Annotated in this window: 174 protein-coding genes, 11 tRNA genes and 1 riboswitch (1 of these 186 cut by a window edge); of the genes, 125 read left to right on the plus strand and 60 right to left on the minus strand. The window is 47.8% G+C overall.

Annotated elements, in window-relative coordinates:
* Positions 1-383: 383 nt before the first annotated feature.
* From T495_RS0101025 to T495_RS0101100, 16 genes are all read left to right on the plus strand, one after another.
* Entirely contained in the window at positions 384-986 is a 603-nt protein-coding gene (locus T495_RS0101025; protein WP_028904039.1) for a DUF4923 family protein, read from the plus strand.
* 83 nt (positions 987-1069) lie between these two features.
* Positions 1070-1546: an arginine repressor gene (gene argR / locus T495_RS0101030; RefSeq protein ID WP_028904040.1), complete on the plus strand. Its 477-nt coding sequence runs from the start codon at positions 1070-1072 to the stop codon at positions 1544-1546.
* Positions 1547-1560: 14 nt separating this feature from the next.
* On the plus strand, positions 1561-2166 hold the full coding sequence (locus tag T495_RS0101035; protein ID WP_033147308.1) for a GNAT family N-acetyltransferase: 606 nt from the start codon (positions 1561-1563) through the stop codon (positions 2164-2166).
* Positions 2167-2251: 85 nt separating this feature from the next.
* Entirely contained in the window at positions 2252-3454 is a 1203-nt protein-coding gene (locus T495_RS0101040; protein ID WP_033147309.1) for an argininosuccinate synthase, read from the plus strand.
* Between the two features lie 35 nt (positions 3455-3489).
* Positions 3490-4455 (plus strand): N-acetyl-gamma-glutamyl-phosphate reductase, encoded by a 966-nt coding sequence (gene argC / locus T495_RS0101045; RefSeq protein ID WP_028904043.1) that lies wholly within the window; start codon positions 3490-3492, stop codon positions 4453-4455.
* 20 nt (positions 4456-4475) lie between these two features.
* Entirely contained in the window at positions 4476-5615 is a 1140-nt protein-coding gene (locus T495_RS0101050; RefSeq protein WP_028904044.1) for an aspartate aminotransferase family protein, read from the plus strand.
* On the plus strand, positions 5612-6391 hold the full coding sequence (locus tag T495_RS0101055) for a pyrroline-5-carboxylate reductase (RefSeq protein ID WP_033147310.1): 780 nt from the start codon (positions 5612-5614) through the stop codon (positions 6389-6391). The genes T495_RS0101050 and T495_RS0101055 overlap by 4 nt, the downstream gene beginning before the upstream one ends.
* Before the next feature lie 15 nt (positions 6392-6406).
* Complete coding sequence (locus T495_RS0101060; protein WP_155950122.1) at positions 6407-7051, plus strand: hypothetical protein; 645 nt, start codon at positions 6407-6409, stop codon at positions 7049-7051.
* Between the two features lie 16 nt (positions 7052-7067).
* A complete protein-coding gene (locus T495_RS0101065) occupies positions 7068-7625 on the plus strand; it encodes a helix-turn-helix domain-containing protein (RefSeq protein WP_033147311.1) in 558 nt (185 codons plus the stop codon).
* An 87-nt stretch (positions 7626-7712) separates the two neighbouring features.
* Positions 7713-9380 (plus strand): AMP-binding protein, encoded by a 1668-nt coding sequence (locus tag T495_RS0101070; RefSeq protein ID WP_033147312.1) that lies wholly within the window; start codon positions 7713-7715, stop codon positions 9378-9380.
* Between the two features lie 23 nt (positions 9381-9403).
* Positions 9404-9763 (plus strand): YraN family protein, encoded by a 360-nt coding sequence (locus T495_RS0101075; protein WP_028904049.1) that lies wholly within the window; start codon positions 9404-9406, stop codon positions 9761-9763.
* Positions 9764-9781: 18 nt separating this feature from the next.
* Complete coding sequence (gene proB / locus T495_RS0101080; RefSeq protein WP_028904050.1) at positions 9782-10549, plus strand: glutamate 5-kinase; 768 nt, start codon at positions 9782-9784, stop codon at positions 10547-10549.
* A gap of 7 nt (positions 10550-10556) precedes the next feature.
* Positions 10557-11798, plus strand: coding sequence for a glutamate-5-semialdehyde dehydrogenase (locus tag T495_RS0101085; protein ID WP_033147313.1), 1242 nt, complete (start codon positions 10557-10559; stop codon positions 11796-11798).
* 23 nt (positions 11799-11821) lie between these two features.
* Positions 11822-13897, plus strand: coding sequence for a PP2C family protein-serine/threonine phosphatase (locus tag T495_RS15440; RefSeq protein WP_231495029.1), 2076 nt, complete (start codon positions 11822-11824; stop codon positions 13895-13897).
* Between the two features lie 11 nt (positions 13898-13908).
* A complete protein-coding gene (locus tag T495_RS0101095) occupies positions 13909-14874 on the plus strand; it encodes an acetylornithine carbamoyltransferase (RefSeq protein WP_028904052.1) in 966 nt (321 codons plus the stop codon).
* Positions 14875-15040: 166 nt separating this feature from the next.
* Positions 15041-17017, plus strand: coding sequence for a sensor histidine kinase KdpD (locus T495_RS0101100; protein ID WP_033147314.1), 1977 nt, complete (start codon positions 15041-15043; stop codon positions 17015-17017).
* Between the two features lie 83 nt (positions 17018-17100).
* Here the strand turns inward: T495_RS0101100 and T495_RS0101105 are convergent, their stop codons facing one another.
* The 3 genes from T495_RS0101105 to axeA1 form a co-directional block, all read right to left on the minus strand.
* Entirely contained in the window at positions 17101-19188 is a 2088-nt protein-coding gene (locus T495_RS0101105) for a hypothetical protein (RefSeq protein ID WP_033147315.1), read from the minus strand.
* A gap of 126 nt (positions 19189-19314) precedes the next feature.
* A complete protein-coding gene (locus T495_RS0101110) occupies positions 19315-19530 on the minus strand; it encodes a helix-turn-helix domain-containing protein (protein WP_033147316.1) in 216 nt (71 codons plus the stop codon).
* 224 nt (positions 19531-19754) lie between these two features.
* Entirely contained in the window at positions 19755-21197 is a 1443-nt protein-coding gene (axeA1, locus tag T495_RS0101115; RefSeq protein ID WP_033147317.1) for an acetylxylan esterase AxeA1, read from the minus strand.
* Between the two features lie 147 nt (positions 21198-21344).
* Between axeA1 and T495_RS0101120 the strand changes: the two genes are divergently transcribed.
* Both T495_RS0101120 and T495_RS0101125 read left to right on the plus strand, forming a co-directional pair.
* Positions 21345-22373: a low specificity L-threonine aldolase gene (locus tag T495_RS0101120; RefSeq protein WP_028904056.1), complete on the plus strand. Its 1029-nt coding sequence runs from the start codon at positions 21345-21347 to the stop codon at positions 22371-22373.
* A 27-nt stretch (positions 22374-22400) separates the two neighbouring features.
* Entirely contained in the window at positions 22401-24758 is a 2358-nt protein-coding gene (locus T495_RS0101125) for a glycoside hydrolase family 9 protein (protein WP_028904057.1), read from the plus strand.
* 45 nt (positions 24759-24803) lie between these two features.
* Here T495_RS0101125 and galA read toward each other — a convergent pair whose 3' ends face one another.
* Positions 24804-27242, minus strand: coding sequence for a beta-galactosidase GalA (gene galA / locus T495_RS0101130; protein ID WP_051651793.1), 2439 nt, complete (start codon positions 27240-27242; stop codon positions 24804-24806).
* Positions 27243-27425: 183 nt separating this feature from the next.
* Between galA and T495_RS14885 the strand changes: the two genes are divergently transcribed.
* Entirely contained in the window at positions 27426-29687 is a 2262-nt protein-coding gene (locus T495_RS14885) for a TIM-barrel domain-containing protein (RefSeq protein ID WP_155993378.1), read from the plus strand.
* A 4-nt stretch (positions 29688-29691) separates the two neighbouring features.
* Here the strand turns inward: T495_RS14885 and T495_RS15445 are convergent, their stop codons facing one another.
* The 6 genes from T495_RS15445 to rpmH all read right to left on the minus strand — a co-directional run bounded on the left by T495_RS15445 (position 29692) and on the right by rpmH (position 34532).
* On the minus strand, positions 29692-30327 hold the full coding sequence (locus tag T495_RS15445; RefSeq protein ID WP_197020317.1) for a NigD-like C-terminal domain-containing protein: 636 nt from the start codon (positions 30325-30327) through the stop codon (positions 29692-29694).
* A gap of 92 nt (positions 30328-30419) precedes the next feature.
* Entirely contained in the window at positions 30420-31565 is a 1146-nt protein-coding gene (locus tag T495_RS0101145; protein WP_033147318.1) for an acyltransferase, read from the minus strand.
* Between the two features lie 3 nt (positions 31566-31568).
* Positions 31569-32561: a D-alanine--D-alanine ligase gene (locus tag T495_RS0101150; protein ID WP_028904060.1), complete on the minus strand. Its 993-nt coding sequence runs from the start codon at positions 32559-32561 to the stop codon at positions 31569-31571.
* A 6-nt stretch (positions 32562-32567) separates the two neighbouring features.
* On the minus strand, positions 32568-33623 hold the full coding sequence (locus tag T495_RS0101155; RefSeq protein WP_028904061.1) for an RluA family pseudouridine synthase: 1056 nt from the start codon (positions 33621-33623) through the stop codon (positions 32568-32570).
* On the minus strand, positions 33620-34270 hold the full coding sequence (locus tag T495_RS0101160; RefSeq protein ID WP_033147319.1) for a PASTA domain-containing protein: 651 nt from the start codon (positions 34268-34270) through the stop codon (positions 33620-33622). The genes T495_RS0101155 and T495_RS0101160 overlap by 4 nt, the downstream gene beginning before the upstream one ends.
* A 106-nt stretch (positions 34271-34376) precedes the next feature.
* Positions 34377-34532, minus strand: coding sequence for a 50S ribosomal protein L34 (rpmH, locus tag T495_RS0101165; RefSeq protein WP_013063965.1), 156 nt, complete (start codon positions 34530-34532; stop codon positions 34377-34379).
* 175 nt (positions 34533-34707) lie between these two features.
* On the opposite strand from rpmH, the gene efp reads away from it, so the two are divergent.
* From efp to T495_RS0101190, 5 genes are all read left to right on the plus strand, one after another.
* Entirely contained in the window at positions 34708-35274 is a 567-nt protein-coding gene (efp, locus tag T495_RS0101170) for an elongation factor P (RefSeq protein WP_028904062.1), read from the plus strand.
* Positions 35274-36263 carry a glycosyltransferase family 2 protein gene (locus tag T495_RS0101175; protein WP_033147320.1) on the plus strand — a complete coding sequence of 330 codons (990 nt, stop codon included), beginning with the start codon at positions 35274-35276 and terminating at the stop codon, positions 36261-36263. Before efp ends, T495_RS0101175 begins: the two co-directional genes overlap by 1 nt.
* Complete coding sequence (radC, locus tag T495_RS0101180) at positions 36260-36949, plus strand: DNA repair protein RadC (protein WP_028904064.1); 690 nt, start codon at positions 36260-36262, stop codon at positions 36947-36949. The genes T495_RS0101175 and radC overlap by 4 nt, the downstream gene beginning before the upstream one ends.
* An 18-nt stretch (positions 36950-36967) precedes the next feature.
* Positions 36968-37288: a metal-sulfur cluster assembly factor gene (locus T495_RS0101185; RefSeq protein ID WP_028904065.1), complete on the plus strand. Its 321-nt coding sequence runs from the start codon at positions 36968-36970 to the stop codon at positions 37286-37288.
* A 63-nt stretch (positions 37289-37351) separates the two neighbouring features.
* On the plus strand, positions 37352-38116 hold the full coding sequence (locus tag T495_RS0101190; protein ID WP_028904066.1) for a UDP-2,3-diacylglucosamine diphosphatase: 765 nt from the start codon (positions 37352-37354) through the stop codon (positions 38114-38116).
* Positions 38117-38126: 10 nt separating this feature from the next.
* On the opposite strand, the gene T495_RS0101195 is transcribed toward T495_RS0101190, so the two are convergent.
* The gene (locus tag T495_RS0101195; protein WP_033147321.1) at positions 38127-38675 is read right to left on the minus strand and encodes a hypothetical protein; all 549 of its coding nucleotides are present in this window, start codon (positions 38673-38675) and stop codon (positions 38127-38129) included.
* Positions 38676-38854: 179 nt separating this feature from the next.
* On the opposite strand from T495_RS0101195, the gene T495_RS0101200 reads away from it, so the two are divergent.
* The 9 genes from T495_RS0101200 to T495_RS0101240 all read left to right on the plus strand — a co-directional run bounded on the left by T495_RS0101200 (position 38855) and on the right by T495_RS0101240 (position 52450).
* Positions 38855-39442 carry an RNA polymerase sigma-70 factor gene (locus tag T495_RS0101200; RefSeq protein ID WP_033147322.1) on the plus strand — a complete coding sequence of 196 codons (588 nt, stop codon included), beginning with the start codon at positions 38855-38857 and terminating at the stop codon, positions 39440-39442.
* Between the two features lie 72 nt (positions 39443-39514).
* Positions 39515-40411, plus strand: a complete 897-nt coding sequence (locus T495_RS0101205; RefSeq protein ID WP_033147323.1) for a FecR family protein — start codon at positions 39515-39517, stop codon at positions 40409-40411.
* Between the two features lie 242 nt (positions 40412-40653).
* Complete coding sequence (locus T495_RS0101210) at positions 40654-43884, plus strand: TonB-dependent receptor (RefSeq protein ID WP_231495030.1); 3231 nt, start codon at positions 40654-40656, stop codon at positions 43882-43884.
* 12 nt (positions 43885-43896) lie between these two features.
* Positions 43897-45699, plus strand: a complete 1803-nt coding sequence (locus T495_RS0101215) for a RagB/SusD family nutrient uptake outer membrane protein (RefSeq protein WP_033147324.1) — start codon at positions 43897-43899, stop codon at positions 45697-45699.
* Positions 45700-45710: 11 nt separating this feature from the next.
* A complete protein-coding gene (dcuC, locus tag T495_RS0101220; protein ID WP_028904071.1) occupies positions 45711-47081 on the plus strand; it encodes a C4-dicarboxylate transporter DcuC in 1371 nt (456 codons plus the stop codon).
* 4 nt (positions 47082-47085) lie between these two features.
* Positions 47086-48231 (plus strand): beta-aspartyl-peptidase, encoded by a 1146-nt coding sequence (iadA, locus tag T495_RS0101225; protein WP_028904072.1) that lies wholly within the window; start codon positions 47086-47088, stop codon positions 48229-48231.
* Positions 48228-50552 carry a M14 family zinc carboxypeptidase gene (locus tag T495_RS0101230; RefSeq protein ID WP_033147325.1) on the plus strand — a complete coding sequence of 775 codons (2325 nt, stop codon included), beginning with the start codon at positions 48228-48230 and terminating at the stop codon, positions 50550-50552. The genes iadA and T495_RS0101230 overlap by 4 nt, the downstream gene beginning before the upstream one ends.
* 70 nt (positions 50553-50622) lie before the next feature.
* Entirely contained in the window at positions 50623-51645 is a 1023-nt protein-coding gene (locus T495_RS0101235; protein ID WP_033147326.1) for a sugar kinase, read from the plus strand.
* Positions 51646-51715: 70 nt separating this feature from the next.
* Positions 51716-52450, plus strand: a complete 735-nt coding sequence (locus T495_RS0101240; protein ID WP_033147327.1) for a porin family protein — start codon at positions 51716-51718, stop codon at positions 52448-52450.
* A gap of 74 nt (positions 52451-52524) precedes the next feature.
* Here T495_RS0101240 and T495_RS0101245 read toward each other — a convergent pair whose 3' ends face one another.
* Genes T495_RS0101245 through folP form a run of 4 tightly spaced genes read right to left on the minus strand, consistent with a single transcriptional unit; the run spans position 52525 to position 56401 of the window.
* A complete protein-coding gene (locus T495_RS0101245; RefSeq protein ID WP_033147328.1) occupies positions 52525-53718 on the minus strand; it encodes an acetate kinase in 1194 nt (397 codons plus the stop codon).
* Between the two features lie 32 nt (positions 53719-53750).
* Entirely contained in the window at positions 53751-54761 is a 1011-nt protein-coding gene (pta, locus tag T495_RS0101250) for a phosphate acetyltransferase (RefSeq protein ID WP_033147329.1), read from the minus strand.
* Between the two features lie 41 nt (positions 54762-54802).
* A complete protein-coding gene (gene cdaA / locus T495_RS0101255) occupies positions 54803-55582 on the minus strand; it encodes a diadenylate cyclase CdaA (protein WP_033147330.1) in 780 nt (259 codons plus the stop codon).
* A gap of 18 nt (positions 55583-55600) precedes the next feature.
* Positions 55601-56401 carry a dihydropteroate synthase gene (gene folP / locus T495_RS0101260; RefSeq protein ID WP_028904079.1) on the minus strand — a complete coding sequence of 267 codons (801 nt, stop codon included), beginning with the start codon at positions 56399-56401 and terminating at the stop codon, positions 55601-55603.
* Positions 56402-56492: 91 nt separating this feature from the next.
* Here folP and T495_RS0101265 point away from each other — a divergent pair, with 91 nt between their 5' ends.
* From T495_RS0101265 to T495_RS0101320, 12 genes are all read left to right on the plus strand, one after another.
* Entirely contained in the window at positions 56493-57002 is a 510-nt protein-coding gene (locus T495_RS0101265; protein ID WP_033147331.1) for a hypothetical protein, read from the plus strand.
* Positions 56999-59173, plus strand: coding sequence for a WG repeat-containing protein (locus T495_RS0101270; protein WP_081831957.1), 2175 nt, complete (start codon positions 56999-57001; stop codon positions 59171-59173). The genes T495_RS0101265 and T495_RS0101270 overlap by 4 nt, the downstream gene beginning before the upstream one ends.
* Positions 59174-59184: 11 nt before the next feature.
* On the plus strand, positions 59185-60981 hold the full coding sequence (locus T495_RS14990) for a caspase family protein (RefSeq protein ID WP_081831958.1): 1797 nt from the start codon (positions 59185-59187) through the stop codon (positions 60979-60981).
* 7 nt (positions 60982-60988) lie between these two features.
* The gene (locus tag T495_RS14995) at positions 60989-62611 is read left to right on the plus strand and encodes a caspase family protein (protein ID WP_081831959.1); all 1623 of its coding nucleotides are present in this window, start codon (positions 60989-60991) and stop codon (positions 62609-62611) included.
* 9 nt (positions 62612-62620) lie between these two features.
* Entirely contained in the window at positions 62621-63979 is a 1359-nt protein-coding gene (locus tag T495_RS15000) for a caspase family protein (protein ID WP_028904084.1), read from the plus strand.
* 11 nt (positions 63980-63990) lie between these two features.
* Positions 63991-65322: a UDP-N-acetylmuramoyl-tripeptide--D-alanyl-D-alanine ligase gene (gene murF, locus T495_RS0101290; RefSeq protein WP_033147333.1), complete on the plus strand. Its 1332-nt coding sequence runs from the start codon at positions 63991-63993 to the stop codon at positions 65320-65322.
* On the plus strand, positions 65319-66200 hold the full coding sequence (locus T495_RS0101295) for a hypothetical protein (protein WP_033147334.1): 882 nt from the start codon (positions 65319-65321) through the stop codon (positions 66198-66200). Before murF ends, T495_RS0101295 begins: the two co-directional genes overlap by 4 nt.
* Positions 66178-68232, plus strand: a complete 2055-nt coding sequence (locus tag T495_RS0101300; RefSeq protein WP_155993380.1) for a hypothetical protein — start codon at positions 66178-66180, stop codon at positions 68230-68232. The genes T495_RS0101295 and T495_RS0101300 overlap by 23 nt, the downstream gene beginning before the upstream one ends.
* Before the next feature lie 79 nt (positions 68233-68311).
* Positions 68312-68384, plus strand: a tRNA-Pro gene (locus T495_RS0101305).
* A gap of 211 nt (positions 68385-68595) precedes the next feature.
* The gene (locus tag T495_RS0101310; protein ID WP_028904088.1) at positions 68596-70440 is read left to right on the plus strand and encodes a 2-oxoacid:acceptor oxidoreductase subunit alpha; all 1845 of its coding nucleotides are present in this window, start codon (positions 68596-68598) and stop codon (positions 70438-70440) included.
* A gap of 3 nt (positions 70441-70443) precedes the next feature.
* Positions 70444-71451, plus strand: a complete 1008-nt coding sequence (locus T495_RS0101315) for a 2-oxoacid:ferredoxin oxidoreductase subunit beta (protein ID WP_028904089.1) — start codon at positions 70444-70446, stop codon at positions 71449-71451.
* Positions 71452-71643: 192 nt separating this feature from the next.
* Positions 71644-73149: a DASS family sodium-coupled anion symporter gene (locus T495_RS0101320; protein WP_081831960.1), complete on the plus strand. Its 1506-nt coding sequence runs from the start codon at positions 71644-71646 to the stop codon at positions 73147-73149.
* A 48-nt stretch (positions 73150-73197) separates the two neighbouring features.
* On the opposite strand, the gene upp is transcribed toward T495_RS0101320, so the two are convergent.
* Both upp and T495_RS0101330 read right to left on the minus strand, forming a co-directional pair.
* The gene (upp, locus tag T495_RS0101325; RefSeq protein WP_028903080.1) at positions 73198-73854 is read right to left on the minus strand and encodes a uracil phosphoribosyltransferase; all 657 of its coding nucleotides are present in this window, start codon (positions 73852-73854) and stop codon (positions 73198-73200) included.
* A 109-nt stretch (positions 73855-73963) separates the two neighbouring features.
* Positions 73964-75466: a substrate-binding domain-containing protein gene (locus tag T495_RS0101330; protein ID WP_197018805.1), complete on the minus strand. Its 1503-nt coding sequence runs from the start codon at positions 75464-75466 to the stop codon at positions 73964-73966.
* Positions 75467-75711: 245 nt separating this feature from the next.
* Here T495_RS0101330 and T495_RS0101335 point away from each other — a divergent pair, with 245 nt between their 5' ends.
* The 21 genes from T495_RS0101335 (at position 75712) to T495_RS0101435 (ending at position 108616) form a co-directional block, all read left to right on the plus strand.
* On the plus strand, positions 75712-78822 hold the full coding sequence (locus tag T495_RS0101335) for a TonB-dependent receptor (RefSeq protein WP_028903078.1): 3111 nt from the start codon (positions 75712-75714) through the stop codon (positions 78820-78822).
* A 15-nt stretch (positions 78823-78837) separates the two neighbouring features.
* Positions 78838-80583 carry a RagB/SusD family nutrient uptake outer membrane protein gene (locus T495_RS0101340; RefSeq protein ID WP_033147337.1) on the plus strand — a complete coding sequence of 582 codons (1746 nt, stop codon included), beginning with the start codon at positions 78838-78840 and terminating at the stop codon, positions 80581-80583.
* 45 nt (positions 80584-80628) lie between these two features.
* Entirely contained in the window at positions 80629-82017 is a 1389-nt protein-coding gene (locus T495_RS0101345) for a DUF4960 domain-containing protein (RefSeq protein WP_033147338.1), read from the plus strand.
* Positions 82018-82032: 15 nt separating this feature from the next.
* Positions 82033-83631: a glycoside hydrolase family 32 protein gene (locus T495_RS0101350; RefSeq protein ID WP_033147339.1), complete on the plus strand. Its 1599-nt coding sequence runs from the start codon at positions 82033-82035 to the stop codon at positions 83629-83631.
* A 472-nt stretch (positions 83632-84103) separates the two neighbouring features.
* The gene (locus tag T495_RS0101355; RefSeq protein WP_033147654.1) at positions 84104-85762 is read left to right on the plus strand and encodes a DUF4980 domain-containing protein; all 1659 of its coding nucleotides are present in this window, start codon (positions 84104-84106) and stop codon (positions 85760-85762) included.
* 30 nt (positions 85763-85792) lie between these two features.
* Positions 85793-86944 (plus strand): MFS transporter, encoded by a 1152-nt coding sequence (locus T495_RS0101360; protein ID WP_033147340.1) that lies wholly within the window; start codon positions 85793-85795, stop codon positions 86942-86944.
* Positions 86945-86949: 5 nt separating this feature from the next.
* Complete coding sequence (locus T495_RS0101365) at positions 86950-87831, plus strand: carbohydrate kinase (RefSeq protein ID WP_081831961.1); 882 nt, start codon at positions 86950-86952, stop codon at positions 87829-87831.
* A 123-nt stretch (positions 87832-87954) separates the two neighbouring features.
* A complete protein-coding gene (locus T495_RS0101370) occupies positions 87955-90447 on the plus strand; it encodes a helix-turn-helix domain-containing protein (RefSeq protein ID WP_033147342.1) in 2493 nt (830 codons plus the stop codon).
* Between the two features lie 194 nt (positions 90448-90641).
* Positions 90642-93890, plus strand: a complete 3249-nt coding sequence (locus T495_RS0101375) for a TonB-dependent receptor (protein ID WP_081831962.1) — start codon at positions 90642-90644, stop codon at positions 93888-93890.
* A gap of 23 nt (positions 93891-93913) precedes the next feature.
* Positions 93914-95959 (plus strand): RagB/SusD family nutrient uptake outer membrane protein, encoded by a 2046-nt coding sequence (locus T495_RS0101380; protein ID WP_033147655.1) that lies wholly within the window; start codon positions 93914-93916, stop codon positions 95957-95959.
* 177 nt (positions 95960-96136) lie between these two features.
* Positions 96137-97435 carry an acetyl esterase Axe7A gene (gene axe7A, locus T495_RS0101385; protein ID WP_033147344.1) on the plus strand — a complete coding sequence of 433 codons (1299 nt, stop codon included), beginning with the start codon at positions 96137-96139 and terminating at the stop codon, positions 97433-97435.
* Between the two features lie 320 nt (positions 97436-97755).
* On the plus strand, positions 97756-99369 hold the full coding sequence (pckA, locus tag T495_RS0101390) for a phosphoenolpyruvate carboxykinase (ATP) (RefSeq protein ID WP_028903067.1): 1614 nt from the start codon (positions 97756-97758) through the stop codon (positions 99367-99369).
* 271 nt (positions 99370-99640) lie between these two features.
* Positions 99641-100777 (plus strand): DUF6242 domain-containing protein, encoded by a 1137-nt coding sequence (locus T495_RS0101395; RefSeq protein WP_033147345.1) that lies wholly within the window; start codon positions 99641-99643, stop codon positions 100775-100777.
* Positions 100777-101445 (plus strand): DUF6089 family protein, encoded by a 669-nt coding sequence (locus T495_RS0101400; RefSeq protein WP_028903065.1) that lies wholly within the window; start codon positions 100777-100779, stop codon positions 101443-101445. Before T495_RS0101395 ends, T495_RS0101400 begins: the two co-directional genes overlap by 1 nt.
* Positions 101446-101472: 27 nt before the next feature.
* Positions 101473-102231, plus strand: coding sequence for an isoprenyl transferase (locus T495_RS0101405; protein WP_033147346.1), 759 nt, complete (start codon positions 101473-101475; stop codon positions 102229-102231).
* A gap of 68 nt (positions 102232-102299) precedes the next feature.
* The gene (locus T495_RS0101410; protein WP_033147656.1) at positions 102300-104966 is read left to right on the plus strand and encodes an outer membrane protein assembly factor; all 2667 of its coding nucleotides are present in this window, start codon (positions 102300-102302) and stop codon (positions 104964-104966) included.
* Positions 104967-105037: 71 nt separating this feature from the next.
* Complete coding sequence (locus T495_RS0101415; RefSeq protein WP_028903062.1) at positions 105038-105553, plus strand: OmpH family outer membrane protein; 516 nt, start codon at positions 105038-105040, stop codon at positions 105551-105553.
* A gap of 39 nt (positions 105554-105592) precedes the next feature.
* Positions 105593-106096 carry an OmpH family outer membrane protein gene (locus T495_RS0101420; protein ID WP_028903061.1) on the plus strand — a complete coding sequence of 168 codons (504 nt, stop codon included), beginning with the start codon at positions 105593-105595 and terminating at the stop codon, positions 106094-106096.
* Between the two features lie 31 nt (positions 106097-106127).
* Positions 106128-106655, plus strand: coding sequence for an OmpH family outer membrane protein (locus T495_RS0101425; protein WP_028903060.1), 528 nt, complete (start codon positions 106128-106130; stop codon positions 106653-106655).
* A complete protein-coding gene (gene murI, locus T495_RS0101430) occupies positions 106636-107475 on the plus strand; it encodes a glutamate racemase (protein WP_028903059.1) in 840 nt (279 codons plus the stop codon). Before T495_RS0101425 ends, murI begins: the two co-directional genes overlap by 20 nt.
* Before the next feature lie 160 nt (positions 107476-107635).
* The gene (locus T495_RS0101435; protein WP_028903058.1) at positions 107636-108616 is read left to right on the plus strand and encodes a PD40 domain-containing protein; all 981 of its coding nucleotides are present in this window, start codon (positions 107636-107638) and stop codon (positions 108614-108616) included.
* A gap of 59 nt (positions 108617-108675) precedes the next feature.
* Here the strand turns inward: T495_RS0101435 and T495_RS0101440 are convergent, their stop codons facing one another.
* Both T495_RS0101440 and xerA read right to left on the minus strand, forming a co-directional pair.
* Complete coding sequence (locus T495_RS0101440; protein WP_081831963.1) at positions 108676-110601, minus strand: leucine-rich repeat protein; 1926 nt, start codon at positions 110599-110601, stop codon at positions 108676-108678.
* A 76-nt stretch (positions 110602-110677) separates the two neighbouring features.
* A complete protein-coding gene (gene xerA, locus T495_RS0101445; RefSeq protein ID WP_028903056.1) occupies positions 110678-111586 on the minus strand; it encodes a site-specific tyrosine recombinase/integron integrase in 909 nt (302 codons plus the stop codon).
* 101 nt (positions 111587-111687) lie between these two features.
* On the opposite strand from xerA, the gene aroQ reads away from it, so the two are divergent.
* The 13 genes from aroQ (at position 111688) to T495_RS0101505 (ending at position 123226) form a co-directional block, all read left to right on the plus strand.
* Positions 111688-112104 (plus strand): type II 3-dehydroquinate dehydratase, encoded by a 417-nt coding sequence (aroQ, locus tag T495_RS0101450; RefSeq protein ID WP_033147347.1) that lies wholly within the window; start codon positions 111688-111690, stop codon positions 112102-112104.
* Entirely contained in the window at positions 112101-112727 is a 627-nt protein-coding gene (locus T495_RS0101455) for an O-methyltransferase (RefSeq protein WP_028903054.1), read from the plus strand. The genes aroQ and T495_RS0101455 overlap by 4 nt, the downstream gene beginning before the upstream one ends.
* Positions 112728-112753: 26 nt before the next feature.
* On the plus strand, positions 112754-113089 hold the full coding sequence (gene rbfA, locus T495_RS0101460; protein ID WP_028903053.1) for a 30S ribosome-binding factor RbfA: 336 nt from the start codon (positions 112754-112756) through the stop codon (positions 113087-113089).
* A complete protein-coding gene (locus tag T495_RS0101465; protein WP_231495031.1) occupies positions 113089-114339 on the plus strand; it encodes an FtsX-like permease family protein in 1251 nt (416 codons plus the stop codon). Before rbfA ends, T495_RS0101465 begins: the two co-directional genes overlap by 1 nt.
* 108 nt (positions 114340-114447) lie before the next feature.
* The gene (locus T495_RS0101470) at positions 114448-117261 is read left to right on the plus strand and encodes a pitrilysin family protein (RefSeq protein WP_081832005.1); all 2814 of its coding nucleotides are present in this window, start codon (positions 114448-114450) and stop codon (positions 117259-117261) included.
* A gap of 21 nt (positions 117262-117282) precedes the next feature.
* On the plus strand, positions 117283-118539 hold the full coding sequence (gene metK / locus T495_RS0101475; protein WP_028903050.1) for a methionine adenosyltransferase: 1257 nt from the start codon (positions 117283-117285) through the stop codon (positions 118537-118539).
* A gap of 6 nt (positions 118540-118545) precedes the next feature.
* Positions 118546-119562 (plus strand): DUF4271 domain-containing protein, encoded by a 1017-nt coding sequence (locus tag T495_RS0101480; RefSeq protein ID WP_028903049.1) that lies wholly within the window; start codon positions 118546-118548, stop codon positions 119560-119562.
* A 7-nt stretch (positions 119563-119569) separates the two neighbouring features.
* Positions 119570-120319, plus strand: coding sequence for a uroporphyrinogen-III synthase (locus T495_RS0101485; protein WP_028903048.1), 750 nt, complete (start codon positions 119570-119572; stop codon positions 120317-120319).
* A 6-nt stretch (positions 120320-120325) separates the two neighbouring features.
* Entirely contained in the window at positions 120326-120709 is a 384-nt protein-coding gene (gene rnpA, locus T495_RS0101490) for a ribonuclease P protein component (RefSeq protein ID WP_033147349.1), read from the plus strand.
* A 4-nt stretch (positions 120710-120713) separates the two neighbouring features.
* Entirely contained in the window at positions 120714-120944 is a 231-nt protein-coding gene (yidD, locus tag T495_RS15450; protein ID WP_081773257.1) for a membrane protein insertion efficiency factor YidD, read from the plus strand.
* Positions 120945-120962: 18 nt separating this feature from the next.
* Positions 120963-122258 carry a tyrosine--tRNA ligase gene (tyrS, locus tag T495_RS0101495; RefSeq protein ID WP_028903046.1) on the plus strand — a complete coding sequence of 432 codons (1296 nt, stop codon included), beginning with the start codon at positions 120963-120965 and terminating at the stop codon, positions 122256-122258.
* 61 nt (positions 122259-122319) lie between these two features.
* Positions 122320-122390: transfer RNA gene (locus T495_RS0101500), tRNA-Gln, on the plus strand.
* A gap of 32 nt (positions 122391-122422) precedes the next feature.
* Complete coding sequence (locus tag T495_RS0101505; RefSeq protein ID WP_028903045.1) at positions 122423-123226, plus strand: gluconate 5-dehydrogenase; 804 nt, start codon at positions 122423-122425, stop codon at positions 123224-123226.
* A gap of 71 nt (positions 123227-123297) precedes the next feature.
* Here the strand turns inward: T495_RS0101505 and T495_RS0101510 are convergent, their stop codons facing one another.
* Positions 123298-123570: an HU family DNA-binding protein gene (locus T495_RS0101510; RefSeq protein ID WP_028903044.1), complete on the minus strand. Its 273-nt coding sequence runs from the start codon at positions 123568-123570 to the stop codon at positions 123298-123300.
* A gap of 246 nt (positions 123571-123816) precedes the next feature.
* Between T495_RS0101510 and T495_RS0101515 the strand changes: the two genes are divergently transcribed.
* From T495_RS0101515 to secDF, 3 genes are all read left to right on the plus strand, one after another.
* Entirely contained in the window at positions 123817-124755 is a 939-nt protein-coding gene (locus T495_RS0101515; RefSeq protein ID WP_028903043.1) for a rhomboid family intramembrane serine protease, read from the plus strand.
* Positions 124752-125846: an endonuclease/exonuclease/phosphatase family protein gene (locus T495_RS0101520; protein WP_033147350.1), complete on the plus strand. Its 1095-nt coding sequence runs from the start codon at positions 124752-124754 to the stop codon at positions 125844-125846. Before T495_RS0101515 ends, T495_RS0101520 begins: the two co-directional genes overlap by 4 nt.
* 114 nt (positions 125847-125960) lie before the next feature.
* A complete protein-coding gene (gene secDF, locus T495_RS0101525; RefSeq protein ID WP_028903041.1) occupies positions 125961-128990 on the plus strand; it encodes a protein translocase subunit SecDF in 3030 nt (1009 codons plus the stop codon).
* 180 nt (positions 128991-129170) lie between these two features.
* On the opposite strand, the gene T495_RS15455 is transcribed toward secDF, so the two are convergent.
* Entirely contained in the window at positions 129171-131981 is a 2811-nt protein-coding gene (locus tag T495_RS15455) for a family 43 glycosylhydrolase (protein WP_197020318.1), read from the minus strand.
* A 99-nt stretch (positions 131982-132080) separates the two neighbouring features.
* On the opposite strand from T495_RS15455, the gene T495_RS0101535 reads away from it, so the two are divergent.
* Positions 132081-134105, plus strand: coding sequence for a hypothetical protein (locus T495_RS0101535; protein WP_033147351.1), 2025 nt, complete (start codon positions 132081-132083; stop codon positions 134103-134105).
* A gap of 84 nt (positions 134106-134189) precedes the next feature.
* On the opposite strand, the gene T495_RS0101540 is transcribed toward T495_RS0101535, so the two are convergent.
* The 6 genes from T495_RS0101540 to T495_RS0101565 all read right to left on the minus strand — a co-directional run bounded on the left by T495_RS0101540 (position 134190) and on the right by T495_RS0101565 (position 143072).
* Positions 134190-135401: a MalY/PatB family protein gene (locus T495_RS0101540; RefSeq protein WP_033147352.1), complete on the minus strand. Its 1212-nt coding sequence runs from the start codon at positions 135399-135401 to the stop codon at positions 134190-134192.
* A complete protein-coding gene (locus tag T495_RS0101545; RefSeq protein ID WP_033147353.1) occupies positions 135398-136243 on the minus strand; it encodes a DUF3737 family protein in 846 nt (281 codons plus the stop codon). Before T495_RS0101545 ends, T495_RS0101540 begins: the two co-directional genes overlap by 4 nt.
* A gap of 119 nt (positions 136244-136362) precedes the next feature.
* Positions 136363-136848, minus strand: a complete 486-nt coding sequence (locus T495_RS0101550) for a DUF3836 domain-containing protein (protein ID WP_028903037.1) — start codon at positions 136846-136848, stop codon at positions 136363-136365.
* Positions 136849-136943: 95 nt separating this feature from the next.
* Positions 136944-139292 carry a glycoside hydrolase family 3 N-terminal domain-containing protein gene (locus tag T495_RS0101555; RefSeq protein WP_033147354.1) on the minus strand — a complete coding sequence of 783 codons (2349 nt, stop codon included), beginning with the start codon at positions 139290-139292 and terminating at the stop codon, positions 136944-136946.
* A gap of 18 nt (positions 139293-139310) precedes the next feature.
* Positions 139311-141125 carry a glycoside hydrolase family 2 protein gene (locus T495_RS0101560; RefSeq protein WP_033147355.1) on the minus strand — a complete coding sequence of 605 codons (1815 nt, stop codon included), beginning with the start codon at positions 141123-141125 and terminating at the stop codon, positions 139311-139313.
* Between the two features lie 9 nt (positions 141126-141134).
* Positions 141135-143072, minus strand: a complete 1938-nt coding sequence (locus T495_RS0101565) for a glycoside hydrolase family 97 protein (RefSeq protein WP_033147356.1) — start codon at positions 143070-143072, stop codon at positions 141135-141137.
* 342 nt (positions 143073-143414) lie between these two features.
* Between T495_RS0101565 and T495_RS0101570 the strand changes: the two genes are divergently transcribed.
* The 5 genes from T495_RS0101570 (at position 143415) to T495_RS0101590 (ending at position 150843) form a co-directional block, all read left to right on the plus strand.
* Positions 143415-146321 carry a TonB-dependent siderophore receptor gene (locus T495_RS0101570; RefSeq protein ID WP_051651798.1) on the plus strand — a complete coding sequence of 969 codons (2907 nt, stop codon included), beginning with the start codon at positions 143415-143417 and terminating at the stop codon, positions 146319-146321.
* Positions 146322-146332: 11 nt separating this feature from the next.
* Positions 146333-147526, plus strand: a complete 1194-nt coding sequence (locus T495_RS0101575) for a DUF4249 domain-containing protein (RefSeq protein WP_033147357.1) — start codon at positions 146333-146335, stop codon at positions 147524-147526.
* Positions 147527-147533: 7 nt separating this feature from the next.
* Positions 147534-148787 carry a hypothetical protein gene (locus tag T495_RS0101580; RefSeq protein WP_155993382.1) on the plus strand — a complete coding sequence of 418 codons (1254 nt, stop codon included), beginning with the start codon at positions 147534-147536 and terminating at the stop codon, positions 148785-148787.
* A gap of 62 nt (positions 148788-148849) precedes the next feature.
* Positions 148850-150145: a sensor histidine kinase KdpD gene (locus T495_RS0101585; protein WP_028903031.1), complete on the plus strand. Its 1296-nt coding sequence runs from the start codon at positions 148850-148852 to the stop codon at positions 150143-150145.
* Positions 150142-150843 carry a response regulator transcription factor gene (locus T495_RS0101590; protein ID WP_033147359.1) on the plus strand — a complete coding sequence of 234 codons (702 nt, stop codon included), beginning with the start codon at positions 150142-150144 and terminating at the stop codon, positions 150841-150843. Before T495_RS0101585 ends, T495_RS0101590 begins: the two co-directional genes overlap by 4 nt.
* 101 nt (positions 150844-150944) lie before the next feature.
* Here the strand turns inward: T495_RS0101590 and T495_RS0101595 are convergent, their stop codons facing one another.
* The 3 genes from T495_RS0101595 to T495_RS0101605 all read right to left on the minus strand — a co-directional run bounded on the left by T495_RS0101595 (position 150945) and on the right by T495_RS0101605 (position 153663).
* Positions 150945-151736, minus strand: coding sequence for a hypothetical protein (locus tag T495_RS0101595; protein ID WP_028903029.1), 792 nt, complete (start codon positions 151734-151736; stop codon positions 150945-150947).
* Positions 151737-151829: 93 nt separating this feature from the next.
* Positions 151830-152819, minus strand: a complete 990-nt coding sequence (locus tag T495_RS0101600) for a GNAT family N-acetyltransferase (RefSeq protein WP_028903028.1) — start codon at positions 152817-152819, stop codon at positions 151830-151832.
* Between the two features lie 19 nt (positions 152820-152838).
* Complete coding sequence (locus T495_RS0101605) at positions 152839-153663, minus strand: glycerol acyltransferase (protein WP_033147360.1); 825 nt, start codon at positions 153661-153663, stop codon at positions 152839-152841.
* A 213-nt stretch (positions 153664-153876) separates the two neighbouring features.
* Between T495_RS0101605 and mraZ the strand changes: the two genes are divergently transcribed.
* The 13 genes from mraZ to ftsZ are packed head-to-tail and all read left to right on the plus strand — an operon-like array spanning position 153877 to position 169295.
* Complete coding sequence (mraZ, locus tag T495_RS0101610) at positions 153877-154332, plus strand: division/cell wall cluster transcriptional repressor MraZ (protein WP_028903026.1); 456 nt, start codon at positions 153877-153879, stop codon at positions 154330-154332.
* On the plus strand, positions 154329-155243 hold the full coding sequence (rsmH, locus tag T495_RS0101615) for a 16S rRNA (cytosine(1402)-N(4))-methyltransferase RsmH (RefSeq protein WP_028903025.1): 915 nt from the start codon (positions 154329-154331) through the stop codon (positions 155241-155243). Before mraZ ends, rsmH begins: the two co-directional genes overlap by 4 nt.
* A gap of 14 nt (positions 155244-155257) precedes the next feature.
* Complete coding sequence (locus T495_RS0101620) at positions 155258-155695, plus strand: FtsL-like putative cell division protein (RefSeq protein ID WP_051522992.1); 438 nt, start codon at positions 155258-155260, stop codon at positions 155693-155695.
* A gap of 9 nt (positions 155696-155704) precedes the next feature.
* On the plus strand, positions 155705-157825 hold the full coding sequence (locus tag T495_RS0101625; protein ID WP_033147361.1) for a penicillin-binding protein: 2121 nt from the start codon (positions 155705-155707) through the stop codon (positions 157823-157825).
* A 23-nt stretch (positions 157826-157848) separates the two neighbouring features.
* The gene (locus T495_RS0101630; protein ID WP_033147362.1) at positions 157849-159300 is read left to right on the plus strand and encodes a UDP-N-acetylmuramoyl-L-alanyl-D-glutamate--2,6-diaminopimelate ligase; all 1452 of its coding nucleotides are present in this window, start codon (positions 157849-157851) and stop codon (positions 159298-159300) included.
* Positions 159301-159311: 11 nt separating this feature from the next.
* Entirely contained in the window at positions 159312-160583 is a 1272-nt protein-coding gene (locus tag T495_RS0101635) for a phospho-N-acetylmuramoyl-pentapeptide-transferase (RefSeq protein ID WP_028903021.1), read from the plus strand.
* An 8-nt stretch (positions 160584-160591) separates the two neighbouring features.
* Positions 160592-161923: a UDP-N-acetylmuramoyl-L-alanine--D-glutamate ligase gene (gene murD, locus T495_RS0101640; protein WP_028903020.1), complete on the plus strand. Its 1332-nt coding sequence runs from the start codon at positions 160592-160594 to the stop codon at positions 161921-161923.
* A 3-nt stretch (positions 161924-161926) separates the two neighbouring features.
* A complete protein-coding gene (locus T495_RS0101645) occupies positions 161927-163174 on the plus strand; it encodes an FtsW/RodA/SpoVE family cell cycle protein (RefSeq protein ID WP_028903019.1) in 1248 nt (415 codons plus the stop codon).
* A 33-nt stretch (positions 163175-163207) separates the two neighbouring features.
* Complete coding sequence (gene murG, locus T495_RS0101650; protein ID WP_197018803.1) at positions 163208-164314, plus strand: undecaprenyldiphospho-muramoylpentapeptide beta-N-acetylglucosaminyltransferase; 1107 nt, start codon at positions 163208-163210, stop codon at positions 164312-164314.
* A gap of 6 nt (positions 164315-164320) precedes the next feature.
* Positions 164321-165697, plus strand: coding sequence for a UDP-N-acetylmuramate--L-alanine ligase (murC, locus tag T495_RS0101655; protein WP_028903017.1), 1377 nt, complete (start codon positions 164321-164323; stop codon positions 165695-165697).
* 21 nt (positions 165698-165718) lie between these two features.
* Positions 165719-166471: a cell division protein FtsQ/DivIB gene (locus T495_RS0101660; protein WP_028903016.1), complete on the plus strand. Its 753-nt coding sequence runs from the start codon at positions 165719-165721 to the stop codon at positions 166469-166471.
* 14 nt (positions 166472-166485) lie between these two features.
* Positions 166486-167940 (plus strand): cell division protein FtsA, encoded by a 1455-nt coding sequence (ftsA, locus tag T495_RS0101665; RefSeq protein WP_028903015.1) that lies wholly within the window; start codon positions 166486-166488, stop codon positions 167938-167940.
* 14 nt (positions 167941-167954) lie between these two features.
* Complete coding sequence (gene ftsZ, locus T495_RS0101670; protein ID WP_033147363.1) at positions 167955-169295, plus strand: cell division protein FtsZ; 1341 nt, start codon at positions 167955-167957, stop codon at positions 169293-169295.
* Between the two features lie 9 nt (positions 169296-169304).
* Here the strand turns inward: ftsZ and recO are convergent, their stop codons facing one another.
* Complete coding sequence (recO, locus tag T495_RS0101675; RefSeq protein ID WP_033147364.1) at positions 169305-170030, minus strand: DNA repair protein RecO; 726 nt, start codon at positions 170028-170030, stop codon at positions 169305-169307.
* A 158-nt stretch (positions 170031-170188) separates the two neighbouring features.
* On the opposite strand from recO, the gene T495_RS15725 reads away from it, so the two are divergent.
* The 4 genes from T495_RS15725 to T495_RS16005 all read left to right on the plus strand — a co-directional run bounded on the left by T495_RS15725 (position 170189) and on the right by T495_RS16005 (position 173035).
* Positions 170189-170260, plus strand: a tRNA-Glu gene (locus T495_RS15725).
* A gap of 152 nt (positions 170261-170412) precedes the next feature.
* The gene (rpsT, locus tag T495_RS0101680) at positions 170413-170667 is read left to right on the plus strand and encodes a 30S ribosomal protein S20 (protein ID WP_013065333.1); all 255 of its coding nucleotides are present in this window, start codon (positions 170413-170415) and stop codon (positions 170665-170667) included.
* A gap of 159 nt (positions 170668-170826) precedes the next feature.
* Complete coding sequence (gyrB, locus tag T495_RS0101685) at positions 170827-172803, plus strand: DNA topoisomerase (ATP-hydrolyzing) subunit B (RefSeq protein WP_013063082.1); 1977 nt, start codon at positions 170827-170829, stop codon at positions 172801-172803.
* Positions 172804-172858: 55 nt separating this feature from the next.
* Positions 172859-173035 (plus strand): hypothetical protein, encoded by a 177-nt coding sequence (locus T495_RS16005; protein WP_197020319.1) that lies wholly within the window; start codon positions 172859-172861, stop codon positions 173033-173035.
* On the opposite strand, the gene T495_RS0101690 is transcribed toward T495_RS16005, so the two are convergent.
* The 5 genes from T495_RS0101690 to T495_RS0101710 are packed head-to-tail and all read right to left on the minus strand — an operon-like array spanning position 172992 to position 178469.
* Positions 172992-173285: a hypothetical protein gene (locus T495_RS0101690; protein WP_155993384.1), complete on the minus strand. Its 294-nt coding sequence runs from the start codon at positions 173283-173285 to the stop codon at positions 172992-172994. The genes T495_RS16005 and T495_RS0101690 overlap by 44 nt on opposite strands.
* Before the next feature lie 6 nt (positions 173286-173291).
* Positions 173292-175196 (minus strand): ATP-binding protein, encoded by a 1905-nt coding sequence (locus T495_RS0101695; RefSeq protein WP_033147366.1) that lies wholly within the window; start codon positions 175194-175196, stop codon positions 173292-173294.
* Positions 175193-176542: a HAMP domain-containing protein gene (locus tag T495_RS0101700; protein ID WP_033147367.1), complete on the minus strand. Its 1350-nt coding sequence runs from the start codon at positions 176540-176542 to the stop codon at positions 175193-175195. The genes T495_RS0101695 and T495_RS0101700 overlap by 4 nt, the downstream gene beginning before the upstream one ends.
* 20 nt (positions 176543-176562) lie before the next feature.
* Positions 176563-177633 carry a butyrate kinase gene (buk, locus tag T495_RS0101705; RefSeq protein WP_033147368.1) on the minus strand — a complete coding sequence of 357 codons (1071 nt, stop codon included), beginning with the start codon at positions 177631-177633 and terminating at the stop codon, positions 176563-176565.
* On the minus strand, positions 177633-178469 hold the full coding sequence (locus T495_RS0101710) for a phosphate acyltransferase (RefSeq protein WP_028903008.1): 837 nt from the start codon (positions 178467-178469) through the stop codon (positions 177633-177635). Before T495_RS0101710 ends, buk begins: the two co-directional genes overlap by 1 nt.
* An 88-nt stretch (positions 178470-178557) precedes the next feature.
* On the opposite strand from T495_RS0101710, the gene T495_RS0101715 reads away from it, so the two are divergent.
* Together T495_RS0101715 and T495_RS0101720 are read left to right on the plus strand one after the other, a co-directional pair.
* Positions 178558-180978, plus strand: a complete 2421-nt coding sequence (locus T495_RS0101715) for a glycoside hydrolase N-terminal domain-containing protein (protein WP_051651840.1) — start codon at positions 178558-178560, stop codon at positions 180976-180978.
* Complete coding sequence (locus T495_RS0101720; protein WP_028903006.1) at positions 180972-181859, plus strand: AraC family transcriptional regulator; 888 nt, start codon at positions 180972-180974, stop codon at positions 181857-181859. Before T495_RS0101715 ends, T495_RS0101720 begins: the two co-directional genes overlap by 7 nt.
* Here T495_RS0101720 and T495_RS0101725 read toward each other — a convergent pair.
* From T495_RS0101725 to gpmI, 3 genes are read right to left on the minus strand one after another with little or no spacing between them, the layout of a single operon-like run.
* Complete coding sequence (locus T495_RS0101725; RefSeq protein ID WP_033147662.1) at positions 181854-182486, minus strand: DUF3109 family protein; 633 nt, start codon at positions 182484-182486, stop codon at positions 181854-181856. The two genes, T495_RS0101720 and T495_RS0101725, sit on opposite strands and share 6 nt — an antisense overlap.
* 20 nt (positions 182487-182506) lie before the next feature.
* Positions 182507-183172 (minus strand): uracil-DNA glycosylase, encoded by a 666-nt coding sequence (locus T495_RS0101730; RefSeq protein WP_033147370.1) that lies wholly within the window; start codon positions 183170-183172, stop codon positions 182507-182509.
* 6 nt (positions 183173-183178) lie between these two features.
* Positions 183179-184699 (minus strand): 2,3-bisphosphoglycerate-independent phosphoglycerate mutase, encoded by a 1521-nt coding sequence (gene gpmI, locus T495_RS0101735; protein ID WP_028903003.1) that lies wholly within the window; start codon positions 184697-184699, stop codon positions 183179-183181.
* A gap of 129 nt (positions 184700-184828) precedes the next feature.
* On the opposite strand from gpmI, the gene T495_RS0101740 reads away from it, so the two are divergent.
* Positions 184829-187696 carry a pitrilysin family protein gene (locus T495_RS0101740; protein ID WP_051651799.1) on the plus strand — a complete coding sequence of 956 codons (2868 nt, stop codon included), beginning with the start codon at positions 184829-184831 and terminating at the stop codon, positions 187694-187696.
* Between the two features lie 101 nt (positions 187697-187797).
* On the opposite strand, the gene T495_RS0101745 is transcribed toward T495_RS0101740, so the two are convergent.
* Positions 187798-188667 (minus strand): DMT family transporter, encoded by an 870-nt coding sequence (locus T495_RS0101745; RefSeq protein ID WP_028903001.1) that lies wholly within the window; start codon positions 188665-188667, stop codon positions 187798-187800.
* 15 nt (positions 188668-188682) lie between these two features.
* On the minus strand, positions 188683-189312 hold the full coding sequence (locus T495_RS0101750; RefSeq protein WP_028903000.1) for a ribonuclease HII: 630 nt from the start codon (positions 189310-189312) through the stop codon (positions 188683-188685).
* 245 nt (positions 189313-189557) lie between these two features.
* On the opposite strand from T495_RS0101750, the gene T495_RS15460 reads away from it, so the two are divergent.
* Positions 189558-192209, plus strand: coding sequence for a carbohydrate-binding protein (locus T495_RS15460; RefSeq protein ID WP_081831965.1), 2652 nt, complete (start codon positions 189558-189560; stop codon positions 192207-192209).
* Between the two features lie 32 nt (positions 192210-192241).
* Here T495_RS15460 and T495_RS0101760 read toward each other — a convergent pair whose 3' ends face one another.
* The 8 genes from T495_RS0101760 to T495_RS0101795 all read right to left on the minus strand — a co-directional run bounded on the left by T495_RS0101760 (position 192242) and on the right by T495_RS0101795 (position 203549).
* A complete protein-coding gene (locus tag T495_RS0101760; RefSeq protein ID WP_033147371.1) occupies positions 192242-193462 on the minus strand; it encodes an aminotransferase class V-fold PLP-dependent enzyme in 1221 nt (406 codons plus the stop codon).
* 24 nt (positions 193463-193486) lie between these two features.
* A complete protein-coding gene (sufD, locus tag T495_RS0101765; protein WP_033147372.1) occupies positions 193487-194842 on the minus strand; it encodes a Fe-S cluster assembly protein SufD in 1356 nt (451 codons plus the stop codon).
* The gene (sufC, locus tag T495_RS0101770; RefSeq protein WP_033147373.1) at positions 194842-195597 is read right to left on the minus strand and encodes a Fe-S cluster assembly ATPase SufC; all 756 of its coding nucleotides are present in this window, start codon (positions 195595-195597) and stop codon (positions 194842-194844) included. The genes sufD and sufC overlap by 1 nt, the downstream gene beginning before the upstream one ends.
* Positions 195598-195601: 4 nt before the next feature.
* A complete protein-coding gene (gene sufB / locus T495_RS0101775; protein ID WP_033147374.1) occupies positions 195602-197050 on the minus strand; it encodes a Fe-S cluster assembly protein SufB in 1449 nt (482 codons plus the stop codon).
* Between the two features lie 2 nt (positions 197051-197052).
* Positions 197053-199875 carry a translation initiation factor IF-2 gene (gene infB / locus T495_RS0101780; protein ID WP_033147375.1) on the minus strand — a complete coding sequence of 941 codons (2823 nt, stop codon included), beginning with the start codon at positions 199873-199875 and terminating at the stop codon, positions 197053-197055.
* A gap of 35 nt (positions 199876-199910) precedes the next feature.
* Positions 199911-201170 carry a transcription termination factor NusA gene (gene nusA, locus T495_RS0101785; RefSeq protein WP_028902994.1) on the minus strand — a complete coding sequence of 420 codons (1260 nt, stop codon included), beginning with the start codon at positions 201168-201170 and terminating at the stop codon, positions 199911-199913.
* Between the two features lie 40 nt (positions 201171-201210).
* Positions 201211-201678 (minus strand): ribosome assembly cofactor RimP, encoded by a 468-nt coding sequence (gene rimP / locus T495_RS0101790; RefSeq protein WP_028902993.1) that lies wholly within the window; start codon positions 201676-201678, stop codon positions 201211-201213.
* A gap of 110 nt (positions 201679-201788) precedes the next feature.
* Positions 201789-203549 (minus strand): S41 family peptidase, encoded by a 1761-nt coding sequence (locus T495_RS0101795; RefSeq protein WP_081773259.1) that lies wholly within the window; start codon positions 203547-203549, stop codon positions 201789-201791.
* Positions 203550-203722: 173 nt separating this feature from the next.
* On the opposite strand from T495_RS0101795, the gene T495_RS0101800 reads away from it, so the two are divergent.
* From T495_RS0101800 to T495_RS0101835, 8 genes are all read left to right on the plus strand, one after another.
* Positions 203723-203796: transfer RNA gene (locus tag T495_RS0101800), tRNA-Asn, on the plus strand.
* Positions 203797-204107: 311 nt separating this feature from the next.
* Positions 204108-204192: transfer RNA gene (locus T495_RS0101805), tRNA-Ser, on the plus strand.
* Positions 204193-204200: 8 nt separating this feature from the next.
* Positions 204201-204288: transfer RNA gene (locus T495_RS0101810), tRNA-Ser, on the plus strand.
* 5 nt (positions 204289-204293) lie between these two features.
* Positions 204294-204366: transfer RNA gene (locus T495_RS0101815), tRNA-Phe, on the plus strand.
* 11 nt (positions 204367-204377) lie between these two features.
* Positions 204378-204459, plus strand: a tRNA-Tyr gene (locus T495_RS0101820).
* A 4-nt stretch (positions 204460-204463) separates the two neighbouring features.
* Positions 204464-204536: transfer RNA gene (locus T495_RS0101825), tRNA-Trp, on the plus strand.
* A gap of 6 nt (positions 204537-204542) precedes the next feature.
* A tRNA-Met gene (locus tag T495_RS0101830) sits at positions 204543-204629 on the plus strand.
* A gap of 6 nt (positions 204630-204635) precedes the next feature.
* Positions 204636-204709 (plus strand) — tRNA-Cys (locus T495_RS0101835).
* A 50-nt stretch (positions 204710-204759) separates the two neighbouring features.
* Here T495_RS0101835 and T495_RS0101840 read toward each other — a convergent pair.
* From T495_RS0101840 to T495_RS0101860, 5 genes are all read right to left on the minus strand, one after another.
* Entirely contained in the window at positions 204760-205176 is a 417-nt protein-coding gene (locus T495_RS0101840) for a hypothetical protein (RefSeq protein ID WP_028902991.1), read from the minus strand.
* Positions 205177-205216: 40 nt separating this feature from the next.
* The gene (locus tag T495_RS0101845; protein WP_033147376.1) at positions 205217-205984 is read right to left on the minus strand and encodes a metallophosphoesterase; all 768 of its coding nucleotides are present in this window, start codon (positions 205982-205984) and stop codon (positions 205217-205219) included.
* Between the two features lie 50 nt (positions 205985-206034).
* Positions 206035-206736 (minus strand): hypothetical protein, encoded by a 702-nt coding sequence (locus T495_RS0101850; RefSeq protein WP_033147377.1) that lies wholly within the window; start codon positions 206734-206736, stop codon positions 206035-206037.
* 34 nt (positions 206737-206770) lie between these two features.
* Positions 206771-207400 (minus strand): metallophosphoesterase, encoded by a 630-nt coding sequence (locus T495_RS15005; protein ID WP_051651800.1) that lies wholly within the window; start codon positions 207398-207400, stop codon positions 206771-206773.
* A gap of 120 nt (positions 207401-207520) precedes the next feature.
* Positions 207521-208558 carry an RNA ligase, Rnl2 family gene (locus T495_RS0101860; protein WP_033147378.1) on the minus strand — a complete coding sequence of 346 codons (1038 nt, stop codon included), beginning with the start codon at positions 208556-208558 and terminating at the stop codon, positions 207521-207523.
* 506 nt (positions 208559-209064) lie between these two features.
* A riboswitch (SAM-I-IV-variant riboswitch) is annotated at positions 209065-209180 on the plus strand.
* A 108-nt stretch (positions 209181-209288) separates the two neighbouring features.
* Between T495_RS0101860 and T495_RS15730 the strand changes: the two genes are divergently transcribed.
* Complete coding sequence (locus T495_RS15730) at positions 209289-209435, plus strand: hypothetical protein (RefSeq protein WP_155993386.1); 147 nt, start codon at positions 209289-209291, stop codon at positions 209433-209435.
* A gap of 60 nt (positions 209436-209495) precedes the next feature.
* Here the strand turns inward: T495_RS15730 and T495_RS0101870 are convergent, their stop codons facing one another.
* Together T495_RS0101870 and T495_RS0101875 are read right to left on the minus strand one after the other, a co-directional pair.
* Complete coding sequence (locus T495_RS0101870; protein ID WP_033147380.1) at positions 209496-212336, minus strand: N-6 DNA methylase; 2841 nt, start codon at positions 212334-212336, stop codon at positions 209496-209498.
* A gap of 12 nt (positions 212337-212348) precedes the next feature.
* Entirely contained in the window at positions 212349-213197 is an 849-nt protein-coding gene (locus T495_RS0101875) for a site-specific DNA-methyltransferase (protein ID WP_033147381.1), read from the minus strand.
* 648 nt (positions 213198-213845) lie between these two features.
* Between T495_RS0101875 and T495_RS0101885 the strand changes: the two genes are divergently transcribed.
* On the plus strand, positions 213846-215063 hold the full coding sequence (locus T495_RS0101885; RefSeq protein ID WP_033147383.1) for an ATP/GTP-binding protein: 1218 nt from the start codon (positions 213846-213848) through the stop codon (positions 215061-215063).
* On the plus strand, positions 215063-215692 hold the full coding sequence (locus T495_RS0101890) for an RloB family protein (protein ID WP_033147384.1): 630 nt from the start codon (positions 215063-215065) through the stop codon (positions 215690-215692). Before T495_RS0101885 ends, T495_RS0101890 begins: the two co-directional genes overlap by 1 nt.
* A gap of 30 nt (positions 215693-215722) precedes the next feature.
* On the opposite strand, the gene T495_RS0101895 is transcribed toward T495_RS0101890, so the two are convergent.
* A complete protein-coding gene (locus tag T495_RS0101895; protein WP_033147385.1) occupies positions 215723-216601 on the minus strand; it encodes a hypothetical protein in 879 nt (292 codons plus the stop codon).
* Positions 216544-217233, minus strand: coding sequence for a phage integrase SAM-like domain-containing protein (locus T495_RS0101900; protein ID WP_033147386.1), 690 nt, complete (start codon positions 217231-217233; stop codon positions 216544-216546). The genes T495_RS0101895 and T495_RS0101900 overlap by 58 nt, the downstream gene beginning before the upstream one ends.
* Positions 217234-217540: 307 nt before the next feature.
* Between T495_RS0101900 and T495_RS0101905 the strand changes: the two genes are divergently transcribed.
* A complete protein-coding gene (locus T495_RS0101905) occupies positions 217541-218161 on the plus strand; it encodes a hypothetical protein (RefSeq protein ID WP_033147387.1) in 621 nt (206 codons plus the stop codon).
* A 187-nt stretch (positions 218162-218348) separates the two neighbouring features.
* On the opposite strand, the gene T495_RS0101910 is transcribed toward T495_RS0101905, so the two are convergent.
* Positions 218349-218672, minus strand: a complete 324-nt coding sequence (locus T495_RS0101910; RefSeq protein ID WP_033147388.1) for a TfoX/Sxy family protein — start codon at positions 218670-218672, stop codon at positions 218349-218351.
* Between the two features lie 124 nt (positions 218673-218796).
* Here T495_RS0101910 and T495_RS0101915 point away from each other — a divergent pair, with 124 nt between their 5' ends.
* On the plus strand, positions 218797-219747 hold the full coding sequence (locus T495_RS0101915) for an ABC transporter substrate-binding protein (protein WP_033147389.1): 951 nt from the start codon (positions 218797-218799) through the stop codon (positions 219745-219747).
* Complete coding sequence (locus tag T495_RS0101920; RefSeq protein ID WP_081831966.1) at positions 219744-222701, plus strand: ATP-binding protein; 2958 nt, start codon at positions 219744-219746, stop codon at positions 222699-222701. Before T495_RS0101915 ends, T495_RS0101920 begins: the two co-directional genes overlap by 4 nt.
* Here T495_RS0101920 and T495_RS0101925 read toward each other — a convergent pair.
* Positions 222690-225569, minus strand: coding sequence for a two-component regulator propeller domain-containing protein (locus T495_RS0101925; RefSeq protein WP_081831967.1), 2880 nt, complete (start codon positions 225567-225569; stop codon positions 222690-222692). The genes T495_RS0101920 and T495_RS0101925 overlap by 12 nt on opposite strands.
* Positions 225570-226684: 1115 nt before the next feature.
* On the opposite strand from T495_RS0101925, the gene T495_RS16090 reads away from it, so the two are divergent.
* On the plus strand, positions 226685-227851 hold the full coding sequence (locus tag T495_RS16090) for a glycoside hydrolase family 43 protein (RefSeq protein ID WP_369793222.1): 1167 nt from the start codon (positions 226685-226687) through the stop codon (positions 227849-227851).
* A 192-nt stretch (positions 227852-228043) separates the two neighbouring features.
* On the plus strand, positions 228044-230686 hold the 5' portion of the coding sequence (locus tag T495_RS0101935; protein WP_231495045.1) for a TonB-dependent receptor. 573 nt of this gene lie beyond the right edge of the window; only the first 2643 of its 3216 coding nucleotides appear in the window; its start codon is at positions 228044-228046; its stop codon lies beyond the right edge, outside the window.

Genomic DNA, 230686 nt, shown 5'->3' on the forward strand with positions numbered 1-230686 from the left:
TCAGGTGGTGTTCCTGATTTGCGGGTGCAAAGGTACGGCTTTTTTTGAAACTACCAAAACTTTTCGAGAGAAATTTTCATTTTTCATGCATTTTTTTGGTCGCTCTTGACAAATATCAATCTGAAAAATATTGTCACATTATTATATATTATATAGAGAGAATCAGCATCACGTAAAAACCGTGAGTTAACTCAAATCATCAATCGAGCCGGCTCAAATCATCAATCGAGTTAACTCACGTGATTTTCGCACCCGATTCCACAAGAACTGAAACACAGGCTACGTACTACGTTAATTTCTGATAAATGCTTTGCTGTTTAAGGTATTTATTATAATTTTGCAACGTAAATAAATACAATAACCATCAATAAACAACAAGCAAGATGAAAAAAGTAATGGTTAGCATAGCCGCTTTGGCATGCATCGCAATGACAAGTTGCGGTAATATGGGGCAGGTTCTTGGTGCCATGACCAATGGTACAGGCGTAGTAAATGCCATCACGAGTGTTATCGGTCTGGATAAGATTAAAGCTCAGAACCTGATTGCCACCTGGAAATACAACGGTCCAGGCTGTGCCTTCACCAGCGAGAACCTGCTGGCAAAAGCAGGTGGTGAGGTAGCAGCCGTACAGATTGAGCAGAAACTTCAGCCCTATTACCAGCAAGTAGGTTTGTCAGCCGCCAACACTTACATCACCTTTAACGAGGACGGCACATTCACTTCTAAAATAGCAGGTACACCATTCAGCGGCAACTACACTTTCGACGAAGCCAGTCAGAAAATCACATTAAAAGGTCTGTTACTCTCAATAAACTGCTATGCCAAAAAGGAATCTGGTGGCATATCGATTCTGTTCGAAGCCAAGAAACTGCTGACAGTTCTTCAAACCATGTCGGCCATGAGTGGCAATAAAGATTTGCAAACCATAGGCGATTTGAGTAAAAATTACGATGGCGTACGCGTTGGATTCGATATGAAACGGTAAAATTTGCAAATATATGCAGAAATATTTGGTCGGTTGCGAAATTTTGTATAATTTTGCAACCGATTTCGAATAAATATACTGAGATGAAAGTAAAGACCAACAGATTAGAAGCCCTGAGACTGATCATATCAAGTCAGCAGTTAGGGAGCCAGGACGAATTGTTGAACGCCCTCCAGAAAGAAGGCTTCAAACTAACGCAAGCCACTCTGAGTCGTGATCTGAAACAGCTGAAAGTAGCAAAGGCAGCCTCGATGAGCGGCAACTACGTTTACGTACTGCCCAACGAAACCATGTACAAACGTGTCAGCACTCCTAACAGCATCCGTGAGATGATGCGAGTACCCGGTTTTATCAGCATTAACTTCTCAGGCAACATGGGCATCATCAAAACCCGTCCAGGCTATGCCAGTTCGATAGCCTGGAATATCGACAATAGTGACATTCCAGAGATATTGGGCACCATCGCCGGCGATGATACCATATTCATTGTAATCAAAGAAGGCATCAAGCATCAGGAAGTAGTAGAAGCCCTGAGCGATGTGGTACCAAACATGAAATAAAGTAATAAGAAGAAATGGAAGAAGAAATTGAAGTCTTAGTAGCAGGACCTGAGCACGAGAAATACGTGGATACGATTCTCGACACCATCGCCGAAGCAGCGAAGGTGCGCGGTACTGGTATTGCCAAGCGTACCCACGAGTACCTGGCCAAGAAGATGATGGAAGCAAAAGCGGTAATAGCGCTTACCAAGGATGGACGATTTGCAGGATTCAGTTATATCGAGACCTGGGAAAACCAGCAATATGTCACGACCTCAGGCCTTATTGTGCATCCCGACTTCAGAGGCAAACACATTGCCAAGCGCATCAAGGATATGACCTTCACCCTGGCCAGAACCCGTTGGCCTCACGCCAAGATATTCTCGCTGACAAGTGGCGCCGCCGTTATGGCTATGAACACCGCACTGGGCTACCAGCCCGTGACCTTTGCAGACCTGACCGACGACGAAGCCTTCTGGAAGGGTTGCGAGGGCTGCTGCAACGTGGATGTGCTGCATCGCACAGGTCGTAAGTACTGCATCTGCACAGCCATGCTCTACGACCCTACCGAGCACCTGCCCGCCAAGATTGCCGACGATGTGTTAGCACGCATCCGTAAGATTGACGGCAAAGAAGAGTAATATATCCGGCAAAGATAAGTAATATATCCGGCAAAAAAAAGTAATATTGACAGAACAAAGGTATCAATTAATAATCAACAAAGATATGGCAAACAAGAAAGTAGTAGTCGCATTCTCAGGAGGTCTGGACACCTCCTACACAGTTATGAAACTCACCCAGGACGGCTGGGATGTCTATGCAGCCTGCGCCAACACAGGCGGTTTCAGCGACGAGCAGTTGAAGAAAAACGAGGAGAACGCCTTTAAGCTGGGTGCGAAGGCCTATGTAACCCTCGATGTCACCCACGAGTATTACGAGAAATCGCTGAAGTATATGATCTTCGGTAATGTGCTGCGTAACAACTGCTACCCCATTTCTGTATCCAGCGAGCGTATCTTCCAGGCTATCGCCATCGCCCGCTATGCCAAGGAGATTGGTGCCGATGCCATCGCCCACGGTTCAACAGGCGCTGGTAACGACCAGATCCGTTTCGACATGACTTTCCTCGTAATGGCTCCTGGTGTAGAGATCATCACGCTCACCCGCGATAAGAAGCTCACCCGTAAGGAAGAGGTTGACTATCTGAACGAGCACGGATTCTTTGCCGATTTCACCAAGCTGAAGTACTCATACAACGTAGGTATCTGGGGCACCAGTATCTGTGGCGGTGAGCTGCTCGACCCCACCCAGGGTCTGCCTGAAGAGGCATATCTGAAGCATGTCACTGCCAAGGAGCAGGAGTCGCTGCTGAAGATTCAGTTCGACAAGGGTGAGATTGTAGCCGTTAATGGCGAGGCATTCGACGATAAGGTGAAGGCCATCCAGAAGATTGAGGAGATTGGTGCCAGCTATGCCATTGGCCGTGATGCCAATGTGGGTGATACCATCATCGGTATCAAGGGCCGTGTAGGTTTCGAGGCCGCAGCCCCCAAGCTCATCATCGAGGCTCACCGCCTGCTGGAGAAGTCAACCCTCTCTAAGTGGCAGCAGTACTGGAAGGATCAGGTAGCCAACTGGTATGGCATGTTCCTGCACGAGAGTCAGTACCTGGAGCCCGTGATGCCCGATATCGAGGCCATGCTCACCAGCAGCCAGCGCAACGTCACCGGTACAGCCATCCTGAAGCTCCGTCCTTACGGATTCGAGACGGTTGGTATCGACAGCGCTAACGACCTGACCAAGAGCAAACTGGGTGAATACGGCGAGACTCAGACCGGTTGGACTGCCGACGAGGCCAAGGGCTTCATCAAGGTTAGCTCTACCCCACTGCGTGTTTACTACGGTATCCACAAGGACGAGAAAAGATAATTTTTAGCAATAGACTACAGGACTTTAGGACTTATATGATTAGAATTGGAATATTAGGTGCGGCTGGTTATACAGGCGGCGAACTGATCCGCTTGTTGCTCAACCATCCCGAAGCCAAGATTGTGTTTGCCAACTCCGAGAGCAATGCCGGCAATCTGGTATCGGATGTGCATGAAGGTCTGATTGGCGATACCGATCTGAAGTTCACCGACGAGATGCCCTTCGATCAGGTAGATGTAGTATTCTTCTGCTTTGGCCACGGCAAGAGCGAGGCGTTCCTGAAGGAACACACCATCCCCGAGCATGTCAAGATCATCGATCTGGCGCAGGACTTCCGCATCAAGGGTGCTCACGACTATGTATATGGTCTGCCCGAGATCAACAAGGAAGATATCATGAAGGCTCAGCACCTGGCCAACCCTGGTTGCTTTGCCACCTGTATCCAGGTAGCACTCCTGCCCGCCGCCTACCTCAATCTGCTGAAGGACGACGTAGCCGTGAATGCCATCACCGGTTCTACAGGTGCTGGTCAGAAACCGGGTGCCACCACCCATTTCTCGTGGCGCAACAACAACCTGAGCATCTACAAGCCCTTCCAGCACCAGCACATCGCTGAGATCCGTCAGTCGTTGAAGCAGGTTCAGGGCTATCTCGATGCTGATATCGACTTCATCCCCTACCGTGGCGACTTTGCCCGCGGCATCTTCTGCACCGCCGTCATCAAGACGCCCGCTCCCGTAGAGGATGTGATCGAAGCCTACAAGGACTTCTATAAGGATGCAGCCTTCACCCACTATAGCGACAAGGCCATCGACCTGAAGCAGGTGGTAAACACCAACAAGGCCCTGGTACATGTAGAGAAATACGGCAACAAGCTGCTCGTCACCTCTGCCATCGACAATCTGTTGAAGGGTGCTGTTGGTCAGGCTGTACAGAATATGAACATCATGTTCGGCATCGACGAGACTGCCGGACTCAAACTGAAAGCATCAGCTTTCTAAATCATTAAGGAGGATACGATATGAAGCTATTCGACGTTTATCCACTCTTCGATGTCAACATCGTCAAGGGAAAGGGTTGTAAAGTATGGGACGACAAAGGTCAGGAGTACCTCGATCTTTACGGTGGACATGCTGTTATCAGCATCGGCCACTCGCATCCCCATTATATTAGTAAGGTAACAGAGCAGCTGCAGAACATCGGTTTCTACTCTAATTCTGTTATCAACAAGTTGCAGGTTCAGTTAGCTGAGCGTCTCGGCAAGATTTCCGGCTACGACGACTACCAGCTGTTCCTGATCAACTCTGGAGCCGAAGCTAACGAGAATGCACTGAAGCTGGCTTCGTTTAAGACGGGTAACACCCGCGTGCTCTCTTGCGAGAAGGCTTTCCACGGACGTACATCGCTGGCTGTCGAGGTGACCAATAACCCGAAGATTATTGCCCCCATCAACGACAATCACCATGTGCGCTATCTGCCCCTCAACGACCTTGAGCCCTGGGTTCGTGAGTTGTCAAAGGGTGGTGTAGCAGCTGTCATCCTGGAGTGCATCCAGGGTGTTGGTGGTATCCAGATGGCCACACCTGAGTTTGCACAGGGTCTGGCTTACGCTTGTAAGCGCTATGGCGCCGTGCTCATCTGCGACGAGATTCAGTGTGGATACGGTCGAAGCGGTAAGTTCTTTGCCCACCAGTGGCTGGGCATCAAGCCCGATATCATCACCGTTGCCAAGGGTATCGCCAACGGATTCCCCATGGGCGGTGTACTCATCAGTCCCGAGTTCGAACCAGTTTACGGACAGTTAGGCACCACCTTCGGTGGCAACCACCTGGCTTGTGCCGCAGCCCTTGCCACCCTCGATGTCTTCGAGGACGAAGGTCTGGTTGAGAACGCCCGTGTCATCGGCGACTATCTGATGGAGGGCATCCGCAATATCGGCAGCTCACACATCAAGGAGGTTCGCGGTCGCGGACTCATGATTGGTATCGAGCTCGACATGCCACACGCCATGGTTCGTAAGCCACTCATCAAGCATGAGCATTGCTTCACCGGCTGTGCCGGCCAGAACATTCTGCGCTTGCTGCCACCACTCTGTCTCACCAAGGCAGAAGCCGACGACTTTATCGAAAGACTGATAAGAGTAAAACCCGAAGAATTATGAAGATTTCAGTAATAGGCGCTGGCGCCATGGGTGGCGCCACCGTCGAGGGTCTGATCAAAGGCCAACAGTTCAAAAACGAAGATATCACCGTAAGCGATCCCTCGCAGGCGGTTGTAGAAAAGTTTGCTAAGTTAGGCGTTAACGTCACCATCGACAACCAGCAGGCTGCCAGCACAGCCGATATTGTCTGTGTAGTAGTAAAGCCCTGGCTGGTAGAGCGTGTGCTCACCGGCATCAAGGCAGCACTCAATCCCCAGAAGCAGTTGCTTATTGTGATTGCCGCAGGCGTTCCATCAGCCAGTATCAAGGAGTGGCTGGGTGCCAATTGTCCCCCACTCTTCCTGGTCATCCCCAACATCGCCATTGCCCAGTTGGCATCGATGACTTTCATCGTGCCTTGCGACACCACCAACGAGCAGACCAAACTAGTACAGGGCATCTTCGATGAGATGGGCACCTCGCTCCTCACCGACGAGCAGCACTTGGCATCGGGCACCACCCTGGCCAGCTGCGGCATCGCTTATGCCATGCGCTATATCCGCGCTGCCGCCGAAGGTGGCGTAGAGTTAGGCTTCAAGGCCGACGATGCCAAGAAAATTGTGATGCAGACCATGAAGGGCGCCGTTGAGCTGCTCGAAGCCAGCGGCCTGCACCCCGAGGCAGCCATCGACCTGGTAACCACTCCCGGTGGACTCACTATCAAGGGTCTCAACGAGATGGAGCATGCCGGTTTCACCTCGGCTGTGATCCGTGGTCTGAAAGCAGGACTGAAGTGATTAGTGGGGGGGGGTATGACAAGGATACTTAAATGGCGATATGTGATGAGAGTGGTAGTGCTACTATTCTCTCTTCACTGTCCACACTTCACTGCTACAGCACAGGATAATGCCAATGCCCGCCAGGCCAAGCGTGTTTTCAACACCGCCTGGAACCATATCTATGGTCAGGAGGGCGTCAAGTTCAACTATAAGATCAACATTCTTGGACTGTATAAGGAAGAAGGCTACTCGTGCAACAAGGGCAAGAAGAGCGTATCAGAACATAAGAACACCATCATCTACGACAACGGCGAGCTGAAGCATATCGTACGCACCAACAAGCATCTTGTAGAGTTGCATGACCCCAAGGTGAACAAGAGCGACGACAAACTGCAGATGTTCAAGTTCGAACCCGACAGTTACAACTATTCCATCGCCAAGGATCCCGAAGGACTGTTGGTAACTCTCGATGCCAAGCCTGGTACCAAAGTGAAGATGAAAAAGATCATCGCACTGCTGTCCGAAGGCAAGTATTACCCCAAGAAGCTACGCATCAAAGTCAGCATCTTCTGGTGTACCATCACCTTCTCCGACTTCCAGGCAGGCAATATCGACGATAAGCTCTTTGTCTATCCCAAAGAGAAATATGCTGATTATAAAATCATAGATAAACGATAAAAACAACAAATATAACATGGACGAGCAATTAAAGCAAATAGGCGAACGCCTTCGCGGACTGCGCGACGTTCTCGACATTCCAGTAAGTGAGATGGCTGAGACCATCGGTATCGACTCAGAGAAATATGAGAAGATTGAGAAGGGTGAGCTCGACATCACCATCTCAAACCTGATGAAGATAGCCCATAAGTATGGTGTATCAGCCGAGGAGCTGATGTTTGCCGAGGCACCCCACATGAAGTCGTACTTCGTAGTACGCAAGGGCCAGGGCATGAGCGTTGAGCGCACCAAGGCCTACAAGTACCAGAGTCTGGTCAGCGGTTTCGTGAATCATCAGGCCGATGTGTTCATCGTTACCGTTGAGCCTAAGCCAGGCGCACGCACCATCTACAAGAACACCCACCCCGGACAGGAGTTCAACATGGTGCTCGAAGGTAAGATGGAACTTTTCATCGGTGGCAAGACCATCATTCTCGAAGAGGGCGACAGCATCTACTTCGATTCATCGAAGCCCCACGGCATGCTGGCCGTAGGCGACAAACCCGTGAAATTCCTCGCCTTTACAGTTGAATAGTTAATTAGCAACGGACTACAGGACTTAAGGACTTTAAGCACATAAGTCGTTTCAGTCCTGTTGTCCGTTGCAAAAAAGAAAAGATATATGGTAGAAAGATTTTTAAAGCAGACACATTTCGAGTCTGTAGAGGATTACAATAAGCATCTGGAGTTCATTGTTCCAGAGCACTTCAACTTTGCCTACGATGTGATGGACGCGTGGGCAGAAGAGGCACCTGAGAAGTTAGCATTGCTCTGGACCAACGACCAGGGTGAGGAGATACGTGCCACCTACAAGCAGCTGAAAGAGCAGAGCGATCAGGCCGCCAGTTACCTGCAGTCGCTGGGCATAGGCAAGGGCGACCCTGTGATGCTGATTCTGAAGCGCCGTTATGAGTGGTGGATCGTGATGCTGGCACTGTGTAAGATTGGTGCCATCGTCATCCCTGCCACCCACATGCTCACCAAGCACGACATTGTTTATCGTAACACCCGCGCCTCGATCAAGTCGATCATCTGCGTGGACGATGCTTACGTGTGCGAGCAAATCCGACTGGCCATGCCCGAGAGTCCTACGGTCAAGCAGTATATCACCATCACCGATCACGGCAAACCCATCCCCGAGGGTTTCCGCGACTATCAGTCGGAGGTGGTCAAAGCGCCTCAGTTCCAGCGTCCTGCCTTCGTTAACAACAACGAGGACACGATGATCATGTACTTCACCTCGGGTACCAGCGGCGAGCCGAAGATGGTGGCTCACGACTACCTGTATGCCATGGGTCACCTCACCACAGGTGTGTTCTGGCACAACCTGCATGAAGGTTCACTCCACCTCACCGTGGCCGATACCGGTTGGGGTAAGGCCGTATGGGGTAAGTTCTACGGTCAGTGGTTTGCCGGTGCTACCGTGTTCGTGTTCGACCACGAGAAGTTCAACGCCGACACCCTGCTGCGCCAGATGGAGAAATACAAGGTTACCAGCTTCTGTGCACCTCCCACCATCTACCGCTTCATGATTCGCGAGGACCTGAGCAAGTACGACCTCAGCAACCTGCAGTACTGCTGCACCGCTGGCGAGGCGCTCAACCCCGCCGTCTATGATAAGTTCTACGAGAAGACCGGCATCCGCATGATGGAGGGCTTCGGTCAGACCGAGACCACCATGACCCTCGGCACCTTCCCCTGGATGACACCGAAACCAGGCAGTATGGGTATCCCCAACGCCCAGTACGATATCGACCTGCTGCGTGCCGACGGCACCAGCTGCGAGGATGGTGAGAAGGGCGAGATTGTGGTACGTGTAGGCGACAAGAAGCCTATAGGTCTGTTCAAAGGCTACTACCGCGATGAGGAGAAGACCCGCGAGGCGTGGCACGATGGCATCTATCACACCGGCGATATGGCCTGGCGCGATGAGGATGGCTACTACTGGTTCGAGGGTCGTATCGACGATGTGATCAAGAGCTCAGGCTACCGCATCGGTCCGTTCGAGGTTGAGAGCGCCCTGATGACCCACCCTGCCGTGGTTGAGTGCGCCATCACCGGTGTACCCGACGATATCCGCGGTATGGTGGTCAAGGCTACCGTTGTACTCGGCAAGGAGTGGAAGGACAAGGCTGGCGACGACCTCGTGAAGGAACTGCAGCAGCACGTCAAGAAGGAGACAGCTCCTTACAAGTATCCCCGTATCGTGGAGTTTGTCGACGAACTGCCTAAGACCATCAGCGGAAAGATCCGTCGCGTAGAGATCCGCCAGAAGGACGCGGAGAAATAGTGAATAGTGAATAGTGATTAGTGATGGCGGCACATAATGAGTTAGGATCGTGGGGCGAGGACCAGGCCACAGCCTACCTGCAGCAGCATGGCTATCGCATCATAGAGCGCGACTGGAAATCGGGGCGCCGCGATATCGACATCATTGCCACCAACGGTCAGGAGGTGGTCTTCGTCGAGGTCAAGACCCGTCGCAACCGCCTGTATGGTGAGCCCGAAGAGGCAGTCGACTACCGCAAGCTGCAGAGCCTCCGCCAGGCCATCAACCACTATATCAAGTATCGCTGCATCAACAGTCCCGTCAGGTTCGACATCATTTCCGTAGTAGGCATGATAGGCGGGCAACCAGAAATAGATCACATCGAAGATGTACCACTATATTAGTGAAGAGTGAATAGTGAAATGAAGAAAAGAATAGTTATCAAAGTAGGTTCTAACGTGCTCACACGAGCCGATGGAAAGCTCGATGTCACCCGCATGTCGGCCCTGGTCGACCAGATAGCGTGGCTGCGCAAGCAGGACATCGAGGTCATCCTCGTCACCTCGGGTGCCGTAGCCTGTGGCCGCCGCGAACTCACGGTCGACCACTCACTCGACTCGGTCGAGCAGCGTCAGTTGTTCTCTGCCGTAGGTCAGGTCAAGTTGGTAGGTCTGTATTACGATCTGTTCCGCGAGTTTGGTATTCATGTGGGCCAGGTGCTCACCATGAAGGAGAACTTCCAGCCCGGCGAGCAGTACCGCAACCAGCAGGCTTGTATGAGAGTGATGCTCGAAAACGACGTGCTGCCTATCGTCAACGAGAACGACACCGTATCCGTTACCGAGCTGATGTTTACGGATAACGACGAGCTGTCGGGGCTCATCGCTCAGATGATGCGTGCCGACTCACTCATCCTTCTCTCTAACATCGATGGTATCTATACCGGTCATCCTGACGATCCTTCGTCGGAGCTGATACAGACCGTGGCGCCCTGCACCGACCTCTCCAAGTATATCAAGGAAGAGAAGAGTGCCTTCGGTCGTGGCGGCATGCACTCCAAGTACCACACCGCCAGTAATGTGCAGTGCGCTGGCATCCATGTCATCATTGCCAATGGTACCCGCGACGACATCCTGATCGACCTGATGGAGCACCCCGAATCAACACCGCATACCGAATTCCTAACATAGTAGAGCCATGCAACTCAAAGAAACATTCGAACGTGTGAAGCGCGCCAGCAAGAGTCTGGCCCTGCTCACCGATACACAGCGCAACGAGATACTCCATGCCGTTGCCGATGCCATCATGCAGCAACAGGCCAGGATCCTCGAGGCCAACGCCCTGGATCTCGCCAGAATGTCGAAGGATAACCCCCTCTACGACCGTCTGCAGCTCACCGGGAGCCGACTGGAAGGCATCGCTTCCGACATGCGCAACGTGGCTACCCTGCCCTCACCCTTAGGACACATCACCAAGCAGAAGACGCTGGCCAACGGTCTCCGTCTGTGCCGTGTCAGCGTGCCCTTCGGTGTCATCGGCATGATCTACGAGGCGCGTCCTAACGTCACGTTCGACGTTTTCTCACTCTGCTTTAAGAGCGGCAACGCCTGTGTGCTCAAGGGCGGTAAGGATGCCGACAGCAGCAACCGCGAGGAGGTGGCTCTCATCCACGAGATACTGGAGCAGTATGGCGTATCGAAGGATGTGGTAGCCCTGCTGCCCGCCACCCACGAGGCTACCGGTGAGATGCTGAATGCCGTGGGCTATGTGGATCTCTGTATTCCCCGTGGCGGCCGCAAGCTCATCGACTTTGTACGCGACACAGCCCGCATCCCCGTCATCGAGACCGGTGCAGGTGTGGTCAACACCTATTTCGACGTGGATGGCGACCTGGAGATGGGACGAGCCATCATACAGAATGCCAAGACCCGACGCGTGTCGGTTTGTAACGCCCTGGATTGTTTGCTCATACATCAAAACCGGCTGTCGGACCTGGGTATGCTGGTGCAGCCCATGGCAGAGAAAAAGGTCATCATCTATGCCGACAAGCAGGCCTATGCCGCCATCGAAGGCCAGTATCCCTATCTGGAGCCTGCCACAGCAGAGAGTTTTGGTACAGAGTTCATGGACTATAAGCTCGCCATCAAGACGGTTGCCAGTCTCGAAGAGGCCTTGGCCCATATCGACCAGAACGGCAGTGGTCACAGCGAGGCCATCATCACCAGGAACGAGCAGACAGCCCGTCGGTTCCAGGCGCATGTCGATGCGGCTTGTGTCTATTGGAATGCCCCCACCTCGTTTACCGATGGTGCTCAGTTCGGCCTTGGTGCCGAGATAGGCATCTCTACCCAGAAGTTAGGTCCACGCGGTCCGATGGCCCTCGAAGAGATAACCACCTACAAATGGCTCATCGAGGGCGAAGGGCAGATACGACCGTAGTCAACAGATAAGGAGGGAACGCTATGAAAAGAAACATTACTACACACCTGATATGCCTATTGCTACTGCCACTGACAGTGGCAGCTCAAGGTTTTCAAGCCGACGTTGACCGGCTGACGAAAGAGATGTACCGTTTGTACTCCACGCACGAGATTGAACCGTTCATGACCGTCACCGACCAATTGAAAGAGGCTTGTCTGAAAACGAAAGATGAAGGTCTGTTCTACCGAACCTGGGCCAACCAGGCCTCCTTTGCTTTTACAAAAGTGAGCAGAGAGAAAGGTATGGAGATAGCCAAGGCCATGAACGACTATAGTCAGCAGCATGACAGCAAGCTGGGGTTCTACTATTCATCATTAGCCAATGCCAATCAGGCCAGTGCACTGAGAATGGAGATCAAAGCAGAGGAGTATTATCTGAAAGCCTGTAAATACAAGCAAGCCTATCTGCCTCAAATCAATGCCGCACCAGCTTATTTAGGTCTGGCTAAGATTTACCACAACCGCAGAAACCAGAAGAAGATACTCGAGATGACCGACAAGACCCTGAAAGAGCCCAATCTGACGGGGCCTTCGATTGTGGATGCATGGAGCTATCGATGCATCGCTGCGATGTATTATGAGGGTAACGTTCAAAAGACGGAGTTGAACAAAGCCTATACGGAATGGAAACGGCTGTCGGAGAAATACAATTATCGCTCCACCTTTACCAACGATATAGAAATATATCATGCACGTGTCAATGGCGACTACGAGACTATGCTCGAACTGGCCAAGAAGGTCAAACATCCCTTAGAGAGAGCCCAGCTCATCTCTTATGCATATGAGTGGCAGGGCAAATGGGAAGATGCCCTAAAATACTACAAGGAGTATAAAAAGATCAGCGACTCTATCAACACGTCCGACATACGCAAACAGGCGGCAGAGCATGCCCTGCAGATGGACATTATCCGGACAGAGAACGAAGCCAATGCACTGAAGTTGCACAATCAGGCCCTACGTCTGGAACATCAGGCCAGCGAACTGGAGCAAGAGCGTCTGGAGAAAGAAGCATTAGACCTGACATTGAAGAATCGTAACATAGAACTGCAACATGCAGCTGTGTTGTTGAAAAACGACAGTCTGGACCGTCATGCACAGCAACTGAGACTGAGTGAATACCAGTCGAAGTTAGAGGCGCAACAGAGCAAGGAGCACGCCCGTCAACTCAGGATCTATACGGGAGCAGTACTGGCCACATTGATCATGGGTTTTATGACCTTCTATGCGTACTACCGTCAGCGACAACTGAAAAAACTGCGAGCCGTCAACAATGAGTTGCAAACAGCCTATAACCAATTGGAGGAGACGACCACCGCCAAGGAGCGCATCGAGAGCGAGCTACGTATCGCCCGTGACATCCAGATGTCGATGGTGCCCCATGAGTTTCCGGAATACGAAGGATTGGACCTCTATGCCTCTATGATTCCTGCCCGTGCAGTAGGTGGCGACCTCTACGACTTCCTGATTGAAGACGACAACCTGTATTTCTGTGTGGGCGATGTCTCGGGTAAGGGCGTGCCCGCCTCGCTGTTCATGGCGAAGGCTTCACACTTGTTCCATACGCTGGCCAAGCAACACCAGAAACCAGCCGCCATTGCCACCCGCATGAATGACGAGCTGACAGAGAAGAACGACAACAGCATGTTTGTTACCATGTTCATTGGTGAGATGAACCTCTCAACCGGTCATCTCTACTTCTGCAATGCGGGCCATAACCCACCAGTGATTGGTGGTGACGAACAGAAAGGCTCCTTCCTCGAGATGGAGGCCAACGCCCCCATCGGTCTCTGGCCCGGACTGGACTATGTTGGCGAAGAGATTGCATCCATCAAGGGGCGTCCGCTCCTCATCTATACCGATGGTCTGAACGAGGCTGAGAACGACCATCAGGAGCAGTTGGGCGATGACCGCATGCTCGACATCCTGCGGCATACCGATTTCGAGAATGCCCGTCAGGTGGTGGAAGTGCTGGAAGCAGAGGTAGAACATCACCGTCATGGTGCTGAGGCCAGCGATGACCTCACCATTATGTGCATCAGAACAAAAGTTAATACATAAAATATAAGCATATGAAAAGTTTTATCAACGTTGAAGACCTCGGTCCATTGGATAAGGCGATGGCCGAAGCATTTGAGATTAAGAACGACCGTTACAAGTATCAGCATCTGGGTAAGAACAAGACCCTCATGATGATCTTCTTCAATAACTCGCTCCGCACGCGCCTCAGCACCCAGAAGGCCGCCATGAACCTGGGCATGAATGTCATCGTGCTCGATGTGAATGCCGGTGCCTGGAAGCTGGAAACCGAGCGTGGCGTGATTATGGATGGCGACAAGAGCGAGCACCTGCTCGAGGCTATCCCCGTGATGGGTTGCTACTGCGACCTGATCGGCGTGCGCTCGTTTGCCGGACTCTCCGACCGTGAGTACGACTATGCCGAGACCGTGCTGCAGCAGTTCATCAAGTACTCTGGCCGCCCCGTCTTCGCCATGGAGACAGCCACCGTTCACCCCCTGCAAGCCTTTGCCGACCTCATCACCATCGAGGAGCACAAGGTGGTTGAGCGCCCCAAGGTAGTGCTCACCTGGGCCCCTCACTGCCGCGCATTGCCTCAGGCTGTGCCCAACTCGTTTGCCCAGTGGATGGACGCCGCGCCCGATGTCGATTTGGTCATCACCCACCCCGAGGGCTACGAACTCGATCCAAAGTTCGTAGGTAACGCCCGTGTGGAGTACGACCAGAAGAAAGCCTTCGAGGGTGCCGACTTCATCTACGCCAAGAACTGGAGTAACCCCGGTGTCACCAATCCTGCCGACTACGGTAAGATTACCTGCACCGACCGCTCGTGGACTGTCGATACCGAGCACATGTCATGGACCAACAACGGTAAGTTCATGCACTGTCTGCCCGTTCGCCGCAACCTGATTGTGACCGACGACGTCATCGAGAGCCCCAACAGTCTGGTCATCCCCGAGGCTGCCAACCGCGAGATCTCGTGCTCGGTAGTCATCAAACGTATGCTCGAAGCCCTGTAAGCAACAAAGCAAACAACCAAAGAATTTCAGCAGTGCCTCCCGTTGTGACGACGGGAGGCATTGACTTTTAATAACATCTTAGAATTGATTGTAAAAAAAAGGAGCAATCCGTACGGCATCTCCGATTTTTTTCGTATCTTTGCGCCATCAATTACCTAATCACAACATGAAACAGTATCTATACCTATTACTTTTAATCATTACCCTAACCATCACAGGCAAGGGAAGTATTTACGCAAACGAGATAGAACAGGAGTTGGCGCAGCGCCTACAGGCGGCACAAGTCAGCGGTGACGACTCTGCTTTCTACGATGCCCACCAGACCATGCTCGACTACCAGATGCGCCACCAGGCGTGGGATAAGTACTACCGTGTATGGATGACCCGTGTGATCTACGATGTGAACAACAAGCACTTCCACCGCGCCTTCACCCAGATTCACCGTCTCACCGACGATGTGCGCCAACGCCATCAGGAAAAATACCTCTACATATCCAACATGTGCCTGGGGTTCTTCTTCAGCGGCCGGAACCAGCCAGAGATGGGCGAGACCTACTTCCGTCGTGCCCTGAAAGGTGTTGATGCCGAAAAGGAGCCCGTATCCGTATTCAACTGCTACCTGTCACTGTCGCAGGTGCTCAGCTTCAAGCGCCCCGTCGAGGCGATGGCCTGTCTCGACAGTCTGCCGAAACAGATGCTTGAAAACCCCATCTACGACAGTGGTGTACTGGGCTACCGGTGTATCATTGCCAGCCGACTGGGCGACCGTCCGGCGTTCAACCGCTATTTTGCACGCTACGACAGCATCCGTCATAATAACCCTGCTGGCTTTAACGCCGCCAACCTGCAGCAGGTAATGGTATGCCACTACCTGATGCTCAACGACTACAAGCAGGCACTGGCATGGTGCGACTCTGTCAGTGTGCCACAGATGGCCAACGAGCTGCGACTCGACATCTATGAGAAGATGGGCGACTGGCAACGGGCCTTCCGTGCAGCCGAACTGAAAGACAGTCTGGAACAGAACGACAACCGTGAGGTGCTGGAAGAATACCTGATGGAAGTGACCCACGACATCGACCTGCTGACGGCCGAACAGGAGAAGGCCGAACTGCGCCGCAAACAGCTGATGAGCCTGGGATTGATGGCAGCCGTCATCATCGCCCTGCTGATAGCAGTACTGATATACCGCTACTTCAAGAACCTGAAACTGAAGGAGCAGTTCCTGCAGCTGCAGGAGGCACGCCGTAGCACCGAGGCCGGTCAGGCCATCCGCCGCGCCTTCGTCACCGCCATCCAGAACAAGCTCCAGTCGCCTATCAACGTGCTGCTGAACTACGCCCGTATCTTCAACGATCCTGAGTTCAGGCTGAAGCCCGAGGAGCGTAGCAAGCGCTACAGCGACATTGTAGCCGCAGCCCACAGCATCGAATCGCTGATGGATCCCGTGCTCGACTCGTTTGCCTTGGGCGACTCCGGCATTACCGAAGAAGAGAAACGCATCTGCCAGGATGCCCTCCGCTCACCATTGGTAACACTGATCGGTTCGGCCGAGGTCATCATCGACGCTGATGGGCAGATACCACACGACGAGTATATGAAAATGCGCGAGGAAGTGGGCCGCAATGCCTATCTGGTGGCCACCTCTACCCGCAAGCTGCTGCTGTTCAGCCTCTATGGCGATAACATGCCCGTTGCCAAGAACTATGAGATTGGGCTGAACGAGATGGTACGCACCATCCTGAACAGCTACGACCTGCACTTCCGCACCAAGCCGAAGGCCATCGAGTTCATGACGGATGTAGCCGACGAGGTGACCATCCGCACCAACACCCTCCTGCAGGAGCTGATGAACTGCCTGCTCGACAATGTGGTGAAGTATGCCGTTGGCAATTCGCTGATCCTGAGTTGCCACGCCGAGGCCAATGGCACCTATTCGATAGCTGTAAGCAACGAGGGCATGCCTATCTCTGTCGAGGATGTAGAGCGTATCTTCGTACCTTTCGTACGCCTGTCACCCGATGAGCACAGCTTAGGTATTGGATTGCCACTGGCACGCAGTCTGGCCGTCTCTATGGGCTACACCCTGACCATCGACACCACCTACAGCCAGGGCGCCCGTTTCGTGGTGAGCGGATTGTAGATAGATGCCTCGGCGGGTTTGTTCAGATTCCTCCTTTCTTTACTCGGGATTCAAATCCGCCACTTGTAGTTAGCCAAAATGAATCAGTCGGCTATCACGGTGAATCCCTCGCGGGTTGTCACGTTGCGGTCGTCGCAGCGCCAGTGGATAGTGAACTTCCTGATGCCCCACGACCTGGCGTAGCTCTGCAGGATGTCCACGTTATTATCCATGATATCCTTCGATGCCTTGACGATATAGCCGATGGTATTCAGACTGGTAGCCGTCTTGTCGGCTATCTTGAAGTTGCTGGCATAGAGGTCGGGGAAGGCGTTGCGGATGTTCGACTCCAACTCGCCCTGTGCCCCCACAACAGGCGAAGCCACCCATTCATCGATGGTGACATACATGCGCCACGACTGCATGGCGCGGTTAGGCTCCAGCAGCTCATGGGTGTAGGTGGCACCGCCATCATTGTCGTAAACATATTTGTGTGGGGCATTCTTATAGCCGTTTTGTTTCTTATATACATACAGCAACGAAGCTGTTTGAGGCGCTGAGGTGATGTTGACGGTGTACTGTCCTGATGGATTATCCACCGACCAGCATATCTCCTGACTCACATCGGCATCGTTCACCAGAATGGCAGCAGGCGAGCGGTGACAGTAGTAAATGGTGCTGCCAACATTCTCGTAATACTGCGGCAGTGCGCCCGTATAGGTCCACGATACCTTTGTACCTGCCGTGTTCTTCTTTACGCCCAACTCCTTGTTGGTTTGCGCCATGCCCACCGAGAACGATGAGCCAGTGGTGGTACCCACCGAGTAGCTGCCGCCAACGCTGAAGCTGCCCATAGGTCCCGAAGCATTGGCTCCGCCACTGAACCCCCATGTGATGCCTACAGTCTCCGTCTGAGCGTACGACGAGCCTGTGGTGACGGTGGTGGTCGACGAGTTATTGTCGGTGTTGGGTGCTGCTGCCTCCAGGTGTATGCTGCCGCTACCAGTGAGATCCATCGAGGTGTCGTACTTCGAGAGGAAGGCGCCATACCAGCGGTTATATTCGCCGAAGTTGGTAGCTGAGTACCAATAGTTATCTCCTTGTGTGGGGTAGAATATCTTTGATCCATAGCGATCGCCCATGCTGAGGGTGACGTTCTGTTTCAGGTAGTAGTAGTCCTTGTTGGTATCCATATTGTGCACGCCCCACGAACTGATTTTCATATTGATACGGTTGTAGCGCCTATACGAGTAGTTGTCCGAATCCAGGAAAAAGATATCGCCGTTGTAGGTGAATGTCTCGCTGGCATCCATCAGCTCGTTGATGTTCACACTGCCGCCGGCGCGGGTGATGGGGCGGCGGGCAGCAGCCTCTTGCTCCTGTTCTGTGTCGTTCAGCCACTGTGCAGCTGCGTCGGCCAGCGTGCCGCTGATGGCGGCTGTGCGCTCAACATGACTCGTCACGGCCTGGGGCTGAGTGGTGTTACCATCGCCATCGCTCTCACTGACGTACGAGGTAAACTCCTCCTCAAACGGTTCCTGCATGAAGTAATCGTTGGGGCCCATGATAATCAGCTCGGCAAAGGCATCGCTCAGCTCGCTGGCAGCTCTGGTTCTGGCCACATGCTGCATGGTGGCCATACGTGCCTTCGCACGCTCCACGCGTAGCGAAGTGCGTGCGGCATCACCTGCCTGTTCGTTAGTCAGGTCAAACAGTTGTTGCATGAATTCCTCTTCCTGTGTGGCCAGTGCTAACAAATAGGTCAGCGCAAACATGCCGGCCTGCTCGGTAGTGGGATTGGCAATGCAGATGTAGCCACCGTTCATGGTGAGGCGGACCGCAGCCTTCATCACCTCGGGGTCTAACGCTTGTCCAAGGTTGTCGAACATAGAGCCTGCCAATATCACCATGCGGGTGTCGGCATCAATGCTGGCAGTGGTCTTGGGCAGGCGCTTTACGAGTGCAGCCCCTGTCGTTCCCTCCTCGAATGTGCCAATCACAGCTGTGGGCACATCGGCAGTCACGTACACGCTCATCTGGTCGGTAGTAGGCTCTGCATCCTTGCTGGTTTGTACAAAGTTCGCCATGTCGGGCGTCACCGGATTGTCGTCCTCAAAACATGATGTAAGACTGATCCCCGCAGTCATCATCAGGGCGAGTGTCAGATAATAAGGTCGCATTGTTTTCATCATCAAAATTGTTTTAGGTTTTAATTCTTGCTGCAAATATACGCACTTTTTTCCAATCTTCCAAACAACTATACAAGTTTTTTACGTTTGATAATGCCTCGCATGGTGGTGATGCGAGGCATTTGCTTGCTAAACTTTCAGCTTGTCTAACGGATAACCATCAAATAGCGCACTCAATGGCACATCGAGCGCCGCAGCAAAGCGTTCCATCACATTCACGCTCGGATTGCCGCGTCCGCAACTGATGGCGTTAACATACTGTCGAGTTACATTTAACTGCCTTGCTAAATCACTGTCGGTCATATTCTTCTTTTGAAGAATGGCCTTGATATTAGTAGCTTTCATGTTGAAAACATTTTCTACTTTCAGACACCATTGTCTGCAAATGGTTGGCAAAGTTACAATTAAAAGATCAATTATTGACGATTATTCGAGATTCTGCCAGAATCAAGAAACCTCAGAGGTTTCTTTCTTGTAATTCTGCGCAAAATACCGGCTAAAAAAAATGTTTTCGCTTGTTTCATATAGTATCTTTGCAGTGTGTTTCAACACCCCGCAACCAGGTTTTATTACTTGATGGCCTTGGAAATAATCTCGGCCATTTTCTTGGCGCCCTCCTGGTTGGGGTGGATACCGTCAGCAACCATCTTATCGCCATCGTTGAGCATCAGCGTGTGGAGGTCGATGACCTGTAGTCCGTACTGGCGTGCCACCTCCTGCAGGATGGGGATGATCTCGTTGGTAATCACCTGATCGTTGATCTTCCATGTAGGCTTGAAGGCTGGGATGGGTGTGCAGAGCAGAATCTTAGGACCGGCAGGCTGGGCAGCGACCTTGGCCTTCTTGCCCTTCTTCTTGGCGGGCTGAGCCAGATCGGGGCGCAGGGTGAGAATCATCTGCTGCAGATCGGCCTTGAACCCGGCACCATACTGCCAGTTCTCGGGCTTCGAATCGTTGGTGCCTAACTTGATGACCACTACATCGGGCTTGAAAGCCAGAGCATCGCGCCACGCCAGCTCGTTCATATAAGGGAAGTCGCCCTTGTTGAGCATGGTGCGCGAGCTGACGCCGAAGTTCTTCACCCAGTAGCCATCGCCCAGCATGCCCTGCAGCTGTGCGGGATAGCCGTACTTGGTGCGCATATCGATGCCGAAGCCATCGGTGATGCTGTTGCCGATACAAGCCACGCGCACGGCATCCTGCTTGGGCGCGGGGATTGACTTGAGCCAGTTGCCTAAGTCCTGCAGCAGCTGGTCGTGGTATTTGAACCAAGGGCCGAAGCCGAAGCCATGATCGCCCGAGGGGTAGATGAACAAGGAGCACTCGTTGCCGGCACGACGCATGGCCGAATAGTACTGCACGCCGTTGGTGACAACAGGCACCAGGCGGTCGTCGTTAGCACTGATGATGCAGGCTGGCGGTGTGAGGTGGCTGCGCACGGCATTCTGGGTGGAGTACTGACCTACCAGTTTGGGGTCCTTATGTCCCTCCTCGCCCAGGAAGTTGATGCACGACCACTTGTGGGAGATGCGCTCATCCATCGAGATGACGGGGTAGAAAAGAATCGAGAAGTTAGGACGCACCTCGAAAGGCGACATGGTAGAGATGACCGACGAGAGATGGCCGCCTGCCGAGAAGCCCATGATACCCACATCGTTAGGATTGACGCCCCACACCCGGGCCGAATCGCGCACGGTGCGGAAGCCCTGCTCTACATCGCTGATGGGGATAGAGCGGTCGCCATTGGGCAGGCGGTAGTTCACCACGAAATAGGCAATGCCCTGGCGGTTCATCCAGTCGGCAGCTAATGTACCCTCGTGGGTATTCGACAGCATGGAGTAGCCACCACCGGGCACACCCACGATAGCACGGCCCGAAGGTGCCTCGGGCAGGAAACACACCATCTGCGCCTTACCGTCGGCAGTCAGGTTCAACGTAAACTTCTTAGCGGTCTGTGCCTGCATGGTCATCGCAAAGGCCAGCAGACCAAAGAGGAATAGTTTTCTGTTCATAGTTCAATTTGTTATTGTTAGAAGGATCATATTTATACAATATTGATTAATTTGCGTGCAAATATACACATTTCGTGTGAAGTTTGCAAATAAATCGCAAAACTTTATGTAAATTTGCATCCAAAATGACAAATAACTAATAAGCATATGATTTCATTCGAATGTGATTATAACAACGGGGCACATCCAAAAGTGCTGGAGAACCTCATCAGATACAACGACGCCAAACCCACACCCTACGGTTTCGACGAGTTCAGCGAGCGCGCCAAGGAGCGTATCCGCGTGGCTTGCGGACTGCCCGACGCCCAGATATTCTTCCTGACAGGCGGCACCCAGACCAACGCCACCACCATCGACTCAATGCTGTATCAGTACGAGGGCGTGATCTGTGTGGGCAGCGGACATATCAACGTGCACGAGGCGGGCGCCGTGGAGTTTACAGAGCATAAGATCATCACCATTGCCGATAACAACGGTAAGATGGAGGCCAAGACACTCGACAAGTATCTCGACGACTATATGCACGACGGCAACAAGGACCACGCCGTACACCCTGGACTGGTGTATATCACCTTCCCCACGGAGTTAGGCACGCTCTACACCGCCAGAGAGCTCGACGACATCTATCAGGTGTGCCAGCACTACGAGATACCACTGTATATCGACGGTGCCCGTCTGGGCTACGGACTAATGGCCGAGGGCAACGATATCAGTCTGCCCTACCTGGCACGCCACTGCGATGTATTCTATATCGGCGGCACAAAGATAGGCGCCCTGTGCGGCGAGGCGGTGGTGTTCACCCATCAGAACGCCCACAAGCACTTCTTCTCTATCCAAAAGCAGCACGGCGCCGTGATTGCCAAGGGGGCGCTCAACGGTCTGCAGTTCGATGCGCTGTTTACCGACGACCTGTACTTCAAGCTCTCGGAGCACGCCATCAAGATGGCCATGCGCATGAAGCAGATATTCATCCGCAAGGGCTTCGAGTTCTATGTCGACTCGCCCACCAACCAGCAGTTTGTGATCATCGACAACGAGCAGGTAGAGAAGCTCGGCCAGAAGATGCGCTTCACCCACTTCGGGCAGGCCGACAAGCACCACACCATCTGCCGCTTCGTGACCAGCTGGGCCACTACCGAAGCTGAACTGGACGAACTGGAACGAATATTAGACTGAACTCCAATAAATATCAAACTAAAAACGATGAAAAAACTATTTTCAACCCTGCTCACAGGCATGTTGCTGATGACAGCAACCCCAATGAATGCCACCAAGTTCATGGGCATCAAAGTGATTGACAAGGACTATCTGATGCTGCACTTCCGCGACGGCGAGGTGCACTACCGCGACAGCGGGACAGGTCAGAGCGCCTACTTAGGCCACTCGTTTGCCGAGGGTGACGACACACTGCTCGTGTTCGGCGAGAAACTGAAGGCTGCCGAAGCGCAGAAAGCGGGACTATGGCTGATCAGTTCGACCGACGACAAGACCTTCGGCAAGGCACAGCCGCTGGCCGTATGGCGCAAGTCGAAACCCATGAACTTCGACAACACCCTGAAAGCCGAGCTCGACCACTGGCTGTTTATCCAGCTGCCCAAGTCGATGAAGCAGGGCTGCACCTACAAGGTGGCCATCCCTACCGGTATCGGCACCGAGACCCACGAGGCCACCATCCGTTTCGACATCTGGAACAGCATGTCGGAAGCGGTCCATGTGAACATCATCGGCTACTCGCCATCAGAGAGCAAGCACGCCGCCGACCTGTATCAGTGGTTAGGCGATGGCGGACAGCGCGACTACAAGGCACTTGAGGGCAAGGGCGTATGGCTGTACAACGTAAGCACCAAGAAGAAACAGAAGGTGGGCACCGTGAAGTTCTGGCAGCCAGCCTCGGCATCGGCCAACGAAGCCGGCGGCAAGAGCCTCATCGGCACCGACGTGTGGAACATCGACTTCAGCGCCAGCAAGCCCGGCTGCTACCGTCTGGTAGTTGAGGATGTGGGCTGCAGCATGGACTTCGAGGTAAAGAACGACATCTACTACGAGCCCTACCGCTACTCGGTTCGCGGCTATTACTACATGCGCTTGGGCGAGCCTATCGACACCAAGAAGGTGTTCCCCGCTCCCCGTCAGCCACAGTTCATCCCCGAGACCGACCCGAAGGGCTTCACCGTATATAAGACCGACTTCCACCCCTGGAGCAAAGGCTGGCGCGAGCTGCACACCGACGTGTGGGACGAGCCGCACTTCAAGCAGCTGAAGGAGTCGATATTCTGGCAGCACCGTCTGCCGGGCAACCCCGTGAATATCGACGTGAAGGGCGGACACTCTGATGCCTTCGACTGGGACCGCCATCTGGCACACGTCAGCAACATCTACGACATGCTGCTGCCCTATATCCTCTCGGGCGGTAAGCTGAACGACGACCAGTTAGGCATCCGCGAGAGCGGCAACGGCATACCCGACCTGATAGACGAGGCCCGCAACGAGGTGGACTTCTTCCTCTCAATCCGCGACGGCGAGGCTTACTCGCAGGGCGTGACCAACCCTTGTGCCGACTGGAGCGTGATGTTCCAGGCCGGCTGTACCACGATGGCTGCCTGGGCCAATGCCGCCAACTGCGCCATCCTGGCCGAGGCGTTCCGCCTGAACCGCAACGACAGTCTGCGCCAGTACTATACCGACGAGGCCATCAAGGCCTTCCGCTTTGCTTCGCGACAGGAGGACCAGCAACTGGACGAGCTGCAGGATGTAGGCTCGATGCAGATGCGCGGTCGCGACTTCCGTCAGATGGCAGCCGCCTTCCTCTACAATGTGACCGGCGATGAGCAGTGGGAGAAGATATTTGCCGAGGAGAGCATGATCAAGGACAGTCAATCGCAGCTGTTCAGCAAGGGCCGCCACGGGTTCTTCGGCGTAGGCGTGATGCACGAGGAGAGCAAAAAGCAGGTGCCCTTCTGTCAGTACTGGGCAGCAGCCGCCTATCTCACCTGTCCACAGCCCCGTCATTATGGTGAGCTCTACCAGAATCTGAAGATCTGTACTATGGCGCAGGCCGAGGCTTACAACTACGGTCATGTGGCCAACCGCCCCAGCCGCCGCGCTGCCAACGACAGTCGCTGGCAGACCTCGCAGAACGTGCAGTTAGTGATGCTGGCACACTACATAGCCGATAAGGCCAAGCGCAAGCAGCTGGAGCACATCCTGTTTACCGAAGCCGGCTGGGCATTAGGTCGTAACCCAGGCAACATCGTAGAGATGACCGGACTGGGCGAGCGCCATCTCACTGATATCTATTCGACCGGACGTAACGACGGCGATCCTGGCACACATCCCGGTCAGACCCCGTTCAACGGCACCGAGACATGGTCGCCAGGCTTTAACGGCGGCGATGCCCGTGTGATCCTGAAGTACTGCTATCCCGACTGGAATGAGGGCGGATGGCCCCGACAGGAGTCGTACTTCAACCAGCGTTACTTCTGGGTGAACGGCGAGTTCACACCCCGTGAGACCATGCGTGGCAAGATGGCACTGTTAGCCTATCTATACAACATCAAATAAACGGAAAAGAAAAGTGGCAAGCCCAGTGACTTGCCACTTTTTCTTTTATTTCGTTGTGATTATCAACGGTTTGTTCGTCAGCCCTTCAGCCTCACATGTCAACTGGATGGTGCCCGCCACATGAGTGGTCTGTATGAGCACCTGCGCCAGACCATTGAAAGCCGGTATCTGGAAGGTGCGGCAGTCGCGCTCCTTGGGGTGGTCGGCACCCAGATAAGCAGGATCGCCATTGCCTACGCCTATGATGCGGCCCTCGCCCTGCAAGGTAAGCGTGAGCATGGGACAGGCATCGGGCACCAAGCGGTTCTTGGCATCGCGCACCTCGATGGTGACAACAGCCACATCGCGGTTGTCGGCAGCCAGATTCACACGGTCGGCAGTTGCTACCAGTCGGGCTGCGGGCTTGGTGGTAGCGAGGGTCTGCGTGAGGATGCGCTTGCCGTTCTTGTAGCCGACGGCCACCACCTTGCCTGGCTGATAGACAGCCTTCCACTTCAGATGACCGTTCTCAGGCATGGTCTGTCGGCCCAGTTTACGGCCATTGACCACGAGCTCCACCTCGTCGCAGTTGCTATAGGCCCATAGCTCAATCTCCTCGCCCTCATGGCCCTGCAGGTTCCAGTGGGGGAAGACGTGGAGCACAGGCTGATCGGTCCACCATGCCTGCAGGTAGTAAGCCTCGTCCTTAGGGAAGCCGCAGTAGTCGAGGATGCCGAACTCGGAATCGTGGGCAGGATAGCTGAGCGGATTAGGCTCGCCACGATAGTCGAAGCCCGTCCAGTAAAACAGGCCTGCCGCCCACGGGCGCTCGGCATAGAACTTCCAGCCGCGCTCAATGATATTCTCGTAGTTCTGTTCCATGGTGCGGTTCAGGCTCACCATGTGTCCCTTCTGCTCTTTCGCCTCGGTATCGAAATACCAGCCGCGCGTGCCGCAGCCACTGGTCTCCTCAGTACCCACAATCTTCCAGTCGGGGTTGGCCTGCTTACGGTTATCCACATCGTTCTGCACGATATAGTTGAAGCCTACCACGTCGAGCCCTTTGATCAGCTCTACGCCACCGGCATTAGCCACCGTGCTGGGGCGTGTAGGGTCGTAGAGACGGGTGTACTCACGCATGGCCTCGGCCACAAGGGTGCCCTGGACGGTATTCTCAAGTCCCCACTCCTCGTTGCCATCGCTCCAGAGGATGATGCTGGGGTGGTTACGGTCGCGGCGTATCATACGCTCCAACAGGCGCAGATGCTCCTCGTTGATACCCATCAGGCGGTTCTCATCGATCACGAGGATACCCTCGCGGTCGCAGATGTCGAGCACAGCGGGCGTCATGGGGTTATGCGAGGCACGGTAGGCATTGCAGCCGAAGGCTTTCAGCTGCTTGATGCGCCATGCCTGCAGGGCATCGGGGATGGCAGATCCCACACCCGCATGGTCCTGATGCATGTTGACACCCTTCAGCTTCAGCGGCTCACCGTTGAGCAGGAAGCCACGCTGCGCATCAAACCGGATATCGCGAAAACCTGTTGTAGTCTCATATACGTCGGTTACCTTGTCGTCCACCTTCACCGTTGTCTGCACCTTATACAGATAGGGGTCGGTAGTACTCCAGAGATGCGGATTGGATAGCTTTATCCGATGGTCGCATGTCCGTGTCTCTTTAGCGAGTAAAGGATACGTGAATCCGCTGACGTGTGCCACCTCTCTGCCCTCGGCATCCAATATCCGCTGCTCAACCTCATATAGCTGGGTTTTCAGGCTGCTGTTGGTCACCTCAGTCTTTACATGTACAACAGCCTCGCTGTAGGGTTGCTGCAGTTCGGCATAGACAAACGTGCCGAAGGGAGCCACGCTGACCTGGGCCGACTTATCCAGCCACACGTCGCGATAGATGCCGGCACCCTCGTAGAACCAACCCTCTTCGAGCGAGGCGTCGGCACGCACACAGATCAGATTATCCTCACCGTATTTGATATAAGGTGTGATGTCGTACACCTGCGTGGCATAACCGCTGGGCTCGGTGCCCATATAGAAGCCATTGAACCACACACGTGCGTTGCGGAAGATGCCATCGAAACGCAGCATCAGGCGCTTGCCCTCATCGGTCTTAGGGATGCTGATGGTCTTGCGGTACCAACCCACACTGGTTTCCGGATACTGATGACCTACGGTCTTATAGCCATGCGAGTGGCTGGCCTTGGGCGCATAGGGCAGCGTGGCGACCCAGTCGTGGGGGATGTTGACCTCCTGCCACTCAGCATCGTTGAACTTCGTGCTATACGGGCCCTCGTTATGGAGGGAGTTGGCTTTCGTCAGATAGTTGAAATACTCGGTACCACAGCCGAAATCCTTAGCAGGATCGGCGGCATGACCAAATGCAAACTTCCAACCATCGGCAAGAAGGACCGACTCTCTGACACTCTGGGCATTCAAAACAGACACAGCCATGAGGCATGCCATCACACAGATTGTTCTCAACTTATTCATATACTTTGGACTTGATGTTAGGTTTTCGGCGACAAAGTTACGAAAAAAGCACGAAACCCTATTTGCATTTTTTGTCGGAGTTGAACACTAAATTGCTATTAATCAGATATTTTTGCAAGAATTAGAACACTAATTCGGATTTTATGTTTAACTTTGCAACAAGACTATCCATAAATATTACGCATGAAACGATTACTATTCCTGGTGTGTGCCGTCTGCGGGATAGACCACGCCACAGCACAGATTCAAACAAATGCAGGTGTACAGTACCTGCAATGTATGCAAAAAGACATGTCGACAGACTTCTACGATCTGTCGAACACTTACTTCTTTGCCGACTCGCTGGTCAGTTTTGATGCTACCAAGGGTGAAGGTCAGGTGCAATGGAAGCGCTACCGGATGTCGCCCCGACAGGCATTCAACCTGAACGGCTACTGGCCGGTACGTATGCAGCAGTTGGATTTCCCCGATGCAGCATACGACAATGATCCTAACCTGAAACTCAAGATTGAGTTCATCAGCCCAAGAACAGCGCGCATTCGCATGTTGACCACGCCCGTAGAACCCAAGGACGCCGACCAGAGCGACGTGATGTTCTGCGACGGATTCAAGAGCAAGGCCAAGGGAGCCATGTGGAAGACCACCACATCGGCCGATGCCATCACCTACCGCTCCGACTATGGCAGCATAGAGATCAGGAAGTATCCCTGGCGACTGGTGATCAAAGATGCCAACGGCAAGGTGCTGACACAGACACGACACATTATCGACAACGACTCCTCGCAGGTAAAGCTGCAGCCTTTCTCATTTATCAAGCGCGGCAGTGACAACAGCCGCAGCATCAACCCCGTGCTGACACTGGCACCAGGCGAGCGTATCTATGGTTGCGGCGAGTCGTTTACCTCGCTGAACAAGGTGGGACAGAAGGTGCATCTGAGTGTGACCGATCCACAGGGACCTGAGACCGACGGCCAATACAAGCCCGTGCCGTTCTTCTTCTCGAATCGTGGCTACGGTATCTTCATGCATACCTCGGCCCCGGTGACCTGCGACTTCGGCGCCTCGTATATCGGAGCCGACCGTCTGTTCATGGCCGACGAGCAGATGGACTTCTTCGTATTCTTCGGCGAGCCCAAGGATATCCTGTATGAATATACCGAAATTACCGGCAAGTCGCCGCTGCCACCGCTGTGGAGCTTCGGCACCTGGATGAGCCGCATCACCTACTTCTCGCAGAAGGAGGGACTGGAGATAGCCCGACAGCTGAGAGCCCATCGGATTCCTGCCGATGTGATCCACTTTGATACCGGCTGGTTCGGTGTTGACTGGCAGTGCGACTACCAGTTTGCCAAGGACCGCTTTGAGAACCCTGTAAAGATGCTGAAGCAATTGGCTAAGGACGGTTTCCACACCTGCCTATGGCAACTCCCCTACTTCACCCCGAAGAACCGGTTCTTCAACGAGATCATTGACAAGGGGATGCACGTGAGGAACGCTACCGGCGGCATGCCTGTTGAGGATGCCATCCTCGACTTCTCGAATCCTGAGACCGTAGGCTGGTATCAGCAGAAGATAGAAGGACTGCTGAAACAAGGCGTATCGACCATCAAATGCGATTTCGGTGAGGCTGCGCCCTACAACGGATTCTACCATAGCGGCAAGGGCGGACTGTACGAGCACAACCTGTATCCACTGCGCTATAACAAGGCTCTGTGGGAGGTTGTGGAGCGCAATCATCCGGGCGAAGGCATCATCTGGGCACGCTCGGCATGGGCAGGCAGTCAGCGTTATGCCCTGCACTGGGGCGGCGATGCCGCTACCACCAACACCGGCATGCTGGGCGATCTGAGAGGCGGTCTGAGCTTTGGTTTGAGCGGGTTCTCCTTCTGGAGTCATGACATGGGTGGTTTCGTCACCGCCTCGCCCGAGGATATCTATCGCCGTTGGCTGCCATTCGGTTTTCTGAGCAGCCATACCCGTGCCCACGGTGCTCCTCCCACAGAGCCATGGCTCATCTCAGAGTCGTTTACCGATGCCTTCCGCGAGTGTGCTGAGATGAAATACAAGCTGATGCCATACGTATGGGAACAGGCCAAGGAGTGTTCGAAATTAGGATTGCCGATGGTACGTGCGCTGCTGGTAGAGTTCCCCAACGATCCAGGCGCCTGGTATGTAGAGGATGAATACATGTTCGGCTCGAAGATGCTGGTTGCCCCACTGTTGGAAAGCGGTAACAGCCGTAGCGTTTATCTGCCCAAAGGCAAATGGATAGACTACCAGACAGGCAAGGTATACGAGGGTGGCTACCAGACCATAGAAGCCGGTAAGATACCCTGTATCATACTGGTGAAGGATGGTAGCGTGATACCACACGCCCCACTGGCCCAGCGTACAGACCAGATAGACTGGAATGCCGTAGAGCAACGCGAATATAAAGCCAAATAAGGGATTACTTACAACGGTGCTTGATAATCCTCTCACCGTCGTACGTGTTGATGCTGATTCTAACGGAGTCAGCATCAATTTTTTCTACAGGAATACTCAGATACACCTGCGTAGAGTAATACTGAGGCACATCACTCTGGTCATGATACAAAATCAAGTGGCGTATCTGCTGATGATCGGGATGGATGATCAGCGTATCGCTGACAATAGCCAGATTCTGAACAGCCGACGTATCATCGGTAGTACCTGTCATCAGCAGAATACTGAGATTAAGATATTTGCCGGTCTTGCTCATCCACGAACTCACGAACTTCACCGGATCAGTGACCAGGGGTTTCTTGAGCTTTTCCAAAGGCAGCACAGCGGGGCATGGCACCTGTCCCATGGAGAGCACCTCAGCCGTGTTGTCCACCTTATTATAATAAAGCATACAGCGATAGATGGTATCAGCCTTAGTGATCCACTTGCCGGTATAGGGCGTAGTCAATGGCAGTTCATCGCCATCGTCGGTCACTATCGTCGTCACCTGTTTGCTACTGTTAACGGTAGCCTCAGCAAAATCGCCACGCATCAGGGAATACTTTCCCTCACCTTTCTCGTAGGCATCCTGCGTACACGAGGTGAGCAAGTAAAAAAGCAATAAGGTAAAAAGGCAAGACGTCATTTTACCCAGGCAAGCATGCGACTTTACATATTGACCATTCACGCTCATCATTCTACCTCTTTACTTTTTTACCCTTCTACCTTTAATTTGTTTCGTACCGGGTTGGCATACATTGTCAACATGCGCTCACGCAGGAACGCCTCGTCCTTGTTGGGCAGCTGGATCTTCGCCATCTGACCAGCCAGATAGTGCTCGAACCGCTGTTTGTCGGCCTCGGTGTAATGGGCAGCATAAGCATGGTCGCCATTCAGTTCATCGAGGGCAATATAATTGCAAGGATAGAGCTCGTAGCCACGATGTATCTCGCGGTCCATGCGTTCAGCCAGCGCCTTGAACCACTCTGTCTTGGGCAACTCCGAGAGTTGGTCGATCCAGGTGTTGATAGGAGCGGCAGGGCGATAAGTCACGCGCCCTTTATAGCCAAAGATGCCTGTTTTCATATTGTCGAGATCATCCTGACGACTCTTCTTGAAGGCAGGGTTATCACGTTTCTGCTGGAACTCCTGCGCCTTCAGATAGTCGCACGGATCGAACTCATAGCTGATGGTGAGTGGCACGATATTCAGCTCCTTCAAGTCGCCGCCCATCGCCAGCATCTTCAGTACGGCATCCTGCGTATGATCGCTCGAGTCCTTAGCACGTCCCTCACGCTGCGCAATCCAGATATTCTCCCTCTTTCCGGTCACAGCATAATGGATATAGCGGCTCATCAGCTGCGAGGCAGCCAACGTTTCACGGAGCGACAACCCACGACGCACGGTAAAGGCCTTGTTCATGCGCACCAGGCGCTTGATCCAAGGATAGATAAGCAGATTATCGCCAATACCAATCTCGACGGTAGTGGGATAACCTGCCTCAACCAGCAACACATCGAGGAACGCCGAATCGAGCACAATATCACGGTGATTCGACACGAATGTGTAACGCTGACTCTTATCATAAGAAGCTATCGAGGAATCCAAGAACGAGCAACCGTCGGTATGTCTGCGCATGATGTACTGAACCACCGGCTTCATGAAACGCTTCTGGAAATCGAGCGGGGTCTTGATACCCATGAAAGCCAGGCGCAACAAGCCATTACGCAACGATTTAGGCAACCAAGGGGCAAAGCCCTTCATCACGATATTAAACTGCCTGTCGTTGAGCAAGTCGTCGAAGGCCTGTTTCATCTCTTCCGCCTCGTACGGTCGGATTTCATCGAACTCTTCTCTCATATGTTATGCAAACTGATTCTCTACAATCTCTGTCAACACATCAGTCATCGACAGACCAGCTGCACGCACCTGCTGAGGGATGAAGCTGGTAGCTGTCATACCTGGTGTGGTATTCACCTCAAGCATAGAGATATTACCATCCTTAGAGATGATATAGTCGATACGGATGATACCATTGCAGTGCAGGATATCATAGATATGCGAGGTGATCTGACGAACACGCTCTGTGACATCCTCGGGCAGACGAGCAGGTGTAATCTCCTGTACCTGTCCGTTGTACTTGGCATCATAGTCAAAGAACTCGTTGGTAGTCACCACCTCGGTAGCTGGCAGCACGACCGACTTCTCCTTAGTCTTGTAAACACCGATAGAGATCTCGGTTCCCTCCAGGAAACTCTCAACCATAATCTCAGGGCTCTCGAGCATAGCCTTACGGATGGCAGGAGCCAGCATATCCTTGTTCTTGACCTTCGACACACCGAACGACGAACCGTCGGCAGCAGGCTTCACGAAGCAAGGCATACCGATGCGCTCCTCAATCTCATCGTCGTTCACCAGCTCCTCGTAGCCCTTACGGATGAGCAGCGAGTCGGCCACCTTTACACCGTAGCCACGCAGATACTGGTTCAGTATGAACTTATCAAACGTCATGGCCTCGACCAACACGCCGCTGGTGCTATAAGGCAGACCGATCAGATCGAAGTAACCCTGCAGCAGACCGTTCTCGCCTGGGGTACCATGAATGGTGATATAAGCATAGTCGAAGACCTTGGCTTCGCCGTTTTCCATGAACGAAAAATCGTTGCGGTCAATCTTAGCTGTTGTTCCGTCTGGCAGTTCTACATGCCAGTCCTGCCCCTTGATGTCTACAATATAGACATCGTAGCGCTCCTTGTCAAAGAAGGAGTAAAGTCCCTGTGCCGAGCGCAGAGAAACGTCATGTTCTGATGAATCGCCACCACAAACGATAGCAATCGTTCTCTTTAAATTCTCCATTGTGTATTATTCTGTATCTTTAAACTTTATATAATTTCGCCATTTATCAATCAGAGCCGCCATATCAGCCGGCCATTCTGACGTAAAGTCCATCTGCTTACCGGTTGTAGGATGCACAAAACCAAGGGTCTTGGCATGCAACACCTGACGCGGACAGAGTTTGAAGCAATTCTGGATGTAAGCCTTATAGCTGGCTGTACGCTCGCCTCGCAACAGTTCGGTACCACCATAACGCTCGTCGGCAAACAGCGGATGACCGATATGCTTCATATGTGCACGGATCTGATGGGTACGCCCTGTTTCAAGGATACACTCCACTAAGGTGACATAGCCATAGCGTTCCATCACACGATAGTGAGTAACCGCCGACTTGCCAATCTCGGAATCAGGCGGAAACACCTCCATGCGCAACCGGTCCTTGGGATCGCGACCAATATTGCCCTCAATCCTGCCCTCATCCTCAACGAAGTTTCCCCACACCAAAGCGTTATAACTGCGATGAGTGGTCTTGTTAAAGAACTGCTTGCCAAGCGAGGTCTTGGCATCGGGGGTCTTGGCTACTACCAGCAAGCCACTGGTATCCTTATCGATACGATGCACCAGTCCCACTTCAGGATCATTGGGATCATAGCTGGCCAGATCCTTCAAATGCCAGGCGATAGCATTGACCAAGGTACCATTGAAGTTGCCGCATCCCGGATGAACCACCATGCCTGCCGGTTTGTTGATGACCATCAGGTCGGCGTCTTCATAGACCACCTCCAAGGGGATATCCTCGGGTTCGATGGTGGTATCATAATGCGGGCGATCGAGCATCAGGGTAACGATATCACCCGGACGAACCTTATAATTACTCTTGACCGGTTTATCATTCACATGGATAAACCCAGCATCGGCAGCCTTCTGGATACGATTACGACTGGAATGTGGCTGGTGCTCAGCCAGATACTTATCGATACGTATAGGTACCTGTCCCTTATCCACTTCCATGCGGAAATGCTCGTAAAGCAGATCTTCCTGCTCTTGCTCCTGGTCTTCGAAATCGGTTAGCTCGTTTGTCATTCCTTTACCTCTACAAATTCATCCACATCGTCACCACCGCTCTGAGGCATCTGCTCCTCAGAACCGATAACATTCAGTTCCTCATCGGCACCATACTGTCCACTGCCTATCTGCAGTATCAAAGGCTGCTCAATAGAGACGCGCTCACCTGCCGACACTCTGCGGCCATTGCACAGCACGCCATATACCCAATCCTTCTCACCACTTACATACTGTGGCGACTGCACCTTGAATCCCAACGATATCAGTTTTGCCTCTGCCTCGCGATAGCTACAGTTATCAACCACATCAGGGATAGCCACAGATGGTGAGTTAGAAGAATTGATGGTAACATATATCGTATGCCCACCCTTGACCGTCAGTCCTGCTCCCGGACTCTGCGTCAACACGCAATCGGCTGGCAGACGCTTGTTATAACCCGAGTCGGTTACAACAACAATAAGCCCGTTCTCCTCTAAAAGCTCACGTGCCTTGGTGATACGCATGCCTTCAACATTCGGCACCCGGATAACCTCTCCATGATGGGTATACCAATCGAGCCCGTAGTTCACGCCAACCAGCAGAGCGAAGACAACCAGTATCATCGCCATCAAGTTCCAAATCAAGAACTTGCTACAGAATTTGCCAAAGAATTCCTTTGCTTTCATTTTAACTTTACTAATTAGGTTGCAAAGTTATATAAAAAAACAGAAAGAAGCAAAGATTTTACTCTACTTCTTTCTATTTTAACTCATTTCTTAAGTTCCCTACGGATTACTTTCCGTGATTCTCGTCAGAAACTGTCAACTTCTTGCGGCCCTTAGCACGACGAGCAGCCAGTACTCGACGACCGTTCTTGGTGGCCATTCTCTCACGGAAGCCGTGCTTGTTTACGCGACGGCGATTGTGTGGCTGAAATGTTCTCTTCATTGTGATATACTTATTTAATTTTGTTATTTATTTACCGATTTGGGGTGCAAAAGTACTCATTTCTTTTGAATTACGCAAATTTTATACGATTTTTAGCTAAACTTTTTATGTTTTTTTCCAAAAAAGCAGTACCTTTGCACCCGAAAACGATATAAAAGTAACATTTATAAGGTTTATGATTAATTCACAAGACATTAAAAAAGGCACCGCCATTCGCATGGACGGTGGCATCTGGGTGTGTATCGATTTCCAGCACCGCAAGCCAGGTAAGGGTAACACCATCATGATTATCAAGGTGAAGAATGTTTCAGACGGTCGCGTTCTGGAGCGTCGCTTCAACATCGGTGAGAAGCTCGAGGATGTTATCATCGAGCGTCGTCCTTACCAGTATCTCTATGAGGACCAGTCTGGTCGTATCTTCATGAATCAGGAGACTTTCGAGCAGATCCCCATCGACAACGAGCTCGTAATCGGTCATGAGTACATGAAGGAGAGCGATATCGTGGAGGTTGTTTCTGATACTACCGACGGTACTATCCTGTACGCTGAGATGCCTGTTAAGACCGTTCTCCGCGTAACTCACTCAGAGCCTGGTGTAAAGGGCGACACAGCTACCAACACCCTGAAGCCTGCTACTTTGGAGACTGGTGTTGAGGTTCGCGTTCCTCTGTTCATCAACGAGGGCGACCTGATTCAGGTTGACACCCGCGACGGTTCTTACCTGCAGAGAGTAAAGGAATAATGAGATACTCGATCATCGTTCCCGTCTACAATCGTCCAGACGAGGTAGACGAACTGTTACAGAGCCTCAGCAAGCAAACCATCAAGGACTTCGAGGTTCTGATAGTAGAGGACGGATCGGTAAAACCATGCAAGGATGTTTGCGACAAATACGCAAACATCCTTGATTTGCATTATTACACCAAGGAAAACAGCGGTCCCGGTCAGAGCCGCAACTATGGTGCCGAACGTGCTAAAGGTGAGTATGTCATCATTTTAGACAGCGATGTGGTGCTGCCCACAGGTTATCTACAGGCAGTAGAAGACGAACTCAAGCAGAACCCATGCAAGGCTTTCGGCGGTCCTGATGCTGCACACCCCTCGTTCACACCAGTGCAGAAAGCCATCAGCTATTCGATGACATCTTTTTTCACCACAGGCGGTATCCGCGGTGGAAAAGCTAAGCTCGACAAATTCTATCCCCGTTCGTTCAACATGGGCATCCGTCGCGATGTGTACCTCCAGTTAGGAGGTTTTTCGAAGATGCGCTTTGGAGAGGATATCGACTTCTCGTATCGCATCGTAGAAGCAGGCTATATGCCACGACTTTTCCCTGAGGCGTGGGTTTGGCACAAACGCCGTACCGACTTCCGCAAGTTCTTCCGTCAGGTGTATAACAGCGGTATTGCCCGTATCAACCTTGAAAAGCGCCATCCAGGCACCATGAAGCTGGTTCACCTCTTACCCGCCGTATTTACTCTGGGCGTGATAGGGCTACTGCTTATATCGCTTTTCTGGGCATTCGCGTGCGTACCTATTATATTTTATTGTCTGATAATCTGTATCGACTCCAGTATCAAGAACGGAAGCCTCTGGGTTGGACTGCTTAGTGTCCCCGCGGCATTCGTACAACTGATGGGGTATGGTTTCGGTTTTATCGAGTCGTGGTGGAAACGCTGCGTATTGAAGCAAAACGAATTTACTGCCTTCGAGAAAAATTTCTACAAATGAACGAGAAACTGAACATTAATCAGTGGGCAGAAGAGGATCGTCCTCGTGAAAAGATGGCTACGCTTGGTGCCGGGGCACTGAGCAATGCAGAGCTATTGGCCATACTGATTGGTTCGGGTTCAACCAAGGAGAGTGCCGTCGATTTGATGAAACGACTGCTCAACGACTGCAACAACAACCTCAACACATTAGGAAAAATGTCGATACACGACCTATGCCAATATAACGGCATAGGCGAGGCCAAGGCCATCACCATCCTGGCAGCCTGCGAACTGGGCAAGCGCCGACAGATGGAAACACCCGAAGAACGCCCCGACTTAGGCACCGCCACCCGCATCTACAACCACATGCGCCCTGTGATGCAGGATCTGGATGTAGAGGAGTTCTGGGTACTATTGATGAATCAGAGCTATCGACTAATCAAGAAGCTGTGTATTGCCCGTGGCGGCATCACCGCTACCATAGTAGACATCCGCCTCATCATCCGCGAGGCTGTACTCTGCAACGCCACACAGCTGGTAGTATGCCACAATCACCCATCAGGCAGGATTGTACCCAGCAAAGAGGACAACGAGCTCACCCAAAGCATCATGAATGCCTGCAAACTGATGAACATCCATTTTCTGGACCACGTCATCGTTACCGACGGCAACTACTACAGCTATCACGAAGAAGGGAAATGCTAACAAAATAGATATACAACTATGACACAAGAAGAAAGAACACAGATAGAAGAACGGATTGTGGATGTACTGAAGACCGTCTATGACCCTGAGATTCCCGTCAACATCTACGACCTGGGAATGATCTACAAGATTGATGTACAGGACGATTCTACAGTAGAATTGGACATGACCTTTACAGCCCCCAACTGCCCTGCAGCCGACTTCATCCTTGAGGATGTACGTACCAAGGTAGAGAGTGTAGAAGGTGTAAAAGGCAGCACTGTCAACCTCGTGTTCGAGCCCGCTTGGGATCAATCGATGATGAGCGAAGAAGCGAGAGTCGAACTTGGTTTCGACTAATTACTGTCCGCTCGGCTTTGCCGCTTTTGCAAAGGCGTCAGCCGGCTAAAAGAATTATCAATTATGAAGAATATCTATTTTCTTTCCGATGCCCATCTGGGATCGCTGGCCATCCCTCATGGCAGAATGCAGGAGCGTCGCCTGGTACGTTTCCTCGACTCTATCAAGGATAAGGCTGCAGCCATCTATCTATTGGGCGACATGTTCGACTTCTGGTACGAATATAAATACGTTGTTCCCAAGGGCTACACCCGCTTTTTAGGCAAGCTATCAGAACTCACCGACATGGGCGTCGAGGTGCATTTCTTTACCGGCAACCACGACATCTGGGCCTATGAGTATCTGGAAAAGGAGTGCGGCGTCATCCTCCACAAGAAGCCCGAGACCACCGAGATCTACGGAAAGATGTTCTTCCTGGCCCATGGCGACGGACTGGGCGATCCTGATAAGAAGTTCAAGTTCATCAAGAGTGTATTCCATAACAAGGTTTGTCAGTGGGCCTTCTCGGCACTACATCCCCGTTGGGGCATGTGGTTCGGTTTGAACTGGGCCAAGCACAGTCGTATGAAGCGTCCTAATGGCGAAGAGCCGGCCTATATGGGTGAGAACCGCGAGCATTTGGTACTGTTTACAAAAAAGTACATCCAGTACCACTCTAACGTAGATTATTTCATCTACGGTCATCGCCACATCGAGGTAGACCTACAGCTCACCAAGAAAGCCCGCATGATTATCTTAGGCGACTGGATTAGTCAGTTCTCCTATGTGATGTTCGATGGCGAGCACCTGTTGCTCTCGCAATACATCGAAGGCGAGAGCCGACCATAAAATAACTTTATCACTTCTGGGGTGCCTTCAGGGCATCCCATTTTCGTTCGTATTCCTGCTCTTTCTGGCGCACTACCTTCAAGGCTTGTTTACGGCGATGTCGCGCCTCTACTTTGGGACCGAATGTATGCTCCCACGTCCACATCAAAAGGGCAATGACATCGGGGCCTGGTGGCACGAACTGTGGCAGCTCCGGTTCCTTAGGTGTGGCAGGTCGCATGATGTTAGCCATCATCTGTTTGCTGCGGTCTGTTCCATACACAACTACTTCATCGACAGCATGAAAGGTTGGAATCAAGAAAATAGTATCACTCTTCACCTCATCATGCAGCACATAGCGGTGCTGGAACTTAGGATGACTGAAGGCGATACGCCTGAAGGTGTCGGGCACCTCGAATTCGCCGTTCCACGGAGTCACAATCTCATCGCCATTGTCAATACGCACCTTGATATCACGTTGCGGCACCTTCGACTCCAGACTGGCAACTACCAGTCTACGCTGAGCGAACACTTCAGAGCACCACAGCATGAGCCATACAACCAGATACAGTTTCATCATTTAGTCTTTTCAATACGGGTACAAAATTAGCACTTTCCTGTAAATCTTTCCAAAATAAAATCTTATATTATCTTACAGATATAAAAAATAATGTAACATTAAGTCTTTTTGAATTAAAATATGTATCTTTGCAGCGGCATAAAGGATAGACTAACATGATTAAAACCAAATAACTACCGATGGAACAGACAGAGGCGCTGATTGTAGAACAATTGAAGGCTGGTAACGAAAGGGCATACAAATTTCTGTATGACCAGCACTATCAGATTCTGTGTCATGCAGCCGCTCAATATGTAAAAGATGATTTCCTGGCAGAAACCATTGTGGGGGATGTGATATTTCATCTGTGGGAAGTCAGAGAGACATTGGAAATTAACACCAGTCTGCGTCAATATCTGATGCAAAGTGTAAAGAACCGTTGTACGGATTATCTGAAATCGCAGTATCATCAGAAAGAGTTGGCAGAATTACAGGATTTCCCAGTACTCCTCTATATAAAAGATGATGACTACCCGTTAGGCCGCTTATTGGAACAGGAGCTGGAAGATGAAATCATGAAGGCGATTGACAACCTGCCAGAAGAATGTCAGCATGTATTCCGCATGAGCCGCTTTGAGGAAAAGAAATACGAGGAGATTGCACATGAACTGAAGATTTCCGTGAATACCGTGAAGTATCATATCAAGCATGCCTTAGCTCTACTTCACGCCGAATTAGGCAAATATCTGGCGGGAGCAATTCTGCTACTGTTGGAACAAATGAAATAATTTTTTTAAAAAATCAAGTTCTGACTACCCTCAGAACTTTTTTTTTCGTCAAATATATAACAAGCAGACAAAATGATAGACAAGAAGAAACATATCGAAGAGGAACTTTGGTTCTCGTCAGTTAGTAAGGAAGCACTGGCTAAGTACGACAAAGATGCAGCTTTTGCCGCTTTCAGACAGCGCATTGTCAGCAGTCAACCGCAGCCAGAGACTTCTGTTCGCCATCTGAGCTGGCTGAAATATGCTGCCGCAATAGTGGCTGTGATAATCGTAGGTTTCTTCTCATACAAAGGTGGACAGAGCCAGTTAGAGGCAGCTCTCGGCGATATCGTTGTTGAAGCCCCTCAGGGCTCCCGCTCCGAGATGACGCTGCCCGATGGCACAAAGGTTTGGCTCAACGCCGGTTCAAGGATTTCATACTCCCAGGCTTTTGGGTATTCTATTAGGTTAATTAAGTTAGAAGGTGAGGGCTACTTCGAAGTAGCCCACAATGAACGGTTGCCTTTCAGTGTCGAGTCGGAGAATGTGCGGGTAAAAGTACTTGGTACCAAGTTCAATTTCCGCGATTATCCGACCGATGCTGAGGCGACCATTTCATTGGCCGAAGGAAGCGTAGCCATGAATAGTATGAAGCATACCTCGCCAGACGAGCTACTGAAACCAGGTCAGCGTGCCGTCGTTAACAAACAGACGGGAAAAATCAAAATTGGCACCTATGAAGTGGCCAATGCTATCCAGTGGACTAATGGCCAACTGATCTTTGATGGCGAACCTTTACGTGATATCATCAAAGATCTGGAGCGCTGTTACAACGTACAGATCATAGTCAAGAATACAGCCTTGTACAACCTGCATTTCTATGGTACGTTCGTACGTCAGGAACAGAGTCTGCGCGAAGTGCTTGATGCTCTGGCTGCCACAGGTAAAATCAGATATGAACTAAAAAACAAAAAAATAACATTATATTAACTCACATTATTAACCCCCAAAAAAGAATTGCCAATGATCAGAATCAGAACAGTTAAAACAAATGGTGAGGTATAAAAAAGCAGAAAGACGTGCGAGGTCTCTCTGCCTGAAAACCTCCCTAAACCCCGTAGAGAGTCTGAAGGAGATTGCAAAGATAAGCGTTTTTCTTCAGATATGCAACTAAAAACAATTTTAAATCATTAAATTAACAATTAGTAATGAACAACAAAAAACTATTGTCAATGGCATTCCTATTGTCAGTTACTCTTAGTAGCATGGCACAGGCATTGCAATTGAAGTTGAACAACGTCACGGTGAAAAAAGCCATGACAGAACTGAAACAGAAGAGTGATTATTCTTTTGTATACGAGAAAAACGATATTGATACAGAAAAGAGAGTCAATGTAGATGCCAAGGATCTGAAACAGGCAGTTGGTCAGATCTTGAACGGTCAGTCGGTCACTTACGAAATTCAAGGTAAGAATATTATTATTAAGAAAAAGGCCAAGTCAAACAACCAACAAAAAGTCCCAGGAAACTATCAGGTTTCTGGTCTCATTAAAGATGCATTGGGCGAACCCATTATTGGTGCTACCATCATGGAGTTAGGAACCAACAATGGTACACTGAGTGATATGGATGGTGCGTTTAACATGAAGGTTACCGAAGGCGCAATGTTGCGTATCACGTACATCGGCTACAAGACACAAGAACTGAAAGCCAACTCCGACTTAAAGATAACACTTCAGGAAGATTCTAAACTGATGGATGAAGTTGTGGTTGTAGGATACGGTGTTCAGAAGAAGTCGGACCTGACAGGTTCTGTTGCTTCCATCAATGCCAAGAGTCTGGAGGGGCGTCCACAACCCAATATCATCCAGTCATTACAAGGCATGGTGCCTGGATTGAATATCACGTTGACAGGAAATAACGCTGAGGGCTCTTCGACTACCACCCGTATCCGTGGAACCAAATCCATATCGGCTGACAGTAAACCACTGATTATTCTCGATGGTGTGCCTTTTGATGGTCCGTGGTCGGAAATCAACCCCAATGACATCGAGTCGATAGAAGTTCTTAAGGACGCATCTTCCGCTGCCATCTATGGTGCCCGTGGTGCTAATGGTGTGATTCTGGTTACATCAAAACGTGGTGATGCAAGTCGATTGGTTGTCTCATATAATACTTATCTGGTATTAGACAAGCCCATCAATCTGCCCAACCTGATGGATGGCAACGAGTTCTGGAAATATAAGGAAGAGGCACTGCGACTGGCAAACACCACAACTCCTACAGCCGATAATCCTACACCTTGGATGGGTGCTTTCACTGCTACTGAGTTAGCAATGCACGAGGCTGGTGAGTCAACCGATTGGCTCGACCTCGTAACCCGCACAGGTGTCAAGCAACAACACAACCTGTCGCTTCGCGGTGGTGCTGCCAAGACCAGCTATTTCATCTCACTGAACTATGTAAACAACAAAGGTACAGGTGTTGGAAATGAGTTCCAGCGATATAATATCCGTTTCAATCTTGACCAACAGTTCACATCTTGGTTGGAGTTTTCAACCTCCACCCAATTAGGCCGTTATGATCGTAGTGGTAGTAGCGCCTCTTTCTGGCGCGCTTTCAGAATGCCACCAATCACCAAGGCATACAATGAGGATGGCACTATCCCTAATGCATCATGGGAAGACTCGAGCGAGGCATTTGCCGTTAACCCACTAAGCAGTCTGAATAACAAAACCAAAGACGTCAGAGTAAAAGTGATTACAAACAACGCCATTGATATCAGTATTCCATTTATCAAGGGACTGAGCTATAAATTGAACACTGGCTTCACTTATGCTAATAGCTCGTGGAAGCAGTATCAAGGCTTAGACACCTATTATGGAGCCCGTACTAACGGAACGCTTAATACCGACGACTGGCACACCGAAGATTGGCTCATAGAGAACATTATTACCTATAACCGCGAGTTTGGCAAACATCGTCTGTTTGTGACAGGTCTCTACTCTGCACAGAGCCATGAGTACGAACAGAATACAATGGAAGGAAAAGGATTCCCTAATGACGTGATGTATTACTATCAGATGAGTAAGGCAGCAACGGCATCGGGCGCCTCGAGCTACTCCAAAGAGAACCATATCTCACAAATGGGACGTATCAACTATTCATACGATGAACGTTACCTGCTGACCCTCACTGCCCGTCGTGATGGCTATTCTGCATTCGGTTCAGAAACGAAATTCGGTATTTTCCCATCTTTGGCTATCGGCTGGAACATCTCTAACGAGAAGTTTATCAAAGACAAGCCCATTGGTCAAATCATCAGCAACTTGAAATACAGACTGTCGTGGGGTAAGAATGGTAATGAGGCTATTGGCGCCTATGCGACTCTGCCCAACCTGTCCACCTTCAACTATCTGAACGATGACCACTCTGCCGCCTATGGCTTCTACCCTTCAAAACTGGCCTCGCCCAACCTTGGCTGGGAGACAACGACCTCAATTAACACTGGTATTGATTTAGCACTGTGGAATGGAAGAATCCGCACAACCTTCGACATGTATTGGTCAAAGACCAATGATCTGCTCTTAGATCGTTCTATTCCAACGATTAATGGTACAGGCTCTATTACCGAAAACCGCGGTAAGACCAAAGGTAATGGATGGGAGTGGCAGATTACATCGAATAATATCACCACCAAGGATTTCTCATGGTCGACAACCCTGAACCTGTCGCACTATCATAATGAAATTGTAAATGTTGGTCTGTTCGACGAGAATGGAAATGCCATTGACGATGTGGCTTCACGTAAGTTCATCGGACAGCCTATCAACGTGAACTATGACTATAATTTTATCGGTGTATGGCAGATTGAGGACCCCAACAACCCCGAAGGTGCACAGGATAGTCGTAATCCGTTCTCTATCCCTGGCTACATGAAATACGAAGACCTGAATGGTGATGGAGTTATCAATACTGAGGATCGTAAGATCATTGGCAGCACAGAGCCTACAATCAATATGGGCCTGATGAATAATCTGTCATATAAGGACTTCTATCTGAGTTTCTTCCTGACAGCCCAGGTTGGACAGACCGCTAACAATGAACTATACGATTGTTCAACGATGTCATACCGACAGAACCGATTGATGGTAAACTTTTGGACGCCGGACAATCCTACAAACGACTATCCAAAGAACTCTCTTGACACATCGGTGAACCCTATGAATTCATTATTCTATGAGAAGACGGACTATCTGAGACTTGCTGATCTGACCTTTGGCTACCGTCTGCCACAGAGTTTGCTGAAGAATATCTTTATCAGCAGAGTTGAGGCATATGTAAACATCAAGAATCTCTTCACATGGACAACCTGGACGGGTATGGATCCTGAGTTTATCAGCGACCAATTGGCAAATCCTCCTGTTCGTTCGTTTACATTTGGTTTAAAGTTGGACATTTAATGCATTTTAATTATGAACAAGTATAGATTTTATATTGTTATCCTCGTTTTTCTGGGCGTTTTATGTGGTTGTAACGAGGATGAATTCTTAAAAGAAGAGCCCAGAGCATCATTATATCCAGAGAATCTGTTGGTAGATTATGATGGCTTCAAATCTATGAACATCTCACTCTACGGTATTGCAAGAGCAGAGTATCGTCGAGCAGACGCCTTGGGAGGCAGTATCCCCTTGGTTCTTCACTCTGTATGGGATGGCGGTACTGACGTAGCCTGGGGTAACAACTCGCATTCGGAAGTGCAGTATATGTATAACCCCAAGTTAATTGACCAGACCGATAAGCAGGTTTTCAGAAATGTATTCCAATGGTGTTATCGTATCATCAATACTGCCAATATGGTTATTACTCGTTCTGAGAACGAAGGTGTGAATTGGAAAGGGTCATCAGAAGCCGAGAATCTGCGAAAGAAAAATGAGGTAATAGCTGAAGCAAAGCTATTCAGAGCCTGGGCGTATAGGCATCTGACCCTGACCTATGGCGGTGTACCATTGTCGACTGAAGAGATTACCGGTCTGAACTACCGAACGGATTGGGAGCGCAATTCTGTCAGTGAAATCCGTCAAGTGATGGAAGAAGATCTGAAGTTTGCCATAGAGCATTTGCCATTACGCACCGCCAATAACAGTACCGTTTCGGGAGCCATGGCACGTCATTACCTCGGCGAGTTATATCTGGCAGAAGGAAAATATGCCGATGCAGAGTCTGTAATGAAACCCTTGGTTGAAGGCACAGAGTATTCGCTCATCACAACACGATTCGGCAACAATGCCAAGAACGAGGGATGCCCCTTCATTGATGTGTTCAGAACGCCAATGTACAGCGATGGTAACACAGAGGTGATTCTCGCCTTTGTAAATACCGAACCCGAGAACAGTGCATCGGGGACTGCCGAGGTCTATATGAAGAGTACGTATAAAGGCTATTATGCCAACGATGGCACCATTAAGAAGAGTAATCTGAAGAATCCAGACTACACTAGTGGCCAGTGCACTTGGCCTCAGGCATTCTGGTTGGCAAATGGTGGAAAAGGTGCTAGCAGACTGGCCATTTCAAGAGGTCTGCTCCGACTTTACAATTACAAGGAACAAGGAGATAAGGACGATAGAATTTCTGACCATGCCATGGTATGGCGAATTTATGAGATCAACGAGAGTGGCAACACCGTAGAGTTCCTGAATAACGGCAAGGCGGTTATCGACACAACTGTTACTGCAGCCATGCTTGATGACACGAAGACCACCATTAAGAAGTGGAACTGGCCTTCTATTAAGAAGTGGGATTACATTCCACCAGTAAAAGCCAATGGCGACAAGGACGGCTGTTATCAGGACATTTCTTATCTGCGTGTTGCCGATACCTATCTGCTTTATGCAGAGGCTCTTTACAAACAAGGCAAGAATAGCGATGCTGTAAAATGGATCAATAAAGTACGCAATCGTTCCAATGCTGTCAGCATTACTGAGAATGATCTTGTAGCAGATGGCATGGATCTGATTCTTGACGAACGTGCGCGCGAGTTATTCTCAGAAGAAGAGCGACGTGAGACACTGATCCGTGTCAGTCAGGAAGATGGCAAGGATGAACGAGACGTTAATAACTATTTCAAACGTCGCACACGATTGCTGAACGAGATTGCCGGTCGTGACGCCCGAGGCATGAACGACTATGAGACACCTGTTCTCTTCCCCATACCACACGAATTCATCGAGTCGAATACAGGAAGAGTATTGGAGAATAATCCGGGATATAAGAATTAAGTGTTTCCGTTATGTTATTGTTCCTTATTTCCCTTCTTTTTGTTTGCTTGACAGCAGTAGCCCTGATTCGGAAAATCAATCCGCAGGGCATACTGCTGGCAGCAGGCATTGGCATGTGTATCATAGCACTGGCATTTGGAGGTCACGAACTCGAGCTCAAGACCTCAACAGGTAGCGCAATCTTCAATTTCATTAAATTGATAGAAGAAACCTTCTTATCAAACATCAGCCGTGCAGGACTCATGATTATGACGATAGGTGGCTATGTGGCTTTTATGAACCATATCAACGCTACACATACCCTTGTCAGGATATCCATGAAACCTTTGGCTTTCTTCCGCAAGTGTCCGATGCTGGCTGCCGTGCTGACAATCCCTATTGGACAGCTATTGTTTATCACTACACCCTCGGCTACAGGTCTGGGGTTATTGTTGGTTGCATCTGTCTATCCTATTCTGAACAGTCTGGGTGTAAGCAGACTGACGGCGCTATCCATGATTGCAGCCACAACGATTTTCGATCAAGGCCCTGGTTCAGCAAACACTGCTTTAGCTTCTGAACTGGTAAGTGAGAACAATGTAGAGTATTTCATCACCCATCAACTGCCATTGGTATTACCAACCAGCTGTATCGTCATGATCACATTCTACTTCTTCAATCGTTATTTTGATAAGAAAGACCAACAAGCTCATACATCAGAGACATACTCAACAGCTGTGCCGGAAATACAAGAACAGGTGCCTGCTTATTTCGCCCTATTCCCTGTCATGCCATTGGTATTACTGGTACTGCTCTCTCCTTATGTGGGACTGGTAGAGCATATCCGTATGAACACAACAATAGCCATGTTCTTCTCATTATTGGTGGTTCTGTTCGTTGTGGCTATCCAAAAGCGAAGTGCCAGAAAGGCATTTGAGGCTTTCTCTGCTTTCTGGAAAGGAATGGGGAACGTATTCGGAAGCGTTGTAACATTAATAGTCGCATCAGAGATTTTCTCTAAAGGCTTGATTCAGATGGGCTTTGTTGATAGTCTGATTACCTATTCTACGCAAATAGGATTGACAGGGGTGTTGATTGCAATCTTGTTTACAATCGTCATTTTCTCTGCAGCCATGCTTATGGGCAGTGGAAACGCAGCTTTTTTTTCTTTCGGTCCATTGCTACCAGAAATGGCCCAACGATTAGGAATGCCTGCCATTTCGTTGGTTCTGCCTATGCAGTTGGCTTCGAGCATGGGACGCGCCGCATCGCCCATAGCAGGTATTATCGTAGCCATTGCCGGTGTGGTCGGCGCTTCTCCCTTGGAACTGGCTAAACGTAATACCATGCCATTAATTATCAGTATTACCAGTCTATTAGTGTTCCACTTTATCATAACATAGTATAATGAACTTCAAAATAATAAAGAATGCCCGCGTATATGCACCACAGTATAGAGGCCTGTGCGATATTTTTATTGCGGGCGAGAAGATTGGACTCATCCAGGAACATATCGATATTGCAGCGTTACCTGTTGAGGTGATTGATGCCGAAGGTAAAATTGCCACACCTGGATTTATTGATCGTCATGTACATATAATCGGTGGCGGAGGACAACAAGGATATGCGTCACTTGTGCCGGAGGTAACAGTCAGCGAACTGGTAAGTTGTGGCATCACAACGGTTGTTGGTTTGCTGGGCACTGATGGATATTTGAAAGATTTGAACTCCCTTTATGCAAAGACGAAAGCATTATGCCAAGAGGGACTTTCTGCCTATATGCTGACCAGTTTTTATGGTCTCCCTGAGCGGACCTTAACCAATAGCGTTGCTGAAGATCTGATATATATAGATAAAGTTATCGGTTGCAAGTTGGCGATGAGCGATGACAGGAGTAGCTTTCCTACTGAATTGGAGATCCTACGTCTTATCAATCAGGTACGTCTAGGCGGGTTTACATCGGGAAAAGGAGGATTCCTGCATATTCATTTAGGCAATCTGCCAAGTGGCATCAGCCCCTTGCTGCATATCGCCAAGAGCTATCCCACACTCATCAGATATATATCGCCGACCCATATGATAAGAACTGAGGAGCTGTTTCAACAGTCTGTTGAATTTGCCAAGATGGGCGGTTTCGTAGACTACTCTACAGGGGGCACACGCTTTAAGAGTCCACATGCATGCGTATTAGACGCCAGGCAGTTGGGAGTACCTCTTCATCATATCAGCTTCTCAAGCGATGGTCATGGTGGCGTGCGCAGAGTGAACCCAGAAACAGGTGAAGTCACTTATCGACCAGCTCCCTTAGGACTGAATCTGAGCGAGGTGTCAATCCTGAATCAGGAATGCGACATGCCACTTGAACAAGCTATCACGCTGATAACCAGTAATCCTGCCACTCATATGAATCTGTCAGGAAAAGGCAGACTTGAAGACGGATATGATGCTGATATCTGTTTTCTTGATGATGAGCTAAGGCTGACGGATGTGATATCAAGAGGCGAGTTGATGATGAGAAATTGCGAAATAATCAAGAAAGGACGTTACGAATGAAACTCAAATACAATTACTTACTATTATTAGTCTTGTTATTCCTGCCTGCAAATGCCTCTTTTAGTAAAGAGTTGCTTTCAAGTGGTGAGGGCGTGTTTAAGTTTGATGGTTATGCACCATTTGCTGACAGACCTGTGGATGTACACTATTATATCCCTCTTTCAGGCAATCAGCGTGATATGCCCATTATCTTTGTGTTCCAAGGGGCGGACAGAGGTTACAAATATCTGATTGAAGCCTGGAAGAAAGAGGCTGAAGCTCGAAAATTTATGGTATTTATACCACAGTTTGATCAGGACAAATATCCCAATAGCGACTATCAGGAGGCTGGCATCATGGATAAACAACATCTTCATCTTAAAAGTCAGGAGGCCACAACGCCTCCATTGATTGACAAGATGTTTGAGTATGTTCAGCAACACACTTCTACTGCACAGAAGACCTATCGCATTTATGGTCACTCAGGTGGTGGACAGTTCGTACAGCGCTTTATGCTCTTCCATAATAGTCCGTATGTTGACAGAGCTGTTATCGGTAGTCCCGGATGGTACACTTTCCCTGATTTTACACAAAATTATCCTTACGGCATAAAGAATGTGCCACAGGTTACATCCGAACAAGTACGGCGTTATTTTGGCAAGGATATTATCGTGCAGCTTGCTACTGGTGATACACTTCGTGAGAGTTTCCTACGTAAGACACCTGAAGCAGAAGCGCAAGGACGCAACAGGTTAGAACGTGGACATCAGTTTTTTAAGTATCTACAGACAGTAAGTCACCAGAAACAGATTCCGTTACGATGGAGAAAAGTAGTAGTACCTGATGTAGCTCATAATTCGGTTGAGATGGGGATGGCAGCCATACCATTGCTCTTAGAACCGTCATCTGTAGCATATCAAACACCTTCACAGACAAACAAGTCCCCTGAATTTGCTACAATGTCTCAACTAAAACAGTTCTATTCTGACTTAATAGATACATATCCTCATAAAATACAGATAGAGATCTTGGGGAAGACACCGGCTGGCAATGATATTCCTGTATTATACTTAGGAAATAAGCACGAGAAGTCACTAAAGGTATGGATTCAGGCCGGTTTGCATGGTAATGAGCCTGCAGGACCAGAAGTCGTGGCATTCCTAACTAAGCACCTGCTAAGCACTGATGAAGGAAAACAGATATTAGAGCATATGAGTATCTGTATGGTACCGGTTGCAAACCCTGACGGTTATATACTGCAGAAAAGGGTGTCTGGCAGTGGTTACGACTTAAATCGTGACATGACAAAACTTGCTGATCCAGTTTCCATCTTGTTGAAAAGCAAATACCTGTCGTGGCATCCTGATGCAGCCCTGGATATCCACGAATACAATCCCATAAAACATGAGCTATTGCAAATAAATGGACATCCGATGAGTCTGATGCAGGATGTACTATTATTGCCCAGCGGGCATCTGAACATCCCCTCACCATTGCGAACATTCACGAATCAGCAGCTCTTCCTGTCATTAAGTGCAACAGCCGAAAAGATGGGCTATACCTGTGGTCCGTATTTCACACCAAAAGTTATTGATGGCCAGCTATTTGCCATACAAAATGCCAAAAGTCCACAATCGAGTTCCACATGGAACGGATTGAGTAATGCGGTATCCTGCTTTATTGAGATAAAAGGTATAGGTATGGGAAAAACGTTATTTGACAAACGGGTAGATTGCGGTTTCACTATGGCAAAGGAATTTCTGAGTTTCCTTACTTCGCATGTAAATGAAGTAAGAGATGCTGTTCAGAAGGCCCGTGATATGACCTGTCAAGGTCTGGAAGATATTCACATCGTTATGCACCCTGTCACCACTACCCAGCAATTTAGTTTTTGGGATGAGCAAGAAGGGGAACAGGTTGAAATTCAACTGCCCGTTTTGGACGCAATGAATATGAAAACTGTCAGAAGCCGTAAGCGCCCTTTTGCATACTTGCTTGACGCATCATGCGTGAAGGTTGTTGAGAAGCTGAGACAATTAGGAGTCCAAGTGACGACGTTGGGAAAAGCACAGACCTTCAATGTGGAAGCGTATGAGGTTCAATCCTACTCTATAGCACAGAAGAAATGGGAAAGAATCAACCCCGTCACAATAAGGACACAAACCAAGACATTCAGGAAGAAGTTCCCAGCATCAACCTATATGATACCTACCCATCAAGTTCAGGGCAATCTACTGGTAACAATATTAGAACCCGAATCCAATAATGGATTTGTAAACTTCGGTGTTATTCCTGTCGACACAACACATCATACGGTTCCCATCTTCAGAATGTTCAAATAAAATTAAAGTAACATGATGTCTATTTGAATTAAAATATGTATCTTTGCAGCGGCATAAAGGATAGACTAACATGAAAAGGAAGAAGATTGTAACTTTCGGCGAGCTGTTGCTCAGGTTTTCGAAACCAGGGCAACTACGATTGACTCAGGGTGATTTGTTTACCAGCAAGTATGGTGGAAGTGAGGCTAACGTGGCAGTATCATTAGCCACACAGGGCGAGGATGTGACTTATATCACACGACTGCCTGACACGCCAGTAGGACACGCAGGGGCCATGAATCTGGCTCAGTTAGGTGTTGATACCAGTCAGGTTCTCTATGGCGGACAGCGTATTGGCACTTATTACTTTGAGCCAGCAGCCGGTATGCGTGCAGCCAAGGTCATCTATGACCGTAATGGATCGGCTTATTCTGATCTGAAGCCCGGCATGATTCCCTGGCGTGAGATACTGAAGGACTGCAACTACTTCCATGTATCGGGTATCACGGCTGCCATCTCGCAACAGGCTGCTGATGCCACCTTCGAGGCACTCGACGTGGCCGATGAGTTGGGGATTACTATATGCTTCGACATCAACTATCGCAAGAATCTGTGGAAGTACGAAGGAGCTGAACCTCGTAAGACATTAAGCCGTATGCTATCGCGTTGCGATATGATGTTTGGCGATGCCATCGAGTTCGAGTGGCTATCTCAACATCCACAACCACCATTCACAGCTACCGATTCCAACTTCACCATGCAGATGAAGGAGTATGGTGAGTGGTTCGACGAACTGCACACCACCTATCCTAGAGTGAAGCATTGGATGATGGGCATGCGCAATATCGTCAGTTCTAACCATCACACCCTCACTGCTCTGCTTTATACTGACGGTACACTACTACAAGCACCAATCATGGATATTCCTGATGTTGTAGAACCTGTAGGCGTGGGCGATGCCTTTATGGGTGGATGGTTGCACGCTATCAGTCTTTTCCCTGATGACATGCAGAGGCAGCTGAACTACTCTTTGGCTGCCGCCACCCTCAAGAACACTATCCCAGGCGACTTCAACCTCTCGACCGAAGAAGAAATTCTTGATGTGAATATTTAACATTTCTTCATGCAGTATTTGGACTTCTTTATCGTTTAATGGGTAAAGAAGTTATTAAAAATGCAGTAAAATGAAAAAACTGAAGGCATTTCTGATTATAATGATGGTTGCAACGGCCAGTGCTGCAAAAGGACAGGATGTAAACTGGCAGGCCCGCATAGGTGGCGGCATAGCATGTTTGTTTGGCGGTGTATCTGACATCGATGAGCGTACCGGATTCCACGTCGGAGGCGGAGCAGATATCGGCTTGTCGAAAAACGGCGTATTCAGGTTACAGCCAGAACTGCGATTTGAACGTAAAGGGTGGCAGTTCGACGGGTACTATGGTAACGAGCAGATTATGGAGGCACATTTCAAGACGCGTCTCGACTATCTGGAACTGCCAGTGATGGCTGCAGCCCGCCTGCGATTAGATGGTCAATGTTTCCTCACGTTCAAAACAGGAGCCTACGTCGCTTATGGTTTACAGGGCAAAACTCATATGAACATACCCAATACAGATTCAGGGAAGACCTTCAATCAGAACCACTTCAGCAAATCCTGCGATTTCCACGGCATGGTCTACGATAAGGAGAGCCGTAAGGTGGACTATCCGAAATTTAATCGTTGGGATATAGGCGCCATTGGCGGCATCGACCTGACATTTAATCATATCATCATCGGTGGTGAAGTTTCATACAGTCTGAAGCGTGTATGCGAATCGGGATTCATCGGGGATCCTATCAGCAATATCACTACACTCATTCTTACAGGTGGCGGGCCTAAGAATATGTCAGCAAGTATTTCGATAGCCTATCAATTCTAACTTATTACAAGTAGTTTCTATGAAATAACAATCCCCGCCGGTTGGCGGGGATTGTCATATTATTATAAGCTAAATTATTTCAGCAGATTCATGGTGTCGGTAGCAATCATCAGCTCCTCGTCGGTTGGGATGACAACCACCTTGACCTTTGAGTCGTCGGCAGAGATGATAGCTTCTTCGCCACGAACGTTGTTCTTCTCGTCGTCGAACTTCACGCCCAAGAACTCCAAGCCCTTGCAAACCTCTGAACGCATAGAGATCTGGTTCTCGCCCACACCGGCAGTGAACACGATGACATCAACGCCACCCATAGCGGCAGCGTAAGCACCGATATACTTCTTAATGCGGTAGAAATACATCTGCTGAGCCAGCACAGCCTTGGGCTCACCAGCCTTGGCAGCATTCTCTACGTCGCGCATATCGCTCGAACCGCCAGTGATACCAGCCACACCACTCTTCTTGTTGAGCAGGTTGCTCATGCCATCGGCATCGAGACCGAGTTTCTTCTCGAGGAAGGTAACTGCACCACCGTCGATATCGCCTGAACGGGTACCCATCACAAGACCCTCCAGTGGGGTGAGACCCATAGAGGTATCGATACACTTGCCATCGAGCACAGCAGCTACAGAGCCACCATTACCGATATGACAGGTAATCATCTTGGTACCCTCGGCCTTGATGCCCAGGAACTCGCAAGCGCGAGCCGACACATAACGGTGAGAGGTGCCGTGGAAACCATAGCGACGCACACCGTACTTCTCGTACAACTCGTAAGGGATAGCGTACATATAAGCCTGGGCAGGCATGGTCTGATGGAAGGCTGTATCGAACACACCTACCTGAGGCAGACCAGGCATCAGCTCCTTCACAGCATTAACACCCTTCAGGTTAGCGGGGTTGTGCAGTGGAGCCAGATCAGAGCACTCCTCGAAGGTCTTCAGAACCTCGTCGGTAAGGATCACACTCTTATTGAACTTCTCGCCGCCGTGCACCATACGATGACCTACAGCATCGATCTCCTTCAGATCTTTGATCACACCGATTTCGGGATCGGTGAGCAGAGAGAAGATAAACTTAACACCCTCGGTATGCTCGGGGATATCGTGCATAATCTGCTTCTTCTCGCCATTGGCCAGCTTTACCTTTACAAAGGCATTGTCCAAGCCTACACGCTCAGCACCACCACTGGTCATCACGCTCTTATCATCCATATTGTACAGGGCGTACTTGATAGATGAAGAGCCACAATTCAATACAAGAATTTTCATATTATTATCAATTTTCAATTCTCAATTATCAATTATTTTTTAGCGTCCATTGCCTGACAAGCAGTGATAGCAATCATGTAATAGATGTCGTCGATAGAGCAACCACGCGACAGGTCGTTAACAGGACGTGCGATACCCTGCAGGATAGGACCGATAGCGATAGCATCGCCCAGACGCTGTACCATCTTATAACCGATGTTACCTACCTCGAGGTTAGGGAATACCAGAACGTTAGCCTTACCAGCGATATCAGAGCCGGGCGCCTTCTTGGCACCTACTGAAGGAACCAGAGCGGCATCGGCCTGCAGTTCACCATCGATCTTAAGTGCTGGATCGAGTTCCTTAGCCAGGCGGGTAGCCTCAACTACCTTATCAACTACCTCGTGCTTAGCTGAGCCCTTGGTAGAGAAGCTGAGCATAGCCACACGTGGCTCTGCAAAACCAGCCACGCTCTTAGCAGTCTGAGCGGTGCAGACAGCAATCTGTGAGAGCTGAGCAGCATCTGGCATTGGGGTAACAGCTACGTCGCCTACTACCAACACGCCATCCTCGCCATACTGCTTCTGCTTAGAGATGAGCAGCAGTCCACCGCTCACGCAAGTGATGCCAGGAGCACACTTGATGATCTGCAGGGCAGGACGCAGTGTATCGCCAGTAGTAGAGAGTGCGCCAGAAATCTGACCATCAGCACCTTCGGTCTTGATAATCATACAACCGAGATACAGAGGATTCTTAATGAGCTTACGAGCCTCCTCGATGGTCATACCCTTGCTCTTACGAATCTCAGCCAACTTCTCAGCCAGTTCTTCACTCTTGTCGTAGTTTTCAGGGTCAATCAAGGTTGCCTTACCAATGTTTTTCAGGCCCTTCTCCTGAGCCAGAGCCTCTACCTTAGCAGGGTTACCAATCAGGATAATGTCTGCAAGGTCATCACCCAAAGCCTTATCGGCTGCACAGAGTGTACGCTCCTCTTCTGCTTCAGGGAGCACGATGCGCTGCTTGTTACTCTTAGCACGCGCTACAATTGAACTTAATAGATCCATAACTTTGATTTGTTTTAAAACGTTATATATATGATTCCTTTTTATTCTAACTCTTTTGTCAGGAAGCTCTCTAACTCCTCGGCCGATAAACGCAAGCGGAAATGCCCACCTACGGCAATAGAGATACAACCAGTCTCTTCAGACACGACAACTGCCACAGCATCGCTCTCCTGTGAGATACCCATTGCAGCACGATGTCGCAGGCCTAACTCCTTGGGAATATCCATATCATGGCTCACAGGCAGGATACATCCAGCCGCCTTGATACGTTTCTTGGAAATAATCATCGCACCATCGTGAAGTGGCGAATTCTTGAAGAAGATGTTCTCAATCAATCGTTGATTGATGTTCGAATCTATCAGATCGCCTGTTCCAGCAACCTCATCAAGGGGCATCGTACGCTCTATCACAATCAATGCGCCCACCTTACCACGACTCATATTCATCGCAGCCATCACAATCGGCATAATCGTTTCCTTAAGGGCTCGCTTAGTCTCTTCACCATCAATTTTCGAAGAAAACAGCTTAACAAACGCCCTCATACGTCGATGCGCCCCCACATTATAAAGGAACTTGCGGATTTCGTCCTGAAAGAGTACAATCAGTGCGATAACACCCACACCGACCAACTTATCGAGGATTGAGCCCAACAGGCGCATCTCAAGGACCTGCGACACAAATAGCCACGTGATAATGAACACCAGAATGCCAATGAACACATTCAGTGAACGTGACTCTCGCATCAGCCTGTAGATGTAGTAAAGTATCATCGCTACAAGCAAAATGTCGACAAAATCCTTAATTCCGAACTCGAAAAGCATGCTTACCTGACGATTTGACTATTTCATGTTTTGACCTTTTAACGCCTGCATCATTCTGACGCACTCCACAGCCTGCTTCACATCGTGAACACGCAGGATGTCAGCACCCTTCATCAGCGATACGGTGTTGAGCATTGTCGTACCGTTTAGAGACTCCTCAGGTGTAATACCCATTAGCCTGTATATCATCGATTTGCGCGAGATGCCTACCAACAATGGCAGTTCCATCACTTGCAAACGTTCCATCTGATTCATGATCTCATAGTTCTGCTCGAGGGTCTTGCCGAAACCGAACCCCGGATCCAGAATAATATCACAAGCACCAAAGTCACGCAACTGCTGTACCTGACGTGCAAACGACATCAACATCGTTTTCAACGTAGGCTGCTGCGACATTAATATATAAGGTACGTGCAATCTTGACACCAGACGATACATGGTCTCGCAGCCCTCACTTACATCGTTGATGATGTCGGCCCCATACTCCTCGACCGTCATTCGAGCCACATCAGGGCGGAAGGTATCTACCGAGATAACTGCATCGGGCAACTCACGGCGGATAATCCCCAATCCGAAACGCAGACGTTCCATTTCCTCGGCCTCAGTGACCTCTGTTCCACCCGGACGGGTTGAATAGCCACCTACATCAATCATGCTGGCACCCTCGTCGACTATCTGATGGCAACGCCGCACGATTTCACTCTCCGTCTGCACGCGACTGCCTGCATAAAAAGAGTCGGGTGTGACGTTCAGGATACCCATCACCTGAGGGGTGCTGAGATCCATTAACTTACCTTTAAGATTCAGCGTATAGTCCATATCAGCGACAAAGGTACAAAAAAAACGTCAATCAACGCTTATTATTCTATAATATTTTGTTTTTTTGATGAAATATAGCTATCTTTGCGGCATGAAAGCAAGACTTCTGCTTATTCTCTGCTTGACAGTCATGCTCACCATGACAACACAAGCTGATACAACGTCTATCAATCTCGACACGTTGTATCAGAGCTACATGACCGATGATGTCAGGCATCAGCTCGAACAATTCGACCGCTTAAGAGTACAGCTGGAACAACAGGAAGCAGAACGCGAGCGTCGCCAAACAATCTGGTACATCGTTGTCGGCATCTGTGCTTTATCAGCGCTGACACCCACCTTTGTAGTCTTCGGTAAGTTCCGTAAAAGTCTCAAAGATCGTCCTTCGAAAACCAACATCATGAAAGCAGCTGCCATCACTCTGGGTGGAGGACTTGTCATCTTCCTCATCGACATCGTGTGGTTCTACTTCACGTTTGAAGCCAGCCACCAAGAGCAGCGCCTACTATTTTTCCTCATCCTCTTCGTCTTAGGCATCGCCCTATGGATATACACCAAGAATCTGAACAAAGGCAACTCTAACGAAACGAATAAACAATGAAAACAAGAATCACTTTACTCATGATGCTGATAACAGTCGCTATAGCGGCTGTAGGACAAGATGTGCAGACTGTCATGGAACAGCTAAAAAAGAAATACAGTGAATTCTATGTCACTTACGAATCAGATAATGGCGGATGGTTTAAGGTTGCAAAGACTGAAAGAGTCTACAATGCCAATAGGACTGAAATCACCAAAGTGATACCCTATTATGGCGCATGCGATAAGAACGGCAGGGAACTGATTCCGCCTGCATGGAAAACACTGAGTCGAATTGGCAATATGTTTATAGTAACAAATAAGAACGGATGGTATGGTGTTCGTGGCTTGCATAACGAAGAAATACTGCCATGCAACTATTCAACTATCATGTCCTTTTATTATAAAGAGTACGACGTACCCTGCTTTACCGTACAGATGAACAAGAAATGGGGACTCTACAACCTCAATAGCAGGAAGTTAGTCGTACCATGCATCTATGACGAAATAGATTACGACATAAGGATTGCTCATTTTATCTTAACACAGAATGATTATAAAGGCATCTGCAATAACGAAGGACGTATCATGGTTGCTCCCAACCTTTATACTACTATTAATACATGGTATGCCAAAAGTTCCGGAGGTTACTTCTTGGTCAAGATCGGTGACAAGGGTGGCGCAATGGACAAGAACTTCAAGTTGGTCATTCCATGCGAGTACGACTTGGACACAGGTCTCTTTCTCAAAAAACTGATGGACTCTCCATTGATGAGGGTTGAGAAGAACGAGAAGGATGGTGTGTACGACATTTCGAAACAAAAAGAGGTTGTTCCATGTATCTATGACGATATAGACATGGACGAATTACGAAATGGTAACAGCTTTATCATACATCGCCCAAGTGGTGCAAAAGGCCAGCCAGGAAAGGTTGGAATTTTTGATGGTAAGGAACTAAAAGAGATCCTTCCATGTGGCAAGTATCCATACATCAAGAATTACAACAAGGAAAAACAGACCGTTATCGTATGCAAAGGTTTGGAATACACATATGATGAAGACAACGACAAATACACCATCCGGAAACAAGGGAAATGGGGTGTTTATGATTTAAAAAAGAAAAAGGAAATCGTTCCTTGTAAGTACGACCTATTGAAACAAGAAGAGGACGGTGTATACGCCTTTAACAAAGGCTGTGTCATAAGTATAAAGGACGACCATGACGACTTTGTTTATTACGAAGGTGGAAAATGGGGCTACATCGACGCCATGTGCAATGAGATCGTTGCACCACAATACGATCGTGTGTTCGACTTCAAGGATGGTGTTGCACAAGTTGTAAAGGATGGTGTGAACGCCTTCTTAGAACACCCTCTGAAAGGAACTAGTCTGAAGCTGGCTAATGGTGGCGATGGATCACCCATCGACAAGGATATCCCTACCACAAGCAAAAAGAATGAGAATCTGTTTGCCTTCATTATTGCCAACGAGAACTATACTAATTTCAAAGGAGCCGACTACTCCATCAATGATGGTAAGGTGTTCGCCGAGTACTGCAAGAAGACCTTAGGCGTACCTGAGCGCAACGTGCGCTACTACGAGGATGCCACCTATGGCAACATGTTAGGCGCCGTAAAGAAGTTACAGGACATTGCCGACGTGTACGAGGGCGATGCACAGATTATCTTCTACTATTCTGGTTTAGGCGCTACTGACGAGAAGACTACAGAGCGCTACCTGCTGTCGACCGATGCTTCGATGCTGGCTCTCGACAAGACAGGCTATGAAGTAAAGAACCTGCTAAGTACTCTTAATAGTGCCAATGTACAGAACATGTGGGTTGTCATTGATGCCCCATTCTCCAATCTCGACAAGAACGGTCAACCACTCACAGCCAATCGTGGTGTAGCCATCAAGGCCAAGGATGTATCTGCCGAAGGCAAGACCATCGTCACCATGTCGTGTGATGGCAACCAGACAGCCTACTCCAGCAAAGACTATGGTCATAGTCTGTTTACCTACGCATTGTTAGAGAAGTTACAACAGAGCAAAGGCAACTGCACCATCAAGGAGATGACTGATTATGCTACCAGTTGGGTAAAGAAGAATGCCATGTCGGCTTACGACAAGATGCAGACACCCAAGGTGATCGTATCCGATAAGATATCCGCATGGGATAAAGTTAAATTCTAAACTGAGGCATCATGAAACGAATAGCATTCATTCTTACCATTCTATGCACCATCGGTGTCAGTGTTCAAGCGCAGAAGTATGAAATCAAATACGATGACAACTTCAAGAAACAGGGCGTGGTCGACCCAAACGGAAAACTCATCATCCCCATTGAATATCATTGGTGTGAGATACCATATGACTTAAGCAAAGAGCCACTTATCAGAGTTCATGACTTTGACAATACGGTTGCTGCATTCTCTCTCGAGGGAAAGCAATTAACACCATTCCATCAATATGAAGGGATTGACTACACGCCGTATGGCTTTATTGGCAGGAACTACAAAACGAATCCAACATCTATGTGGATGGGCTTTTTATCATTGGAGGGCAAGGAGATTCTGTCTTGCGAATTCTCGTATATCCTGCCGAAAGAGAACTTCATTGAAGTTCAAAAAAGAACGCCATCAAAAACACTCCATGGCCTATATACCCATCAAGGTAAGGAGTTGATTCCCTGCAACTATGGACATTTGATATATTATAAGCATTGCATTCTCGTTTCTATATCAGGAAGTCTGCTGGATCAAGGTACAGAGGGTATCTATTCAATGCAAGGAGAGCTCATCGTCCCCTGCAAATACAACATCCTACGCGCATCGTCAGAGGACTGCAGCTATGAAATGTTCGAAATCAGACAAGGAAAGGAAAACAAATCCTTCGTAGTTTTTAATGAAAACGGAGAACTGGCAGTTCCCTTCAACATGTATCAGGGCATAGAGCATGCAGACAATAGCAATAGACTATTGTATACGGTATTAAAAGACGGGAAATGGGGTTTGTGGTATCAAGATAAGGAAATCATGGCTTGCCAATACGATGCCCCAATCAAATTTTCCAACGACGTAGCTACAGTCAAGAAAGACGGTGAAGCCAAACTCATCAAGAATCCATTAAAGGATGCCTCACAGATACTGATTGCTGAGAGTAAAACAGACACCAAGAAAAAAGTAAAAGGTCCTGCTGTCAGCAGGTATCCCAAGCCCGATTCGGATGTAGATTCCAATATTCCCGTAGCCAAGAAACAGGCAGAAAACACGTTTGCCTTTATCATCTGCAACGAAAACTACCCCGATGCGCCAGTACCTTATTCGCTGAACGACGGTCGTATGTTCCTGGAATATTGCAAAAAGACATTGGGCATTCCAGAGAAAAACATCAATCTCTACGAGGATGCCACCTATGGCAATATCATCACGGCTGTTGAGAAGATGAAATCAGTAGCCGACGCCTATGATGGCGAAGCAAGTATCATCTTCTATTACGCCGGACATGGATTCCCCGACGAGAAACAGTCCACGGCTTACCTATTACCAATCGATGGCAATGCCTCCGACATCACCACCACTGGCTACAATCTGGCTAAGTTCTATAAGGAGCTGGCCGCCATGAAACTAAAGTCATCTGTTGTCTTTTTGGATGCATGTTTCAGTGGTGCCAAGCGCGAAGACGAGATGTTAGCATCATCACGTGGCGTGGCCATCAAAGTGAAGGACGAAGCCCCACAAGGCAACATGATCGTGTTCTCAGCTGCACAAGGCGACGAGACCGCTCACCAGTTGGAGGAGAAGCACCATGGCCTTTTCACCTACTATTTATTAAAGGAGTTACAAGCCACAGAAGGCGATGTGGATATGGGCACACTGACAGAGTATGTCACCAAGCAAGTGAAACGTCAGTCGGTAGTCATCAACAACAAAAAGCAAACCCCAAAAGTCAACGCTTCGACGGCATTGGCTGGCTCATGGCAGAATTTGAAATTAAAATAAGAGTGACATGAAAAGGCGACTATACATACTCATTCTGCTGCTGACAATAACCTTAATGACTGTCTGCGCTCAGGAATCGAAGTATCCTCCTGTTAACCAAGCGTTATATGACAAATATATTGACGCAGCAAAGAAGGGAGATGCCGAAGCACAGTACCAAGTGGCAACGAGCCTGGATTCGAGGGATGTAGAGTATGCTTTTTCATGGATTCGCAAGGCAGCCGAACAAGGACACCCAACTGCTGTCTTATTGATGATAACGGCCACTGATAATAGCAAAGATATTTTCGCACAGTTTACCAACAAGGAAGAACTTGTTTACTGGGTACATAAAGGCGAGCAGGTCGTAGAAGAGGGAAGGGGAACAATAAAATTGATGTTGTTTCTGGCAAACATTTATTACACGGGCATCAGTAGTCTAAGAGACAATAAAAAAGCCCTTGCCATGTATCGTAAGATCGTTGAGTTTCCCCAGCCGGAAGACATAAACATTGTGGCTGCTGCAGAGGCAATGGTGGGCTTGTTCTATCAGACTGGCACAGTAGTTGAAATAGACGAAAAGCAAGCTTTCTATTGGTACAATAGAGGCGCACAACATGGGACAAAGAGTGCATACGCTGGTAGTCCACAGTACATGTTAGGACGTTGCTATTATAACGGAGAAGGCACACAGCAGGATTTTGACAAAGCTGTTTATTGGCTGGAAAAGGCAACCAGCAACGGCTTTAAGTTAGCAGAGCCTTGGCTGAAGAAGGCCAAGAAGAAACAGCAGGAGGGCACGTTGGCTAAGCAACAACAAAAAACGCCTACCGAAGAATCATTGCCGGTAATGCCCAAGAAAGGTGCTGTGCTCAATGTGGATGAAAACATTCCTCACAGCAACACACAAGATACTTATACATACGCTGTCATTATTGGCAACGAACAATATGAGAGTGAGGCAGCAGTACCATTTGCTGAACACGATGCCAAAATCTTCAAGGATTATGTACAACTGACGCTGGGTGTCCCTGAAAATCATATCCGTTTTATGGCTAACGCCGGACTGAATAAAATCCGTAGCGCTGTCAGATGGCTGAAGGAAGCGATGGAAGCACAGAGCGGAAAGGGAAGAATCATCCTTTATTATGCAGGTCACGGCATTCCTGACGAGGGCAACAAGGAGGCTTATCTCCTACCAGTCGATGGCATAGGAAGTGATGTAGAGTCTGCCTATCCCTTGACTCGTCTCTATAAGGAGTTGAGCGTCTTACCTGCAGAGCGTGTCACTATTTTCCTCGATGCCTGTTTCAGCGGCGCCAAGCGTGAGGGCGACATGATGGCATCAGCCCGTGGAGTTGCCATCAAGGTAAAGGAGAGTACACCTGTGGGGAAGATGATAGTCTTCACAGCAGCCCAGGGTGACGAGACGGCTTATCCTTTCAAGTCGCAGAAGCACGGTATGTTCACCTACTATCTGCTGAAGAAACTGCAGGAGACACAAGGTCATGCAACCTTAGGCGAGTTAGGCGACTACCTGACAACAGAAGTTAAGCGGCAGTCGTTTGTAGAAAACAATAAAGTGCAGACACCCACCATCTTACCTTCTGCTGGCATGCAGAACACATGGCGTGGTTTGACATTAAAGTAAAAAGGAGTCATGAAAAAAAGAAGTATCATACTCTTCATTGTCTTAGCTTTCGCCCTGATGGCGCAGGGCCAGGAAAATGCCCTATATCTTTACCAACAGGCGAAGAAATATGAAAAGGGCAAAGGAGTGGACAAGAACGATGAAAAAGCTTTCGAGCTCTACCGTCAGGCGGCAGAGCTGGGATTGGACTCTGCCCAGAACATGACGGGAGTCTGCTACGATAAAGGTAATGGTGTCTTTGCGGATAAAGAAAAGGCCTTTTTCTGGTTTCAGAAGGCAGCCATTCAAGGTTATGCCCCCGCCCAAGTCAATCTGGGCGTATGCTATGAGGCAGGAAAGAGTGTTCCCATTGATGAGCAAAAGGCAGTGGAATGGTATCAGAAAGCAGCCACACAAGGTAATGTCAATGGTATGATGCATTTGGGATATAGCTACTATACCGGAACAGGACTACAGCAAGACAATCAAAAAGCCAAGGAGTGGTTTGAAAAAGTACTGGAGAAGAATAAGAACTCAAAAAAAGCCAAGGCATATTTACAAAAGATTAACGAGCGGTTAGAAGAACAACAACGTCTGTTGGCAGCCGCTGCCGGCGTGGACCAGAATATCCCAGTAGCTTCACAATACGAAGAAAACACTTTTGCCGTGATTATCGGCAACGAGAAGTATGCAGAAGATGCGACTGTGCCATATGCTGAGCACGACGCGGAAATCTTCAAAGAATATGTACAACGAACCTTTGGAGTACCTGATAACCAAGTCAACTATATCGCTAATGCAGGTCTCAATAAAATACGGACGGCAGTCCGATGGTTGACAAAAGCGATGGAGGTAACCAATGGCAAAGGAAAAGCCATCTTCTATTATGCCGGGCACGGTATTCCCGACGAAGCCACCAAGACCACTTATCTGTTACCTGTCGATGGTATGAGTGGCGATATCGAGTCAGCCTATCCGCTCAGCAAGCTATACCAAGAGTTGGGTGCTATTCCTTCTGAACGGATTACGGTGTTTTTGGATGCCTGCTTCAATGGTGGCAAACGAGAAGGCGACATGTTGGCGTCAGCCCGTGGCGTGGCAATCAAGGCCAAGCCATCAATCCCTCAAGGCAACATGGTGGTATTCACAGCTGCACAAGGCGACGAGACAGCCTTTGCCCTAAAGTCACAACAACATGGGTTATTTACCTATTACATATTAAAGAAGTTACAGGACTCAAAAGGAAATGTAACGTTGGGTGATTTATATGACTATCTGACCAAAGAGGTAAAACGAGATTCGTTTGAAAAGAATAACAAGATACAAACACCATTTGTCAACGCTTCGACGGCATTGACTGGTTCATGGAAGAATTTGAAATTAAAATAAGTATATTTAATATGGATATTAAAGAATTATACAAGCTGTATCAGCAGCACCCTTGCATCACAACCGACAGTCGTGACTGTCCAAAAGGAAGCATTTTTTTAGCACTGAAAGGTGAGTCGTTTAATGGAAACAAGTTTGCCGTTCAAGCACTCGAAAAGGGTTGTGCCTATGCCATCGTGGATGAAGACGTGGCCAACGATCCCCGCATCATTAAGGTTGATAACTGTCTGCAGACTTTCAAGGATCTGGCTCGTGAGCATCGTCGCCAGTTCGACATCCCCGTCATCGGCATCACAGGCACCAACGGCAAGACAACCACTAAGGAGCTCATCGCAGCAGTGCTCTCGCAGAAATACAACGTACTCTATACTCAGGGGAACTTCAACAACGATGTCGGCGTACCCAAGACTCTGTTCCGTCTGAACAAGGAGCACGAGATAGCCGTCATAGAGATGGGAGCCAGCCATCCTGGCGATATCAAGACGCTCGTCGAGACCGCAGAGCCTACTTGCGGACTGATTACCAACGTTGGTCGTGCCCACCTGCAGGGCTTCGGTTCGTTCGAAGGTGTTATCAAGACCAAGTGCGAGCTCTACGATTTCCTACGCAGTCGTGAGGATAGTCTCATTTTCATTAATGCCGACAACGAACACCTGATGAACCAGATCAGTGATGACGAAGATTTGTGGCTATCGCCCTACTCGACTGATCCCGACAACCAGTATTCATGCATCTCGGGTGAGATTATAGAGTGCAACCCCTTCCTGAAATTCCGTTGGCGCGAACCACTGATGGTACTTGAAGACGAGGGGCGCAGCACCAAGTGGCACAAGGTACAAACCAAGCTCATTGGATCGTACAACATCGATAACCTCTTAGCTGCCATCGCCGTAGGAATCAACTTCGGTGTTGACCGCAAGAAAATTGTGGCGGCCCTCGAGGAATACGAGCCATCCAACAATCGCAGTCAGATGACCGTCACCGAGAAGAATCACCTGATAGTGGATGCCTATAACGCCAATCCCTCGTCGATGCAGGCTGCCCTTGAGAACTTCAAAATCATGCAGGCCGACAACAAAATGGCCATCCTTGGTGCCATGCGAGAACTTGGTGAGGTTTCAGCCGAAGAACACCAGCATGTAGTTGACTATCTGAAGACATCGGATATCAAGACCGTATGGCTGGTAGGCGAAGAGTTCGAGGAGACCCAATGCGACTTCCGTAAGTTTAAGGACGTAGAGGAGGTGAAAGCTGCCATCGCGGCCGAACAACCCACAGGTTACTACATCCTTATCAAGGGATCCAATAGCACTAAACTCTACCAACTGCCCGAACTGCTGTGAACACCAAGAGGTACATAGCATGCTTCAGTTTGCTGTTGCTGCTGATAAGTTGCACCAAGCAAAGCACCCCGAGACCACTTGAGGAAGGTAATGCCGTGTACTACTGGCGCACCGATCTGCATCTCGACTCTACCGAGCGCATCTTTTTACAGCAGCACCATATTAATAAGGTATACTGTCGCTATTTTGATGTAGTGATGAGCGATGATGGCATTGAGCCCAAGCCCAATGCCACCATCACTTTCTCAGACAAACTGCCCGAAGGCATCGAACTCATCCCTACCGTCTATATCACCGAGGATTGTATGCACCAGTTGCATTATGATCTGGCCAAAAAGATTGTGGACCGCATCCTGCAGATGAACGAGACGAATCAGATTACAAACGTTCACGAGATACAGATAGACTGCGACTACACATCGAAAAGCCGAGCCACTTACTATCAGTTTCTGGAAGAAGTACGCCATCACCTATCCTCCACATCCCATCATCTGTCCACCACCATAAGATTGCACCAACTGTCGATGCCTGTACCGCCTGTCGATTACGGTGTACTGATGGTTTATAACACAGGCGATCCACGCAAGTGGCAGGAGCGTAACCCCATCCTCGACTATCGCGACGTGTATCCCTATCTTGGCAGGCTCAACCATTATCAGCTACCCCTTGCCGCTGCCTACCCTGTTTACCAATGGATCCGCAACATCCACAACGTCAGGGTAGAACATACTGTAGAAGCTGCCGAGATACTCAAAGTCAAGCACGCCATAGAGACCGAACGTCCCGATCTGAGTCGTGCTATCATCACTTACCATTTGGAAACAGATAATATTAATAGATATAAGACCGAAACCTATGAAGAAATTTATCGTCATTAACCTTTTATGTGTATGTTCACTGCCCATGATGGCATGTCTGTGGTACGACACCACTAATCCATATCTGTTCAGCATGTATGAACAGCAGGACTTTAAAAACCGTGTAGAAAGTATCTGCAATGACAACTGGAAGGCCTACCTTGGCTCTACCGAGGAATATTATTGGTTCAATGCCGACGATGCCATCAAAGCCGCCCGCAAAAAGGGTGATGTTTTGATGGTAAGCTACCTGCAGAACCTAAAGAAGTACCTGAACTGTGTTGACATTGAACAAAGTAAGCAGTACGAATGGAACTACCCCACACCCAAAGCCATCAGTACCCAGCAACGCGATCTGCAGACCGTTCGCACCTATGCCCTTAGCAAAACCAAGACAAAACTGCGCTCGCAGCACGCCTTGCTCTACATGCGCTGTAACATGATGCTTAACCGTCATCAGGAAAATATCAAATTCTGGGAACAGACTGCCAGCAAGTATATCGAAACTGTCTATAAGGACATGATGAAGAACATCTATGCCGGAGCCCTTTACAAGACTGGCCACACAGCCGAAGCTGGAGAACTTTTCGCTGAGATGGACGACTACAATAGTCTGATGACTATTTACTACAAGAAGCGTTCATACCAAGCCATTAGCGATCAGTACAAACAGAACGCCAATGCCAAGGTTCTGCCATTCCTGCTACAGGACTTTGTTAACAACGCCCAGGAAGCCGAAGATGCTAAGACCGAAGGTAACCTCGGAGGCAAGCTCTTCATCCGTGACATCAACCAGCAGGAGTCGAGACAGATGCAGCAGTTCTGCGAACAGGTTGTACGTGAAGGCAAAACCACATCACCCGTGATGTGGAAGAGTGCCAAGGCATGGCTTGAATACCTGTCGGGCAAGAAACAGGAAGCCTTAAAGGACATCAATGCCGCTATGCAATTAGAAGGAACCCAGCGTATGAAGGACAATGCCCGTGTGTTGCAATTCTTTATCACCACAGCTACCGCCAAATCCAGTGATAAGTTCGACAATTATTTCGCCACCGAACTGTCATGGCTGCTATCCAAACAGCAGGAATCCGATGGTTTCTTCTACCGAGCAATGTCACGTCTCTCGCACCAAGCCATCATACCACACTATCAGGACAAGCCCGAGCAGATGTTAGCGCTGATGCTTATCACCAACAACAACGAGTATGATAGCTATATCGACACCATGCGTGTAGATCGTCTTGAGAAGTTCTACTCCTACACCAAGAATCCCGCTAAAAAATCGTTTGACAAATTCCTGCAAAGTCAGATACGCATCAACGACTCATCATACGTAGAACTCATCGGTACCAAGTATATGCGTTTAGCCCAATGGGATAAAGCCATCGAGTGGTTGAAAAAAATCCCCGTAACTTATTATAATAGTAATCGTTCTTGGGCATACCTCTACTATTCGCTCATGCGCCGATACGACATCGAACCTTGGATGAAGCGCCAGTGGCTTAACATCAGCAAAGCCGACGAACGCAACTATCAGTGGACCAAGAACATCAAGCTCGTGTTCTGTAAGGAGATGCAGACGTTAGAGGGCTCACTCCAACTGCTACAAGGCAAAGCGCTCGAACAGCGTTACTACAATCTGGCTATACGCTATGCTCAGGCCAGTATCAAGGGCGACTGCTGGTGGTTGCTTAGAGACGGTCAGAGCGCCTACGACTCGGTACGTGTAAATGAAACCGACTTTGGCGCTAAGGCTGTGGAGCTATTGCAAAAGACTGCCATGAGCAAAGATAAAGACCTGAAGTTGAAAGCCCTGTTCGCCATGGGCTGGCAAGAGCTCTATAACGCCACACCTGGCGCTAAGCTATGGACCAGCAACGAATGGAACGAGCAGACCGGTGACTTTATCACGCTGTATCATCGTCAGTCGCCACAATTCCGTGCATTCCAGAGTTTGTATAATTTCATAACCACAACCCCTGGCGAAGCTGCATACGTCACCAAGTGCGATGACTTCGCGCAGTTCCGCAAATACTATTCCAAGCATAAATAAGGGATTTTGTTAAAATTATCCCTTTTTATGCTTATAATTCAAAAAAAGTGCGTACCTTTGCATGCGATTTTAGAGAAATCGGGATGTAGCGCAGTTGGTAGCGCACTACGTTCGGGACGTAGGGGTCGGGCGTTCGAGTCGCCTCATCCCGACTTACAAGTCAAAAGAAGCAGAAGGTGATCGATGATTCGATCACCTTTTCTTGTGTTTGCATATTTATCACATAAAAACGTATATTTATAAGCGTTTTTATGAATTCTTATAAAAATATGCATTTTTTTTGTTTTTAATTTGGCTATTCCATTGAAAATGAATAAATTTGCACCCCGTAAGTTAGAAACGTTAGAAACAAAACTGAATATTATGGCAGAAACATTGGAAGTGAAGGAGCTTGACCAAGTGGTCGTACGCTTCTCTGGTGACTCCGGCGACGGTATGCAGCTTGCTGGAAACATCTTCTCTACGGTCAGTGCCACCGTTGGTAACGGCATCTCAACATTCCCCGACTATCCAGCCGATATCCGTGCCCCGCAAGGCTCGCTTACAGGAGTGTCTGGTTTCCAGGTACATATCGGTGCTGGTAAGGTGTACACCCCTGGCGACAAGTGCGATGTGCTCGTAGCGATGAACGCTGCAGCGCTGAAAACTCAGTATCGCTATGCCAAACCTGGTGCAACGATCATCATCGACACCGACTCATTCGGTCCAAAGGACTTGGAGAAGGCCCAGTTTGCCACAGAAGACTATCTGGGCGAGATGGGTATCGACCCCGACCGTGTTATCCAGTGCCCACTGACTACCATGGTAAAGGATTGTCTGGCCGACAGCGGCATGGACAACAAAGCTATGCTGAAATGCCGTAACATGTTCGCTCTCGGACTCGTATGCTGGTTGTTCGATCGTGACCTGAACCTCGTAGCAAACTTCCTGCGCGAGAAGTTTGCCAAGAAGCCCGCTATTGCAGAGGCAAACATTAAGGTCATTCAGGCCGGTTGGGACTACGGTCACAACACTCACTCTAATGCCATCAACGTTTACCGTGTAGAGACCAAGGAGAAGACCCCTGGACGCTACATGGATATCACTGGTAACAAGGCTACCGCCTATGGTTTCATCGCCGCTGCCGAAAAGGCTGGTCTGCGCCTTTACCTTGGTTCTTATCCTATCACTCCTGCAACCGACGTGCTGCACGAGCTATCTAAGCACAAGTCATGCGGTGTCATCACCGTACAGTGCGAGGACGAGATCAGCGGTTGTGCATCAGCACTCGGTGCATCGTTCGCCGGAGCTCTCGGTGTTACCTCGACCTCTGGTCCTGGCGTCTGCCTGAAGAGCGAGGCTATGAACCTGGCTGTTATCATGGAGCTTCCATTGGTTGTTCTCGATGTACAGCGTGGTGGTCCTGCTACTGGTCTGCCAACCAAGAGTGAGCAGACCGACCTACTGCAGGCTCTGTTCGGACGTAATGGTGAAAGCCCTATGCCAGTGCTGGCCGCTACCAGTCCTGCCGACTGTTTCGACGCTGCTTATCAGGCTGCTAAGATGGCTCTCGAGCACATGACACCAGTAGTACTGCTCACCGATGCTTATATCGCTAATGGCTCTGGCGCATTCAAGCTGCCACAGATGGCTCAGCTCGATGCCATCAATCCTCCATACGTTCCCGAGGAGCTGAAGGGAAAGTGGACACCTTACATGCGTGCAGAGAACGGCACCCGCTACTGGGCTGTTCCTGGTCGTGAGGGCTTTGCTCACATCCTGGGCGGACTGGAGAAGGACTCTAACACCGGTGCTATCTCTACCAACCCAGAGAACCATGATTTGATGACTCGTCTGCGCCAGCAGAAGATTGACAATATCCAGGTGCCCGACCTCGAAGTTGACGGCGACGCCGATGCCGACCTGCTGATTGTAGGCTTCGGTTCTACCTACGGCCACCTGCACTCTGCTATGGATGAGCTGAAAGCTAAGGGCTACAAGGTGGCTCAGGCACAGTTCAAGTATCTGAACCCCCTGCCAAAGAACACTGCCGACGTACTGAAGAAGTACAAGAAGGTGGTAGTAGCCGAGCAGAACATGGGTCAGCTGGCTGCCTACCTTCGCATGAAGGTTGATGGCTTTGTACCTTACCAGTTCAATCAGGTAAAGGGTCAGCCCTTCGTAGTAGAAGAGTTAGTGAACGCATTCGAGGACATTTTAAAGAAGTAAACAATTATGAGTTATACAGCACAAGATTTCAAGAAAGGCCAGCCTCGTTGGTGCCCTGGTTGTGGTGACCACTTCTTCCTGGCTTCACTCCATAAGGCTATGGCCGAGATTGGCGTAGCTCCCGAGAACGTAGCAGTCATCTCTGGTATCGGCTGTTCAAGCCGTCTGCCTCACTATATGGCTACCTACGGCATGAACACCATCCACGGTCGTGCCGCTGCCATCGCTACCGGTGCTAAGGTAGCTAATCCCAACCTGACTGTTTGGCAGGTATCTGGTGATGGTGACGGACTGGCTATCGGTGGTAACCACTTCATCCATGCCAACCGTCGTAACATCGACCTGAACATGATTCTCCTGAACAACCGCATCTACGGTCTGACCAAGGGTCAGTATTCACCCACCTCACCCCGCGGCTTCGTATCAAAGTCGAGCCCTTACGGAACCGTTGAGGATCCCTTCCGCCCTGCAGAGCTCTGCTTCGGCGCTCGCGGACACTTCTTCGCCCGTTGCGTGGCTACTGATGCAAAGGGAACTGTTGAGGTTCTGAAGGCAGCTTACGAGCACAAAGGTGCAAGTGTAACTGAGGTTCTGCAGAATTGTGTTATCTTCAACGACCACTGCCACGATGTGGTTTACAACAACGAGGGCCGTAAGAAGAACGCCATCTATGTACGTCACGGCGAGAAGCTCGTATTCGGTGAGAACAATGAGTTCGGACTTGTACAGCAGGGCTTCGGCTTGAAGGTGGTAGAGATTGGCAAGGACGGTTACACCATCGACGATGTACTGGTTCACGATGCTCACTGCGAGGATAACACCTTGCAGCTGAAACTCGCTATGATGACTCCTGAGGATGGTTTCCCCATCGCCCTCGGTGTGATTCGCGACGTTGAGGCTCCTACCTACAACGATGCCGTTCACGCACAGCTGGCTGAGGTAGCTGCTCAGAAGAAATATCACAACTTCGAGGAGCTGCTCGAGACCAACGACATCTGGACAGTAGAATAAACCGCGAGTTTGTAAACTCCACATATCAATCATCCCCATGGCAGATGGCTATGGGGATGATTTTGTGTTAATATACACTCATTATCCGATATTTCTTCTGACACTTAATTTCTAATTATTAATAAAATGATTACCTTTGCGCTCGAATTTTTTCACTTAAAACCAAATATTAAATTATAGCTTTACAACAATATGTTTCACATTTACGAAGGATTTCATCTCGTTGAGACGTACCACAAAATGCGTCACCAGCGTAAATACCATCCTGCTGATGGTACCAAACGTGCTATCAAGATTGCTTTGGTAGCGCTCGTCACTTTATTACTTTGGAATATGCCATCCGAGTGGTTCGGCATCCAGAACCTCACCGTTATCCAGCAGCGCGTCATCGCTATTTTTGCCTTTGCCACGCTGATGTGGATACTTGAAGTCGTTTCATCGTGGGCCACATCGATTGCCATCATCGTACTGATGCTGCTATTCTGCTCCGACAGCGGTATCAAACCTATGGTCGACCCAGAAGTAGTAGGCAAGTTGCTCTCGCACAAAGGTGTGATGGCTTCGTTTGCCGATCCTATCATCATGCTGTTTATCGGTGGTTTCGTACTGGCTATTGCCGCTACCAAAACTGGTCTTGATGCACAGTTGGCAAAAGTTCTGCTCCGCCCCTTCGGCACACGTAGTGAGATGGTACTCCTGGGCTTCCTGCTCATCACAGGTCTGTTCTCAATGTTTGTATCTAACACTGCCACAGCGGCTATGATGCTGACATTCCTCACCCCTGTGTTCCACCAGTTGCCACCCGAGGGAAAGGGTCGTATTGCTTTGGCCATGAGTATCCCTGTTGCTGCCAACCTTGGTGGTATGGGTACCCCTATCGGTACACCTCCAAACTCTATTGCCCTGAAGTATCTGAACGATCCTGAGGGATTGAATATGGGTCTTGGTTTCGGACAGTGGATGATGTTCATGTTCCCACTCGTGATTCTACTGCTGTTCATCAGCTGGCGCTTGCTGCTTAAGTTCTTCCCATTCAGTCAGAAGACGATAGAATTGAAAATCGACGGTGGCATGCAGAAGGGTTTCCAGTCAACAGTAGTCATCATTACATTCATCGTTACTGTACTCCTTTGGCTTTCAGACCAGATCACTGGCATCAACGCCAATACAGTGGCCATGGTTCCATTCTGTATCTTCGCCCTGACCGGCGTTATCAATAAGCGCGACCTTGAGCAGATTAACTGGAGTGTTATCTGGATGGTAGCCGGTGGTTTCGCACTGGGTTATGGTCTTAACTCTTCCGGTTTGGCCGCCAATGCCGTAGAGAGCATTCCCTTCGGTGAGTTCTCACCCCTGCTCATCCTGCTGATTGGTGGTGCTATCTGCTACCTGCTCAGTAACTTCATCTCAAACTCAGCTACAGCAGCTTTGCTGATGCCTATTCTGGCAATGGTCTGCGGTGCTATGGGCGACAAGCTGGCACCTATCGGCGGCACATCAACCATCCTGATCGGTGTGGCCATCGCAGCCTCATCAGCCATGATTCTGCCCATCTCTACCCCACCAAATGCACTGGCATTTGCTACGGGCTACGTAAAGCAGAGCGACATGTCGAAGATTGGTATCATCATGGGTATTGTTTCGATGGTATTAGGTTTCGGTTTGGTTTACCTGATGGGAACACTTCACCTCATCTAACATACAAAAAGAAATCCCGCTCGATTGAGTGGGATTTCTTTTTTTTTCTTATAACTTCTCTCCGTAACAGAGGTCGCCACAGTCGCCGAAGCCAGGAACGATGTATTTATGTTCGTTCATGCCTGGGTCGATAGCAGCGCACCAGATGGTAGAGCCATCAGGGAGCGCACTCTTTACGACCTCAAGACCCTCGGGCACAGCAATCACACAAGCCACATGGATTTTCTTAGGCTTGCCCGTTCTTACCAGTGCCTCGATACTTGCTGCCATCGAGCCACCTGTCGCCAGCATGGGATCAACAATTACCAGTGTTTTTCCCTTGGCACTTGGTGCAGCCAGATACTCTGTATGTACGCCTACTTCGGTATGCTCACGGTTGGTGTACATACGATAGGCCGATACAAAGGCATTGTCGGCGTGGTCGAATACATTAATAAAGCCTTCATGGAAGGGAAGTCCTGCACGCAATACGGTAGCAATCAGGAGATCCTCCTTTGGCAATTGGATATCCAGTGTGCCAAGTGGTGTTGTCACCGTCTTCGGTCTGTACTCCAGTGTCTTCGACAGTTCGTACGCCATCATCTCGCCTACGCGCTTGATGTTATGACGGAACAGCAGTCGGTTCTTCTGATAGTTCTTGTCTCTCAGCTCAGCCATATACAGGTTGATCACCGAGTTAGTCTTACTAAAATCTACAACTTCAATCATACTATTTCGTTATTTGTCCGATCATTCAAACGCCACAAAGGTACAACTTTTTTCCTTCAATCGCAAGAAAATACAGAAAAAACGACAAAGAGTAACGTTTTTATCGTCAGGACAAATCGGAAGGACTGATTCCAAACTCTTCCTTAAAGCATTTGGTAAAGTAGCTGGGAGCAGTAAAACCAACCTCGTAGGCAACCTCAGAGATGGTTTTATCACCTTTCACCAATAACTGGTAACCGCGATTTAATCGGGCTGTACGCAGCAATTCCACAGGCGAAGAACCTGAGATGGCCTTTACTTTACGATATAGCTGCACGCGACTGAGATTCATGGCTGCGGCCAAATCGTCAACACTCAGATCGCTATCTGAAAGACGAGCCTCAACAACATCCTTGAATCGGATAATGAACAGCGGTTCCTGAGTTGGCTCTTCGACTGTAGGTTGTTGTCTTACAGGTTGTTTAGCTACGTTTTCTGCTTCCATATTCCACAGATTATTGACGATGCGTTCGCGCTGAGCCGAAACCTTACTGCGATAATACAGGATAAAGAGTACAAGGGCAAGGGCTAACAGAGCAATAGCAAAGAGTGCCAACAGCGAGATGGTGCGCTGCGTTGACAGCTGTTCAAGATAGCCAGCAGCCTTTTTCTGAAGTTTATTAAGATTATGAGCCTGACGCACTACCTCGTCGCTTTCAAGTAGCAGCACCGTTGCATTATCACGAGTTACGAGAGCTGATGTGAGCATCGTCTCCTTTTGGTATTGTTTACCATCGAGTATGTCGATGGCCAGTTGTAGCAGTTGGTCGCCACGTGTAGGATAGATATACGATGCATCAAGCAGCGAATCACGCACTTGCTGAATACCGCCATCAACTCCTGGCAAAGCATCAATACCACAGAACATCGGCAGTCTGGCGCCACGCTCTTCGAACGCCTTACGGGCACCAATGGCAGAACGGTCATTATGACCAAACACAACATCGATGCCATTCAAATCACCTTTCCAGTTCTTCACTGCCTCATAAGCCGTAGGCTCAGTCCAGTCACCTTGTATCTCGGTCACAACCTTGATTTCAGGATAAGATGCTATGGCAACGTGAAAACCATTATAACGCTCCTCGGCGGGAGACGAACCTTTAAGGCCCATAATCTCCATGATAGTACCCTTGCCGTTAAGCTGTGTTGCGATATATTCGCCCATTATGTGTCCCATCTCGTAGTTGTCGGCACTTACAAAGGCGGTATACTTGCGTGAGTCTGTCTTACGTTCAAACACGATAACAGGTATGCCCTTGTCGTATGCGCGGTCGATGGCAGGTGATACCGATGTCAATTGATTAGGAGCCACAATCAGCAGACTGATACCACTCGCTACCAGACTGTCTATCTGTTTACTCTGAAGTTCAGAATCGTCGTGAGCAGCAGTAAAACGTAGTTCTACGCCCTCATGGAAGTTAGCCTCCATTCTCATCTCGGCGTTCTGCCAATCACGCCATATATCCTCAGAACATTGTGAAACACCTATTATATATTTAGGTTCGTTTTGCTTGCAACCCATCAGCAGGACTGCAGCAAACGTAAAAAGGTAAATTGATAAGTTCCTCATAATCGTCTTAAGTTTTATGTTGGCAAATATAAAAAAAAGTTCTGATATACAAGACATTCTTGCGTAATTTTTGTATATTTGCCAACAGATACTAACAAAAAACGTTCATTTGATAACAAAAATGATACATTGAAACAATTTTTGAACGGGATGAACGATATTTTAACGCTGTGCTAACGATACATTTGTACTTTTGCAGCAGAAATTTAAAATCAAATGAGTACTAACAATTAAAACAAGCAACAATGAAAGAACTAAAGAAAATGTTTCTGAGTTTTGCACTCTTGCTGATGAGTACTATAATGTACGCTCAGACAGAGATCAGTGGTACGGTGGTCGACGCTACAGGAGAATCGTTCATCGGCGCCACAGTGAAGGAGAAAGGAACATCAAACGGTACTGTGACTGATTTCGATGGAAACTTCACCTTAAAAGTAAACGAAGGTGCTATCCTCGTTATCTCGTACATTGGCTACCAGACACAGGAGGCGCCAGCACAACAAGGTATGAAGGTAACGCTGAAAGAGGACAGCGAACTACTGAAAGAAGTGGTAGTAACTGGTTATACCACCCAGCGTAAGGCAGACCTGACTGGTGCCATCTCGACCGTAAGCGTGGATGAAATAGCCAAGCAGAACGAAAACAACCCGATGAAGGCTCTGCAAGGTCGTGTACCAGGCATGAATATCACAGCCGATGGTAATCCATCAGGTGCTGCTACGGTTCGTATACGTGGTGTTGGAACCCTGAACGACAACGATCCACTTTACATTATCGACGGCGTACCCACAAAAGCTGGTATGCACGAGTTGAACGGTAATGATATCGAGAGCATCCAGGTGCTGAAGGATGCTGCCTCAGCCAGTATCTATGGTAGCCGTGCAGCCAATGGTGTGATCATTATCACCACCAAGAAGGGTAAGGATGGCAAGGTGAAGGTGAACTTCGACGGTAGCGTTGCTACATCATTCTATACCAATAAGATTGAGACTATGAACGCCAGTGAGTGGGGACGCGCCTACTGGCAGGCTTGCGTGAACGACGGTGTGAACCCAAGCAACAACAATCTGGGATACAACTACGACTGGAGTTACGACGCTAAGGGCAATCCCGTACTGAATAATATGACTATGAACATGTATCTGGACGAGAACGCCAGTGTACGTGCAGGTGATACAGACTGGTTTAATGAAATTACACGCACAGGTGTGGTACAGCAGTATAATCTCTCTGTAAGCAATGGATCGGAGAAGGGAAGCTCATTCTTCTCACTGGGCTACTACGACAACCAGGGAACCATTAAGAAAAGTAACTTCAACCGCCTGTCGGCTCGTGCTAATGCAGACTATAAGTTATTCGACGGCAAGGTGATCATTGGTGAGAACTTCACTATGAACCGCACAAAGGGTGTTGACGCTCCCGGTGGTGTGTTGGAGCACGCACTGGAGTTCAATCCAAACTTCCCTATTTATGCAGAGAATGGCAAATATGCTCAGGCACTGGGTGCTTACTCTGAGCGCGAGAATCCACTGAGCATGATCGACAATGCAAAGGACAATGAATATACACAGTGGCGCTCATTCGGCGATGTACATCTGAGCATCACTCCATTCAAGAACTTTATGATTCGCACCACTCTTGGTATGGACTACACACAGAAAGAGCAGCGATTCTTTACCTACCCTATCGAAAATGGTAAGGTAAAGCGTACCGATAGTGCCGTAGAGAGCAAGCAGGAGCACTGGATGCGCTGGATGTGGAACGCCATAGCTACCTATAATCTTGAGATCGGCAAACATCGTGGCGACGCCATGATTGGTACTGAGGTGAATCGTCAGGACTACAAGTGGAACAGTGCCAAGCGCTATGAGTTGGCTATTCTTAACACCGACTACATGTGGCCAAGTGCAGGTGCAGGCAAGCAACTGGCAGAAGGTTCAGGCGAAGGTTTCAGTCTTGTATCTTTCTTCGGAAAGGTTAACTATACCTATGATGACAAGTATCTGGCTAGCTTTACTATCCGTCGAGATGGTTCGAGCCGATTTGGTACAAACAACCAGTACGGTACATTCCCATCAGTATCTGCAGGCTGGCGCCTCTCAGAAGAGAAGTTTATGGCTAAGACAAAGGGCTGGCTCGACAATCTGAAGCTGCGCTACTCTTGGGGACAGACTGGTAACCAGGAGATTTCGAACACAGCACGCTACACCCTCTACAAGAGCGTTGTATCAACAGGACTGTGGGGCAGCGGACAGGCTGGTTCATCATACGACATTAGCGGTAAAAACGGCGGATACGATCTGGCTAACGGTTACGTACGCAATCAGCGCGGCAACGACGATATCAAGTGGGAGACAACCACACAGCATAACATCGGTCTAGACTTCGCTATGCTGAGAAACGAAATCTATGGTAGTTTCGACTGGTTCAATAAGAAGACTACCGACATTCTGCTCTTCATGGAAGGTATCGCAGCTATGGGTGAAGGTTCTGGTCAGTGGATCAATGCCGGCGAGGTAAAGAACAACGGTTGGGAGTTGAGCATTGGTTATCGCCACCAGTTGGAGAATGGTTTCTCGTGGGACATCAACGGAAACATCAGTAAATATGTGAACGAGATAACAAAACTGCCTGAGACAGTAGCTGCCAACGGTAAGTATGGTGGTAACGGTGTGAAGAGTGTTGTAGGTCATCCTATGTTCTCGCAGGTAGGCTACATCTACGACGGGATCTTCAAGAGTCAGGAGGAGATTGATAATCATGCTACACAGGAAGGTGCTGGCCTGGGCCGCATACGCTATAAGGACCTTAATGGCGACGGCGTTATTACTGAGGCCGACCAGGACTGGATTTACGATCCAACACCCGACTTCACTTGGGGATTGAACATCTATCTGCAGTATAAGGACTGGGATTTGACTATGTTCTGGCAAGGCGTACAGGGTGTTGATGTAGACTGTCGCGGATATAAGTCGCAGACCGACTTCTGGGCCAACTCAGCCATCAACGTACCTTATCTGAACAAGGGTAAGCGAGCACTCGATGCCTGGAGCCCAGCTAATCCTGGCAGCAACATCCCTGCACTCACCACATCGGATACAAACAATGAAGGACGTGTTTCATCTTACTATATAGAGAATGGTAGTTACGTGAAGCTGCGCACCATACAGTTGGGTTACAACATACCTAAGAAGGTGACAGACAAGCTACACACAGACCGCATACGTCTTTACGCTTCGGCTCAGAACCTGATCACTATCAAGAGCAACAAGTTTACAGGTGCAGATCCTGAGAACCCTGGATTCAACTATCCTATTCCCCTCAATCTTACATTCGGACTTAATGTTTCATTCTAAAATATAGCAACGATTATGAAAACGATATATAGAACAATCTGCGCAATCTGCGTAATCTGCGGTCTTACTGCCTGCTCTGATTTCCTGGAGGAACAGGTGCCACAGGCAACGCTGACTCAGGACGAGGTAAAGAACCCTGAGTATATCGACAACGTGCTGATTTCAGCATACGCTGGACTGGTTTCGATTGAGGATATGAACGCATCGTTCTCACTCTGGAACTACGACACACGAAGCGACGACGCATACGTTGGCGGTTCAGACTTCTCTGATGGTGAGCCTTTCCACAGACTAGAAAAGAGTACTGGCGTAATGACTACCGACTGGCCTTTCAGTTCTATCTGGAATCGCTTCTACAACTATCTTTCACGCGTTAACTTGTCGCTTGATATTCTGGCAAGTGCCGATCAGGAGAATGCTACCATACAGCAGCGTACTGCCGAGATGAAGTTCCTGCGTGCATACGGCCACTTCCAGCTGAAGCGACTATTTAAGAAGATTCCATTTGTGAACAAGCCAAACATGCAGGAAGAGGACTACAATAATCTCTCGAACACAGAGTATACCAACGACGAGGGTTGGCAGCAGATTATCAACGATCTGGAGGATGCCTACGCAGTACTGCCAGAAGCTCAGACTGAGAAGGGACGCCCAACAAAGGCCGCTTGTGCAGCATTCCTGGCTAAGGTATATCTGTATAAGGCATATCGTCAGGACGATGCCAGCAGCAATCAGGTAACAGCCATCAACGAGGCAGACCTGCAGAAGGTTGTAGATTACACCAATCCAGCCATCTATACCAAGGCCGGCTATGGTCTGGAGCCAGATATGCACAACAACTTCCGTCCTGAGGAGCAGTACGAGAACGGCAAGGAGAGTCTGTGGGCTATCCAGTACTCTAGAAACGATGGTACAGTTTATGGCAATCTGAACTTCTCTTACAGACTGATTGTTCCATGTATTCCTAAGGTACACGACTCTGGTTGCGACTTCTATAAGCCATCGCACAATCTGGTAAGTGCCTATCGCACCAACAGCGACGGTCTGCCAATGCTCGACACTTTTGCAGACGAAGAATACACCGTAGGCTCAACACAGACTGTAGATCCAAGACTGTTTGTAACAGTAGGTGTACCTGGTACTCCATATATGTTCAACCCAAGCTTTATGATTGCCGAGAGCAACGCATGGAGCCGCTCAGGTGGTACATTCGGATACTTTGTATCGCTAAAGCAGAATGTTGATCCATCTCTTACTGACAGCTATCTGTATCTGTGCGATTCACAGTGGGCAAGTTCGATGAACCGCATCGTTCTACGCTATGCTGACGTTCTGTTGATGCGTGCTGAGGCACAGGCTCAACTGGGACAGATTTCTGAGGCTATCGCCCTGGTAAATCAGGTTCGCGAGCGTGCAGCTGGTATGGCTACAAACAGCATCGTTTCTAACTATCCTAATAAATATGGCGTACACTATGCAGTAGGTAAGTACAACGGTAACTACAGCAAGGACGAGGCCATGAAGATAATAAAGATGGAACGCCGATTGGAGCTGGCAATGGAGAGTGAGCGTTTCTTCGACCTGGTACGTTGGGGCGATGCAGCAACTGTACTTAACAAGTACTACTCTACAGAGAGTGAGAAGATGAACTTCCTGAGCGGATCGCAGTTTACAGCCAACAAGAACGAGTACCTGCCTGTACCATTCGAGCAGATGGCAGCATCTAACGGACACTACACTCAGAACTGTGGACAGTGGTAAGAATCGAGTTAAGATTTAAAAATTAAGAATTTAGAGTTAAGAGTTATGAAAACGATATATAGCATTATCTGCGCAATATGCATCGTATGCGGGCTCACCGCTTGTAACGATGATCATACGGGCAGCATCGACGTAAGCGGTTCATGCTTGGTTGAGAAGTTTGTCCTGAACGGACAATACGAAGGTACCATCAACACAGAGAAGCGACTGGTAAAAGTAAAAGTGCCCGTAGATTTCGCCCAGAAGGGTGATATGGAGATAACAAGTCTGACAGTATCTGCTGGCGCACAGACCAATATGAAGGTGGGCGACCACATCAACTTTGATGCCGATCGCAATCTTCACATCAGCAATGGCGACCTGGTGATGGACTATCAGGTAAGCGTGAGAAACGACGAGGCGCTGATGTCACTCTTCATCCTTGAGGGCGTGAAAGGTGCCATCAACCAGCAGGACAAGACTATCACCGTAAGCGTGATGGCCAACAGCGGTATCGACCTTAGCAATGCTACTTTCGAAGTTGAATGCAGCGAGGATGCTACCTGTAGTCCCGCTAGCGGCACTAAGGGCAACTTCACTGAGCCGTTCCAGATTACACTTAACGACAATACTGCTACTACAGTTTATACGGTTTACGTAACACTGATTGAGGATCCTATCGCACTGTTTGTTGGCGATGCTGAAAACATCGAACTGCTGAACGATGAGGAGAAGGCTGCTGCCAAGTGGCTCACTGGTAACATTGCAAGTGCAGCCTACGCATCATGGAGCGATGTAGCTGGCGGAAATATCTCACTCGAGAAATGTAAGCTGATATTCTTCCACCGTCATTGTTCATCATACGGCAACTACAACGGATTTGCTGAGGCTGAGCAGGGTGCTATGACAGCACTGGCCAAGATGAAGGAATACTGGCAGAAGGGTGGCGCATTCGTACTGGGTCGTAGCGCGGTGAACTACGCTATCGCACTGGGTGCTATGCCTGAGGACGCTTATCCAAACAATGTTTGGGGCGGCGGAGGCGGCGAAGGCTCCGACCTGATGGGCGACGATCCTTGGCATACATTTGCCTACGACATCACTCACCCACTATGGAATAACCTCAAGACCTATCCAGGTGCGCCTGACAAAGCTATCTACACACTCGATAAGGATTACACTATTTGTAACACCACATCGCAGTATGGATTCTGGGATACTTATCAGGGTGGTAAGGATGCTATGGAAGCTAAGACTGGTGGTCGCGCTCTGACTGGCGACAACAGCGTGAACGCATGGGAGTTGAAGGCTGCTAACGGCGAGTTTGGTAAGGGTGGTATCATCTGTCTTGGCTCAGGTCTCTACGACTGGAACTCTCCTACTCCATACGAGTCTAACTATCACGACAACATGGGCACTATCCTGCTCAACGCATTCAATTATCTAACCAAATAAAAAAAACTGTAAGTTATGAAGACAATGATATATTCAGTATTCGCACTCATGCTGTCAGCCTCTGTGCTGACGGCGTGCAGCGACGAGGAGTTCAGCGGCGATCCCGCAAAGGACTGGAACGGCACAACCACATTCTTCGCTTCGACTGATGCTGCCGGCTTTGGCACATTCTATACACCAGCTGTAGGCCGTGTAGGCGACCCCATGCCTTTCTACGATCAGAAGAGCGGCGACTTCAAGGTGCTCTACCTGCAGGAGTTCATCAACAACATGACTTATCGCTTCCACCCCATTTGGGCTGTATCTACCAAGGATGGTGCTAACTACGAGTCGCTGGGCGAGTTGCTGGCATACGGTGCTAACGACTATCAGCAGGATGCGGCACTGGGTACAGGTTGCGCATACGAGAAGGATGGTACATATTATATCTACTACACAGGTCACAACGGCAACTGCAAGAACCGCGAAGTGGTGATGCGTGCAACATCTACCGACTTTAAGACCTGGACTAAGGACGAACTTTGGACTCTGAATGGTCCTGACTATGGTTACTCTGGTAATGACTTCCGCGATCCACAGATATTCGTAGCCGACGACAACCTCTATCACATGGTTATCTCTACCTATCCTAATGGTGGTGGCGACCCTGTATTTGCTGAGTTCAAGTCGAACGACATGAAAAACTGGGAGCACGTAGGCCGTATCCGTATGATTTGGGACCGTATGCTGGAGTGTCCTGACATCTTCAAGATGGGCGACTACTGGTATATCGTGTTCAGCGAGAGCTATCGCGCCAACTGGAGCCGTAAGGTTAAGTATATGGTAGCCTCAACCTATGAGGAACTGAAGAACTGTCTCAATGACGGACCAAAGTGGGCTCCTGACGGACACGAGGGTGTGCTCGACAGTCGTTCACTCTATGCCGCCAAGACAGCCTCTAATGGTACAGATCGTTACATCTGGGGATGGTGTCCATTCCGTTCTGGTAGCGATATTCACGAGAAGAACACCAACGTAGGTGCTGGCGACGGCAACGAGCCCAACTGGAGTGGTGCATTGGTTTGCCACAAGGTTATACAACATAACGATGGTACACTTACTCTGGGTGCAGTGCCTGCAATGGCAGCCAAATATAATCAGACAGTTAACGCTACAGTGATGGAATCGAATGGCTACAACAATGGTTCACTGAGTGGCGATGGAGCATACGTACTCTACAACCGTCTGGGCACAGCCAACCACATCTCGTTCACTGTTAAGACTTCGAACAACTGGGATAAGTTTGGTGTATCATTTGTACGCGGTACTGATTCGAAGAAATACTATACAATGGTTGTTAACCCCGAGTGGGAAGATGGCCGCAAGATTAACCTCGAGCAGGAAGGCGAGGAAGGCAAGGGCTTCATCGAGGCTGCCGATGGTTATAACTTCGCACGCCCCAGTGACAATGTCTACAACATCGACATCTACACAGATAACAGCGTCCTGACACTTTACATCAACGATGTATGCGCCTACACCCAGCGCATCTACGGCATCCAGAAAAACTGCTGGAGCATCAACAACTACGGCGGTTCAATCACAGTTAGCGACGTGAAGGTTAGTCAGCAATAAAATACAGCGAATGTTTTTAGTTAGTTATTGTATTAGGTTCATAATGTAATTAATTGGTTAAATTTAGTTGGTAAGGTAATGGATTGATTCAAAGTAAGAACGGTGCGGCTCGTGAGAGTCGCACATTTTTTATTGAAGTGTAGTATTTGCAAAGTAGTTAGAAAACAATTGCACGCTAAGTACTTTGCAATTGAAAAGTACTTAGAGAAAAATGGCATATGATTGCAAGCGTATAAAAGCTTACCTTTTAGCCTGCAAAAGTATAACTTTTAAACTGCAAAAGTATACCTTTTAGCCCCCAAAAGCATACCTTTAAGACTATAACCTATCATTTATCGTTCATTACACAGAAAAAATGTTGCAATGAACGATTATTCTTATTGTTTGAAACATTATTTATAGGTTATACGCACAATTTGTACTACTTTTGCAGCAGAAAATCTAAAAACGTACAATCAGAATGAATAGCAAAATGAGAAGAACGGTAATGATGGCGGTGGCAGCCGTACTGACCTCTGCATCGGCGATGGCCCAAGTAACACCGATGGTGCTGGGCGAGAAGCATGCCATGCTGCGAGTGGAACAACCAACCAAGTACTTACTGCTGCCCGTACAGGAGACTGAGGACATTGCGGCTATAGCCGTGGTGAACGGGAAGAACGAGATGACACAGCGCATCAATGTGAAGCTGGCAGTAGATCGCGTAGATTATTACGTGCCCTACGAGTTGAAGGATGCCCAGCTGCTCGACATCGAGTTTCATGGCGACCGCCGTCTGAAAGGTGCCGTAGGCGAGTTTGCCTGTTGGAAGGAAATCAAGTATAGCGATACCTTCGACACCACCAATCGCGAGCGCTTCCGCCCAGTATATCATCATACTCCCGTATACGGTTGGATGAATGACCCGAATGGCATGTTCTACAAAGATGGTGTATGGCATCTCTTCTATCAGTACAACCCTTATGGTTCACAATGGGAGAACATGCACTGGGGCCACTCTACGTCGAAAGACCTGGTGCATTGGGAAGCACAGCCACAGACATTCGAGCCCGACTGGTTGGGTAGCATCTTCAGTGGCTCATGTATCACCAACGGAGATGATGTAGTAGCCTTCTACACCTCAGCCGGTCACCACCAGACACAGTCGATGGCCATATCAAAAGACGGTGGAATGACATTCAAGAAATATGAAGGAAACCCTATACTGACCAGCGACAAGCCCGACTTCCGCGACCCCAATGTGTTCTGGTTTGAGGGCACCAAGCGCTGGGTGATGATCCTGGCAGTGGGTCAGGAGATGCAGCTCTACTCGTCAGAGAACCTAAAAGACTGGAAATACGAGTCAGCTTTCGGTCAGGAGTATGGCAATCACGGCGGCGTGTGGGAATGTCCTGACCTCATGAAGATCAACAATAAGTGGGTGCTCATCTGCAACATCAACCCCGGTGGTCCATTCGGAGGTAGTGCCACACAGTACTTCGTGGGGCAGTTCGACGGGCATAAGTTTACCTGCGAGTCGATGCCAAAGGTTACCAAGTGGATGGATTATGGTAAGGATCATTACGCTACCGTATCGTTCTATAACGCACCTGAGGAACGTCATGTGGTACTGGCATGGATGAGCAACTGGCAGTATGCCAATCAGGTACCTACCAAGCAATACCGCTCGGCCAACAGTATCCCCCGCGACCTCGGACTGTTCAACTATGGCGAGGAGACTTATGTAAGCGTAGTTCCATCGAAGGAGATGCTGGCCATGCGTGGCGCCAAAGTGAAGAAGCCTACTGAGGCTTGCGAGATTGTGGTGGACGTGAAGAATCAGGCCGAGATTGTGCTCTCGAATACCAAGGGCGAGCAGGTGGTGATGGTTTACGACGGACAGCGACAGAGTTTCAGCATGGACCGTACGAAGAGTGGCGACGTGAGCTTCAGTGAGGCTTTTGCATGCACATCTATCGCTCCTACCTATGGACATATCAAACAGCTGCGATTGTTTATCGACCGCTGCTCTATCGAGGCCTTCGATGCAGAAGGAAAGATGGCTATGACAAACCTGGTATTCCCATCAGAACCTTATAATAGTATTAAGGTGAAGGGCGGAAAAGCGACAATATATGAAATTAAGAATTAAAAATTAAGAATTTAGAGAAAAGTTAGTAATATGAAGAAATTTGCTTTGATCCCCGTGATGTTCTGCTTTTTCGCCATGGGATTTGTCGACCTGGTGGGCATTGCATCGAACTATGTGAAGGAAGACCTGCAGCTGACAGACAGCGTGGCCAACATCTTCCCGTCGCTCGTATTCTTCTGGTTCCTGATCTTCAGTGTACCTACAGGCATGCTGATGAACAAGATCGGACGAAAGAACACTGTATTGCTATCGCTCGGCGTGACTATCGTATCGCTGCTTCTTCCTCTGTTTGGCGAGAACTTCGGCATAATGCTCTGCGCATTCTCACTGCTTGGAATTGGTAACGCACTGATGCAGACATCGCTTAACCCACTGGTATCAACCGTGATGGGCGGAGGAAACTTGGCATCGACACTCACCTTCGGACAGTTTATCAAGGCCATCGCCTCGTTTCTGGCACCATATCTGGCCATGTGGGGCGCCACACAGGTTCTGCCTTCGTTCGGCTACGACTGGCGAGTGCTGTTTATGATCTACTTTGTGGTGGGCATTCTGGCTGCAGCGCTACTGGCAATTACTCCTATCGAAGAAGAACAGACGTCAGGCAATGCTTCTACATTTACAGACTGTCTGAAGCTGCTGGGCACACCTATCGTACTGCTATCGTTCTTTGGTATCATGTGCCATGTAGGAATCGACGTGGGCACCAACACCACAGCCCCGAAGATACTGATGGAGCGACTGGGACTGACACTTAACGACGCAGCATTTGCAACCAGTCTGTACTTCATCTTCCGTACCATCGGCTGTCTGACAGGCTCTTTCTTCCTGCGTGTATTGCCTAATCGTACCTTCTTTGTGATTAGCGTAGTGATGATGGCACTATCAATGTGCGGACTGTTCATCGGCACTGAGAAGTGGATACTCTACACAGCCATCGCACTGGTGGGCTATGGCAACTCCAACATCTTCTCAATCTGTTTTGCACAGGCTCTGACAGCAATGCCACAGAAGCAGAACGAGGTATCAGGATTGATGATTATGGGACTGTTTGGCGGAACTATCTTCCCACTGCTGATGGGATTTGCCAGCGACGCCATGGGCCAGGCAGGAGCAGTCATCGTGATGGCTATCGGAGTGATTTATCTATTTACCTATATTAAAAACGTAAAAAACAACTAAGAATTATGAAGAGATATATCGTAGGCCTCGGAGAGGCTTTGTGGGATGTACTTCCCGATGGAAAGAAATTAGGTGGTGCACCAGCCAACTTCGCTTATCACGCAGGACAATTCTTAGGCAGCGATAACACCATTGCCATCAGCGCACTGGGTGAGGATGCACTGGCAGAGGAGACCATTGAAGCTCTGAAGGAGCACAACTTGAACTACCTGATGCCACGGGTACCCTACCCCACAGGCACTGTACAGGTAACCCTGACAGGCGATGGTATCCCCACTTACGACATCAAAGAGAACGTGGCATGGGATAATATCCCATTCACAGACGAGATGGACGAGATTGCCAAGAACGCACGTGCCGTATGCTTCGGATCGTTAGCACAGCGCAACGTGGTATCACGTGAAAACATCCGTAAGTTTCTCGATGCCACCCCAAAAGACTGTTTGAAGATATGCGACATCAATCTGCGCCAGCAGTTCTACTCGAAAGAGATACTGGAGGACTCATTCTGTATCTGTGACATCTTGAAGATCAACGACGAAGAGTTAGTGGTTGTTAGTCGCATGTTCGGTTACGACAGTCTGGATATGCGCGGCACTTGCGAGAAGATAGTTCAGGACTATCACCTGAAGATGCTGGTACTGACCTGCGGCACTAACGGATCGTATGTATTTACCGACGACGGGCTGACCTCGTTCCAGGATACGCCAAAGGTTGAAGTTGCCGATACGGTAGGTGCAGGCGACTCATTTACAGGCTCATTCTGTGCTTCAATCATCAACGGAAATCCCGTACAGCAAGCCCATAAAACAGCTGTACAGGTAAGTGCTTACGTATGTACCCAGAACGGTGCGATGCCAGTGATTCCCGTAGAACTGAAGAAATAAAGGCAGTACCCCCAATCTCAGGCAGACATACCATCTGAATGAATAAAAATGGCTGGAAGTTTTGGAGCTTTCAGCCATTTTTACTAATTTTGCACCCGATTACTAATTAATATTACTAAAACAATGCGAAGAATCATCATCCTGATTGTCTTCATGCTGACAAGGTGGATTGTGCCAACAAACGCACAACCTCAATGCACCGTGACCCATTACGACGAAACCAATGGCATGGCACAATGGTTTGTTACCCAGATTGTACAAGACAAGAAAGGCATGATATGGTTTGCCACCTGGAACGGACTGAACCGTTTTGACGGCTACACACTGGAATGCTTCAAGACACGCGTAGGCGATGGTATCGACCTGCCATCGAACCGCATACAGGATGCCGTACTAACCGATGATGACAACCTGCTGTGCAAGATTGAGGAGCATATATTCCTGTTTAACACAAAAACCTGTAAGTTCAGCAAGGTACAGCCCGAAGAGGAACGCAGACAGTTGGTGATGTTTCAGCGACGCATCACGCATCCCAGCGTACCGCATAGCGACATCTTTGAATGTCAGGATAAGTACGGCGTAAGGTGGGCTATTGGGCGCGACGGCCATATCGCCTATAAGCAGAACGGACAATGGATAACCTACCCTACCAGTATCGGGCAATACCGCTATCTGCACTACGGACTGACAGACCATCAGGGGAACGTGTGGTTCCGCAGCGAGAACTCGGTACACAAGCTGACGTTCAGTCAGAAGAACTTCTGTATGCTGCCACAGGACAAGCCCATGCATGTGCGGGCATTCTGCATCGACAACGCCAAACGGTACTGGGTCACCACACGCGACGATGCCAGCATCCGGCTTTTCGACAAAGACAACCATCTGTTAGGCTACCTGGGACGCGACGGCCGACTGCATCCATCATACACATCGTTCGGCTCGCCAATCTATCACGTGATGCAAGACACGCATGGAACCTTCTGGCTGGCATCGAAACCCGATGGACTCTACAGACTCCGTGAGCATAACGGCAGTTTCAATATCTCGCACTTCTCACTAAACAGCAACGACCTGTACAACATCGCAGAGGATCAATACGGGCGACTCTGGGTGGGAACCTTTGAGGGCGGTATCAACTGCATAGAACAGCCACAGGCCGAGCAACCCGTTATCAGGAATAAGAGCAACGGCCTATCATATCCACAGGATGCAGCAACAAGGGTACGACAAATCCATATTACCGGAAACGGCGTGCTGCTAGCAGCTACCAACTCCGGACTATTAGTTGCTGATGTATCGAAAAAAGACGCCCGACAAGTACGTTTTAAGCTACACAGTCGGCATGCGCAAGAGGCTGAGAGTCTGTCGAACAATGCCCTGATGTACGTACTCGAAGACAGCAAGCATCGCATCTTCATCTGTACGGAGACTGGCGGCATCGACCAGATAGCCTCAAGCAACCTCTTGGCAGAGGAACTATCTTTCAGTCATTTCAACACCGCTACCGGCTTTGCATCAGACCTGACACAATCAGCCATTGAGGCTGATGGTTCAATCTTGATAACCAGCAGTAATCAGCTCATCAGCTGGAATCCTGATACCAAGCAAACAGCCGTGTTCGACGCCAACTATTGGAAACATTCGTTCCGCTATTCGGAAGCCATTCCTGCGAAGTTGCCTGATGGGCACATCATCTTCGGCCTGCAGGACGGTGCACTCGTGGTCGACTCGAAATCGCTCCGTAAAAGCACATTCGTGCCTCCTATCGCACTCACTGCCCTATCAATCCATAACGGCAGTCCAGACCTGGCAGTCGACGGTCTCAACACATTATTACTGAAACGACCGGAAGACCGTGACATCACCATTCATTTTGCAGCATTGGACTACGCAGACGGAGGTAGCATCAACTATGCCTACCAGTTGGGGGATGACGCATCATGGCACGAAATAGGCAAGGAGCATTCTGCCACCTTCCTTAACTTGTCGCCTGGTACATATCAGCTCAAGATACGTTCAACCAACAGTGATGGTGTATGGGCAAACAATGTTCGCACGCTAACCATCATTGTGGAGCCCACCTTCTGGGAGACACGCTGGGCACAGCTACTCTACACCCTGATACTGATAACAGCGGTTGGGGGCGTGCTACGCACCCGACGGTATATCATCAGACTGAAGCGTCGCCAGCAAGAACTGCATGAAGCCTATCTGGCATTACTCAATGCGGGTAGTGAAACACGCGACGACCATCAGGAGCCAATGCCCCGCCAAGTGATGAAACCCGAAGACGAGGCTTTCATGCAACGGGCAGTAACCTTCATCGAGAGTCACCTGTCGGATGCCGACATCAACATAGGCGATATGGCCGAAGCTACTGCCACCAGCAGATCGGGGCTGAATCGGAAGATGAAATCGCTCTTGGGCGTTACACCACTTGACTTTATTCGTGAGGCTCGCATGCGTAAGGCATGTGCCATGCTGAAGAAAGGTCTGCTGGTAAAAGACGTAGCCTATGCCTGCGGCTTTACAGACGTGGTGTACTTCAGGAAATGTTTTAAGGCAGAAACAGGCATGACGCCCTCGGAATACAGGGATGAAAATTATGGCAGATAGGAGGTAATATTGTGTCAAATACCCAGTACTGACACAATCACCCCCTATCATTGGGATGTTTTTCCACCTGCGTTTTTTTATTAATAGTGTACTTTTGCAGCCGACATTTATTTTTCATAGTACTAACTATTAATAAAAAACAAAATTCAATGAACCAACAATTCAAAAGGTTTACAGTAGTGATAGCATCATGCATGCTATGGCTCGTGAGTTTTGCCCAGCAGACGGTAACCGGACTGGTGAAAGATGCACAGGGCGAACCTCTTATTGGTGTTAGTGTGATGGTTAAAGGTACCACGAATGGTACGGTGACCGACTTCGATGGCAAATACACCATCCTGTCAGTCAAGCCATCAACACAACTTCAGTTTTCCTACATCGGCTATCTGACCAAGACAGTCACTGTAGGCAGTCAGTCAACCATCAACGTAGTGATGGACGAGGACAACGCATCGCTCGACGAGGTGGTCGTAATCGGTTATCAGACTGTACGCCGTCGTGACCTGACAGGATCGGTGGCCTCGGTATCAGGTAAGAACGTAGCTTCGGCTCCTGTAGCCAATCTGACACAGGCGCTGCAAGGAAAACTGCCTGGTGTGAACATCGTATCGCAGGACGGCCGTCCCGATGCCTCGGTTTCTATCCGTGTACGCGGCGGTGGTTCTATCTCACAGAGCAATGAGCCACTGGTACTGATTGATGGTATCGCTGGTTCGATGAGCGATATTCCTGCCGATCAGGTAGAAAGCATCGACGTGCTGAAAGACGCCTCATCGACAGCCATCTACGGTGCGCGTGGTGCCAATGGTGTTATCCTGGTAACCACCAAAGGAGCCAAAGAGGGTAAAGTATCGGTATCGTACAACGGCTACGCCAAGTTCAACACCCCCACCAAGTATCTGGAATCGCTCTCGCCCTATGACTATTTAGCTTATACCTGGGCGGTGGCAGATGCCTATAACCCCACCTATGCCACTGAGATATCGAACTTGTTCGGACTGGCCAATGGCGGTATAGAGGCCTATAAGAACGTAAGCAAGTATGATGTACAGAAGGATGTGTATGGTAACTCTTTCTCACATAATCACGACCTGACCATCTCTGACGGCACCGATAAGACCAAGGTGCTCTTCTCAGTAAACTACATGGACGAGGAAGGACTGAAGATCAACTCGTATAAGAAACGTGCTAACATTTCGCTGAAGTTCAACCAGAAACTGGCCAAGAACCTCGATTTCGCACTTGATACACGCTACGTCGATGTGCAGAGCATGAGCAACGAGGGAACCACCAGCGGACAGGGTTCCATCCTGTCGTTCGCCTACCGTTTCCGTCCTATCGCCACAAGCGACATCAAGGGCGACCTTGGTGCCTTACGCACAGGCAATATAGATATGTATGGCCGTCAGACACTCTGGGACCGCTATAGCCCATACGAGCGCATCAAAGACTACGAGCCACTGTCAATGCGCCAGCATCTGCGCGCTACAGCCTCGTTGAACTGGGGCATCGTGAAAGGACTGACCTATCACACAGATTTCACCTTAGCACGCGGCTGGAACCAGACCAAGAACTGGAGTGGCGCTACCTATTCAGACTATCTGAGCGACGAAGGCGAGAAACTGTTTGCCGGCGACGCACAGTATGCACAGGGCAAGAGTTGGAGCCTGCGTTGGACCAACACATTGAACTACGTCATTGATATCGCCAAGGGCCACAACCTGAATGTGCTGTTGGGTCAGGAGGTCACCAACTCGGGTGGCGAGAGCATCGGTGTAAACGCCAACCACTTCCCAGCCAACTTCAGCAAGGACAATGCCTTTGCCATGATCAACCAGTATGATCCTAACGCAGGCAAGACCACCAATTTCTACTCAGGATTCTCTACTCCCGAGCGTATTCTCTCATACTTCGGACGTCTGAACTACAACATGCTTGACCGCTATCTGCTCACTGTGACCATGCGTGCCGATGGTAGTTCTAAGTTCTCGCCTAAGCACCGCTGGGGTTATTTCCCTGCAGCTGCTCTGGCATGGCGCATCACCGAGGAGCCATTCATGGCCAGTGTCAAGAGCTGGCTCGACAATCTGAAACTGCGCGTATCGTATGGTACGGTAGGTAACGACGGTATCAGTGCCGACCTCTGGTCGCAGACCTGGGCAGCCGAGACCGATAACCGTTGGCGTTACATCATGAACGGTGCCTTCCTCCCCTCGTATGATCTTGCCTCGGCATCGATGGCCAACGAAGACCTGAAATGGGAGACCACCATTACACGAAACATCGGTCTGGACTTCAGTTTACTGAACGGCCGACTCTGGGGTACCATCGATGTCTATAAGAACACCACCAAGGACCTGCTGATGAACACATCGCTGCCTGGCATTACCGGCTTCACTTCGACATTCGCCAACATCGGCCAGACCAGCAACAAAGGCTTGGAGCTCTCATTGGGTGGTGTTATCTATAAAGATAACGACTGGAGTGTAACCGCCAATGCCAACATCAACTTCAACAAGGGAAATGTTGACAAGTTAGCAGATGGAGTAACTGGTGAATATGGTACACAGTGGATTCAGATGCGTATGCCAAGCGACGATTATATTCTGAAAGTCGGAGAGCCCGTAGGCCTGGTATATGGTTTGGTTGCGCAGGGCTACTACACACCTGCCGACTTTGATTATGATAATGGTTGCTATACCTTGAAGAAGGGAGTTGCCGATCTGGCCTCGAACCTCTCTCAGTTCTATGGCGTGCCCAAGGACGGACGTCCAGAAGGTCAGGTGGCTTATCCCGGTATGCCCAAGTATCAGGATACAGACAATAATGGTGTGATTAACTCGGAAGACTACACCATTATCGGCGACATGAATCCTACACACACTGGCGGCTTCAATATCAATGCCACCTTTAAGGGCTTCGATCTGGGCCTATACTTCAACTGGAGTTACGGCAATAAGATCTACAACGTAAATAAGTTGGCCTCGATGTACGGTTACAAGGATAACGGTATCTTCATGAACAAACTGGATTTCATGAAGGATGCCTACAGATACTACGACATCGTGAACGGCGAACTGGTTCGCTATACAGCACCAGAGGACCTGAACCGACTGAATGCGAATGCAAAATATGCCAATGCCTACCACGAGACAGGTATCGTTTCGAGTGATGGTATTGAGAATGGCTCCTATCTTCGTTTGAACACACTCACATTAGGCTACAGTCTGCCCAAGCAGATCATCAACAAGATTGGCATGAGTAACTGCCGTATCTACGGAACGGTATATAACTTATTGACAATTACCGGCTACGACGGTCTGGATCCTGAGGTGAACACCAACAGCAATCAGGGTAACGCAGCCTATCCAACAATCGGACTTGACTGGGGAACCTATCCTCGTTCACGTTCGTTCGTAATTGGCCTGAATGTTCAGTTTTAAGAAATAATAATGACGAAATGATTATGAATACCAAAAATATAAAAACAGGCGGTTTTCTGCTTTGTGCTATGCTCTTTGCTTCGTGCAGCGACTATCTCGACGTAGAATCGCCAGCCAAAAACGATGATGCATTTGTGACATCATCAACAGACGAGACCTTCAAAGCCCTCTCATGGGCATACGCTGAATACCGACAGAACTGTGCTTCGGGCGGTAACTACCACTGGGAGGACTGCACATCGGATGCCGAATACTATCCAGAGTTCAACTCGCCTAATAACACCATCGGTATGCTGATGCCCGAAGAAACCAAGATCAGCGGCAAGCAGTCGCAGTTCAACTCACTCTACAGCGCTCTGGCCCGTGCTCGTCGTGTGGCCGACGTCATAGCCAAAAAGGATGATTATGCCAAAGCCGTTGAAACTGGCACCACCAACATGTGGACCCAACTCTATGGCGAGGCTATGACACTTTATGCATACTGCTATTTCCACCTGACCAAGCACTATGGAGATGTGCCCTTCGGCATTGAGAACTCTGTGGCTACCGAAGGCTATCCGCTGGTATCGCGCTACGAGATCTACGATAAACTGATTGCAGAGCTGCAGGCTGTTGAGCCACTGATGTACAAGTTAGGTGAAGGCGGCATCACAGCAGAACGCATGTCACGCACATTCACTGATGGCCTGATTGGACAGATGGCTTACTACGCTGCTGGTTGGCAGACAATCCGTACGGATGTAAACGGTCTGTACGGCGACGTACAATTCGACAAACAGGGCACTGAGGCAAACGGATGTGTTTACGCTCGTCGAACCGACTACAAGACATATCTACAAACAGCCGAGAAGTATTTCTCAATGGCACTTAACGAGAATAAGGGAACCTGCCAACTGGTGACTGCCGACGGTCGTGGTTACTGCAACAACCCATTCCAGATGGTGTTCCAATATGCGCACAACAACCAGATCAGTCCAGAGTCGCTCTTCGAGATCGGCAACATGGAGACTATACAGAGTGAGCGTCCTTATAGTCAAGGCCGTCCTTCAAATGGTGGTGGTTCGAATGCAGCCCCCTGTAAGGTGTTTGGTGCCTTCCGCGTGGTGCCATCGTTCTACTACACCGGATATGAAGATGGTGACAAGCGTATGGATGTCAGTATGACCGTAACCGGCAGCAACGGCGACGGCAATGAGGTATTACTATCGTTCCTGAACGGCAATAAGTGCAAAGGCGGCATCTCCAACAATAAATGGGACGACAATCGCATGAATCCACCTTATGTCCGTGCACAGCGCCAGTCGGGTATCAACTACGTAGAACTGCGTATGGCCGACGTGATGCTGATGCTGGCAGTATGTAAAGCAGAACTGGGCACCGACAATGCCGGAGCCATCAGTCTGGTGAACCAGATACGCCAGCGCGCTTTCGGCGACAATAATCACGCCATTGCCACTGGTCTGAGTGGCAAAGCACTGCTTGATGCCATCTACAAGGAGCGTCAGCGCGAATTACTCTTCGAGGGTACGATACGCTGGGACATGATCCTATCAGGCAAGTTCACGGAGCGCACCAACCAGATGCGCGCTCAGGTCAAGGAGATGATTGCGGGATTAAAAGCAAACGGATATTACACCTTTAACAATGGTCGCACAATCCCTGCATACGTATGGACCAAGAATGTACATCTGGAAAATCCACTTACCTTTGATGCTGATCCAACTAATGCAGCACTCTTCCCTGGCTGGAGAGGACAGTATGACTACACCACGATTACCGACGTAAAAGCAAAGGTTAAGGGCAATGACCACAATGTAGCCATTAAGGGCTTATTTAAGTATATCGATCCTGACAGTCACGAGGCTCATGCACTGGAAGCCGACGGATATGTGAAAACAAACTGGGGTATTGACGTAGTTGCCGAAGAGGCAGGCATCTACGACCGCAATCTGCTTTCAGGTCTGGGAACAGCCGGCAATGCACCACGTTATTATCATCCGATTCCATTTGAGGTACTGACACAGTCGAAAGGCCAGGTAACCAATGGCTACGGACTTCCACAGAAATAGAAGATTTTAGTTTTTGTTAGTTAGTAAGAATGTATTAAGTTATTTATTAATACAGGTTAGTTTTAGTTTTTTGTGTAGGAGAGTGCAAGAGCATTCTCCTACTTATTCTCAAAAAAAAGAAAAAGAACTTGCGAATTACAGAAAAAATGCTTAACTTTGCATCAAAACAAATTATTTATGAATAGAATAAGATTATACTTTTTACTGCTGATGATTTGCAGTAGTGTGATGATAAATGCTGAAAACTATCCCTATCGCTCAGACTATCTGTGGCAGACTATGCCTGACCATGCGAACTGGTTGTACCAAGTAGGCGAGAAAGCAAAAATAGAGGTAACATTCTGTATCTATGGAATACCACAGAATGTTGAGGTAAACTACGAAATTGGCCCCGACATGATGCCAGCGACATCGAAAGGAAAAGTTTGGCTGAAGAACGGACGTGCCATCATTGATATGGGCACCATGAAGAAACCTGGATTTCTGGACCTAAGACTGACAGCTCAGGTAAACAATCAGAGCTATCAACACCACGTTAAAGTGGGTTTCTCACCAGAAAAGCTGAAACCTTACACGGCGGATCCAAAAGACTTTGATACCTTCTGGAAAGCCTGTCTGGACGAAGCGAGGCAGACGCCAGTATCCTACACCTGTAAGAAAGTGGACGCCTACTGCACTGACGAGACCGAGACCTATCTATTAAAAATCAAGACCGACAGACGCCATAGTATTTATGCCTACCTGTCGAAACCTAAGGCAGAAGGGAAATATCCCGTAGTCCTTTGCCCGCCAGGTGCAGGTATCAAGACCATCAAAGAACCGATGCGCAACATCTTCTATGCCAAGAACGGCTTTATCCGGTTGGAGATGGAAATACACGGTCTGAACCCAGAAATGACCGACGAACAGTTCAAGGAAATCACAACGGCCTTTGACTACGAGAACGGCTACCTGACAAACGGTCTCGACGACAAAGACAACTACTACATGAAGCACGTCTATGTAGCCTGCGTACGCGCCATAGACTTCCTCTGTGCGCACCCTGACTGGGATGGCCAAAACGTGTTTGTACAGGGTGGCAGTCAGGGCGGCGCCCTCTCACTTATCACAGCAGGGCTCGACAGTAGGGTAACTGCCTGCGTGGCCAATCATCCTGCACTGAGCGACATGGCCGGCTATCTGGATAATCGTGCCGGTGGGTACCCGCACTTCAACCGCCTGAAAAACATGTTCACCCCTGAGAAGGTAAAGACAATGGCCTACTACGATGTCGTAAACTTCGCACGGCGCATCACCTGTCCGGTATATCTGACGTGGGGATATAACGACAACGTATGTCCACCAACAACCAGCTATATCGTATGGAACATCATCACTGCCCCAAAGGAATCGCTGATAACTCCCATCAATGAACATTGGACGACTAACGAGACCAATTACGGACAGATGACCTGGCTCAAGAAACAAAAACGCTAATAAGTTCCGTGTAAGGAACTACTGATCAATGCGATAGCGATGCCGATGCTGACATTTTACATTCGACTCGACAACAGGTTCTTCAATGCCTCGATAGGAATGAGACTGTAGCCTATCTGGAAAAGAAAAATGATATGTCGGAGTGACAAATGAGCCACTCCGACATAAAATTTTATATTCTTTAACCTAAAAAGAATTGTGTGCGCGCAAAATATTGCCAATCGTCACTTGTCTATTCAAGAATAATTAGTATCTTTGCAGCGCATTTTTAAAAATATCTTTTAAAGGATAATATTTACATTTAAAAATAGATTAGTAATATGGCAAAGTTAGATTTGACTCAGTATGGCATCACTGGTTCAACCGTGATTGCACACAATCCATCGTATGAGACTCTGTTTGCAGAGGAGACAAAGGCTGGACTCGAGGGTTTCGACAAGGGCGTAAACACCGAGCTCAACGCTGTAAACGTAATGACTGGTATCTACACCGGCCGTTCACCTAAGGACAAGTACATCGTAAAGGATGCACAGAGCGAGGATAAGGTATGGTGGACCACTGAGGAATACAAGAACGACAACCACCCCATGAGCGAGGAGGTTTGGAAGCAGGTTAAGGACATCGCTATCAAGGAGCTTTCTAACAAGAACCTCTATGTAGTTGATGCTTTCTGCGGTGCTAACGAGGCTACACGTCTGGCTGTTCGCTTCATCGTTGAGGTAGCATGGCAGGCACACTTCGTAACAAACATGTTCATCCAGCCTACAGCTGAGGAGCTGGAGAAGTTCGAGCCTAACTTCGTTATCTATAACGCCTCTAAGGCTAAGGTTGAGAACTACAAGGAGCTGGGTCTGAACTCAGAGACTTGTGTTGCCTTCAACACAACAAGCCGTGAGCAGTGCATCATCAACACATGGTACGGTGGTGAGATGAAGAAGGGTATGTTCTCAATGCAGAACTACTATCTGCCTCTGCAGGGTATCGCTTCAATGCACTGCTCTGCTAACACCGATATGGAGGGTAAGAACACCGCTATCTTCTTCGGTCTGTCTGGTACAGGTAAGACCACTCTGTCAACCGATCCAAAGCGTTTGCTGATTGGTGACGACGAGCACGGATGGGACGACGAGGGTGTATTCAACCTCGAGGGCGGTTGCTACGCTAAGGTTATCAACCTTGACAAGGAGAGCGAGCCCGACATCTACAACGCTATCCGCCGCGACGCTCTGCTCGAGAACGTAACAGTAGCTGAGGATGGTAAGATCGACTTCGCTGATAAGAGCGTTACCGAGAACACTCGTGTATCATATCCTATCAACCACATCGAAAAGATTGCCCAGAAGGTAAATGGCAAGAGTGCTGGTCCTGACGCTAAGAACGTTATCTTCCTGTCAGCTGACGCATTCGGTGTACTGCCCCCAGTATCTATTCTGACTCCTGAGCAGACCAAGTACTACTTCCTCTCTGGTTTCACAGCTAAGTTGGCTGGTACAGAGCGCGGTATCACAGAGCCCACTCCTACATTCTCTGCTTGCTTCGGCCAGGCATTCCTCGAGCTGCACCCAACAAAGTATGCTGAGGAGCTGGTTAAGAAGATGGAGAAGAGCGGTGCTAAGGCATACCTCGTAAACACTGGTTGGAACGGTACTGGTAAGCGTATCTCTATCCGCGATACTCGTGGTATCATCGACGCTATCCTGGGTGGTGCTATCCTGAGCGCTCCTACCAAGAAGATTCCTTTCTTCGACTTCGAGGTTCCCACACAGCTTGAGGGCGTAGACACCAACATCCTCGATCCTCGCGACACTTATGCTAACGCAGCAGAGTGGGAGGAGAAGGCTAAGGATTTGGCTGGCCGCTTCATCAAGAACTTCAAGAAGTACGAGGGCAACGAGGCTGGTAAGGCTCTGGTAGCTGCAGGTCCAAAGCTCTAATGCTTAGGAGCGGAAGCAACTTCGCCCTATGCAGGGCAAAGATTGCAGGTCCAAAGCTCTAATAGATAGTCATATAGATTATTTGACTTACATCAAAATAAAGGGCGATTTCTTCGGGAATCGCCCTTATTTTAATTCCAAAAACCTAAACTAACTTAAAATCGGTCAAATTATGGCATATTTTCATTAATTATACACAGAAAATTTCTCATATTTGCAGAAATGTGCGTAAATTTGCAGCCGAATTGTCATAATATAGAATATTGACTCAATGAAAAGATATATTTCTACGCTCTGTATGATGCTGGCAGGCGCTCTTCTCATGACCTCATGTCTGAAGAGTAGCGATGAAGACACCACCCAGTATTACAACGACACTGCCGTTGTCCTGTTTCAGTTGGCAACGGTGAATCGCTACGTTCAGACCACATCAAAATCGGGTGCCGACTCCATCGCGAAGAAAACACTCTCAAATCCTGTGGTCTTCACCATCGATCAGGCAAAGCATCTGATCTATAATACAGACTCGCTGCCATCAGACTGCGACCTGCAACACGTTCTGGCAACTATCAACAGCAAGAACGCAGGCACTGTAGTAATTAACTATCCTGCAAGCGACGGTCAGGATTCGCTGCTCTATTACAGCAGCACTGACTCTATCAATTTCGAGAAGCTAAAGGAGTTACGCGTCTATTCACAGGATGGTGCTGGCTATCGTAGCTATCAGGTAACCATCAATGTACACCACGCAGTAACAGACAAGATGATCTGGGAGCAGAAGACATTAGCCGATTTGCCCACAGACAGCCAAAAAGCAATCTGGGATGAGCAGGTTTCAAAAGCAGGCTTGAAGCAGTTGATCGGATATGGCACAGAAGAAGGCTATGCTTTTGGTAATGATGGCTTGCTGATGGTCAGCAAGGATCTAGGAGATACATGGACTGCCGATAAGCTCGACGACGATGCCAGTTGGTTGCCTACGGACAATATTGCATTTGTATCATGGCCTTTTGCCGCAAACGCCTCGACTGATTACCAGTTGCTGGTAGGCACAAGCGACAAGAACAACAAAGCCTGCATCGTATGGCGCAAGATTGCAGAATATGCCGAGAACAGTCTGCCATCAAAATGGGTTCTTATACCGTTAGAAGATCACAACCAGTATTATCTGCCAAAGATGGAGAACATCAATCTGGTTTACTTCAACAATCAGGCACTTGCCATCGGAAGTGATCAGAAGATATATGTAAGTCGCGATCAGGGCATCACCTGGAAGACTTCTTCGAAATATACGTTGCCCGAAGGGCTGAACTCAAGCAATCTCAGTGCCACAACCGACAAAGACGGATATCTCTGGTTAGTAGACAAGGATACCGATAAAGTTTGGCGAGGCCTGATCATAGAATAATGCAGAAAAGGCTATTGGCAATCATCTTCATCATGGCCACAACGGTGGCTGCCAGTGCCCAGGACGAACCTGAGTACAAATTGGAGATAGGTGCCGGCATTGGACTGATAAGTTACGTAGGCGACTACAACAGCAGTCTGATAAAAAATGAGCAGCCGTGGATGACGGTGATAGCCAAATATCGATTAGACCCGAGAGTGGCAATAGGTCTGAATATCGGTACTGGCAAGATAAAAGGAGCAACAGAGGGCACCAACGCCTGGTATCCTATAACGACCTACGCGTTTGACCACCGCATCACAGAGGCCGACCTACGATTAGAATACAACTTCTGGCCATATGGTACCGGCAACGAATACAGAGGTGCACAACGCCTGACACCGTTTATCACAGCTGGATTAGGAGCCACCATCTATGGTGGACCTGAGAAGGGAGCCACAATGAACCTGCCCATAGGCGCAGGCGTGAAATATAAGATTGGTGACCGTTTGAACCTGATAGCAGAATGGGCCATGCGTTTTACGCTGAGCGACAAGCTGGACGGCAGCAAAGACCCCTACGGCATTAAGAGTAGCGGGTTGTTTAAGAACACCGACTGCTACAGCGTACTCCAGATAGGTTTAAGCTATGACCTCTGGGAAAAATGCAAGACGTGTAACCAAGAGTAAAAATTGAGAAAGTAAATATTGATATATATGAAGGAACTTTTAGACATGAACAGGATTCCCCAGCACATTGCCATCATTATGGACGGCAACGGACGTTGGGCGATGGATCGCGGATTGGATCGTACTTTTGGCCATAAAGCCGGACTTGATAATCTGGAGCAAGTAACTACAGTATGTTCCAACCTCGGTGTAAAGTACCTGACGGTATACGCCTTCTCAATAGAGAACTTCAACAGACCTGCCTATGAGGTGGAGGCTCTGATGGGGCTGGTACTCAGTTTCTTCAAGATGCAGTTGTTCCATAATAACAACGTCAGCTTCCATGTAGTAGGCGATGTTGAAAGACTTCCACAGAGCGTACAGGACAAGCTGCGCTCTATGGTAGAAGAGACTGCCATGTACGATGGTATGGCAATGACCATCGCTATGCCCTATTCTTCAAAACAAGAGTTGGTTAACGTTTCAAAAACCATAGCTCGCAAGGTACAGAACGGAGAAATGAACATTGACGACATTACTGAAGATACCATCAGCGAGAACCTATGGACAAATTGGATGCCCGACCCCGACCTGCTTATCCGTACTGGTGGCGAGGTGCGCATATCTAATTACCTGCTATGGCAGTGCGCGTATTCCGAGTTCTATTTCTGCGATTGCTACTGGCCCGATTTCTCGGAGGAAGAACTACATAAGGCCATCATCAGCTATCAGAATCGTCAGCGCAGATTCGGAAAGACCGAGGCTCAGATAGAAGCAGAAGCAGAAGAAGAAGTGAATAACAAATAGTGATTAGTGAATAATTAAACAAAATGTTATATAATATAATAAGGTATATAGACGTGAAAAGCGAACTGATGGTGAAAGTAGTAGTTTTACTATTCACTATTAACTGTTCACTATTCACAGCTTTCGCTCAGGATAAGATCGTAAACCCCGACATTTCATATGCCGGTACACCTCGCTCATGCGAGATTGGCGGCATAGCCGTTAAAGGTGTAGAAGGATACGAAGATTATGTATTGGCCGGACTCTCAGGACTGACCGTAGGACAGGAAATCGAGCTGCCAGGCAGCCAGATTACAGAGGCCGTTAAGCGCTACTGGCGCAACGGTCTGTTCTCAAAGGTACAGATAACCGCCGACTCAATCGTTGGCAACAAGGTCTATCTCTGCATTCATCTGGGATTGCGCCCACGTATCAAGAACATCAACTACAACGGTATCAAGAAGGCAGAGCGCGAGGATATGGAGGCCAAGTTGGGAATGGTGAAAGGTATGAGCCTGACACGTAATATCATTGACCGCGCTAAGATTCTGGCTAAGAAATACTTCGATGAGAAGGGTTATAAGAATGCTGAAATCGAGATTATTCAGCACGAGGATGCCGCAGGACAGGTAACACTGGATGTAAACATCGACAAGAAAGCCAAGATGAAAGTACGCAATCTGGTTTTCGAGGGTAACGAGAAGCTTACCAGCAAGAAGATCAAAGGTTCGATGTTTGGCAAGGGTGCTTTCGGAAAGATTCACGAAGCAGGCAAACTAACCAATTTCTTCAAGGCCAAGAAGTTTACTGACGAGCGCTATAAAGAGGCTAAACAGGCTCTGATTGACAAGTATAATGAGCTGGGATTCCGCGATGCGACAATCATCGAGGACTCTGTTTATTCGTTCGACGACAAGCACGTCAATATCCTGGTAAAGATTGACGAAGGCGAAAAGTATTTCGTACGTAACATCACCTGGGTAGGAAACACCGTCGTAACCACCGACTATCTGAATGCCGTATTGGGCATGAAGAAGGGTGACGTGTACAACCAGAAGCACATAGACAAACGACTGAAGGAAGATGAGGATGCCGCAGGCAACTATTACTATAACAATGGTTACGTATTCTCGAACATCGATCCAGTAGAAGTCAACATTGACGGCGACTCTATCGATATAGAGATGCGCATCACCGAGGGTCCACAGGCCCATTTGAACCACGTACGCATCTATGGTAATGACCGCTTGTATGAAGAGGTGGTTCGCCGCGAGTTGCGCACTAAGCCTGGCGACCTGTTCAACAAGGAAGCCCTGACCCGTTCAGTACGTGATATTGCCTCTATGGGATTCTTTGATCCTGAGAAGGTTGTTCCAGATATCAAGCCTAACGTAGAGGATGGTACAGTTGACGTAAACTGGAAACTGGAGCAGAAGTCGAATGACCAGCTGGAGTTCTCGTTAGGATGGGGACAAACAGGTATCATCGGTAAGATTGGTATTAAATTCAACAACTTCTCTATCCGCAACCTGTTCGGTAAGAACAAGCTGCACCGCGGTATTCTGCCTTATGGTGACGGCGAGCAATTAGGATTCAGTTTCCAAACCAACGGTAGCTACTATAGCTCGCTGAGTGCTAATTATGGTACCAACTGGTTTGGCGGCAAGCGTCCTAACAGTCTTAACATAGGTGTGTTCTACTCTAAGCAGAGCGACATCTCGAGCTACTACCGCAATAACGCCTTCTACAACAACTACGCAATGTACAGCTACGGCTACGGCGGCTACAACCCCTACTACTATAACTACGAGTCGATGCTTGATGACGACAAGACCATGACAGTATTCGGCGCATCACTTGGTTGGGGTAAGCGTCTGCGCTGGCCTGACGACTACTTCCAGTTGTCTATGCAGCTCGGCTACTCACGCTACATGCTGCGCGACTGGAGCTACTTCTATATCCACAACGGTAACTGTAACAACATCAACCTGGGTCTGACCCTGAGTCGTACATCTACCGACAACCAGCTGTTCCCACGCCGCGGATCAGAGTTCATGGCTTCGGTAACCGTTACACCACCCTGGTCGCTCTTCGATAAGAAGGATTATAAGAACCTGGCCAAGAATTCTAACTCGGCTACCTACGAGGATGAATTGCAGGATGTTTACCGCTGGATTGAATATCACAAGTGGAAGTTTAAGAGCCGTACCTTTACAGCCCTCACCAACGGACAGAAGTGCTTTGTACTGATGACCCGTGTAGAGATGGGCCTGCTGGGCAGCTACAACAATGATAAACGCTCGCCATTCGAGACCTTCTATGTGGGAGGTGACGGTATGAGTGGCTACTCTTACGGATACTCTGAGGAGACCATCGGACTGCGCGGTTACGACAATGGTGCACTCTCCTACTCTTCGGCCTACGAGACCATGATGAAGGGCGGAACCATCTCGTCGTACAACTCATACGCTTATGACCGCTTTACCCTTGAGTTGCGCTATCCGTTCATGCTGGGTAACACCACTATCTACGGACTCGGATTCCTGGAGGCTGGTAACGCATGGGCTAATGCCAAAGACTTCAACCCATTCAAGATGAAGCGTTCGGCCGGTATCGGTGTTCGCATCTTCCTGCCAATGGTTGGACTGATGGGTATCGACTGGGCATATGGTTTCGACAATGTATACACCAGCCAGTACGGTGCTCAGAAGAAGGGTGGAAGCAACTTCCACTTCATCCTCGGTCAAGAGTTCTAATGTAAGCAAAACTTTTAAACCTATTGATAGTTTTCACGTCAAAGTGATATAAAACTTAAAATAGAATGGTTATGAAGAAACTGATTATTTGCGCACTCTGCGCCATCCTCGGATGGACAGCAGCTTCGGCTCAGAAGTATGCCGTGGTAGATATGGAGTATATCCTGAAGAACATTCCTGCCTACGAGCGTGCCAACGAACAGCTCGGTCAGGTGTCGAAACAGTGGCAGTCGGAGGTTGATGCCCTGAACACCGAGGCTCAGACACTTTATAAGAACTATCAGAAGGAAGTAGTATTCCTGTCGAAGGATCAGAAAAAAGCCAAACAGGACGCCATTGTTGAGAAGGAAAAGCAAGCTGCCGAACTGAAGAAGCACTACTTCGGTCCTGACGGAGAACTCTTCAAGAAGCGCACAGCGCTGATGTCGCCCATACAGGACGAGGTCTATAACGCTATCAAAGACATTGCGGAACTGCGAGGCTACCAGCTGGTACTCGATCGCGCCAGCGACTCCAGTATCATATTCAGCTCTCCAAAGATAGATATCTCATCAGAGGTACTTCGCAAACTCGGATATTCGAATTGATAATTAAAAGTAGAAATAATAATTAAAACCAATAAGAAAATGAAAAAATTGATTATCTGCGCTATTTGCGCAATCTGCGGTTTCGCAACCGCTAACGCACAGGGAAAGTTCGGCCATGTGAACACCCAGGAGATCATGCAGGCTATGCCGGAGTTTACAAAGGCTCAGAACGAGATCAAGGCCCTGCAGGACCAGTATGAAGCTGACCTAAAGAGCATGCAGGACGAACTGCAGAAGAAGGGCGAGGCTTTTGAGAAGGAGCAGGCTAACCTGCCAGAGAACATCAAGCAGCGTCGTCAGCAGGAGCTGCAGGATATGTACACAAAGATTCAGCAGAGCTATCAGGACAACCAGCAGGCTCTGGGCAAGGCTTCTCAGGAGAAGATGCAGGCCATCCAGGGTAAGATTCTTGATGCCATCAAGGCTGTGGGACAGGCTGGTCAGTACGTTTACATCATGGAGAACAACTCGCTTCCTTACATCAGCACAACTCTCTCTACCGATGTAACTGCTCAGGTAAAGGCCAAGTTAGGTCTGAAATAATCCGTAAGTCAAATCTCAAAAAACAAGCAACATGAAAAGATTCCTCGTACTTCTTGTGGCATTTGTATCGCTCTCTGCTTTTGCTCAGGACGTAGCCACTCCATCAAGTTCAATCAAGTTTGGCTATCTCAGCTATAAGGCTGCCATCCAGTCGATGCCCGACTATTCGCTGGTTCAGCAGCAGATGATAGAGCTGAAGGCAAAGTATCAGGCCGAGGCTAAGCGCGTAGAAGACGAATTCAACAGGAAGTACGAGGATTTCCTTGAAGGTCAGCGCGACTTCCCTAAGAGCATTCTGCAGAAGCGCCAAAGCGAGTTGCAAGAGTTAATGAACTATAACATCGCCTTCAAGAATAAGAGTCTCGAGCAGTTGGCACGCGATGAGGAGGCAGCTTATGCTCCTCTCTACGACAAGCTGAACGAGGTTCTGGCAGCTATCGGACAGGAACAGGGCTATGCCTTTATCCTTGACACTGACGTAAAGGCTCTGCCTTTCATCAACCCCGCTATGGGCGAAGATATCAATCAGGCTGTAAAGAATGCGCTCACTGCCGAGTAATCCAGGACCGATTGGAGTCTTCGATAGCGGATACGGCGGACTGACTATCCTGCATGGCATCCGTCAGCTGCTTCCCGAATACGATTATCTTTATTTGGGCGATAATGCCCGTGCACCTTATGGACCACGTTCGTTCGACGTGGTCTATGAGTTTACACGTCAGGCCGTCATCAAACTCTTTGAGATGGGTTGCCACCTGGTGATATTAGGCTGTAACACCGCCTCGGCTAAAGCCTTGCGTACCATCCAACAGAACGACCTGCCGAAGATTGACCCAGATCGCCGCGTGTTAGGCATTATACGCCCGACAGCCGAGGTGATTGGCGAGTTAACCACCTCTAACCATGTAGGCGTATTAGCTACTGAAGGCACTATCAAGAGTGAGAGCTACGATCTGGAGATTCATAAACTACATCCAGACATAGAAGTATCGGGCGTGGCTTGCCCCTTCTGGGTGCCACTGGTAGAATACAATGAGGCCGACTCGCCAGGAGCCGATTACTTCGTCAAGAAGCGCATCGATGAAATCATGCGCAAGGATCCCAAGATAGACACCATCATCTTAGGCTGCACCCACTATCCTTTGTTGATGCCTAAGATTCTGAAGTATCTCCCAACAGGTGTTCGCGTCGTACCACAAGGCGAATACGTAGCCGAAAGCCTGAAAAGCTATCTCGAGCGCCATCCTAACATTGAACAGCGCTGCTCTAAAGGGGCTGGTGTACACTACCTCACCACAGAGAATCCCCAGAAGTTCAAGGAACAAGCCCAGATTTTCCTCCACGAACCTGTAGAGGTCGAAAACATCACGTTAGGATAGTTTTTACTATCATCGCGCTTTAGGCATTGTACCTGCAAACCCAAGAAAACCATTAAAAAAAGTTAAGTACCCGCATATTCTTACAGAATCTTTGGCATTTATTAAGAATTAAAACTATCTTTGCAAAAATATTACCACATTAATTAAAAGCTAAGAAATTATGAAGAAACTATTTTTTGCCGCACTGCTCGTTTCTGTAGCAGCATCAGGCTACGCTAAAAAGAAGTTGGCCATTACAGCTAATGGCGAGTCGCTTCAGGCTCTAACACAGGTTACGGATAATGAAGAGCCATGCCTCTACCCATTTGGTGGCGATAATGGTACTGCCCTTTTCTTCTGTGCCCGTGAGAATAAGAGATGGTATAACATCTACAAGAAAGACAATCCTTTCTCTGCAGCTATGACTCAGAAGACAAGCGGAAAGAATCTGAACTATGGTCCTGTATATTGCGCAGCCACAGACAAGATTGCCTTCCGTTGCCAGCTTGAAGGTAGCAGCACCTCCGACATCTATATGATGACCGATGGAAAGGGAAAGGCACTTAACCAGATTACCGAGTCATCGAATGCTTTCGAAGGTTCACCCAGCTTCAACCCCGAAGGCACACTGCTGGTATACAGCAAGGTGCAGTATTCATACTACAGATCATACAATTTCTGGGGCGGTCTATTTGGTGCAGCCAATACAGTAGTCGTTGCCAACAGCGAAATCTGGATGAAGAACCTGAAGACTGGCGAAACCACACTTCTGGGTGCAGGCGCTTGCCCAAGATTCTCACCCGACGGCACCAAGATTGCTTATGTAAAGTATTCGTCTGATGCTAAGAGTACCAGTATATGGACTATGAATACAGATGGTAGCGAGCCTATCCAAATCACAGATGCCAAGAAGGGCTTTGCCTTGAATCCCTGCTGGAGTCCTGACGGAACAAAGTTGGTTTTCCAGTCTTCTAAGAAAGATAAGAAGGACTACGACATCTATATCATCGACATTGATGGCAACAATCTCGTTCAGGTAACTATCAACAAGTCGTACGATGGTATGCCTTACTGGACAAAGGATAATTTCCTCTACTTCGTATCAGACCGTGGTAATACTGAGGAGAATCTGCAGATCTGGCGATTCAAGATGGAAGAATAATACATCTATAAGATAAAAGAAAAAGCAGCCCGCTTATTAGCTACGGGCTGCTTTTGTTTTTATTTCAGTTTAAGATGTTCCCAATCGGCTTGCAACGTAGTGGAAGTCTGGATAGTAGGTGTCTGACTCTTCCTGTTCACGATGATTGACTGCTGACGCACATTCTGTCTGACAAACTCACTCAGTTCGCCTAAAGTACAATCACCACGTGATTCCTGCAGTTTCTTCAGCAGGAAGTACGTAAACAATCCATGGCCCTTTTCCTTATAGGGGTATGCGGTTTCATCGCCAGTTGCAGCCGAGAAGACCACCATATTCCCACGAGGCATCTGGCTCTTTGCCTTGATGGCAACACCTCTTGCTGCCATAAGCATTCCTTTACCACGTTTAGTGCCAGAGAAGCAGGCATCCATAAACACCACAACACTCTTGGCACCTAACTCGCCAAGTTCCTTATACAAGCGACTTACCGGATAGCAGGCCTCAACATATCTCCCATCAGCATCTACTGGTAAGAGATAGGCATCGAGTGTTGCCTCATCAGGCACACCATGACCAGCATAATAGAATATCACATTCAGATTTCCCTCGTATGCATCGGCAATACTTTTAATATCCGAAATGGCAGACAACATGGTACCAAAGGTTACGTTATCATACTTACGAATATTCTGAGCCGGAATGCCCAATGTTCTTTGGCAATAAGCAGCAACAGTCTTGGCATCATTGCTCGCAAAGGGCACCTCTGAAACCTTCTGATACTTCTCGTTACCGATAACTACTACAAACGTGTTATTATTTACCGCATCAGTTGTTGGAATTTCTGTATCTATCGTTAAATCCGCATTGGCAACAACGGGCTTGGTTTGCTTCTTGTTTTTTTCTGGGACGTTACTGACAACAGGAAGACTGATTTCAGGAAGTTCGATATCAACTGATGCAGAGGCTGTATCTTCATTCATTGCTATCGACTGATACTGCTTACCATTGACCTTAACCCTAAGTGCAACAAGCTTCAGTCCGTCAACCGTAGCCACGTAATCGCCATCAAGAGTTGCAGTAGCAAAACGGCTCTTAAATGCAGGCGCATCATCCAGCGAAACCTGAACATACTGCTTACCATAGTTCGTCTCAATGGCATATAGTTGGTAGTCTGCATCATAGGCGCCCAGCTTTGGAGTCAGACTATTCTTTCTAGTATAGTCCTTAATAGCCTCAGCCATCAATTCCTTGGTCTTTTTATCTTGATTATCTTTAGTAATTCGCGCCTGATACTGAGCCGTTGTTTCAAACTCACGCTTTTTCTGCCACTCCTTCAGTTTGGGCATAATATACCTTCTGGCAGCCAGTTCAAACTCGTTGCCCTCTTTCTCCTTGACATCAGTAGAAAAAGCACATTGGAAGAACACATCTTCGCCTAACTTGATATCAGAGCGCAAACCTTCGAAATTAGCTAACTTATTGCAGTAGCGGAAGGCACCTCGTCCCAAAGTCATAACAGAAGGTGCCAGTCTAACGCTCTTCAATGTCGTACAACCCTCAAAAGCAAAATCCTGTATCTCAATCACTGAGTTTGGGATGTCAACACTCTTCAACATCGTACAGAACTCAAAAGCCCACTTACCGATCACCTTTACCGATGAAGGAATCACTATTTTAGTCAAACCTGTACATCCTTTGAAGGCCATATTACCTATAGCAGTTACCGTATTAGGTATCTCAACGCCCTTCAGCCATGTATAATCCTGAAAGGCATCACCTATCGATGTCACAGTATAGGTAACACCCTTAACGGTGATGTCGCCGGGAATTACCACATAAGTGTAATCATATGGTTTCCTGACATTCCGAGCAACCTCTACTGTTGTAGGCGACGTACGTCTGAATGTAAGTTTCTGTCCATCAGGGCACTTGTGTTCAAAGAAATCCTGACCGAATGTGCTAACACTGCACACTACTGCCATCATCAACAACAACCGTCTCATCTTATATCGTTTTAGATTTTGTGCACAAAGTTACACAAATTTTCTAAACATTCAAAAGAAAGAAGAAAAAAAATAGCTACCATACACGTTTCATATTCCTCGGATGATGCTCGAGGATTTCCTGACGGAGGGTCGAGGTATCGATGTGGGTGTAGATTTCTGTAGTACCAATATCCTCATGACCAAGAAGAGCCTGAATGAATCGGAGGTCGGCGCCACCTTCTAAAAGGGCGGTGGCGAAGGAGTGGCGAAGGGTGTGAGGAGAGATCGTCTTCTGGATGCCAGCCTCCTTGGCCTGAGCCTTGATCATGATGAGAATCATGGTACGCGTAAGATGAGCGCCACGACGATTCAGAAACACATAATCCTCCTCGCCTGGCTTAATCTTCATCAGGTTACGGTCATCGAACCAGAAGCGCAGTTCTTGAATGGCCTTAGGCGAGATAGGAACCAAACGTTCCTTCTTACCCTTACCCAGCACCCGCACATATTCTTCGTCGATATAGAGGTCGGAAAGTTTCAGATTGACTAATTCGCTGACACGTAACCCACAAGAGAAGAGTACTTCGATGATGGCGCGATTTCGATGCCCTTCCCATTTCGAAAGGTCGATGTTGGCTTCAAGTCGATCGACTTCATCGGTTGTAAGCACCTCTGGCAGATGGTCGCCAATCTGCGGCGACTCTAACAACTCGGTAGGATCGTCATCACGATAGCCATCTAATTGTACAAACTTAAAAAAACTACGGATACCGCTCAGAATACGACATTGTGACCGAGGATGGATACCTATATCGTGAAGCCCTGCCGAGAAATGCTCCAAATCACTCAAGGTCACATCAGCAATAGCAATATGCTCTTTCTCCATATAGTCGAGCAGTTTACGAAGGTCGCGCTGATAAGCATCGAGCGTATTGCCCGACATGTTGCGTTGCAGCTTCAGATAGCGCACATAAGCCCTTACAATGTCTTTTTCTCCACTCATGGTCATAAATTTGGTGCAAAAATAATACATTTTTTCAATAAATTTGGATTTTTGCTCACTTATTCGTACCTTTGCAGCCGTATTAATACAAAGTTACAAAAATGAAGATTCTGATTATCAATGGTCCGAACCTGAACTTGTTGGGCCAGAGAGAGCCAGGCATCTATGGTTCGTCGTCGTTCGATGCCTACTTGCCTGAGTTGCGCAAGCGCTTTGCCGACATCGACATCGAGTACTATCAGAGCAACGTTGAGGGTGAGCTGATTAACAAGATGCAGGAGGTTGGCTTCAGCTACGACGGCATCGTACTGAATGCTGGCGCCTACACCCACACCTCTATCGCTCTGCAGGATTGTATCCGCTCGCTGAAAAGCCCTGTCATCGAGGTGCATATCTCGAATGTACACCAGCGTGAGGAGTTCCGTCACAAGTCGATGATATCCTGCGCATGCAAGGGTGTTATCCTCGGCTTTGGTCTCGACTCATACCGTTTGGCTATAGAAGCGCTGAGAGGATGACGCTCGACGAGTATATCCTGCAGCATACGGAGCCAGAGCCCGACTACCTGTACCGACTATGGCGAGCCACCCACATACACACCATTCACGGGCGTATGGCGAGTGGACACCTGCAAGGTAGGCTACTCAAGATGCTGGTAAAGATGATTCGTCCTCAGAACATCCTCGAGATAGGCACCTTTAGCGGCTACAGCGCCATATCGATGGCAGAGGGACTGGACGAAGGCGGAAGACTGTACACTTTCGAAATCAACGACGAGATGGAAGACTTTACCCGTCCGTGGATAGAAGGTTCGAGCGTGGCTGATAAGATCAACTTCATCATCGGCGACGCCCTGGAAGATGCTCCCAAGTTGGGTATTGAGTTCGATCTGGCTTTCATGGACGGCGATAAGCGCACCTATCGTGACTGCTACGAAATGGTGATGAGCATACTGAAGCCTGGCGGTTTTATACTGGCCGACAACACACTCTGGGACGGTCATGTAGTGGATCATGCCTACGACAAAGACCGGCAGACCCAGGGAATAGAGACATTCAACGACTACATAGCCCGCGATCAGCGTGTAGAGCAAGTGATACTGCCACTGAGAGATGGACTGACATTGATACGGAAGAAATAAAAAGGCAAAAAGTAAAAAGGTAAAAAATGCAAGAGACAAGACAAAACAAGATTGCGAGAATGCTCCAGAAAGAGCTCTCGTTGATATTCCAGCAGCAGACACGTGCCACTCACGGCGTCATGATATCTGTAACACGTGCCAAGATATCACCCGACCTGAGCATCTGCACCGCCTATCTCAGCGTATTCCCCAGTGAGAAGGGCGAAGAGATCCTGGCTAACATCAATGCTAACAGCAAACAGATCAGATACGAGTTGGGCACACGTGTAAGAAACCAGATGCGCATCATCCCAGAACTGCGATTTTTTATCGACGACTCGCTCGACTATATCGAGCATATCGATGAACTGCTGAAGAAATAATGAAACGAATGTTCGGCGTAGTCAACTTTCCGTTCTTCATAGCCCGCAGGTATCTGTTCTCAAAGAAATCCACTCATGCCATCAATGTCATCAGTGGAATCTCTGTTGTTGGTGTCGCCATTGCTACGATGGCGCTGATAGTCACGTTATCGGTCTTCAACGGTTTCCACGACCTGGTGGCCACATTCTTCACCAGCTTCGATCCACAACTGAAGGTGGTACCTACTGAAGGAAAAACGGTAGCCGCCGATGATCCGATACTGACACAGATTCGCCAGCTGCCTCAAGTAGAGGTTGCCACAGAGAGCGTTGAGGATATGGCACTTGCCATCTATCGTGATCGACAGGCAATGGTTGTCATCAAAGGCGTTGACGACAACTTCGACCAGCTGACCCACATTAACGAGATTCTTGTGGGCGATGGCGATTTCAGCCTGCACGCTGCCGATATGGACTATGGCACACTTGGCATACGACTGGCCGAGACTCTTGGTACAGGCTATACCTACGAAGAGCCTATCCACATCTATGCACCCAAGCGCGAAGGACAACTGGATATGACAAACCCTGACGATGCTTTTGAAGAGGATGAACTCTACTCACCTGGTGTACTGTTCAACGTCAAGCAATCACGTTACGACAAGAACTACATCCTGACAAGCATCTCGTTTGCACGCCGTATCTTCGGACAACAAGGCATGCTATCGTCGCTCGAGCTCAGGCTGAAGCCTGGCAGTCATTTCGACGAAACAAAGGAGCTGATCAAACAACTATGCGGCGATAAGTTTACAGTAAAAGACCGTTTCGAGCAGCAGGACGACACCTTCAAGATCATGAAGATAGAGAAGTTAATCGCCTATATCTTCCTCACCTTTATCCTCATGGTGGCCTGCTTCAATATCATCGGCTCGCTCTCAATGCTGATTATTGACAAAAAGGACGATGTGGTGACACTACGTAATCTGGGTGCATCCGACAAACAGATCATCCGCATTTTCCTGTTCGAAGGGCGAATGATATCCGCAATCGGTGCCATACTTGGGATTGTCATTGGGCTGGCACTATGCTGGATTCAGCAACGATATGGCATTGTGGGCCTAGGCTCATCAAGCGGCACTTTCGTTATTAACGCCTACCCCGTCAGTGTACATCCAGAAGACATCATCCTGGTGTTCTGCACGGTACTCATCGTAGGCTTCCTCTCTGTATGGTATCCTGTGAGATACTTTGCTAAACGATTATTAGTGTAAAAAGTTCATATTTAACGTAGGTTTAACGTAGTTTTTGCATCAGATAAACAAAAAAGGTGTATCTTTGCAGCCGATTACATAATTATGCAACAACCAAACTTAAATGAAATGAAAAAGATTCTATCGACCATTATGCTGACTATGTTCGGCGCAGTGATGATGATGGCTCAGATGCAGATGCCATCTATCCCAGTAGATCCCGATGTACGCATCGGAAAACTTGACAACGGATTGACTTATTACATCCGTCACAACAACTGGCCCGAGAACCGAGCTGAGTTCTATATCGCTCAGAGAGTTGGATCTATTCAGGAGAACGATGACCAGCGCGGTCTGGCTCACTTCCTTGAGCACATGGCCTTCAACGGTTCAAAACACTTTAAGGGCAACGAACTGCTGCGCTGGTGCGAAAGCATTGGTGTAAAGTTTGGTACAGACTTGAATGCATATACATCAATCGATCAGACCGTATATAATATCAGCAATGTCCCCACTACTCGCGAAGGCATCGTTGACTCATGCCTGCTGATACTCTTCGACTGGGCCGACGGTCTGCTGTTGGAGCAGGAAGAGATTGAGAAGGAGCGTGGTGTTATCCACGAGGAATGGCGCCTGCGCACCAGTGCTCAGCAGCGTATGCTGGAGCGCGACCTGCCCAAGCTCTATCCCGGTTCTAAGTATGGATACCGTATGCCTATCGGTCTGATGGAGATTATCGACAACTTTGAGCGTCCATTCCTGCAGGCTTACTATGAAAAGTGGTACCGTCCAGATAATCAGGGTATCATCGTGGTTGGTGATATAGACGTAGATAAGGTTGAGCAGAAGATTAAGAATCTGTTCTCAACCATCAAGTTGCCCGTTAACCCAGAGAAGGTAACCACCTACCCTGTACCCGACAATGCAGAGCCTATCATTGTGATTGACAAAGATAAGGAACAGCAGTACAACATCGTACAGGTTATGATGAAGCATGAAGCATTCCCCGATTCGCTGAAGGGAACTATGGCTTATCTGATTACCGACTATATTAAGGATGCAGCCACCTCTATGCTGAACGACCGTCTCAGGGAGTATTCACAGAAGCCCGAAAGTCCATTCCTGCAGGCCTTTGCCAGCGATGGCGCCTACCTGCTCTCAAATACTGTCGACGCTTTCAACCTGTCGTACCTGCCTAAGGACGGACAGGCCGAAACTGCATTGACAGCCGTTATGACCGAGGCACGCAGAGCTTCTCAGTTCGGCTTCACCCCAACAGAGTACAGCCGTTTCAAGGCCGACTACCTGAGCAACCTCGACAAGCAGTACTCTAACAAAGACAAGCGTTTCAACCGTCAGTTCGTCAACCAGTACGTACAGCACTTCCTGGAAAAAGAGCCTATCCCAAGTATCGATTACACTTACGAAACGATGAAACAGATTGTGCCAGTTATCCCCATAGAGGCCATCAACGGCGTAGTCAAAGAGCTCATCTCTCAGAAAGACAGCAATCTTGTTATTGTTAACTTCAACAACGAGAAAGAGGGCGCAACCTATCCTACCGAGGATGGTTTAAAGAAGGCTATTGCCACTGCGCGTGCTGCTCAGATAGAAGCTTACGTAGACAATGTAAAGGACGAGCCTCTCATGACCACTCTGCCTAAGAAGGGCACCATCAAGAAAGAGACAAAGAACGACCTGTTCGGCTATACCGAGCTGACACTTTCTAACGGCGTAAAAGTTGTGCTGAAGAAGACTGACCTCAAGAAAGATCAGGTTATCCTAAGAGGTGAAGGATTCGGAGGTTCTGCACTCTATGGCGAGAAGGACTTCGCCAACATCAAGATATTCGACGACGTCATCGACGCCAGCGGCCTCGGCAATTTCTCACACACTGAGCTCACCAAAGCACTGGCTGGTAAGATTGCCAACGTATCATTCTTAATGGGCACCAACCGCCAGCTTATCAGCGGCAGTTCGACACCAAAGGATGTAGAGACCATGCTCCAGTTGGTTTATCTCAGCTTCACCAACATCAATAAGGACCAGAAGTCGTTCGATAATCTGATGCAGACCACAGAGGTTAGTCTGAAGAACCGTCTGCTGCAGCCCGAGACTGTATTCAACGATTCAGTTCAAGCCACACTATCCTGCCACAACCTGCGCGACAAATCACTGACAGTTGAGGATCTGAAGAACGTAAACTATGACCGCATTCTGCAGATAGCCAAGGAGCGCACTGCAAATGCAGCAGCATACGAATTCACCATCATTGGTAACTACGACGAGGGCACAATCCGTCCACTCATCGAGCAGTATCTTGGTTCACTACCTGCAAAGAAGAAGATAGAAAAGAGTAAGGATGTATCAAGCGACTTCAAGGGCAAGGTCATCAATAACTTCAAGCATAAGGCTGAAACACCAAAGGCCATTGCTGTGATGTACTGGTATTCTAAGCAGATTCCTTACACACTCGAGAACAGCATTAAGGCCACCATCGCAGGTCAGATTCTGAGCATGGAATATCTGAAGAAGATCCGCGAGGATGCCAGCGCAGCCTATACTGTAGGAGCCAGCGCAGGTGTCAGCCGCGACGACTTTGGCACAGAAGCTTTCATCTTTGTCCAGTGCCCTATGAAACCTGAGAAGGGTGACATTGCCTGCCAGATTATGCGCGACGAGGTAAACGCCATGGTTAAGACCTGTGATGCCGACAAATTGCAGAAGGTGAAGGAATACATCCTGAAGAATATGGGCGACCAGCGCAAGCAGAATAGCTACTGGCTGAACCGTATTGACACTTACCGCAAGTACGGTATCGATATGAACACCGACTTCGAGAAGGTGGTTAACGCCCAAACAACTGAGTCCATCTGTGCATTTGTAGCTGAACTGCTGAAAGCAGGTAACGCTGCAGAGGTGATCATGATGCCCGCAGAGTAATTAAAACAATTAATATAAAGAATGAGTTATCTATTTTCGTCAGAATCAGTATCTGAGGGCCATCCCGATAAGGTGGCCGATCAGATATCTGATGCAATACTTGACCAGTTCTTGGCATACGACCCGAAGGCGCGCTGCGCCATCGAGTCGTTTGTCACTACAGGTCAGGTTGTTATTATGGGTGAGGTCCGCAGTGATGTGTACATCGACCTGCAGACAATGGCCCGCAAGACCATTAAGCGCATTGGTTATACCAAGGCGGAGTATCAATTCGACGGCGATTCGTGCGGCATTCTGAGTGCCATCCACGAACAGAGTGCCGACATCAACCGTGGTGTCGACAACGGCAACGAGGATGAACAGGGAGCTGGCGACCAGGGCATGATGTTCGGTTATGCCACCAACGAGACTGAGAGTTATATGCCCGTCAGCCTCGATCTGGCCCATCTGATCATGCGTACGCTTGCAGACATCCGAAAAGAAGGTAAGGAAATGACTTACCTGCGTCCAGACTCAAAGAGTCAGGTTACCGTACAATACTCAGACGAGGGCATCCCCGAGCGTATCGACACTATCGTCGTATCAACCCAGCACGACGAGTTCGATGAGGACGAGAAGATGCTAGCGAAGATCAAGGACGATGTCATCAATATTCTGATTCCAAGAGTAAAGAAACAGATCCACTCTCAAAAGGTACTCGACCTGTTCGGACTCGACATCAAGTACTACGTGAACCCCACTGGCAAGTTTGTGATTGGCGGCCCTCATGGAGATACAGGTCTGACCGGTCGCAAAATCATCGTAGACACCTATGGTGGTAAGGGAGCACACGGAGGTGGCGCATTCTCTGGTAAGGATTCGTCGAAGGTTGACCGTAGCGCAGCATACGCAGCGCGCCACATCGCCAAGAACATGGTAGCTGCCGGTGTTGCTGATGAAATGCTGGTACAGATTAGTTATGCCATCGGTGTAGCTAAGCCCATGAACATCTACGTTAACACCTACGGTCGCAGTAACGTACAGATGAGCGATGGCGAAATCGCCAAGAAGATAGAGAAGCTTTTCGATTTGCGTCCAAAAGCCATCGAGCGCACACTGAAGCTACGCCAGCCCATGTACAGCGAGACGGCTGCTTACGGACATATGGGACGTCAGAGTGAAGTGGTGAAGAAGACCTTTACCAGCCACTATCACGAGACCAAGACCATCGATGTAGAACTGTTTACATGGGAGAAATTAGACCGTGTAGACGATATCCGCAAAGAGTTCGGGCTGTAATCAGATATGCTGGAAAACGATAGCATCCTAACTACTATATCCACTGCCACAACAGATACAGTGGTAGTTCATTCGGCAAAACCGCAGACACCCTACGAGGTTCTGCGGTTATTGCCTAAAGATGCTACACCCGCTCAGCAAGACTCAGCCATTCAAGAATGGTTTGAACCGAAAGAGATTCATTATAGCAGTCGTCCCGACACGTTGCATCTACCCGGGCAAGAGATGCCACGTGACTTGAAGGAAGTAAGCCTGCCACACTACTACCGAGAGAATTTCTTCTCGAACAACGCGATGTATCATCCCGAATTGAGCATCGAACGCATTGGTGTCTCTGGCGCCCCTATTCCTTATACCATACAAAACGATAGCATTGTTACAGGTATCCTGATAGTTTGCTTTCTGCTTATCACATATACATTATCACGCATATCAGGATTCCTGATTCAACAAACAAAACATTTCTTTTCTACACAAAAAAGGAACCAGTCATTAACAGAAACTGGCAGTGAGATCAAATTCCAGTTCCTGTTCCTATTTATCACCTGCCAGCTATACGCACTCCTATACTATTTCTACACCAACCATTTCATTTCCAACACGTTCGTATTCTCATCGGAATACACACTACTCGTCATCTATGGAGCAACAATACTGGGCTACATGCTGGCAAGAATGGCTATTTATTCTATCGTCAATAACATCTTTTTTGATAGTAAGAAGAATTTACAGTTTCAAAGATCCATTCTCCTGATAACATCCCTCGAAGGGGTGGCACTATTCCCATTGGTATTACTCTTGGCATATTTCATGTTTTCACTCCAAAATGCCATCTATTATACCGCAATTATCGTTATTTTAGCCAAAATCCTCACATTTTACAAGTCATTTTCCATCTTTTTTAAACAAAAAGGAGATTTTTTGCAAATAATTTTGTACTTTTGTGCCCTCGAAATGATGCCTTTAATGATGCTCTGGAGCGGATTACTGGTCATTACTGAAAATTTGAAAATAAATATTTAGGACACATATGATCAAAAAGATTTTGGTTTCACAACCTAAGCCATCAAGTGAGAAGTCGCCATATTTCGATATTGCGAACAAGTTTGGTGTTGAACTGGTTTTCCGTCCATTCATTAAAGTGGAAGCTATCAGTTCTAAAGATTTCCGTGCACAGAAGGTGAGCATTCTGGATCACACAGCCATCGTTTTCACCTCACGCCATGCTATTGACCATTTCTTCAATATGGCCAAGGAACTCAGAATTAATATTCCTGAGGACATGAAGTACTTCTGTGTAACTGAGACCATCGCATTGTACATCCAGAAATATGTGCAGTACAGAAAACGTAAGATCTTCTTTGGCGAAACTGGTCGCATCGACGATCTCATCCCAACGATGGTGAAGCACAAAACCGAAAAGTATCTCGTTCCCCTGAGCGATGTACATACAGACAGTCTGGCCAACCTGCTTGATTCAAAAAAGCTTCAGCACACAGAGTGTGTTATGTACAAGACGGTAAGCAACGACTTTACCGAAGAGGAGGTTAAGAACTTTGACTACGACATGCTGATTTTCTTCAGCCCTGCCGGCATTGAGTCGCTGACCAAGAACTTCCCCAACTTCAAACAGGACAAGATTGCTATCGCAACATTTGGTCCAGCCACTGCCAAGGCAGCCAAAGACGCAGGTCTGCGCTTGGATATCGAGGCTCCTAACGAGAAATACCCATCAATGACAGGTGCCCTGCAGCACTACCTATTTGAGATACAAGACTAAGAATTGATGACGACAGCGCCTACCTTCAGAAAAGAGGAGCGCATCGTCAGCAATGTGCTGATAGAGTCGCTCTTTGAAAAAGGCAATAGCCAGTCGCAGACTGCATTTCCACTAAAAGCTGTCTATCTGAAAACAGAGCTTCGTGAGGGATGTGCTCCTGTACAGCTACTGATTAGCGTGCCCAAAAAACGCTTTAAGCACGCTGTTGACAGGAATAGAATAAAACGCCAGGTACGTGAAGCCTATCGCAAAAACAAGTCGCTACTTGAAGGTACCATTGAGGAAGGACAGATGCTACTGATAGCGATTATCTGGTTAACCGACAAACATTTTGCCACCAAGGAGGTTGAAAAGAAAGTCATCAGCATTTTGAAGCAAATAGCCAGATAAAAACATGAAAAGGCTACTGCATTTCATCTCTTGGCTACTGGTACTACCCATCCGCTTTTACCAGATTTGCATCTCACCACTGCTTGGTCCTTCCTGCCGGTTCACTCCAACATGCAGCGAATATGCGAAACAGGCCATTCTGAAGCACGGACCTATTAAGGGCTTAGGATTGGCCATTTGGCGGATATTAAGATGTAACCCATGGGGGGGCTCGGGCTACGACCCAGTCCCTTAATAATAAATAAGTATAAAGATGAAGAACTTTGTAGAAGAACTCAAATGGCGCGGTATGCTGGCTCAGATGATGCCAGGAACAGAAGAACTGCTCCAGAAAGAAATGGTAACAGCCTATCTGGGTACTGACCCTACAGCCGACTCGTTACATATCGGACACTTGTGCGGCATCATGATGCTCCGCCACCTACAGCGTTGCGGACACCGTCCTGTTATCCTTGTCGGTGGTGCCACAGGTATGATTGGCGACCCTTCAGGTAAAAGCCAGGAGCGTAATCTGCTTAACAACGAAACATTATATCACAACCAAGAATGCATCAAAAAGCAGGTAGCCAAGTTCCTTGATTTTGATTCAAAGGAGCCAAATGCTGCACTGATGGTCAATAACTACGACTGGATGAAGGATTTTACTTTCCTTGATTTTGCACGCGAAGTTGGTAAACATATCACTGTTAACTACATGATGGCTAAGGAAAGTGTACAGCAGCGTCTGAACGGAACTGCTCGCGATGGTTTGTCATTCACCGAGTTCACCTATCAGTTACTGCAGGGTTATGACTTCCTGTATCTCTATCAGCACTATGGTGTAAAACTTCAGTTAGGTGGCAACGACCAGTGGGGTAACATGACCACCGGCACTGAACTGATTCGCCGCACATTAGGCAACGAAGTAGAGACATTCGCACTGACCTGTCCGCTGATCACCAAGAGCGACGGTAAGAAGTTCGGCAAGACCGAGAGTGGCAATATCTGGCTCGATCCTCAGCGCACAACTCCATATAAGTTCTACCAATTCTGGCTCAACGTCAGCGACGACGATGCTGAGCGCTATATCAAGATCTTTACATCGCTTGAGAAAGACGTTATCGATGCCCTCATTGAGGAGCACAAGCAGGACCCAGGCCGTCGTGTTCTTCAGAAGCGCCTGGCCGAAGAGGTTACCGTACTGGTACACTCACAGGAAGCTCTTAACACTGCCATTGAGGCATCAAACATCCTGTTTGGAAAATCTACCAAAGAAGGACTGGAGAAGCTCGACGAGCAGACACTGCTTGACGTATTCGATGGTGTACCTCAGTTTGAGATTTCAAAAGACCAGTTAGGTCAGCCCGCTATCGAACTGCTGACAACCGTAGCTCCCGTATTCCCATCAAAAGGCGAGATGCGTAAGATGGTTCAGGGCGGCGGTGTATCGCTGAACAAAGAAAAGATTACCGATCAGAACCGTGCCATCACGGCCGAAGATCTGATTGACGGCAAGTATCTTTTGGCACAAAAGGGCAAAAAGAATTATTACTTGCTGATAGTTAAGTAATATTTGGCTGCAAAATTTGGTACTTCAAAAAAAACTTCGTACCTTTGCAGCCACATACTCTTGGACGATGGTGTAATGGTAACACTACAGGTTTTGGTTCTGTCATTCCCGGTTCGAATCCGAGTCGTCCAACTACTTTCAAACAACTTCTAAAACAATAAGTTATGGCAAATCTTTTTTCACTTGAAGGTAAGAATGCCTGGATTACAGGTGCATCTTACGGTATTGGTTTCAACATCGCCAAGGCTTTTGTAGCTGCAGGTATCAAGAACATCATCTTCAACGACATCAACGAAGCTGCTCTTGAACGCGGTCTGGCCAACTACAAAGAGGCAGGTATTGAGAACGTAAAGGGCTATGTATGCGATGTTACTGACGAGAACGCTGTCAAGGCTCTCGTCGAGAAGATTCATGCAGAAGTTGGCCAGATTGACATTCTGGTTAACAATGCAGGTATCATCAAGCGCATCCCGATGCACGAAATGAAGCGTGCCGAGTTCCAGCAAGTTATTGATGTAGACCTGGTGGCTCCTTACATCGTATCAGCAGCTGTACTGCCTGAGATGATGGAGCGCCGCGAAGGCAAAATCATCAATATCTGCTCTATGATGTCTGAGTTAGGACGCGAAACAGTATCTGCCTATGCAGCTGCTAAGGGCGGTCTGAAGATGCTCACACGAAATATCTGCTCAGAATACGGTGAATACAACATCCAGTGTAATGGCATCGGCCCAGGCTACATTGCAACCCCACAGACAGCACCTCTGCGTGAGAAGCAGCCCGATGGCAGCCGTCACCCATTCGACAGCTTTATCTGCGCCAAGACGCCTGCTGGTCGTTGGCTTGATCCCTCTGAGCTAGGTGGCCCCGCTGTATTCCTGGCTTCACACGCCTCTGATGCAGTAAACGGACATGTACTTTATGTAGATGGTGGTATTCTGGCTTACATTGGCAAGCAGCCTAAATAAATGCTTCATAGCATCATAAAATAATGGGGATCCTTTTCAGGGTCCCCATTAAATTTTTATTTACAATAGATTTACTTGATTGCATCAGCGAGCTCAGCACCAGCCTTGAACTTAGCAACCTTTTTAGCAGCAATCTTAATCTTCTGCTTTGTCAGAGGATTGATACCCTCACGAGCAGGGCGCTCATTTACGCTGAATGTACCGAAACCTACGAGAGCAATTTTGTCACCCTTTACGAGAGCGTCCTTAATAGCTGCTACTGTTGCGTCGAGAGCCTTCTTTGCGTCAACCTTAGAAATGCCAGCACCTGCTGCAATCTTCTCTACTAATTCTGTTTTGTTCATAATTTTAAAAATTTAAAGAATTATTTAATAGTAATAACCGTTGTTTAGTCGATTTCTTTGGCAAATATAAAGCAAAGTCTTCAAACAAACAACAAAAAAACAGAAAAAATTCACTTTTTAATAAAAAATAGTTGTTATCACGCGTATTTTGGCCTTAAAAACAGATATTTTTCGTAATTTTGCCGCCAAAAGATGACAATAGGCTTAATTGCCGAATTGAAAACAGTTAATACAGTAAATGATATGATGTTCCGTATACCAACTATCACAAAGAATCTGCTGATCATTAATCTGATCGCATTCTTAGCCACTAAGGTTCTACTACTGCGTGGTATCGATTTAGCAGATATTGGAGGTCTTCACTTCTTCATGGCGAACGACTTTCATCTCTATCAATTCGTTACCTATCTATTTCTTCATGCCAACTTCATGCATATTCTGAGTAATATGTTCGGACTATGGATGTTTGGTTGTGTGATAGAAAACGTCTGGGGGCCGAAAAAATTCCTTTTTTATTACATATCATGCGGTATAGGAGCTGGTTTATTGCAGGAAATCGCACAGTTAGGCCAGTTCTACTTTGCCATCACAGCTCAGGATCCAAGCGTATCATTCGGCGAAATCTTTGCTATCGGCGAGCAACTGAGCGGTCAGCTCAATACGTGGACCACTATTGGTGCGTCAGGTGCCGTCTATGCAGTCATTCTGGCATTCGGCATGACCTTCCCTAACGAACGACTGTTTATCATCCCCTTTCCCTTCCCTATCAAAGCTAAATGGTTTGTACTGGGTTATGTCGCCATAGAATTCTTCTCAGCATTAGGTTCAAGCGGCGATGGGGTAGCACATACAGCCCATCTGGGTGGCATGCTCTTCGGATTCCTGATGATTCGTTACTGGAGACGCCATCCAAATTCTGGATTTGATCGTGGTCGTGGTCAGCAGTTCTTTGAGAATCTGAAACGCAACTTTGAGCAGCGCCAGCATCGTAGTGGATATAACAATCCCAATATGCATGCTAATCAAAGCAGTAGTTCCAAAGAGGCTGATATGGAATACAATGCCCGCAAACGACAGAATCAGGAGGAAATAGATGCTATTCTCGACAAAATACGTAAGAGTGGCTATGATAGTTTGACAAAAGAAGAGAAGAAAAAACTCTTCGACGCAAGTAATCAGTCATGATTAAACAACTGAAATCCTTTACCATCAACATGATTGCAGGAGCCAATGTAGCTACTGTCTTGTTGATGATAATGGCTGGATATGCCGATCGTATCAATCCTGTGGAACATCCGATGCTATCGTGCATCGGCATGATCTTTCCTGGGTTTCTGATTGCCAACATGCTATTCCTGTTCTTCTGGCTGACCTTCAAGTGGAAGAAAGCATGGATTCCTATTGTGGGATACATCATTGTTTATGCCCCAATAACGCTCTACATGCCCTTACATACAACACAGACAGCCCCCGACGGGTGTATCAAGGTGATTTCCTACAACGTCTGTCAGTATGCTGGCAACAACAAGTACGAGCAAGGCTTTGAGAAGATTTACGGATATCTGAAGGAACAGGATGCCGATATAGTTTGCCTACAGGAGGATGTTGACACTTGGCGCAGATACGTCAAGCAATGGTACGAAAAAATATACCCTTACAACGACACCACCATCTTCAACCCCAACGGCGTATGCAGAAATGGAGTTGGTATACATACCAGATATCCCATTATCAAGAAGGAACGCATAGACTATGAGTCATCAGCAAATGGTTCCGTAGCCTATTTCCTGAAAGTAAATAGCGATACCATATTAGTCATCAACAACCATCTGGAGGGCACTCATCTTTCCACAGAAGACCGTGAGAAATACAAGCAGATGATTAGCGGAAACATGGAGAAAGACACAGCTAAGGCCGAAACCCTGTTTCTTATAGAGAAACTAGGCAAATACGCTGCGAAACGTGCCCCTGAGGCCGAGGCAGTACATGCATACATCGAAGCCCATCGCCAATACCCGATCATCGTGTGTGGCGACTTCAACGACAACCCTATTTCCTACTCTCGCCGCACCATTGCACAAGGGTTAACAGACTGCTACCAAACGACAGGAAGAGGTATCGGTTTGTCATATAATCAGAAAGGATTTTTCGTACGAATCGACCACATCTTAGTGTCAGATCACTTTGGTCCATACAACTGCCATATTGATAGTAAAATGGACGCAAGCGACCATTATCCTATCATCTGCGCCTTAAAAATGGAAGGTAATCCCTAAAAATGAGTGATTTTTTGCCAATAAATTTTTCCTTGTGTAAAAAAATGCCTATATTTGCACGCTATTTTATACGCGAACAGAAAATAATATAAATATATAATAATTAAAAACAAAATGCAAAACAAAGGAATTGTAAAATTTATCGCAGTGCTTCTGATTCTCGTGTGCTGCTTCTACCTTTCCTTCTCGTTCGTAACACGCCATTACGAAAGTAAGGCTGCTGCTATGGGTGAAGAGGCAGGTGCGGAGTACCTCGACTCAATCAACAACGAGAAGGTGTACATGGGTATCTATTCTCTGAAGCAGTGCCGTGAGATGGAGATTGGCCTGGGTCTTGACCTGAAAGGCGGTATGAACGTAATTCTGGAGGTATCAGTACCTGATGTGGTTGACGTATTGGCTGACCACAAGACAGATGCTGCTTACAAGAAGGCCATGGAACTGGCCAAGAAGGAAGAAGAGACCAGTCAGAACGACTTCATCTCTCTGTTCGTGAAGTATTGGAAACAAGAAGGCAACGGTCGTCCCCTTGCAGCTATCTTCGCTACCCAGCAGATGAAGGGCAAGGTTAGCACCTCGTCGAGCGACTCTGAGGTTGAAAACGCACTGCGTACTGAGGTACAGAGTGCCGTTGACAACTCATTCAACGTCGTTCGTAACCGTATCGATAAGTTCGGTGTTGTTCAGCCAAACATCCAGAAGCTTGAGGGTCAGAGCGGCCGTATCATGGTCGAGATGCCTGGTATTAAGGAGCCTGAGCGTGTTCGTAAGTTGCTTCAGGGTTCAGCCAACCTTGAGTTCTGGGAGACATACAACTCACAGGAGGTTACTCCTCTGCTGGCTCAGCTGAATCAGCGCTGGGGTGCTCAGGGCGATGTTGATGCCGATACTACTGCTGTTGACAGCGCTGCCACTGCAGCTGTTGCTGATAGCGCCAAGGCCACTACTGGCGATCTGGCTGCTAAGCTGGCTAAGAAGGACAGCAAGGACACCAAGGCTGTTGAGATGGCTAAGAAGCAGAATCCTCTCTTCTCTATCTTCCAGCCCACACAGGGTAACACCCTCGCTGTAGTTGGTTATGCTAATGCTCGCGATACCGCCGAGATTAACAAGATTATCTACTCTGAACTTGCTGGTCGTATCTTCCCTGCAGAGTTGAAGCTCCGCTGGGGTGCTAAGCCTGAGGACTTCGGAGGACAGAATACCAAGGGTGATATCTTTGAGCTCTATGCTCTGAAGATTACAGAACCTTCAGGTCGTGCTCCACTGGAGGGTGACGTGATTACTTCTTCTAAGGACGACTTCGACCAGATGGGTCACCCCTCTGTATCAATGCAGATGAACTCTGACGGTGCTCGTCGCTGGAGCCAGATTACCAAGCAGAACATCGGTAAGGCCGTAGCTATCGTGCTCGATGACGCCGTTTATTCTGCTCCTCGTATCCTCACTCAGATCGATGGTGGTAACTCACAGATTACTGGTAACTTCACCATCGAGGACACCAAGGACTTGGCAAACACACTGAACTCTGGTAAGATGCCAGCTCCTACCCGTATCGTACAGGAGGAGGTTGTAGGTCCTTCACTGGGTGCTCAGTCTATCCAGCAGGGTATCATCTCATTCATCGTAGCCTTCGTGCTGCTGATGATCTACATGATTATGCTTTACGGCTTCGTTCCAGGTATCCTCTCAGATATCGCTCTGCTGTTCAACCTGTTCTTCACACTGGGTATCCTCACATCGTTCCAGGCTGCTCTTACAATGCCTGGTATCGCCGGTATCGTACTGACACTGGGTACTGCTGTGGATGCTAACGTGCTTATCTACGAGCGTATCAAGGAAGAGCTGAAGAAGGGTCTGGGTGTAAAAGAGGCTCTGAACAAGGGTTACTCTAACGCTTTCAGCGCCATCTTCGACTCTAACTTCACATCACTGATCACAGGTATCATCCTGCTCTACTTCGGTACAGGTCCTGTTAAGGGCTTCGCTACCACATGGATCATCGGTATCGTGATTTCATTCTTCACAGCCGTTTACCTCACTCGTGTGGCTTACGATGCAATGCTTTCTAAGGACAAGTGGACTAACCTCACCTTCGTAACAGGTTACTCTAAGAACCTGATGCAGAACGCCAAGTTCAACTTCATGGGTTCTTATAAGAAGTCTTACACTATCTGGATTGTATTTGCAATTATCTGCTGCATTTCGTTCTATGTTCGTGGTTTGAGCCAGAGTATTGACTTCACTGGTGGTCGCAACTATGTTGTAACACTCGACAAGCAGACTCCTGTTGAGGATGTTCGTAAGGCTATGGCTGGTGCATTCATCAACACTATCGGCGAGAAGGCTAACCAGGAGGCTAACACATCTGTTATCGCCCTGGGTACTGATGGCAAGACCGTTCGTATCTCTACCAACTGGGATATCGAGTCAAACAATCCTGAGGTTGACGACAAGGCTGAGACAATCCTGTTCAACTCTCTGAAGAAGGCTGGTCTTGTTAGTCAGGAGAGCGCAGATAAGTTCAAGAATCCTGATGTTCGCGAGGGTGGTTCAATCATCAGCTCTGCTAAGGTTGGTCCTTCAGTAGCTAAGGATATCACTCGCGGTGCTTACATCAGTGTAGCAATCGCTCTGTTTGCTATCTTCTTCTACATCCTGCTCCGCTTCCGCAACATGGCATTCTCTATTGGTGCTGTTGCTGCTCTGGCTCTCGATGCTCTGCTCGTAATCGGTGTTTACTCACTGTGCTGGGGTTGGGTTCCAATGTCGCTCGAGATCGACCAGGTATTCATCGGAGCTATCCTGACCGTTGTAGGTTACTCTATCAACGATAAGGTGGTAGTATTCGACCGTATCCGTGAGAACCTCGGTCTGTATGGCAAGCGCGATCGTCAGCAGCTGTTCAACGACTCACTGAACCAGACACTGGCTCGTACCATCAACACCTCTGTAACCACACTGATCGTGCTGTTGGCTATCTTCATCCTCGGTGGTGATAGCATCCGCTCGTTCTCTCTGGCTATGATTCTGGGTGTTGTATTCGGTACCCTGAGTTCGCTCTTCATCGCTGCTCCTACAGCATTCCTTTGGATGGGTCGTACCATCAAGGAGGACGAAGTAGAGGTTGCTGAGCAGAAGTAAACATACTCATCGCATATAAAAAAGAGCTGCGTTCCTGATGGAATGCAGCTCTTTTTTCGTACCCCGACCGCGAATCGAACGCGGAACTAAGTCTTAGGAGGACCTTGTTATATCCATTTAACTATCAGGGCGCGTGTTCTTTCGTGTGCAAAGGTACGAGATTTTTAGCAATCAGCCAAACTATTGGGCGAATTTTTGATTGAAATAGTCGAATTGAGCATACGAAGATGTCTGGCTCTTAGCAGACGTTTTGCCTGTAGGAATGTAATTAAACAGTCCAACCCGGATACCTTTCCAATAACCGCCGCGCATGGCGAATGCCGAACCAGCAGGCTGATAATGCTCTCCATCTATACTATAATAAAATAGGTGGCGATTCTGCTGGCAATCGTTAGTTACCTTGAACCACACTTCCTGATAGCTACCCTTGGCGATGAGCTTACGCTGTCCACCAAACTCGGTAAACACACCATCCTTACACAGCCCTACCCCACAGAACAACTTACCTGAGCAGAAAAGTCCTGCATAACTGTCACCTTTAATGCTTACCTTGGTAATGCTCTCACTCTGATAGCCAATCACCTTCTGAGTAAGCATATTGCGGACCTGTTTCAAGCTATCGGCAGGCATGGCTTTAAGTGTGAGCCAACCTTTACGATCGATGAGATTCCAATGCGTATCAACCGGATTATGATTCCATTGCCAATGCAGTCCTAAGGCGCCATTAAAGTCGTCACAGGTCTGGAAACTGGCAGTTCCTACCGAAGAAACAGGCTTTTTCCAGGCAGTCACAGGTTCGCCTATACCGTTCTTATCATAATCGACACCTATCACAGGCCAATCGGCTTCCCAACGAGCCGGTTGTAGATGAACCACACGACCTAATACTGGTGTTTCCTGAAAGTGGAAGAACCACCACGAGCCATCAGGCGCATCGACCAAAGCACCTTGGTGAGGACCATTAATAGTAGTTGAACCCTGCTCTAACACAACACGACGCTCATAGGGACCATAGATGTTACGTGCACGTAACACCGTCTGCCAACCTGTACCAACACCTCCCTCCGGGATAATCAGATAGTACCAGCCATTGCGCTTCATAAACTTAGTACCCTCAGCGACAGGACCTTCATACACCGTTTTCCCCTCATCAAGCAATGTTTTGCCATCGGGCGACATGCGATGCACAATAATAGGACCAGCGCCATGCTGACTGCGCCCTAAATAAGCCTGTCCGTCCTCGTCCCAGAACGGACAAGGGTCTTCCCACTTAGCCACACGCTTCACCAGATGCAGCGGTGCCCAAGGCCCCGCAGGATTAGTGGCAGTTGACATATAGAGCCCTTCATCGGGTGTACAGAAATAAACGTAGTACAATCCATTGTGATAGCGAATGCTGGGTGCCCACGAGCCGCCAGCGTAATGCTGATTGGTATCCCAGCCAGGCTCGTTAAAACGACGATATATCTGAGAAATATAACGCCAGTTCACCATATCGTCACTCTCCAGCACCTGCATACCCATAAAATGAAAATCAGAAGCCACCATATAGAATTTGTTACCTACACGAATCACATCAGGATCAGAAAAATCGGCATTCAACACAGGATTACGATAGGTTCCATCACCTTGATCGCCCCACCCCTCGGTATCAACTGCTACAAAATCTGGACGCACATCCTCATCAATCGTAGATACACGGATATTTGAGAACTGCACATCACGTGCATGGCGCACAAAGAAGCCTTTGGCTGGCAGATTGCCCCACATCGTGGCCTCTGGGTAGCTGGCAGCTTTTTCATCGGCGATAGAATCGGCAATTTCGGCTAATTGAGTCGTTTTTACCCCACCTTTATGATGCAAAGATATATTAGACAGGTACACATGACGAACGGGATGACCAGGCAATCCTGTAATAGAACACCCCATAGAACCGGCATTGCGAATCTGAATATTGTTGATATGCACACCATCTATCGAGCCTACATGATTGATATGCTGCCCAGTTTTATAGCCACGTCCACGATGGCCCAAGCGCACAAAGATCGGCGATTCGGTCCCTTCGATGGTGAAATCGGCAATTGTCACATTCTCGAGTACACCGCCATCCACAATCTCAAGCGAGATAGCCGATGAACCAATCCACTGTCCAAAGAACTTCTCCTGCTGGTCGTAGCTAGGCTTTACCACAATGCCGCTGATATTGATATTGCGGAAGCCACCATTGGTCTCGGTACCCAATTTAACAGCATTGCAATGGCTCGACACCACACAATCGCTGATGCGCACGTTTTCACAAAGACGAGGCGAAGTACTCTTCAATGTGATACCATCATCATCGCTATCAGCTATCATGCCACGCACAATCACCTCGTGACAGCCATCAATATCCAACGCGTCATTATTATAGTTATTCCGATTAAAAACCTTGATTCCATCGATTGTCAAACGATCACACGCCAGATAATGCTGCATCCAACAACCCGAATTACGCAAGGTAACACCTCGCACCAGCAAATCTTGACTCTGAATAAACCGCAGCAGATGCGGACGGGTGATACCTTCATCATTCCAAGAGAGTTTCTTAAAGGCACGTCCACGACCATCTATCGTTCCCAAGCCATCTATTGATACATCTTTAACACCATCCGCATAAATGAGTTGAATGGTTGTTGTCTGAGTTCGAAGGGATAAATAGTCAGATTTCATCGGGATGTAATCTGCTAATCTGGTACTACCATAAAGCGTGGCCCCCTGCTCCAGATAAAGATGCACATGACTCCTTAATACAATTGTACCTATCTTATATGAACCGGCAGGTACGATAACTCTACCACCTCCATGCGCCGCACATTGGTCTATCGCCTTCTGAACAGGCAGGGTACTGAGCACTGTGGTGTCGTTTACGGCGCCATAAGCCAACACATTATAATCGGCTGCATACGCAGATGCTGCGCACAAAGACAACCAAATAGTTACAATTACTTTCATATATGTTGCAAAGTTAAACATTTCCCGTCAAAAAGCTCATATAAAACTGATTATTTTACTAACTTTGCACATATTTTTTCACAAAACACAATCAACAAAATGAAGAAACTTCTTATGCTACCCATTCTGTTGCTGACCGTTCTTTCTGCTCAGGCACAGAATCCGTATCTCCCACTTTGGGAACATCTGCCCGATGGCGAGCCCCGCGTGTTCGAGGATCCCGACCAGCCAGGCAAGTACCGCGCCTATATCATAGGCTCACACGACGTGAATTATACAGCCTACTGCGGTCCCGACATCCGCATGTGGTCGGCCCCAGTTGAGGACCTCACAAAGTGGCGCGACGAAGGACCTATTTTCTCGTGGTATATTGACGGCCAGTGGGACACTATGTTTGCACCCGACCTAGTAGAAGTGAAAGACAAGGCCACCGGCAAAAAGACCTACTACCTCTACCCCCACTCTCGTGGCTGGCAGCGTGTGCCTATGGTCTGCAAGAGCGATCGTCCCAACGGTCCCTTCACACCAATCAACCTCACAGAAGACGGTCGCAGATGTCTATCTGGTTCGCTGATTGACTTCGACCCATCTGTATTCATCGAGACTATTACCAACAAAAAGGATCCCGACTATGCCAAGGGATTCCGTGCATACGTATTCTATGGTTTCCAGCACTCTACTGCTTGTGAGCTCGACCAGAACAGCATGTACTCAAAGCGCGAGGGAACAGAAACTATCGACCCATTCATCCCTGCTGTAAGTGCCGACGGACGACTGCTCGACAAGCCTGGCTCTGAGTATAAAGCTCTGTACAAGGGTCAGGACCCAAAGGATTTCAACTTCTTCGAGGCTTCGTCTATCCGTCAGGTGGGCAACAAGTACGTAATGGTATTCTCAGGCTACTCTGGTAAGGAGTATGGTCTAGGCAACACCAACAGCGCACTTCGCTATGCCTACGGCGATTCACCACTCGGCCCTTGGCGTTCAGGTGGTGTATTGGTCGACTCTCGTGGTGTAGTACTCAATGAAGACGGTTCAAAGCTGATTACTACCAATGCAGGTCACAATACCCACGGTTCGCTGCAGGAGATTAACGGCCAGTGGTACGTGTTCTATCATCGTCCACCACGCGGTTTCGGCTATGCCCGTCAGGCGATGGTTGCCCCAGTGAAGATTACTTGGGATAAGAAGCCTGTAGCCAAGGGAGGCGTAGTAAAGATTACTGGTTACGATCCATACGCAAAGAATAACGAGTGGACAGCAGCAGCAACCGATGGCAACACATATACTGGAGCAGAGGTAACATCCGAGGGATTCCAGATTTTCGGTCTGCCTCCTTATCAGTACTACTCTGCAGGTTATGCTTGTTTCATGACTGGCAACGATTGGATGCAGGACAACCACGACATATGGAACAACTCGATGGATTTGGCTGGTATTACCAATAAAGGTATCGTAGGCTTTAAGTACTTCGGCTTTGGCGGTCTTGCAACAGCCACAAAGGGTCTGCCCGCTTTTGCTGGTATCCAGAAGGGCGACAAGGCAATGCTTAATCTCAACCTGACCACAGGCGGACATGGAGCATTCAAGATTCATGTGATGCTCGACGATCCTTGGAAAGGTAAGGAGATTGCCACATTCAACATCCCTGCCGATGCCCCCAAAGCAGCCATGATGTATCAGACAGCAGTACCCGAGGTTGAAGGTCTTACAGGCAAACATGCCATCTATCTTGTAGCCGATGGACCTGAAGTAAAGGCTCCTGAGCGTCCTCGTTGGGGCGCTCCACGTGGTCCTCAGCGCCCACAGGGATTGTTCGATCTTCACGGAATCGGATTCTCAAAGGCAGGCGAGAAGTTCGAGGCTCCTGTGGTGCCTCAGGTCACCATCACCGTCGATGGCCAACCACTGGTTATCCCACAGAATCCTGTCTTCTTTACCAATCTCAATGGCTATGCAGAGTGTAACCGCTATCAGGTACACGGAAAAGTGAGCGACAACTCACGCATTGTTGCCACATCAAATGCACCTGGAGTAAAGTTTGAGATAAGCAAAGTTGTAGAAGGACGTGCCACGATTAAGGCTACCTACAACGGCCTTACAAAGGTATTCCTAATCAACTAACAGTGTTGAGCTAATCTCTTTAATAACAAATTCACTGAATTTGATGATCAAATTCAGTGAATTTGTTTTGTAATTTCAGTGAAATTACTTTTCAACCAAATAGCTCTTGATTCTTTCCAAGGCTTCTTTCAGTCGTGAACGCTGGGTGGCAATGTTAAAGCGTACATAGCCTTCGCCAGTCTTAGGTCCGTACATCGTACCAGGATTAATCCATACCTTAGCCTCATTGAGTAGCTTTTCGCATAGGGTCTGCGATGTGACGTTCATGGCCGAGATATCCACCCAAGGCAGATAAGTACCCTCCAGTTTGCAAACCTTCCACTGGGGAATGTTAGCCTCAACAAACTCGCAAAGCAACTGATAGTTACCCCAGAGATACTGGTTCAGCTCATCAATCCAGTCTTCGCTCTCGTTATAAGCAGCTTTCAAGGCCACAGGACCGAATGGATTCAAGTCGCACACCTCGTTGATATTAATGGCACGATCCAATCGGCGGCGCCATGCAGGCCGCGAGCAGATGATGTTAGCAGTCTGCAGACCGGCGATATTAAACGACTTTGAAGGCGAATTCAGGATGACACTATTTTGGCGACAAGCTTCGCTGACAGATGCGAAAGGTTGGAAGCGATAACCTGGCATCACGAGTTCGCAATGAATCTCATCGCTCACCACCTTCACCCCATGGCGAAGACAGATATCGTTCATCAGTTCCAGCTCCTTAGGTGTCCAGACTCTGCCACAGGGGTTGTGAGGGTTGCAAAGCAGGAAAACGGTAGTCTTCTCATCAGCGCATTTGGTTTCAAAATCCTCCCAATCCACCTCAAAGCTATCGCCAACACGCAAAAGCGCTGTTTCCAGTACTTCGCAACCGTTGTTCTTAACAGACGAGAAGAAGCAGTTGTAATCGGGCGACAGGATCAGCACCTTCTCACCTGGCATGGTAAGCGCCTTAATGGCCACACTCATGGCAGGAACAACACCTGTGGTATAGAGAATTTCTTCGCGATGGATTGTCCAATCGTGACGGCGCTGGAACCAAGAGATTACAGCCTCATAGTAATCCTCCTCAACTACCGTATAGCCAAACACGCCATGCTCGGCACGCTTACGAATGGCCTCCTGAATAGCAGGGGCGGCCTTAAAGTCCATATCGGCTACCCACAGAGGGATTATTTCCTTAAACTCGGAATTGCCCCCTGGCGGAAGCCAGCCCCCCGTTGAACGTGGGGCTTCCGCATCCCACTTTACGCATCCCGTTCCACGACGTTCTACTAACTCGTCAAAATCGAATTTCATTTTCTTGTTTCTATAATACAGTTATTTGGTTCACGCACGTTCTCATCGATAGTAATCGAACCTATGCTGTCGGCAACGATGTGACCACTGGTGGGGTTCTTGATGTTCTCGATGTGGCCCTTGATGTCGGCCTCAACGGTTGAGTACTCAAACACGCGGTCGCAAGCGGCATCAAAGGTACAGTTCTCGAGCACCAGGTTCTGGGCATAGCACAGCAACTGTTCGCCTGCCAGATGACAGTTTACCAAGCGTACATTCTTAGAGTGCCAAGCCAAATACTCACCATCCAGCGTTGAGTCGTAGATAGTGATATTCTCGCACTCCCAGAACGAATCCTTGGTTATGATATTAGCGTTGTGTATCTCAACATTCTTACAATACTGGAATACGTATTTTGCATCGCTCTCCAAGCCATCTACATAGATATTCTGTGAGAACATAAAGGGATAGGTTCCCTCATGTAACTTCACGTTCTTCAGTTTCAGACCATCTACCTTCCAGAATGTCTCGTCGGCATCGTTAATCACCACATTCTCCAGTTCCACATGCTTCATCTCACGGAAGAACTTGGGCCCGTCGATGATGCAATCCTTCATCACCAGATCGTTAGTGTACCAGATGGCCGAACGCGATCCGGGGGCAAAATAGCAACGTTCTATCTTGGCGCCATCAACATGCCACCAAGGATACTTACCATAAAATTTACTGTCGTAGCATTCCATATTCTGGCATTGCTTAATACCAGACTCTCCATCTACAATCGTTATTTCCTCTAATCTCAAATCATGAGTGGCAAACAGAGGCCTCTCGCCTCCAAATTCCTTACCCTTAATCAGTTTCATTGTTTTTGTATTATATTTATTCGTGTGCAAAGATACAAAGAAAAATCCGTAATTAGTGTATACAAATTACGGATTCTATTACCCATTTAAGGGTTTTTATAATTTTAAGAGAGAGAATATCACTTTATAGCAAGCAGATTGGAATCCAGAGGCTCCATTACTACCATACGACTGGTAAGATACATATTGTCCTGCGCCTCATTCATCTTGTAGGTCTTAACCGTTGTGAGGTTTGGTGCCTGAGAGCGGTAGAGGGTAACCTCGTAAGGAATATCGTAGCTCTGTTTGTCAGCATTCCACAGACTCACCTCTACGTTATAACCGTTCTTATAGTATTTATAGGTAAGACGGCTGCTCTTCTGCCACTCTTTCTTGGCATCATCCCAACTCAGCATCTCCTTATTGGCAAGGCGACCCTGCTCATCGTATTCGTAACGATATTCCATCTTCTGAGCCATAGGGTGCTCAGCATTCTGCTCGTAGACCTCAATCTTGTTGACTACGCCATCCTCCATATCTGCATTATACAGATAGTTTGACTCATTCGAGTTGATAGCGTTGAAGTACATGGTGAGTACCGTTGCTGCTGTGATGATTGCTTCCATACCTCTTACAGTTTTAATTGTTATTTTATCTGTTTGACGTTGCAAAGGTACGAAAAACTACACAAGCATTAAGTTATTTGAATGTTATCATTAGGTTAAATCTGTTTTGCCTCTGAGAAATAGAACTTTCTCAAAGGCATTTTAACGGCTTCGCCACTTACGTTAATCTCCTGCTGCAGCTTGATATCCTGCGATGATGCACCTACCTTAATAATATACTTACCAGGCTGGATGTTCCACTGGCGCTGACCATCATTAGTATAGAAACCTAACTGCTCGGTATACATCTTCACGCTAATCTTCTTGCTCTCACCTGGCTTCAGAGAAATACGGGCAAAGCCTTGCAGCTGAATTGGACGAATCTGCTGACTCTTATCGGCTGGCGAGAGATATATCTGTGCCACCTCATCGGCAGCTACCTTACCTGTATTCTTTACATCGAAGGTTAGATTAAAGCTCTCATCCTTGGTAGTAACCTCGGTAGTAGCCTCTAAGTTAGCATACTCGAAGGTGGTATAGCTCAAACCATAACCGAAGGGCCATGCAACACGTGCATCCTTCTCGGCAGCATAGTTGTAGCAAATGGGCTCGTTGATCTCTACGTTAGGATAGCTGACAGACAGCTTGGCCGATGGCGATACCTTACCATACAGGATATCGGCAACGGCATTGCCACCCTCCTCGCCTGGATACCAGGCCTGAATGATGGCAGCACACTTCTCGGCTAAACCAGAGATAACCTGAGCTCTACCGCCAAACATCACCAGTACTACGGGTTTGCCTGTCTGGATGAGCTCCTCAACAAACTGCTCCTGCTTACCTGGCAAGCGCAGTCCCTGACGATCGCGGTTCTCGCCACAAAGCATCACGTTTTCACCCACAGCGGCAATAATCACATCGGCATCCTTAGCCATTTGCAGGGCTTCGGCCTTGTCGGCCTTTTCGCCCGCATCCACCTTACGATGCAGTAACTCGTACTCCCAAGCACGTGCATCGCCCAGCTCGCCGTATTTAGTCTCAATATCCTCAGTCCAGTCGCAACCACGCGAATACATCACGTTCACACCCTCGGGCTTGTGGTTCTGCATGCCTTCGAGCAGTTTCACGATGTGAGGATTCTCCGACTTATAGTCGACCTTCTTCCAGAAGTACGACATGGCAGGATAGGTATAGTCGCCACACATAGCCCAGATAGAGTTGGCATTAGGACCAGTAAGGAGCACGTTCTTCACCTCCTTGAATGGCAGCACGCCATTGTTTTCCAGCAGTACCACACTCTGGGTAGCGATATCGTAGGCTGTCTGGCGCTCCTCGGGCGTATCGAGCTTGATATCCTCCTTCGAGTAGAGATAAGCATCCTTATCGAACAATCCCATACGGAACTTGATACGCAGCACATTCTTCACGGCACGCTCCAGCACCTCGGGCTTAACCAGACCTTTATCGATAGCCTCCTGCAAAAGCTGGTAGTTGGCACCAAAGGGGAAGTCGACATCGTTACCACCATTGATGGCAGCAGCAGCCTTTTCTACGGCACTATCGATATTGGGGATCTGGTCGATAGCGGTATAATCGCTCACCACCATGCCATCGAAACCTACGTAACCACGCAGGATATCCTGCAGAATCTCGCTGTTAGCCACACATTTTGTGCCATGCACCTCGTGATAACCTGGCATCACAGCTACGCTACCAGCCAAACGGATCATAGTCTCGTGAGGCAACAGAATCTCTTCCATCATCTCCTTTTCATCGGCATCACCGCCACCACCATAACCTAAGTAATGTTTAGAGCAGGCGCCAACACCTTTCTTCAAGTCGCCCTGCTGCAAGCCGTTTACAAAAGCGGTACCCATCACAGCCGACAGGTAGCCATCCTCGCCATACGACTCCTCCAAACGATTGAAACTGGGAGTACGACACACATCGACCATTGGCGACAAGGCAAAGACACCTCCCATCTTACGCAGTTGTGTACTGGTCTGACGGGTTTTCAGTTCAGCCAACTCAGGGTTGAACGAACCTGCCTGACCTATCTGCTGGGGATAGATGGTAGAACCTAAGGTATTGATACCCGAGAGCACCTCTTCGTGCAAGAGGGCTGGGATACCGTTGGGGGTATGGTGCATCAGCCAGTCCTGAATGGCCACAGCACGATCGCGCAATTCGTTCGGATTGCGAGGCTGCTGCATGCAGAACTGTGAGAAATGACCAATACCATAAGGAATCAGTTCCTTACACTTGGCTGTATCTAACTTGCCATCAGCATCAAAGAGTTCGTCCATATACATACTCTTCAGCTGTGCGATGCGCTCCTCCTGAGGCATCTTCTGGTAGAGTTCATCTATTTGCTGTTCCATGTCTATTGCTGTGTTACAACTTGTCATTAATGCAGCGCAAGCCACCGCGGCCCAACTGCCAATAGTCTTAAGTTCCTTTTTCATTGGATAATACCTTATTTATTATTTAGTCTCGTACCACTTCTTCAGCACGTAGAAGGCCAGCTTCTTCTCGCCCTTATCACTTACCAGCCCCTTGCGGTTATAATAGTCCTGCACACCAGGCAGTACACGACGAGGCGAACGGAAGTCCTTCAGAATCCAAGGTGTGGTACCTGCCAGGCCCTCAATCTTATCGAGCATAGCGGTATTCTCCTTATAGAGATTCTCCTGGAACTCCTCAGTCCAGCGCTGGTTCTTGGCACCATGATAGCCATAACGGGCACCGCCACCAAACTCGCTGATAATCACGGGTTTGTCGTAAGGAATCACCCACTTCATCTTTGGCGCATCATTTACATCGCGATACCAACCGATGTACTGGTTGAAGCTTACCACATCTACATACTCGTTCATATTGTCGTTCAAACGGTTCACGTAGTTCGAGGCTCCAGTAACCTCCATCGCCATCGAAATAAGGCGGGTGTTATCGAGTGTGCGAGCATACTTGGCCAAACCGCCCAAGAACTTATCACGCTCGGCTGAATGTGGGGTTTCGTTGGCGATACTCCAGATAATCACGTTAGCACGATTATGATCGCGGGCAATCATATCGGTAAGCTGCTGCTTGGCATTAGCGAAGGTGTTTGGATTAGTCCAGGCGATGGTCCAGTAAACAGGAATCTCGCTCCATACCAGGATACCCATACGCTCAGCCTCGCGCACCATCTCCTCGTGGTGAGGATAGTGTGCCAGACGCACAAAGTTACAACCTAACTCTTTTGCCCACGAAAGTAATGTGTGAGCATCCTCAACGCTGTTAGCACGTCCGCCACCATTAGGCTTCTCATTGTGGATAGAGATACCTTTCAGGAAGATGGGCTTACCATTAAGCAGAATCTGCTTGCCACGTGTCTCGATAGTACGGAAACCGATAGAATCAGCAACCATACCTGTATCAAGCGTGAGCTGCACATCATAGCGTTTGGGGTTCTCAGGGCACCACAGCTGCAGTTTCTTGGCAGCCACCTTCAAGGTGCCACTTACCTGTCCATCGGCATCAGTAGTGAACTGCTGTTTCAACTTCAGTTCTGGGATATACACCTCTACCAGATGGCCAGCCTCCTTGGCATTCATCTTAGCCGAAAAGGCGAGCTCTCTCACCTTGGCCTTGTTGGCGGCCTTTTTCAGCTGCAGATCGTAGTTCTCCAGATAGTTAATGGGCACTTTTACCAGCTTCACATCACGGGTAATGCCACCATAGTTCCACCAGTCGAAAATCTGTGTAGGCACATCCTCGGCATGACGCTTGTTATCTACCTTAACAATCACAGTATTCTCGCCTTTTTTCAACAAATCGCTGATATCATAGTTGAATGGGGTAAAACCACCCACATGGTGACCAGCCTTCTTACCATTTACCCACACATGGCAATCGTAGTTTACAGCGCCAAAATACAGCAAGGTGCGGCATTCGGTCATAGGCACAGCCTGGAAACTCTTCTTAAACCAAACCGTTCCCTCGTAGAAGAACAGCTTTTCGTCCTGGGTATTCCAGTCAGAAGGAATCTTCATGGTTGGCGACTTATCGAAGTCGTACTCAATCAAATCCTCTGGCTTCTGGGGCTTGGCATTGATAAAGAAACCATTGCGCATAGGTTTCATTCGATAATCATAGAAACCTTCCTCTTGCACATCGACGATATAGTTCCAATCGCCATTCAATGAACAGGTTTCGTAAGCATTGACATTCTGAATCAATGGCAACGTAAAATCGCCAGCTGACACTGTGAACACAACGCTCACAGACAGCATGAGTGTAGATAGCAACTTTTTCATATACCGTGTTTACTTGATAATCAAACCTCCGTTAGGCTGAATGGTTACCTTAGCCTTACCTCTCTTGTCAATTTTCAGCGAATTCATCGTAGGTTCTCCCTTCTGATTGTCGACATAGATAGTAGGCGTTTTACCTGTGAACATAGAGAGATCAAGAGTAAGTTTGAGGGGAACCTTCTGGGCATTCAAGCCAGCAATATACCAATCGGAACCATGGCGACGAGCCAAAACCACATATTTACCTGGGTAGCCATCAATGAAACGGGTTTCGTCCCAAGTAGCAGGTAACTGCTTCAGGAAGTCGAGTTCGAACTGTGGTAGCTCCTGCAGGTTGTTAGGATACATAGCCACACACTGAATAGAAGTCTGGTTGGTAATACCAGAAGCCATCTCGAAAATATCGGTAGTCTTACGAGAGTGACGACTCTTATTGTCGCGACTCAGATACTTATTCATGATTACGCCACCCCAATCCATCGAAGCAACAGCATTACGGCAGAAGGGATGCAAAGTAAGATCAAATGCCTCATGAATGGCAGCGCCTTCACCAAAGAACACGTTCTCACTGGCCAAGACAGCCTCGGAAGCTACATAGTTGGGGAACATACGCTCCCAACCGCGAGGTAAGGTACATCCGTGGAAGATAACCTGTATGTCATAACGGTTAGCATCTACCATAATATCTTCGTAAAGCTGTAAGGTCTCCTGCTTATCGCCACCAAAGAAGTCGACCTTGATGCCCTTAACACCAATCTGCTGTAACCACTTGAACTCACGATTACGGGCCAACGAAGAGTTCAGACAATTGCGTGGTCCCTGAGGCGCATCGTTCCAGTAGCCATTCGAATTGTACCAAAGCATGAGCAAAACACCTTTCGACTGAGCATAACGAGAAAGTTCTACCATTTTGTCGCGTCCGATCTGAGTGTCCCAAAGCGCATCTACCAGACAATACTCATAGCCCATCGTAGAAGCCAAATCAATCAGCTTCACCTGATCATCATAATTGGTGGCACTATCCTGCCAGATAAGCCAGCTCCAGGTATAGCGACCTGCCTTAAAATCGTAGGCAGGCTCGTAAAGCGGATCAACCACATCGTAACTGATAGTGGTTTCTACCAGTGGTTTCAAGGTAGAACCTACGGTTATCGTACGCCAAGGAGTCTCAGCAGGGAGCGATACGGCAACGAACTCTGAACCAAACCCTCCATTTTCGCCCTTATCGGGGAAAGCGATTGTATAGCCAACACCTGGCTGATAATCAGACACATGTGTTCCACAGTAAGTACCAGTAGTACCAGTTTCGCTCACCAGAGCCCAACCATCAGGCAGGTGGAACATCAAAGGGAAGGTATAGCCACGACCATAATGCGACTTCACGTTCATCTGTCCATCTACACTATAGCCCTCTTCATAACTGGGTTTGGTATTTGCCCATCCTGTCTTAGGACCTATCTGTGGAGAGATAAACGTTGTTGTTCCATCAGGAAAGTTAAAGCTGGTGGCCTCGCCAAAAATCAGCGCACGCTGAGTATCTCGAAGGCCTTTGGCTATACCATACTTGAATGCCACGTCGTTATCCGATACCATGAAAGTCACAGTCATCTGCAATTTCTGCTCATTTTCGAGGGTTAGCAATAATTTGTTGGCCTTATAGTCGATGTGAGATGTCTTGATGGTACGCATATCGTAGTGCTTTTCAACAGCCTCTGTCTTGCTTGACACAATCTTCAGTCCGTTAGTTAAATCGCCGATACTGGTATTCAAGCCCAAATTGGATTTCGTCACCATCTGCTTGCCATCCAGCGACACGCTATAGGTAGCCTTGCCACCTTCATCGTCTACAGTAACTTCCAGATTTCCACTTGGTGATTTCACCTTCACCTCTTCTGCCCTACAAAGGCTTGCAACCAACAAGGCTGCCACAATACATACATTTTTGATCATAGTCTGTTAGAAAACAATTATAATTTTGGTTGCAAAGATACGAATTATCCACCAAGGTAGAAAGTTCCCCAGCGTTAACAAATTGTAAAAAATACACTTCTCCATGCAATCTTTTACACATTAGCTACTCTATATAAGCAAAAAACACTAATTTTGCAAACAAAAAAAACACAAAGCAACCTTTCCTCTCGGCCTCCGGGGCGTTTGGTAAAAGTTTGTTAAATAAATGCTTCATCATGCAAGAATTTGCTCCCTGTTGCATTTTATCCATAAATAGCATCAACCTAATGATTATTACGAAACTCTAAAGACGTGAAAACAGAATTATTACTATTGGCCTGTATGACGTTAGTTGTACAGCACACTGAAGCTCAGGACTACTTCTCTGCTGCTTCGGACTACGCTCGCCTGTATGTAGGGCCTATCGAGCCACAGTACCAGCTATCAACGTGGTACGACATTCCTTATTATAAAGGGAATACAAACATGTATCAAGGGCGAATAAGCTATTGTGGCGTAGTTTACGATCATGTAAAACTACGTTTCGATCAGCTGAAACAGCATGTGGTGGTATTATCCCCCATAGCTGGCATCTGCTGCCTGCCTGATCAGGAGCATGTAGACTGGTTTGAGATGGATGGTCACAGATACGTACACGATCCAGAAGACAGTACACGATATGCTTCTCTGCTATGTGACGGAACCACTAATGGCATTCGTCTTTATCATAGTGTATGGAAGGTTTTCAGCGGTGAAGAGCTCTTATTCGGAGAGAAGAAATATCTAAAGACTCTCAGCACCGAAGAATATTATACACTTATCACCGCCAACGGAGAAAAGCACCATGTAAAGCGTGCATCAGATATTACAAAGCTCATTCCTGAACAGAAAAAGCGGATCAAACAAGTAGTAAAACAGAATCGTCTCTCATTCTCAAATAACGAACGTGAGAAAAGTCTTGTGACAGTGGTTGAGAATATTTCAGGCGTACCATATCATAAACCAGAAAGGCAACAAGCAGAGAAACGGCAAACGCCCACTCTCTGCCGTCCTGCCACACCTATTGATGATAAGCAGCTTATATCAGGCATACCCGTTCTTGATACCGATACGATTTCAACTGGCTCGGCAAGAACTACGACTTATATAGTGCCTGGCGTAAAGAAAGCAAGAGCAAGTATTTCAGATGATCAGGAACTTGCCGAGATAGTAGTTGTAGCCGGACGACAGTCGGCCGTAAAAAGTACAACTATGAGTTCAGAGAAGTTCAAACCCCAGTTACTTAAAAACATCCCATCAGCCTTTGGCGAGTCGGATATTATGAAGATAGTACTCACTCTACCAGGTGTCACGACTGTAGGCGAGGCCTCAAGCGGATATAATGTGCGAGGAGGTGCAACAGATCAGAACTTGATAGTATTCAATGGAGGCACTGTATACAACCCGTCACACCTGTTCGGAATATTCACCTCGTTTAATTCAGATGCAGTTGAGGACGTGGAACTGTTTAAGTCAAGTATCCCAGCAGAATATGGAGGCAGAATAAGTAGCGTATTGAAAGTGAACTCGAAAGAGGCAAACATGCAAAAGCTGACAGGTTCGGCAAGTATTGGCGCACTTACCAGCAAGGCGAATATAGAGATCCCTATCGTCAAGGATCATGTATCACTCATGCTAAATGGCCGTACAACTTATAGTGATTGGATTCTCAAACTATTACCAGAAGACAGCGGCTACAAAAATGGTCATGCCAACTTCTTTGACCTTGGTGGCGTACTGACATGGAAACTGAATAATATGCACCGCCTTAAGATATATGGATACTGGAGCCATGATAAGTTTTCGTTCAGTTCAGAGGACAATTACGGATATCAGAATCGTAACATCTCGGCAGAGTGGCGCTCTATCCTGAATGAGAAAACAACAGCTACCCTTTCTGTCGGACTTGACCACTATGACTATTTCAACGAGGAATGGGGCACGCCATCCATGGCTGCACGACTGAGTTTCGGTATCGATCAGTTATGGGGTAAGTTGCATATTCGTCAGCGTTTGTCTGATAAGCAGACGCTCTCGTATGGTCTTTCGATGCAACATTATAATGTGCAGGCTGGTAAATATGAGCCTCTGGGCGAAGAATCATGCATCAAAACAGACCAAATACAAAAAGAGAAGGCATTGGAGAGTGCTGCATATATAGAATACGAGCATTCGCTCACAGAGAAGCTGTCTGTTTCAGCAGGTTTACGCTATTCTATGTTTAATGCACTTGGACCTCGCGATGTTAATCATTATACTGAGGGAGAACTTCCTTCAGAGTCGACATGGCTGGAGACACGCCATGAAACAGGAATTATCAAGACCTATCACGCACCAGAGATACGCTTGTCGGCTCGCTACGCATTAAAGGATAATCTCTCATTGAAAGCAGGTTTCAACACGATGCATCAATACATCCACAAAGTGTCGAATACCTCCATCATGTCGCCTACAGATATATGGAAGCTCTCCGATCTTAATATCAAACCACAGAATGGATGGCAAGTGGCAGCAGGAATCTATCATGAGACTGCCGGAAAAAAATATGAGTTATCTGCAGAGGTGTACTACAAGCATATTGGTGATTATCTTAATTATCGCAGTTCAGCAGTTCTGCTGATGAACCCTCACCTCGAGACTGATGTTATCTCGACAAAGGGAAAAGCCTATGGCATAGAACTGCAAGCGAAGAAGCCTTTAGGCAAACTGAATGGATGGGTAAGTTATACATACTCACGTTCACTGCTACGTCAGGACGACAAGAGGGTAGCAATGCCTCTGAACGATGGCGATTGGTATCCTTCTGAATATGACAGACCTCATGAGGTTAAGGCTACGCTCAACTTCAAGCTTACAGAGAGGTATAGTTTTTCCAGCAATTTCAACTATGCCACTGGTCGCCCGACTACAGTACCTGCCGGCAAATACTACAGTTTCGATAGCTACAAGTATATGCCATATTACACAGATCGCAACACCTACCGTATTCCAGACTATATGCGTTTGGATCTTGCGTTCAACATAGAGCCCACTCATAAACTTACGTCCTTTCTTCACTCATCGTTCTCTATAGGTGTATATAATGCTCTTGCACGTAAGAATGCCTATAATATCTATTTTGTCAATGAAGAGGATGAAATAAAAGGGTACAAGCTATCTGTGTTTGGCACAGCCATTCCCTATGTTTCACTTAATATACGGTTCAACTAAATGATGAAAAAATGAAAAAGGACAAGTTATATATCATCCTATGCCTCATCTTAGCCACTATCCTGTCGGGCTGTATTGAGGAATATCAAGCTGAAATACCAACAACGGATTCCGACATACTCGTTGTTAATGGTACGATACGTTCTTCAGAACAGAACACATTCATCCTGTCACTTACGCAGGCTATCAATTCTGACCCGATGCTCAAATTTGCAGAGCATGCTATAGTCTCTGTACGCGGAACTGACGGTTCTGAATATGAAGTCGATGGTTTCTATGGCGTATATTCATGTTGGATTGGTGAACTTAATCCTGACGTAGAGTATTACCTCCATATTGAATACGATGGCGATGTTTATGAATCCGAGCCCCAGAAACCCTTACGTACAGAAAAAATTGCAGATGTCAGTGTGGTACAGAACACACCTGAAAGCAACATAGACATACTCGTAACACCAGACGCGCCCTTCAACCCTGACAAAACAAATTACTATTCGTGGGAATGCGACGAGACATGGGAAGTACATTCTGAGTACAGAACAACCATCTATTATGATATAGACCTAAAGAAGGCAGTATATAATGACAAACAGTTTCCTTGGCGTGGATGGAAAGATGCTACAAAATCATTTATGGTTGGAGCAAGTAATAATTACGAAGGCCAACATATCCAAAGACTCAAGATATACGATATAGATCGTAGCGATGAGCGCGTATATTACAAGTATAGCGGTCTGGTACATCAACGTGCCATCAGCAAAGCAGAATACGAGTATGAACTGGCATGTAAGCAAGCCAGTTCTGAGATGGGAGGACTGTTCACACCTCAACCATCCTCTCTGCCTACTAACATCCGCTGTCTGACTTCCTCCAGACACGTGATTGGATTTGTGGGGTGTGCGATGAATACAAGTGCTTTCAGATTCTTCCTCAATGCCGATGATTATTCTATTGAATATCCTCCATATGAAGACACCCGCTTATGGGTTGAGAATCCCAGTGATATGAACTGCATCCGATTGTTAGAGAAAGGCATGTTCCTATGCGCATGGATAGATGAGAGATTAGCTGGGAAAGACTTACAAACGGCATGGGCGTTCCAAGAACAACTCGATGTCAGATATAAAGGCGCATATACCGACGAACCTTCTTTTTGGTCATTCACAGAAGACGACGACAACCTCCAATCGTCTGATATAAAATAAAATCCATATGAACAACAGATTATTATCACTTATCACAGTTTGGGCGCTAAACCTCAGCACCTGGGCCACAAACATTGAGACTGACCGGCAATGGTATTTAGCTGGCGAAACAATGAAGGTGAACATCACCACTGATCATGCACTAATCGCTTACGCAGAACTATGCGACACGCATAGTCTGGTAGCTGGTAATTCGATCAGTCTTAACAAAGGAAAGGGTGCTACTACTATCGAGTTGCCATCCAACCTCCATAGTGGATACTATGTACTTTCAGCATATACCCACGATAACGCAAATGTTTCAAACAAGCTGATTGCCATCATAAACCCCCTACGCAAGAATAAAGACGACGATATCGAATGGATAAAGGACGACAGTTGTTGGGTGAGTGGTATGGGAACATCCGACTTGGTAAGCAATAAAGCCATCGATATACGTGAGACGGAAGGTCACATCATCAAAGCGCACGTAAAGAACATACATGCAGGCAATAGTTTCACGAGCAGTCAGGTGTATCCTTCATTAAGCATCATAGGAAAACAGATACATTATTTTGAAGGGAAGATGATTAACGACACTACAGCCATCTTTTACACCTATGGTATTCATGGCAAGCAACCGCTCGTGCTCTCTGCCATATCATCTACAGACGTGAGTCTGCCTATTGAGATGATTAATCCATTTGCTGTCATGCTCCCAAGAGAACTACCACATCTGGTGTTCCACTATAAACGCAGCGAGGTTGAAAACCGTTCAATGGATATGCAACGGCATCAGATTGGCATCGCACCAGTCAAGCACGAGTTACAAATAGGCGACCATTCAGATGACACAGCCGAAGACGTTGAGCCATTAGGCTATGACGAAAAGGTGATCGGCACTCTACCTGACCTAAGTTATAATCTTGACGAATACCGACAGTTCCGCACAATCAGGGAGGTACTACTTGAATATGTACAATGTGTAAGCAACAGAAAAATAAATGGCGTATCGAAGCTGGTTGTCCGCAAGGAAGATGCCGCCTACGATACCTCATGGCCAACAATGGTATTGATAGACGGTATGCCAGTTCTCGATATAGAGCGGCTACTGAACTATGATGCCCGACGTATTCATTATATCAACATCTATAGTGGGCAATACACCTTTGGACATAGCGTATTTAACGGCATTCTGTCATTTGTAACACGCTCAGGTCGTCTAACCAACTATCCAACAGAGCCCAATATGCAGTATCTGGTGTATAATTTTCCAGAATGAGGTTCGAAATTCTGTAATTAATTTGGTATTTATCCCGATTTGCACTATCTTTGCACGCGGTTATGCATACTAATAAGTATAAATACGTGTCGATAGTGAGTGCAGTAGCAGTTTTGCTGTTGCTGGCACTATACATGTGGATGACTTATCGTTCGGTAACCAAGGATATCACAGAGCGTGCTGGCAACCAACTCACTTGGGCCATGTTTTATGAGAGTTACACCCGTGCCGATCTGGTTACAGCCGACGACACACTCAGCTTGTCAGAAGCGCGAGGCAATATCTCACTTGAGTCTTCCGTCGAGGGCATGAACGACGCCTTGAGCAAGGATTACCACTCAGAGATATCACTCAATACAGTGGCACAATATGTAGATTCCCTGTTATCAGTAGCCGAGATAAACCGCAATGTGACCATCCTTGAGGTCGATGCTTCGAGAAAGATTATCAGAAAGAACAACGATCGCAACACATCGTGGTCGCTATTGACTAAGCCCATCAGCATACGTAGAGACCAATCACGCGCCATTCAGTTAGCGCTTAACAATCCCTACCCTGAGTTGGCTCAGAAGTTGAGCCCTCTCTTCCTGTTGAGCGCCTTTATCCTTGGTTTCTTCGCTATCATCATCGTCCAGCTATTAAAGTTCATCACTGAGCAGGAACAAATGGCAGAACTACGCAACGACTTCTCGTATGCAATGGTTCACGACATGAAATCGCCGCTTTCATCGATTATTATGGGTGCACACTTCCTCCATAGTGGTAAGGTTGACGACAAACCACAGATTAAAGACAAGTACTATACCATCATCGAGGAAGAAGCCGAACACCTGTTAACCCTCGTCAATAAGCTACTCACCATTTCGAAACTCGAGAACAAGAAGCTGATTCTGAATAAGTGGGATATAGATATCGAACCAATAATTGACGATTTGATCGAGAAAGCAAAGGCTAAGGCCGACAAGCCATTAGAGATTATAACCGACCTGAAGATAAAGAACGTACTGGCCGATGAGCAATATCTTACCGAGGCTATTGCAAATCTGCTGGACAACGCTATCAAATACTCTAAGGAGGAGATAAAAATCAAGATTTCATCGATAGATACAGACAAGAATGTGCTCTTAAAGGTACGCGATAACGGCATAGGAATCACCAAAGAAGAACAGCAGATTATCTTCGACAAGTTTGGTCGTGCCGCCATCCACGAAAAGAACCGCAAAGGCGGCGTATCAGGCTTCGGCTTAGGTCTGAACTATGTAGACCAGGTGATGCAAGCCCATGGTGGAAAGGTCACCGTATCCAGTGAGAAAGACAAATATTCTGAATTTACACTTTATATCCCAAAGAACGTATGATCAAGTTATTGTTAGTTGAAGACGACGAATCGCTCGCTTACATCGAGAAGACAGGTCTGGAAGACATTATTGGCGGTTATGAGGTAAGCACAGCCAAAAATGGTAAGGAAGGCGTGAAAGCTTGGGAAGAGATTCACCCTGACGTTATTATCTCAGATATCGATATGCCTGTCATGAATGGTTTCGAAATGGTTGAGCGCATTCGCGAGACAGATGGCGACGTGATTATCATCTTCACCTCAGCCCTCACCTCGCCTAACGATGTAAAGGCGGGCTATCGTCTAGGCATCAATAACTACGTCAAAAAACCATTCGTTCCTGAAGAGCTCGACGCTCATATCCAAGCGCTTATGAAAATGCGTGGTGGCGCCAAGACCCAGAACGAAACCAGCCATTACAAACTTGGAAAATACACGCTGGACGCCAATCACGCCACTCTTCGCAACGACGATACAGGCGTATCCCAAACCATCACCCAGCGAGAGGCACAAATACTGCAACTGCTGGCAGAGAACAAGAACAACGTAGTTCGCAGAGAAGCCATCCTGAGTCGATTCTGGAATACTGAAGATGATTATTTCGCGAGTCGTTCGCTCGATGTTTTTGTGAATAAACTCAGAAAGGTTCTGAGCGACGAACCCAAGATTAATCTCAAAACAGTTCGTGGTATTGGGCTCCAATTGATAGTAGAAGCTTAAATTCGAAGCTAAATGAAGCATGAGTACGTCCGTGAACGCACTTGAGTACGTCCGTGAGCGCACTCGAGTGCGTACGTAAGCGTACTAATAGCCACCTATCATTAATCAATTGGCTTGTATGGATCCATGGTCTTCAAAACAAGAGGAATACCAGGAGTTGCTAAAAGCCAAGCAGCAAAGGGCCACCAAGTTTGAGCGGGAATGCCCACCAAGCACAATGTAACAATCCAGAAAACAACATCACCAATAATAATTGGTATGATGCTGCGGGTATATTCGTAGACACAGGCTTCAACTAGTGCAACCAGAACCCCAGACACCACCAGCATCGAATTTCCCGCTACCATACTAAATAAGCCTATTATAATTGCAAACACTGGGATAACAATAACTGGACGATGCTTCCATTCCAAGATCTCACGAAGCACAGCACCATAAATAACCAAATTACCTGTTGCTTCTGCAACACAAAGTATTAATATGGAATAAATCGGATGCTGACGCATCCAAGCATATGCCTCTTTTACTAAGGCATCATTCTCAGCAACTTGAAAAACATCTTCCATCGAACACTGCAAGACTGCCAAGCCTGCCATAACAAGCATCACACCTGCAGCAACCTTTAGACGAACAGAACTCCGCTCAGGAATACGGCCTAAGGAATAATTTGCAAAACCAAATTTCAGGAAAACCCAGTTTAGAACAATACACAATAAGATAACAGATGCTGAAGCAGCATAAACCATCACACTCATCGACGTGTCAGCTCCTACCTCTTCGCCTCTGAAGCCTTCGATGAAACCGGCAACAAACCCTACCACAGCACCTCCAATGAACATCACAACGAGTGTGATGCCCAATGCCAAAAGTAGATACATTATTGCCTTCTTCATCGCCTTTGTATTATTATATCTGAGTGCAAAGGTACGATGAAAATCTTAAAAACCGACAAAAAGATATGTTATCTTTAGGTTAAATCTTTTAACTTATTTCTCTTTATAGATAACATTGTTGGCTCCACTGGTAATCTTCAAAGCTTCAGGATGCTCCTTGATAAACGAATCAATGTGGCGTACACGCTTCTCCTCGAGAATCTCATCCACAGCTATCAGGATACCAGTCTCCTCAACATCGCCAAAGCCATAGTTGATAGCAGTACCAAAGAGCTTCATAGTTGGTGAAAGACTCATATAAGCATTTACCAATGGTGGAATGTTATAACCCAATTTACGGATTTCACCATTCAACACACGATAGTCTTCCTTGAAAGACTTTCCACTAAAGAGGCATTCCAATTCCTTTGGATCAGTATCCATTTCCAGCGGTTTCATCGGGATAATAAGCTTCTCCTTATCATCAAAATGCTTCTTCAGGAAATAAAGAATCATATCGCGTCCCTTGCGTATGTACGAAGGATACATGGTCATCTTGCCAAAGAAATACTTCACATTTGGTTTGATAACAGTAAGTGCTCCAAGACCATCCCAAAGATTATCCAAGGCAAACAAGCTCTTTGCACCCATACGAGAACTCTGATAGGGAAGAGAGACAAATGAACGTCCGAGCTCGATAGTCCAAGGCGCATACTCTTTGATAAAACGATCAGAGAAGTGGAACATGTGACTCGTTGCCAAAATAGGTTGCCCCTTTTCATCGTATTCCCAATCGGTACCAAGCAGATAACGGTAACCTCCAATGATCTCCTCTGCCTCAGGATTCCACACAATCAACTGCTTGTAACAATTGTCACAAGTATCGAATTCATCGATATCCATATCCTTGCCAGTACCTCCACCAGCCTCACGGAAAGCAATCTCACGCAACCTACCGATTTCCTTCATGACATTAGGCGCGTTGTGTGCCGTAATGACATAAATCTCATTATGGCTTTTATTGGTCATACGAAGCTGACGCTCTGGAGTGAGTTCACTCTTCAGAATCTCCTTGGCTATTGGCTGGATAATTTCCTGTTCCATTCTCTCTTTCTTAAATAGTTTATAGTTTATAGACTTGTCCTCTCACAAATTCAGCCCATTCCATCGGCGTTTTCGACTTATCAAACGTCTGCCAGGGTATAGGCTTTCCTATCTTCACTTCGAAGGTCTTATGCACGTTTTTATACATTTCATCAACCAAAAACAGCATCGCCAGATTAAAAGGCAGGTGTTTATCGCTGAAGTTGGCCAATCGATAGAAGAACTTGCTGTTTTCCCCACTGAAGTGGATGGGAACCACATCGCGCTGATACTCTATGCTCTTCGAAATAAAGGTTTTCTTCCAAGGAATATCCCTGATTACTCCGTTCTGCTTTCGCGAGCAGATACCTGCCGGAAACATTAGCATATGATGATCGCTCTTGAATCCAGCCTCAACCATAGCAGGAAAGTTGCGACTCTGATTCCCCGTCTTGTTGATAGGAATACACAATGGAGCGAGTCCTGGCAGATTCATCAACAAATCGTTAACCAGATAGCGGAAACGTCCATTATAGAACCTCCCGATGATGGCACCAAGTGCTACACCATCCTCACCGCCAAGAGGGTGATTACTTACGAAAGTATATAGTTTACCGTCGTTAGGATCAGGCAGGTTCTCCTTTCCAACAATATTGAGGGTCATATCGAGGTATTTCACGCATTCCTCCAACCACTCTACGCCTACTTTATCGCGACTTTCCCAAAGGAAAGCATTTACCTGGTCCTGATGAGCAATCTTCTTCAGCCAATTAACTAACGGTCGAGGCACAAATTTAGCCTTTGCGCCCATCTTTCCTTTGAGGATCTGATCGATGTCAATCGTATGCTCAGTCACTGTTGTCATTTCTCTCATTCACTAACAAGTTGCAAAAATAGCACATTTCTTTGAATAATGAGCAAAAAAAGGAGAAAAAACATTGTTTTTAAATGTATTTAGGACACGAAGGGGGCCTAAATCAACAAAAAAAGGTTAAAATCAAAAAAAAGTGGGGAATTGTGGTGTAAAGTGGGGAAAAATGACTAACTTTGCGGCAAATAAATTATTAAATAGGTACGTATGCGTTTTATAGGTAATATAGAGGCAAAAACCGACGCTAAAGGAAGAGCCTTCCTCCCAGCCGTTTTCCGCAAGGTGCTGCAGGCATCTGGCGAGGAAAACCTGGTAATCAGGAAGGACGTTTTCCAGAACTGTCTGGTACTCTATCCTGAAAGCGTATGGAACGAGCGACTGGATTTACTGAAGTCGCAGTTAAGTCCATGGAAGCAAGCACACCAACAGATTTTCCGTCAGTTCGTATCAGAAGCCGAGGTTGTAACCCTTGATGGCAATGGTCGTTTCCTCATCTCAAAGCGTCTGCTTAAAGCTGCAGAGATAGACCAAGACATCCAGTTCATCGGCATGGACAACACGATTGAGATCTGGGCTCCCGAACGACTGAAGTTAACACAGAAGAGCGAAGAAGAATTCGGCATCGAACTTGAGAACATCATGAATAACTGTGATTCCTTATGATAACCACAGCAGAGACATACCATGTACCCGTGCTCCTCAACGAGAGCATTGACGGACTTGACATCAAGTCCGACGGCATTTATATTGACGTAACCTTTGGTGGAGGCGGACACAGCAAGGAAATACTGCGTCGACTTGGTAAGAACGGACATTTATACAGTTTTGACCAAGACCCTGATGCAGAAAAGAACATTGTCAACGACCAACGTTTCACCTTTGTCAGGAGCAACTTCAGATATCTGAAGAACTGGATGCGCTACTACGGAGTAGACCATATCGACGGTTTGCTCGCTGATTTAGGGGTATCAAGTCATCACTTTGATGACGAAACGCGTGGTTTCTCATTCAGATTCGATGCACCACTTGACATGAGAATGAACAAGCGTGCTGGAGCTACAGCAGCCGAGCTGCTTAACAACTACGGCGAGGAGCAGTTAGCAGATATTTTCTACATCTACGGAGAACTGAAAAATGCCAAAAGAATCGCAGCCGCCATCGCTAAGGCGCGCAGCGAGAAAGCGATAGAGACCACAGGCGACCTCATGAGCATCACTGAAAAACTGTTTCAGCGGGAAAGAGAGAAAAAGGAGATGGCTAAGATGTTTCAGGCGCTTCGCATAGAAGTCAACCACGAGATGGATGCTCTGAAAGAAATGCTGTATGGAGCAAAGGACATGCTTGGTGAAGGTGGGCGCCTTTCAGTTATCACCTATCACTCGCTCGAGGACCGCATCGTCAAGAACATGATGAAGGCCGGCAACGTAGAAGGTAAGATCAAACAAGATTTCTTCGGACGCATTGAAGCACCTTTCCGCCTGGTCAACAACAAAGTTATTGTACCCAGTGACCAGGAACAGCAGCAGAACCCACGCAGCAGAAGTGCCAAATTGAGAATCGCAGAAAGATTGTAACAAAGAGAGAACAGATGGAGAATAAAGACAATATAGAATTATTGGCCGAAACTTCTGACGTGAAGGAACAAGCCAAGAAGACCATCCAGAAGATCAAGGAGAAAGTTAAGGAGGAAGACCCCAAGCTAACCCCGTCCTTGAATCTCAGGACCATTCTTGGTGGCGACTTCCTGACTGCAGAAATGGTACGCAAACAGATATGGTTGTGCGTATTGATTGTTGTGTTCACCATCGTCTATGTTGCCTCCAGATACCAGTGTCAGCAAGACCTGATTGCCATCGACAAGCTGGAAAAGGAACTGCTCGATGCCAAATACAAGGCACTATCCAGTTCCAGCACACTGACAGAGAAATGCCGTGAGAGCCACGTGCTTGACGCGCTGAAGCAAAATAAAGACAGTCTGTTACACATTTCAGACCAGCCACCATATATAATAAATATACCAGAATAAGAATACAAGATGAGTAAGTTCAATAACGATAAGGTCATGCCTCGCTACTTCGCAATCGCAGTAGTACTCACACTGATTGGTTTTGCCATAATTGGCAAGGCCATGTACATCATGACCGCCAAGAAGGATTATTGGACTCAAGTAGCATCTCGACTGAAGCGCGACAGTGTTACTGTAAAACCGAATCGTGGTAACATATTAAGTTGCGACGGTCAGTTGATGGCCAGTAGCATACCAGAATACAAGGTGTTTATGGACTTTCAAGCCAGCGCAGACGATTCTATCGGCAAGCGTAACCGCGACTCTATCTGGGCAGCCAACATCGACACCATTTGCTACGAGCTGAATCAGATATTCCCACAGAAGTCGGCAGCAGAATTCAAACAACATCTTCTGGAAGGAAAACATAAGGTTCAGAAAAATGGCACAATAGGTTCTCGCCATTGGGACATTCTGCGTCGTCGTATAGACTATAATACATTCTGCGAAGTACACAACCTTCCGATCTTCAAGGAACGTACCTACAAAGGCGGTTTCCATTGGGAAGAATACAACACACGTCGCAAACCATTCGGCACATTGGCGCAACGTACCATCGGCGATGTCTATATAGCTAAAGATAGCGCTAAGAACGGATTGGAGTTATCGTTAGACACCCTGCTTCGTGGAAAGAACGGTTTGATGCACCGTCGTAAGATTCTCAGCAAGTACTTGGATATTCCCGTTCTCTCGCCTGAAGACGGTGTAGATGTTGTGACCACCATCGACGTTAGTATGCAGGACTTAGCAGAACGCGCATTGGTCGACGAGTTGAAGGAAATCAACGGTGAAATGGGCGTTGCCATTCTGATGGAAGTTAAAACCGGTGATGTTAAAGCCATTGTAAACATGACCCGTGGCAATGATGGAAAATATTACGAGATGGTGAATAATGCCATCAGCTACCGTTGCGAGCCAGGTTCTGTATTCAAGGTTGCCTCATTCCTGGTTGCCCTCGACGATGGTGTAATCGACACCACCATGACCATTCCAACCGGATGTGGCGTTATGGAAATGCACGGACGTCCTATGAAAGATCATAACTGGCGACGTGGCGGATACGGCACCATTAATGTTGCCCGTGCTTTGGAAGTCAGCTCGAATATCGGTGTCAGCTACCTCATCGACAAGTATTATGGCCGGAATCCCAGAAAGTATGTTGAAGGTCTATATCGCGTAGGTATCCACGAAGACCTGAAGTTACCATTGGTTGGTTATCATACACCAATGATCCGCATGCCGGACACCAAAACCACCGACAGATCAAAGTATTGGAGCAAGACAACCCTCCCCTGGATGAGTATAGGTTATGAAACCCAGATAGCTCCCATCAACACGGTAGCCTTTTATAATGCCATCGCCAATGATGGCAAGATGATGCAGCCTCGTTTCGTAAAACAACTGATGAAGAACGGCGAAGTCATCAAGGAATTTGAGCCCGTTGTTTTAAAAGAGCGAATTGCCAAACCACAGACCATCAAGACCATGCAGACCATATTGGAGCATGTGGTTAGTCAAGGACTGGGTAAAAAAGCCGGTTCAAGATCATTCAAGGTTGCAGGAAAGACAGGAACTGCGCAAGTTGCCGACCAATATGGCAGCTATCACTCAGGTGTGACACGCTACTGGCTGAGTTTTGCCGGTTTCTTCCCTGCTGACAATCCTCGCTACACCTGTATCGTCTGCTTAAAGAAATCAGGACTACCGGCCTCTGGTGGCGGCATGAGCGGTGTAGTATTCCATCATATCGCCGAAGGCGTCATGGCCCAGAACCTGAAACGTAGCGTCGACGATGCCCGTGACGCCGAATCTGTGCTGACTCCCGATGTCAAGAAAGGCAACAACTCTGCTGCCAACTTCGTTCTGGCAAGTCTGAAAGCGAAAGGCTCTGTTTCCAACAACAGCAATCGTGAGGTTAGCAAAAACGTGGTACCCGATGTTACGGGAATGGGAGCAAAAGATGCTGTATTCCTGTTAGAAAGTCGTCGCATCAAGACACATCTGAAGGGCAGAGGAAAAGTAAAGTCACAAAGCATCCACGCCGGCAGCTCTGTCAAGCAGGGCATGGTGTGCGAACTAATTTTAGATTAATATATATAATAAGGTATAAGAATATGAGATTAAACGAATTACTCAAACATGTAGAAATCCTCAACATCACAGGTGATGCCGGGGTGGAAATAAGTGGAGTAAACATCGATTCCCGCCGCATTGAAAAGGGACATCTATTCGTTGCTATCCCAGGTACAGTAACGGATGGACATAAGTTCATCCCCAAAGCTATTGAATTGGGAGCAGCAGCTGTTTTATGCGAGAAGATACCAGAAAAACTGGCCCCAGAAGTCACATATATACAAGTAGCCTCTACCGAAGACGCTGTCGGAAAGGTTGCCACCCTATTCTATGGCGATCCTTCAAGAAAACTGAAGCTGGTAGGCGTAACGGGTACTAATGGAAAGACAACCATTGCCACCTTATTATATAATATGTTCCGCAAATTCGGACACAAATGTGGTTTACTGTCAACCGTTTGTAACTATATCGAAGACGAAGCTATTCCTGCCGATCATACAACCCCCGACCCCATCGAGCTGAACCGCTTGCTGGCTCAGATGGTCGATGCCGGTTGCGAGTATGCCTTCATGGAGTGTTCTAGTCACGCCATCGCTCAGAAACGCATCGGCGGATTGAAGTTTGCCGGTGGTTTGTTTACCAACCTGACACGCGACCACCTGGACTATCACAAGACCTTCGAGAACTATCGTGATGCCAAGAAAGCATTCTTCGACGGTCTTGAAAAAGATGCCTTTGCCATTACCAATGCCGACGACAAGAATGGTATGGTGATGGTACAGAACTGCAAGGCCAATGTAAAGACATACTCTACTCGTACGATGGCTGATTTCAAGGCAAAGATCATTGAGTGCCATTTTGAGGGAATGTATCTCGACATCAACGGTAAAGAGGTTGGCGTACAATTCATAGGCAAGTTTAATGTCAGCAACCTGCTGGCCGTGTATGGTGCCGCCGTCATGTTAGGCAAGAAACCTGAAGACATCTTACTGATTCTCAGTACTCTGAAAAGTGTCAGCGGCCGACTGGAGCCCATCCACTCACCCGAGGGTTATACCGCCATTGTTGATTATGCTCACACGCCCGATGCCTTGGAGAATGTACTGAATGCCATCCACGAGGTTTTAAATGGCAAAGGTAAAGTTATCACCGTTTGCGGTGCTGGCGGCAACCGTGATAAGGGCAAACGCCCCATCATGGCACAAGAAGCCGTAAAACAGAGCGACAGAGTCATCATTACCTCTGATAACCCACGTTTCGAAGAACCACAGGATATCATCAACGATATGCTGGCCGGACTCGATCAGAAACAAATGAAAAAAGTACTGAGCATTGTTGACCGTCGTGAAGCTATCCGCACTGCCTGCATGCTGGCAGAAAAGGGCGATGTTATCCTGATTGCCGGCAAGGGCCATGAAGACTATCAAGAAATTAAAGGTGTAAAGCACCACTTTGACGACAAAGAAGTAGTCAAGGAAATATTTAATTCATAATACCATCGTTTATGTTATACTATCTGTTCAGATTTCTCGACCAGTACGATATACCTGGATCACACATGTGGGCGTATATTTCATTCCGCTCACTACTCACTCTTATTCTCTCGTTGCTCATCTCGGCATGGTTCGGCGAGAAGTTCATCAAATGGATGAAACGCAGAAGCATCTTTGAGACTGAGCGCGACCCGAGCATCGATCCATTCGGAGTAGAGAAAAAAGGTGTACCAACCATGGGTGGTATCATCATTATAATTAGTATACTGATACCTGTATTGCTGTTCGGACGTATCCGCAATACCTATCTCATACTAATGGTTATCACCACCGTTTGGCTCGGATTCTTAGGTCTCTTGGACGACTACATCAAGATTTTCAGACGCAACAAAGATGGTCTGAAAGGCAAATACAAGATTGTAGGTCAAGTGAGCATTGGTTTCATCGTCGGCTTAACACTCTGGTTAAGTCCAGATGTTGTGGTACGAGAGAACGTGAATGTCAGACAACAGAATCAGGAAATTGTAGTTAAACACAAGAAGGAGGCTGTTAAGTCACTTCACACTACCATTCCCTTTATTAAAAACCACAACCTGAACTACTCGAATGTCATGTCGTTCTGTGGCAAGTATAAAGTAGCTGCAGGCTGGGTACTCTTTGTACTGATGACAATTCTGGTGGTAACTGCGGTATCCAACGGAGCCAACCTGAACGACGGAATGGATGGAATGTGTGCCGGCAACTCCGCAATCATCGGTGTGGCATTGGGTATTCTAGCCTATGTATCGTCGCACATCGGCTATGCATCGTATTTTGACATCATGTACATTCCCCACTCTGAAGAATTGGTTGTATTCCTCTGTGCCTTTATCGGAGCCATGATTGGTTTCCTGTGGTACAACGCCTATCCCGCTCAGGTGTTCATGGGCGATACCGGTTCGCTCACCATCGGTGGAATCATCGGTGTTGCCGCTGTAATCATCCATAAGGAGTTGCTGCTACCCATCCTGTGCGGCATCTTCTTCGTTGAGAGTCTGAGCGTGATTATCCAAACCCAGTGGTTTAAGTTCATGAAACACAAAGGCCAACGTGTGCGCGTGTTCCGTGCTACACCTATCCACGACAATTTCCGTAAGCTCGACACACAGCTCGATGCTACAAGTAGATATATTCTTAAGAGCTGGCCTCATCGTCCGTTCCACGAGTCGAAGATTACTATCCGATTCTGGATTACATCAATTATTCTGGCCGCTATCACCATCATTACATTAAAGATGCGTTAAACAAATATATGAAAAGGATTGTTATATTAGGAGCAGGAGAAAGTGGTGCAGGAGCCGCTGTTCTCGCAAAGAAAGAAGGTTTCGATGTGTTTGTATCAGACATGTCGAAGATTGCCGACAAGTACAAAAAGCTGATGGACGACCACCAGATTGAGTGGGAAGAAGGACATCATACAGAGGAGAAGATTCTGAATGCCGACGAAATCATCAAGAGTCCCGGCATCCCTGATACCGCTCCCATGATTCAGAAGATCATTGCCAAGGGAATCCATATTATCAGCGAGATTGAGTTTGCTGGTCGTTATACCAATTCAAAGATGATCTGTATCACAGGTTCTAATGGTAAGACCACCACTACCTCGCTCATTTATCATATCTTTAAGGAGGCTGGTTACGATGCCGGTTTAGCTGGTAACATCGGAAACTCATTGGCGCTGCAGGTGGCCGAGGATCCACACGAATACTACATCATTGAGCTCAGCTCATTCCAACTCGACAACATGTACGATTTCCGTGCCGATATCGCTATTCTGCTGAATATCACTCCCGACCATCTGGATCGTTACAACTTCGAGATGCAGAATTATGTGGATGCCAAGATGCGTATCATCCAGAACCAGACAGATAAGGATGCCTTCATCTACTGGGCTGACGATCCCATCATCAAGCGCGAATTAGAGAAGTACGATATCCACTCTATCCAGTACCCATTCTCTGAACTGAAGGAGAAGGGCGTGATTGGTTATATCGAGGAGGGCCAGTATAAGATTGAGAAGCCCGAGCCATTCAACATGGAGCAGGAGAGTCTAAGTCTTACAGGCAAGCACAATATCTACAACTCGCTGGCTGCCGGCATTGCTGCCGACATTGCTGGTATCAAGAAGGAAGAGATTCGCAAGAGCCTGAGCGACTTCCCTGGTGTTGAGCACCGCTTGGAAAAGGTTTGCACCGTGCGTGGCGTACAGTATATCAACGACTCAAAGGCCACCAACGTCGATGCCTGCTGGTATGCCCTTGAGGCCATGAAGACCAAGGTGATCCTCATTATCGGTGGTAAGGACAAGGGCAACGATTACGAGCCCATCAAACCACTGGTTAAGGAGAAGTGCTCTGGTATTGTGTACCTGGGGGCCGACAACCAGAAGTTGCACGACAACTTTGACCATTTAGGTATCCCCGTTCGCGACACTCACTCTATGAAGGAGTGTATGGAGGCCTGCTACGAGATGGCTAAGCCAGGCGAAACCGTACTGTTAAGCCCCTGCTGTGCTTCGTTCGACCTCTTTAAGAACATGGAGGACCGTGGTGAGCAGTTTAAGACAATTGCAAGAAGTCTGTAAAGAATGAACAAGAAAATAGGCAACATCTTTAAAGGAGACAAGGTCATCTGGATGGTATTTTTCTTCCTCTGTATGATCAGTATTGTCGAGGTATTCTCTGCCTCGAGTAACCTGACGTATAAGAGCCAGAATTACATGGGTCCGATTGTTTTCCACACCATCACCATCATCCTTGGCGCGGTAGTGGCAGTAGTTACCCTTAACATTCCGTGCCGATACTTCAAACTGATGACGCCTTTCTTGCTTATCATCACAGTTATCCTGCTACTCTGGGTACTTGCCACGGGTGAAAAGACTGGCGATGCCAGCCGATGGATTAATATCTTCGGACTCACCTTCCAGCCCTCAGAGATTGCCAAAGGAACTATCGTATTGGCGACTGCCCAAATTCTTAGTGCTATGCAACGCGAGAACGGAGCTGATAAAAAAGCTTTCAAATATATCCTGTGTATCGTAGTTCCGATAGCATTTCTTATCATGGTCGAAAACCTGTCTACTGCAGCCCTTTTATGTTCAGTAGTCTATCTGATGATGATTATCGGCCGTGTACCTGCTATTCAGTTAATCAAATTAGCAGGCGTTGTCGCTGGTTTAGTTCTTTGCGGACTACTCTTGGTTATGGCTGTTGGAAATGACAACAGTATAGCTGTCGACAAAGCATCCACCGAACAAGTCACAACTGCTCCAAAGGAGAAGAGCAAACTTGAAAAATTGCTGCACCGTGCTGACACTTGGAAATCACGTATCAAGAAATTCTCGAACAAAGAAGAAATAACGCCCGACCAATACGACCTTGACAAGGACGCTCAGGTAGCTCATGCCAACATCGCCATCGTATCGAGCAACATTATTGGCAAAGGCCCTGGGCAGTCGGTAGAACGCGACTTCCTGTCACAGGCATTCTCCGACTTCATCTTTGCCATCGTCATCGAAGAGTTGGGCATTCTCGGCGCCACAGGTGTAGTATTCCTCTATATCGTGCTACTCTATCGCACGGCACGTATCGCCAGTAGGTGTGAGAACAATTTCCCAGCATTTCTAGCCATGGGATTAGCACTGTTACTGGTCATCCAGGCAGCCTTCAATATGCTTGTTGCTGTGGGCATAGCGCCTGTAACAGGTCAACCGCTCCCATTGATCAGTAAAGGTGGTACTTCCACCATTATTAACTGTGCCTACATCGGTGTTATATTAAGTGTTAGCCGTTCAGCGAAAAAAAGGGAGGCAAAAATAGCAGAAAAAGAAATATAATTTGTAATTTTGCACGCAATAAGAAGAATAGATATGGAAGAACTGAGAGTCATCATTAGCGGAGGAGGCACTGGAGGGCATATTTTCCCTGCAGTTTCTATAGCAAATGCCGTCAAGGCGCTTCGTCCCGATGCAAAAATCCTGTTTGTGGGCGCAGTTGGTCGAATGGAGATGCAACGTGTACCGGCTGCAGGCTACGACATTAAAGGTCTGCCCATCTGTGGTTTTGATCGCAAGAATCTTCTGAAGAACTTTAAGGTTCTATATAAGATATGGAAAAGTCAGCGTATGGCTAAACAAATCATCAAAGATTTCAAACCGCAGGTAGCAGTGGGAGTTGGCGGCTATGCCAGCGGCCCTACATTGAATAAAGCTGCCACGATGGGCATTCCATGTCTTATACAAGAGCAGAATTCCTACGCAGGCGTCACCAATAAGCTCTTAGCAAAGAAAGCCGAAAAGATTTGTGTAGCCTACGAGGGCATGGAACGCTTCTTCCCTGCAGAAAAGATAATCCTGACTGGCAACCCTGTTCGTCAGGCCTTACTCGACACCAAGGTCTCACGCGAAGATGCCATCAAGTCATTTCATTTGGATCCTGCCAAGAAAACCATCCTACTGGTAGGCGGCAGTTTAGGAGCACGTACCATCAACGAAAGCGTACTGCAGCACCTCGATCTCATTAAGGCCTCTGATGCCCAATTCGTCTGGCAGACAGGTAAATACTATAGCGCAGAGATAGCAGAGCGAATGAAGGGAGAGCATATCCCCAATCTTGTGATTACCGATTTCATCACAGATATGGGTGCCGCTTACAAGGCTGCCGATCTGGTTATCAGTCGTGCTGGCGCCAGCAGTATATCAGAGTTCTGCCTCATCGGCAAGCCAGTAATCCTTGTACCAAGTCCTAATGTAGCCGAAGACCATCAGACCAAGAACGCTTTGGCTCTGGCTAATCGCGATGCAGCAATCTACGTCAAGGATGCAGAAGCTCCTGCCACACTACTTGAACTGGCCATCAAGACTGTTGCCGACGAGCAGAAGCTCCAGTCGCTCAGCGAGAATGTATTGAAACTTGCACTGCCCAATTCAGCCGACATCATTGCAAAAGAAGTCATCAAACTGGCAGAAAGAAAATAAAGAATTATGGAATTAAAAGACATCAAAGCAGTATATTTTGTAGGAGCCGGTGGCATCGGCATGAGTGCCATCGCCCGCTACTTTATTAAGAAAGGTCTAGTTGTAGCCGGCTACGACAAAACACCATCCGACCTCACTAAGAGACTTGAGACCGAAGGTATGCTCGTCCACTATGAAGAGAATGTAGACGAAATTCCACACGAGTGCAAAAAGAAGGAGTCGTGCCTGATTATCTACACACCTGCCATCCCCGCTGAGCATAAGGAACTCACATTCTTCCGCGAAAATGGCTTTGAAATTCAGAAGCGTGCCCAAGTACTTGGCACACTCACAAAGAGCCACAAAGGTCTTTGTGTAGCAGGAACCCATGGTAAAACCACAACCTCTACTATGTGTGCTCACATCATGCATCAGAGCCATCTGGACTGTAACGCCTTCCTTGGGGGTATCTCCAAGAATTATGGCACCAACTATATCCTGTCTGACTCGGACTACGTTGTAATCGAAGCCGATGAGTTTGACCGCTCTTTCCACTGGCTCCGTCCCTGGATGAGCGTCATCACATCTACTGATCCCGATCACTTGGATATCTATGGAACTAAAGAGGCTTATCTGGAAAGCTTCCGTCACTATACAGAACTTATTCAGCCAGGTGGCGCGCTTATTATCCATCGCGACTTGGAGATGAAAGAGAACATCCAGCCAGATGTTCATCGCTATGACTATAGCCTCGACGAAGGTGATTTTCACGCAGAGAACATCCACATTGAGAATGGCGAGATAACCTTCGATTTCATTTCTCCTATCGAGAGTATCAAAGGCATACAGTTAGGTCAGCCCGTACCTATCAATATCGAAAATGGAATCGCAGCAATGGCTATGGCACAACTTAATGGTTGCACAGCCGAAGAATTGAAGTATGGCATGCAGACCTATGGAGGTGTTGACCGTCGTTTTGACTTCAAAATCAAAACCAGTAAGATGGTTTTCCTAAGCGACTATGCACATCATCCCAAAGAAATCTATCAGAGCGCTAAGAGCATCCGTGAGCTGTATAAGGACAAGCATATCACTGCCATTTTCCAGCCACATCTCTATACTCGTACCCGCGATTTCTACAAGGATTTCGCTGATGCGCTGAGCCAGCTCGACGAAGTTATCCTAACCGAGATTTATCCAGCACGCGAATTACCCATTGATGGTGTCACTTCTCAACTCATCTATGATAACCTGAAGCCTGGTGTCAAGAAAGAGATGATTCAAAAGACCGACGTTCTCGACTACATCAAGAGTCACGACTTCGAAGTGCTGATTGTACTTGGTGCAGGCGACCTCGACAATCAAGTCCCTCAAATCACCAAGATTCTCAATGAGAAAATGTAATCTTCTTTGAATAGACAGCCCATGACTTTTAATTGGAGACAAACCCTCATCGTAGCCTGCAACGTGCTCGTTGGCATCTACCTGATCCTCGCTATCACTGCATTCAATGACCCCGACGAGGCCATGGCCAAAACGTGCACAGAGGTAAAAATCGACATCGAAAAGGAGTCGATGGAGGGTTTCTTGAATCCTAATGAAGTCAAGAAGATGCTTACACAGCAAAGAATATATCCACTATTACAACCCATGAACACGATCTCTCCCAGAAAGATGGAAGAGACCCTCCAGAAGAGTCCGTTTGTCGAGAAAGCCGAGTGCTATAAAACATTAAGCGGACACGTATGCATCAGTATCAAGCAGCGAATTCCCGTTATCCGTATTATGGGCGACAATGGTGACAATTACTATCTTGACAATCATGGCAACATTATGCCCGAGGCAGGTTACGCCACAGATATCCTGATAGCCACAGGTCACATCACCAAAAGATATGCCCAGAACACCCTGTCGAAGATTGCCAATCACATCGTCAGCAATAGCTTCTGGCGCAACCAGACAGTACAGCTCAATATATTGGCAAACGGTACACTTGAGATGGTGCCACGCGTAGGTGACCATATTGTCTACCTTGGTTCTCCAACCAACATCGACACCAAACTTGAGCGTCTACGCAAGTTTTATATCTATGGTCTGAACAAGGCGGGGTGGAATAAATACAACTATATCAACGTGGAATTCAACAACCAGATTATATGCAAAAGAAACAACAGATAAATCATTTATAAAAGATGGCAGCAAAGGAATTTATTGTAGCAATTGAACTCGGTTCATCCAAAGTAACCGGAATCGCAGGACAGAAGAATCTCGACGGCAGCATCAACGTACTCGCTGTTGTCAAAGAAGAGTCTTCTTCGTTCATCCGAAAAGGTGTGGTTTACAATATCGACAAAACCGCACAATGCCTAACCAGCATCATTAAGAAGCTGGAGAATCAGCTCAAGACACAAATCACACAAGTTTACGTTGGTGTGGGAGGGCAGTCTATCAGGAGTGTAAAGAACGTAGTTACCAAAGACCTGCCGGAAGAAACCATTATCACTCAGGATATGATCATAGAACTGATGGATGCAAACCGAAATATGACCTATCAGGATCAGGAAATCCTCGATGCTGCCGTACAGGAATACAAAGTAGGAGCACAGTTTCAACTGGATCCTGTAGGTATCCAGGCTACACATCTTGAAGGTCACTTTTTGAACATTTTAGAGCGCAAAGCCTTCTATCGCAACCTGAATGTATGTTTTGAAACTGCCGGTATCAATGTTGCCGAAATGTATCTAGCACCATTAGCTTTGGCCGACAGTGTACTGACAGAAGTTGAAAAGCGTTCAGGTTGTGCACTTGTCGATCTGGGTTCCGACACTACCACCGTATCTGTTTTCTCTAAGAACATCTTGCGCCACCTTGCTGTTATTCCTCTCGGAAGTAACAATATCACTAAGGATATCGCCACCCTCCAGATGGAAGAGAGCGATGCTGAGAAGATGAAATTAAAATATGGCTCTGCCTATACCGACAACAACGAAATTGATAACGATCTGAAGTATTCCATCGACCCCGAGCGCCAGGTAGAGAGCCGAAAGTTCGTAGAGATTGTCGAGGGACGTTTGGAAGAAATTATCGAAAATGTCTGGTATCAGATTCCATCTGAATATTACGATAAACTGTTGGGCGGCATCATCCTGACTGGTGGTGGTTCAAACATGAAGAACATTGAGAAGGCCTTCATGAATCACACCCATGTTGACAAGATCCGCATCGCTAAGTTCGTTTCGCAGACTATCAACACAAACAATGAGGAGATTAAGTCGCGTAATGGTATGATGAACACAGTTTTAGGTCTTTTGGCAAAAGGTGATATCAACTGCGCCGGCGATGCCTACGACCCCAACGGCAATTTGTTCCCCGAGCTCAATAAAACCACGAATCATCCTATTAGCGATCAGCGCCCAGCCCGCCAGACGACCGACCTTCCAGCCGGTGTTATACGCACTGAGGCCGAGAAACAGAAGGCAGAAGAGGAGCGCCGTCGTCAGCAGGAAGAGGAAGAGCGTGCACGACAGGAAGAAGAGCGTCGCCAGCAAGAGGAAGAAGCACGTATCCGCAAGGAGAATAGCACTTGGAGCAAGTTCAAGAAAGGTCTCTTGAAATTTGGTAAGTCGATTGTCGAAGAAGAAGATTAAAAACAAAGAAGATTATGGAGAACAATATGAATATGGATATTCTGGACTTCGGTTCACCGGAGAAGGAACATAGCATCATCAAGGTGATTGGTGTTGGAGGCGGTGGCGGCAACGCTGTTAACCACATGTATCGTGAAGGCATTCACGATGTAACATTCGTGCTTTGCAACACCGATAATCAAGCACTAAACGATTCGCCTGTACCCGTTCATCTCCAGTTGGGTAAGGAAGGACTTGGGGCAGGCAACAAACCAGAAAAGGCACGTCAAGCAGCCGAAGAGAGTATTGAGGACATCCGATCGATGTTGAACGATGGCACTCGTATGGCATTCATCACAGCAGGTATGGGTGGTGGAACGGGAACTGGCGCAGCTCCTGTCATTGCACGTGTTTCCAAAGAATTAGGCATTCTTACGGTTGGCATTGTCACCATTCCCTTCCGTTTCGAGGGCGATCGCAAAATTGACCAGGCACTCGACGGTGTTGAAGAAATGTCAAAGCATGTAGATGCGTTACTGGTCATCAATAACGAACGTCTCCGCGAAATCTATCCAGAGCTATCTGTACTCGATGCCTTTGGCAAGGCAGACGACACACTGAGTATCGCCGCCAAGTCAATTGCAGAGATTATCACCGTTCATGGTCTGATCAACCTCGACTTCAACGACGTAAAGACCGTTCTTAAGGATGGTGGAGTAGCCATCATGTCAACAGGTTATGGCGAAGGCGAAGGCCGTGTAAAGAAAGCTATTGAAGACGCTTTGAATTCGCCATTACTCAATGATAATGACATCTTCAATTCCAAGAAAATTCTGCTCTCCATCTCATTTGCAGGTTCTAAGGATGGTCAGTCATCGCTCATGATGGAGGAGATGAACGACGTGAACGACTTTATGGCAAAGTTCGGCAACGACTTCGAAATCAAGTGGGGACTTGCCACCGATCTTGAATTGGGCAAAAAGGTTAAGGTTACGATTCTTGCTACAGGATTCGGTATTGAGAATGTCGACGGCATGAACGGGCACCTCAAAAAGCACAGTCAGGAGGACATCAACCGCATCGCAGCCGAACAGGAAAAAGCAGCTGAACGTCAAGATCGCCGTAATCGCTACTATGGTGGAGAAGGTGCTACCAAGCGCTATAAGCGTCGTCCAAACATCTATCTGTTCCGCCCAGAGGATCTTGACAACGATGATGTCATCTCAGCAGTAGAACAGACACCAACCTATAAGCGTACACGCGAAATACTGGACAGCATCAATTCACAAGCTAGTATTATCGACGAGGTTGTAAACATCGATGAACCTTCACAGGATATACACGAACCCATTCAGGGAACTATCAAGTTTATGTAAATCAGCACCTTATTGATATAAGGCTTTTAATACCTCTATCGACTTCATTTCTGGAAAATCCGGCAGATGGAGTCGATAATATTTTAGAGATATCTCCAACAGGCGATTGCGCTCCTGGTGCGACATTCTGAACAAATGCATCGTAGGAAAATCCATGCGCATTATCAACTGCACCTTCTGTGCCTCTTCCGGATGCAAAAAGTCACGATGCACTGGCGGATTCCTTACAAATACACTCTCTCGCAAATCGAAATAATCGCCATTCGCATAGTCGTCCATATTGGGATAAAACCCCAAGAAGCGTGTTAACCTCAACAAGAATACCAGATGAAAGTTAGAAAAACGCGACTGCTGACCATCTAACCAAAGTATACTAGTTTCAAGATAGTCATAGAGAGGTTCGTTACGCTGCTCTGACCGTAACGCATAATACAAAAACTCAGCCACAAATAAGGAGATGGCCAACTTATCCGGATCAAAAGGGATAGAGAAAAACGGGCTCATCAACCTCACATCGTTCAACTTCTGCAACTGTATATTAGGTCGCATATCAGTTTCGATTTCTAACAAGGTTAGAGGCTGAAAGAATTGTTTTTTCATTTTTCCTTTCGAAGTCTTTGGTATGCTAACAATAAACGCCAGTCTACCAAACGATCTGGTAAACATATCTACAATCAATCTCGTCTCGCCATACCTGATGGCATGCAGCACAACAGCCTGAGTTTTCGTCAACATACGGTGCAAAGGTAATAAGAAACTTTGAGCTTTGAACTTTGAACTTTGAACTTTTTCAGAGCATTTGGTTAATAATTATTAAATTTAGCCATAAAATTCAAAGTTCAAAGCTCAAAGTTCAAAAAAAGCAGTATCTTTGCACCCGCATTTTACGCGATGGTCCCTTCGTCTATCGGTTAGGACGAGAGATTTTCATTCTCTAAAGAGGAGTTCGACTCTCCTAGGGACTACAAAATTTAAATCTGTCATCTGCACAGCCATGTGCTACCAACCAGTAAGGATGGGATAAGGTGACGGAGGGTTCGCAAGAACCCGCCCAGGGCAGCCTTAACGACGTAAGACCCATAAGCTTTATATTAACAATTTTAATTTCATTAAAAACATGGCAAATCACAAGTCATCAGTGAAGAGAATCCGTCAGGAGAAGAAAAGAGCACTTCACAATCACTACTACGCAAAGACTATGCGTAACGCAGTTCGCAAGCTCCGTGCTACAACAAACAAGGAAGAGGCTGTAGCTCTGTTCCCCAAGGTACAGAAGATGCTGGACAAGCTGGCTAAGACCAACGTTATCCACAAGAACAAGGCCGCAAACCTGAAGTCAAGCCTTGCACTGCACGTTAACAAGCTGGGATAATATTTACCCAACAATAAGTACAAGCCGTAACCCCAAGAGGGTTGCGGCTTTCTTTTTTCAGTTTTTTAGCAGATAAACTATGTTTATCTGAACTTTTTTTTGTACCTTTGCAACCAAAATGGTAAATTTCGAGAATTGAAAAATTGAAGAATTAAAATAATGACAGAAGAACAACTGAACCAAGAACAAAACTACTCCGCGAGTAACATTCAGGTACTCGAGGGTTTGGAAGCTGTACGTAAGCGCCCTGCTATGTACATTGGCGATATCAGTGAGAAGGGTCTCCACCATCTGGTAAACGAAACCGTTGATAACTCTATCGACGAGGCCATGGCTGGCTATTGTACCCACATCGAGGTAACCATCAACGAGGATAACTCAATCACCGTTCAGGACAATGGTCGTGGTATCCCTGTAGATGAGCACGAGAAGATGCACAAGAGCGCCCTCGAGGTGGTTATGACAGTACTCCACGCCGGTGGTAAGTTCGATAAGGGCTCATACAAGGTATCAGGAGGTCTGCATGGTGTAGGTGTAAGCTGTGTAAACGCGCTCTCTACCCACATGATGTCGCAGGTATTCCGCAACGGTCACATCTACCAGCAGGAGTACGAGAAGGGTAAGCCCCTCTACGACGTAAAGATTGTAGGCGATACCGATAAGACCGGTACCCGCCAGCAGTTCTGGCCCGACGGCAGCATTTTCACTACTACCGAATATAAGTACGACATCATCGCTAAGCGTATGCGCGAGCTGGCTTATCTTAATGCCGGTATCACCATCACTCTTACCGACCTGCGTCCTGATGAGGAGGGTAACCTCCGTCAGCCCGAGGTATTCCATGCCAAGGAGGGACTCAAGGAGTTCGTTCGCTACGTCGATCGTCACCGCACCTCAATCATCGGCGATCCTATCTGCCTGAAGACCGAGAAAGATGGTGTACCCATTGAGGTTGCCCTGCTGTACAACAGCGATTATTCAGAGAATATCCACTCTTACGTTAACAATATCAACACCATCGAGGGTGGTACCCACCTGACTGGTTTCCGCATCGCCCTGGCCCGTACACTTAAGAAGTATGCCGACGAGGATGATCAGCTGCGCAAGCAGATTGAGAAGGCCAAGATCGAGGTAGCCCAGGACGACTTCCGCGAGGGTCTTACCGCCATCATCTCTGTAAAGGTAGCTGAGCCTCAGTTCGAGGGTCAGACCAAGACCAAGCTTGGTAACAGCGAGGTGAACGGTGCCGTACAGAAGGCCGTAGGCGAGGCAATGACCAACTACCTGGAGGAGAACCCCAAAGAGGCTCATACCATCTGCGAGAAGGTTATTCTGGCCGCTACAGCACGTATTGCAGCCCGCAAGGCCCGCGAGAGTGTACAGCGTAAGAATCCTATGACTGGTGGTGGTCTGCCTGGTAAGCTGGCCGACTGCTCAAACAAGGATCCTAAGGAGTGTGAGATTTTCCTCGTCGAGGGTGACTCGGCCGGTGGTTCTGCCAAGCAGGGTCGCGACCGTCACTTCCAGGCCATTCTGCCTCTGCGTGGTAAGATTCTGAATGTAGAAAAGGTACAGTGGCACCGTGTGTTCGAAGCCGAGTCGGTTATGAACATTATCCAGAGTATCGGTGTACGCTTCGGCGTTGACGGCGAGGACTCAAAGGATGCCAATATTGATAAGTTGCGGTACGATAAGATTATCATCATGACCGACGCCGACGTCGATGGTTCTCACATCGACACACTGATCATGACACTCTTCTATCGCTTCATGCCACAGGTTATCCAGGGCGGTCACCTTTACATCGCTACCCCACCACTCTACAAGTGTACTTATAAGAAGACCTCAGAGTACTGCTACACCGAGCAGCAGCGCCAGGCATTCATCGATAAGTATGTAGCTGGTAACGGCGACGACAAGGGCCTGCACACCCAGCGTTACAAAGGTCTTGGTGAGATGAACCCAGAGCAGCTTTGGGAGACTACCATGAACCCAGAGAACCGCTTGCTCAAGCAGGTTACCATCGAGAACGCTGCCGAGGCCGACGAGATCTTCTCAATGCTGATGGGCGACGATGTAGAACCACGCCGCGAGTTCATAGAGAAGAACGCCACATACGCCAATATCGACGCATAATATCACGTTATAAAATAAAACCCTACGCATTCCCGCTTCACACCTTGGAGCGGGAATGCTGGCATATTACCTGCAGGGCAGAGTGTATGCCGATATGGGCGAGGCACCACAAGCTCTACAAGCATACTATACCGCCATCGAAAATGCAGATACTACAAGTAGTGATTGCGACTACAACACCCTGATACCTATCTATGGTCAGATGTCTCAATTATTTCATCAGCAGTCTTGAAGTTGCGCTCGGGTGACAGATCGTTGTTCATCTCAAGGGTCAACAGCATATAATAATGCTTCACATAGTCGACACAATTATCCGCCTGTCCTTTAAGTTGGGCCAGTTCTTTTCGAGCTAAGTCACGATTATGCCGATGATCAATCTTGTCGAGCTCGTGGTAATAATATTTGTTGCCGGTATAATGACAACCCGATAAGAGTATGATGACCAACAGCGCCATCGAGCCTAATAAATATATTCTTTTCACTATTTTCTAATTTGTGTTTGGGATGGTGAGGATGAAGCGGCAGCCGAAGTGGTAGGTGGTGTCGAGGATGACATCACCGCCGAGGTTCTGGGCGTGGCGCTTGGCAAGCGGCAGACCCAAGCCGAGACCTTCAGAGAGGTCGTCGACCTTGGTAAAGAACTTAAACAGGTGCTCTACTTCGGCCTCAGGGATACCGTTACCCTGATCCTGAACCACAAAGTTAACCATAGCCTCATCGACCGAAACATGCAACTCAACATGCTTTCCGTCGGAATACTTAGCGGCGTTGTACAGCAGCTCCAACAACGCATGAATAAAATAGGTGCGGTTGGTAAGCACACTGAAATCGTCGGCCAGTTGCGACTGAATGCAGATACTGACATCAGGATAGCGCTGGCGCACTACATCTGCAGCCTGGTGGGCAGCTTGCACGCACGGCAGCGTGTCGGTTTTATCGCAATTCATCTCCTCGTTCAGACCAGAATCAGAGCTATCGAACAGCATCTGCACCATGCGGTTAAGCTGGGTGGCATTATGATTCATGGTGTCGGTAACATTCTTCAGGTCGTCGTCCGACAGGTTTCCGCTACCAGCATCGCTCAACACCTGAGCAAAACCCATAATGATATTCAGCGGTGTACGTATCTGGTGGGTAACGTTCTGTATAAAAATGGTCTTCTGGCGGTCGGCCTCTTGAGCCATACGGGTAGCCTGCAGCAGCTCCTCGTTGCGCTGGCGAGCCTGATCGCTCACAAAGCGCACACTCTTCATATGGTAGTTCAGCGATTCCAGCATCTGTGCAAAGCTGTTCTGCAAACGGCCTATCACATCGATACGTGTGGTGCGAGGAATAGTAACATCCATATTACCTGCTGCAATGCTCTGGGTTTTATCCAGCAGTTCGTGCAGCGGACGAATGGTATGCGCCATAGCACGATGACTGAGCAGGATAATAACCAACAAACCAAGCACCAGCAGCGATAGCACGATATACGTCAAACGATGGTAACCAGCCATCACATCGCTATCCGGACACACAATGGCCAAGCTCCACGTGGTGCCAGGCACGGGCTGGTAGCACACAATACAATCGGCACCACCCATATTAACCATCATATTACCCTGCCTACCACTGGTCATCTCATGGCCCAGTACTATCTGGTCGGCCTGTTTACGGGTGTCGGTTCCCGTAAAAATGGTTTGCTTAAAGAGCTGTGTTGAATCGGGATGTACAAAATAACGGCCATGCTCATCAAGCAACATGAAATAGGAATGGGGATAGGGTTTCATAGCCGACATTTCGTGCGAGAGTTGCAACAGCGACAGGTCGGTAGAAATCACACCTACAAACGTGCCATCGGCCGTATGGAGGGGTTTGCAATAGGATGCCAGCATACCATCGAGAGTGAGCTGTAACGAATCCACCTCATCGTAGTAAGCCACCCAACAGGCATCATTCTGCTGGCAAGGTGTTTTATACCATACCTTATTAAAGTATTCGTAAGGTTCTTCGATGACGGTGCTCACGGAGTCGGCCTTACGAACCGAATAGGCAGAGAAATAACGGCCATATTGGGGGAACATATCAGGCTGAGCGCTGATAGAGCAGCCGTCGATATGAGGATTGAGACTAACGATGCGGTTGGCGAAATACAACAACGAATCGGGCATAAAGGCTTGTTCTACCTGCCACAGGTTGGCATTGGTAGCCGTCTCGATTGTCAGGAAATGCCGGTTAAGCTGCTGCATGGCGGCATTCAGTACGCTGCTGGCATGCCCGATGGCCTCTTTACGAATCATTTTTCGCGACTGGGTGAACAGCACGCCCAGCGAGATGACAAAGATGGGGGCAGCCAGAATCAGGAGTGCCACGCTGAGTTTGGTTGAGAACGACTTGCGGATATTAATCATGATCGGGCCTCCTTTCTCATTTCGTCATCCGACATTGATATCAGATTCTTCAGCAATTCAGTGATGGTCTTACCCTTCTTTTGGATATCGCTTACCAACTGTGCCGTATTACGATCAGACTGACTGCAGAGCTGCTGCACATTCCGTTCAATGGCATCGGCAGGCTCCATCATCTGGTTAGTCATGTTATGCAGGAACGAGGTTTTCATACGGTCAGCCTTCTTAGCATGATCGTAAGCCTGTCGCAAACCTTCGCAGCGCGAATACAGGGTATTCTTCAGATTCTCCAGTTCTTCTATCTGGGTTGTCAGCGAGCGTTGCATCAGCTGGAAGTTATCCTGCAAACGTCCCACCTCATCTATATGGCGGCTATTAGGGATGGGCTCGCTGAAGTTGCCCTCGGCTATGTGCTGCGCCTGGGCCGTAAGCATGAGCAGAGGTTTCAAGCGGCTCTTGATAACAGCATGACTAAGCAAATACATGAGCAGTAATCCCACAATGCTGATGGCCAACACGTAGTATCTCAAGTTATTGTAATCGCCAAAGATATCGCGTTCGGGATAAATAATGCCTGCACTCCACCCTAGATGACCGATAGTACGCCCACGCACACTGCTACGGCTGAAGGGTTTGAAAAACACATAGAAGATGTTATCCCACAAACGGAATGCACGATAGTCTGTTTCGCCAGACATCATGGCCTGCACAGCCTCACTAAGTCCTGCGTCGGCATTAGCCTTCGATATCTCGATAGCCGACTGCTGCATGAGTTCTTCAGCATCGGGGTGAACAATAAAGTTACCTAAACTGTCAAGCAGCACACAGAACGAGTTCTCAGATGGTTTGGCCTGTGCCACAATACGGGAGAGCAGGCCTATCGACACATCAACGCCAATAGTCCCCACAGGCTTACCTGCCTGATTATGCACAGGCAGACTAAAACAGATGAGCGGCTCATGCCCTTCTTGGACAGGTTTAACAGACCACTTCGACTCTGTTAACGAACTATCGCCAAATGCGATGGTGCAATCGGACACGTATGGGTTACTATCAATCAGTTTGCGGCGATATAATTCCAATGCCTCAGGATTGTTGATATGAGGTGCCAGACTATAATATACATTACCTGCCGTTTGCTCTACACTCAGCAGGATATTATCGATATTCTGCACGGTGGCATCGAGCGTCTGGGTAACACGGGCTAAGGTTTCCTCTTTAACTTTCTTGCGCGAGTAGAGCAACATGACCACCAATGAGGCTATGAGCAGAACGGCCATAGCCGAGACGGCCATCAGACTGATCTTGACTGACAGTTTCCCTTTGATTAATCTAGTTAGCTTAGTCATACTTACTTACATATTTCTATTTACTTGTATTCCTTTGCTTTACGTTTACCTCGCAACACCGCCAAGGCGTTCAGTGCCAAGGCTTCCATCTCATCTTCGCCTGGGAAACATCGGATGGGCGCCAGAAAACCTACACGCTCGCGGATACGACTCACGATATATTCACTCCGAGCAAGACCACCTGTAAGCAGGATGGCATCAATCTGACCACAGAGCACAGCACTCTCAGAAGCGATGTTCTTGGCCACATGATAAATCATGGCATCGAGAATAAGTTTGGCGTGCTGGTCGCCATAATCCTCGATGCGGCGCAACACCTCGCGCACATCGTTGGTGCCCAGATGGGCATTCAGTCCTGCCTTGCCAGCAATGCGCTTCAGTAGCTGCTTCTCATTATATTTCCCACTAAAACAGAGGCGAATCAGGTCGGATGCAGGCAGCGAGCCGGCACGTTCGGGTGAGAACGGCCCCTCGCCATCCAGAGCGTTGTTGGCATCAACAGCACGCCCCTTTTCATGGACCGCAATAGAGATACCACCACCCATGTGGCAGATAATCAGATTCAAGTCCTCGTACTCCTTACCAATCTCGGCCGCATACCTGCGGGCAATGGCACGCTGGTTAAGGGCATGCCAGATACAGATGCGGTTCATGAGTGGCGAACCTGAGATACGGGCATAGTCGTTCAACTCGTCCACCACACCAGGATCGGCTATAAACGAACGGCAATGAGGGATGGTCGCAGCAATCTCGTGAGCAATAAGACAACCTAAATTGCAGGCGTGATTATGGAGAGCAATACCGCTATGGGTATCCTTAATCATCAGATCATTAATTTCATAGACACCACCTTCGAGGGGCTTTACGAGTCCTCCTCGACCAATGACAGCATCGAACTCGACAGGGATTTCGGCCTGGCGCAACTCATCAAGCACCAGTTGACGACGAAAGTCCTGCTGCTCTATTACGTCGTCGAAACGAGCTAGTTCGTCAGCGCTATGCACGATGTTACGTACTAACACAGGCGTTTCGTCTTCGAACACCGCCACCTTGGTTGAGGTTGAGCCAGGGTTTATGACTAATATCTTCATTATATAGCAGCCAAGGCTAATGAGTAATATTTTGAATCAGGACTGTCTGCTCGCGATGGAAGCACACAACAGCACTGGGTACCCTGCAACACACCAGCCGTCTTTGCATAGCCAAAAAGGGTGATGGTTTTGTAGAATACATTGCCAGCCACAATATCAGGAAAAATGAGCGCATCTGCCTGGCCATCAATCACGCTATGAATTCCTTTCTCACGAAGACTTACAGAGTCGAGTGAAGTTTTTAGGTCGAGCGGCCCGTCAATGATGCAACGTCCAAACTTACCCGTCTGAGCCTCCGCGATAATCTCCAAGTAATCAACGGTATAAGGGAATGTCTTTGCGCTTACCTTTTCTGCACAATGAATGAGTGAGATACGTGGTTCCTCAATACCCAAAGCATGACACACGTAATTCATATAATGAATCTGCTGACGGCGCTGAGCCTCGGTGGGTACAGGTATCACGGCTGCATCGGTAAAAAACAGTAGCTTCTCGTACTTAGGTATCTCGGCCATCGCCACATGGGTAAGTACATGTCCAGGACGCAGAATACCGTTTTCCTTATCCAATATAGCCTTCAGAAGCACATCCGTATTCACCAAACCTTTCATCAGAATGTCAGCCTCGCCATTCTTGCACATAGCCACGGCCCGGCGTGCACACTCCTCCTTGTCGTCACCATCCACGTAAATAGGTTCGATAAATCCCATTTCTTTTCCTTTCTCTACGGCATATCTAGTACTGGCGTCATTGGCACATACCACTGCCACGCGCTTCTTGTCGCCACGCTGCTGGAGAAAGACAATCATATCGTTTAATGTTCTGATCGACTGCATAGGTTTATTATTTTTATCGGTTTAATGGTGCAAATATACAAACTTTTTTGTATCTTTGCAAACAGAAACCGATAAAAACGATAAAATGATGAGAAATTACCTACTATTATCAGCTATGACATGCCTAACGGCAACAGCTCAACAGCAGGCGCCAATGGTATTAGAGTATGATAAGCCCGCAACTTACTTCGAAGAATCTCTGCCCATTGGTAACGGAAAACTGGGTGCGCTGATATATGGTAGTACTGATGATAACGTGATTTACCTGAATGACATCACGCTGTGGACAGGAAAGCCTGTAGACCGCAACTTGGATGCCGATGCACACAAGTGGATACCTGCGATACGTAAGGCACTTTTCGAAGAAAACTACGCGCTGGCCGACTCGCTGCAGTTGCATGTGCAGGGACCAAACTCGCAGCACTATCAGCCACTAGGTACTCTGCACATTAAGGATCTGAATCTGGGCGAGATAAAGCATTATCAGCGTACACTGAATATCGACTCGGCTATCGTTCGCGACAGCTATCTGCGAAACGGCAAGCTCATCACTCGAGAGTATTTTGCCTCTAAACCTGACAAGCTGATAGCCATCCGTCTGCGTGGCGACATCAACTGCCAGATAGCACTGACAGCACAGGTACCTCATCAGGTGAAACGTAATGGTCCCCCAGCCCTTGGCGTTTCGGATAGAGGACGTTGGGGAAATAGTGGACAGCTCACTATGACAGGTCACGCTACAGGCGATCCTTTGGAGAGCACACATTTCTGCACGATTTTGAAAGCTAGTACAGATGGAGAAATTACAGCCTGTGATTCATCGTTGACAATAAAAAACGCTCATGATGCAATTATTTATATTGTGAACGAAACCAGCTTTAACGGTTTCGACAAACACCCTGTACATGAAGGTGCAGACTATCTTAATGATATTACAAGTGATATCTGGCACACAGAGAACTACACATACGATGAGTTTTATGCCCGCCATCTGGCTGATTATAAGGCAATCTACGACCGCGTGAAGATCTGTCTGAACAAGAATAATCGTAACCCGAACGATTTGCCAGGCGCAAAGGATCGCAGACTTACTGACCAGCTGCTGCTCGACTATACTAACGGTGGCGACCAGTCGCAATATCTGGAGGAACTGTACTTCCAGTTCGGACGCTATCTGCTCATTTCATCATCGAGAACAAAGAATGTTCCAGCTAACCTACAGGGACTTTGGGCACCACAGCTTTGGTCGCCCTGGCGTGGAAACTATACCGTTAACATCAATCTGGAGGAGAACTACTGGCCTGCATTTGTGGCTAACATGGCCGAGATGGCCGAACCCCTGGATGGTTTCATTGCAGGACTTGCTGCCAACGGAAAGTTCACTGCCAAGAACTATTATAATATAGGTGAAGGATGGTGCTCTAGTCACAACAGCGACATCTGGGCAATGACAAATCCTGTAGGCGAGAAACGTGAAAGTCCGGAATGGAGTAACTGGAACATGGGTGGCGCCTGGTTGGTAAACACTCTGTGGGAGCGATACCAGTTTACACAAGATAAGGAATATCTGCGCAATGTAGCCTATCCGCTAATGAATGGCGCCGCACAGTTCTGTCTGCGCTGGCTCATCGAAAACCCAAAGCAGCCAGGCGAACTTATTACCGCACCAAGCACATCGCCTGAAAACGAGTATAAGACCGACAAAGGCTATCACGGCACAACATGCTATGGAGGTACCGCCGATCTGGCTATCATCCGTGAGCTGTTTATCAACACCATTGCCGCAGGCAAAGTTCTCGGGAAGAAGAACAAGGAGATGGAGAAGGCCCTGGCCAAACTTCATCCTTACACAATCGGCCACATGGGCGACCTGAACGAGTGGTACTACGACTGGGACGACTGGGATTTCCAACATCGTCATCAGAGCCATCTTATCGGTCTGTATCCTGGCAATCATCTTACTGATGCCACACTGCAGAAGGCTGCTGAGCGTTCGCTTGAAATAAAAGGCGATAAGACCACAGGCTGGAGTACCGGTTGGCGCATTAACCTCTGGGCTCGTCTGCACAAGCCTCAGCAGGCTTATCACATCTATCAGAAGCTCCTCACACCTATAGCTCCACGCGGTTCAAAAAAAACCGACTGGAAAGAGTGGCATAAAGGCGGTGGAACCTACCCCAACCTGTTTGATGCACACCCGCCCTTCCAGATCGACGGTAACTTTGGCGGCACAGCTGGTGTTTGCGAGATGCTGATGCAATCAACACTGAAGGATAGCAAGGCTATCATCGAATTGTTGCCTGCATGCCCAGAGCAGTGGAGAGAAGGTGCCATTAGCGGTCTGTGCGCCCGTGGCGGCTACGAAGTCTCCTTTGAATGGAAAGACAGAAAAGTACGCAAGTGCTGTATCAAGACCAAGAAGACAGGAACCCTCACCCTATTATATAATGGCCAGCAGAAGACTGTGAAGTTTAAATCCGGTCAGACACAAAATATCAAAACATGGTAAAAACTAATAATAAAACTCCAATACAGGCTTCGGAATTCGGAAAGGCCAAAGACTGGGTGGGATCAGTTAGTCTTGACAACGACTTATTGCTGTCGGACAAAATAAATCTGGCTCCTATGCCCACAGACCCCAGAAAGATGAATTTCATCCTGATAGGCCTCTGTACCAAGGGGCAGATCAAATACCGCATGGATACAGAAGAACAAGTGGTCAGGGAGGGCGACTTGCTGATAGTCAGTGAACGCCACGTCATTGATGAGTACGCCCCCTCTGACGACATGGAGGGTCTCTGCATCATGATGAGTGTTGACTTCTTCCACGAAATCATCAAGACAGTCCACGATGTCAGTTCGCTATTTGTCTTTGCCCGCATGCAGCCAGTAATGCAACTGGAGTCCAAAGAAATCAAGACGTTTAGAGACTACTTCACCGTCATTAAGCAGAAAATCAGCGACGATCACAACCACTTCCGCAAGGACCTGATTCGCACGCTGATGTTAGCGATGTTCTACGATGTAGGCAACGTTATAAATAGAGTGAAGAACTTCGACGAGTCGCTGATGCGCTCAGAAAAGGTATTTACGAAATTCTTGAAGATGGTTGAAGAAAACTGCAAGCGCGAACGCCGCGTAAGTTGGTACGCCCAACAGCTATCCATCACGCCTAAGTATCTGTCGACAGCCGTAAAACGTATCAGTGGACGAACAGCTGCCGAATGGATTGAGAACTATGTCACGATGGAATTACGCGTGATGCTGAGGAACACAAGTAAGAACATCAAAGAAATTACCGAAGAGATGAACTTCCCCAACCAGAGTTTCCTTGGCAAATACTTTAAGGAACATGTGGGGATGTCACCATCAGAATACCGGAAATCATAGGTATCCCTGTTCCTTCAGTTGGCTGACAGTATCAAGCAACTCCTGATACCAAGCCTCACCGAAGCGACGTATGAGCGGATCGCGCAGAAACTGATAAAGGTACAGGTTTTCCTGAATACCTTTAGCAATAGCCATCTTACAGACATTCCAACGGTTGTAATTCAGGCCTACCAAACCGCCACCAAGTTTCTTCTCGCGGATGGGATAAAGGGCACAACTGATAGGCTTGCAGAAATGGGTTTGCCCTGCTCTGAAAGCCTTTTCTAATGCACAGAGGCAACAGTTCTTGATAGGCAGACGAGTGTTCCAGTCTTCAATATCACCATAATAGGTAAACACACAATCCTTACCTCCAACGATACTGGTCACCAAGTCACCCTCTTGGTCGGTATAGGCCACGCCCTGCTTATCAATCACAGCCTGAGCCGATGCCGAGAGGTCGTCCCACACTGCATCCACACAGTCTTCAATCTGCGCTATCTCGTCCATCGTCACAGGGGCGCCAGCATCGCCTTCAACACAACACTCGCCCTTGCAAACACTCAGGTCACAACAAAACTTCTCCGTCAGTATTTCCGACGAGAGCAACACATCACCTACTTGTATAATTGGAGGAATTGTTTTCAATTGAGAATTGAGAATTTTGATTACCACTGGATGGGAGTCTGGCCGTTTTGTTCCAGATAGGCATTACAGCGCGAGAATTGGTGCTGACCAAACCAGCCGCCACGATTGGCACTCAATGGCGAGGGGTGTACACTCTCAAGCACCAGATTGTTCTGTTTGTCAATCATATACGCCTTTGAGCGGGCATAGCCACCCCACAGCATATACACCAGATGCTGGCGGTTCTTGGCCAACGCCTGTATTGCGGCATCGGTAAACTTCTGCCACCCTAAAGCCGAATGACTATTGGCCTGATGGGCACGAACGGTTAGCGATGCATTAAGCAACAGCACGCCCTGCTCTGCCCAACGGGTAAGATTGCCCGATGTGGGGATAGGTGTACCAAGGTCGGCCTGAATCTCCTTGAAAATATTCTGCAGCGAAGGCGGGAACTGGATACCATCCTGAACCGAGAAACTCAGTCCGTGAGCCTGTCCTGGCTCGTGGTAGGGGTCCTGACCTATAATCACCACTTTCACTTTGTCGAACGGACAGAGATTAAAAGCATTAAAAATCAGTTTGCCGGGAGGATAACAGGTATATTGACTGTACTCTGCACGAACAGAATTGGTGAGCCCGACAAAATAACCCTTGTCGAACTCACCAAGTAAATGCTGTTTCCAGCTTTGTTCTATCTGAACATCCATTATTTATTAATCGCAAATAAGGTTCTCACCAGTCATATCGGCAGGCTGCTCCAGACCCATGATGTGCAGGATTGAAGGAGCCACGTCGGCCAGACGTCCGTCCTTAACTGTAGCCGAGTTGTTGTTGGTTACATAGATGAAAGGAACGGGGTTCAGTGAGTGAGCGGTATTTGGAGTACCATCGGCGTTAATAGCATTATCGGCATTACCGTGGTCGGCAATGATGATAGCCTCATAATCATTAGCCTTAGCAGCCTCGATTACATCCTTCACGCAGTTGTCAACAGCCCAAACAGCCTTAGCAATAGCGTTGTAGATACCAGTGTGACCTACCATGTCGCCATTAGCAAAGTTAACTACGATAAAGTCGTACTTAGCCTCGTTGATTGCTGCCACCAACTTATCCTTTACCTCGAAAGCACTCATCTCTGGCTTCAGGTCGTAAGTAGCAACCTTTGGACTTGGAACCAGGATACGATCCTCGCCCTCGTATGGCTGCTCGCGACCACCGTTGAAGAAGAATGTTACGTGAGCATACTTCTCGGTCTCGGCTGTGTGCAGCTGCTTCTTGCCCTGCTTGCTCAGGTACTCGCCCAGCGTGTTCTCAACGTTCTCTTTGGGGAACAGGATGTTCACACCCTTGAAGTTAGCATCGTATGGAGTCATGCAATAGTACTGCAGGCCAGGGATAGTCTTCATGCCCTGCTCTGGCATATCCTCCTGAGTCAGAGCGATAGTCATCTCCTTAGCACGGTCGTTACGGAAGTTGATGAAGATAACTACATCACCCTCTTCGATACAACCGTTAACAGCGGCATTGTGGATTGGCTTAACAAACTCGTCGGTTACACCCTCGTCGTAGCTCTCCTGCATAGCAGCAACCATATCGGTGCTCTGCTTACCAGTACCGTTCACAATCAGGTCGTAACCCTCTTTCACACGCTCCCAACGCTTATCACGGTCCATAGCGTAGAAACGACCTACAATTGATGCGATAGCAGCATCGTTATCGGCACAAACCTTACTGATCTGCTCGATAAAGCCCTTACCGCTCTTAGGGTCGGTATCACGACCGTCCATAAAGCAGTGCACGAAAGTCTGGTTCTTCAGTCCGTAAGCCTTACCAATCTCGATGAGCTTGAACAGGTGGTCGAGTGAAGAATGTACACCACCGTCAGAGGTCAGACCCATCAGGTGCAGCTTCTTGTTATTCTCCTTGGCATAAGTGTAAGCAGCCTTCACCTGAGGATTCTCCATGATAGAGCCGTCCTTGCAGGCACGGTTAATCTTTACCAGGTCCTGATAAACGATGCGTCCAGCACCTATGTTCAGGTGGCCTACCTCAGAGTTACCCATCTGTCCATCGGGCAGACCTACATCCTCACCAGATGCCTGGAGCTGAGAGTGAGCTGAAGTAGCTGTTAACAGATCGAGATAAGGAGTTGGCGTGTTGAAAATAACGTCACCCTTACCATGCTTACCGATTCCCCATCCATCGAGAATCATCAATAATGCTTTCTTTGCCATAATCTTATTACTAATTTAAACGTACGTTCTTAATTTTGCGCTGCAAAGGTACAAAAAAAATCGCAATTCATATTTCATATTCATACTAATTTCTTACCTTTGTCCCCAATAACAAGCAAATAATTGAGTATGAGGCGCTTTCTATTACTTCTGATAACCATCTTGACATGTACAGTTAGCAGAGCGCAACTGGAAGTCAAGGCATTTAAACTGAGTAACGGTATGACCGTGTGGCTAAACGAAGACCACTCACAGCCTAAGATCTTTGGTGCTGTAGTTGTTAGGGCTGGCGGCAAGGATTGTCCCAATACAGGTATCGCCCATTATTTTGAGCACATCATGTTTAAAGGAACAGACCGCATGGGGACCATCGACTATGCATCCGAGAAACCATGGCTCGACAGCATCTCGTCTCAATACGACCTACTCTCCCAAACCAAAGACGATGCCGAACGCACACGCATTCAGCAGCATATCAATAAACTAAGCCTAAAGGCTGCCGACTTCATGATTCCCAATGAGTTCAGCCGGCTGATAGCGAAATACGGCGGTAGCGACCTGAATGCGGGAACAGGCTACGACATGACTTTCTATCACAACGTGTTCATGCCCCAGTTTATAGAACAGTGGTGTTGGCTGAACTCGGAACGACTGATAACACCTGTATTCCGCGGATTCCAAGGTGAACTGGAGAATGTGTACGAAGAGAAAAACCGATCAGCTGATGGCATGGGCGACGTGCAAGAGAAAATATTGGGCACCGTATTCAAAACCCAGCCTTACGCATACCCTATCCTCGGCTCTACCGAAAATCTGAAGAACCCGCGCCTGTCGGACATGGCAGCCTTCTATAAGAAGTACTATGTCGCCTCCAACATGGGGCTCATCCTATGTGGTGACATCAGACCTGATAGCACGCTGACAGCCTTGTTGGAGCAGACCTTCGGTCGTGTGCAGACTGGTCCTGTTCCAGAACGCAGCTATAGCCCGATGCCCGATATTCAGGAAGGCGAGCATCAAGAAGTTAAACTTCCCATCCCGCTGATCAGCGCCGAGGCGATGGTCTTCAAAGGAGCCACCGATTTCGAGCCAGATGCTGCTGCCCTCGAACTGGCCAACAGTCTGCTGTCGAACGGTAAAGCAGGCTTGCTCGACTCACTAATGAACGAGCACAAGGTGATGTTAGCGCTGGCCGTAAACATTGGTTTCGACGATGCCGCAGGTTCTGCAGTGCTCATCATCCCCAAGCTTTTGGGCAAGATGAAGACGGCAGAGGCACGCGTCGTAGAGCAGATACAGGCTGTCATGAACGGTCAGTTCAGCGACAGCCAATTGGAGGCACTGAAACAAGAGATGGTGATGGAGGCCGAACAAAGTCTTGAAACCATCAGTAGCCGTTCGGACCTGCTGGTCGACCTGTTCTCAAAAGGCAAAACCTGGCAGGATTTGCTGAATAAGATTGAGAACATCAAACGCATCACCAAAGCCGACGTAGTAGCAGCCGCAAAGAAGTACTACGGAGCTAATCACATCACCCTCACCAAGAAATTCGGCACCCCCGCCAAGGAGACACTGAAACAACCAGGTTATAAGCCAATCGCTCCCAAAAACATGAATGCAAAATCGGTCTTTGCCAAGCAGTTAGAGCAGATTCCCATAAAGCAGACAACTATTCGCACTGTTGACTTCAAAAACGACGTGAGTACCCAGAAACTGAACAACCACGTCACCCTGTATTATAAACAGAATCCCATCAACGATATCTTCACCTTCACCCTACGCTATCAGGATGGCGATATCCACACCCCTGCACTCAAGATCCTGGGAGGATATCTCTCGGCATTAGGCACTGACTCGCTCAAGAAACAGCAGCTCGAACAGGCTTGGCAGCACATCAACACCACAATGGAGGTAGTACCAGGCGATGTTGCCTTCAGCCTCAATCTGACTGGTCCCGACACCCAATTTGTACCCGCTCTCAGACTGCTGGCTCATTTCCTGCGCGAAGCCAAGGGCGACAACGAAGCCCTGAGCGAGGCTAAGGATGCCGACAAGGTAGATCGCAAGAGTTTTGGAAAGCAGAAGGACGACGTGCTACGCCCAGCTTATCACCGCATAGTCTACGGCAGCCGGTCATCTTATCTCAACCAACTGTCGAAGAAGGAAATCAAAGCCTTGAAAAACGACGATTTAATCAGCCTGTTCCATGAGCTTCAGCAGTATGACTGCGACTTGTTCTATTGCGGTCGTAAAACCATCAACGAAGTAGCTCAGGCTTCGCTTCAGGCCCTGCCTCTACAGCAGTGCAGCAAACCGATAGCCGATACGTTCCACCCCTTGCAGCAGTACCAGGAGCCCACCGTATTCTTCTACAATGTACCTAAGTCGCGCCAGAACTACGTAGTAAGCTATGACGCCATCGCCCCTCTGACCACAGCCGAAGAAAGAGCCAAGTTCAAGCTGTGGGACGAGTACTTTGGCGGTGGTATGACATCGGTACTATTCCAGAACGTGCGTGAATTCCGTTCACTGGCCTACTCAACAGGCGGCAGTGGCTATCGCAGCAGTCTGGCAAAGCATCCAGAGGCCACCTTAGGCTATATTACCGCTACAGGCACTCAGGCCGATAAAACGATGGAGACAATGGCTACCATCGACTCGCTTTTGCATCAGTTACCCATGAAAGAAGAGAACCTTGATGCTGCCCGCCAGAGCATACTCAGTGATATCCAGAATGCCTACCCTACTTTCCGTTCGATAGCCAAATACGTAGCCAATCAACTGCGCGAGGGCTATACTACCGATTCCAACGCCAAGACAGCCCAACTGGTACCCGCCATCACAGCACAGGAAGTAGAGCAGTTCCATCAGCAGCATATCGGTAGCAATAAGAATCGTGTCTGGCTCATCATCGGCGACAAGAAACAAACCGACCTTCAAGCTCTGACCCGATATGGCAAGGTCGTTGAACTCAAAAAAGAGGATGTTTACAGATAAGTCCCGCAGAAAGAATTTGCCACATCTGTAAACCACTAGTTTTTTTTCCATCGCGTTGTAGCAAAATCTATAACGCGATGAATTTTTTGCTACGACGCGTTCTAAAAACGCAGGGCACGACGGGTTTGAAGCAGGACACTCAGCAGGATAAGAGCGATGCCGATATAGAACGAGAAATTAATTTCGCGGCCCTCGCCGAAGATAAGGAACGCTAAGATGATAGTATAGCAGGGCTCGAGGTTGTAGGTAAGATTAACGGTGAAGGCCGACAGGCACTTCAGAGCCTGAATCTGCAACAGATACATACCCACGGTGCAGAACAACGCATGGCACAACATGAACCACAAATTGTTGCCATCAGGGATGACCACCACAGGTTGAGCGCTGGGGAAGAACATGAGATAAACAGGAATGATGGCCGTTACCAGCACAAGACCACCCGACATCTGATACATCAGCACCGTACGACTGCGTACACCCACACTGACCTTCTTGTTGCAGATGGCATAAAGCGCACAAACAGCCGACGACACAACTCCGATACCAATGCCATAACGATAGCGGGCATCAAACGAAAAGATGCAAAAGACACCTAATACGGTGATGAGCGAGAAAACCAATTCGGTAAACGACAGACGACGATGATAGATGACAGGCTCAAACAAAGCTGTGAAGAAGCCTACCAACGAGAAACAGATGACACCAATCGACACGTTAGAAGCCTTGATGCTACCATAGAACAGCATCCAGTGTAGCCCTAACAGCGCTCCACAACCACACAACTGCAGAAACTTGCGCCAACCTACGCGAGGCAGACCTGTAAACACCAGCAGAATCAGACTGGTAAACAGCATGCGATACCATACAATATCTACCTCGTTGAGGGTAATCAGTCGACCAAACAAGCCTGTAAAACCGGCCAGAATCACACTTAAATGTAGTTGAATGAAACCACGTTGAGTGTCGTTCATCATCATCGTTTTTTATTAGAATTCACCAAAATCAATACTCAGTTGCCCATCGCCTAACAGATTGTAGCTTTTGCGATGATACGGCGTGATGCCAAACTGTCTGATGGCCTCACGATGTTTCTTGGTAGGATAGCCCTTGTTCGACAGCCAGTCGTACTGAGGATATTCCTCGGCCAACTGATTCATATAGTCATCACGGTAAGTTTTGGCAAGAATGCTTGCAGCAGCAATAGCCAAGTACTTTCCATCGCCCTTCACGATTGTGGTATGAGGCAATGGTTTGCCATCAGCAGGATCCTTATAAGGTTTAAACTTATTGCCGTCCACGATAACTGCCTCTGGACGCACCTTAAGCTGATCCAGTGCCCTGTGCATAGCAAGAATCGAAGCATTCAGGATATTTATCTTATCTATCTCCTCAGGCGTCACAATGCCCACAGCCCACGCCACAGCGTCGCGCTCAATCATCTCACGCAGCTGATAGCGTTTCTTCTCCGACAGCTGTTTCGAGTCGTTAAGCAACTCGTTCTGATACCCATCAGGCAGTATTACAGCGGCTGCATAAACACTCCCGGCCAAACATCCGCGTCCAGCCTCGTCGCAACCTGCCTCTATCTTTCCTTCGTAATAATGACTTGCCAACATAATCGACATTTGTTTCTATTTTGGCTGCAAAGGTACTAAAACTCTGCGACAAATACAACAAAGACGCAGAATATTTAGGCTATACTATCCGTTCTTCAGGAAACCGGCAAATATCTGATAATCAGCAATATCAAAGCACAGTATTCAAAATAATACTTATACAAAGAATCGATAATCGTGCATTACGCAAGAAAAAAACTAATTTTGCAATCGCAAATTCCAACTTAAAACATTAAATTATAACAATGAAACAGATTCTTATCACAGTGCTTACTTTCGCCATCAGCATGGGGACAATGGCAGGCACTAAAAAAGGTCCGACAATGGGCTGGAGTTCTTGGAACACCTTCTCGGTAAACATCTCAGAAGACATTATCAAAGGACAAGCCAACGCGATGGTCAACCAAGGTCTGAAAGACGTAGGCTACGAGTACATCAACATTGACGACGGATTCCAATACGGTCGCACGGCAGAGGGATTGGTACGCATTCACCCTGTCAGATTCCCCAACGGGCTGAAGGTGGTGAGCGACTATATCCACTCGAAAGGCCTCAAGGCAGGTATCTATAGCGATGCAGGCGACTGTACCTGTGGTAGCATCTCTAACGGCGATGTACTGAACACCAATGTAGGCATGTACGGATACGAGCAGGTTGATGCCAACTACTACTTCAAGGACCTGGAATTCGATTTTATCAAGATAGACTACTGCGGAGGTCGCAACCTGAGTCTGAACGAGCAGGAACAATACACACGCATCCGCGATGCCATTGTAAACACTGGTCGCAACGTACGCTATAACATCTGTCGCTGGGACTATCCGGGCACATGGTGTAACGGCGTAGCAACCTCATGGCGCACCACTCCAGATATCTACGACGGCTGGGAGTCAGTGAAAGGCATTCTGAGGGATAACCTCTACCTGTCAGCCTACTGCTATGATGGCGGTTTCAACGACATGGATATGCTGGAGGTAGGCCGTTCGATGACAGCCGAGGAAGACAAGACTCACTTCGGCATGTGGTGCATTATGGCCAGTCCGTTACTCATTGGCTGCAACATGGCCACCATCAACGAGCGCGCCTTAGCTCTGCTCAAAAATACAGAGCTCATCGCCTTGAATCAGGACCCCTTGCTGCTGCAAGCCTATGTGGTACAGCACATCGGCGACACCTATGTGCTGGTAAAAGACATCCAGAATCTGCACAGCACCACACGTGCTGTAGCACTCTATAATCCTTCTGACAAGCCTGTACAGATGTGCGTCAGTTTCGGCGAACTCGAACTGGGCGGCAAAGTGACAATACGCGACCTATTCGAACACAAAGACTTGGGACAGATGGAGCACGCCCTCTCTGTACTCGTTCCAGCCCATGGCACACGCATCTATAGCCTGAACGCCGAGCAAAGGCTGACACGTTATCTCTATGAGGCCGAGACTGCGTTCCTGCACGACTATCAAGAGGTAGCTAACAACGAGGCACTGGGTACCGCCATCTACCAGTCGTCAGATGCTGCCAGCGGTCGCGAATTTGCCGGCTGGTTAGGCAATCGCAGAAGTAACTATTTGGAATGGCGCGACGTATATGTACCAGAGGCAGGGCAATATGTGCTCCGATTTAATGCCGGTTCACAGGCTGCACGATCATTCACTGTCGAAGTAAACGGTGAACAGGCTGGCACAGTAGATGTGAAGACCCCCGACTGGAACGACTTTCAAGAGTTTGAGTTGGCTGTCACCCTGAAAGCTGGTACAAATAACATCCAACTCTACAACGAGAATGACTGGATGCCCAATCTGGACTATATGACCGTTGAAAAGCAGGGAGAGACCATGATTCTGAACCGTCAGCTCAACGAGACCACAGCCCGAATGGTAAGCCTTGCAAACAGCAACATCCTACCTACAGCCTTCATCCAAAAGGTTAACCAGCTAGCCATTCAAGCCAGTGATACCAATCTGACCACCGAAGATAAGAAAAACGCGTTGAATGAGGTTGAGAGCTCACTGACTGCCATCGACACGATGATACCACTCTGCAAGGAGTTCAGCCTATGGAAAAGTAACGTTGAAAAGAACATCAACGCAAGCTTGGAATCAACGGCACTGACAGCGCTCAGACATGCAATGGAAACTGCCGATGGCGCCTTGTCACAGGCCACAACAACCACCAAGGTTAACAGCATACTGAGCACATTGAAGACTGCTGTCGGCAATTATTTCAGAGCCGAAGAAGCTCAGCCTCGTGAGGGTGAGGAGTTGGATATGACACTCCTGCTAACCAACTATGACTTCTCGAAGAATACTGGTTGGCGAGGCAATCCTACCTATCGCTCAGGATGCGGTGAAGAGTTTAATAAAGACTTCGATATGTACCAGCAGCTGGGTAGCATGAAGCCAGGCATCTACACCGTGAAATGCAACGCCCTGATACGTGTAGGCAAGAATGATGGCGGTGAGGCTTATAGAGCAGGTACAGAAAACAATGAGACCTACTTCTACGTGAACAGCGAAACCCAGAAGGTTAAGTCCCTGTTCTCAGAAGAGTGGCCAGAAGCTTCGAAATATGGCTGGGTGGATAATCAGAACGGCTATCCCCATAGCATGCACGCTGCAGAAACCCGCTTCTCCGAAGGCGCCTATGAAAATGTCATCACCTACAAGCAGGAGAAGAAAGGCACTCTGACTATCGGCATCGAACTGAGCAACCATCAGGAAGAGAGCTGGTGCTGCTTCGACAACTTCTCCATCACCTATAAACCCCTTACAAGCACAGGCATTAAAGGCACGAAGAAGGAGCCCCGCTCAAGTAAGACCTACAATCTGTTAGGTCATCGCGTGAAAGAAAACCAGACTGGTCTGGTCATTAAAAACAGAAGAAAGGTGCTGCAATGAGCACCTTTCTATTAATCTTCTACCGTCAGTCTTCAGAACATCTGGGCTACCCTACGGATGCCAGCCACAAGGACATCTATCTCATCCTGGGTATTATAGAGAGCGAACGAAGCACGAACGGTTCCTGATATCTGCAGACGATCCATCAGCGGTTGAGCGCAATGGTGACCGGTACGAACAGCTATACCTAAGCGGTCGAGCAAGGTACCCATATCCAAATGATGGATATGGCCTACATTAAACGACACAACAGCATCCTTCTTCGAGGCATCCATAGGGCCGTAGATTGTCATGCCATCAACGGTCATGAGCTGCTCCATACAATATCTGGTAAGAGCCTGTTCATGCTGCTGAATGGCATCAAAGCCGATAGCGTCGATATATTCGATGGCTTTTGCCAGTCCGTGAGTGGCCACGTAATCAGGTGTGCCAGCCTCGAACTTAAAAGGCAAACGCTCGAAAGTAGTCTTCTCCCAGGTTACTTTGTCAATCATCTCACCACCGCCCTGATAAGGAGGCAGTTTCTCGAGCCACTCCTCTTTGCCATACAGCACGCCAATACCGGTAGGACCGTACATCTTATGACCACTGAAGGCGAAGAAGTCACAATCCATAGTTTGTACATCCACCTTGAAGTGGGGAGCGCTCTGGGCACCATCCACCAGCACGGGGATGTTATGGGCGTGGGCAGTCTTGATAATCTGCTCTACAGGATTAATTGTTCCCAGCACATTGCTTACGTGGGCCACGCTTACAATCTTGGTTTTGGGGGTAATGAGCTGCTCCAGCTGGTCGATACACAAGATACCATCGTCGGTAATGGGGATATGCTTAACCACGATGCCTCGTTTCATGGCCTGTAACTGCCAAGAAACGATGTTTGAGTGATGCTCCATGTCTGTCACAATCACCTCATCACCAGCCTGCATCTGCGATTCGCAGAACGACTGAGCCACTAAGTTTATTGCCTCAGTAGTACCACGCGTAAAGATGATTTCCTCAATCTTACGGGCATTGATAAAACCACGCACTTTTTCACGTGCCGCCTCATGCAAGTCAGTAGCCTGCTGCGAAAGGTAGTGTACACCGCGATGCACGTTGGCGTTCACATTGAGATACTCGTCGCGCATGGCATCGAGTACCATCAGCGGCTTCTGCGTGGTTGCCGCATTATCGAGATAAACCAGCGGCTTCTTATACACCTCGCGTCCCAGAATGGGGAAATCCTCGCGTACCTTATTTATATTAAACATTGAACTTTGAGCTTTGAACTGTTTTTATTTGCAGAGTTTGCAGCCTGAGCACTTATTCAGCTCGCCACGGAATCGTTTCTCTACCAGATAGTGCAGGCGATCGCGCAGTGGCTCTAATTGCATGTGATCGATAACCTCGTTGATAAAGGCGTTTTGCAGCAGCACTTTGGCCTCCTGCAACGAGATACCACGCTGACGCATATAGAACAAGGCAGCATCGTTCAGCTGACCGACAGTCGATCCGTGCGCACACTTCACGTCATCGGCATAAATCTCCAGCATAGGCTGAGTGTACATACGTGCCTCTTTGGTGGCTGTCAGATTCTGATTAGTCATTTGCGAAGAGGTCTTCTGAGCGCCATGCTCTACCAGCACACGACCAGCAAAAGCACCTGTCGACTTATCATCAAGCACATACTTATACAACTCCTGACTGGTGCAGTGTGGTACCTTGTGCACAATCAGCGTGTTATTATCCACATGCTGCTGTTTGTCGGCAATCACGCAACCGTAACATTGACACTCAGCCCCCTCACCACTGAAGGTTAGGTCGAGCTTGTTGCGAGTGATACCATTATGCAGGGTAATCACATTATGGTTTACACGACTGTTGGCCTGCTGGTCGATATATACATTGCTTACACGCACATTCTTATGATGCGTCTCTTCCATGCAATAGAGGTCTAACGATGCATTCTCGCCTACGTAAGCCTCAATGACCTGTGTGGCTAAGAAGTTCTTATCATCGGCAGCATGGTCGCAAAAAAGCATCTTGATTTCTGCGCCCTCTTCAAGTACAATCAGCACACGACGGTTCACCATCAAGTCAGGCACAGCACGCTGAGCATTCTGCGGTGTACCCTTCAGGATGTTGATGACCTGAATAGCACGATCAACTTTGACATTCCTGGGCACATAAACCAGCATACCATCCTGTGCCAACATGGTGTTCAACGCAGTGATAGCATCCTCACTGGTCTTTGCCAGCTTGGTGTAATATTTGTTTACCAACTCCGGATAATCGCGCATTGAGCCGATAATCACACCTTCAGGCAGATGACCTTTTGGCTTCTCATCGTGATAGAACATATCGTTAACCACGAAATAGAGGCTGGTGCTCAGATTAGGTACATCGCAACGGAAAGCCTCATAAGGATCGACGGGAATCTGCAGTCGGCTGAGGTTCACACCATAGTCAGGCTCAAACAGCTTCTGCATATCGGTGTACTTGTAGCGCTCCACCTTTTTGGATGGGAAGCCCTGCTTGCGGAAGTCCTCAAAGGCCTGATCGCGCACCACGTTCATCGACTCTGGAGCATGCGAGAAAATCATCTCTCGTGCCTGCTCGTAGAGCTCTATGTATTGCTTCTCGCTACTCATTATTCCTCTCCTATTTCTTCCTTAATCCAATCGTAGCCGTGCTCCTGAATCTGAACAGCCAGTTCAGGACCACCAGTCTTCACGATGCGTCCCTTGTAGAGCACATGTACAAACTGAGGCTTGATCATCTCAAGCAAACGGTCGTAGTGGGTGATGACAATGCATGAAGTCTCCGGTGTTTGCAACTTGTTAACACCTTCGGCCACAATACGCATAGCGTCAACGTCCAGACCTGAGTCAGTCTCATCGAGAATACTGAGCTTAGGCTCCAGCATAGCCATCTGGAAAATCTCGTTACGTTTCTTCTCACCACCGCTAAAGCCCTCGTTCACCGAGCGGTTAGCCAGCTTCGAGTCGAGCTCAACAATCTTACGTTTCTCGCGCTGCAGCTTCAGAAACTCAGCTGCGTTCATAGGCTCTAAGCCCAGATACTTACGCTTCTCGTTGATGGCAGCCTTCATAAAGTTGGTCATCGAAACACCAGGAATCTCAACTGGATACTGGAACGACAGGAACAGCCCCTCGTGGGCACGGTCCTCAGGCTTCATCTCCAGCAGGTTCTTGCCATTGAAGTAAGCCTCACCCTCAGTCACCTCGTAGAGTGGATTACCCACAAGCACAGCACTCAAGGTTGATTTACCTGAACCGTTAGGTCCCATGATGGCATGTGTCTCACCATCGTTAATCACGAGGTCGATGCCTTTTAATATCTCTTTATCGCCAATCTTGGCGTGTAAGTTCTTTACTTCTAACATATCTTTATCCTACAGTTCCTTCTAATGATACTGATAATAGTTTCTGAGCCTCAACGGCAAACTCCATGGGCAGCTTCTGCAGCACCTCCTTGGCGTAACCGTTAACAATAAGTCCTACGGCCTGCTCAGTGGGAATGCCACGCTGGTTGCAATAGAAGAGCTGATCCTCTGAAATCTTCGAGGTGGTAGCCTCGTGCTCAAACACAGCTGTATCGTTGTGCACATCCATATATGGGAAGGTATGTGCGCCACAATCCGAGCCTAAAAGCAGTGAGTCGCAGCTTGAGTAGTTACGGGCATTATCGGCAGTAGATGCTGCACGCACCAGTCCGCGATACGAGTTCTGCGAGTGGCCGGCCGAGATACCCTTCGAGATGATGGTGCTCTTGGTGTTCTTACCGATGTGAATCATCTTGGTACCTGTATCAGCCTCCTGATAGTTGTTAGTCACAGCTACCGAATAAAACTCAGCCACCGAGTTGTCACCACGTAGGATACAAGAAGGATACTTCCATGTGATGGCACTACCTGTCTCAACCTGAGTCCACGACAACTTAGAGTCAACACCACGCAGGTCACCGCGCTTAGTTACCAGATTAAGCACACCACCCTTACCGTTCTCATCGCCTGGATACCAGTTCTGAACGGTAGAGTATTTTACTTCAGCACGGTTCATCACGATAATCTCTACGATAGCAGCATGCAACTGGTTCTCATCACGCATCGGGGCTGTACATCCTTCCAGATACGATACGTAGGCATCGTCGTCGGCAATAATCAATGTACGTTCAAACTGGCCTGTATTACGGGCATTGATACGGAAATAAGAGCTGAGCTCCATAGGGCAGCGAACACCCTTGGGGATATACACAAACGAACCATCGCTGAACACAGCCGAGTTGAGCGCTGCAAAGAAGTTATCCTTGTAAGGCACTACGGTACCCAAGTACTGACGTACCAGATCGCCGTGCTCCTTGATAGCCTCGCCGATAGAGCAGAAGATAACCCCCTTCTCGCGCAGTTTCTCTTTGAAAGTGGTCTTTACCGATACACTATCCATGATGGCGTCAACGGCAGTGTTACCACTCAATGCCAAGCGCTCTTCGAGTGGAATACCCAGCTTATCGAAGGTCTTCTCGAGTTCAGGGTCAATCTTACCATCACCTTCGGGCTTCTTAGCCAGTGGGTCGGCATAGTAGCTAATGGCCTGATAGTCAATCTCTGGCACATGTACATGCCCCCACTTAGGTTCCTGCTGCTCTTTCCAGTAGCGGAACGCCTTCAGGCGGAACTCGAGCATCCACTCAGGCTCCCCTTTCTTAGCAGAGATGAGCCGAACGATATTCTCGTTCAGCCCTTTCTCGATTATTTCAGTATGTACGTCGGTGGTGAAACCAAACTCGTATTTCTGTTCAGCTACCTGACGTACAAATTCATTTTTATTCTCTGACATTATTACAGTTTCTGTTCTACCTCAATCTCTGTGAAGGTTTCGATGATATCACCTACCTGGATATCGTTGAAGTTAACCAGCGAGATACCACATTCCAGTCCGGTTGCCACTTCCTTGGCATCGTCCTTATAACGCTTCAGAGCGTCGATAGGAGCAGTGTGGATCACGATACCATCACGGATAACGCGGGCCTTATCCTTGTTATGTACCTTACCATCGGTAACGAGACCACCGGCAACGGTACCTACCTTAGAAATCTTGAATACCTGCTTAACCTCGATTTCACCAGAGATAATCTCCTTCTTAACCTTATCAAGCATACCCTGCATGGTGCTCTTCACATCATCGATAGCATCGTAGATGATAGAATAGGTATTGATTTCAACACCCTCGCGATCGGCAGCCTTACGGGCATCGGCAGAAGGACGTACCTGGAAACCGATGATGATAGCCTCTGATGCAGAAGCTAACATGACATCGTTCTCCGAAATCTGACCTACAGCCTTGTTGATCACGTTCACCTGAACCTTCTCGGTAGAGAGCTTGATGAACGAATCAGAGAGCGCCTCGATACTACCATCGGTATCACCCTTCACGATGATGTTCAGCTCGTGGAACTCACCCAGAGCGATACGGTGCGACAGCTCATCAAGACCAAGCTTGGTAGTGGTACGCAAGCTCTGCTCACGCTGCAGCTGGATACGCTTGTTAGCGATTTCGCGGGCCTCCTGCTCACTCTCCATCACATGGAACGAGTCACCTGCAGTAGGAGCACCGTTCAGACCCAGGATGATAGCGGGCTCGGCGGGACCAGCCTTCTCGATGCGCTGGTTACGCTCATTGAACATAGCCTTTACCTTACCCCAAGCAGTACCTGCAATCACGACATCGCCTACCTTCAGCGTACCGTTTGATACGAGTACTGTTGAAACGTAGCCACGACCCTTATCGAGCGAGCTCTCGATGATACTACCAGTAGCCTTACGGTTTGGATTAGCCTTCAAGTCGAGCATCTCGGCCTCGAGCAATACCTTTTCAAGCAGCTCATCAACGCCGATACCCTTCTTGGCACTGATTTCCTGACACTGGTACTTACCACCCCACTCCTCTACAAGCAGGTTCATGTTAGCCAGGTCCTCACGAATCTTATCGGGGTTAGCACCTGGTTTATCAATCTTGTTGATGGCGAACACCATAGGTACGTTGGCAGCCTGTGCGTGGGCGATAGCCTCCTTGGTGGTAGGCATCACAGAGTCGTCAGCTGCAACGATGATGATGGCGATATCAGTCACCTGAGCACCACGGGCACGCATGGCGGTAAACGCCTCGTGACCAGGGGTATCCAGGAAGGTTATCTGTCGGCCATCCTTCAGCTTCACATTGTAGGCACCGATATGCTGTGTAATACCACCAGCCTCACCGGCAATCACGTTGGTGTTACGAATGTGGTCGAGCAACGAAGTCTTACCGTGGTCAACGTGTCCCATCACTGTTACGATAGGGGCGCGAGAAATCAGATCGTTCTCATCATCCTCCTCCTCAGTAATAGCGTTCTGTACCTCAGCTGATACATATTCTGTGGTGAATCCGAACTCCTCGGCTACGATGTTGATGGTCTCAGCATCCAGACGCTGGTTGATTGACACCATGATACCGATGCTCATACAGGTACCGATAACCTGGTTTACACCCACGTTCATCATGGTAGCCAGCTCAGATACGGTAACAAATTCGGTGAGCTTCAGGATCTTGCTCTGTGCTGCCTCTGCTGCCATCTCCTCGTTCATACGCTCTGCTACAGCATCACGCTTCTCACGACGATACTTGGCACCCTTCTTATTCTGGTTCTTAGAGGTCAGACGGGCCAGCGTTTCCTTTACCTGGCGTGCTACAGCCTCGTCGTCAACCTCCAGAGGCTTCTGAACGGGGCGATTCTTCTTTTTGTTTCTGCCACCGCCATTATTACCATCCTGATAGTTCTGGTTTCCGCCCTTGTTCTTCTTATTGTTCTGGTTGCCACCCTTGTTGTTATTCTCGTTGGCAGCAGCCTCGATATCTACACGCTCTTTTCCACCGTGAATACGCTCGCGCTTCTTCTTTTCACCACCGTGCATCTGAGCCTGCTTCTCCTCGCGCTCCTTACGGCGCTCCTCCTTTGATTTCTTCTTAGGACGAGTACTCTGGTTGAGCGAATCAAGATCGATTTTACCTACCACATTGAAGTTGGGCGCCATTTTCTTCTCACTCTTCAGTGTGAAGATTGACTTCTCTTCAGCAGCGGGCTTCTGCTCTTCCTTAACCTCTGCCTTTGGCTCGGCTTTCACTTCGACCTTTGGCTCAGGTTTGGGCTCGGGCTTCGGTTCTGGCTTGGGCTCGGGTTTCACTTCAACCTTCACCTCGGGCTTCACTTCAGACTTCACCTGAGGTTTGGGCTCGGGTTTAGGTTCGGTTTTGGGCTCCACTGCCACAGGAGCCTGGGTTTTTTCCTCATGAGCCTTGACAGGTTTGCCAATAGTGCTCAGATCTATCTTTCCTAACGGAGTGAAAGTCTGCTTGGTTTCCTCCTTAGCCTCAGCCGCTACTGGCTCTGGTTTGAGGTCCTGCTTTACTTTCTTCTCCTTTTTGGGGAATATCATACCGGCCTGGGTCTTCACGTCCTTGTCGCCCTTAAACTCCTTCACCAGCGCATTGTACTGTTCATCGCTGATTTTGGTGTTTACGGTAGCGTCGGCTATGTCGCCCAGATTCTTCTTCTTCAGATAGTCAATCGCTGTCTGAAGTCCGATATTCAATTCTCCTAATACTTTATTTAATCTAACACCCATCTAATTTACAATTTGACTGTTTTACAATTTGACAATTACTCAAACTCCGCGCGGAGTACATCCAGCAGTTGGTCGACGGTCTCTTCCTCCAAGTCGGCCTTTTCAATCAGCATTTCGCGTGGGGCATTCAGCACTGCCTTTGCAGTATCCAGTCCGATAGCCTTGATGGCATCGATAACCCACTGGTCAATCTCATCAGAGAACTCATCCAGATAGATATCCTCATCAGCCTCACCCTCATTAAGTACACGGAATACATCGATGGTATATTCAGTAAGCATAGATGCCAACTTGATATTCATACCGCCACGACCGATAGCCAGCGAAACCTCCTCAGGCTGCAGATAAACCTCGGCCTTGTGGTTCTCCTGATCCAGATTGATGCTTGAGATCTTGGCTGGGCTCAGCGCACGCTGGATAAACAGCTGAGTGTTGGCAGAGTAATTAATGACATCGATATTCTCATTACAGAGCTCGCGAACGATACCATGCACACGGCTACCCTTTACACCTACGCAGGCTCCTACTGGATCGATACGGTCATCGTAGCTCTCAACAGCCACCTTGGCACGGTCGCCAGGGATACGGGCTACGCGCTTGATGGTAATCAGACCGTCCTGAATCTCAGGCACCTCAGCCTCAAGCAGACGCTCCAGGAATGCTGGGCTTGTACGAGAAAGGATGATGCGGGGATTGTTGTTCTCGTTCTGTACTTCCTTCACAATGGCACGAATGGTCTCACCCTTGTGATAGTTGTCCGAAGGAATCTGCTCCTGCTTAGGCAAGTGCAGCTCGTTACCCTCATCGTCAACAATCAGCACCTCACGCTTCCAGATCTGATATACCTCACCACTCACTACCTGGTGTACCTTATCCTTATACTTCTGGTAAAGTGAATCGTGCTCGAGCTCCAGAATCTTCGAGGCCAGTGTCTGACGAAGGTTCAGGATAGCACGACGGCCGAACTTCGCAAACTCTACTTCCTCAGAAACCTCCTCGCCTACCTCGTAGTCGGGTTCAATCTTCTGAGCCTCGCTCAGCTCGATTTCCTTGTTCTCATCTACCACCTCACCATCGGGTACTACCACACGGTTGCGGTGAATCTCAAAGTCGCCCTTATCGGGATTTACGATCACGTCAAAATTCTCGTCCGAACCAAAAATCTTGGCGATAACATTACGGAAGCTTTCTTCCAAAACGCTCACCAATGTGGTGCGATCGATGTTTTTGGTTTCCTTGAATTCCTGGAAGGTCTCAATCATTGAGGGGCCCTTCACTTCTTTTTTGATTGCCATTGTCTTATCTTACTATTTTTTTATTATTTTCTTCATTTAATTATTTGAATGCCAGCAGATATTTGGCATACTTCACCTCATCCATCTGGTAGGTCTTATCCACATCTACCAATACGGGGCGCTTCTTGCCCTCCTGCTTCTGCTTCTCCTGCATGGTGATGGTGAAGCTTGGCGCATCAACAGCCTTGAGTACACCCTGCACCTTCTTGCCATCGGCCTGCAACACCTCGAGGGTATCGCCGATGTGGTTAATATACTGCTGGGCTACTTTAAAAGGCTGACCAAGGCCAGCGCTACCAACTTCCAATTCATAATCTCCGAGTTCCTCACCCAGGCGCTCCTGAAGGAATCGGCTCAATGCTGCACAATCCTCGATCCACACACCGTCGGCGTGGTCGATCTCGATAACAATACGGTCATCAGCCGCAAAGTTCACGTCTACCAGGAAGTACTCGTTGCCCTGCAACCACTCTTCCGTTAATGTCTGAATAATCTCTTTATTTATCATCTAACAGTTATTAAAATGTGAAATGAGAGACTCTTTCGAGCCTCTCATTCCGCTGAACGGGTGCAAAATTACAAATAATTCTGCAATCTTCCAAATTTTTACTTACTTTTTTACGCCAAATCACTAAAAATCATTGGTTTAGACACATTTTTGGTGATACTGACGGGCGATTTTTTCTGTAATCTTATCAGGCTGGCAGTCTGCTTGGGTTTCTTCGGAGTCAGCAGTTTTTTATACTCATCCGAAGATTTCAGCAAACGGATGGCCTCCTTCACCTGCTTGTCATAGTTCAACCCAGCCTCGATGGTACCGCGCTGATAGTAGTAAGCGGCAATGATATCTGCCTCAAGTATCTGGCGCAGTACACGTTCGTGCTTATCCAGATCGGTAGACACATTATGATTCAACTTCTTCTCCAACTCATCAAAGGTCGGCTTGGCATCATCATAATACCCCTCAAACTTAGCTGTCTTGACGAGTTCTGCCAATTGCTTCTTGCTTACAGGGTCATAGGTAAAGCCACTCTTTACCACCCGGTTCTTGAACTCCTGCCAATCAGCATCGCTGATATGGAAATCGGCTGCAGGCGCTATCTGTGGATGCTTGGCTATATACTCCACCACATAGTCGAACATCACCTCGGTGCTGTCCTGGCCGCTGGCTGAGAGATAGAAGGCTATGTTGGGGATTGTGTCACCCTTCAGCTCCACGTCGGGCATGATACCGCCACCATCGCGCACCTCACGGCCCTTACGGGTATAAAACACCTTGGTCAACGAATCGGGTATATGCTCCTGATAGCCCATGCCACGCTTGTAGTTATAAGCCTGAATGCAACGTCCGCTGGGGATGTAATATTTCGAGGTAGTGACCTTCATGTTGGTATTGTAAGGCAGATCGATGGGTACCTGAACCAATCCCTTTCCATACGTACGCGTACCTAATATAATAGCGCGATCCATATCCTGAAGTGCGCCGCTGGTAATCTCGCTGGCCGATGCCGTCTCGCCATTCACCAGCACAACCATAGGCATCAATGTATCTACAGGCTCAATGCGGGTCTCATAGGTTTTATTGGCTTGACGGATTTTTCCACGGTTCTCAACCACCTTTACGCCCTTGGGCAGCCAGATGTTCAGGATATCCACAGCCTCCTGCTCCGATCCGCCGCCATTACCACGCAAATCGAATATCAGCGATGTGGCACCCTGCTTCTTCAAATCCACGAAGGCACGGCGCACCTCTTTGGCACAGCCTTCGGTAAACTGGTTCAGCACGATATAACCAACGCCATCCCTCATGCCATAGTAAGGCAACTCGGGCATTTTGATATTGCGACGCGTAATCTTGAAATTCATTAGCTTACCTGTGCTGGGGCGCATGGCCTTCAGCACGAAAGTAGTACCTGGTTCACCACGCAGATGGCTGCTCACGTAGCCTACTTCCTTGGATGTCATCATCGAGTCATCGATGCTCAGTATGACATCACCCTTTCTCAGACCAGCCTCAGCCGCTGGCATATTCTCGTAGGGCTCATCGATCACCACGCGGTCCAGTTTCTGATGCTTGCGCACAATGGCACCAATACCAGCATACTTACCAGTCAGCATCTGGCGCAGGTTCTTGGTTTCATCCTGCGCGTAATACTCTGTATAAGGATCCAGACTACGAAGCATGGCATTAATAGCTGTACCTACCGTCTCCTTTGGATTCAGCGTATCAACATACAACAGATCCAGGTTCTTATAGACATGGTTCAGTATATCCAACTGCTTCCCCACCTCAAAATTGTGGTCGTTAGGCTTCTGGGCCATCGTGGCGGTGGCCGATAGTGCCATCGCACAGAGAGCTATCATTATCTGCTTCTTCATCATCATCAATATTTATTGTTTTTATGGCTGCAAAATTAAATGATTCTTGCCGAAAAACATACATTTTTGTAGGAAAAATGAAAAAAATTAAGGTTTATAGTCATTTTTTTCCAAAAAAGTTTGGTAGTTTCAAAAAATCCTCGTACTTTTGCACCCGCTTAACAGCAATACCTGCTTCAGTAGCTCAGTTGGTTAGAGCACCTGACTGTTAATCAGGGGGTCGTTGGTTCAAGCCCATCCTGAAGCGCCTTAGAAAGAGTCCTGTAGGTCAACGACTTACGGGATTTTTCTTTTTTATACATTTCAAAATTGTAGCCAATTTGTAGCCAATTCTGTTTTGTTGTAGCCAATTCGTGTTTCTCCTTTGCAGAATTAACAATCCAAGATCCTGCAAAGAATAATAATTGCGAACCGTTGTCAAGTTCTAACGTTGACAAGTTGAAAATCATTAGGGTATTTCAACTGTCAACAACCTTTTTTGATGATTTCTTGCAAAATAATTCTTGCTACGCAGAAAGGCTGCATAGGGCTATTGTACCTTTGCACCCGAAATCCAACGGAAGTATGGGTGAGCGGTCGATACCAGCACATTGCTAACGTGCCGAGCCGCAAGGCTCCGAAGGTTCGAATCCTTCTGCTTCCGCACAAATTGGAGGTTTGGCAGAGTTGGTCTATTGCACTAGTCTTGAAAACTAGAGGGCGGTCAAACGTCCCAAGGGTTCGAATCCCTTAGCCTCCTCTGATGGAACTTTGGCAGACTTGGTGTATGCGCAGGACTGAAAATCCTGAGAACGTGGTTCGACTCCACGAGGTTCCACAAGAATATAATGAGGTGTTCTCCAGCGGCAACGAGAGCAGACTGTAAATCTGTCGCCATTCGGCTTCGTGGGTTCGAGTCCCGCCACCTCAACGATGGGAGCATAGTTCAGTTGGTAGAATGTCGGTCTCCAAAACCGAAGGTCGGAGGTTCGAGCCCTTCTGCTTCTGCAAAATCGCGGGATAGAGCAGTGGCCTAACTCACCAGTCTCATAAGCTGGGCCGGTCAAAAGCCGGACGCAGGTTCGAATCCTGCTCCCGCAACTACACGTGAGGATGCTCGAGTGGCTTAAGGGGGCGGTCTGCAAAACCGTTATTCATCGGTTCGAATCCGATTCCTCACTCAATCATTAAAGACTCCGATTTCCCCAAACAGGGAACCGGAGTCCTTCCTTTATCCATAGTTCAGAATGGCTGTTAGCCTTTTCTTAACTCTCGCAAGTACTCTGCCCATCTGCTGAAGTTCAGGTTTCCCCTCTGTCTTTTCTAACATCTTTACTGCCTTCGTGATAAGTTTGAAATCATCAGCTGTCAGAGGCAGTTCAGTGATAGAGTAGTCAGGATCAGCGTACCTGTAGTACTTCTGATCGTAAACCTCTATGGGCGCATTGTATCCGAGTTTGTCAGAACGCATAATCTGAATATCGTTCTGAACTGTTCTAAGAGAGATCCCTTTGCGAATCCCTTCCATATCGTACAGCGCATCAGATACTTCATCAACCAGGTCCTCTATCGTCCATCTTCTGTACCTGTTGCGCAGGCTTCTGTCTATTATCTTGTAACGCAATAATGCGTTTTTGTTTACTGGCATAATGTATTTTACAATCTGAATGGTTCATAATCTTTCTATTTTATAGTTCTATTACTTTGCCGGATTCAAATCCGTTAGTCAGGTGCTCGTTTGAGAACACATACCCCATTTGGTTACACACAATCTTCGTATTTCCTATGGTAGTATCGATGTTCGTGTGTGAATGGCCATATATCCATGCGTCAATGCGGCTGTCAGCAATGAAGTTGCCAAGTTCCGTTGCAAATGCTCCGTTCAAGACAGAACCCATGTGTCGTGCAGCCACAACTGCCAATGAAGGCAAATGGTGAGTAACTACAACGATATGCTTGGCGGTACTCTCCTCGACTGCACGCTTCAAGAACCTAAGACATTTCTCATGTTCAAGATTGAAGTCCTCAGGCATAAACCGACGGCCATTATACATAATCTGGCGGAAGTCGTTCATGCCACGCTGAACATGGAACATATCCTGCTCTGGTATTCTCGACCACAGCGTAGTCAGAATGAAGTCCGTATCGTCTATGCGCACCACCTTATTATAATAATAGCCCACATTCTCACGTATCATCCATTGCCAACTGTCGCCACGTGCTGTTACGTCGCCATTGCTGTAGAACTCGTGATTACCAGGTACTAATAGCACTTGCTGGAAGTTCTTTGATGCCCAGTTCCAAAATCGCTTCTGAGGGGCAATGATGTCCCGCAGGTAGAACGTGTCACCTGCGAGCACCAGAACATCGCCCACAACTTCAAACTCATTCGCTTTTATATACCGCGAATTGTCATATAACTCCATATGGAGATCACTCATGTATTGTATTCTCATTGCTCTTAAATATACGTTGTTCATATCAAATCATTAATTATTCGTATGGCCTAACTGGCATAAAATACGAGTCGGATAGAATCCTCTGAGCACCATTCATCAGTCAAAAACTCATGGATGAGGGCGATGCCTGCAGCAAATTCCTTCAACCAGATGATTTCGTTCAGTTCTTCCCCCAAGTAATACTCCAGCATTTCTCCCTGGTCAATGTAGTCGTCCTCGTCTTCCTGCTGCTTCTTTTTAGTTTCAATCTTTTTCCCATTGACAGCCGCAAGAATCGTATCGAGTTTCTCTGAGATGCCATAAGAGAGTTGTTTGGAGTGCTCCGTCAGTATAGCCGACTTACATTTCTCCAACTGCTCATCCAAATATGACTGCAGTTCTGTCAAGTAGCACCACGACTTGCCCCATCGCCAGTCTCCGCCAAATACGCCGACATCCTTCTTCGAATCTATTCTTTCCTGAACCTTGTCAAACATCTCTTTCAACTCAGGGCTCAAGTCGTTTGGGAAGCCCCTGTCATTGAATGGCGCATCGTGACCAACCAACAGGTCTCTAACGCATCCTTGGCGTACAAGAGTAAACATACAACCCATCTTCACTCCGCCAATCTCTATGGGGTGATTATCGTCGGGAGAGGGGCCTTCGCCAAAATATCTCCATTCTTTATAATCGAGGGGCACAATTCCTTCAAGCAAATGCCACTGATCCTTTTTCTTGAATTCGATAAAAATACTGCTATAAGTTCCCATATTGTTTGTTTTTTGTTAATTCATTACCATTTGTTTACCTCACTTCACTACGATAGTTGTTCTGTGCATACTCCATGAAGGTGTTGCAATCGTACTGCTTAATCTTCTCTATGGCTACGTTATAGATATCCTCCAATGTCAGGAAGTGCAGATTGGCGAGAGAACCGTCTATACCAACATCAAAGCGTAGGTCCATCGACAGTGCATTATAGTCGTCGAGTTTGCCATGACTATGACCATGAAGCATTATAGATCCTCGTGGCTTTTGGTTCCATGTCACCATAAGATAGTGGCACATCACCACACAGAGATCCTCTTTCAAGAACGGTGCCACAGATGGTTTGAAACGCATCTCCTTGATCTGATAGACCTCCTTGAAATAGTTCTTGTAAGCCCGAATCGAGCCATCGTGGTTCCCCTCAATCAGGAACTTCTGCCCAGGCAGTTTCTCCAACAGATGGCGGGCATTCTCACTCTTCAGGAATGTCAGATCACCCAGAATATATACCGTATCACGCTTGTCTACTGTGCTCTTCCAAAGGTCAAGCAACCATTCGTCGTGTGCCACAATATCTACCGTATCCGAAAACGGGCGCTTAGGTGAATGCTTCAGTATGTTCGAATGGCCGAAATGCAAGTCGGCCGTAAAATAAATCTTGTTCATTGTTCTATTCTTTTTAAATTTTCTACCTATAAGTAGGGATAAATATGAAATGTTACATTGCAGAAGAGAATAAATCTCTTATTAAGTCTCCCCCAGCCTTTAACTGGGAGAGACGAATTACTATTCCATGATATAAGCCTGGCTCATATAAACCTGCTTCACGAGGGCGGTGCAGAGCTTGTTCAACTCTTTGTTGAGCGACTTCTGCTCGCACTTATCAAGGGCTGCATAAGAGCCACCATGCTCTTTTAGGAAGTCGTCAAGCACGTCTTTGGAGAGTGCGCCCATCACGCGACCAAAGTCCTTTGGGAAGTGTACCTCACCGATGTGGCTCACCACGTTTGCCAGACGGTTCTCGGTGACGTAGGTCTCGCCCTCCTCAATCAGAATCTTCAATGCATCGCTATAGGGTACGGGCTCGGCAAAGAGCTTGTTGCGCTTCTTTACGCTCTTCTTCTCGGCAAACCGCTCGTTCTTACTCTTGATGAGCACGCGAGATCCGTTCCCCAGATACATTGGAGTAACGGGACGGATGACGATACCCTCGCAGATATTGTCCTCGATAGCGGGTAGTCCAAGCCATTCGGCAATCTTGCTCTGGAAGGCGTTGGGATGTTTCAGACACTCGGTCAGAGTCCCATGAAAGAGGGTCTTGGCGTAGAAGAAGCCCTCGGTCTCGAAAAGTTCATTCACCTCATCGACAGGCAAGAACCGACCACCATCCTCAGCAAAGAGATAGATGTCGAAGCCGTAGAACTCGTGCTCGGGAGTGTAGCAGACCCCCTTCTGAATCAGCGCAACCTTGTGAGCGACCTTCACGCCATCGTGAGGATATAAGCCGCCAAACATCTCGCCAAAAACAGAGATGTGGGTCACCTCCGGATACTTTGCCTTTATGTCTGCGAAGAGTTTCTGCACCCTGTCCTTGTATCTGTCGAGCAGTTCTAGGTAGTCATAGAACTGCTCACCATCGGCCAGCATCGAAGTCCTCTTGGCAAACCTCACCTCCTCACCATCGCAGAGAAAGCTGGTGTTGGCACCATGCACCTTCTCCTGCACTACATATTCCAAATCCTGTGGCATCTCAGCCACCACGTGCTCCATGAACTCACGGCTGAAGGAGTTTTCGATAGAGCTGTACTTCTTGAATTCAATCATTGTTCTTTTCTTTTTGTGCGCATCGCTGCGCGGTTAATACTGTTGTTGATTAGCGTATGCCCGTCTGCTAAGGCCGCGGAGAAGTACGGATAATGGACACACCGATAACGAAAAACCGTTGGAAAGTTTGGTAAGTTCTTTCCAACGGTCTCGTTATCTCTTATACTCTGAAGTTCGGCTGCATCTATGCCGTCCGGTCAGATTCTCTATCTGATGATGTTCGTTGGAAATTTGGCGTGTACCAGTCACGTGCTGCAATACTCATCGAGTTTGTCGTATGAACATAGCAGAAGCCTCCAAAGCTTTCTTTGCTCTGGAGCGGTAACAGTGTTGATATGTTCATTCTTTGTTGCAGCATTGCTCTTTGTTTACATAAATTTGAAAAACGGCGGCAAAATTATACATATTTTCACAAACCGCCAAACTTTTTCGTATCTTTTTTGCATATTCAGAAGAATTGGCATCGATTTCTATTATTCTTTCATTATTTCTTTGTACCTTTGCACCCGAAGCATCAAGAGCAGTGCCCGAAAGGGTGACTCGCCAACCGAGCTTTAGCTTAGCCACGGTGGTCAGTACGATGCGGAAGCAACATTTATAAACTTCAAAAACAAAAGTTATGCAACAGCACATTTATTACACCAAGTATGCCCTGCGGTTCGCAGACATGCAGATTCCCGAGTTAGTAACAGTATTCAATCATCAGGTCGGTAATACCGGCTAGACTGGTATGCGAGCCTACCACGACCAGGCACTCATCGCCGAGTTCCAACGACGAGGCATAGATGTCTCAGCCATCTATAACGGCCAAGCCGTATCATTCGCCCGTCCTGTTAGGTACGATATTGTCGGCAATCGGTTGGTCATCATTGGCTAAAAGCCCTTTCTTTATATCAGAACCCTCTCCTTGCCGTCTGCTCTTGGCAAAGGCGGGGGGTTAATTCTCTGGTCCATTCTCGGCTGCCATTAACATTAGCTGTTCATCAAAACCATCGTTTCTTCCCGAGTCATTGAGTGACCTCAGTTGAACAATGGTCTGCCTGACTGCCTTACGAACCTTCCTCATTGCTTTAAGGCTTGATACGATATTGTCAAAATATTCTCCAATTCCAAAGGCGTCTAATACCACTCTTTCGAATTCTTGTCTGATGGGGTCATCTATATCCAGATTAATGTCTATGATACCACGCTCTACTAGTTGAGAGAATTGAGTCATTATAGCCGTCTTCTGTTCTTCGTTTAGCAAAGCTGGATTTAGCATATAACATTTTGAAATGGAGTCCTTGTTGATATCAAGCACACCAAGACCTCTACCGAAACCGACAGCCTCTATATAAAATAAGGAGAGCATTGAATTGAGCAAGGCATGAAGCAAGTCAAGATTATCCGTAGTTCGTTTTCTCTTCAATCCAATCAATCTCTGATTGATAAACGTTGGCGAGTTGAACTTAGCGTAGAACATGCGGTCATCGGGATTCATCATTGTGAATATCTCGGCTATCTCATCGGTTGTCAGTTCATACCATTCCATTCCAGCACGTGCCAGAACGTCAGGAAGAGGTCTTCCTATTTCATTTACCTCTGCCTCGAATTTCTTAATCCAAGCCAGTGCTCCTCGATACCCAAGACTTTCAAGTTCATCAGTTTCCATACTACAGCAGAAAGCTTTTCTGTCTGTGGTCGGAGATGCAATATAGCTATCTGTGGTCCTTGCATTCATGAGCACGTCTTTCAAGAACTGCGGTTCAATAGGTGCATCGCTTTGTGGGAAAAACATTGGATCCCAACCTCTACGACTACCCCTGAATACTTTCAGATAGTTGCTGACTGGCACTAACTTGTCTTTTATTTCCAGCAACCATTTGAGATTGCTGAACAGAGAATTATATGACACTTTTAGATTTATCAGCGATTCCAATTCTTCAGCGTTGTAATTCACTCTTGCTATGACTTCATTGTCCAATTCCCTATCAAGCAATGAAGAGTTTATAATCGTTTCTTGGTAATCACGGCTCTCAGAAATAACATTGAGATTTCGTTTCCATGTGAAGAATGAAATAGAAGTATTTTCCTCTACTTCTTCACTTTTCCTTCTCATTATCAGCAATGCGGTCACAATATCAGCATTTGTAAACCATTTGCCGCTGCCACTGATATGAATGCGCATATCGTCAAAATCTTCCCTAATGGCTGCAAGGAATTTGCTGCCGGCATCTGTTCCGAGGAATGAATTGGAAAGGATGATTCCAACATAGCCGCCAGCCTTTACAAGATTTTTCAAGTGGAGGGCTATATAATAACTGAAGTCAGACCTACCCGAAAGATTGTTTGCCCGCTTAATTGCAGTTACAAATGGTGTGTCATCATCTGGAATTCCACTTGACTTGACAAATGGAAGGTTAGACACAAAACTATCGAAGAGGGGCAAACTAAAGGTTTCCCGTTCACCAGTTTGCGGATTTACTATTTCCACCTCGTCGCCTGGATTCAACGTTAAAATATCTTTCTGGAACAGGCGGCATGGCATGTTAATAGTATCGTAGTTGGTCATTGCCAGATTCGCAATCTGCAAAGGCAATTTGAATTTGTCGCTGGCCCAGGTCGTAGCCATCGCTTGTGCTGCTCCGATTCTCCTGTCTTTCTTGAAGTTGATAATAAAACTTGGTATTGTACCAGTTCCACAACAACCATCGAAACATTCACCATTTACATCATGGATTGTCATCCGTGAAAGAATGGCGGCTAATGTCGGAGGTGTGGGATATTGGCCATTCATCAGTCGTTTGGAAATATTGACCGAACCTTCGAGCACCTGCTGAAGAATCCTTTGACTAATATTGTTGATGGGAGAATTCTTCAAGAAAAGCGATAGCTCTACCAACTGAGCCCATGTCTTCTCGGAAATATGCTCATTGTAGGGAATTACGCTAAAAATATTATAGAAGTCACTCTTTTCGGTTATCTCCTGAAAGATCTTGTTGCCATCCCTTGGCGTACTATCGTAATCGAGTTGGTCAATGGCAAAAGCACTTTGTTGCCTACGCTTAATCAGGTGGGCAAAGATGATACGATTGGCCCAATTGATGATGATGCTTTTTGCATAGGCAGCAAACTTATCCTCCTCATCGCCTCTATACTCCGACTCTATATCTTTCCACCATGTATCTATGTGGGCAGACATAATGGCATCACTATTTGCCGCATTTCTTAGGCTATTTGCGACATTGTACTTGTTTTCATTGACGAGATTGGAGATAGATGTTTTTGTGAGAACTTCACCAATGAACCTCTTCTTCACTTCACCTGAAATAAGATACTCATTGACTGATGTCAGCACACTTTGCAATGTACTCTCCCATCTTGACTTGTACCTCTGAACATCATTTCGAGTCCTGATGGTATTATTGTCCCAAGTTTTCTTCACCTCATAGTCATGACTGTTATCGTCATAAACGTATAGTTTGACATGAGTAAAGTTCCAAATAACACAACTGTTCAGATTCAAAGCTCTTGCCTTGCGTTTGGCATCGTGAACAAAGTCTTCATCAGTAATCGGGACATCAGGCATCTTCAACTCCCAACCTTGCAGAATACTTGATAAGTCATGATCCCCATAGAGTATCACATCCGGGAACATACTTTGTCCACGATGTTCACTTACCGTTGATTCACCACCGGCTCTCTTAATAATCAGGTCATTATCTGTTGAGAACTGATTGATTTGCGATATAAGTTCTATCGCCCAGCTTCGTTCGTTTTTTCGGATAGTAGTTGCCATAGGCCGATTTTATTATTTTGTAAACTTCTCAATTAGATTGCATACTCGCAGATACCTTGTCTTTTCTTCACCAAGTTCCCGCCATGCTTCTTGTAGTCGTTCGCGGGTCTTTTTGATGTAGTCAATCTTCTCACCTTTGAAAAGCTCGGTATCTGCATTCTTCTCTATTCCCACAAAGTTACGTCCCTCCATCAATGCTGCAACAACGAAAGAGCCGCTACCGCTTGTATTGTCAAGGATGATGTCACCTGGATTCGAGTAGGTACGCACGAAATAACGTCCCAACTCAACTGGCTTTTGGGTTGCATGAAAAACCTCACCTTCGCTTTCTGCCGTCTTGAAATAAACTACATCAGTCGGATAGCGTTTACCATCGCTATGCACATGCACAGGCTGGAAATCACCATAACTACCACTTAACTGGTTCTTACGAACACCTTTATCGTAAGGCTCACCTTCTGTCATCTGAGGATTGTAAACTGATTGTTTGTTATAGAAGACACAAACGTCCTCATGTTTTCTCAACGGTTGTTTCTTTGCATTCAAGAAGTTCGTTGGCTTCGATTTCTCCCATACCCATTTATACTTGAAGAGTTTAGGCTGGCTCATAATCAATGCAGCAGTAAACAAACCTTGCGAGGTCAACACAATAGCACCATTGGGCTTAACGATACGCTTGTACTCAGCCCACAATTCATCGAGCGGAACTATACTGTCCCACTTATTCTGTGTTGTGCCATAAGGCAAATCACACAGCACCATGTCAATACAGTCATTGGGCAGATGGCGCATCACCTCGATGCAGTCACCCTCAATGACACGATTAACAAACTTGTCTTCAGTCCAATACTTCTTTGGCATCTGTTTGCTATTTCAAGCGCTTCTACTATCTCTCCTTGAAATAGATGGGTTCCTATAGGACACAAAAAGAGTGGGAACATTACCTGCCCCACATTAAGGTCCTGAGAAAACCCGAGAAATAGACAAGTAAGCCCACTCATATCGAGTGCGCTAGCAACTTGTCTACTACTTCTCGTTTCTATTTGCTATAAGAATTTCTCAGGTTCTAATGTGGATAGAACGGTAGCAAACGCATTTTATTCATAAGAAAAGAACTCCCGCTTTCTGCGGCAAGCCACAGATTGCACTTGCAAAGATACGAAATAATTCTCTTACCTAATATATAATAAGGTGTAATTTAATATAAATTTAACCGTCTGAGGCTGATAATCTACATCTCGCAAGCTCATTTGGCCTTTACTGATTCAATTATTCCTTCACCATCATTTTCCAAAAGTAATAACGATCCACAGTGTAATCTCTACAATGAGGTTGTCTATGTCATTCATCATATCTTCGATATCAAGGCCGGATGATTTCGGTTGTTTTCTTGCCATATTCCATTTGTAAAAAATCATAAAATAATTGCAGAAATTAGAGTTTTCTCTTGGAATTTCGAAAGAAAACTCGTATTTTTGCAGAAATTTCACAAACAAGCGAATTATCTTTATGATTATCCAGTTTTCAGTTGAAAATTTCCGCTCTATTATGGAGCCAGCCACCCTGTCGTTGGTAGCATCACCTCTTAAAGATGCTCGCGTTGCGACAGAGGATGTAATGTTTGACATTGACGGAATAGATGTCAGCCTTTTAAAGAGTGCTGTCATTTTAGGTGCCAATGCTTCAGGCAAAAGCAATGTTATAAAGGCCCTCGATTTCTTCAAGAGCTATATTATTGATTCCTTTAAGAATCTGCAAGCTGGGGAGGAGATTGGCGTTGAAGCGTTTAAACTGAATACAGATAGCGCCAAGGCACCCAGTTCTTTTGAGATGATATTCATTCTGGATGGGTACCAATATCGCTATGGCATGGATGTCAGCCGTGAGTCTGTGCATGGCGAATGGCTGTATAGGAAAGCCTGTCGTAAGAGAGCTAAGGAGGTGGAACTGTTTTACCGTGAAGGAGAGGAAATGAAAGTCCATACATCTTTCTCAATCGCTACTGACTTAGTGAACAGGAAGATGATTCGCAACAATGCCCTCCTACTTTCTGCCGCAGCTCAGTTTAACGACCCTACTGCGGTTCAGATTATCAACTGGCTTGTGGAAACAACCATCCTTACATGCTCTGACGAAGAAAGGATGTGGAATATGGCCGTAAACCATCTTGACGATGTAGAGATGCGGTCAAGAATCGTGGAATTTTCCAAGTTTGCCGACTTGGGTATTGAGGATATAGAGAAAAGTGACAATCATATCCTTAGCCGACATCTGCAGTATGACACAAATGGAGCGGCAAAAGGTGAAACCAGCTTCCCATTCCTAAGCATGGAATCAGAAGGAACCATCAAATATTTCTCTATGGCTTATCCTATCATCAAGGCGCTTGACAACGGATCAAGACTTGTCATTGACGAATTTGATTCCAAATTGCATCCGGTTCTGACTAATCGAATTATCTCTTTGTTTAACTCCCGCGAATCCAATCCACGTAACGCTCAATTGATATTCACAGCGCATGACACCAATATTCTCAGTTCTGGTCTGTTCCGTCGTGACCAAATCTGGTTCACACAGAAGGATCGATTCGGGGCCACTTCACTCTATTCCCTGTCAGACTATAAAGTCAGGAGTGATGCTCCTTTCGAAAAGGATTATCTCAGTGGAAAATATGGAGCCACACCCATTATCGGTAATCTGGAGTCAGTATTAAGGAGGGCAGAGTGATGGCACGCAGACAAAACCCCAAGATTGAGCGTACACTCAAAAGGACAAGCAGCCTAAGGCTGGTTAAACAAACCTTCCTTATCGTCTGTGAAGGAGAGGTAACTGAACCAGAATACTTCAACTCCTTCCGACTGACATCTGCAAACGTGAAAGCTATCGGTAAGGGCATGAACACCATATCGTTAGTGAAGGAAGCAATAGCCATTAGAGACATTGAGAAGAGGAGAAACCGGAATTATGATCAATGTTGGGTCGTATTTGACAAGGATGATTTTTCTGACAGCGATTTCAACGCTGCCATACAGATGGCTCAGACTAATGGTTTTCATGTGGCATATAGCAACCAAGCATTTGAATATTGGTTCCTATTACATTTCAACCTTTATCAAGGAGCCATACATAGAAACCGTTATGCCGAGATGCTTACCCATCTGCTCGGTTTCAAATATGGCAAAGCAAAGGGTGACTCTGTGAAGGTCTTCAATGTCATCTATCCAAGAACTCGTATGGCGATAGATAATGCAAAAAATGTCCTGAAGGCGTTTGACGGTAGTAATCCTGCAAAGGAAGAGTCATCAACCACCGTACATCAACTTGTTGAACGGCTTCTTCTATTTACCGAAAATTGATAAGTATTATACTGGTTAAATACTTACCTGCTATTTGGTTGACAGTTGAAAACCGCTTAGTGTTTTTCTACTTGTCAACCTTTTTTTCGCTCCCATCGCAGCCTTAATCTTATCTCCAACTCTTAGGGCCTGCTCCGATATACCTATGCGGATGTAGCCCTCAAAGTTCTTCTGCGACTCATGGCCTGTTATGCTACGCAGTTCCAGGTCTGACAGCACACCTAATTTATATAGGTTAGTGGTTCCACTCCTTCGTGCCGTATGTGAACATATCAGCTCGTATTTGGCACGTATAACTTCGCCATGCTTGTTCCGTTCCCAAAGAGGAGAACCATTGCGCAACTTAGCAACCCTATCCAGTTTGTGGAACCATTTGCGTTCGTTTTCCGTGAACTTGATGCCATCCTTTTTCTTCTTCAACAGCCTTTCATAAGTTTGTTCGGATCGTTTTTCTACACCAGTCAATACTGTTACATACTTCTCACAAAAAGAAGGTACCGTTTTTGACAACTCATAACCAACAACCTTAATCTTCAAATTCATTTTCTGAGCAGTAATATCCGGAAAATTATAGTTATACTTCTCACAAAGTTCATAGACACGATCATCGAAAATAGGCACTTCGACCTTTTTCCCGGTTTTCTTCTGGGTCAATGTGATCAGCCCACTTTTATTATAGGTGATGAAGTTCTCTTCGCGTAACTTACAATAGTCACTATAACGCTGGCAACTGAAGTAACCAAGAAGAAAGATGTCACGTACTATCTCATTCTCGCCAGTCAGTTCCATGTCGTACATGGCATCAATCTCCTCGTCAGTCAGGTATATCTCTGCTCGCTTGTCTATCTCTTTTATCGTCCTGTCTTTCCAAACTCGTAGGGAAACAGCATTCTTGTTGTACCCTTCCATAGCTGCGAGGTTACAGAGTTTGCGAAAACAAGAAACCTTTTGTTGATGGTATTCGGCATATAGCCTTGTTTCTGAAGATAAAGCGTGAATCTGTCAGCAAAAGGCTTGTCAATATCTTCAAAAGAGATATCCTTTTTACAATACTCCTTTAGGTTCTCACCGAAAGCTTTCCACACGACAACTGTACCAGAGGAGTAGTCTGAGTTATCGCCATGACGGATGGAACCATCAGAAATACCAGCAATGAAATAATCAAAGAAACCCAATACTGTTTCCCTCGATTTGGCAGTAACAACCTTGGCTGTTTGCTGGATTTCCTCTACTGCCCCATGGACAACCCGTGACAGGGCTTGTTCCAACACAGGCTTATCCTCCTTAGATTGCACTTTGTTTTCAGCATAAAGTACATCAATGGTTTTCATAACCTCTACTTGAAGATCATGAACGCGTACACCTTCGTCAGTTCTCTCGTATCGTTGCATAGCCGATAGACTCTTCTGGGCCTTCGCCCATTCCTTCACATCGACCATAATACCAGTAGTAACACAGAACAGAATTCCTTTACGGCGCGTTCTTACATACAAAGGTGCTTTACCCTCAGTCTTATTTGTTCTCAAAAAGAATTGCGACATATTTTTATTACTTTTGTTGGGTGCATAGGTAATACATTTTTTGAAAAATTGTAGCCAATTTGTAGCCAAATTTGTAGATTTGGTGAAATTTTAACTTTTCGAAACTTTTCGTATTGTTTTTGTAACTAATTGATATTAAGTTTCTTACAATTTCTAAAGATTTTCAACAATTTCAACGCCCACGGTGCAAGCCCATCCTGAAGCGCTTAAGTCCCAATCGCAAGGTTGGGACTTTTTTTATGAATAAGTTTTGTTGATTCGAATATTTGTTATATCTTTGCAGGCAGTTATTTAGGAAACTATAAATATGCCTAGAAAGAATAGTGGAATGTGGTATGAGGTTCACCCTACGCCAGTGAAAGGCGCAGATGGGAAGAACTTGGTTTATGTTCGCCCCAAAAGCGGACTGAAGATCGATATGAAGGAGTTGGAGGATTACTGTGAGGGAATGAACTATTCGCGATATGGTGAGCTTCATCGTGCCTTCGATGCGTTTATAAGAGCGGCGGGAAGATTCCTGGCCGAAGGGTATCGTATTGATACACCCATCGGGTCGTTTGCACCAAGATTGGTTCTTACCAAGCAAATAACCGATGCCAGAGAGGTTAAGGATCGCGATGTACGCTTGGAGGGTGTTGAATATAATCCGGGTAAACTTTGGGATAAGGAAATCAAGAAGTGGTTGAGTGGATTCCGTCGTTATCATAATCCTGATACACAGGAACTTATGGCTGATAAGGAACAATTGGAGCAGATCATGCGAGGCGTTGTCCAGCGCACTGGCTATATTACTGCAGGTATGTTCTCGCGTGTTTCGGGTCTTACACTCTATTCCGCCCGCAAACAACTCAACTTATGGACTCTTGGAAAAAATCCCAAACTGCTGAAGACACAGATGGGTAGAGAGCATATCTATACAGAGGTTTAGGATGCTTGAATATGCTTTGATTTGCCTATACTCGAATAATCGTTTGCGTATAGGCGCACAGTCGTTTGGGTATAGCCGAATGATCGTTTGCGTATAGGCAAACGATAAATGAGTAGGCTACTTGTACCTGTTAAGCTTACTATTTGTACCTGTTTTCCTTAGGTTTTGTACCCCGAAACATAACTACTTATTTTTTCTTCTTCCTGGGCTTTGGCTCAGGAAGATGTTTGCAGGTTTCTTTGACCAGGGCGGAAAGGTAGCCGTGATCATCTACATCGGCGATGTAGAAGTAAGGCTTGGCGCCTGGGTAGGGTGGGCACAGGTCGATAACCTTCAGCATCTCACGTACGGCATCGGTGGGTTTCAGATAAAAATGGTCGTCGCAAATCAAACCGAATATCTTGCCATCGCAATAGATGCCGTAGTCGCCAAACATCTTCTTGGCTACAATCTCGCCTGCCCCCCTACACTGGTCGGCGATATACTGTACAAAATCTGCATTACTTGCCATTGTTTATTCCGCTTTTTTGTGCGCAAAGATAATAAATTCATTCAATAATGCCTCTTTTTGTACACATAATTGTTCTATAACTCCATTTTTTTGTATATTTGCAGCCTAAGAGAGAGAATATATAATGAGACATAGCATTAAACACATAGCTTTCGCTTGTGCCGCAATGCTGCTGGTGTCGCTGCCAATAAGAGCCGAGAAATTTGTATTTACTACTATCTGGACGGCTCAGGCGCAGTTTGCCGGCTATTACGTGGCCAAGGAAAAAGGGTTTTATGAGGAACTGGGGCTCGATGTGGTTATACAACACCCGTCGCTCACCAGCTCTGCTTCTAACCGACTCAAAACCAACCAATGCAATGCGGCTATGTTCTCGATGATGTCGGCCATGGACTTCATTGCCCAAGGCACACCTCTGGTCAACATCTTCCAGGACTCTATGAACAGCAGCAACATCCTGGTATCGCGCTGGGGCACCCATCCGCTCACGATGAAAGGCAAGAAGGTTGGCATATTCAATGCCGACCCCAACTATCTGACCTATATCATGAGCAAGCACGAGGGCATGGACTACAAGTGGGTACGCTTTACGAGCGACATCAACGTATTCCTCTCAGGGGCTGTTGATGCCACCATGGTAGTCAGCTACAACGAGTTCTGCCTGTTGAAGCAAGCCGGATTCCCCATGAGTGAGAACAGCATATACCGGTTCAGCGAGCACGACTACAATATACAGGAAAACGGTGTTTACGTGAAGCGCGACTACTTCGTATCGCACCAATCGGAGGTGACCCGTTTTGCAGCTGCCAGCCGCCGTGGATGGGAATGGGTAGCTGCTCACCCCGACGAGGCACTGGAGATTGTGATGAAATACGTGAACAAGCATGGGATACACACCAACCGGGTGATGCAGAAACTGATGCTTGAAGAGGTGTTACGCCAGCAGATAGACCGTGAATCGAAACGGCGCGAATTCCGCGTACGTCCGGATATGGTTAAAAAAGCCAGTCGGCTGATGATGGAGGCAGGCATGCTGAAACGTGAGGTTACCTATAAAGAACTGATGGGACTATGAACAAGGAACGGTTTTACAGAATCTGGAACTATTACACCCAACGCCAATGGAAGTTTGCTGCCCTTGGGCTGGGACTCCTCGTTGCTGTATTGCTCGTTCTGCACTTCAGCCGCCAATACATACGTCATCACGCGATGGACGAGGCAGTAAGTGCACTTGAGCACGTGATGAACTATACCGACAATCGCATTCATGAGACTGAAGCTGCTACCGACAGTATTCTCGTAGAGGTAGAGCAGCATCTGGACAACCCCGACATGATGTTCGAGCTGAGCAGGCGCTTACTATCAAACCATCCCGATCTGAAGGGCTGCAGCATTGCCTTCGAGCCCTACTTCTTCAAGAACCAAGGCCGCTACTTCTCGGCTTATTCATACAACAACGGCAACAGTATAGAAACCGAGCAAGAGGGCGACGACGGCTACCAGTACTTCTATATGGACTGGTATCTGATACCCTTCCTGCTGGATCACAAATACTGGATTGAACCTTTCCAGGAATCAGGAACCGATGGTATTCAGGTGAACGACGTGATGACATCCTACTGCCAGCCTATCTACAATGCCAACGGTAAGCCAGTGGGAATATTGTCGGCCGATGTACCGCTGAAGTGGTTATCCGACCTGATACTATCAGAGCACCCCATGCCGCACTCCTACTGCATGCTGCTGGGACGAGGCGGGTCATACATCGTACACCCCGACAGTACGCGAATACTCTACGAAACCATTTTCACTTCAACACTCGAAAAGGCTGATACAGCCCGTATCTCATTAGGCAGAGCCATGGTTGATGGCGAGACAGGCTACAAATCGTTAGAGATTGATGGGCAGCAATGTCATGTGTTCTACATGCCCTTCCGTCAGACGGGCTGGAGTATCGCTATGGTATGCCCCGACAAGGTGATACTCTACAACTACTTGCGCTTACTCTGCATACTATTACCAATCATCATACTATCACTTATGCTCATATTCCTGCCATTCTGGCGATGGTTGCATCGTCACACCAAGTTACCAACAGCAAGCATGATCCTCATCACGCTCGCCTTAGCCTCGTGTCAATCAGAACATTCAAACACGGAAGTCAGCAAAGACCAACAGTCGACCCAGTCTACCAGCGAGAGCGAATATGAACTCGCCGAGAAGTATTACGATGCCAATCAGTTCCGTTCTGCCATCATCTACTACAAGAAAGCTGTTGCGAACGAGGATCTGCTGCATACCAGTCCGCAAAAATACTACGACTCATTTGTAGGACTGCACACCTGCTACAGCAACATCAACAACCTGCAGGAAGCATTAGCAGCCGCAACCAAAGGCTACCAACTGGCAAGCAAAGACACCACAATTATTGGGCGCGACATGGCAAACAACCTGCTCATGCAGATAGGAATCAGCCAGCTGAAACTATCGCACGCCAATGAGGCTGCAAAGACTTTCGAACAAGTACGCCGCCAGACAGAGGAACTGGCTCTTGCCCATCCCGAGAACGGCATGCTGCAAGAGAGTTGCCTGCTCATGGCCTCCAACATCATCAACGGCTACTTGAACCGCCACGAATACAAAGCCGTAGAGCCCTGGCTCAGCATGATGGAGCAAGCCCTGGAACGCTATGCCGCCACCGATGTTGAAACCGAGAAATACGAGCACTATCTGGCCTCACTATTATGCGACAAGGCGGTGATCTACGCCAAGACAGGAAGAAAAGAAGAGGCCGATGTGGCTTATCGCAGCTATATCGCCCTGCCCTACGCACAGACATACTACGGCATATACAACCAGGCCTATTATCTTGAAATCACCGAACAGTGGCAGAGCCTGCTGGATATTCAGCTACGTATCGATTCAGCCGAACTGGCTGCAGGCATCCCGCCCACTCTCGACTTCCTGATAGAGAGCCCCGCCACCACCTTCAAGGCACTCCTCAAGACAAACCGCAAAGAAGAAGCACTGCAACGGGCCCAGCAAATCATCAGCATGCTCGACTCTGTGAAGAACTATCAGCACCAGAGCGACGCCGAAGAGCTGGCTGTTATCTACGAGACCCAACAGAAGGAAGCCCAGATAGCCCAGCAGAAAGAGGACTTGAACCACCAGCGCATGATTGGCGCCGCCATCGTATTCGTGCTGCTGATAGTCTTCCTGGGAGTGCTCCACGCCATGTATCGCAAACTGCGTAAAGCCCACGCTCAGTTGGAAATAAGCTATCAGAATCTGGTAATTGCCAACGAGAGGGCTGAGGAGTCATCAAAGATGAAATCGAATTTTATCCGTCAGATGAGTCACGAGATACGCACTCCACTCAATATCCTAAGCGGATTCACCCAGATCATCACCATGTCGGATATGACACTCGATAATAACACACGACAGGACATCAACACCAAGATCATGGAGAATACAGACCGTATTACCGGCTTGGTAAACAAGATGATAGAACTGAGCGATGCCAACAGCACAGCCGTCATAGAGCGCACCAATCAGGTACTGGCCATAGAAGTAGCTGCAAAAGCTGCTGATGCCAGCGGCGTGAGCGAAGCCGCCCATGTAGCGTTCGACATGAAAATCACCCCCGAGGTCGAGACATTGATGATTTCCACCAACGAAAATGCAGCCGTTCGCGCACTCACCATGATTTTAGACAACGCACGCAAGTTTACACGTCCTGCCGAGGCCAAAGGCGATGCATCTATTGAGAAGCAGAACGTCGTGCTCACCGTAGAGCGGAATGCCGACTTTGTCAGCTTCATCGTTGAAGACACTGGTATCGGCATCCCCGTCAACGAGGCGGAACACATATTCGATGAATTCGTACAGTTGGATGAATATTACGATGGCACCGGTATCGGACTCACCATAGCCCGTTCGCTGACACGCCGATTGGGAGGCGATATCGTACTCGATAGCTCCTATACCACAGGCGCCCGCTTTGTAATGACACTACCGGTCTAAGTTGTCAAGATACTCACTTGGCAGCACGCCAAACTCCTTCTTAAAGCATTTGGCGAAATACTTGGGGGTATTGAATCCCACTGACATCGAGAGCTCCGTCATCTTGATGTTAGGCTTTTGACGGAGAATGGTACAAGCCTCTTTCAATCGGATGTTATTGATAAAGGCCGTTACATTCTCACCTGTCAGCGCACGGAGCTTATTATAGAGCGTTGACGATGACACGCACATATCGGAGGCAAACTGCTCGCGATCGTAATCCGCATCGTCAATATGCTGCTTGACGCAGTCAATGGCTTTCTGAAGGAAAAGCTCATCAGGCGAAGAGTGCTGCTGCTCTTCTACTTCCAGCACCTTGCGGGCACCTTCGAATTGTTTCATCACCATCATCTCGCGGTAATGCAGCAACTCGTTCACACGCTGCTGTAATCTCGCCTTACGGTTTACACGCGCCTTATACCACTCTTTTGCACCATAGGCAGCTGCTGCCAGCAAGATGACATAGACAAGGTAGGCCCACCACGTGCGATACCAGGGCGGCAACACACAAATCTCAATAGAATAAGGCATTTCAACGAGGCGCCCATAGCTATCGGCAGCACGTAGTTGCAGATGATACGTGCCTGGAGGCAGGTTCTGATAGGTAGCCACACGACTTTGGGCGTCTGTATGATGCCAATCGCGGTCGTACCCCTCCAGATAGTAGGCATAGCGGCATTGTTCCTGATTCTGGTAAGCCAACAGCGCAAACTCTATCGAGAACTTACGCGCATCCGATGGAATCGAGATTTTTCGCGAATAAAAGGGTTGTTCGTCAGATACCCTGTTCTGCCACAGGGAATCATACCAGCGATAGGGCTGATCATCAACAAGCAGCTCTGTAACCACCAACGATGGCGCAGCACCCTGTTGCCACCTTTCCACCTCAGCCGCATCGAACGAGAAGAAACCCTTGGCGCTACCATAAAACAGCTCCTTACCATATCTGAAAGCACCATTCGACGAGAAGCTGATGGCCTCAATACCATCTTCCATATTATAATAGGTGGTAGCTCCCTCCTTGTCTGAAGGCGTAAATCTTACCAATCCCTTATCTGTAGAAAGCCAGATTCTGCCATTCAGATCGCCTTGGATAGAATAAAGGCCACCCATACCGATATAATAACGGTGATTAACTGGTTCAAATTGATCGGTTTCATCGTTTAAAAGGAAGAATCCACCGCTATTTGATATCGCCCACACCCGATGGTTGGCATCCTCGTAAACGGCAGTAGCCTCGTCAACAGGATAATTCCCTGCTACAGGCGCATACTGGTGATATACAAACGTTCGTGCATCACTCAGCTTGCCGCTGATACGGATAATACCCTGTCCTTCGGTAGCCACCCATAGTCGATGCTGATGGTCCTCATGCACCGATAGCACATGGCAATCGCTGAAATCGCGCCCACCTTCGTTCAACTTGAGCATGCGACCTTTGGATTCGGAGAAAGCAATACCGATACCATTATTCAAACCAACCAGAACAGCACCGTTCGGCAAGGCATGAAAAGCATTCACCTCGCTATCGCTGAAAAAAGGCACATTACCACGAACCAGCAAACGAGCAGGTTCACCCTCCTTCCATATCAGAACACCACGCGAACTGGCCATCCACACAGCCCCGTCAGGGCGCTCAATCATATCAGAGAAGGTTTGAACATAAACACCATGCTGCCCATTCTGAAGCTCCATACCTGGAATCCGGTTATTATAGACCACCTGATTTGTTTCGCGGTTATATAACGCCAATCCGTAAGGCTGCAGTCCCAACCAGAAACGTTTTCCATCAGTTGTAAACACCCGCTGGATACGGTTTACAGGCAATTCGAGCCCTGCCGGGTCGAGATTATAGAAACGGAAAGGCGATGGCTTGGTGCTTAGATGCACAATACCATTATTACGGGTAAGCGCCCAAAGATTGCCCATCCCATCAGTAACCATATCATAACAGAAGGTCAATATCGGATAGTTCTCCACATCAGCATCATTATCAAGGTCAACACGTGTCAAGCCCTCAATACAGCAGCCCCATACAGCATGACTCACCGAGTCTTCAACTAAGCGATGGAAAGTACGGAAATCAGTGCGCCCTTCATTCATCTTATGCATGCCTGGTGCCGCTTCGTTCTCCGGATGGTCCAGCCGCACAATACCATGCTCCCAGGTACCAATCCAAAGACGTCCTCGACTATCCATCAACATCGTCTGAACAGTATTACGCTCACTTAAGCGCGGATAGCTCACCATTTTGCCACTCTTCTTGTTCAAGCGCAGCAAGCCACCCTCCCACGTACCTATATATATATTACCATGGGTATCCTCGGCAAACGAGATAACGCCTGCCGGCAGACGGATATCGGTGAAATCATCCTTTTTCTCATCATAGCGCGACACACCTGCATTCGTTCCTGCCCATACTATACCTGCTGCATCGGTATAAAGCGCATTAATCAGTTTGGCATTGTCACCACGCAGATGATAGGTCTTAAACAAACCAAGTTTCCGGTTATAATGAGCCAATCCGTCACGAGTGCCAATCCAAAGTCCGTCATGCTGGTCCTCAGTAATCGAACGTACATAGTTATTTGGCAAGATGCCTGGCGTATAAGCATGGTTACGATAGGTCTTGAAACTGTACCCATCGTAGCTACGGAATCCCTGATCAGTTCCCACCCACATCATACCATAGTGGTCGAACATCAGTTTACGTGCTTCCTCAATACCCTGAATGGGTGTCTGCGACATAATTCTGAGCGACACACGGCATGCCTGGGACACTTGACAAAGAGTCAGAAGAGCTATAGTTAGTAAAAGTAATCGTCTCATCAGTTGGATATCTTTCTGACTGCAAAGATACAAAAGTTTCACAAAACCCCCAAAAAAAAGGCAAAAATAACAATTTGTTCCCAATAATTAATGATGTTGAGACATTGATATAAGTCAATAATTGTACCTTTGCAGCCGAAATCAAGTTACTAACAACAATGAAGAAACCCCTACTATTAATTGCCTTACTCATTGGAGTATGCATGACAACGGCAGAAGCCAAGAAACAAAAGACACTCACTGAAAAGGACATGGGTGCCTACCTGTTCACGTATTTCAATGACCCTACCCACTCACTGTTCATGGCCATCAGCTATGATGGCTATACGTTTACAGCCGTGAACAACGGTGAGCCTATCATTGCTGGCGACTCCATTGCCGACCAGCGAGGCATTCGCGACCCGCACATCTATCGTGCACCCAACGGCAAGTTCTATATAGCCATGACTGATCTGCATGTTTTCGGACGTGAAATGGGATTGCGCGCCACACAATGGGAGCGTCCGGAAGAGTTTGGCTGGGGCAACAACCGAGGACTGGTACTGATGGCCAGCGACGACTTGATACACTGGACTCACCATGAGGCACGTATTGATAAGCTCTTCCCCGAGAAGTTCGGAAAGATTGGCTGTGCCTGGGCGCCTCAGACCATCTGGGATTCTGCTGTAGGCAAACCCATGGTTTACTTCACCATACGCCAGCAGGCAGGTGGACGCACAAAGCTCTACTATAGCTATGCCGATGAAGCATTCACAACACTGGAAACCGAACCCAAACTACTTTTTGAATATCCCGATAACAAAATACAAGTACTCGATGCCGACATCTGCCAGATGCCCGATGGACGATATTTCATGTCGTATGTGGCTCAGGAGAATCCTGGCGGTATCAAATACATGATTTCAGATAAAATCAACCATTTCAACGACTATCATGCCGAGCAGATTGATGGCGAGAACCGTGGTTGCGAGGCACCTAACGTATGGAAGCGCATAGGTCAGAAAAAATGGGTGGTCATGTATGATATCTATAGCGTGAACCCTCATAACTTCGGTTTCGTAGAAACGAGCGACTTCAAGACCTTCAAACCCCTCGGACGCTTCAACGAAGGCGTGATGAAAGCTTCAAACTTCTCATCCCCCAAACACGGCAGCGTGATTCATATCACCAAAGCCGAAGCCAAACGTATTGAGAAATACTGGAACGAGCAGCAGAAGAAACCAAAGATGATCCGTTCGGGTGAAATCTGGCCTGACGCCAGTGGACGACACATCAATGCCCATGGTGGCGGCATCATGAAATACGGCGATACCTACTACTGGTTCGGTGAGAACAAGTGTGATACCACCTCATCGGCTATGATTGGTGTGCAGTGCTACTCATCGAAGGACTTGATGAACTGGCAGAACCGCGGCGTAGCCCTTTATGTGAGCGATGACCGCCATAGCGACATCACACGTGGTTGCATATTGGAGCGCCCTAAAGTTATATATAATAAGGTAACAAAGAAATTCTGCATGTGGTTCCATCTGGAACTGAAAGGCAAGGGGTATAGTGCAGCCCGCTATGGTGTAGCCGTAAGCGATCGTCCCGAAGGCCCCTATAAGTTCCTGTATTCACAGCGAGCCAACGCGGGCACCTATCCCATTGATTTTGGTAAAAACGAACAAACTACACTCGATACACTCAACGCCGACAACTTCAAGAAATGGTGGACACCAACTTGGCGTGAGGCCATCAAACAAGGACTCTTCCTGAAACGTGACTTCGGCACTGGACAGATGGCCCGCGATATGACTCTCTATGTCGACGACGATGGCAAGGCTTACCATATCTTCTCATCTGAAGACAACCTGACCTTGCACATAGCAGAACTGACAGGCGACTACCTGCACCACTCAGGACGTTACACCCGTGTGGCACCTGGTGGACAAAACGAGGCACCTGCCATCTTCAAGAAAGACGGCACCTACTGGATGATTACATCTGGTTGCACCGGATGGGCTCCCAACGAGGCTCGCATGTTCTCGGCACCCAGCATCTGGGGACCTTGGACTCAGCACCCCAATCCTTGCGTTGGACCAAAATCGGAAATAACCTTCGAGGGACAGTCAACTTTCATCCTTCCCTACGGCGACCGTTTCATCTTCATGGCCGACATCTGGCGTCCCAAACATCCAAGTGATGCCCGCTATATCTGGCTGCCTATCGAATTTGAGAACGGAACACCCGTAATCAGATGGCGCGATGCATGGAATCTCAGTGAATTGGGGAATAAATAACGATTTGTTCCCCAAAAATCACTGATTTTTCCCCTTGATTTACATCAACCGCCGTATCTTTGCAGCCAAAAAATCTTTCAAGGAACTTCTATCAATTTTATTAATTAATAACTAAAGAAAACTTAAATGAAGTATGCTAATTTAACAAATCCATCCCGCAAACTATGTTTTGCGATGGCGTTGGCAGCTGGAATGATTTCATTCCCAATACCAGCTATGGCAGAACCTGCAGTTCAAGCTACGCAGCAAAGCGGAGTTGTGAAAGGTCAGGTGACAGACAAGAGTGGTGAGCCAGTTATTGGTGCGACCATTAAAGTAAAAAACATCGAAAATGTTGGTACAGTTACCGATTTCGATGGTAAATTCGAACTTAAATCCGCTCCTGGCAGTGGTACACTGGTGGTATCTTACATCGGTTTCAAAACCAAAGAAGTTACCTACAGAGGAGGCCAGCCACTTAACATTACCATCGAAGAAGATGCTGAGACCCTTCAAGAGGTAGTAGTAGTTGGTTATGGTACCATGCGCAAGAAAGACCTGACTGGCTCTGTAGTACAGATTGACCCCAGCAAACTTGCTGACCAGAACCCTAGTAGTGTACAGGATCTGCTGCGCGGAACACCTGGTCTGCAGATTGGCTTCGATTCATCAGCAAAAGGTTCTGGCGCCAGCATCCAGCTGCGTGGACAGAACTCTCTTTACACATCAGGTTCGCACAACTCTCCATTGATTATTCTCGACGGCATGCAGTTCGCAGGTGAGCTCTCAGAAATCAACCCTGACGACATTGAGCAGATCGACGTTCTGAAAGATGCTTCTTCAGCAGCTATCTACGGTGCTAAGGCCGCCAGCGGTGTTATCATCATCTCAACCAAGAAAGGTAAGCAGGGCAAGCCTATTATTAATGTAAGCATGAACCTGGCAGCAAACTCAAAGGCAGCCTATCGCGATGTTTTCAGCGCCAGCGAATATATGACCTACCGAGAGGACTGGTATAAGGGACAGACCTACGGCTATCGTGAAGATGGTACATGGGGCTATTATGGTAAAGACAGCGGCATACCTGCTGGCTACTATGATAATGTGAACAACATCGGCCAGTATGGTATCTCGCAGGAGCAGTGGGCCAGCACCGGTCCAAAAACACAGCAGGCAGGCGAAAGTATGCTGAGCCTCTATGCACGTCGTATGGGATTTGACGCTGATGCTGCCCTCGTTATGGAGAACTTCCTGGCTGGTAAGACTTACAACTGGGAGGATGCTACCTTCCGTACAGGTTTCAATCAGGATTACAATGCCAGCATCTCGGGTGCAACAGATAATGTTAACTACTACTTAGGTTTTGGTTATCTGAAGAATCAGGGTGCCATTCAAGGTGATGACTACCATGCTTATCGCGCTAACATGAAATTGAACGCCAAGATAACAAATTGGCTCGAAGTAGGTGCTAACGTAAATTTCCAGGATCGTAGCGATGAATCACAGGCTGTGCCTCTGGGCAGCAATTATTGGGATGACAACCAGTTGCGCGAGTCGCCTTACGCTTCACGTTACGATGCTGATGGCAACGAAATCCAGTATCCTCGTACAGGCAACCCTACAAATGGTGGTTACAACTACCACTTCCAGCAGCAATACATCGGACTGGAGAAGGGTTATACCGTACTGAACACAATTTTCAATGCAAAGGTTACCTTGCCATTCGGCATTACCTACCAATTTAATATTGCTCCACGCTATCAGTGGTTCTACGATCGCTATTGGATGTCAGCCGAGTTACCAAATAGCGACCCCGCTACACGTGGTGTGAACCGCAATTCTTCAAAGACCTTCAACTGGAACCTGAACAACACTTTGACATGGGATCGCACTTTTGCCAAGCTGCATCATGTCACAGTGACCCTGGCTCAGGAGGCTGAGGAAAACCGTTATTGGAGTGATAACATCTCTGCCCGTAACATTACACCAACTGACGTACTCAGCTACCACTATATCTCTGGCGCCAACAAGGAGCAGAGTTCATTCTCAACCAATGATACTCACTACACAGCTTCAGCATATCTGGGTCGTGTATTCTATGGATTCATGGATCGCTACATGCTGACTGCTACTGTACGTCGTGACGGTTATTCTGCATTCGGACAGAACAATCCTTGGGCAAACTTCTGGTCATTAGGTGCCAGTTGGGTACTCTCTGAGGAGAAGTTCGCACAGGATTGGAAGTGGCTCGATATGGCTAAGCTGCGTCTGAGCTATGGTACTAATGGTAACCGCTCGCTTGCTGATACATATCTGGCTCTCTCTAACTTGGCTAACCGTGGTCTCTATGCTTACTATAAGTACGGTTCAACCTCACAGGAGGTGCTCAATGCCCTGAGCGTAGACCGCCTTGGTAACCCCAATCTGGAATGGGAGAAGACTTCGTCATGGAACTTCGGTATTGACTTCGCTGTCCTTAACAAGCGCCTCTCCGGTAGCATCGATATCTACCACAAGAAGACCCACGACATGATTATGTCACAGCGTCTGCCAAACTTCACTGGTTTCAGCAGCATCACTACTAACCTTGGCGAGGTTACCAACACTGGTTTTGAAATTACGCTGAACAGCAAAAATATCGAAACAAAGGACTTCAAGTGGGGTACCTCTCTCGGATTCTCATATAATAAGAATAAGATTAAGCACCTGTACTATGAATACGACGAGGATGGTAAGGAGATGGACGATACCAGTAACGGTTGGTTCATTGGAAAGCCTATCGGCGAAATCTGGTACTGGAAGACCGACGGCATCTGGCAGGTCAACGAGGCTGAACAGGCTGCACTTGTAAACCAG

The sequence above is a fragment of the Prevotella sp. P6B1 genome (assembly GCF_000702825.1).
GTDB lineage: Bacteria > Bacteroidota > Bacteroidia > Bacteroidales > Bacteroidaceae > Prevotella.

Bases quoted from the DNA above. Each gene is read 5' to 3' on its own strand.
- T495_RS0101330 (WP_197018805.1), bottom strand. From the start codon at position 75,466: ATGAGGAACTTATCAATTTACCTTTTTACGTTTGCTGCAGTCCTGCTG.
- T495_RS0101515 (WP_028903043.1), top strand. From the start codon at position 123,817: ATGTTCCGTATACCAACTATCACAAAGAATCTGCTGATCATTAATCTG.
- T495_RS16005 (WP_197020319.1), top strand. From the start codon at position 172,859: ATGCTGGCATATTACCTGCAGGGCAGAGTGTATGCCGATATGGGCGAG.
- T495_RS0101105 (WP_033147315.1), bottom strand. From the start codon at position 19,188: ATGATGAAAACAATGCGACCTTATTATCTGACACTCGCCCTGATGATG.
- T495_RS0101230 (WP_033147325.1), top strand. From the start codon at position 48,228: ATGAAACTCAAATACAATTACTTACTATTATTAGTCTTGTTATTCCTG.
- T495_RS0101100 (WP_033147314.1), top strand. From the start codon at position 15,041: ATGAAACAGTATCTATACCTATTACTTTTAATCATTACCCTAACCATC.
- T495_RS0101125 (WP_028904057.1), top strand. From the start codon at position 22,401: ATGAAAAAACTATTTTCAACCCTGCTCACAGGCATGTTGCTGATGACA.
- T495_RS0101455 (WP_028903054.1), top strand. From the start codon at position 112,101: ATGACGCTCGACGAGTATATCCTGCAGCATACGGAGCCAGAGCCCGAC.
- rsmH (WP_028903025.1), top strand. From the start codon at position 154,329: ATGATAACCACAGCAGAGACATACCATGTACCCGTGCTCCTCAACGAG.
- T495_RS15005 (WP_051651800.1), bottom strand. From the start codon at position 207,400: ATGAACAAGATTTATTTTACGGCCGACTTGCATTTCGGCCATTCGAAC.
- murG (WP_197018803.1), top strand. From the start codon at position 163,208: ATGGAAGAACTGAGAGTCATCATTAGCGGAGGAGGCACTGGAGGGCAT.
- T495_RS0101065 (WP_033147311.1), top strand. From the start codon at position 7,068: ATGGACGAGCAATTAAAGCAAATAGGCGAACGCCTTCGCGGACTGCGC.
- T495_RS0101375 (WP_081831962.1), top strand. From the start codon at position 90,642: ATGCTATGGCTCGTGAGTTTTGCCCAGCAGACGGTAACCGGACTGGTG.
- T495_RS0101915 (WP_033147389.1), top strand. From the start codon at position 218,797: ATGAGACATAGCATTAAACACATAGCTTTCGCTTGTGCCGCAATGCTG.
- T495_RS0101055 (WP_033147310.1), top strand. From the start codon at position 5,612: ATGAAGATTTCAGTAATAGGCGCTGGCGCCATGGGTGGCGCCACCGTC.
- T495_RS0101095 (WP_028904052.1), top strand. From the start codon at position 13,909: ATGAAAAGTTTTATCAACGTTGAAGACCTCGGTCCATTGGATAAGGCG.
- T495_RS0101580 (WP_155993382.1), top strand. From the start codon at position 147,534: ATGAACAACAGATTATTATCACTTATCACAGTTTGGGCGCTAAACCTC.
- T495_RS0101070 (WP_033147312.1), top strand. From the start codon at position 7,713: ATGGTAGAAAGATTTTTAAAGCAGACACATTTCGAGTCTGTAGAGGAT.
- yidD (WP_081773257.1), top strand. From the start codon at position 120,714: ATGAAAAGGCTACTGCATTTCATCTCTTGGCTACTGGTACTACCCATC.
- T495_RS14885 (WP_155993378.1), top strand. From the start codon at position 27,426: ATGAAACGATTACTATTCCTGGTGTGTGCCGTCTGCGGGATAGACCAC.
- T495_RS0101745 (WP_028903001.1), bottom strand. From the start codon at position 188,667: ATGAACGACACTCAACGTGGTTTCATTCAACTACATTTAAGTGTGATT.
- T495_RS0101710 (WP_028903008.1), bottom strand. From the start codon at position 178,469: ATGCAGTCGATCAGAACATTAAACGATATGATTGTCTTTCTCCAGCAG.
- T495_RS0101630 (WP_033147362.1), top strand. From the start codon at position 157,849: ATGAGATTAAACGAATTACTCAAACATGTAGAAATCCTCAACATCACA.
- gyrB (WP_013063082.1), top strand. From the start codon at position 170,827: ATGACAGAAGAACAACTGAACCAAGAACAAAACTACTCCGCGAGTAAC.
- T495_RS0101085 (WP_033147313.1), top strand. From the start codon at position 10,557: ATGCAACTCAAAGAAACATTCGAACGTGTGAAGCGCGCCAGCAAGAGT.
- T495_RS0101035 (WP_033147308.1), top strand. From the start codon at position 1,561: ATGGAAGAAGAAATTGAAGTCTTAGTAGCAGGACCTGAGCACGAGAAA.
- T495_RS0101840 (WP_028902991.1), bottom strand. From the start codon at position 205,176: ATGCCAGTAAACAAAAACGCATTATTGCGTTACAAGATAATAGACAGA.
- murC (WP_028903017.1), top strand. From the start codon at position 164,321: ATGGAATTAAAAGACATCAAAGCAGTATATTTTGTAGGAGCCGGTGGC.
- T495_RS0101730 (WP_033147370.1), bottom strand. From the start codon at position 183,172: ATGGATGTTCAGATAGAACAAAGCTGGAAACAGCATTTACTTGGTGAG.
- iadA (WP_028904072.1), top strand. From the start codon at position 47,086: ATGAACTTCAAAATAATAAAGAATGCCCGCGTATATGCACCACAGTAT.
- recO (WP_033147364.1), bottom strand. From the start codon at position 170,030: ATGTTGACGAAAACTCAGGCTGTTGTGCTGCATGCCATCAGGTATGGC.
- T495_RS0101585 (WP_028903031.1), top strand. From the start codon at position 148,850: ATGCATACTAATAAGTATAAATACGTGTCGATAGTGAGTGCAGTAGCA.
- infB (WP_033147375.1), bottom strand. From the start codon at position 199,875: ATGGGTGTTAGATTAAATAAAGTATTAGGAGAATTGAATATCGGACTT.
- T495_RS0101185 (WP_028904065.1), top strand. From the start codon at position 36,968: ATGACACAAGAAGAAAGAACACAGATAGAAGAACGGATTGTGGATGTA.
- T495_RS0101885 (WP_033147383.1), top strand. From the start codon at position 213,846: ATGATTATCCAGTTTTCAGTTGAAAATTTCCGCTCTATTATGGAGCCA.
- T495_RS0101320 (WP_081831960.1), top strand. From the start codon at position 71,644: ATGTTTCACATTTACGAAGGATTTCATCTCGTTGAGACGTACCACAAA.
- T495_RS0101145 (WP_033147318.1), bottom strand. From the start codon at position 31,565: ATGAGAGAAGAGTTCGATGAAATCCGACCGTACGAGGCGGAAGAGATG.
- rpmH (WP_013063965.1), bottom strand. From the start codon at position 34,532: ATGAAGAGAACATTTCAGCCACACAATCGCCGTCGCGTAAACAAGCAC.
- T495_RS0101485 (WP_028903048.1), top strand. From the start codon at position 119,570: ATGATCAAAAAGATTTTGGTTTCACAACCTAAGCCATCAAGTGAGAAG.
- T495_RS0101720 (WP_028903006.1), top strand. From the start codon at position 180,972: ATGGTAAAAACTAATAATAAAACTCCAATACAGGCTTCGGAATTCGGA.
- T495_RS0101205 (WP_033147323.1), top strand. From the start codon at position 39,515: ATGATAGACAAGAAGAAACATATCGAAGAGGAACTTTGGTTCTCGTCA.
- T495_RS0101715 (WP_051651840.1), top strand. From the start codon at position 178,558: ATGAGAAATTACCTACTATTATCAGCTATGACATGCCTAACGGCAACA.
- T495_RS0101920 (WP_081831966.1), top strand. From the start codon at position 219,744: ATGAACAAGGAACGGTTTTACAGAATCTGGAACTATTACACCCAACGC.
- T495_RS0101200 (WP_033147322.1), top strand. From the start codon at position 38,855: ATGGAACAGACAGAGGCGCTGATTGTAGAACAATTGAAGGCTGGTAAC.
- T495_RS0101540 (WP_033147352.1), bottom strand. From the start codon at position 135,401: ATGAAATTCGATTTTGACGAGTTAGTAGAACGTCGTGGAACGGGATGC.
- T495_RS0101900 (WP_033147386.1), bottom strand. From the start codon at position 217,233: ATGTCGCAATTCTTTTTGAGAACAAATAAGACTGAGGGTAAAGCACCT.
- gpmI (WP_028903003.1), bottom strand. From the start codon at position 184,699: ATGGCAAAGAAAGCATTATTGATGATTCTCGATGGATGGGGAATCGGT.
- T495_RS0101365 (WP_081831961.1), top strand. From the start codon at position 86,950: ATGAAGAGATATATCGTAGGCCTCGGAGAGGCTTTGTGGGATGTACTT.
- sufD (WP_033147372.1), bottom strand. From the start codon at position 194,842: ATGAGTAGCGAGAAGCAATACATAGAGCTCTACGAGCAGGCACGAGAG.
- metK (WP_028903050.1), top strand. From the start codon at position 117,283: ATGAGTTATCTATTTTCGTCAGAATCAGTATCTGAGGGCCATCCCGAT.
- T495_RS0101435 (WP_028903058.1), top strand. From the start codon at position 107,636: ATGAAGAAACTATTTTTTGCCGCACTGCTCGTTTCTGTAGCAGCATCA.
- T495_RS0101360 (WP_033147340.1), top strand. From the start codon at position 85,793: ATGAAGAAATTTGCTTTGATCCCCGTGATGTTCTGCTTTTTCGCCATG.
- T495_RS0101700 (WP_033147367.1), bottom strand. From the start codon at position 176,542: ATGACTAAGCTAACTAGATTAATCAAAGGGAAACTGTCAGTCAAGATC.
- T495_RS0101740 (WP_051651799.1), top strand. From the start codon at position 184,829: ATGAGGCGCTTTCTATTACTTCTGATAACCATCTTGACATGTACAGTT.
- axeA1 (WP_033147317.1), bottom strand. From the start codon at position 21,197: ATGAACAGAAAACTATTCCTCTTTGGTCTGCTGGCCTTTGCGATGACC.
- T495_RS0101465 (WP_231495031.1), top strand. From the start codon at position 113,089: ATGAAACGAATGTTCGGCGTAGTCAACTTTCCGTTCTTCATAGCCCGC.
- murI (WP_028903059.1), top strand. From the start codon at position 106,636: ATGCGCTCACTGCCGAGTAATCCAGGACCGATTGGAGTCTTCGATAGC.
- T495_RS0101025 (WP_028904039.1), top strand. From the start codon at position 384: ATGAAAAAAGTAATGGTTAGCATAGCCGCTTTGGCATGCATCGCAATG.
- T495_RS0101555 (WP_033147354.1), bottom strand. From the start codon at position 139,292: ATGAAAAAGGAACTTAAGACTATTGGCAGTTGGGCCGCGGTGGCTTGC.
- T495_RS0101510 (WP_028903044.1), bottom strand. From the start codon at position 123,570: ATGAACAAAACAGAATTAGTAGAGAAGATTGCAGCAGGTGCTGGCATT.
- T495_RS0101235 (WP_033147326.1), top strand. From the start codon at position 50,623: ATGAAAAGGAAGAAGATTGTAACTTTCGGCGAGCTGTTGCTCAGGTTT.
- T495_RS0101350 (WP_033147339.1), top strand. From the start codon at position 82,033: ATGAAGACAATGATATATTCAGTATTCGCACTCATGCTGTCAGCCTCT.
- T495_RS0101120 (WP_028904056.1), top strand. From the start codon at position 21,345: ATGATTTCATTCGAATGTGATTATAACAACGGGGCACATCCAAAAGTG.
- T495_RS0101040 (WP_033147309.1), top strand. From the start codon at position 2,252: ATGGCAAACAAGAAAGTAGTAGTCGCATTCTCAGGAGGTCTGGACACC.
- T495_RS0101565 (WP_033147356.1), bottom strand. From the start codon at position 143,072: ATGATCAAAAATGTATGTATTGTGGCAGCCTTGTTGGTTGCAAGCCTT.
- argR (WP_028904040.1), top strand. From the start codon at position 1,070: ATGAAAGTAAAGACCAACAGATTAGAAGCCCTGAGACTGATCATATCA.
- rimP (WP_028902993.1), bottom strand. From the start codon at position 201,678: ATGATAAATAAAGAGATTATTCAGACATTAACGGAAGAGTGGTTGCAG.
- T495_RS0101440 (WP_081831963.1), bottom strand. From the start codon at position 110,601: ATGAGACGGTTGTTGTTGATGATGGCAGTAGTGTGCAGTGTTAGCACA.
- T495_RS0101470 (WP_081832005.1), top strand. From the start codon at position 114,448: ATGAAAAAGATTCTATCGACCATTATGCTGACTATGTTCGGCGCAGTG.
- T495_RS0101215 (WP_033147324.1), top strand. From the start codon at position 43,897: ATGAACAAGTATAGATTTTATATTGTTATCCTCGTTTTTCTGGGCGTT.
- proB (WP_028904050.1), top strand. From the start codon at position 9,782: ATGAAGAAAAGAATAGTTATCAAAGTAGGTTCTAACGTGCTCACACGA.
- T495_RS0101750 (WP_028903000.1), bottom strand. From the start codon at position 189,312: ATGTTGGCAAGTCATTATTACGAAGGAAAGATAGAGGCAGGTTGCGAC.
- sufB (WP_033147374.1), bottom strand. From the start codon at position 197,050: ATGTCAGAGAATAAAAATGAATTTGTACGTCAGGTAGCTGAACAGAAA.
- T495_RS0101860 (WP_033147378.1), bottom strand. From the start codon at position 208,558: ATGATTGAATTCAAGAAGTACAGCTCTATCGAAAACTCCTTCAGCCGT.
- T495_RS0101395 (WP_033147345.1), top strand. From the start codon at position 99,641: ATGAAAAGATATATTTCTACGCTCTGTATGATGCTGGCAGGCGCTCTT.
- T495_RS0101210 (WP_231495030.1), top strand. From the start codon at position 40,654: ATGGCATTCCTATTGTCAGTTACTCTTAGTAGCATGGCACAGGCATTG.
- murF (WP_033147333.1), top strand. From the start codon at position 63,991: ATGGATATTAAAGAATTATACAAGCTGTATCAGCAGCACCCTTGCATC.
- T495_RS0101155 (WP_028904061.1), bottom strand. From the start codon at position 33,623: ATGACAAACGAGCTAACCGATTTCGAAGACCAGGAGCAAGAGCAGGAA.
- T495_RS0101060 (WP_155950122.1), top strand. From the start codon at position 6,407: ATGACAAGGATACTTAAATGGCGATATGTGATGAGAGTGGTAGTGCTA.
- rpsT (WP_013065333.1), top strand. From the start codon at position 170,413: ATGGCAAATCACAAGTCATCAGTGAAGAGAATCCGTCAGGAGAAGAAA.
- T495_RS0101195 (WP_033147321.1), bottom strand. From the start codon at position 38,675: ATGATGAAACTGTATCTGGTTGTATGGCTCATGCTGTGGTGCTCTGAA.
- nusA (WP_028902994.1), bottom strand. From the start codon at position 201,170: ATGGCAATCAAAAAAGAAGTGAAGGGCCCCTCAATGATTGAGACCTTC.
- T495_RS14995 (WP_081831959.1), top strand. From the start codon at position 60,989: ATGAAAAGGCGACTATACATACTCATTCTGCTGCTGACAATAACCTTA.
- T495_RS15440 (WP_231495029.1), top strand. From the start codon at position 11,822: ATGAAAAGAAACATTACTACACACCTGATATGCCTATTGCTACTGCCA.
- T495_RS0101425 (WP_028903060.1), top strand. From the start codon at position 106,128: ATGAAAAGATTCCTCGTACTTCTTGTGGCATTTGTATCGCTCTCTGCT.
- T495_RS0101110 (WP_033147316.1), bottom strand. From the start codon at position 19,530: ATGAAAGCTACTAATATCAAGGCCATTCTTCAAAAGAAGAATATGACC.
- T495_RS15730 (WP_155993386.1), top strand. From the start codon at position 209,289: ATGCGAGCCTACCACGACCAGGCACTCATCGCCGAGTTCCAACGACGA.
- T495_RS0101925 (WP_081831967.1), bottom strand. From the start codon at position 225,569: ATGAGACGATTACTTTTACTAACTATAGCTCTTCTGACTCTTTGTCAA.
- xerA (WP_028903056.1), bottom strand. From the start codon at position 111,586: ATGAGTGGAGAAAAAGACATTGTAAGGGCTTATGTGCGCTATCTGAAG.
- T495_RS0101150 (WP_028904060.1), bottom strand. From the start codon at position 32,561: ATGGAGAATTTAAAGAGAACGATTGCTATCGTTTGTGGTGGCGATTCA.
- T495_RS0101410 (WP_033147656.1), top strand. From the start codon at position 102,300: ATGGTGAAAGTAGTAGTTTTACTATTCACTATTAACTGTTCACTATTC.
- ftsA (WP_028903015.1), top strand. From the start codon at position 166,486: ATGGCAGCAAAGGAATTTATTGTAGCAATTGAACTCGGTTCATCCAAA.
- T495_RS0101380 (WP_033147655.1), top strand. From the start codon at position 93,914: ATGAATACCAAAAATATAAAAACAGGCGGTTTTCTGCTTTGTGCTATG.
- ftsZ (WP_033147363.1), top strand. From the start codon at position 167,955: ATGGAGAACAATATGAATATGGATATTCTGGACTTCGGTTCACCGGAG.
- sufC (WP_033147373.1), bottom strand. From the start codon at position 195,597: ATGTTAGAAGTAAAGAACTTACACGCCAAGATTGGCGATAAAGAGATA.
- pta (WP_033147329.1), bottom strand. From the start codon at position 54,761: ATGGATCTATTAAGTTCAATTGTAGCGCGTGCTAAGAGTAACAAGCAG.
- T495_RS0101405 (WP_033147346.1), top strand. From the start codon at position 101,473: ATGAAGGAACTTTTAGACATGAACAGGATTCCCCAGCACATTGCCATC.
- T495_RS0101345 (WP_033147338.1), top strand. From the start codon at position 80,629: ATGAAAACGATATATAGCATTATCTGCGCAATATGCATCGTATGCGGG.
- T495_RS0101075 (WP_028904049.1), top strand. From the start codon at position 9,404: ATGGCGGCACATAATGAGTTAGGATCGTGGGGCGAGGACCAGGCCACA.
- T495_RS0101340 (WP_033147337.1), top strand. From the start codon at position 78,838: ATGAAAACGATATATAGAACAATCTGCGCAATCTGCGTAATCTGCGGT.
- T495_RS15000 (WP_028904084.1), top strand. From the start codon at position 62,621: ATGAAAAAAAGAAGTATCATACTCTTCATTGTCTTAGCTTTCGCCCTG.
- T495_RS16090 (WP_369793222.1), top strand. From the start codon at position 226,685: ATGAAAGCTTCAAACTTCTCATCCCCCAAACACGGCAGCGTGATTCAT.
- mraZ (WP_028903026.1), top strand. From the start codon at position 153,877: ATGCGTTTTATAGGTAATATAGAGGCAAAAACCGACGCTAAAGGAAGA.
- pckA (WP_028903067.1), top strand. From the start codon at position 97,756: ATGGCAAAGTTAGATTTGACTCAGTATGGCATCACTGGTTCAACCGTG.
- T495_RS0101300 (WP_155993380.1), top strand. From the start codon at position 66,178: ATGAAGAAATTTATCGTCATTAACCTTTTATGTGTATGTTCACTGCCC.
- T495_RS0101370 (WP_033147342.1), top strand. From the start codon at position 87,955: ATGCGAAGAATCATCATCCTGATTGTCTTCATGCTGACAAGGTGGATT.
- T495_RS0101645 (WP_028903019.1), top strand. From the start codon at position 161,927: ATGAACAAGAAAATAGGCAACATCTTTAAAGGAGACAAGGTCATCTGG.
- T495_RS0101605 (WP_033147360.1), bottom strand. From the start codon at position 153,663: ATGACAACAGTGACTGAGCATACGATTGACATCGATCAGATCCTCAAA.
- T495_RS0101760 (WP_033147371.1), bottom strand. From the start codon at position 193,462: ATGTTTAATATAAATAAGGTACGCGAGGATTTCCCCATTCTGGGACGC.
- T495_RS0101795 (WP_081773259.1), bottom strand. From the start codon at position 203,549: ATGAAGAAGCAGATAATGATAGCTCTCTGTGCGATGGCACTATCGGCC.
- T495_RS15455 (WP_197020318.1), bottom strand. From the start codon at position 131,981: ATGAAAGTAATTGTAACTATTTGGTTGTCTTTGTGCGCAGCATCTGCG.
- T495_RS0101420 (WP_028903061.1), top strand. From the start codon at position 105,593: ATGAAAAAATTGATTATCTGCGCTATTTGCGCAATCTGCGGTTTCGCA.
- T495_RS0101400 (WP_028903065.1), top strand. From the start codon at position 100,777: ATGCAGAAAAGGCTATTGGCAATCATCTTCATCATGGCCACAACGGTG.
- T495_RS0101560 (WP_033147355.1), bottom strand. From the start codon at position 141,125: ATGAAAAAGTTGCTATCTACACTCATGCTGTCTGTGAGCGTTGTGTTC.
- T495_RS0101245 (WP_033147328.1), bottom strand. From the start codon at position 53,718: ATGAAAATTCTTGTATTGAATTGTGGCTCTTCATCTATCAAGTACGCC.
- T495_RS0101520 (WP_033147350.1), top strand. From the start codon at position 124,752: ATGATTAAACAACTGAAATCCTTTACCATCAACATGATTGCAGGAGCC.
- T495_RS0101850 (WP_033147377.1), bottom strand. From the start codon at position 206,736: ATGGGAACTTATAGCAGTATTTTTATCGAATTCAAGAAAAAGGATCAG.
- T495_RS0101570 (WP_051651798.1), top strand. From the start codon at position 143,415: ATGACGTTAGTTGTACAGCACACTGAAGCTCAGGACTACTTCTCTGCT.
- rnpA (WP_033147349.1), top strand. From the start codon at position 120,326: ATGACGACAGCGCCTACCTTCAGAAAAGAGGAGCGCATCGTCAGCAAT.
- T495_RS0101335 (WP_028903078.1), top strand. From the start codon at position 75,712: ATGAAAGAACTAAAGAAAATGTTTCTGAGTTTTGCACTCTTGCTGATG.
- T495_RS0101660 (WP_028903016.1), top strand. From the start codon at position 165,719: ATGACTTTTAATTGGAGACAAACCCTCATCGTAGCCTGCAACGTGCTC.
- T495_RS0101870 (WP_033147380.1), bottom strand. From the start codon at position 212,336: ATGGCAACTACTATCCGAAAAAACGAACGAAGCTGGGCGATAGAACTT.
- T495_RS0101845 (WP_033147376.1), bottom strand. From the start codon at position 205,984: ATGAGAATACAATACATGAGTGATCTCCATATGGAGTTATATGACAAT.
- galA (WP_051651793.1), bottom strand. From the start codon at position 27,242: ATGAATAAGTTGAGAACAATCTGTGTGATGGCATGCCTCATGGCTGTG.
- T495_RS0101240 (WP_033147327.1), top strand. From the start codon at position 51,716: ATGAAAAAACTGAAGGCATTTCTGATTATAATGATGGTTGCAACGGCC.
- T495_RS0101175 (WP_033147320.1), top strand. From the start codon at position 35,274: ATGAGATACTCGATCATCGTTCCCGTCTACAATCGTCCAGACGAGGTA.
- T495_RS0101190 (WP_028904066.1), top strand. From the start codon at position 37,352: ATGAAGAATATCTATTTTCTTTCCGATGCCCATCTGGGATCGCTGGCC.
- T495_RS0101695 (WP_033147366.1), bottom strand. From the start codon at position 175,196: ATGATTAATATCCGCAAGTCGTTCTCAACCAAACTCAGCGTGGCACTC.
- T495_RS0101270 (WP_081831957.1), top strand. From the start codon at position 56,999: ATGAAAACAAGAATCACTTTACTCATGATGCTGATAACAGTCGCTATA.
- radC (WP_028904064.1), top strand. From the start codon at position 36,260: ATGAACGAGAAACTGAACATTAATCAGTGGGCAGAAGAGGATCGTCCT.
- T495_RS0101265 (WP_033147331.1), top strand. From the start codon at position 56,493: ATGAAAGCAAGACTTCTGCTTATTCTCTGCTTGACAGTCATGCTCACC.
- murD (WP_028903020.1), top strand. From the start codon at position 160,592: ATGAAAAGGATTGTTATATTAGGAGCAGGAGAAAGTGGTGCAGGAGCC.
- T495_RS0101910 (WP_033147388.1), bottom strand. From the start codon at position 218,672: ATGGCAAGTAATGCAGATTTTGTACAGTATATCGCCGACCAGTGTAGG.
- T495_RS0101545 (WP_033147353.1), bottom strand. From the start codon at position 136,243: ATGAAACTGATTAAGGGTAAGGAATTTGGAGGCGAGAGGCCTCTGTTT.
- T495_RS0101550 (WP_028903037.1), bottom strand. From the start codon at position 136,848: ATGGAAGCAATCATCACAGCAGCAACGGTACTCACCATGTACTTCAAC.
- T495_RS0101480 (WP_028903049.1), top strand. From the start codon at position 118,546: ATGCTGGAAAACGATAGCATCCTAACTACTATATCCACTGCCACAACA.
- T495_RS0101575 (WP_033147357.1), top strand. From the start codon at position 146,333: ATGAAAAAGGACAAGTTATATATCATCCTATGCCTCATCTTAGCCACT.
- dcuC (WP_028904071.1), top strand. From the start codon at position 45,711: ATGTTATTGTTCCTTATTTCCCTTCTTTTTGTTTGCTTGACAGCAGTA.
- efp (WP_028904062.1), top strand. From the start codon at position 34,708: ATGATTAATTCACAAGACATTAAAAAAGGCACCGCCATTCGCATGGAC.
- T495_RS0101590 (WP_033147359.1), top strand. From the start codon at position 150,142: ATGATCAAGTTATTGTTAGTTGAAGACGACGAATCGCTCGCTTACATC.
- buk (WP_033147368.1), bottom strand. From the start codon at position 177,633: ATGAAGATATTAGTCATAAACCCTGGCTCAACCTCAACCAAGGTGGCG.
- T495_RS0101620 (WP_051522992.1), top strand. From the start codon at position 155,258: ATGGAGAATAAAGACAATATAGAATTATTGGCCGAAACTTCTGACGTG.
- T495_RS0101875 (WP_033147381.1), bottom strand. From the start codon at position 213,197: ATGCCAAAGAAGTATTGGACTGAAGACAAGTTTGTTAATCGTGTCATT.
- T495_RS0101310 (WP_028904088.1), top strand. From the start codon at position 68,596: ATGGCAGAAACATTGGAAGTGAAGGAGCTTGACCAAGTGGTCGTACGC.
- T495_RS14990 (WP_081831958.1), top strand. From the start codon at position 59,185: ATGAAACGAATAGCATTCATTCTTACCATTCTATGCACCATCGGTGTC.
- rbfA (WP_028903053.1), top strand. From the start codon at position 112,754: ATGCAAGAGACAAGACAAAACAAGATTGCGAGAATGCTCCAGAAAGAG.
- cdaA (WP_033147330.1), bottom strand. From the start codon at position 55,582: ATGCTTTTCGAGTTCGGAATTAAGGATTTTGTCGACATTTTGCTTGTA.
- T495_RS0101895 (WP_033147385.1), bottom strand. From the start codon at position 216,601: ATGGAAGGGTACAACAAGAATGCTGTTTCCCTACGAGTTTGGAAAGAC.
- T495_RS0101600 (WP_028903028.1), bottom strand. From the start codon at position 152,819: ATGGAACAGGAAATTATCCAGCCAATAGCCAAGGAGATTCTGAAGAGT.
- folP (WP_028904079.1), bottom strand. From the start codon at position 56,401: ATGGACTATACGCTGAATCTTAAAGGTAAGTTAATGGATCTCAGCACC.
- T495_RS0101890 (WP_033147384.1), top strand. From the start codon at position 215,063: ATGGCACGCAGACAAAACCCCAAGATTGAGCGTACACTCAAAAGGACA.
- T495_RS0101160 (WP_033147319.1), bottom strand. From the start codon at position 34,270: ATGAAAGCAAAGGAATTCTTTGGCAAATTCTGTAGCAAGTTCTTGATT.
- T495_RS0101505 (WP_028903045.1), top strand. From the start codon at position 122,423: ATGGCAAATCTTTTTTCACTTGAAGGTAAGAATGCCTGGATTACAGGT.
- tyrS (WP_028903046.1), top strand. From the start codon at position 120,963: ATGAAGAACTTTGTAGAAGAACTCAAATGGCGCGGTATGCTGGCTCAG.
- secDF (WP_028903041.1), top strand. From the start codon at position 125,961: ATGCAAAACAAAGGAATTGTAAAATTTATCGCAGTGCTTCTGATTCTC.
- aroQ (WP_033147347.1), top strand. From the start codon at position 111,688: ATGAAGATTCTGATTATCAATGGTCCGAACCTGAACTTGTTGGGCCAG.
- T495_RS15460 (WP_081831965.1), top strand. From the start codon at position 189,558: ATGAAACAGATTCTTATCACAGTGCTTACTTTCGCCATCAGCATGGGG.
- T495_RS0101635 (WP_028903021.1), top strand. From the start codon at position 159,312: ATGTTATACTATCTGTTCAGATTTCTCGACCAGTACGATATACCTGGA.
- T495_RS0101625 (WP_033147361.1), top strand. From the start codon at position 155,705: ATGAGTAAGTTCAATAACGATAAGGTCATGCCTCGCTACTTCGCAATC.
- T495_RS0101595 (WP_028903029.1), bottom strand. From the start codon at position 151,736: ATGAAGAAGGCAATAATGTATCTACTTTTGGCATTGGGCATCACACTC.
- T495_RS0101050 (WP_028904044.1), top strand. From the start codon at position 4,476: ATGAAGCTATTCGACGTTTATCCACTCTTCGATGTCAACATCGTCAAG.
- axe7A (WP_033147344.1), top strand. From the start codon at position 96,137: ATGAATAGAATAAGATTATACTTTTTACTGCTGATGATTTGCAGTAGT.
- T495_RS0101355 (WP_033147654.1), top strand. From the start codon at position 84,104: ATGAGAAGAACGGTAATGATGGCGGTGGCAGCCGTACTGACCTCTGCA.
- T495_RS0101415 (WP_028903062.1), top strand. From the start codon at position 105,038: ATGAAGAAACTGATTATTTGCGCACTCTGCGCCATCCTCGGATGGACA.
- argC (WP_028904043.1), top strand. From the start codon at position 3,490: ATGATTAGAATTGGAATATTAGGTGCGGCTGGTTATACAGGCGGCGAA.
- T495_RS0101905 (WP_033147387.1), top strand. From the start codon at position 217,541: ATGCCTAGAAAGAATAGTGGAATGTGGTATGAGGTTCACCCTACGCCA.
- T495_RS0101535 (WP_033147351.1), top strand. From the start codon at position 132,081: ATGAAGAAACTTCTTATGCTACCCATTCTGTTGCTGACCGTTCTTTCT.